Annotated in this window: 183 protein-coding genes, 4 tRNA genes and 1 riboswitch (1 of these 188 running past the window's edge); of the genes, 92 read left to right on the top strand and 95 right to left on the bottom strand. The window is 70.3% G+C overall.

What is annotated here, in order from left to right; genetic code table 11:
- Positions 1–162: 162 nt before the first annotated feature.
- Entirely contained in the window at positions 163–345 is a 183-nt protein-coding gene (locus ACTIE5_RS04450) for a Flp family type IVb pilin (protein ID WP_203075351.1), read from the bottom strand.
- 405 nt (positions 346–750) lie between these two features.
- On the opposite strand from ACTIE5_RS04450, the gene ACTIE5_RS04445 reads away from it, so the two are divergent.
- The 5 genes from ACTIE5_RS04445 to ACTIE5_RS04425 are packed head-to-tail and all read left to right on the top strand — an operon-like array spanning position 751 to position 5810.
- Positions 751–2355: an ABC transporter substrate-binding protein gene (locus ACTIE5_RS04445; RefSeq protein ID WP_439548481.1), complete on the top strand. Its 1605-nt coding sequence runs from the start codon at positions 751–753 to the stop codon at positions 2353–2355.
- Positions 2352–3359 carry an ABC transporter permease gene (locus tag ACTIE5_RS04440; protein ID WP_439548480.1) on the top strand — a complete coding sequence of 336 codons (1008 nt, stop codon included), beginning with the start codon at positions 2352–2354 and terminating at the stop codon, positions 3357–3359. Before ACTIE5_RS04445 ends, ACTIE5_RS04440 begins: the two co-directional genes overlap by 4 nt.
- Positions 3356–4249 (top strand): ABC transporter permease, encoded by an 894-nt coding sequence (locus tag ACTIE5_RS04435; protein WP_439548479.1) that lies wholly within the window; start codon positions 3356–3358, stop codon positions 4247–4249. The genes ACTIE5_RS04440 and ACTIE5_RS04435 overlap by 4 nt, the downstream gene beginning before the upstream one ends.
- Positions 4246–5079 (top strand): ABC transporter ATP-binding protein, encoded by an 834-nt coding sequence (locus ACTIE5_RS04430; protein ID WP_439548478.1) that lies wholly within the window; start codon positions 4246–4248, stop codon positions 5077–5079. The genes ACTIE5_RS04435 and ACTIE5_RS04430 overlap by 4 nt, the downstream gene beginning before the upstream one ends.
- Positions 5076–5810, top strand: a complete 735-nt coding sequence (locus ACTIE5_RS04425) for an ABC transporter ATP-binding protein (RefSeq protein ID WP_439548477.1) — start codon at positions 5076–5078, stop codon at positions 5808–5810. The genes ACTIE5_RS04430 and ACTIE5_RS04425 overlap by 4 nt, the downstream gene beginning before the upstream one ends.
- Positions 5811–5836: 26 nt before the next feature.
- On the opposite strand, the gene ACTIE5_RS04420 is transcribed toward ACTIE5_RS04425, so the two are convergent.
- The gene (locus ACTIE5_RS04420; protein WP_439548476.1) at positions 5837–6433 is read right to left on the bottom strand and encodes a type 1 glutamine amidotransferase domain-containing protein; all 597 of its coding nucleotides are present in this window, start codon (positions 6431–6433) and stop codon (positions 5837–5839) included.
- Positions 6434–6548: 115 nt separating this feature from the next.
- Positions 6549–7583, bottom strand: a complete 1035-nt coding sequence (locus tag ACTIE5_RS04415; protein WP_439548475.1) for an MBL fold metallo-hydrolase — start codon at positions 7581–7583, stop codon at positions 6549–6551.
- 289 nt (positions 7584–7872) lie between these two features.
- On the opposite strand from ACTIE5_RS04415, the gene ACTIE5_RS04410 reads away from it, so the two are divergent.
- The 12 genes from ACTIE5_RS04410 to ACTIE5_RS04355 all read left to right on the top strand — a co-directional run bounded on the left by ACTIE5_RS04410 (position 7873) and on the right by ACTIE5_RS04355 (position 20369).
- A complete protein-coding gene (locus ACTIE5_RS04410) occupies positions 7873–8649 on the top strand; it encodes an ABC transporter ATP-binding protein (RefSeq protein WP_439548474.1) in 777 nt (258 codons plus the stop codon).
- Positions 8642–9352, top strand: a complete 711-nt coding sequence (locus ACTIE5_RS04405; protein ID WP_439548473.1) for an ABC transporter ATP-binding protein — start codon at positions 8642–8644, stop codon at positions 9350–9352. The genes ACTIE5_RS04410 and ACTIE5_RS04405 overlap by 8 nt, the downstream gene beginning before the upstream one ends.
- Before the next feature lie 45 nt (positions 9353–9397).
- Positions 9398–10648: an ABC transporter substrate-binding protein gene (locus ACTIE5_RS04400; RefSeq protein WP_439548472.1), complete on the top strand. Its 1251-nt coding sequence runs from the start codon at positions 9398–9400 to the stop codon at positions 10646–10648.
- A 71-nt stretch (positions 10649–10719) separates the two neighbouring features.
- Positions 10720–11604, top strand: a complete 885-nt coding sequence (locus ACTIE5_RS04395) for a branched-chain amino acid ABC transporter permease (RefSeq protein ID WP_439548471.1) — start codon at positions 10720–10722, stop codon at positions 11602–11604.
- 1 nt (position 11605) lies between these two features.
- Positions 11606–12601, top strand: a complete 996-nt coding sequence (locus ACTIE5_RS04390; RefSeq protein WP_439548470.1) for a branched-chain amino acid ABC transporter permease — start codon at positions 11606–11608, stop codon at positions 12599–12601.
- A gap of 132 nt (positions 12602–12733) precedes the next feature.
- Positions 12734–13441 carry a DUF1028 domain-containing protein gene (locus tag ACTIE5_RS04385; RefSeq protein ID WP_439548469.1) on the top strand — a complete coding sequence of 236 codons (708 nt, stop codon included), beginning with the start codon at positions 12734–12736 and terminating at the stop codon, positions 13439–13441.
- Positions 13441–14430 carry an ABC transporter ATP-binding protein gene (locus tag ACTIE5_RS04380; protein ID WP_439548468.1) on the top strand — a complete coding sequence of 330 codons (990 nt, stop codon included), beginning with the start codon at positions 13441–13443 and terminating at the stop codon, positions 14428–14430. Before ACTIE5_RS04385 ends, ACTIE5_RS04380 begins: the two co-directional genes overlap by 1 nt.
- Positions 14427–15479, top strand: a complete 1053-nt coding sequence (locus ACTIE5_RS04375) for an ABC transporter ATP-binding protein (protein ID WP_439548467.1) — start codon at positions 14427–14429, stop codon at positions 15477–15479. The genes ACTIE5_RS04380 and ACTIE5_RS04375 overlap by 4 nt, the downstream gene beginning before the upstream one ends.
- 5 nt (positions 15480–15484) lie before the next feature.
- The gene (locus ACTIE5_RS04370; RefSeq protein ID WP_439548466.1) at positions 15485–16996 is read left to right on the top strand and encodes an ABC transporter substrate-binding protein; all 1512 of its coding nucleotides are present in this window, start codon (positions 15485–15487) and stop codon (positions 16994–16996) included.
- A gap of 11 nt (positions 16997–17007) precedes the next feature.
- Positions 17008–18510, top strand: coding sequence for an ABC transporter substrate-binding protein (locus tag ACTIE5_RS04365; protein ID WP_439548465.1), 1503 nt, complete (start codon positions 17008–17010; stop codon positions 18508–18510).
- Between the two features lie 27 nt (positions 18511–18537).
- Positions 18538–19485 (top strand): ABC transporter permease, encoded by a 948-nt coding sequence (locus ACTIE5_RS04360; RefSeq protein ID WP_439548464.1) that lies wholly within the window; start codon positions 18538–18540, stop codon positions 19483–19485.
- Positions 19482–20369, top strand: coding sequence for an ABC transporter permease (locus tag ACTIE5_RS04355; protein ID WP_439548463.1), 888 nt, complete (start codon positions 19482–19484; stop codon positions 20367–20369). Before ACTIE5_RS04360 ends, ACTIE5_RS04355 begins: the two co-directional genes overlap by 4 nt.
- Before the next feature lie 225 nt (positions 20370–20594).
- Here ACTIE5_RS04355 and ACTIE5_RS04350 read toward each other — a convergent pair whose 3' ends face one another.
- On the bottom strand, positions 20595–22514 hold the full coding sequence (locus tag ACTIE5_RS04350) for an ATP-binding protein (protein WP_439548462.1): 1920 nt from the start codon (positions 22512–22514) through the stop codon (positions 20595–20597).
- Positions 22515–22542: 28 nt separating this feature from the next.
- Positions 22543–23412, bottom strand: coding sequence for a phosphate/phosphite/phosphonate ABC transporter substrate-binding protein (locus ACTIE5_RS04345; protein ID WP_439548461.1), 870 nt, complete (start codon positions 23410–23412; stop codon positions 22543–22545).
- A 196-nt stretch (positions 23413–23608) separates the two neighbouring features.
- Here ACTIE5_RS04345 and ACTIE5_RS04340 point away from each other — a divergent pair, with 196 nt between their 5' ends.
- The 4 genes from ACTIE5_RS04340 to ACTIE5_RS04325 all read left to right on the top strand — a co-directional run bounded on the left by ACTIE5_RS04340 (position 23609) and on the right by ACTIE5_RS04325 (position 26698).
- Positions 23609–23782, top strand: coding sequence for a hypothetical protein (locus ACTIE5_RS04340; RefSeq protein WP_439548460.1), 174 nt, complete (start codon positions 23609–23611; stop codon positions 23780–23782).
- Complete coding sequence (locus ACTIE5_RS04335) at positions 23779–24564, top strand: hypothetical protein (protein WP_439548459.1); 786 nt, start codon at positions 23779–23781, stop codon at positions 24562–24564. The genes ACTIE5_RS04340 and ACTIE5_RS04335 overlap by 4 nt, the downstream gene beginning before the upstream one ends.
- Complete coding sequence (locus ACTIE5_RS04330) at positions 24561–25637, top strand: toxic anion resistance protein (RefSeq protein ID WP_439548458.1); 1077 nt, start codon at positions 24561–24563, stop codon at positions 25635–25637. The genes ACTIE5_RS04335 and ACTIE5_RS04330 overlap by 4 nt, the downstream gene beginning before the upstream one ends.
- Positions 25638–25720: 83 nt before the next feature.
- Positions 25721–26698, top strand: a complete 978-nt coding sequence (locus ACTIE5_RS04325; RefSeq protein ID WP_439548457.1) for a tripartite tricarboxylate transporter substrate-binding protein — start codon at positions 25721–25723, stop codon at positions 26696–26698.
- On the opposite strand, the gene ACTIE5_RS04320 is transcribed toward ACTIE5_RS04325, so the two are convergent.
- The gene (locus tag ACTIE5_RS04320; protein WP_439548456.1) at positions 26699–27358 is read right to left on the bottom strand and encodes a YidB family protein; all 660 of its coding nucleotides are present in this window, start codon (positions 27356–27358) and stop codon (positions 26699–26701) included.
- 140 nt (positions 27359–27498) lie between these two features.
- Here ACTIE5_RS04320 and ACTIE5_RS04315 point away from each other — a divergent pair, with 140 nt between their 5' ends.
- The gene (locus ACTIE5_RS04315; protein ID WP_439548455.1) at positions 27499–27999 is read left to right on the top strand and encodes a hypothetical protein; all 501 of its coding nucleotides are present in this window, start codon (positions 27499–27501) and stop codon (positions 27997–27999) included.
- On the opposite strand, the gene ACTIE5_RS04310 is transcribed toward ACTIE5_RS04315, so the two are convergent.
- The gene (locus ACTIE5_RS04310) at positions 28000–29289 is read right to left on the bottom strand and encodes an NtaA/DmoA family FMN-dependent monooxygenase (RefSeq protein ID WP_439548454.1); all 1290 of its coding nucleotides are present in this window, start codon (positions 29287–29289) and stop codon (positions 28000–28002) included.
- A 193-nt stretch (positions 29290–29482) separates the two neighbouring features.
- On the opposite strand from ACTIE5_RS04310, the gene ACTIE5_RS04305 reads away from it, so the two are divergent.
- The 3 genes from ACTIE5_RS04305 to ACTIE5_RS04295 all read left to right on the top strand — a co-directional run bounded on the left by ACTIE5_RS04305 (position 29483) and on the right by ACTIE5_RS04295 (position 33094).
- On the top strand, positions 29483–30550 hold the full coding sequence (locus ACTIE5_RS04305) for an alcohol dehydrogenase (protein WP_439548453.1): 1068 nt from the start codon (positions 29483–29485) through the stop codon (positions 30548–30550).
- A 157-nt stretch (positions 30551–30707) separates the two neighbouring features.
- Positions 30708–32102: a cytochrome P450 gene (locus tag ACTIE5_RS04300; RefSeq protein WP_439548452.1), complete on the top strand. Its 1395-nt coding sequence runs from the start codon at positions 30708–30710 to the stop codon at positions 32100–32102.
- Positions 32090–33094, top strand: a complete 1005-nt coding sequence (locus tag ACTIE5_RS04295; RefSeq protein WP_439548451.1) for a lysophospholipid acyltransferase family protein — start codon at positions 32090–32092, stop codon at positions 33092–33094. Before ACTIE5_RS04300 ends, ACTIE5_RS04295 begins: the two co-directional genes overlap by 13 nt.
- 110 nt (positions 33095–33204) lie before the next feature.
- On the opposite strand, the gene ACTIE5_RS04290 is transcribed toward ACTIE5_RS04295, so the two are convergent.
- The 3 genes from ACTIE5_RS04290 to ACTIE5_RS04280 form a co-directional block, all read right to left on the bottom strand.
- Positions 33205–33729 (bottom strand): cupin domain-containing protein, encoded by a 525-nt coding sequence (locus ACTIE5_RS04290; RefSeq protein ID WP_439548450.1) that lies wholly within the window; start codon positions 33727–33729, stop codon positions 33205–33207.
- A 60-nt stretch (positions 33730–33789) separates the two neighbouring features.
- Entirely contained in the window at positions 33790–34824 is a 1035-nt protein-coding gene (locus ACTIE5_RS04285) for a CHAP domain-containing protein (RefSeq protein ID WP_439548449.1), read from the bottom strand.
- Between the two features lie 421 nt (positions 34825–35245).
- Complete coding sequence (locus ACTIE5_RS04280; protein WP_439548448.1) at positions 35246–35596, bottom strand: RidA family protein; 351 nt, start codon at positions 35594–35596, stop codon at positions 35246–35248.
- Positions 35597–35667: 71 nt separating this feature from the next.
- Between ACTIE5_RS04280 and ACTIE5_RS04275 the strand changes: the two genes are divergently transcribed.
- Positions 35668–35982 (top strand): hypothetical protein, encoded by a 315-nt coding sequence (locus ACTIE5_RS04275; RefSeq protein WP_439548447.1) that lies wholly within the window; start codon positions 35668–35670, stop codon positions 35980–35982.
- Here the strand turns inward: ACTIE5_RS04275 and ACTIE5_RS04270 are convergent.
- A complete protein-coding gene (locus tag ACTIE5_RS04270; protein ID WP_439548446.1) occupies positions 35964–36266 on the bottom strand; it encodes a hypothetical protein in 303 nt (100 codons plus the stop codon). The genes ACTIE5_RS04275 and ACTIE5_RS04270 overlap by 19 nt on opposite strands.
- Positions 36267–36307: 41 nt before the next feature.
- Entirely contained in the window at positions 36308–37300 is a 993-nt protein-coding gene (locus tag ACTIE5_RS04265; protein WP_439548445.1) for a Gfo/Idh/MocA family protein, read from the bottom strand.
- A 67-nt stretch (positions 37301–37367) separates the two neighbouring features.
- Between ACTIE5_RS04265 and ACTIE5_RS04260 the strand changes: the two genes are divergently transcribed.
- Positions 37368–37751 (top strand): hypothetical protein, encoded by a 384-nt coding sequence (locus ACTIE5_RS04260; RefSeq protein ID WP_439548444.1) that lies wholly within the window; start codon positions 37368–37370, stop codon positions 37749–37751.
- A gap of 5 nt (positions 37752–37756) precedes the next feature.
- Here the strand turns inward: ACTIE5_RS04260 and ACTIE5_RS04255 are convergent, their stop codons facing one another.
- Genes ACTIE5_RS04255 through ACTIE5_RS04245 form a run of 3 tightly spaced genes read right to left on the bottom strand, consistent with a single transcriptional unit; the run spans position 37757 to position 39994 of the window.
- Entirely contained in the window at positions 37757–39010 is a 1254-nt protein-coding gene (locus tag ACTIE5_RS04255; protein ID WP_439548443.1) for an MFS transporter, read from the bottom strand.
- A gap of 12 nt (positions 39011–39022) precedes the next feature.
- Complete coding sequence (locus ACTIE5_RS04250) at positions 39023–39475, bottom strand: hypothetical protein (RefSeq protein ID WP_439548442.1); 453 nt, start codon at positions 39473–39475, stop codon at positions 39023–39025.
- A 21-nt stretch (positions 39476–39496) separates the two neighbouring features.
- Positions 39497–39994, bottom strand: coding sequence for a hypothetical protein (locus tag ACTIE5_RS04245; RefSeq protein WP_439548441.1), 498 nt, complete (start codon positions 39992–39994; stop codon positions 39497–39499).
- Positions 39995–40069: 75 nt separating this feature from the next.
- Between ACTIE5_RS04245 and ACTIE5_RS04240 the strand changes: the two genes are divergently transcribed.
- Complete coding sequence (locus ACTIE5_RS04240; RefSeq protein ID WP_439548440.1) at positions 40070–41338, top strand: amidase; 1269 nt, start codon at positions 40070–40072, stop codon at positions 41336–41338.
- 22 nt (positions 41339–41360) lie between these two features.
- On the opposite strand, the gene ACTIE5_RS04235 is transcribed toward ACTIE5_RS04240, so the two are convergent.
- Positions 41361–42932 carry a methyl-accepting chemotaxis protein gene (locus ACTIE5_RS04235; protein ID WP_439548439.1) on the bottom strand — a complete coding sequence of 524 codons (1572 nt, stop codon included), beginning with the start codon at positions 42930–42932 and terminating at the stop codon, positions 41361–41363.
- Between the two features lie 148 nt (positions 42933–43080).
- On the opposite strand from ACTIE5_RS04235, the gene ACTIE5_RS04230 reads away from it, so the two are divergent.
- Entirely contained in the window at positions 43081–44547 is a 1467-nt protein-coding gene (locus ACTIE5_RS04230; protein ID WP_439548438.1) for a methyl-accepting chemotaxis protein, read from the top strand.
- Between the two features lie 9 nt (positions 44548–44556).
- Here the strand turns inward: ACTIE5_RS04230 and ACTIE5_RS04225 are convergent, their stop codons facing one another.
- Positions 44557–45366, bottom strand: a complete 810-nt coding sequence (locus tag ACTIE5_RS04225; RefSeq protein ID WP_439548437.1) for a helix-turn-helix domain-containing protein — start codon at positions 45364–45366, stop codon at positions 44557–44559.
- A gap of 111 nt (positions 45367–45477) precedes the next feature.
- Between ACTIE5_RS04225 and ACTIE5_RS04220 the strand changes: the two genes are divergently transcribed.
- The 3 genes from ACTIE5_RS04220 (at position 45478) to ACTIE5_RS04210 (ending at position 47828) form a co-directional block, all read left to right on the top strand.
- Complete coding sequence (locus ACTIE5_RS04220) at positions 45478–45885, top strand: hypothetical protein (protein ID WP_439548436.1); 408 nt, start codon at positions 45478–45480, stop codon at positions 45883–45885.
- A complete protein-coding gene (locus ACTIE5_RS04215; RefSeq protein WP_439548435.1) occupies positions 45882–46703 on the top strand; it encodes an alpha/beta fold hydrolase in 822 nt (273 codons plus the stop codon). Before ACTIE5_RS04220 ends, ACTIE5_RS04215 begins: the two co-directional genes overlap by 4 nt.
- A 198-nt stretch (positions 46704–46901) precedes the next feature.
- Entirely contained in the window at positions 46902–47828 is a 927-nt protein-coding gene (locus ACTIE5_RS04210) for an FG-GAP repeat domain-containing protein (RefSeq protein WP_439548434.1), read from the top strand.
- 71 nt (positions 47829–47899) lie between these two features.
- On the opposite strand, the gene ACTIE5_RS04205 is transcribed toward ACTIE5_RS04210, so the two are convergent.
- The 6 genes from ACTIE5_RS04205 to ACTIE5_RS04180 all read right to left on the bottom strand — a co-directional run bounded on the left by ACTIE5_RS04205 (position 47900) and on the right by ACTIE5_RS04180 (position 53508).
- Positions 47900–49546: an NTP transferase domain-containing protein gene (locus ACTIE5_RS04205; protein ID WP_439548433.1), complete on the bottom strand. Its 1647-nt coding sequence runs from the start codon at positions 49544–49546 to the stop codon at positions 47900–47902.
- Positions 49543–50241 carry an XdhC family protein gene (locus ACTIE5_RS04200; RefSeq protein WP_439548432.1) on the bottom strand — a complete coding sequence of 233 codons (699 nt, stop codon included), beginning with the start codon at positions 50239–50241 and terminating at the stop codon, positions 49543–49545. The genes ACTIE5_RS04205 and ACTIE5_RS04200 overlap by 4 nt, the downstream gene beginning before the upstream one ends.
- A 124-nt stretch (positions 50242–50365) precedes the next feature.
- A complete protein-coding gene (locus ACTIE5_RS04195) occupies positions 50366–50695 on the bottom strand; it encodes an XdhC family protein (RefSeq protein WP_439548431.1) in 330 nt (109 codons plus the stop codon).
- Complete coding sequence (locus ACTIE5_RS04190) at positions 50692–51915, bottom strand: vWA domain-containing protein (protein ID WP_439548430.1); 1224 nt, start codon at positions 51913–51915, stop codon at positions 50692–50694. The genes ACTIE5_RS04195 and ACTIE5_RS04190 overlap by 4 nt, the downstream gene beginning before the upstream one ends.
- A gap of 19 nt (positions 51916–51934) precedes the next feature.
- Positions 51935–52837, bottom strand: coding sequence for an AAA family ATPase (locus ACTIE5_RS04185; RefSeq protein ID WP_439548429.1), 903 nt, complete (start codon positions 52835–52837; stop codon positions 51935–51937).
- Positions 52834–53508: an SRPBCC family protein gene (locus ACTIE5_RS04180; protein ID WP_439548428.1), complete on the bottom strand. Its 675-nt coding sequence runs from the start codon at positions 53506–53508 to the stop codon at positions 52834–52836. Before ACTIE5_RS04180 ends, ACTIE5_RS04185 begins: the two co-directional genes overlap by 4 nt.
- Positions 53509–53668: 160 nt before the next feature.
- Here ACTIE5_RS04180 and ACTIE5_RS04175 point away from each other — a divergent pair, with 160 nt between their 5' ends.
- The 5 genes from ACTIE5_RS04175 to prpB all read left to right on the top strand — a co-directional run bounded on the left by ACTIE5_RS04175 (position 53669) and on the right by prpB (position 58324).
- Positions 53669–55078, top strand: coding sequence for a sodium:proton antiporter (locus tag ACTIE5_RS04175; protein WP_439548427.1), 1410 nt, complete (start codon positions 53669–53671; stop codon positions 55076–55078).
- Positions 55079–55167: 89 nt separating this feature from the next.
- Positions 55168–56160, top strand: a complete 993-nt coding sequence (locus tag ACTIE5_RS04170; RefSeq protein ID WP_439548426.1) for a Bug family tripartite tricarboxylate transporter substrate binding protein — start codon at positions 55168–55170, stop codon at positions 56158–56160.
- Positions 56161–56171: 11 nt separating this feature from the next.
- Positions 56172–56765, top strand: coding sequence for an MSMEG_1061 family FMN-dependent PPOX-type flavoprotein (locus ACTIE5_RS04165; RefSeq protein ID WP_439548425.1), 594 nt, complete (start codon positions 56172–56174; stop codon positions 56763–56765).
- A 13-nt stretch (positions 56766–56778) separates the two neighbouring features.
- Entirely contained in the window at positions 56779–57246 is a 468-nt protein-coding gene (locus ACTIE5_RS04160) for a nucleoside deaminase (protein WP_439548424.1), read from the top strand.
- A 154-nt stretch (positions 57247–57400) separates the two neighbouring features.
- Complete coding sequence (gene prpB, locus ACTIE5_RS04155) at positions 57401–58324, top strand: methylisocitrate lyase (protein WP_439548423.1); 924 nt, start codon at positions 57401–57403, stop codon at positions 58322–58324.
- A 54-nt stretch (positions 58325–58378) separates the two neighbouring features.
- Here the strand turns inward: prpB and ACTIE5_RS04150 are convergent, their stop codons facing one another.
- From ACTIE5_RS04150 to ACTIE5_RS04110, 9 genes are all read right to left on the bottom strand, one after another.
- The gene (locus ACTIE5_RS04150; protein ID WP_439548422.1) at positions 58379–59362 is read right to left on the bottom strand and encodes a Bug family tripartite tricarboxylate transporter substrate binding protein; all 984 of its coding nucleotides are present in this window, start codon (positions 59360–59362) and stop codon (positions 58379–58381) included.
- Positions 59363–59718: 356 nt separating this feature from the next.
- A complete protein-coding gene (locus ACTIE5_RS04145; protein WP_439548421.1) occupies positions 59719–60633 on the bottom strand; it encodes an alpha/beta fold hydrolase in 915 nt (304 codons plus the stop codon).
- 10 nt (positions 60634–60643) lie between these two features.
- Complete coding sequence (locus ACTIE5_RS04140) at positions 60644–61123, bottom strand: YaiI/YqxD family protein (protein WP_439548420.1); 480 nt, start codon at positions 61121–61123, stop codon at positions 60644–60646.
- A 61-nt stretch (positions 61124–61184) separates the two neighbouring features.
- Entirely contained in the window at positions 61185–62150 is a 966-nt protein-coding gene (locus ACTIE5_RS04135) for an ABC transporter substrate-binding protein (protein WP_439548419.1), read from the bottom strand.
- Complete coding sequence (locus tag ACTIE5_RS04130; RefSeq protein ID WP_439548653.1) at positions 62147–62911, bottom strand: ABC transporter permease; 765 nt, start codon at positions 62909–62911, stop codon at positions 62147–62149. The genes ACTIE5_RS04135 and ACTIE5_RS04130 overlap by 4 nt, the downstream gene beginning before the upstream one ends.
- On the bottom strand, positions 62911–63624 hold the full coding sequence (locus ACTIE5_RS04125) for an ABC transporter ATP-binding protein (protein WP_439548418.1): 714 nt from the start codon (positions 63622–63624) through the stop codon (positions 62911–62913). Before ACTIE5_RS04125 ends, ACTIE5_RS04130 begins: the two co-directional genes overlap by 1 nt.
- Before the next feature lie 25 nt (positions 63625–63649).
- Positions 63650–63753, bottom strand: a riboswitch (TPP riboswitch).
- Positions 63754–63818: 65 nt separating this feature from the next.
- Positions 63819–65348, bottom strand: a complete 1530-nt coding sequence (locus ACTIE5_RS04120) for a M48 family metalloprotease (protein WP_439548417.1) — start codon at positions 65346–65348, stop codon at positions 63819–63821.
- Between the two features lie 5 nt (positions 65349–65353).
- Positions 65354–65698: a hypothetical protein gene (locus ACTIE5_RS04115; protein ID WP_439548416.1), complete on the bottom strand. Its 345-nt coding sequence runs from the start codon at positions 65696–65698 to the stop codon at positions 65354–65356.
- A 53-nt stretch (positions 65699–65751) separates the two neighbouring features.
- Complete coding sequence (locus tag ACTIE5_RS04110; RefSeq protein WP_439548415.1) at positions 65752–67686, bottom strand: CHASE2 domain-containing protein; 1935 nt, start codon at positions 67684–67686, stop codon at positions 65752–65754.
- Between the two features lie 158 nt (positions 67687–67844).
- On the opposite strand from ACTIE5_RS04110, the gene ACTIE5_RS04105 reads away from it, so the two are divergent.
- From ACTIE5_RS04105 to ACTIE5_RS04095, 3 genes are read left to right on the top strand one after another with little or no spacing between them, the layout of a single operon-like run.
- Complete coding sequence (locus ACTIE5_RS04105; protein WP_439548414.1) at positions 67845–68762, top strand: alpha/beta hydrolase; 918 nt, start codon at positions 67845–67847, stop codon at positions 68760–68762.
- Positions 68763–68782: 20 nt separating this feature from the next.
- Entirely contained in the window at positions 68783–69934 is a 1152-nt protein-coding gene (locus ACTIE5_RS04100) for an acetoin utilization protein AcuC (protein WP_439548652.1), read from the top strand.
- Positions 69931–70416: a DUF192 domain-containing protein gene (locus ACTIE5_RS04095; protein ID WP_439548413.1), complete on the top strand. Its 486-nt coding sequence runs from the start codon at positions 69931–69933 to the stop codon at positions 70414–70416. Before ACTIE5_RS04100 ends, ACTIE5_RS04095 begins: the two co-directional genes overlap by 4 nt.
- A 4-nt stretch (positions 70417–70420) precedes the next feature.
- On the opposite strand, the gene ACTIE5_RS04090 is transcribed toward ACTIE5_RS04095, so the two are convergent.
- Positions 70421–71032, bottom strand: coding sequence for a hypothetical protein (locus ACTIE5_RS04090; protein WP_439548412.1), 612 nt, complete (start codon positions 71030–71032; stop codon positions 70421–70423).
- A gap of 222 nt (positions 71033–71254) precedes the next feature.
- On the opposite strand from ACTIE5_RS04090, the gene ACTIE5_RS04085 reads away from it, so the two are divergent.
- Genes ACTIE5_RS04085 through ACTIE5_RS04070 form a run of 4 tightly spaced genes read left to right on the top strand, consistent with a single transcriptional unit; the run spans position 71255 to position 75626 of the window.
- Positions 71255–72154, top strand: coding sequence for a TauD/TfdA dioxygenase family protein (locus ACTIE5_RS04085; RefSeq protein WP_439548411.1), 900 nt, complete (start codon positions 71255–71257; stop codon positions 72152–72154).
- 12 nt (positions 72155–72166) lie between these two features.
- Entirely contained in the window at positions 72167–72952 is a 786-nt protein-coding gene (locus ACTIE5_RS04080) for a fumarylacetoacetate hydrolase family protein (protein WP_439548410.1), read from the top strand.
- Positions 72953–72954: 2 nt separating this feature from the next.
- Positions 72955–74037: an Ldh family oxidoreductase gene (locus tag ACTIE5_RS04075; RefSeq protein ID WP_439548409.1), complete on the top strand. Its 1083-nt coding sequence runs from the start codon at positions 72955–72957 to the stop codon at positions 74035–74037.
- A 29-nt stretch (positions 74038–74066) separates the two neighbouring features.
- Entirely contained in the window at positions 74067–75626 is a 1560-nt protein-coding gene (locus ACTIE5_RS04070; protein ID WP_439548408.1) for an ABC transporter substrate-binding protein, read from the top strand.
- Here ACTIE5_RS04070 and ACTIE5_RS04065 read toward each other — a convergent pair.
- Positions 75623–76468, bottom strand: a complete 846-nt coding sequence (locus ACTIE5_RS04065) for a serine hydrolase (protein WP_439548407.1) — start codon at positions 76466–76468, stop codon at positions 75623–75625. The genes ACTIE5_RS04070 and ACTIE5_RS04065 overlap by 4 nt on opposite strands.
- Positions 76469–76610: 142 nt before the next feature.
- Between ACTIE5_RS04065 and ACTIE5_RS04060 the strand changes: the two genes are divergently transcribed.
- The 8 genes from ACTIE5_RS04060 to ACTIE5_RS04025 all read left to right on the top strand — a co-directional run bounded on the left by ACTIE5_RS04060 (position 76611) and on the right by ACTIE5_RS04025 (position 84301).
- Positions 76611–76684 (top strand) — tRNA-Pro (locus ACTIE5_RS04060).
- A 521-nt stretch (positions 76685–77205) separates the two neighbouring features.
- The gene (locus ACTIE5_RS04055; RefSeq protein WP_439548406.1) at positions 77206–77475 is read left to right on the top strand and encodes a hypothetical protein; all 270 of its coding nucleotides are present in this window, start codon (positions 77206–77208) and stop codon (positions 77473–77475) included.
- Positions 77476–77807: 332 nt separating this feature from the next.
- A complete protein-coding gene (locus ACTIE5_RS04050; RefSeq protein ID WP_439548405.1) occupies positions 77808–78980 on the top strand; it encodes a glycosyltransferase family 4 protein in 1173 nt (390 codons plus the stop codon).
- A 283-nt stretch (positions 78981–79263) separates the two neighbouring features.
- On the top strand, positions 79264–80301 hold the full coding sequence (locus tag ACTIE5_RS04045; RefSeq protein WP_439548404.1) for a hypothetical protein: 1038 nt from the start codon (positions 79264–79266) through the stop codon (positions 80299–80301).
- 184 nt (positions 80302–80485) lie between these two features.
- Positions 80486–81523, top strand: coding sequence for a glycosyltransferase family 4 protein (locus tag ACTIE5_RS04040; RefSeq protein ID WP_439548403.1), 1038 nt, complete (start codon positions 80486–80488; stop codon positions 81521–81523).
- A 41-nt stretch (positions 81524–81564) separates the two neighbouring features.
- Positions 81565–83586, top strand: coding sequence for a glycosyltransferase (locus ACTIE5_RS04035; protein WP_439548402.1), 2022 nt, complete (start codon positions 81565–81567; stop codon positions 83584–83586).
- A 307-nt stretch (positions 83587–83893) separates the two neighbouring features.
- Positions 83894–84220 (top strand): ETC complex I subunit, encoded by a 327-nt coding sequence (locus ACTIE5_RS04030; RefSeq protein ID WP_439548401.1) that lies wholly within the window; start codon positions 83894–83896, stop codon positions 84218–84220.
- 7 nt (positions 84221–84227) lie between these two features.
- Positions 84228–84301: transfer RNA gene (locus ACTIE5_RS04025), tRNA-Arg, on the top strand.
- A gap of 3 nt (positions 84302–84304) precedes the next feature.
- Here the strand turns inward: ACTIE5_RS04025 and ACTIE5_RS04020 are convergent.
- Positions 84305–85171, bottom strand: a complete 867-nt coding sequence (locus ACTIE5_RS04020) for a LysR family transcriptional regulator (protein WP_439548400.1) — start codon at positions 85169–85171, stop codon at positions 84305–84307.
- A gap of 104 nt (positions 85172–85275) precedes the next feature.
- On the opposite strand from ACTIE5_RS04020, the gene ACTIE5_RS04015 reads away from it, so the two are divergent.
- From ACTIE5_RS04015 to ACTIE5_RS03985, 7 genes are all read left to right on the top strand, one after another.
- Positions 85276–86838, top strand: a complete 1563-nt coding sequence (locus tag ACTIE5_RS04015) for an NADH-quinone oxidoreductase subunit L (RefSeq protein WP_439548399.1) — start codon at positions 85276–85278, stop codon at positions 86836–86838.
- Between the two features lie 14 nt (positions 86839–86852).
- On the top strand, positions 86853–89417 hold the full coding sequence (locus ACTIE5_RS04010; RefSeq protein WP_439548398.1) for a YbcC family protein: 2565 nt from the start codon (positions 86853–86855) through the stop codon (positions 89415–89417).
- Positions 89418–89778: 361 nt separating this feature from the next.
- Complete coding sequence (gene gyrA, locus ACTIE5_RS04005; RefSeq protein WP_439548397.1) at positions 89779–92583, top strand: DNA gyrase subunit A; 2805 nt, start codon at positions 89779–89781, stop codon at positions 92581–92583.
- Positions 92549–93097, top strand: coding sequence for a pantetheine-phosphate adenylyltransferase (gene coaD, locus ACTIE5_RS04000; protein ID WP_439548396.1), 549 nt, complete (start codon positions 92549–92551; stop codon positions 93095–93097). Before gyrA ends, coaD begins: the two co-directional genes overlap by 35 nt.
- Positions 93098–93228: 131 nt before the next feature.
- The gene (locus ACTIE5_RS03995; protein ID WP_439548651.1) at positions 93229–93693 is read left to right on the top strand and encodes a peptidylprolyl isomerase; all 465 of its coding nucleotides are present in this window, start codon (positions 93229–93231) and stop codon (positions 93691–93693) included.
- A gap of 39 nt (positions 93694–93732) precedes the next feature.
- Positions 93733–94287 (top strand): peptidylprolyl isomerase, encoded by a 555-nt coding sequence (locus ACTIE5_RS03990; protein WP_439548395.1) that lies wholly within the window; start codon positions 93733–93735, stop codon positions 94285–94287.
- Positions 94288–94340: 53 nt separating this feature from the next.
- A tRNA-Lys gene (locus ACTIE5_RS03985) sits at positions 94341–94416 on the top strand.
- 229 nt (positions 94417–94645) lie between these two features.
- Here ACTIE5_RS03985 and ACTIE5_RS03980 read toward each other — a convergent pair.
- From ACTIE5_RS03980 to ACTIE5_RS03960, 5 genes are all read right to left on the bottom strand, one after another.
- Positions 94646–95578: an ATP-grasp fold amidoligase family protein gene (locus ACTIE5_RS03980; protein ID WP_439548394.1), complete on the bottom strand. Its 933-nt coding sequence runs from the start codon at positions 95576–95578 to the stop codon at positions 94646–94648.
- A gap of 260 nt (positions 95579–95838) precedes the next feature.
- Positions 95839–96840, bottom strand: a complete 1002-nt coding sequence (locus ACTIE5_RS03975; protein ID WP_439548393.1) for a Bug family tripartite tricarboxylate transporter substrate binding protein — start codon at positions 96838–96840, stop codon at positions 95839–95841.
- A gap of 28 nt (positions 96841–96868) precedes the next feature.
- Entirely contained in the window at positions 96869–97393 is a 525-nt protein-coding gene (locus tag ACTIE5_RS03970) for a 3-isopropylmalate dehydratase small subunit (protein ID WP_439548392.1), read from the bottom strand.
- On the bottom strand, positions 97390–98676 hold the full coding sequence (locus tag ACTIE5_RS03965; RefSeq protein WP_439548391.1) for a 3-isopropylmalate dehydratase large subunit: 1287 nt from the start codon (positions 98674–98676) through the stop codon (positions 97390–97392). The genes ACTIE5_RS03970 and ACTIE5_RS03965 overlap by 4 nt, the downstream gene beginning before the upstream one ends.
- The gene (locus ACTIE5_RS03960) at positions 98673–99467 is read right to left on the bottom strand and encodes an IclR family transcriptional regulator (protein ID WP_439548390.1); all 795 of its coding nucleotides are present in this window, start codon (positions 99465–99467) and stop codon (positions 98673–98675) included. Before ACTIE5_RS03960 ends, ACTIE5_RS03965 begins: the two co-directional genes overlap by 4 nt.
- An 83-nt stretch (positions 99468–99550) precedes the next feature.
- On the opposite strand from ACTIE5_RS03960, the gene ACTIE5_RS03955 reads away from it, so the two are divergent.
- Positions 99551–100447, top strand: coding sequence for an isocitrate lyase/PEP mutase family protein (locus ACTIE5_RS03955; protein ID WP_439548389.1), 897 nt, complete (start codon positions 99551–99553; stop codon positions 100445–100447).
- 79 nt (positions 100448–100526) lie between these two features.
- Here ACTIE5_RS03955 and ACTIE5_RS03950 read toward each other — a convergent pair whose 3' ends face one another.
- The 3 genes from ACTIE5_RS03950 to ACTIE5_RS03940 form a co-directional block, all read right to left on the bottom strand.
- Complete coding sequence (locus ACTIE5_RS03950) at positions 100527–100673, bottom strand: hypothetical protein (RefSeq protein WP_439548388.1); 147 nt, start codon at positions 100671–100673, stop codon at positions 100527–100529.
- A 114-nt stretch (positions 100674–100787) separates the two neighbouring features.
- Complete coding sequence (locus ACTIE5_RS03945) at positions 100788–102326, bottom strand: sensor histidine kinase (RefSeq protein ID WP_439548387.1); 1539 nt, start codon at positions 102324–102326, stop codon at positions 100788–100790.
- Positions 102323–103003 carry a response regulator gene (locus ACTIE5_RS03940; RefSeq protein ID WP_439548386.1) on the bottom strand — a complete coding sequence of 227 codons (681 nt, stop codon included), beginning with the start codon at positions 103001–103003 and terminating at the stop codon, positions 102323–102325. Before ACTIE5_RS03940 ends, ACTIE5_RS03945 begins: the two co-directional genes overlap by 4 nt.
- Before the next feature lie 134 nt (positions 103004–103137).
- Here ACTIE5_RS03940 and creD point away from each other — a divergent pair, with 134 nt between their 5' ends.
- Complete coding sequence (creD, locus tag ACTIE5_RS03935) at positions 103138–104436, top strand: cell envelope integrity protein CreD (RefSeq protein ID WP_439548385.1); 1299 nt, start codon at positions 103138–103140, stop codon at positions 104434–104436.
- Between the two features lie 87 nt (positions 104437–104523).
- On the opposite strand, the gene ACTIE5_RS03930 is transcribed toward creD, so the two are convergent.
- From ACTIE5_RS03930 to ACTIE5_RS03915, 4 genes are all read right to left on the bottom strand, one after another.
- Positions 104524–105489 carry a KpsF/GutQ family sugar-phosphate isomerase gene (locus ACTIE5_RS03930; RefSeq protein ID WP_439548384.1) on the bottom strand — a complete coding sequence of 322 codons (966 nt, stop codon included), beginning with the start codon at positions 105487–105489 and terminating at the stop codon, positions 104524–104526.
- Positions 105486–106226, bottom strand: coding sequence for a 3-deoxy-manno-octulosonate cytidylyltransferase (locus ACTIE5_RS03925; protein WP_439548383.1), 741 nt, complete (start codon positions 106224–106226; stop codon positions 105486–105488). Before ACTIE5_RS03925 ends, ACTIE5_RS03930 begins: the two co-directional genes overlap by 4 nt.
- 11 nt (positions 106227–106237) lie before the next feature.
- Complete coding sequence (gene kdsA / locus ACTIE5_RS03920) at positions 106238–107071, bottom strand: 3-deoxy-8-phosphooctulonate synthase (RefSeq protein ID WP_439548382.1); 834 nt, start codon at positions 107069–107071, stop codon at positions 106238–106240.
- Positions 107072–107173: 102 nt separating this feature from the next.
- Positions 107174–108898, bottom strand: coding sequence for an ATP-binding protein (locus tag ACTIE5_RS03915; protein ID WP_439548381.1), 1725 nt, complete (start codon positions 108896–108898; stop codon positions 107174–107176).
- A gap of 126 nt (positions 108899–109024) precedes the next feature.
- Between ACTIE5_RS03915 and ACTIE5_RS03910 the strand changes: the two genes are divergently transcribed.
- The 5 genes from ACTIE5_RS03910 to ACTIE5_RS03890 all read left to right on the top strand — a co-directional run bounded on the left by ACTIE5_RS03910 (position 109025) and on the right by ACTIE5_RS03890 (position 114472).
- On the top strand, positions 109025–110125 hold the full coding sequence (locus ACTIE5_RS03910; protein WP_439548380.1) for a glycosyltransferase: 1101 nt from the start codon (positions 109025–109027) through the stop codon (positions 110123–110125).
- Positions 110122–111567 (top strand): glycosyltransferase family 39 protein, encoded by a 1446-nt coding sequence (locus ACTIE5_RS03905; RefSeq protein WP_439548379.1) that lies wholly within the window; start codon positions 110122–110124, stop codon positions 111565–111567. The genes ACTIE5_RS03910 and ACTIE5_RS03905 overlap by 4 nt, the downstream gene beginning before the upstream one ends.
- A gap of 71 nt (positions 111568–111638) precedes the next feature.
- Positions 111639–112628, top strand: coding sequence for a protein-methionine-sulfoxide reductase catalytic subunit MsrP (gene msrP / locus ACTIE5_RS03900; RefSeq protein ID WP_439548378.1), 990 nt, complete (start codon positions 111639–111641; stop codon positions 112626–112628).
- A gap of 4 nt (positions 112629–112632) precedes the next feature.
- Positions 112633–112902, top strand: coding sequence for a hypothetical protein (locus ACTIE5_RS03895; protein ID WP_439548377.1), 270 nt, complete (start codon positions 112633–112635; stop codon positions 112900–112902).
- Complete coding sequence (locus ACTIE5_RS03890; protein WP_439548376.1) at positions 112895–114472, top strand: sigma-54-dependent transcriptional regulator; 1578 nt, start codon at positions 112895–112897, stop codon at positions 114470–114472. The genes ACTIE5_RS03895 and ACTIE5_RS03890 overlap by 8 nt, the downstream gene beginning before the upstream one ends.
- A 233-nt stretch (positions 114473–114705) precedes the next feature.
- On the opposite strand, the gene ACTIE5_RS03885 is transcribed toward ACTIE5_RS03890, so the two are convergent.
- From ACTIE5_RS03885 to recG, 8 genes are all read right to left on the bottom strand, one after another.
- Positions 114706–115272, bottom strand: coding sequence for a hypothetical protein (locus tag ACTIE5_RS03885; protein ID WP_439548375.1), 567 nt, complete (start codon positions 115270–115272; stop codon positions 114706–114708).
- 169 nt (positions 115273–115441) lie between these two features.
- Positions 115442–117205 (bottom strand): ATP-binding protein, encoded by a 1764-nt coding sequence (locus tag ACTIE5_RS03880; RefSeq protein ID WP_439548374.1) that lies wholly within the window; start codon positions 117203–117205, stop codon positions 115442–115444.
- A 202-nt stretch (positions 117206–117407) separates the two neighbouring features.
- Positions 117408–117866 (bottom strand): NUDIX hydrolase, encoded by a 459-nt coding sequence (locus tag ACTIE5_RS03875; protein ID WP_439548373.1) that lies wholly within the window; start codon positions 117864–117866, stop codon positions 117408–117410.
- The gene (locus ACTIE5_RS03870; RefSeq protein ID WP_439548372.1) at positions 117863–118906 is read right to left on the bottom strand and encodes a DUF4340 domain-containing protein; all 1044 of its coding nucleotides are present in this window, start codon (positions 118904–118906) and stop codon (positions 117863–117865) included. The genes ACTIE5_RS03875 and ACTIE5_RS03870 overlap by 4 nt, the downstream gene beginning before the upstream one ends.
- Positions 118903–120852, bottom strand: a complete 1950-nt coding sequence (locus tag ACTIE5_RS03865) for a Gldg family protein (protein ID WP_439548371.1) — start codon at positions 120850–120852, stop codon at positions 118903–118905. The genes ACTIE5_RS03870 and ACTIE5_RS03865 overlap by 4 nt, the downstream gene beginning before the upstream one ends.
- A gap of 4 nt (positions 120853–120856) precedes the next feature.
- The gene (locus ACTIE5_RS03860; protein ID WP_439548370.1) at positions 120857–121588 is read right to left on the bottom strand and encodes an ABC transporter permease subunit; all 732 of its coding nucleotides are present in this window, start codon (positions 121586–121588) and stop codon (positions 120857–120859) included.
- On the bottom strand, positions 121588–122319 hold the full coding sequence (locus ACTIE5_RS03855; RefSeq protein WP_439548369.1) for an ABC transporter ATP-binding protein: 732 nt from the start codon (positions 122317–122319) through the stop codon (positions 121588–121590). The genes ACTIE5_RS03860 and ACTIE5_RS03855 overlap by 1 nt, the downstream gene beginning before the upstream one ends.
- A gap of 112 nt (positions 122320–122431) precedes the next feature.
- Positions 122432–124552: an ATP-dependent DNA helicase RecG gene (recG, locus tag ACTIE5_RS03850; protein WP_439548368.1), complete on the bottom strand. Its 2121-nt coding sequence runs from the start codon at positions 124550–124552 to the stop codon at positions 122432–122434.
- A gap of 69 nt (positions 124553–124621) precedes the next feature.
- Between recG and ACTIE5_RS03845 the strand changes: the two genes are divergently transcribed.
- Both ACTIE5_RS03845 and mfd read left to right on the top strand, forming a co-directional pair.
- The gene (locus tag ACTIE5_RS03845) at positions 124622–124954 is read left to right on the top strand and encodes a succinate dehydrogenase assembly factor 2 (protein ID WP_439548367.1); all 333 of its coding nucleotides are present in this window, start codon (positions 124622–124624) and stop codon (positions 124952–124954) included.
- Entirely contained in the window at positions 124951–128565 is a 3615-nt protein-coding gene (mfd, locus tag ACTIE5_RS03840) for a transcription-repair coupling factor (protein WP_439548366.1), read from the top strand. Before ACTIE5_RS03845 ends, mfd begins: the two co-directional genes overlap by 4 nt.
- Positions 128566–128602: 37 nt before the next feature.
- Here mfd and ACTIE5_RS03835 read toward each other — a convergent pair whose 3' ends face one another.
- The 3 genes from ACTIE5_RS03835 to ACTIE5_RS03825 all read right to left on the bottom strand — a co-directional run bounded on the left by ACTIE5_RS03835 (position 128603) and on the right by ACTIE5_RS03825 (position 129922).
- The gene (locus tag ACTIE5_RS03835; protein WP_439548365.1) at positions 128603–129262 is read right to left on the bottom strand and encodes a DsbA family oxidoreductase; all 660 of its coding nucleotides are present in this window, start codon (positions 129260–129262) and stop codon (positions 128603–128605) included.
- A gap of 247 nt (positions 129263–129509) precedes the next feature.
- Positions 129510–129677 (bottom strand): hypothetical protein, encoded by a 168-nt coding sequence (locus ACTIE5_RS03830; protein WP_439548364.1) that lies wholly within the window; start codon positions 129675–129677, stop codon positions 129510–129512.
- A 155-nt stretch (positions 129678–129832) separates the two neighbouring features.
- Positions 129833–129922: transfer RNA gene (locus ACTIE5_RS03825), tRNA-Ser, on the bottom strand.
- Between the two features lie 141 nt (positions 129923–130063).
- Here ACTIE5_RS03825 and ACTIE5_RS03820 point away from each other — a divergent pair.
- The 6 genes from ACTIE5_RS03820 to ACTIE5_RS03795 all read left to right on the top strand — a co-directional run bounded on the left by ACTIE5_RS03820 (position 130064) and on the right by ACTIE5_RS03795 (position 135872).
- Positions 130064–131146 (top strand): GSCFA domain-containing protein, encoded by a 1083-nt coding sequence (locus ACTIE5_RS03820; RefSeq protein ID WP_439548363.1) that lies wholly within the window; start codon positions 130064–130066, stop codon positions 131144–131146.
- 169 nt (positions 131147–131315) lie between these two features.
- Positions 131316–131936, top strand: coding sequence for a hypothetical protein (locus tag ACTIE5_RS03815; protein ID WP_439548362.1), 621 nt, complete (start codon positions 131316–131318; stop codon positions 131934–131936).
- Between the two features lie 91 nt (positions 131937–132027).
- Positions 132028–132729, top strand: a complete 702-nt coding sequence (locus ACTIE5_RS03810; RefSeq protein WP_439548361.1) for an FkbM family methyltransferase — start codon at positions 132028–132030, stop codon at positions 132727–132729.
- 225 nt (positions 132730–132954) lie between these two features.
- The gene (locus ACTIE5_RS03805; protein ID WP_439548360.1) at positions 132955–133680 is read left to right on the top strand and encodes an inositol monophosphatase family protein; all 726 of its coding nucleotides are present in this window, start codon (positions 132955–132957) and stop codon (positions 133678–133680) included.
- Positions 133607–135133, top strand: a complete 1527-nt coding sequence (locus tag ACTIE5_RS03800) for an N-acetylneuraminate synthase family protein (protein ID WP_439548359.1) — start codon at positions 133607–133609, stop codon at positions 135131–135133. The genes ACTIE5_RS03805 and ACTIE5_RS03800 overlap by 74 nt, the downstream gene beginning before the upstream one ends.
- Before the next feature lie 28 nt (positions 135134–135161).
- Positions 135162–135872 carry an acylneuraminate cytidylyltransferase family protein gene (locus ACTIE5_RS03795; protein WP_439548358.1) on the top strand — a complete coding sequence of 237 codons (711 nt, stop codon included), beginning with the start codon at positions 135162–135164 and terminating at the stop codon, positions 135870–135872.
- A gap of 37 nt (positions 135873–135909) precedes the next feature.
- Here the strand turns inward: ACTIE5_RS03795 and ACTIE5_RS03790 are convergent, their stop codons facing one another.
- From ACTIE5_RS03790 to ACTIE5_RS03765, 6 genes are all read right to left on the bottom strand, one after another.
- Positions 135910–136971 carry a hypothetical protein gene (locus tag ACTIE5_RS03790; RefSeq protein ID WP_439548357.1) on the bottom strand — a complete coding sequence of 354 codons (1062 nt, stop codon included), beginning with the start codon at positions 136969–136971 and terminating at the stop codon, positions 135910–135912.
- 110 nt (positions 136972–137081) lie between these two features.
- Positions 137082–138260 (bottom strand): hypothetical protein, encoded by a 1179-nt coding sequence (locus ACTIE5_RS03785; RefSeq protein WP_439548356.1) that lies wholly within the window; start codon positions 138258–138260, stop codon positions 137082–137084.
- Positions 138261–138658: 398 nt separating this feature from the next.
- Positions 138659–141037 carry a hypothetical protein gene (locus tag ACTIE5_RS03780; RefSeq protein ID WP_439548355.1) on the bottom strand — a complete coding sequence of 793 codons (2379 nt, stop codon included), beginning with the start codon at positions 141035–141037 and terminating at the stop codon, positions 138659–138661.
- 97 nt (positions 141038–141134) lie between these two features.
- The gene (locus ACTIE5_RS03775) at positions 141135–142394 is read right to left on the bottom strand and encodes a phage head spike fiber domain-containing protein (protein WP_439548354.1); all 1260 of its coding nucleotides are present in this window, start codon (positions 142392–142394) and stop codon (positions 141135–141137) included.
- Between the two features lie 269 nt (positions 142395–142663).
- Complete coding sequence (locus tag ACTIE5_RS03770) at positions 142664–144157, bottom strand: hypothetical protein (RefSeq protein ID WP_439548353.1); 1494 nt, start codon at positions 144155–144157, stop codon at positions 142664–142666.
- Positions 144158–144208: 51 nt separating this feature from the next.
- Positions 144209–144832 (bottom strand): FkbM family methyltransferase, encoded by a 624-nt coding sequence (locus tag ACTIE5_RS03765; protein ID WP_439548352.1) that lies wholly within the window; start codon positions 144830–144832, stop codon positions 144209–144211.
- A 362-nt stretch (positions 144833–145194) separates the two neighbouring features.
- Between ACTIE5_RS03765 and ACTIE5_RS03760 the strand changes: the two genes are divergently transcribed.
- Together ACTIE5_RS03760 and ACTIE5_RS03755 are read left to right on the top strand one after the other, a co-directional pair.
- Positions 145195–147039 carry a hypothetical protein gene (locus ACTIE5_RS03760; protein WP_439548351.1) on the top strand — a complete coding sequence of 615 codons (1845 nt, stop codon included), beginning with the start codon at positions 145195–145197 and terminating at the stop codon, positions 147037–147039.
- 71 nt (positions 147040–147110) lie between these two features.
- Positions 147111–148097 carry a UDP-glucuronic acid decarboxylase family protein gene (locus tag ACTIE5_RS03755; RefSeq protein ID WP_092960381.1) on the top strand — a complete coding sequence of 329 codons (987 nt, stop codon included), beginning with the start codon at positions 147111–147113 and terminating at the stop codon, positions 148095–148097.
- A gap of 25 nt (positions 148098–148122) precedes the next feature.
- On the opposite strand, the gene ACTIE5_RS03750 is transcribed toward ACTIE5_RS03755, so the two are convergent.
- The 4 genes from ACTIE5_RS03750 to ACTIE5_RS03735 all read right to left on the bottom strand — a co-directional run bounded on the left by ACTIE5_RS03750 (position 148123) and on the right by ACTIE5_RS03735 (position 158111).
- On the bottom strand, positions 148123–151854 hold the full coding sequence (locus tag ACTIE5_RS03750) for a cellulose synthase subunit BcsC-related outer membrane protein (protein WP_439548350.1): 3732 nt from the start codon (positions 151852–151854) through the stop codon (positions 148123–148125).
- Between the two features lie 105 nt (positions 151855–151959).
- A complete protein-coding gene (gene bcsA, locus ACTIE5_RS03745) occupies positions 151960–156630 on the bottom strand; it encodes a UDP-forming cellulose synthase catalytic subunit (protein WP_439548349.1) in 4671 nt (1556 codons plus the stop codon).
- Positions 156627–157457 carry a cellulose synthase operon protein YhjQ/BcsQ gene (locus ACTIE5_RS03740; protein ID WP_439548348.1) on the bottom strand — a complete coding sequence of 277 codons (831 nt, stop codon included), beginning with the start codon at positions 157455–157457 and terminating at the stop codon, positions 156627–156629. Before ACTIE5_RS03740 ends, bcsA begins: the two co-directional genes overlap by 4 nt.
- Positions 157458–157475: 18 nt before the next feature.
- On the bottom strand, positions 157476–158111 hold the full coding sequence (locus ACTIE5_RS03735) for a hypothetical protein (protein ID WP_439548347.1): 636 nt from the start codon (positions 158109–158111) through the stop codon (positions 157476–157478).
- Positions 158112–158819: 708 nt separating this feature from the next.
- On the opposite strand from ACTIE5_RS03735, the gene ACTIE5_RS03730 reads away from it, so the two are divergent.
- A complete protein-coding gene (locus ACTIE5_RS03730) occupies positions 158820–159806 on the top strand; it encodes an FkbM family methyltransferase (protein ID WP_439548346.1) in 987 nt (328 codons plus the stop codon).
- Positions 159807–160091: 285 nt separating this feature from the next.
- Positions 160092–161105, top strand: coding sequence for a lipid A deacylase LpxR family protein (locus tag ACTIE5_RS03725; RefSeq protein ID WP_439548345.1), 1014 nt, complete (start codon positions 160092–160094; stop codon positions 161103–161105).
- 10 nt (positions 161106–161115) lie between these two features.
- On the opposite strand, the gene ACTIE5_RS03720 is transcribed toward ACTIE5_RS03725, so the two are convergent.
- From ACTIE5_RS03720 to ACTIE5_RS03705, 4 genes are all read right to left on the bottom strand, one after another.
- Positions 161116–162006 (bottom strand): SRPBCC domain-containing protein, encoded by an 891-nt coding sequence (locus tag ACTIE5_RS03720; RefSeq protein ID WP_439548344.1) that lies wholly within the window; start codon positions 162004–162006, stop codon positions 161116–161118.
- 88 nt (positions 162007–162094) lie between these two features.
- A complete protein-coding gene (locus tag ACTIE5_RS03715) occupies positions 162095–163585 on the bottom strand; it encodes a lyase family protein (protein ID WP_439548343.1) in 1491 nt (496 codons plus the stop codon).
- Positions 163586–163653: 68 nt separating this feature from the next.
- Complete coding sequence (locus ACTIE5_RS03710; protein WP_439548342.1) at positions 163654–164535, bottom strand: LysR family transcriptional regulator; 882 nt, start codon at positions 164533–164535, stop codon at positions 163654–163656.
- Positions 164536–164553: 18 nt separating this feature from the next.
- On the bottom strand, positions 164554–164901 hold the full coding sequence (locus ACTIE5_RS03705; RefSeq protein WP_439548341.1) for a hypothetical protein: 348 nt from the start codon (positions 164899–164901) through the stop codon (positions 164554–164556).
- Positions 164902–165087: 186 nt separating this feature from the next.
- Here ACTIE5_RS03705 and ACTIE5_RS03700 point away from each other — a divergent pair, with 186 nt between their 5' ends.
- From ACTIE5_RS03700 to mazG, 10 genes are all read left to right on the top strand, one after another.
- On the top strand, positions 165088–166560 hold the full coding sequence (locus tag ACTIE5_RS03700; RefSeq protein ID WP_439548340.1) for an amidohydrolase family protein: 1473 nt from the start codon (positions 165088–165090) through the stop codon (positions 166558–166560).
- 106 nt (positions 166561–166666) lie between these two features.
- Entirely contained in the window at positions 166667–167587 is a 921-nt protein-coding gene (locus tag ACTIE5_RS03695) for a lytic murein transglycosylase (RefSeq protein ID WP_439548339.1), read from the top strand.
- A gap of 2 nt (positions 167588–167589) precedes the next feature.
- Positions 167590–168495 (top strand): septal ring lytic transglycosylase RlpA family protein, encoded by a 906-nt coding sequence (locus tag ACTIE5_RS03690; protein WP_439548338.1) that lies wholly within the window; start codon positions 167590–167592, stop codon positions 168493–168495.
- A 32-nt stretch (positions 168496–168527) separates the two neighbouring features.
- On the top strand, positions 168528–169742 hold the full coding sequence (locus tag ACTIE5_RS03685) for a D-alanyl-D-alanine carboxypeptidase family protein (RefSeq protein ID WP_439548337.1): 1215 nt from the start codon (positions 168528–168530) through the stop codon (positions 169740–169742).
- Positions 169743–169782: 40 nt separating this feature from the next.
- Positions 169783–170409 (top strand): dTMP kinase, encoded by a 627-nt coding sequence (gene tmk, locus ACTIE5_RS03680; protein ID WP_439548336.1) that lies wholly within the window; start codon positions 169783–169785, stop codon positions 170407–170409.
- Positions 170406–171473 (top strand): DNA polymerase III subunit delta', encoded by a 1068-nt coding sequence (locus ACTIE5_RS03675; RefSeq protein WP_439548335.1) that lies wholly within the window; start codon positions 170406–170408, stop codon positions 171471–171473. Before tmk ends, ACTIE5_RS03675 begins: the two co-directional genes overlap by 4 nt.
- A 17-nt stretch (positions 171474–171490) precedes the next feature.
- Positions 171491–173020 (top strand): methionine--tRNA ligase, encoded by a 1530-nt coding sequence (gene metG, locus ACTIE5_RS03670; protein WP_439548334.1) that lies wholly within the window; start codon positions 171491–171493, stop codon positions 173018–173020.
- Between the two features lie 108 nt (positions 173021–173128).
- Positions 173129–173908: a TatD family hydrolase gene (locus tag ACTIE5_RS03665; protein ID WP_439548333.1), complete on the top strand. Its 780-nt coding sequence runs from the start codon at positions 173129–173131 to the stop codon at positions 173906–173908.
- A gap of 2 nt (positions 173909–173910) precedes the next feature.
- Positions 173911–174708 (top strand): MBL fold metallo-hydrolase, encoded by a 798-nt coding sequence (locus ACTIE5_RS03660; RefSeq protein ID WP_439548650.1) that lies wholly within the window; start codon positions 173911–173913, stop codon positions 174706–174708.
- Between the two features lie 251 nt (positions 174709–174959).
- Complete coding sequence (gene mazG, locus ACTIE5_RS03655; RefSeq protein WP_439548649.1) at positions 174960–175772, top strand: nucleoside triphosphate pyrophosphohydrolase; 813 nt, start codon at positions 174960–174962, stop codon at positions 175770–175772.
- A 134-nt stretch (positions 175773–175906) separates the two neighbouring features.
- On the opposite strand, the gene ACTIE5_RS03650 is transcribed toward mazG, so the two are convergent.
- From ACTIE5_RS03650 to dusB, 14 genes are all read right to left on the bottom strand, one after another.
- Complete coding sequence (locus tag ACTIE5_RS03650) at positions 175907–176800, bottom strand: hypothetical protein (protein WP_439548332.1); 894 nt, start codon at positions 176798–176800, stop codon at positions 175907–175909.
- 223 nt (positions 176801–177023) lie between these two features.
- Positions 177024–180251 (bottom strand): calcium-binding protein, encoded by a 3228-nt coding sequence (locus ACTIE5_RS03645; protein WP_439548331.1) that lies wholly within the window; start codon positions 180249–180251, stop codon positions 177024–177026.
- A gap of 89 nt (positions 180252–180340) precedes the next feature.
- Positions 180341–181285 carry a pirin family protein gene (locus ACTIE5_RS03640; RefSeq protein ID WP_439548330.1) on the bottom strand — a complete coding sequence of 315 codons (945 nt, stop codon included), beginning with the start codon at positions 181283–181285 and terminating at the stop codon, positions 180341–180343.
- 57 nt (positions 181286–181342) lie between these two features.
- On the bottom strand, positions 181343–181810 hold the full coding sequence (gene greB / locus ACTIE5_RS03635; RefSeq protein ID WP_439548648.1) for a transcription elongation factor GreB: 468 nt from the start codon (positions 181808–181810) through the stop codon (positions 181343–181345).
- A gap of 64 nt (positions 181811–181874) precedes the next feature.
- Complete coding sequence (locus ACTIE5_RS03630; RefSeq protein ID WP_439548329.1) at positions 181875–182711, bottom strand: inositol monophosphatase family protein; 837 nt, start codon at positions 182709–182711, stop codon at positions 181875–181877.
- A gap of 4 nt (positions 182712–182715) precedes the next feature.
- Complete coding sequence (gene hflX / locus ACTIE5_RS03625; protein WP_439548647.1) at positions 182716–183966, bottom strand: GTPase HflX; 1251 nt, start codon at positions 183964–183966, stop codon at positions 182716–182718.
- Between the two features lie 82 nt (positions 183967–184048).
- Complete coding sequence (hfq, locus tag ACTIE5_RS03620; RefSeq protein ID WP_439548328.1) at positions 184049–184384, bottom strand: RNA chaperone Hfq; 336 nt, start codon at positions 184382–184384, stop codon at positions 184049–184051.
- Positions 184385–184452: 68 nt separating this feature from the next.
- Complete coding sequence (locus ACTIE5_RS03615) at positions 184453–185127, bottom strand: HAD family hydrolase (protein WP_439548327.1); 675 nt, start codon at positions 185125–185127, stop codon at positions 184453–184455.
- Positions 185127–185999 (bottom strand): D-amino-acid transaminase, encoded by an 873-nt coding sequence (locus ACTIE5_RS03610; RefSeq protein ID WP_439548326.1) that lies wholly within the window; start codon positions 185997–185999, stop codon positions 185127–185129. Before ACTIE5_RS03610 ends, ACTIE5_RS03615 begins: the two co-directional genes overlap by 1 nt.
- A gap of 66 nt (positions 186000–186065) precedes the next feature.
- The gene (ntrX, locus tag ACTIE5_RS03605) at positions 186066–187478 is read right to left on the bottom strand and encodes a nitrogen assimilation response regulator NtrX (RefSeq protein ID WP_439548325.1); all 1413 of its coding nucleotides are present in this window, start codon (positions 187476–187478) and stop codon (positions 186066–186068) included.
- Positions 187468–189726 (bottom strand): ATP-binding protein, encoded by a 2259-nt coding sequence (locus ACTIE5_RS03600; RefSeq protein WP_439548324.1) that lies wholly within the window; start codon positions 189724–189726, stop codon positions 187468–187470. The genes ntrX and ACTIE5_RS03600 overlap by 11 nt, the downstream gene beginning before the upstream one ends.
- Before the next feature lie 292 nt (positions 189727–190018).
- Positions 190019–191479, bottom strand: a complete 1461-nt coding sequence (ntrC, locus tag ACTIE5_RS03595; RefSeq protein WP_439548323.1) for a nitrogen regulation protein NR(I) — start codon at positions 191477–191479, stop codon at positions 190019–190021.
- A 30-nt stretch (positions 191480–191509) separates the two neighbouring features.
- Positions 191510–192628: a two-component system sensor histidine kinase NtrB gene (locus ACTIE5_RS03590; RefSeq protein WP_439548646.1), complete on the bottom strand. Its 1119-nt coding sequence runs from the start codon at positions 192626–192628 to the stop codon at positions 191510–191512.
- 38 nt (positions 192629–192666) lie between these two features.
- Positions 192667–193740, bottom strand: coding sequence for a tRNA dihydrouridine synthase DusB (gene dusB, locus ACTIE5_RS03585; protein ID WP_439548322.1), 1074 nt, complete (start codon positions 193738–193740; stop codon positions 192667–192669).
- 161 nt (positions 193741–193901) lie between these two features.
- Here dusB and ACTIE5_RS03580 point away from each other — a divergent pair, with 161 nt between their 5' ends.
- A complete protein-coding gene (locus ACTIE5_RS03580) occupies positions 193902–195062 on the top strand; it encodes a bifunctional 2-C-methyl-D-erythritol 4-phosphate cytidylyltransferase/2-C-methyl-D-erythritol 2,4-cyclodiphosphate synthase (RefSeq protein WP_439548321.1) in 1161 nt (386 codons plus the stop codon).
- Positions 195063–195384: 322 nt separating this feature from the next.
- On the opposite strand, the gene ACTIE5_RS03575 is transcribed toward ACTIE5_RS03580, so the two are convergent.
- The 4 genes from ACTIE5_RS03575 to ACTIE5_RS03560 form a co-directional block, all read right to left on the bottom strand.
- Positions 195385–196200 carry a CatB-related O-acetyltransferase gene (locus ACTIE5_RS03575; protein ID WP_439548320.1) on the bottom strand — a complete coding sequence of 272 codons (816 nt, stop codon included), beginning with the start codon at positions 196198–196200 and terminating at the stop codon, positions 195385–195387.
- Positions 196197–197360, bottom strand: a complete 1164-nt coding sequence (locus ACTIE5_RS03570) for an acetyl-CoA acetyltransferase (RefSeq protein ID WP_439548319.1) — start codon at positions 197358–197360, stop codon at positions 196197–196199. The genes ACTIE5_RS03575 and ACTIE5_RS03570 overlap by 4 nt, the downstream gene beginning before the upstream one ends.
- Before the next feature lie 37 nt (positions 197361–197397).
- The gene (locus ACTIE5_RS03565) at positions 197398–198198 is read right to left on the bottom strand and encodes an enoyl-CoA hydratase/isomerase family protein (RefSeq protein ID WP_439548318.1); all 801 of its coding nucleotides are present in this window, start codon (positions 198196–198198) and stop codon (positions 197398–197400) included.
- A gap of 64 nt (positions 198199–198262) precedes the next feature.
- Positions 198263–198409, bottom strand: a complete 147-nt coding sequence (locus ACTIE5_RS03560; RefSeq protein WP_439548317.1) for a hypothetical protein — start codon at positions 198407–198409, stop codon at positions 198263–198265.
- A gap of 114 nt (positions 198410–198523) precedes the next feature.
- On the opposite strand from ACTIE5_RS03560, the gene ACTIE5_RS03555 reads away from it, so the two are divergent.
- Positions 198524–199780 (top strand): DUF2254 domain-containing protein, encoded by a 1257-nt coding sequence (locus tag ACTIE5_RS03555; protein WP_439548316.1) that lies wholly within the window; start codon positions 198524–198526, stop codon positions 199778–199780.
- Positions 199781–199796: 16 nt separating this feature from the next.
- Here ACTIE5_RS03555 and cysE read toward each other — a convergent pair whose 3' ends face one another.
- The 3 genes from cysE to ACTIE5_RS03540 are packed head-to-tail and all read right to left on the bottom strand — an operon-like array spanning position 199797 to position 202141.
- On the bottom strand, positions 199797–200459 hold the full coding sequence (gene cysE / locus ACTIE5_RS03550) for a serine O-acetyltransferase (protein WP_439548315.1): 663 nt from the start codon (positions 200457–200459) through the stop codon (positions 199797–199799).
- Positions 200460–200466: 7 nt separating this feature from the next.
- On the bottom strand, positions 200467–201498 hold the full coding sequence (locus ACTIE5_RS03545; RefSeq protein ID WP_439548314.1) for a cysteine synthase A: 1032 nt from the start codon (positions 201496–201498) through the stop codon (positions 200467–200469).
- 13 nt (positions 201499–201511) lie between these two features.
- Positions 201512–202141, bottom strand: coding sequence for a peroxiredoxin (locus tag ACTIE5_RS03540; RefSeq protein WP_439548313.1), 630 nt, complete (start codon positions 202139–202141; stop codon positions 201512–201514).
- Positions 202142–202311: 170 nt separating this feature from the next.
- Here ACTIE5_RS03540 and ACTIE5_RS03535 point away from each other — a divergent pair, with 170 nt between their 5' ends.
- Positions 202312–202743 (top strand): VOC family protein, encoded by a 432-nt coding sequence (locus tag ACTIE5_RS03535; protein WP_439548312.1) that lies wholly within the window; start codon positions 202312–202314, stop codon positions 202741–202743.
- On the top strand, positions 202740–203759 hold the full coding sequence (locus tag ACTIE5_RS03530) for a DUF2891 domain-containing protein (RefSeq protein ID WP_439548311.1): 1020 nt from the start codon (positions 202740–202742) through the stop codon (positions 203757–203759). The genes ACTIE5_RS03535 and ACTIE5_RS03530 overlap by 4 nt, the downstream gene beginning before the upstream one ends.
- A 16-nt stretch (positions 203760–203775) precedes the next feature.
- Here ACTIE5_RS03530 and ACTIE5_RS03525 read toward each other — a convergent pair whose 3' ends face one another.
- Together ACTIE5_RS03525 and ACTIE5_RS03520 are read right to left on the bottom strand one after the other, a co-directional pair.
- Positions 203776–204276, bottom strand: coding sequence for a GAF domain-containing protein (locus ACTIE5_RS03525; RefSeq protein WP_439548310.1), 501 nt, complete (start codon positions 204274–204276; stop codon positions 203776–203778).
- On the bottom strand, positions 204273–204700 hold the 3' end of the coding sequence (locus tag ACTIE5_RS03520) for a branched-chain amino acid ABC transporter permease (protein WP_439548309.1). Its footprint extends 469 nt past the window's final position; only the last 428 of its 897 coding nucleotides appear in the window; the start codon falls outside the window, past its right edge — the gene reads right to left on this strand; it ends in the stop codon at positions 204273–204275. The genes ACTIE5_RS03525 and ACTIE5_RS03520 overlap by 4 nt, the downstream gene beginning before the upstream one ends.

Below are 204700 nucleotides of genomic sequence, written 5' to 3'. Positions count from 1 at the left end.
TGATGACGGCGGCGCCGAGGATGGCGGCGATCAGGCCGTATTCGAGGGCGGTGACACCCTTCTCATCCTGGCGGAGGGCGGCGACGAGGCGGCGGAAGTCGGCGAACGACATGGGGTGGTCCTTTCTGGATCGGATCGGGGTCGGGGCGGCGGTCTGGCGGATCAGAGCGTCAGCTTGGCGACGACGCTGGTGAAGAAGGTGCCGAGGCCGGTGCCGAGGGTGGTGAAGGCGGTGATGACGGCGGCGCCGAGGATGGCGGCGATCAGGCCGTATTCGAGGGCGGTGACGCCCTTCTCATCCTGGCGGAGGGCGGCGACGAGGCGGCGGAAATCGGCGAACGACATGGGGTGATCCCTTTCTGGCCTGCTCCACGGCCTTCGCCATGGGTTGGTTGGGTGGGGCTCCGCGGCCCGGGCCGGCTGCGGCGCGTAACATTAATGAGCCCGTAGCGAATTTATGATTTGTGCCCTCGCTGGTTGCAAGACTTATTTTGGTCTTACTTTTTAGACAATCGACGATGTGCACGAAAAGCACATCGAAAAATCCAAGCGCTGACAGGGGCCTGGGAGAACCCCCCGGTGTCTCAACCTATGCGGATCATCGCCGCACACCGACCCCTGCCAATACCAACTCACGATTGCGTGAGATCTTATTTTTGATTGTTTGTATAAAAAACGGTTCCTTCGGCACAGGCTTCCCGCCGCGCCGCGCGTGCCGCTAGGCTCCTCCGCATCCCCGGAGGATCCGCCATGCATCCCATCCTGACCCGCCGTGCCCTGCTCGCTGCCGGGACCGCCACGGCGGCCTTCGCCGCGCCGGGCATCGCCCCGGCCGAGGCGCAATCCCCGCCCGGCGTCATCGTCATGGCCAAGCAGATCGACGACATCACCAGCCTCGATCCCGCCGAGGCCTTCGAATATACCGGTACCGAAATCATCGGGAACGTCTACCGTAAGCTGGTGACCACCCCGAATGACGATCCGGCGCGGCTGGTCGGCGACCTGGCGGAAAGCTGGGGGACGACTGATAACAAGGTCTTTACCTTCGTTATCAAAGCCGGCGCGAAATTCGCCTCCGGCGCGCCCGTGACGGCGGAAGACGCCGCCTTCTCGCTCCGCCGCGCCGCCATCCTCAACAAATCGCCCGCCTTCATCATCAACCAGTTCGGCTTCACCAAGGACAATGCGGAGGCGCGAATCCGCGCCACCGATGCCCGCACCCTCGTCCTGGAATGCGCCGCACCGACCTCGCCGAGCTTCCTCTACTACTGCCTCTCCGCCGCGGTCGGATCGATCGTGGAGAAGGCCGTGGTCATGGCCCGCGCCCAGGGGGAGGACATGGGCAATGGCTGGCTGAAGCAGAATTCCGCCGGCGGCGGCGCCTATGTGCTGCGCCAGTGGCGGGCGAGCGAGAGCGTCATGCTCGACGCCAACCCCAATGCCGATCCCGCGCCCCGCACGCGTCGCATCATCATCCGCCACATGCTGGACAGCTCCGCCCAGCTGCTTGGCCTGCAGCGCGGTGACATCGACATCGCCCGCAACCTGGTGGCGGACCAGATCAACGCGCTGCGCAGCGACAACCGCTTCCGTGTCATGCCCCAGCGCAAGGCCAGCTTGATGTATCTCAGCCTGTCGCAGCGCCACCCCGCGCTGGCCAGGCCGGAAGTCCGCCAGGCCATCAAGCTGGCGATCGATTATGAGGGCATCCAGCGCAACATCGTCTCCACCACCTACGCCGTCCACCAGGCCTTCCTGCCGGAGGGCCTGCCCGGCGCGCTGACGGAAAAGCCGTTCTCGCAACGGCAGGAGGAAGCCCGCGCGCTGCTGCGCCAGGCGGGCTTCCCGAACGGGCTCGATGTGGCGCTGGACTATTCATCCGGCGCGCCGATCTCCGACATCGCCCAGGCCATCCAGGCGCAGCTCGGCTCTGTCGGCATCCGGCTTCGCATGGTGGCCGGGGAGATGCGGCAGGTCATCACCAAGACCCGCGCCCGGCAGCATGAGATGGCGATCGTCCGCTGGGGGTCCGACTATTTCGACCCGCACAGCAATGCGGAAGCCTTCAGCATGAACCCGGACAATGGCGACAACGCCCGCAACCGCACGCTGGCCTGGCGCGCGAGCTGGGAGATCCCGGACCTCACCGCCCGCACCGCCGCCGCGGTGACGGATACCGACGGCGCCCGCCGCGTCGCCACCTACCAGGCGCTGCAGCGCGAACACCAGCAGGTCTCCCCCTTCGTCATCCTGCTGCAGGAGATCGAGGTGGCGGTGACGCGCGCCAATGTCACGGGCCTGGAACTCGGCCCGATGAGCGACCGCACCAGCTTTTCCGGCATTGTGAAGGCGTGAGGCTCAAGGCCTTCGGGGCCACACTGGTCACGGTGCCGATCACGCTGTTCGGCCTCGTGCTGGTGACCTTCCTGATCGGCCGGGTCGTGCCCATCGACCCGGTGCTCGCCATCGTCGGCGACCGCGCACCGCAGGAGGTGGTGGAGCGCGCGCGCCTCGAACTCGGCCTCGACCGGCCGCTGATCGAGCAGTTTTTCAGGTTTGTGGTGCAGATCGCGCAGGGCGACCTCGGGCGATCGGTGATGACGGCCAATCCCGTCACGCAGGACATCGCGCGCTTCTTCCCCGCCACCTTCGAACTGGCGACGGTCGCGATCATCCTGGCGACGCTGGTCGGCGTGCCGCTCGGCGTGCTGGCGGCGGTGCGGCAGGGCGGGTGGCTGGATCAGGCCGTGCGGCTTTTCTGCCTGGCGGGGCACAGCCTGCCGGTCTTCGTGCTCGGCCTGCTGTCGCTGCTGCTGTTCTACGCGAAGCTCGGCTGGGCGCCCGGGCCGGGGCGCCAGGGCATCGCCTTTGAGGACATGGTGGATGTCCGCACCGGCGTGCTGACCGTGGACGCCCTGCTCGCGAATGATTGGGGCGCCTTCTGGGATGCGCTGGCGCATCTCGCGCAGCCCGCGGGGGTGCTGGCTTTCTTCTCGCTGGCCTACATCGCCCGCATGGCCCGCGCCTTCATGCTGGCGGAGCTGTCATCGGAATACGTCACCACCGCCCGCGCCAAGGGATTGTCCGAGACCCGCATCATCTGGCGCCACGCCTTCCGCAACATCGCCGTGCCGCTGGTGACGGTGCTGGTGCTGACCTATGCGGGGCTGCTGGAGGGCGCGGTGCTGACGGAGACGATCTTCTCCTGGCCCGGCCTCGGCCAGTATCTGACGGTCTCCCTGCTGAACGCCGACATGAACGCGGTGCTGGGCGCGACGCTGGTGGTCGGGCTGATCTATGTCGTGCTGAACCTCTTCGCCGACCTGCTCTACCGCCTGCTGGACCCGAGGGTGCGATGATGTCCCGCGCCTGGCTCCTCTCCGACGAACCTTCATCCCGCGCCCAGGCCGCCTGGGGGCGGCGCTACCAGGCGTGGCTGGCGTTCAAGCGAAACAAGCTGGCGGTGGCCGGCTTGGCCGTGGCGCTGGCGATGCTGCTGATGGCGGTCTTCGCGCCGCTGCTGGCAACCCATGACCCCGGCGCGCAGAATCTGGCCAACCGCCTGCAACCGCCTTCCGCCGCGCATTGGTTCGGCACGGATGAGCTGGGGCGGGATGTCTGGACGCGCATCCTCTATGGCGCGCGCATCACGCTCGGCATGGTCGTCGCCGTGGTGCTGCTGGTGGCGCCGGTGGGGCTGCTGGTGGGCTGTGCCGCGGGCTATGCGGGCGGCTGGCTGGACCGCATCCTGATGCGCGTCACGGACGTGTTCCTCGCCTTTCCGCGGCTGATCCTGGCGCTGGCCTTCGTCGCCGCCATGAAGCCCGGCGTGGAAAGCGCCGTCGCCGCCATCGCGCTGACCGCCTGGCCGCCCTATGCCCGCCTGGCGCGGGCGGAGACGCTGCGCATCCGCGACGCCGATTTCATCGCTGCAATCCGCATGGCCGGCGCATCGCCCTGGCGCATCGTGCTGCGCCACGTCGCCCCGGTCTGCGTGCCATCGCTGGTCGTGCGCGTCACGCTCGACATGTCCTCCATCATCCTCACGGCGGCCGGTCTCGGATTCCTGGGGCTGGGCGCGCAGCCGCCGCTGCCGGAATGGGGCACGATGATCGCGACGGCGCGGCGCTTCATCCTGGACCAGTGGTGGGTGCCGGTGATCCCGGGCATCGCGATCTTCCTCGCCTCCCTGTCGTTCAACCTTCTCGGCGACGGGCTGCGGGATGTGCTGGACCCGAAGCAGCGATGACGAATCCACTGGTTGAGATAAGCGACCTCCGCGTCGATTTCCCGGGGCCCAACGGCTTCGTCCCGGCCGTGCGCGGCGTGTCGCTCACCATGGGTCGGGAGAAACTCGGCATCGTCGGTGAAAGCGGTTCCGGCAAATCCGTCACCGGCCGCGCGCTGATGCGCCTGCTGCCGCCACAGGCGCGCGTGGCAGGGTCGCTGCGCTTCGATGGCATCGACATCGCGGCCGCCACGCCCCGCGCCATGCGGGCGCTGCGCGGCGCCCGCATCGGCCTGGTGCTGCAGGACCCGAAATTCTCCCTCAACCCCATCATGACCGCCGGCGCGCAGATCGCGGAGGCCTGGGCCACGCACCAGCGCGGCAGCGCGAGGGACGCGCGCGACGCCGCCATGGCCCTGCTGGACCAGGTGCTGATCCGCGACCCCAGGCGAGTCTATGATGCCTATCCGCACGAACTCTCCGGCGGCATGGGCCAGCGCGTGATGATCGCGATGATGCTGGCGCCCCAGCCGGACCTGCTGATCGCGGACGAACCGACCAGTGCCCTCGATGCCACCGTGCAGGCGGAGATCCTGCGCCTGATCGATCGCCTCGTCACCGATCGCGGCATGGGCCTGATGCTCATCAGCCATGACCTCCCGCTCGTCTCCCGCTTCTGCGACCGCGTCGCGGTGATGTATGCCGGCCGAATCGTCGAGGAGATCGCCGCGCGCGACCTCCACGCCGCCACGCATCCCTACACCCGCGGATTGCTGGACTGCATGCCGCGCCTCGATGCCCCCCGCGCGCGGCTGCCCGTGCTGGCGCGCGATCCACGGTGGCTCGGGTGATCGCGGTCCAGGACCTCGATGTCCGCTTCGGCGCCGTGCACGCCGTGCGCGGCGTCTCCTTCGCCATCGCGGCCGGGGAGAGCTTCGGCCTGGTCGGCGAAAGCGGCTCCGGCAAATCGACCGTGCTGCGCGCCCTGGCGGGGCTGATCCCCGGCTGGACCGGCGGCATGAGCCTGCAGGGCAGGGCACTCGGCCCGAAGCGCGACCGCACCTTCTTCCGCAGCGTGCAGATGGTCTTCCAGGACCCCTACGGGTCACTGCACCCCCGCCAGACCGTGGACCGCATCCTGGCGGAACCGCTGGCGATCCATGGCCTGGACAGCGCCGAGGCCCGCATCAAGCGCGCGCTGGAGGAAGTCTCCCTCTCCTCCATCGTGCGCTTCCGCTACCCGCACCAGCTCAGCGGCGGCCAGCGCCAGCGCGTCGCCATCGCGCGCGCGCTGATCGCCGATCCCGCCGTGCTGCTGCTGGATGAACCGACGAGCGCGCTCGATGTCTCCGTCCAGGCGGAGGTGCTGAACCTGCTGGCGGATTTGCGCGCCGCCCGCCAGCTGACCTGCATCCTGGTCAGCCACAACCTCGCCGTGGTCGCGCATCTCTGCGAGCGCCTGGCCGTGATGCAGCAGGGCAAGGTGGTGGAGGCGCTGGACGTTGCCGCCTTGCGCGCCGGCCAGGCCCAACACCCCCACACCATCGACCTCGTCACGCTGTCGCGCGACCTGGATGGCTGACCCGCGCTATCGCGCGACCTTGAGACTTAGCCCACCGCGCGCGTAGACCCCTGCTGGTCATTCGCGCCGCGCCGTTCATGCCGCCCCTCGCGGAACTCCTCGATCATCTTGCGGCAGAAGGCCGGGATGTCGCCGGGGTTGCGGCTGGTGACGAGGCCCTGGTCGGTCACGACCTCCGAATCCTCCCACTGCGCGCCGGCATTGCGGAGGTCCGTCTTCAACGACGGCCAGGACGTCATCCGCCGCCCGCGCACGCCATCGGCATCGATCAGCGTCCAGGGGCCGTGGCAGATGGCCGCGATGGGCTTGCCGGTGGTGACGAAATGCCGCGTGAAGGCCACGGCCTTCTCTGTCATGCGCAGCGTGTCCGGGTTCATCACGCCGCCGGGCAGCACCAGCGCGTCGAAGCCCTCCGCGTTTGCCTCATCCAGCGTCTGGTCGACGGCGACGCTGTCGCCCTTCTCATCATGCTTGAAGCCCTGGATGGTGCCGGGCTTGATGGAGACGATGGTGACGCTCGCGCCCGCTTCCTTCAGCGCGCGCACGGGCTCCGTCAGCTCCACCTGCTCATACCCATCGGTCGCCAGCACCGCGACCTTCTTCCCGCTCAGTTCACCAGCCATGCCCGAATGCTCCTCGACGTGTTCCAGGGCAGAGCGCGCCGCACCCGCCGTGGTTCCCCGGGCCAGGAACAGCACCGCCGCGGATCACGCCGCCTTCAGCGGGAAACAGAATTACTCAGCCAGGCACCCGATACCGCACCACGTCATCGGCGCCGTGCGCCGTCACCAGCCGCCCGCGCGCCAGCAGCCAGTTGAGATGCGCCAGCCCCTCCCCGATCACGAACAGCATCTGGTCCATGTCGTAGTCCCGCTGGAACATCAGCCGCGCGGCCTCATAGGCCGTGCGCGGCGTGGCGCAGATCTCCTCCAGCAGCGCCAGGCGTTCGGCGTGATGCGCGGCCAGCACGGCGATGCGGTCATGCAGCCCGAAGAAGGGATCGCCGTGGGAGGGCAGGACAAGCGTGCCCTCCGGGAGCGCCAGCAGGCGGCGGTTCGACTCGAGAAAATCGGAAAGCGGATCGGCCTCCGGCTCCGGCGGAAAGACGCCGACATAGGGGGAGATGCGCGGCAGCACCTGGTCGGCCGCGATCAGCACGCCCTGTGCGGCATCGTGCAGCAGCATCATCTCCGGCGCATGGCCGCCGCCGCGATGCAGCGTCCAGTCCGTTTCCCCCACCCGCAGCAGCTGCCCGGCGGCGATGCGGCGGTGGCGTAGCGGCAGGTCCACGACATCCGGGCGGTAGAAGGGCCGCCGCCCCAGCAGGTGCCGCAGGTAGTCCGCCGGCGCCCCGGCCGCCTCCCCCAGCGCGGCCTGTTCCGCCAGCAGCGATTCCGGCGCCTCCCGCAGCAGCAGCCGCGCCTGGAGGTATTCGCTCCGCGCCATCAGCAGCGGCGCGCCCCAGCACTCGCACAGCCATCCCGCCAGGCCGACATGGTCGGCGTGGAAATGCGTGACCAGCACGCGCGTCACGGGCAGGCCATCGAGATGCGTGGCGAGGATCGCCTCCCACGCCTGGCGAGTCTCGGGCCGGTCCAACCCCGCATCGATCACCAGCCAGCCCGCCCCGTCCCGCAGCAGCCAGCAGTTCACATGCCAGGGCGGCCCGGCCAGCGGCATGCGGACCCAGAGCAGCCCGGGGCGGATCGCCACTGCCTGGCCGGGCGCCGGGGGATCGGGAAGCCGGTCGGGTGTTGCCTCGGGAATGGTCATGGTCCGGTCATCTGCGCGTTTTCCTGCCTACAGCCCGGGCGCACCAACGGCCACCCCGCGCGTCGCGCCAGGCGCGCCGCACCCCGGGCGTTCAACACCGTCCGGTAGCGCCCCGGCTTCCCACTGTTTCAGTCAGATGCGCCCTTGCGTCCCGCGCCGCGCCCCTCCATGAATGCAGGCAGCGCACGGCGGGCATGCGCCGGGGGCATCGCGATCGGGACACTGATCCACCACCCCCCGGCGCCCACGACCTTGTCCGGCGCACAGGGGCAATGGGAGGCGTTCGAGGGTGTCCGACACGATCCTCGAGACCGAGGGAATGACGAAGGAGTTCCGCGGCTTCGTCGCGGTCAGCGACGTGCGCCTGCAGGTGAAGCGGGGCACGATCCATGGGCTCATCGGTCCCAACGGCGCGGGCAAGACCACCTGCTTCAACCTGCTGACCAAGTTCCTGCCGGTCACGCGCGGCAAGATCAGCTACGAAGGCCGGGACATCACCAATCTGAAGCCCGCGGATATCGCGCGGCTCGGCCTGGTGCGGTCCTTCCAGATCTCGGCGGTCTTCCCCCATCTGACGGTGCTGGAGAATGTTCGCCTCGCTTTGCAGCGCGCGCGTGGCAATTCCTTCGATTTCTGGCGTCCTGAATCGCTGCTGAAGCGCTACGACAGCCGCGCCATGGAATTGCTGGAGGATGTGGGCCTCACGGAATACGCCCGCCACAACGCCGGCGAACTCTCCTACGGCCGCAAGCGCGCGCTGGAGATCGCGACGACGCTGGCGCTGGAACCCACCATGATGCTGCTGGACGAACCCACGGCCGGCATGACGCATGACGATGTGGACCGCATCGTCGCCCTGGTGCGCCGCGTCGCCGCGGGGCGGACGGTGCTGCTGGTGGAACACAATCTGAAGGTCGTGGAAGGGCTCTGCGACACCATCACGGTGCTGGCGCGCGGCAGCGTGCTGGCGCAGGGGGACTACGCCACGGTGTCGCGCAACCCCGAGGTCCAGGCCGCCTATCTCGGCACCGATCCCGGCATCTCGGGGGGCACCGCCCATGGCTGACGCGCCCGCCATGCTCGAAGTCCGCGACCTGGAAGCCTGGTACGGCGAAAGCCACGTCCTGCACGGCATGTCGATCGACATCCGGCAGGGGGAGGTCGTGACGCTGCTCGGCCGCAACGGCGCGGGCAAGACCTCCACGCTCCGCGCCATCATGGGCCTCACCGGCCGCCGCACCGGGTCGATCAAGTTCGAGGGGAGGGAGATGCTGAGCCTCCGCCCCGACCTGATCGCCCGCGCCGGCATCGCCTATTGCCCGGAGGAGCGCGGCATCTTCGCCTCCCTCGACGTGACGGAAAACCTCATGCTCCCCCCGGTGATCGCGCCGGGTGGCCTGAGCCTGGAGGAGATCTACACCCTCTTCCCCAACCTCAAGGAACGCGCGCGCAGCCAGGGCACGAAGCTGTCCGGCGGCGAACAGCAGATGCTCGCCATCGCGCGCATCCTACGCACCGGCGCGCGGCTGCTGCTGCTGGATGAGCCTTCGGAAGGCCTCGCCCCCGTCATCGTCCAGCAGATCGGCGCCATGATCCGCAACATCAAGCAGCGCGGCTTCACCGTGCTGCTGGTGGAGCAGAATTTCCGCTTCGCGCAGACCGTCGCGGACCGGCACTATGTCGTCGAACACGGGCGGGTGGTGGATGAGGTCGCGAACAACGACCTCACCGCCAGCATGGACCGCCTGCACGAATACCTGGGTGTGTAAGCCCAGCCGGCCGGTTCACCAGGACCCCAACAGGAGGAAGCCATCATGAGTCTCGACCGCCGCTCCATCATCAAGGGCGCCGTTGGCGCCGCCGCCCTGCCGGCCCTGGGCGGGCTGCCCTTCCGCAGCGCCCGCGCGCAGGCCGCCAACACCATCCGCATCGGCGTGCTGAACGACCAGTCCGGCCTCTATCGCGACATCTCCGGCCCGGGCTCCACCCACGCCGTGCAGATGGCGGTGCGGGAATCCGGCATCACGCAGCGCGGCATCAATGTCGAAGTCGTGCAGGCGGACCACCAGAACCGCCCCGATGTCGGCTCCACCGTCGCGCGCCAGTGGTACGATCAGGCCGGCATCGACGTGATCGTCGATGTGCCGACCTCCTCCGTCGGCCTCGCCGTCAGCACCATCACGCGGGAGAAGAACAAGCTCTTCATCAATTCCGGCGCCGCGACGTCGGATCTGACCGGCTCCGCCTGCTCCCCCAACACCATCCACTGGACCTACGACACCTACATGCTCGCCAAGGGCACGGGTGGCGCCATGGTGGCCGCCGGTGGCCGGACCTGGTTCTTCATCACCGCGGACTACGCCTTCGGCCATGCGCTGGAACGTGACACGACCGCCTTCGTCAACGCCGCTGGCGGCCGCGTGCTGGGCGGCGTCCGCACGCCCTTCCCGGGCACCACGGACTTCTCCTCCTTCCTCCAGCAGGCGCAGCGGTCCCGCGCCAATGTCATCGGCCTGGCCAATGCGGGCGGTGACACGATCAACTCCATCAAGCAGGCGGCGGAATTCCGCATCACCCGCGGCGGCACCAAGCTCGCCGGCCTGCTGGTCTTCGTCACCGATGTCCACTCGCTGGGCCTCGAAGTGGCGCAGGGCTTGGTGGTGACGGAAAGCTTCTACTGGGATTTGAACGACCGCACCCGCGCCTTCACCCAGCGCCTCGGCAACATGCCGGGCAACCTCCGCCCCTCCATGGTGCAGGCCGGCTGCTATTCCGGCGTGCTGCACTACCTGAAGGCGGTGGCGGATATGGGCGTTGCGGCCGCCAAGGCCTCCGGCGTCGAAGCCGCCAACCGCATGAAGGCGATGCCGACCAGCGACGATGCCTTCGGTGAGGGCACGGTCCGCCCCGACGGCCGCAAGGTCCACCCGGCCTATCTGTTCGAGGTGAAGACCCCCGCCGAGAGCCGCGGCCCCTGGGACTACTACAAGCTGATCTCCACCATCCCGGCGAACGAGGCCTTCCGCCCGATCACCGAGGGTGGCTGCAGCCTCATCCGGTCCTGATGCCGACCGCCCCGGGGGTGATCCCCCGGGGCTTTCCTGTCTGACCACCTGAGCGGGGCAAGTGCTGCGGTATGGAAGACCTGCTGTTCGAAATCCAACTGGCCATGCCGCAGGTCGTCCTCGGCGTGATCAACGGAGCCTTCTACGCGCTGCTGTCGCTCGGCCTCGCCGTCATCTTCGGCATGCTCAACGTCATCAACTTCGCCCATGGCGCGCAGTTCACGCTGGGCGCCTTCGTGGCCTGGATGCTGCTGTCCTGGCTCGGCATCGGCTATTGGCCGGCGCTGATCATCGCGCCGCTGATCGTGGGCGCGATAGGTGTCGCCATGGAACGCACCATGATCGCCCGATTGTACCGAATAGATCATCTCTATGGCCTGCTGCTCACCTTCGGCTGCGCATTGGTGATCGAGGGCCTGCTCCGCAACAATTTCGGCTCCTCCGGCCAGCGCTACTCGCCGCCGCGGGAATTCGCGGCACTCGACCTCGAACTCGGTGACTTCTTCCTGCCGGGCTATCGCGTCTGGGTGCTGATCGCCGCTTCCACCGTCTGCCTGGCCACCTGGCTCATCATCGAGAAGACGAAGGTCGGCAGCTACCTCCGCGCCGCCACCGAACGCCCGCAACTCGTGCAGGCCTTCGGCATCAACGTGCCCCTGATGATGACGCTGACCTACGGCGCCGGCGTGGCGCTGGCCGCCTTCGCCGGCGTGCTGGCCGCGCCGATCTATTCCGTCAGCCCCGCCATGGGCGCCAACTTCATCATCACCGTCTTCGCCGTCGTCGTCATCGGCGGCATGGGATCCATCGCGGGCTCCATCGTCACCGGCTTCATGCTGGGCCTCATCCAGGGCATCACGGAAGTGTTCTGGCCCGAGGCATCGCAGACCGTCGTCTTCGTCATCATGGCCATCGTGCTGCTCACGCGGCCGGCCGGCCTGTTCGGGAGGGCCTGACATGGCCGAGGGCAGCATCGCCACCGCGCCATCGCCCGGCGCCCCCTCCGTGGACCAGGAGATGTTCTTCGGCTTCACCCGCCCGCAGGCCGCCGCCTTCCTCGCGCTGGTCGTGATCGTCGTCGCCAGCCCCTTCGTCGTCTATCCCTTCTTCCTGATGAAGCTGCTGTGCTTCGCGCTGTTCGCCTGCGCCTTCAACCTGCTGATCGGCTATGTCGGCCTCCTCAGCTTCGGCCACGCCGCCTATTTCGGCATGGGCGCCTATGTCAGCGGCTATGCCGCCAAGGAATGGGGCGTGACGCCGGAAGTCGCGATCCTGCTGGGCGGCGCCACGGGCGCGCTGCTCGGCATCCCCTTCGGCTGGCTCGCCATCCGCCGCACCGGCATCTACTTCGCCATGATCACCCTGGCCCTCGCCCAGATGGTCTATTTCTTCTGTGTCCAGGCCCCCTTCACCGGCGGCGAGGACGGCATCCAGGCCATCCCGCGCGGGCACCTCTTCGGAATCTTTGATCTCGACAGCGATTTCGCCATGTACTGGGTCGTGGCCGGTGTCTTCCTCGGCGGCTTCCTGCTGATCCATCGCGTCGTCCATTCGCCCTTCGGCCAGGTGCTGAAGGCGATCCGGGACAATGAGCCGCGCGCCATCTCGCTGGGCTACCGCACCGACGACTACAAGCTGATGGCCTTCGTGCTCTCCGCCGGCATCGCCGGCCTGGCGGGCGCGGTGAAGGCGCTGGCGATGAAGATCGCGACGCTGACCGACGTGCTCTGGACCATGTCCGGTGAGGTCGTGCTGATGTCCCTCGTCGGCGGCCTCGGCACCATCTTCGGCCCTGTCGCGGGCGCGGCCGTGATCGTCACCATGCAGACCTACCTGGCGGAATTCGGCGCCTGGGTGCTGGTCATCCAGGGCGTCATCTTCATCGCCGCCGTGCTCGCCTTCCGCCGCGGCCTGGTCGGTGAGATCGGGAACCTGCTGAAGGTCAAGCTGTAGGGCGCAAGAGGCTTCTTTTTGCCCGATCATCGCGCAGCTTGTCCGGTGTTTGGGCAGATTTCTGCACCGGGACGCGCCTAGGTGCTGGGATACAGGGTTGCGTCCCCGCAAGTCTGTGTCACATGACCGGGCATGACCTGGTCCATCCTTGCGCGTGACGCGGCGACGGGCGAACTCGGCGTGGCCGTGGCCAGCCGGTTCCTGGCCGTGGGTGCCCTCTGTCCCCGTGTGGAGGGCGGCGTCGGCGCCGCGGCCACGCAGGCCCTTGTGAACCCCTTCATCGCGCCCCGCGCGCTGGCCGCGCTGAAGGCCGGGCAGGGGGCCGAGGAAGCGCTCGACGCCCTCATCGCCGCCGATGCCGGCCGCGCCACCCGCCAGGCGCATGTGCTGGCCGCGGATGGCAGTTCCGCGCGGCACACCGGCACCGATTGCATCGGCTGGTGCGGACATGTCGCGGGCCCGGACGTATCCGTCGCCGGCAACATGCTGGCCGGCCCGCAGGTGATCGAGGCGACTCGCGATGCCTTCCTGGGCAGCACGGGGCTGCCCCTGGCCGAACGCCTGATGCTGGCGATGGAAGCCGGGGAGGCAGCGGGCGGCGACAAGCGCGGCCGGCAATCGGTGGCGCTCCAGGTCGCCTCCGATGGCCCGATCCCCGATCTCGACCTCCGCGTCGATGATCATGCGGACCCGCTGGCGGAACTTCGCCGCATCTACCGGGTGTGGCACGGCTACACCCGCCACTTCCGGCGCTTCCTGCCAGGCGTGGACCACCCCGGCGTCTTCGACCGCGCCGTGATCCAGGCGGCGGTCGCCGCGGCGCAGGAGTCAGGCGAGTAATGGCCGACCAGATCCTCGAACTCCGCGACGTCACCGTCAGCTTCCCGACCGATCGCGGGCTGCTGCGCCCGGTCGATGGCATCTCCTTCGCCGTGGCGGCGGGCCGCACCACCGCCGTCGTCGGCGAAAGCGGCTGCGGGAAGTCCGTCACCGCGCTCGCCGTCATGGGCCTGCTGCCCACGGGCGGCCGCATCGGCGGCTCCATCCGCCTGGCGGGGAGGGAGGTGTCGACCCTCACGCCCGAGGAATGGCGCGGCAAGCGCGGCGGCGAGATGGCGATGGTGTTCCAGGAGCCGATGACCAGCCTGAACCCCGCCTTCACCGCCGGCGAACAGGTGGCGGAGGCGCTGCGCATCCACCAGAAACTGGACCCGAAGGCCGCCTTCGACCGCGCGGTGGAGATGCTGGCCCGAGTCCGCATCCCCGATGCCGCCCGCCGCGCCCGCCAGTATCCGCACCAATTGTCCGGCGGCATGCGCCAGCGCGTGATGATCGCCATGGCGCTGGCCTGCAAGCCACGCCTGCTGATCGCGGATGAGCCCACCACCGCGCTCGATGTGACGGTGCAGGCGCAGATCCTGGCCCTGATCGATGAATTGAAGCGGGAGACGGGGACGGCGGTGGTCCTCATCACGCATGATCTCGGCGTGGTCGCGGATCATGCCGATGATGTGGTGGTGATGTATGCCGGCCGCGTCGCCGAACGCGCGCCGGCTGAACAGCTTTTCGCCACGCCGCAGCACCCCTACACCATCGGCCTGCTCGGCGCCGCGCCGCGCCTGGAAGGCGGCGCCGCCCGCCTCGCCAGCATCGAGGGCACGGTGCCCGACCTGCTGCACCCCCCCGCCGGCTGCCGTTTCGCCGCGCGCTGCCCCTTCGCGGTGGCGAAATGCCGGGAGGAAGCGCCGCTACTCGGGGAAGTCCTGCCCGGCCACCACGTCGCCTGCTGGCGTGCACCGCTGGATACGCTTCTGGAGAACGCCGCGTGACCGCGCCGATGCTGGAACTCCGCGACGTCGTCCGCGCCTTCCCCGTGCGCGACGCGCTCGGCCGGTCGAAGGGCGCGGTGCGCGCGGTGGATGGCGTTTCGCTCAGCGTGCCGCGCGGCAGCGTGCTCGCCATCGTGGGCGAATCCGGCTGCGGGAAGTCGACGCTCGGCCGCCTGGCGCTGCGCCTGATCGAACCCGACAGTGGCGCGATATTGTTCGAGGGCGAGGACCTTCGCTCCCTCTCGGCCTCGGCGCTGCGTGCCCGGCGGCGCGACATGCAGCTGATCTTCCAGGACCCCTTCGCCAGCCTCGATCCGCGCATGACGGTGGAACAGGCCGTCGCGGAACCGCTGCGCCTGCACGGCATCGTGCCGCGCGCCGGCGAACGCGACCGCGTCGCGGAACTCCTCTCCCGCGTCGGGCTGCGGCCGGAACTCGCGCGGCGCTGGCCGCATGAATTCTCCGGCGGCCAGCGCCAGCGCATCGCCATCGCGCGCGCGCTGGCTTCCGGCCCCAAGCTGATCGTCGGCGACGAACCCGTCTCCGCGCTGGACGTGTCGGTGCAGGCGCAGGTCATCAACCTGCTGCAGGACCTCATCCGCGAACTCGGCCTGACCTTCGTGCTGATCAGCCACGACCTCGGCGTGGTGCGCCACATCGCGGATCGCGTCGCGGTCATGTATCTCGGCCGCATCGTGGAGGAAGGCCCCACCGCGGAGGTCTTCTCGAACCCGAAGCACCCCTACACCCGCGCGCTGCTGGCGGCAGTACCAGGGCAGGGGCACACCAAGGGCGCCGCCGCGCTGCTGGAAGGCGATGCGCCGAGCCCGATCGATCCGCCCAGCGGCTGCCGCTTCCGCACGCGCTGCCCCTTCGCGGAGGCGATCTGCGCGGCGCAGATTCCTCCTCTCGCGGATCACGGGCACCGCGCCGCCTGCCACCGGCAGGCGGAACTTCCCCCCGCCGCCGCGCGGTATGAACGCGATGCCGGCGGCGAACGCCTCAAGCGCCTGCAAGCCTTCTTCAGCGACCAACGAACGGGAGAATGACGGCAATGATCCGTAAGACCCTCGCCATGGGCCTCGTCGCCCTGGCCGCCCTTTCCGCCGCGCCCGCCGCGCAGGCGCAGAACATCCGCATCGGCCTGCGCGAAGACCCCGATATCCTCGACCCGACCCTGGCCCGCACCTTCGTCGGCCGCATCGTCTTCGCCGGCCTCTGCGACAAGCTCTTCGACATCAATGAGAAGCTGGAGATCGTCCCCCAGCTCGCCACCGGCTATCGCTGGGAAGACCCGCAGAGCCTGCTGATCACCATCCGCCAGGGCGTGAAGTTCCACGATGGCGACACGATGACGGCGGAGAGCGTCGTCTATTCGCTGACCCGGCACCTCACCATGCAGGGCAGCTTCCGCCGTGGCGAGATCAATTCCATGACCTCGGCCGAGGTGGTGGACCCCCAGACCGTCCGCGTGCGCCTGCGGGAGCCCTTCGCGCCCTTCGTCAGCCAGCTGACCGACCGCGCCGGCATGATCGTGAGCCCCCGCGCGGCCGAAGCCGCCGGCCGCAATTTCGGCAACCGCCCCGTCTGCGCCGGCCCCATGCGCTTCGTCGAACGGGTGGCCCAGGACCGCATCGTGCTGGAGCGATTCCCCGACTACTGGGACGCCGGCCGCGTCCATATCAACCGCGTCACCTACCTGCCCATCCCGGACAACACCGTCCGCCTGGCCAATCTGCAATCCGGTTCGCTCGAACTGGTGCAGACGATCGAGCCCGATGACCTCCGCCAGGTGAACCGCAATTCGCGCCTGCGCGTCAGCGTCTCCGACGAACTCGGCTACCAGGGCATCACCATCAATGTCGGCAATGGCGCCCGCGCGCAGACGCCGATGGGGCAGGACGCCCGCGTGCGCCGCGCCTTCGAACTCGCCATCGACCGCGCCGCCATCAACCAGGTGGTCTATGAGGGCCAGTACACGCCGACCGCCCAGGCCGTGCCGCCCTCCAACCCCTATCACGCGCGCTCCATCACCCCGCCCGCGCGCGATGTCGCCCGCGCCCGCGCCCTGCTGGCCGAGGCCGGCGTGCGCATGCCGGTGCAGGTGGAGATGACCATCCCCAACAACCCGGATCTCCGCCAGGTCGGCGAGGTCATCCAGGCCATGGTGCGCGAAGCCGGCTTCGAGCTGCGGCTGAACGCGATGGAATTCGCCTCCTCCCTCCAGGCCGCGACGCGCGGTGAGTTCGAGACCTATCTGCTCGCCTGGTCCGGCCGCGCCGACCCCGATGGCAACATCTTCACCTTCATCCACAGCCAGGGCCCGCAGAATGACGGCAAGTATTCCAACCCCGAGGTCGATCGCCTGATCGCCGCCGCGCGGGTGGAATCGGACCAGGCCCGCCGCGCTGCGCTGTATGAGCAGATGTGGCGCGCCCGCGCGCAGGACCTCGGCCTGATCTACCTCTGGCACCGCAAGAACATCGTCGGCCACACCACGCGCCTGACGGGCTTCGTGCCGGTGCCGGACGGGCTGATCCGCCTGCAGGGCATGCGCCTGAACTGAGGAAGCGACCGATGCGCGGTGTCCTGATGCTTCTCGCGCTTCTCGCGGCGGTCGCACCCGCCGCGGGACAGCCGCTGCGCATCGGCCTGAAGGACGACCCCGACATATTGGACCCGACGCTGGCGCGCACCTTCGCCAGCCGCACGGTCTTCATCGGGCTCTGCGACAAGCTGTTCGACGTGGATGACAAGCTGGGGCTGGTGCCCCAGCTCGCCACCGGCTGGTCCTGGGCGGACCAGCGGACGCTGCGCATCACGCTGCGCCCCGGCGTCACCTTCCATGACGGCCGCCCGATGGATGCGGAGGCCGTGCGCCATTCGCTGCACCGGCACCTGACGATGCAGGGTAGCTTCCGCCGCGGTGAACTCACCAACCTCCAGGCGATCGAGGTGGTGGACCCGCTGACCATCCTGCTCCGCCTCGATGCCCCCTCCGGCGCCTTCCTGTCCCAGCTCTCGGACCGCGCCGGCATGATCCTGAGCCCCGCGGCGGTCGAAGCCGCCGGCCGCGATTTCGGCCGCGCCCCCGTCTGCGCCGGCCCCTTCCGCTTCGTGGAGCGCATCGCCCAGGACCGCATCGTCCTCGACCGTTTTCCTCAATACTGGGACGCGGCTCGCATCCACATCCCGCGCGTGACCTTCCAGGCCATCCCGGACAACACCGCGCGCCGCGCCAACCTCCAGGCCGGCGCGCTCGATGTCGCGATGCAGGTGGAGCCGGATGACGTGCCCGCGCTGCGCCGCAACGCGCGTCTCCGCATCGCCCAGGCCGAGGAACTCGGCTACCAGGTCATCACCTTCAACATCGCCAACGGCCCGCGGTCCCGCACGCCCTTCGGCCAGGATGCCCGCATCCGCGCGGCATTCGAGGCCGCGATCGACCGCCAGGCCATCAACCAGGTGGTCTATGGCGGGCAGTACACGCCGACCGTCCAGCCCGTGCCGCCCGCTTCCCCCTACCACCTCCGCGCCATCGGGCCGGTGCCGGGCAGGGACCTCGACCGCGCCCGCGCGCTTCTGCGCGAAGCCGGCGCCACCACGCCCGTCTCCCTCTCGCTGACCGTCCCTAACAGCCCGGACCTGCGGCAGGTGGGGGAGATGATCCAGGCCATGGTGAGGGAGGCCGGCTTCGACCTCCGCCTGAATGCGATGGAATACGCCTCCGGCCTCGCCGCCTCGAACCGCGGGGATTTCGAGGCCTCGCTGACCGCCTGGTCCGGCCGCCCTGATCCCGATGGCAATATCTACCACGGCGCCCATAGCCGCGGCGCGACGAACGAGGGCAAGTACGCGGACCCCGAGGTCGACCGCCTGCTGGACGCGGCCCGGGCGGAGACCGATCTGCCGAAGCGCCTCGCCCTCTATGACGCCGCCTGGCGCATCGCCATCGGGAGGGACCGCAGCCGGATGTACCTGTGGCACCGCATGAACATCACCGCCTACAGCGCCCGTGTCCGCCGCTTGCAGGCGCATCCCGATGGCCTCATCCGCCTGCAGGATGTTCGCCTTGACTGACCATCTGACCCAAAGGATCGCCTGACCATGTGGGCCTGGCTCCTGCGACGCATCGGGCAGATCATCCCGACGCTGATCATCCTCTCCTTCATGATCTTCGGCCTGCAGCAGTTGATGCCCGGCGATCCCGCGCTGATCCTGGCCGGCGAGGAACGCGGCGACCCGCTGGTGCTGCAGCAGATCCGGGAGGAGTTGCGTCTCGATCGCCCGATCGTGGAGCAGTACCTGTACTGGGTCGGCAATGTCGTGCAGGGGGATTTCGGGTTCTCCTGGCGCATCCGCATGCCGGTGACGGACCTCATCCTCCAGAAGCTGCCGGTGACGATCCAGCTCGCCACCATGTCCTTCATCATCGCCATCATCATCGGCGTGCCGCTCGGCATCCTCTCCGCCGTGAAGCGGGACACGCCGACGGATTGGGCGGCGAACGGCATCGCGCTGTTCGGCATCTCCACGCCGAATTTCTGGCTCGGCATCATGATGATCCTGCTGTTCAGCGTGCAGCTGGGCTGGCTGCCGCCATCGGGCTACGTGCCGCTGTGGGAAGACCCGGTGCAGTCGCTGGCCACCACCATCATGCCCGCCTTCGTGCTCGGCACCGGCGTTGCTTCCGTGCTGATGCGCCACACCCGCGCGGCGATGCTGACGGCGCTGAGCCAGGACTACATCCGCACCGCCCGCGCCAAGGGCGTGTCGGAGAAATCGGTCATCCGCCGCCACGCACTGCGCAATGCGCTGATCCCGGTGGTCACGCTCGGCACCATCGAATTCGGCCGCCTGCTGGCCGGCGCCGTGCTGACGGAGCAGATCTTCACCATCCCCGGCTTCGGCAAGCTGGTCGTCGATGCCGTCTTCAACCGGGACTATCCGGTGGTGCAGGGCGTCGTGCTCGCCACCGCGCTGATCTTCGTCCTCCTCTCCCTCATCGCCGATATCCTTTACATGGCGATCAACCCGCGCCTGAGGCAGGCATGAGCACCACCGTCGCCACCAAGGCGCCGCCGCTGGAGCGCGGCCAATCCCCGGCGCGGCGCGCCGTCCGCCGCTTCCTGCGCCACAAGCTGGCGGTGGCTGGCCTGGTGGTGGTGCTGTCCTTCATCCTGATCGCGGCGCTGGCCCCCTGGATCGCGCCCTACGACCCCATCGCCACCAGCTGGACCAACATCCGCAAGCCGCCCTCCGCCCTGCACTGGTTCGGCACGGATGAGAACGGGCGGGACGTGCTGTCGCGCCTGATCTGGGGCGCGCGGGCATCGCTGATGGCGGGCGTCATCTCCGTGCTCGGCGCGGTGCTGATCGGCGTGCCCATCGGGCTGCTCGCGGGCCTGGCGGGGGGCTGGGTGGATGCGACCATCTCCCGCATCGCGGATGCCATGCTGTCCGTGCCCTTCCTGATCCTGGCGATCGCGCTCGCCGCCTTCCTCGGCCCGGCGCTGGAGAATGCGATGATCGCCATCGCCATCACCGCCAGCCCCGTCTTCGTCCGCCTGTCCCGCGGCATGGCGCTGGATGCGAAAAGCACGGATTGGGTGGAGGCATCGCGCGCGCTGGGCAACCCGCCCTGGCGCATCGCCTTCGTCCATGTCCTGCCCAACATCATCCCGCCGCTGCTGGTGCAATCCACGCTGGCGATCGCGGAGGCGATCATCGCCGAGGCGTCGCTCAGCTTCCTCGGCCTCGGCCAGCAGCCCCCGGCGCCGTCCTGGGGGTCGATGCTCAACAGCGCCCAGCGCTTCCTCGATGGCGCGCCCTGGCTCGCCATCGCGCCCGGCGCGGCGATCTTCGTCGTCGTCCTCGCCTTCAACCTGGTCGGTGACGGGCTGCGGGATGCGCTGGATCCCCGCGCGGATCGGCGCTGAGGCACCAGCGCGCCGGCACGCGCTGAACGGAGCCTCGTCGCGCGCCTTGGCGCCATCCCATAGGGAGGATGGCGCCTACAGGACGAGGACAAGGCCGCGACGACCGCCCTTGCACCCCTGGCACGCGCGATGATGCCTGCCCCCGCTGCCAGGGCGGCGGGCCGCACCGGCCAGATGGCCTCGGGTATCGGCGGCGGGTAGCGCAGCAGGAAGGCGAACCCGGCCCTACCGCGCCGCCGCTTCCGCCACCGCCGTCTGGATCGCGGGATGCAGGTCCCGCAGCCGCATCGGCTTGCCCAGCAGCCCGGCCAGCCCCGCCGCCCCGCAGCGTTCCCGCAGCGCCGTGTCGGGCTGTTCGGCGGTGCCGATGATCGGCACCCGCGCCTGGCCCTTCGTCATGCCGAGCAGCCGCGATGCCGTCTCCCACCCCTCCGGCCCGTCCAGGTCCAGCATCACCACGTCGAAGGCCTGGTCCCGCAGCGCCGCTTCCGCCGCCTTCCCATCGCCCACGGTGGTGACGGCGTGGTCCAGCTGCCGCAGCAGGGCGCTGGCCGCGGTGCGGTGGCTGGGCAGCGCCTCCACCACCAGCACGCGGCGCCCGCCGGCCGCTTCCATCCGCGCCAGCGCCGGCAGGCCGAGCGGCAGTTCGAACCAGAAGGTGCTGCCCTGGCCCGGCTGGCTGTCGAAGCCGATCCGCCCGTCCATCAGCTCCACCAATTGGCGGGAGATCGCGAGGCCGAGGCCCGATCCGCCATAGCGCCTGGTCGTCGACATCTCCGCCTGCGCGAAGCGTTCGAAGAGCTGGGGCCAGGATTCCCTGGGGATGCCGATCCCGGTATCGGCCACCTCCACCCGCAGCCGCCCGCCGGCGGGCAGCTGGAGCCATCGGGCGCGGATCCGGATCTGCCCGCTTTCCGTGAACTTCACCGCATTGCCGGCCAGGTTCACCAGCACCTGCGCCACGCGCATCCGGTCCGCCATCACCTGCCGCGGCAGGTCGGGCGCCAGCTCCACCGTCCAGCCCACGCCCTTGCGCAGCGCGGCGGCGGCCAGGGCCGATAGCGGCTGGGACAGCATCGGCACCGTGTCCACCGACGCGACCTCGATCTTCACGCGCCCGGATTCGAGGCGGGAGATGTCGAGGATGTCGTTGATGATGCCGAGCAGCAGGTTCCCGCTGTCGAGGATCACCTGCACCGCCTCCCGGTCCGCCTCGTTCAGCTCGGAGGCCGCGAGGATCTGCGCCATGCCGAGGATGCCGTTCAGCGGCGTGCGGACCTCGTGGCTCATATTCGCCAGGAACTCGCTCTTCGCCCTGGTGGCGACCTCCGCCTGTTCCTTGGCGGTGCGCAGCAGCGCCTCCCGCAGCCGGGCTTCCTCCAGCAGGGCGCGCTGCCGGGCCTCGCTGGCGGACAGCGCCTCCAGCCTCTCCCGCATCGCGCCGGCCATGGCGATGAAGGTGCTGCCGAGCCGCGCGATCTCGTCGCCCCCGCCTTCCCGCGCCACGGTGGCGCGCAGCGCGCGGGGGTCCAGCGGCGTGTCGTAATCCCCCCCGCGGATCGCCGCCGCCGCCGCTTCCAGCCGCTTCAGTGGCCGGAACAGCCAGCGGGAGCCCAATTCCACCACCGGCACCATCAGCGCCACGCAGAGGATGGCCGCCACGACGCCCCCGGTGACGAGCGCCGCGTGCGCGGCCTCGATCGGTGCCAGGGACATGCCGAAATGCACGGTGCCGAGCCGCTGGCCCGCCAGGCTCACGGGCGTCTCGTACACCATGCGGCTGTCGCCATCGGGCATGGCCAGGGGCCGGCCCTGGTACTGCGGCGTGCCGTCCCGCGCCACGTTCCACCCCGCCGCCGCCACCGGCTGCCCGCCCGCATCCAGCAGCACCATATGCGCGAAGCTGCCGGCGTTGACGCTTTCCGTGATGATGGCCTGGATGGTGGCAAAGTCCCGTTCCGCCAGCGGCGCCGCCAGCGCCGCCTGCAGGATCGGCCGCGCCGCCGCCGCGCGGCTTTCGAACTGCGCTTCCAGCACCTTCAGCACCAGGCGGTCCTGGATCATGGTCAGCGCCGCCGCCAGCGCCACCAGCGCGCAGGCCGCCAGCGTGAACAGCTTCAGGCGGAAGGGAAGGCTCCGCAGCATGCCAGGCGCGGCCAGGACGCCGCCGTCCTCAGGCGCCGCGCAGGAGGGTGCGGGTTTCGTCCACCACGTCATCCACCTCCGCCAGATCGGCATCCGTCACCGCGCGGATGCCGCGGAAGCCGGTCAGTTCGAAGAACTGGCGCGCGGCGGGGCTGGCGGGGAAGCGGCTGATGCAGGTGGTGATGCGGCGCGCTTCCTCCGGCGGCGTTCCCGGGCCCAGCAGCATCAGGAAGGCCGGCACGGCGGCGAATTGCTGCCAGACCACCAGCGTTTCCCGCACCGCGGGGCCGATGGCGTTGAATTCGCCCCGGCTCATCACCGCCAGCGGCGTGTCGGGGCCGGTCAGCAGCTGCGCCAGGCTGTCCTCGTTCCGCGCATGGACGGCGGTGGCGTCCTGGCCGATGCGGATTCCGGCGGCGCGCGCCCAGTGGACGAATTTCAGCGCCACCAGCGATTGCGGGTTGGTCATGGCCACCTGCCGGCCGTGGATCGCGCCGATATCGGTGACGGGCCGGTCCCGGTGCGTCACCAGCAGGCCGGGGATGCGCGGTTCGTAGATCGCGAAGGGCTGAAGCCCCGCATCCTTCTGCGCGACGCGGCCGAGGTTGGCTGCCGTCACCACCAGCCCATAGGCGCCGGCCACCGTCCGTTCATGGAAGGGCGCCAGCCCCGGGGCCGTCACCACCTCCACCGGCCGTGCCAGGTCCTGTTCCAGGAAGGCGCGGAAGGGCTGGTACTGCGTCAGCAGCACGCGGGGGCTGACATTGGGCATGACGCCGAATTGCAGCGGCGACGCCTGGGCGCGGGCGGGGCGGGCCAGCAGGGCGGGCGCGCCCAGCAGGGGGACCGCCAGCAGGGCAGCGGCGCCGACCGCACGTCTCGTCAGGTGATTGGTCACAACCGTGCGTCTCCCTTCGCTGCCAGGCCGGCTCTTGCCTTCATTCTGACACGCAATCGGCCTTCGCACAGCCATTCTCGTGCCGGCTCCTTTCCGAGTTCAAAACAGCCGCCTTCTGCCCGCAACTTGCGGCATGCAGGCCTTGATGCGGCCGGGCCTTGATGCAGCCGGGCCGAGGGGCGATGTCAGAGACAACATGCGCACCACTGACCGCCCTCCCGCGTCCCGCTTCCCGGCAGCCGGGCAGCCAACCCTGGCACGGCCGCGGATCCTGCTGCCTTCCATCCCCTGGCCCCTGCGCCGGGTGGCCGGCATGTGGCTGATGGGCCTGACGCTCTGGATGGCCTGCATCCTGGCGCTGTTCCGATGAACCGCCCGGCCCCCGATGGGCGTCCCCCCGATTGGCGCCACCCCGATGCCTGGCGCGACGCCCGCGCCAGGCTGGAGGACCAGGCCAGCCGCTTCCGCGCCGGCACGCGCGGCCTGCTGCTGCCGCTGTTCACCTGGCCCCTCCTGCCCGACGCGGTGATCGAGATCGCGCGCGGCAACACGCGCGGCGTGGTCGCCGCCGGCCTCGGCATCGGCCTGCCGCTGCTGGCCGTGCGCACGCTGCGCCGGGGCCGGGCAGGGGATACGCGCCGCGCCGCCGTGCTGATGGCCGTCGCCACCGGCCTGGTCGCGGGCCTCGGCGCGCAGATGGGCGCGCCGCTGGCCGTGCTGCTGGCCGCCGGCGCCTGGGCCGGCACCCGCCTGATGTATGACGGCGCGGTGCCGGAGGTGGAGGCCCCGCCGCCCCCCGCCGCCCCCGGCCCGCTGGACGATGCCCGCGCCCGCCTGGCCCGCATCGCCGCCGCCCCCACGCTCGCCGGCGTCACCGGCGCCATGGCCGCGGTGCTCGATGACCTCGATGCCCGGCCGGACCGCCTGCCGCTGGCCCGCCGCTTCCTCGCCGTCCATCTGGATGGGCTGGAACGCATCGCCGATCGCCTCCAGGCCGGCGCCGAACCGCCCCCCGGCATGCCGAAGCTGCTGGAGGATCTGCAATCCGCCGCCGAGGAACTCCAGGCCCGCCTGCGCGCCGAGGAGAGTGCCGCCCTCGACATCCAGGTGAAGGTGCTGGCCGAGCGGCTGCGCCAGGAAGGATACGCATGAGCACGACCCAGCCCACCGTCCCGGACCCGGCGCCCGTCGCGGGTATCGACGAACTGGCTCGCCAGATCGACCTCTCCGACCCCGGCTCCATCCTCCGCTTCGGCCAGCAGACGCAGACGCGCGCCCAGGCGGCGGCGGATGCCATGCTGGAAGGGGCGAAGAACCAGGAGACGGGGGAGGCCGGGCGCACCCTGTCCTCCCTGCTGGCCACGCTGCGCGGCTTCGATGTCACCAAGCTCGACGAACGCCCCGGCTTCTTCGCCCGCGTCTTCACCAAGGCCGGCGCGGAAGTCACCGGCATCATCCAGAAGTATGAGACGGTGAAGGGCCAGATCGAGGGGATCGGCGACAAGCTCGACACCCATCGCACCCGGCTGCTGGAAGATGTGGAGCGGCTGGAGCGCCTGTATCAGGCGACGCTGGAGTGGTTCCACGCACTCGGCGACCACGTCCAGGCCGGGGAAGCCGTGCTGGCCCGGACCGATCAGGAGGCGATCCCCGCCATGGAAGCCGCGCTCGCCGCCAATCCCGGCGACGATCTGGGGCCCCAGCGGCTGCGGGACCTGCGCGGCGCGCGGGACGAGCTGGACCGCCGGGTGCATGATTTGCGGCTGACCCGCCAGGTGGCGATGCAGGCGCTGCCCTCGATCCGGCTGATCCAGGAAAATGACAAGGCACTGGCCAGCAAGATCCACTCCGTTCTGGCCAACACCGTGCCGCTGTGGCGCCAGCAGCTGGCCCAGGCGCTGGCCATCCACCGGATGCGCGAAGCCGGTTCCGCCGTGAAGCAGGCCACCGACCTGACCAACCAGCTGCTGACCGCGAATGCGGAGACGCTGCGCCGCGGCAACCTCGAAGCCCGCACCGAACTCGAACGCGGGATCTTCGACCTGGCCGCCGTGCAGAAGGCCAATGCCTCCCTGGTCGCGACCATCGAGGACAGCCTGCGCATCGCCGACGAGGCCCGCGGCCAGCGCGCCCGCGCGGCGGAGGAACTGGCCAAGCTGGAAGGCGACATCCGCCGCGTGCTGGTCCAGGCCAAGGCGGGGGTGCCGGTCACCCGCCCGGTCTAGGCTTGGCTGGCGCGCGCAATCCGGTTGCGCGCGCCGCCCGGCCCGGGCCAGATGCCTCCCAAGAACACCAGGGAGGAACAACCATGAACGCCTTCACGCGCCGCACGCTGCTGGCCGCCACCACCGCCACCACCGCCACGCTGGCAGCCCCAGCCCTCGCGCAATCCTGGCCCACCGGCCCCATCCGCATCGTCGTGCCCTTCCCGCCGGGCGGTTCCACCGATGCGCTGTCCCGCCTGCTGCAACCCCATCTCCAGGCCGCGCTCGGCCAGCCGATCGTGGTGGAGAACCGGGCAGGGGCCTCCGGCGCGCTCGGCACCGCGCTGGTCGCGCGCAGCGCGCCCGATGGCAACAACTGGGTGCTGGTCTTCGACACCCATGCGGTGAACCCCGCGCTGATCCCGACCATCGGCTTCGATACCGAGAAGGACATGACGCCGCTGCTGATGTTCGGCACCGCGCCCATGGTGCTGACCGCGCATCGCACCCGCCCCTGGCGCAGCTTCGCCGCCATGGCGGAAGCCGCGAAGGCAAGGCCCGATACCGTCACCTACGGCACCATCGGCAACGGGTCGCTGGCCCACCTGACCATGGCGCTGGTCGGCAAGGCGGCCGGGCTGCAGCTGGTGCATGTGCCCTATCGCGGCGGCGGCCCGCTTTCCATCGCCGCCGTGGCCGGGGAGGTCGACCTGCCCATCGCCACCCGCCCCGCCATCGGCGTCCATATCGACAGCGGCGCCTTGATGCCCCTGGCCCAGACCGGGGCCACGCGCTCCCCCTCCATGCCCGATATCCCGACTCTCGCGGAATCCGGCGTCCCTGGCATCGATGCCCGCGCCTTCTGGGGCTTCCTCGGCCCCGCCGGCCTGCCCGCCGCGATCCGCCAGCGGATGGAGGGTGCGCTGCGAACCGCCCTCGCCATCGCGGAGGTCCGCGCCAGGGTCATCGGCCTGGGCATTGACCTGGACCCGCAGGGGGAGGCCGTCTTCGGCCCCTTCCTTTCGACCCAGATCGCGACCTGGGGCCGGGTGGTGCGGGAAAACGCCATTCGGCCGGACTGATCAGCGCCGGGTGCCGATCCCGAAGGGCGCCAGCAGGTCATCGGGCTCGGCCTGCGGCAATTCATTGTCCCGGTCCGGCAGGCGCCCCTTCGGCGTCAGCCGGTCCACCATCCCCGGCAGCCCGCGGCTGAGTTGGGACAGGATGTCGTCCTGCCCCTCGCCGGTCGCGGCGGAGACCTGGTCCAGCGCCTCCGGCGGGATGGCGCGGCGCAGCTCCTCCGGCGACACATCGCCATTCGGCCCGTCCTGCACCCAGCTATCCACGCGGTCGCCCAGCCCGGCGCCGCGAAGCTGGTCCGTCAGGCTGGTCAGCCCCTGCGCCCCACCCTGGCCCCGCATGAGGTAGGCAAGCAGCGCCATCAGCGCCATGCCCTTCATGCCGCCGAGCCCGCCGGCGAGCCCGCCCAGCCCGCCGCCCGACGGCATGGGCGCTGCCGCCCCACCGCGCCCGCCGCCGAGCAGCCCGCCCAGGATGCTGCCGAGCCCGCCGCCCATCCCGCCACCCATGCCCCCGGCCATCCCGCCGGACCGGCCCGCTTCCGCATCCGGCAGCCTGGGCCGCCCGAGCGGCGAATCCCCCATGCCCGACCCCTGCTGGTTCGCCCCCGCGCCGCCATCACCCAGGACACCCGCCAGGATGCGGGACAGGATATCGCTCATGGCCGTCTTCTCCCTCATGCCCCGGGGCAACGCGGCCCGTGGCGCGGGGTTCGGCACCGGCCCGGCCCGGCTTAGGTCTTCGGCAACCCCTCTGCCGCAGGATGGATGGTGATTGAGACGGCGCGGTCAGGAGGCATGTCATGCGGGGAATGGTCGGCCCCATCCTCCCCTGGGCGCTGGTCCTGGCCTTCCTGCTGGGCGCCGCCGCCTCGGCCGCGGCGCAGAACCACCGGCAGCAACTGGTCGGCCGCACCGGCCACGCCGCCATCATCCGGGTGTTCGAGAACGGGACCTTCCAGCGCTGCGCCGCCAGCAACGGCAACGCCGCCGCCCTGCTGCGCATCGCCTTCACCCGCGACCGCGCCTTTTCCATCAGCGTCCCCGCCACGCCGCCCTTGCAGGCACCGCATGTGCTGACTGTCTTCACCGCCGCCGGCCGCCGGGACCTGGCCGGCGCCGCCAGCGGCGACCGCGCCTGGGCGGAGCTCGATCCCCGCACGGCGGATGCGCTGATGGCCTCCACCGGGCCGCTGGTCATCCAGTTCGGTCGGCACCGCTACAGCTGGGATGCGGGGATGCCGATGCGCGACATCATGCTGGCGCTGGAAGCCTGCACCCACCGCGCGCTCGGCCTGCGCTGATCAGAAGGCCAGCAGGTTGTCCCGGAAGGTCGCGTGCTCATACCGCCGCCGGGTCAGGCCGCGGCGCTGCAATTCCGGCACCAGCCCGTCGCAGATCTCCGCGATGTAGCGGCGCGTGAAATCGGCATGGACGATGAGGAAGCCGTCGCCGCCCGCCTCCCGCATCGCCTCCTCCATCATCCCCGCCACCTGGTCCACCGTGCCGGTGAAGCGGATGCCGAGTTCCGCCCGCCCCGCCACCTGCCGCGGCGTCAGCCCGACGAAGCGGTCCACCACGGATTGATGCCCGTTGCTGGTCAGCCGGGGCAGGGGCTCATCGATCGGGAATTGGGAGAAATCGATCCCGCTGAGCCGCGAGGCGGAGGCCAGATGCTGGTCCACATGCAGGGCCACATCGGCCTCCAGGATGCGCCGGCGATGCTCGGCCGCTTCCAGGCTGTGGTCCACCAGCGGGTCCACCAGGAACAGCACCTTGATGCCATCGGGGTCGCGCCCCATCGCCACCGCATCGGCGCGGATGCGATCCCGCGTCGCCCGCATGGAGGCTACATCCTTCGCCGAGGTGATGATCGTGTCCGACCACCGCGCCGCGAATTGCCGCCCGCGGGGCGACCCGCCGGCCTGGCACAGCACCGGCCGCACCTGCGGCGATCGTGGCGCGCTGAGCGGCCCGCGCACCTGGTGGTAGCGCCCCTTGTAGTGCAGCGCCTGCACCTTGGACCCGTCCGCGAACAGCGGCGCGTCGCGGTCCATCACCACCGCATCCGGCGCCCAGCTTTCCCAGAGCCGCGTGACGATCTCCACGAACTCATCCGCGCGGTCGTAGCGCTCATCATGCTCGAACTGCCGATCCAGGCCGTAATTCTGCGCGCCGCCGTCGTTGCTGCCCGTCACCATGTTCCAGCCGACGCGGCCTTCCGTGACGTGGTCCAGCGTGTTCACCAGGCGGGCCAGCAGGAAGGGTGGGTATTCGGTGGTGGACATCGTCGTCACCAGGCCGATCCGCTTCGTCGCCATCGCCATGTACGGCACCAGCACCGCGGGATCGAGCTTCGGCGTCGCCATCGCGTATTTCAGGTAGTCGTCATGCGTGCCCTTGTGCGTGTAGGGGACGTTGGAACTGTCCTCCATCATCACATAGTCGAAGCCCGCGCGTTCCATCGCCACGGCGAGATCGACGAAGAGGTCCGGCATCATCCAGCGGGACTGGTCGCCGCCCCATTCATACCGCCAGGCCTTGGGGCCGTAGCCGCGGGAGACGAACCAGGCGAGGTGGAAGGGGCGTTCCATGCGCAGCCTTTCGCGGAATGACGCGACCGGCGATGTCCCATCCCACGCGGCGCCTCTTGCCGCGCGCCGCCGCCCCCAGTGGGCCAAGCCGCGCGCGCCCCTGTCAAGCGTGACCCCGAAGCTTGCCCCCCAAGCTTGACCCCGATGGGCCCCGGTGCTGGCCTGAAGCTGAAGCATGAGGAGGGAATACGCCATGCGGGCCTGGGCCGTGGTCGAGACGGGAAAGCCGTTGCAGGAGATCGAGCTGCCGACGCCGGTGCCGACGGGGAAGCAGGTGCTGCTGGAAGTCACCCATGCCGGCGTCTGCCATTCCGACCTGCATATCTGGGAAGGCGAATACGACCTCGGCAGCCGGGGCAAGATGAAGCTCTCCGACCGCGGCGTGAAGCTGCCGCTCGCCATGGGGCATGAGACGGTGGGCCGCGTGCTGTCCTGGGGGCCGGAGGCTGACGGCCAGGGCCTGGAAGTCGGTCAGACCCGCATCGTCTTCCCCTGGGTGGGCTGCGGCACCTGCGCCCGCTGCCGGGCGGAGGAAGACAACATGTGCGCCAATGGGCGTTCCCTCGGCGTCTTCCAGAATGGCGGCTACGCCACGCATATCCTGGTGCCGGAACCCCGCCACCTCGTCGATCCCGGCAACCTCGACCTGGCCTTGGCCGCGACCTATGCCTGTTCGGGCATCACCGTCTATTCCGCCATCAACAAGCTGATGCCGATGGACGCCGATGATCCCATCCTGCTGATCGGCGCCGGCGGGCTCGGCCTGCAGGCCATCGCGGTGCTGAAGGCGATGGGCCATCGCCGCATCGTCTCCGTCGATATCGGCGCGGAGAAGCTGGAGGCCGCGAAGGCAGCCGGCGCGACCGATACCGTCGATGCCCGCGGCGACAACGTCTCCGCGAAGCTGGTGGAAGTGTGCGGCGGGCCGGTGATGGCGGTGGTGGATTTGGTGAATGGCAGCGCCACCGCGCGCTTCGCCTTCGATGCGCTGGGCAAGGGCGGCAAGCTGGTGCAGGTCGGGCTGTTCGGCGGCGAATTGTCGCTGCCCCTGCCGCTGATGGCCATGCGCGCCGTCACCGTCCAGGGCAGCTATGTCGGCAATCCCAAGGAGTTGCGCGCTTTGGTGAAGATCGCGCAGGGCGGCTCGCTGCCCGGCATCCCCATCACCCGCGAACCCTTCCCCCAGGCCGACAGCGCGCTGATGCGCCTGCGCGCCGGCCAGGTGACGGGTCGGATCGTCCTGACGGCGGATGCCGTCTGAACAGGTCCCAACGGCGGATGCCGTCTGGACAGGTCCCAACGGCGGATGCCGTGTGAGACGAACCTGACGGCGGATGCGCGGGCGGCCATGCCGTGGCGGCCGCGCAATCGCCCACAACGGGAATGGTGCATCCCCTGATTCGGCCTAGAATTGGGCGATGCATGTCGGCGCGCCCCCTCCCACCACCACGGCACCCTTCGTGCCGCCCCACCCGGCGCGCCCGGTCCGTTTGCCGCCGATCCGGGAACTGATCAGGCTCGCCCGCCGCAACTGGCTGGCGGTATTCCCCGCCGGCACCTTCAGCCGCGATGTGGTCTTCCGCCGCTTCCTGCTGCGGAACCTCGTCATCTGCAACAGCCCGGAGACGGTGGCCGAGGCCTTCGTGGACCAGCATGCGGCCTTCCAGCGCAAATCCCCCGCGCATCGCCGCGCCCTGGCGCCGCTGCTGGGCGATGGCCTCTTCGTCTCGGACGGCGCGCTGTGGCGGGAACGCCGCCGCGTCGTCGCCCCTGTCACCCACCCGGCGCGCCTGCCCGAACTCGCCCCCGCCATCACGGAAGCCGCCACCGCCCTGGCGGCGACCTGGCGCGCCCTGCCGCCCGGCACGCCGATCGACGCACTCGCCGCCATGGGCCACCTGACGGCGGAGATCATCTGCCGCACCATCTTCGGCAGGGCGCTCGGCGCCGACGCCGCCGCGGAAGTCGTCGCCGCCTTCGCGGAATACCAGGCGCTGGTGGACCAGACCGACATCGCCTCCCTCCTCGGCCTGCCGGAATGGCTGCCGCGCTTCAGCGGCCGCCGCACCCGCGCCTCCGTCCGCCGCATCCACACCGTGGTGGATGGGTTGATCGCCGGCATCCTGGACGGCGGCGGCGGCGCGGAGGCCTCCCTCATCAGATCCATGGCCGAGGCCCGCATCGCCGGCACCGATCGCCCGATGGACCGCCGCGCCTTCCGGAACGAGGCGATCGTGCTGTTCATGGCGGGCCACGAGACCACCGCCAATGTCCTGGCCTGGGCGCTGTTCATCCTGAGCCAGGACCCCGCCAGCGCCGCGCGGCTGGACGCCGAACTGGCCGAAACCCTCGGCGGCCGTGCGCCGGGCCTGGCGGAATTGCCGTTGCTGCCCTTCACTCGCGCGGTGGTGGAGGAGACGATGCGCCTCTATCCCCCCGTGCCGCTGCTGTCGCGGGAGGCCATCGCCCCCGGCCGCATCGCGGGGCGGGATGTCGCGAAGGGCAGCATCGTGCTGGTGGCGCCCTGGCTGCTGCACCGGAACCCGAAGCTGTGGCCGGCCCCCGATGCCTTCGTGCCGGACCGCTTCATGCCTGGCGCGCCGCGCCCGTCCCGCCACGCCTACATCCCCTTCAGCACCGGCCCCCGCGTCTGCACCGGCCAGCAGCTGGGCCTGGCGGAGGCGATGATCTGCCTCGCCACCCTCCGCCAGGCGGCGCGGCTGGAACTGGAGGCGGGAGCGGTGGTGGAGGCCGTGGCGCGCCTGACGCTGCGCCCCGGTGAAACGCTGCCGATGCGCGTATGGCCGGCGTGAAGCCGCCGCCGGACCCGGCGCGGGACAGCCGCGCGCTGGATATCCTCTACCCGCCGCCGCCCTGGCGCTGGGACCAGCGCCGCGCGCTGTGGCGGCACTGGGTCCGCGACCCCGCCTGGGGCCTGCTGGACTACAGCGCCCATCACCTCATGCGCCTGCTGCCGAGCCAGGCCGTCTCCTCCATTGGCGCCACACTGGGGCATCATCTCGGCCGCAGGCGTCCCGGCGACCGCGCCCGCGCCCTGCTGCGGCACCTGCGGCCCGAGGCGGGGGATGCGGAGATCGAGCGCCTGCTCGATGCGCATTGGGTCCATATCGGCCGCTGCTTTGCCGAATTCTCCGCCCAGTACCGCTTCCTGTCGGAAGACCGCATCGAGATCGAGGGGCGGGAGGTGATCGACAGCCTTCGCCAGGCCGGGCGGCCGGTCATCGTCGCGGGGCTGCATGTCGGGAACTGGGAGATGGTGCATCTCGGCCTCGCCAAGGTTGGCCTGCCCTTCCATGCCATCTTCCAGCGCCTGCCCAACCGCTTCCGGATGCGGATCGCCTTCAGGATGCGCAACCTTGGCCGCCGCTTCGCCGACGCGCCCATCTCCAACCCCATCCTGCCGACGCTGGATGCGGCCTTCCACGCCCACCGCCTGCTGGCCGATGGCCATTCCGCGCTGCTCTACTACGTGGACGAATACTGGGAAGGGCGGGTCCATGCGCCGCGGTTCGGGCGGGCGCCGAAGCCGGACGGGAACATCATGCGGGCCGTGCGCCTGGCCGCGCATACCGGCGCCGCCATCGTGCCGTGCTACGCGCTCCGCATCGCGGAGGGGCCCCGCTTCCGCCTGACCTTCCTGCCCCCGGTGGACGTCGGACCGCCCGGCCGTGGCCGCCAGGGGATGCTGGACGACATGGCGCTGCTGGATGCGGCGATCGAGCCCGTGGTGCGCGCCCATCCCGAGCAATGGTTCATGCTGCACGCGTTTCGCTTCGACCGCTGAGCGGTCGGGGGAGATCCTACCGCTGAGCGGTCGGGGGAGATTCGACCGCTGAGCGGTCGGGGGAGGTCCGACCGCTGAGCGGTCGGGGGAGATCCGACCGCTGACCCGCGTCAGGCGGCGGGATAGGGCGCGCCCGTCACGGGATCGCAGGGCGGGTCGGGCGTGGCGGGGATGGCATGGGCGGCCCTCGCGGCCTCCCCAGGCCGTCCCGTGAACTGCTCCGGCGGATCGCCCGGGGGATAGGCCCCTACCACCATCAGCCGGGCGGAGGCGCCGAGGTTGCGGTGCCCCGTCCCCGCCGGCAGCACCACGACATCCCCCGCCTGCAGGTCGATCGTCACCCCGGGATCGCCGCCGAGCCTGACGCGCACCGCGCCTTCCACGATGGCCAGGGCCTCATGCGCATTGGGGTGGTAGTGGTGGAAGTCGTAGATGCCGTTGCGCCAGGCGGGCGGCCAGCCATGGCGGGCGAACAGCGCCTCCGCCGCCGCCGGATCGCCGGCGCGCACCGCGCCGCGATGCAGCAGCACCGGCAGGCGTGGGTTGTTGGGTATGGTCCCGCCCCCGGGGGCGGCATCGCAGGAACCTTCGGGCAGCAGCAGCCGCTCCGCCCCATCCCCGCCGCGTTCATGCATGGCATGATCCTCCCGTCTTCGCCGGCGGATCATGCCAGCAAGACGGGGCCGCGGGGGAAACTACTCCGCGAAGAGCTGCGACGTGAGGCGCATGTGCTGCGCGACATGGGGGGAGGGCGCGCCCTCCGCCACTTCCTGGAAGCCCCGCTCCTGGAAGCCCCGCTCTTGGAAGCCCCGCTCTTGGAAGCCACGGGCGCGCGCTTCCATCATCCGGTCGGCGCCATTGGCCGGGCGGTTGTAGATGAAGCCATGCGTCGAATAGGTGCGGCCGAAGGCGTCGTTGCTGTGCCCGACCTGCACGCGCACCGCCGTCCAGTCATTGCGGTCGGAGGCATCGATCACGACGACGCCGCGCATCACCGCGCCGCGGCGGATGCCGGGACCGCCCCAATTGGCGTGGTCGATATGAATGGTGCGGGAATTCACCACGCGGCTCACCACCGCGACATGGCCGCGGGACATGCCGCCGGATGCCGTGAAGGCCAGGACCGAACCGCGTTCCGGCGCATTGCCGCGGGCATAGCTGCCGGCCGCGTTGTGCCACCACATGCGGGCATCGCCGCTGATGTTCATCCCCGTCGCCATGCGGGCGAAGGGCACGCAGGACAGGCCGCCGCTGATGGAGACCGGCAGGATGGGCGTGCCGCCATGGCTGATAGCGGGATGCGCGACCGCGGGACGGATGACGCCGACGGAAGCCAGCTGCATCGGCCCGGTGGGCGTGGGCGTGGGCGTGGGCGCGGGTGCCAGGCTGGCCGGCATCTCGTTCAGCACGCGCACGCGGGGCGCCGGCGCGGGCGGCGGGGGCGGCGGCAGCGCGGCCACCTGACTACCACGCTGCGGCGCCGCCGCTGGGGTGCCACGCTGCGGCGCGGCGGCAACCTGGCGGCTGGCGGGCTGGCCCGGCTTGGTGGCGGCGACGCGGCTGGCGGTGTTAACGGCGGGGGGGCGGGGCGGCGTCACGGCCACCTGAGCGGGGCGCGCCTGCTTCTGGGCGGTGCGCGGGTTGCGCTCCTGCGCCTGCGCCGTATCCGCGCTGAAAGCCGCCGTCCCGAACAGGACGCAGAATACAGCCAGCGTGCCCGTCGCCCGCATGAGTGATCCCCCGATTTGCCTGCCCTCCGGGCACCGATTGGCGCTCCGTGTGAACGGCGGTACCCGGCACCTGGGGGAGGGACAACCCGATCCTTTGTTACCTCGCGAAATCCGGCGTGATTCGCTCATCGAGCATCCGTGAACGTCGCGTGAAACAGAATATCGTCCTAGAACGAAACCTGACGAAACATGGCGACACAGTGTTGCGGCATTTTTGTCACGGTTCTGAGGCCTTCGCGTCGCCCGCCCTGACTCCGCAACATGACAGTCATGCCATGCGGGAATATGCCCCCGCCGCGGGGGTATTTCGGAACGGTCGGCGAATGGGGGGCACGCATGAAAAAGGGCGGCGCCGGGTTTCCCCGGCGCCGCCCCGATCCGTTCAGGCTCGCCGCCTCGGCGGCAGGCCCGGCGTGCCGCTTCAGCGGCAGGCCGTGACCATGATCTCCACCAGGTGGCGCGGATCGGCCATGTTGGCCTCCACGCAGGCGCGCACCGGGCGGCCGGCATCGCCCAGCCACTCCACCCACACCTTGTTCATGGCGTCGCGGTCGCGGATGTCCTTCAGCCAGATCTGGGTCTGCAGCAGGCGGGTGTTGTCCGTGCCGTTCGCTTCCAGCGCATCGGTGATCTTCGCCAGCACCTGGCGGGTCTGGCCCGTGATGTCCTGGGACAGGTCATCCGCCGTCATGCCGGCGAGGTACACGAAGTTATGGTACTCCACCGAGGAGGACAGGATGGGGTTGCTGCCCTGACGGGTGATCTTCGACATCGCGCATTGCTCCTGGAGCGGTTTGGCGCCCATCTCCTAGGCGGGCCATGACAGACGGGCAAGACGGTGCCATGCGCGGCATCAAGGTGATGCCGGACTACCGCTGCTGGCCGCTCTGGCGGGATGGAGGGGAGCCCGGGAACATCGACCCCGCCGGCCTGCCGATCTCACCCGCCCTGGTGACGGCGCTGCTCGCCTGGGCCGACGCCTTCGAATCCGGCTTCGACTGGGACGACCCGGCGGCATCCCTGCCGCTGCCCGATCCCGAGGGATTCGAGGCCGGGGGACGGCGCCTTGCCGCCCGGCTCGCCGTGGAACTCGGGCCGGGATGGCGCGTCCGCTACTGGCGGGATCAGCCCCCTCCGGATCAGCCGGGCGTGGGCTGACCCTCGCCATGGTCCGTGGCGCCCGCCACGCCGCAGCCGCAGAAGGGGCAGCGCGCCAGGCGGGCGAGTTCCGGCGCGATCGGGGCGGGCAGGGGGCGGCCTTCCAGCAGCCTTTCCATCTCCGCCCGCAGCGCCTCATGCACCTGCTGTTCCGCGCAGGCGCCGCCGCCATATTCCGCCGCCACCCCGGCGCTCGGCGCTTCCAGCCGGAAGGCGAGGGCCGGGCTGGCGACCAGCGTCGCGACCGGGAGGCAGGAGAGAAGGGTGCGGCGGGGCGTGTTCATGCGCCGATCATAACGCAATCGCCCGCTCCGCCGCCACGGTTTCAGCCGACCACGTGGTAGGTGCTGCCCGAATTCGCGGCACCGATCATCGCCTCGAACACCGCCACGCCATGGATCGCGTCCTCGACGGGCAGGGGATAGGCCGGGCCACCCGCCACGGCTTGCGCGAATGCCGCAAGTTCAGCGGCTTCGATGTCGGTCTTCGGAAATTCCTTCACCCAGCCCTGGCCCTCCCGCGGCGTCCAGGTCAGGTGCTCATGCCCCTGCAGCGCGAGAATCCCCTCCGTCCCGAACAGCGCCACGCGCCAGAAGCTGGGCGACAGGGACAGGGTCGCGAAGCCGACCGTCGCGCCGCGTTCCAGCAGCGCCAGCATCGCCGTGGTGTCGTCGATGGTCTGGCTGACCTGCGCATGGCTGCGCACCGTCACCTCCTTGAACCGCCCCGCCAGGTTGATGATGGCGTCGATCATGTGGATGCCCATGCCGCCCATGCCGCCGAGCGGGCTTTCCGCCCGGTCCGCCCGCCACATCCCCGGCACATAGGCACGCGCGCCGGGCCCGCTGAACTGCCCTTCCACATGCAGCAGCGTGCCGAGCTGCCCCTCCGCCAGCATCGACTTCATCAACTGGATCGCCGGCAGGAAGCGCCGGTTGTGGCCGAGCGCCATCACCACCCCCGCCTCCCGGCACGCCGCGACGGCGGCGGCGGCGGAGGCACGGTCCAGCGTGAAGGGCTTCTCCACGAAGACATGCTTGCCCGCCCGGGCGGCGGCGATCACCTGTTCCGCGTGCTGCCCATGCGGCGTGGCCAGCACCACGGCCTTCACCGCGGGGTCCGCCAGCACCGCCTCGTAATCCGGCAGCATCCGGATGCCCTTCTCCGCGGCCCAGGCCTCGGCCTTGGCGGGCGTGCGGGTGCAGCCGGACACGAAGCGGATTCCCGCATCGTTCCTGCCCTGCACGCTGTTGGCCAGCACCTGGCCCCAGCGCCCCATGCCCACGATGGCGGCATCCAGCATCGTCGTTCCGGTCATTGACTGCTCTCGCATTTCCGTGATTTCAATACGATATAGAAACTAACACCAAACCCGAGGATGTCCGATGTCCGACCGAATCTTCGATGCCATCGAGAAGGTGGCAATCGCACCCGATATCCCGGTCGCCGACAAGGTGAAGCTCATCGATGAACTGCGAAAGGGCATGCCCGCCATCAATGACCGCTGGACGGTGCGTTACATCGTCCTGGGCCTGATCGCCATCGCGGTCATCCCGATCGCCTTCTTCTCGCTCGGCACGGTGTTCTTCAGGACGGACTCGGTTCCCGATTCCATCGTCGCCATCACCTCCGCCGCCATCGGTGCGCTCGCGACCTACCTGACGCCGCTTCGCCGCGGTGAAGACAACGGCCGGGCGCCGGCCCCAGCCGCTCCGCCCGTGCCAGCCCCCACGCCCACGCCTACTCCCGCGCCGGGGCCGAATGGCTGACCCGTTCAGCGGTTGCTGGCGGAGCCCGACTGCCCCTCCAGCGCCGCCTCGATCGTCTTCAGCTTCGTCAGCCCCCAGGCGAAGACCCCCAGGAACAGGATCGCGGCCGCGATCGTCGGCAGCCGCAACCCGAATAATTCGCCCAGCCCCCCCAGGATCAACGCCCCCAGCGCCGGGAAGGCCCGCGTGATCAACCCCCACAGGCTCAGCATCCGCCCGCGATAGGCCGGGTCCGCCGCGCTCTGCAGCAGGGTCTGCACGCTGATCCCGTGCATGGAAGCCACCGCCCCGATCAGCGCCCCGCACAGCATGCCGAGTGGAAACCACCCCGTGGCCACAAACCCCACCGTCGCCACCGCCTGGGCGAGGGCGGCGAAGATCGCGATCCGCACCGTCCCCTCCAGCCGCCCGCGCGACGCCACCCACAAGCCGGCGCACAGCGCGCCGACGCCGAAGCAGGCGGTCAGCACCGCCAGGCTCTCCGCGCCCCGGCCGAACAGCCGTTCCACATAGGGGGGCAGGATCTCCTGCACGCCGCGCATCAGCAGCGCGCCCATCGCGGCATACAGCAGCAGCGGCCCCAGCCCGACATGCCGCCAGGCATAGCCGATGCCGCCCGTCACCTCCCGCCACAGGCTGGCCGACGCCGGGTGTCCGCGGCGTTCCCGCGCATCCACGCGCAGCAGCGCGATGGACAGGCAGGCGAAGCCGTAGCCCACCGCATTGGCGGCGATGGCCGGCACCACGCCCCAGGCCGCGATGACCGGCCCCGCGATGGCCGGCCCGACGAAACGGGCCACCGCGAAGCACAGCGAATTGGCGGCGACGGCGGCGGGCAGGTCAGCCCGCGCCACGATCCCCGGCATCAGCGTCTGCCGTGCCGGCTGCGCGAAGCTGGCGGCGATGCCGCCCAGCACCTCCAGCACCAGCAATATGGTGATGGTCATGTGCCCGCTGGCCGTGATGCCCGCCACGGCCGCCGCCTGGATGGCGATCGCCACCTGCGTCCAGATCGCCAGCTGCACCCGGTCCACCCGGTCCGCGATCGCCCCCGCGATGGGGCTGACGAACACCGCCGGCGCCAGGTCGCAGAAGGCCACCATGCCGACCCAGAAGGCGCTGCCCGTCAGTTCCCAGGCGAGCCAGGAGACGGCGATGCGCTGCATCCACAGCCCCGTCCAGGCGACCATGGAGCCGGAAAAGAAAAGCCGCGAATCGCGGGTGGCCAGCGCGCGCCCGAGGGCGCCGAGCGACGCCACCCGGCGCGCCCGTCAGCGCCCCCCGACGCCCGGCGGCGGCAGCGCGCGGCCGCTGGCCGGCTGGGCCAACCCGCCACCGCTGGTTGTACCGGTCGTGGTCGTCGTCGTGGCCGCCTGGCCCGGCCCGCGCACGGGGTCCGGGCTCGCCCGCAGGCATTCCGCCACCAGGCGGTCGCGGTCGATCTGCGCCGCGCCCCGGTCATTCTCCACCCGCATCATGGGGGACACGCCCATGGTGCCGCGGCCCGACTCGGTCTCATCGCTGCGCATCAACTGGCCGCGCTCGCGGTACTGCACCACCCGCGTCGCCTGGTCCCGGCACGCCTCGTAGCGCGCATCGCGTTCGCCCCGCGGCACCGGCGCCGGCGCCGCGATGGGCGAGATCGGCGGCAACGGGCTGCCGCAGGCCGCAAGCGCCGCGAGCGGCGCGATCACCAGGAGGCGGAGCGGGAGGCGGCTTGGCATGGGATCACTCTCTCGGGCAGGTCAGGCCGGCATGCGCGCGGGCAGGGTGCGCGACAATAGCCCCCGAAGCGCCTCCGCGTCGAACCTCGCCCCGGAATCGAGCGGCATGGACGCCGCCGCCCGCAGCAGCGCGGGGTGCAGTTCCACCCCCGCTGCCGTCACCCTGAACAGGCCGGCCAGCCAGGCGCTTCGCCCCATCACATCCACCAGCGCCAGCAGCCGCAGGCACAGCGACAGGCCGCCGATCGTGGACAGGTCGGCGCGAAGGTCCACCGCCTCCGCCCAGGATCGCGCATCGCGGTCGACGATCGCCAGGCGCTGCGCGCTGCCATCCGGCCGGCGGAACAGCAATTCGCGCGGTGGCCCCCAGCCGCCCTGGTGCGCACGGGCGCGGGCAGCATCCCAGGCGCCGAGCAGCGCGGTGGGGGTCACGGCGGGCAGCGATTCCGGCGGCACGGCGATGGCATAGCTCAGGCTGCCATCGGCGCTGCCGGCGACATGGATCGAACTTTCGGGCATTCCCCCCAGATAGGCGCGCCCCCGCCGGTTGCGCCACCCCTTCGCAAGCGCGCCTGACCATGGCGTGATGCGGGAATGACCGATCCCAGCCGCCTGACCGCCACCGAGGCTTCCCGCGCCATCGCCGCCGGCACCCTCTCCCCCGCCGCCCTCATGGAGGCCTGCCTGGCCCGCGCCGCGGAGCGCGAGGGCACGACCCGCGCTTTCGCCTGGCTCGACGCCCCCGCCGCCAGGCGCTTCGCCGCCGCCGCGCGCCCCGGCGCCCTGCACGGCATCCCCTTCGGCGTGAAGGACGTGCTGGATACCGCCGAATTGCCGACGGGCTATGGCAGCCCGATCTGGGCCGGCCACCGCCCGAGGGGCGATTCGGCCGCCGTCGCCGCCGCCCGCGCCGCCGGCGCCGTGGTGATGGGCAAGACCGTCACGACGGAATTCGCCACCCGCAACCCCGGCGCCACCACCAACCCGCACAACCCGGCGCATACGCCGGGCGGCTCCTCCTCCGGCTCCGCCGCCGCGGTGGCGGATTTCATGGTGCCCTTCGCCTTCGGCACCCAGACCGCCGGCAGCATCGTGCGCCCGGCCGCCTATTGCGGCGTGGTCGGCTACAAGCCGTCCTTCGGCACGCTCCATCGCGGCGGCATGAAGGTCTGTTCCGAAAGCCTCGACACCATCGGCATCATGGCCCGCAGCGTCGCCGATTGCGCGCTGGCCATGGGGGCGATGACGGGCCGCGACCTCGGCGACCCCGATGCGAAGCCCGGCCGCGCGCCGCGCCTGGGCCTGACGATCGGCCACGACGCTTCCTCCGCCACGCCGGAGACGCTGGCCCTGCTGGACCGCGCCGCCGATGCCGCCCGCCGCGCGGGGGCGGAGGTCGTGCCCTTCGCCCTGCCGCCCGAGCTGCTGCGCGCCGCCGAATTGCACGGCCACATGATGAACATGGAGACGCGCCAGGCGCTCGCCTGGGAATACGCGCATTGCCGCCCGCAATTGTCCGCCGTGCTGCTCGATCGCCTCGACTGGTCCGGCACCCAGCCCCCCGCGATGCTGGACGAGGCCCGCGCCGCCGCCGCCGCCGCCCGCGCCGCCTTCGCGGTGGCGACCGAGGGCCTCGACGCCATCCTGACCCCCTCCGCCCCCGGCGAGGCCCCGGCAGGCCTGAGCTACACCGGCGACGCCACCTTCAACCTGCTCTGGACCCTGCTCTGGGGCCCCAACGTCACCGTGCCCGTCACGACCGGCCCGAAGGGCCTGCCCATGGGCGTGCAGCTGGCCGGGCGGATGGGGGAGGATGCCCGCGTGCTGGCCGTGGCGCGCTGGGTGCAGGCGGCGATGGGGTAGGGGGCGCGTCGCGGGGGCGGCCTCACGCCGCCTCCCGCAGCCCCAGCCTCCCAAGCCCCGCCTCCAGCGCCGCCGCCGTCGCCGCCGGCATGGCCAGGAAGCGCAGCCGCAGCGCATCGCCCGCCGCCGCGTTCTCGGCCTGCACCACCTCCGCCCGCAGCGAGAGGCCCGGCGCCACGCCATCGGCCAGCAGCGTCACGGTGCTGCCCGCCGGCACGCCCGGCGCGCCGGGCTGCATCCGGCAGCCGCCGACCGAGATGTCGGCCAGCACCGCGGCCAGCGGCCCTTCCGGCGCGCCCACATCCAGCCGCACCGGCAGCGGCCTGGCCAGGCGGGGATGGGCGCGGCGCTGCGCTTCCGGCGCGGATTCCCGCACCGCCCGCACCAGGTTGCGCCGCAACTCCCCCACCCCCGTCCGGGCGTCGGATGCCGCGGCGCTGACCTGCATCGCGCGTTCCACCGCGCCGGATGTCTCCGTTGCCACCACATCGATGCGCTGGGTCACGGCATCGGTCGCGCTGGTCGTCTCCGAGACCGATTGCACGATCCGCCGCGTCGCCTCGCTCTGCCGTTCCATCGCGCTGGCGATCGCGGCGGCGGCGGCATCGACCTCCGCCACCGCATCGGCCATGTCGCTCACCACCGTCACGGCGCGGGTGGTGGCTTGCGTCACCTCCTGCACCTGGCGGGCGATTTCCGTCGTCGCCTTGGCGGTCTCGGCCGCCAGGCTCTTCACCTCATTGGCCACCACCGCGAAGCCCTTGCCGGCCTCGCCGGCCCGCGCGGCCTCGATCGTCGCGTTCAGCGCCAGCAGGTTGGTCTGCCCGGCGATGCCGGCGATCAGCCGCGCCACGCCCCCGATGCGCTCCACCTCCACCGCCAGGGCGTCGATGCTCTCCCGCCCCTGGGTGCCGCTGCGGGAGGCACGGCCGGTGGCGTTCGTCGCCTCCCCGATCCGGGCGCTGATCTCGCCGATCGCGGTGCTGAGGTCCTCGGTCGCCGCGGCCACCGCTTCCACGTTCCGCCGCGCCGCGCCCGCGGCCTCCGCGACATCCGCGCAGTTGACGGAGACGGTGGCGGCGGAGCCCGCCATCGCCTCGGCCTCATCCGCCATGCGGTCCATGCTGCGCGCCACCAGATCCACCGCCGCACCGGTCGAGGTCTCGACCCGGTCCGCCATGTCCCGGATCGCCTCGCCCCGCGCGGCGTCGGCGGCCAGCCGGGCGGCGTCCTCGGCCTCCCGCCGCGCCGCATCCTCCCGCAGCGCGAGGCGGAGGCTGTCCAGCGCCCGCGCCGCCATCCCCCATTCATCGCCGCGCCCGGCGCCCGCGATGGTGGTGTCGAGCCGCCCTTCCGCCAGGTCCCGCATCGCCCCCGCCAGGCCCCGGACCCGCGCCGCCAGGCGCCACCCCGCGACCCCGGCCAGCGCCAGCGCCGCCAGCCCCGCGCCCCACAACCCGATGCCCCCGGGCACCACGCCGCCCGCCCCGTATCCCGCCGCCAGCAGGATGGGCAGCAGCATCGCCCCCATCAGCAGCAGCAGGCGTGGCGCGATGCCCGCCAGGGCAAGGCGCGGGGAGGCGGGGAGGGACATGGCGGCGACCTCGGACCACCGCGGAAGGCGGGGCGCCTGATCCTCGCGCCAAAGGATTGAGCGAGGGTTAGGGCCCCGCGCCGCCGCAATCTATACGAAAAAGCAATAAGGTCCGGACTACACGGGCGCCCTCGACGGAGGATCCCGGATGTTCATCCGCCCAGCCCGCCTTGACCGCAGCGCCGAACGCCTCGCCGCACTCGATCATGTCCGCGCCCGGATCATGATCGCCGATCCCGACCTCAACATCGTCTACATGAACGCCTCCGTCATCGCGATGATGCGGGAGGCGGAGGCGGAGCTGAAGCGGGAGCTGCCCCGCTTCAGCATGGACACGCTGATGGGCAGCAACATCGACGTCTTCCACAAGACGCCCGACCACCAGCGCCGCATGCTGGCCGCGCTCGACAAGCCCCATGCCGCCACCATCAGGATCGGCTCCCGCATCTTCGACCTGCTGGTGACGCCGCTGATGGAAGCGGGCCGGCGCAGCGGCTTCGTGGTGGAGTGGGAGGACGCCCACCACCGCCTGCTGAACCTGGACTACGCCGCGCAGATCGCCGCCATCGGCCGCGCCCAGGCCGTGATCGAATTCGCCATCGACGGCACCATCCTCAAGGCCAATGAGAATTTCCTCTCCGTCATGGGCTACCGGGCGGAGGAGATCGCGGGCCGCCATCACCGCCTTTTCGTCGATGACGCCACCGCCCGATCGGCGGAATACGCGGCGTTCTGGGACAAGCTGGCCGCCGGCACGCCGGTCACGGCCCAGGGACGGCGCATCGCCAAGGGTGGCCGCGCCGTCTGGATCGAGGGTTCCTACAACCCCATCCTGGACCATCGCGGCCAGGTGACGAAGGTGGTGAAATTCGCCTCCGACGTGACCCCGCAGAAGGAGATGCTGGCGAAGCTCAAGGGCTACATCGACAGCATCGACACCGCCGTCAGCCGGTCCCACCGCGAAGCCGATGCCGCCCGCGGCGCCGCCGGTACCGCGACCGGGGATGTCCGATCCGTGGCCGGCAATGCGGAAGCGCTGGCTTCCTCCATCCACGCCATCGCCGGCAACATGGAGGCATCCCGCAGCGCCACCGACGCCGCCTTCGCCCAGGCGGAGGCCGTGGGCGCGGACACGCAGGGCCTGGCCAGCGCCGCCCAGGCCATGGGCGGCATCGTCGCCCTGATCCGCGACATCGCCAGCCAGATCAACCTCCTCTCCCTCAATGCCACCATCGAGGCCGCCCGCGCCGGGGAGGCCGGCAAGGGCTTCTCCGTCGTGGCGTCGGAGGTGAAGAACCTGGCCGTCCAGGCCGCCCGCGCCACGGAACAGATCACGCGGGAGATCGATGGCCTCCAGGCCCGCTCCGCCAGCGTCGCCAAGGCCATGGCCACCATCCGCGAACAGGTCACGACGGTGCGCGGCGAAGTCGGCCGCGCCGCCGGCGCCGTCTCCGAACAGGCCGCCGTGACGCAGGAGATGTCGGCCAGCGCCCGATCCGCCGCCAGCGCCGTCTCCTCCGTCCTGTCGAGCGTGGAGGAGATTTCCGCCGCCGTGCGCGATGTCTCCGGCGCGGTGGGACAGACGATGGAAGCGGCCGAGGCGCTGGTCAGGTAGCCCGCCAGATCACCCCGCCAGGCTGCGCAGCAGCGCGGCCGTCGCCTCATCCGCGGGATAGAAGGCCTCGATCGCGAGTTCGGAGACCGTCACCTCCACCGGCGTGCCGAAGACGGTGGTGGTGCCGATCAGCGCCAGCCGCCCCGCGGGCAGGTCCAGCACCAACGGCACGGCGATGCCGCCGGGCACCAGCGCCGGCATCCCCGCGGCACCCGGCGCCGGCGCGGGCAGGGCCGACAGCTCCGCCAGCAGCGCCGCCAGCACCGGGTCCGCCCCCGCCGCCACCTGGCGCCGCAGCCTTTCCAGGATATGCGCCCGCCATTCGGCGGCATTGGCGATCATCGGCAGCAGCCCGCGCGGATGCAGGCTGAGCCGCAGCACATTCACCGGCGGCGTCAGCAGCGCCCGGTTCTCCACCCCCGCCAACAGCGCCCCCACCGCCGCATTCGCCGCCAGCATCACCCAGTGCCGGTCCACCGCCAGGGCCGGGAAGGGGGCGTGGGCGCGCAGGATCGCCTCCACCACCCCGCGCGCGGCACCCAGCGCGGGGTCGTCCAGCGGGCGTTCGGGGAAGGCCGGCGCATAGCCCGCGGCCAGCAGCAGCGCGTTGCGGTCGCGCAGCGGCACCTCCAGCTCCTCCGCCAGGCGCAGCACCATCTCCCGGCTCGGGCTCGCGCGGCCGCCCTCCACATAGCTCAGGTGCCGCTGGCTGATGCCGGCTTCGAGCGACAAATCCATCTGGCTGCGCCGCCGCCTTTCGCGCCAGGCGCGCAGCAGGGGGCCGATGGCGGGCGATTGCAGGGGCTGGTGCGTCCTCATGCCCCGCATCCTATCCACCCGCGAAGCGGCATTCGATGACCTCCCACGTCATCGCCCCGTGGTCCCGCGCGGGTGTTGGCTGCCCTCGTCCGAAGCAGAAGGAGGACGACGATGTTCACGACACGGCTGATGCCCACCCGCTTCCTGCGCCTGTCCCTGCTGGCCGATGCGGCGGCCAGCGGCGCCACCGGCCTGCTGCTGGCCGCCGGCGCCGATTGGCTGGCCGCGCCCTTCGGCCTGTCGGCTTCGCTGCTGCGCGGCGTCGGCCTGTTCTTCCTGCCCTGGGCCGCGCTGGTCGCCTGGCTCGGCCTTTCCGCCGCGCCGCCGCGCAACGCGGTGCGGCTGGTGGTGGCGCTGAACCTGGTCTGGGTGGCGGAAAGCGCGCTGGGCATGGTGCTGCTGGGCGCCACCGCGCTCGGCCAGGGCTTCATCGCCTTCCAGGCCCTGGCCGTGCTCGGCCTCGCCATCGCCCAGGCCACCGCGCTGCGCCAGGCCCCCCGCGTGGAGGCGCTGGCATGACCGCGCTTCTCCCCACCGGTCACGTCGTCACCCGCGACGGCGTGGCCCTGTTCAGCCGGGCGGCGGGCGCCGGCCCGCCGGTGGTGCTGCTGGCGAGCTGGTCGCTCTCCTCCCTCTCCTGGGGGCCGGTCATGGCGCGGCTGGCGGCGCAGGGTTTTCGTGCGCTGGCCTATGACCGCCGCGGCCATGGCCGCTCGGCCGACCCGGGCGGAGCGATGGACTACGACACGCTTGCTGACGATTTGGCCGACGTGCTGGCGGCGCATGACCTGCGCGCCGTCACCCTCGTCGCCATGTCCGGCGCGGCCGGGGAGGCGGTGCGCACCCTGACGCGCCACGGCGCATCCCGCATCGCGCGGCTCGTTCTCATCGGCCCCACCACGCCGCTGCTGCTCCAGCGCCCAGACAACCAAGCCGGCATCCCGGCGGCAGCCCTGGCCGATCTTCGCACTGCGGTGCTGGACGACTTTCCGCGCTGGCTCGCGGAGAATGCCCGCCCCTTCGGCGGCCCCGACGCGCTGCTCGACGCCATCCGCGCCGATGCGCTCACCGCCTCGCTCCCCGCGCTGCTGGCCTTTCATCGGTCCCTGGCCGAGACCGATTTCCGCGTCGAACTCGCGGCGCTCGACCTGCCGCTGCTGGTCATCCAGGGCGATGCGGATGCGACCTGCCCCCTCGACCTCACGGGCCATCCCACCGCCGCCCTGGTGAAGGGCGCGCGATTGCGGGTGGTGCCGGGCGGAAGGCATGGCCTGATCGCGAGCCACCCGGCGCTGCTGGCGGCGGAAATCGCGGGCTTCGCGCGGGGGGAGGGGTAGCGGAGATCGCCTCGGCCGGCCGCAATCCTCCGCATGCCCCTGGCCGGGGCCGGTGATCCGCAAGCCGGGAAACCGCGTCCGGATCGCCCCCGTTGCAGGGGCAGACCGATCGCCGATACCGTCGTCACCGGATGGACGGATCGGCTGGCCTTCGGGTTAGTGCCGGCTCACCACGAATTGCCGGGCAAGGACACCAGCATGGCCGGTCGCGATTTCTGGCATGACGGCAGCGACGACATTCTCTGGCGCAACGCCGTGACCGGCGAGGCCGGGGTCTGGAACATGCAGGCCGGCAGACCCGTCTGGCAGTCCTTCGGATACCTCGACACCGCCTGGTCGCGCGCCGGCAGCGGCGATATCAACGGCGACGGCTGGGTGGACCTGACCTGGCAGCGTGCCCTGCCGCCCGGGCCTGATGCTTCCGAGGTGGAGGTGCTGGCCTGGGGAATGGAGGCCGGTGGCATCCTGGGCAGCCGCGACCTCTTCACCTTCACGGCGACGCAGACACAGCCATCGTCCGCCACCGGTCGCCTCTTCGTGACCGATCGGGTGGACGTCACGGGCGATACGCGCGCCGATCTAATGGAACTGACCGACAGCGCCGCGGGGACCCGGATCACGATCCATTCCATGGACCGGCGCGGCGTGGTGAACGAGATCGCCTACGATGTCGGCCACTTCACCTTCCTCGCCGCCGCCGACTTCACCGGCGACGGCACGGCCGACATCCTGTGGCGCGGCGCGGATGGCGAGACCGGCATCTGGATCATGCGTTTCGGCATCCCGGTCGGATGGGCCGGGTTCGGCAAGGTCGATGCAGCCTGGGGCGTGGCGGCCACCGCCGACCTGACCGGCGATGGCGTCGACGACATCATCTGGCAGCGGGGGGACCGCTTCGGCTTCTGGGACATCGACGCCGCCGGCACGGAGGCGCGCTGGACGGAACTCGGCATCGTGTCCGGCTGGTCGCTGACAGGCAGCGGCGACTATGACGGTGACGGCACGGATGATTTGCTGTGGCGCAACGCATCCACCGGCGAGATCGGCTACTGGGACATGCAGGGCGGCGCCATCGCCGGCTGGCACAGCCTCGGCACGGTCGCGGCAGTGTGGACGGCCGCCTGACGCACTGAACGCGGCAGGGGGGGATGCAGCGCGTTCCCCCTATCCCCAGGAAATTCCCGCCATCACCCCCGCTACTTCTTCCCCGCGAATTCCGGCAGCCCCTTCAGGCTCTCCGTCGTGTCGAAGTCGCGCAGCACCGCGTCATTCGCCATCTCCACATCCACCAGGCGGTCGGCATGCTTGCCCGCCAGATGCCGCGCGCCGACATCGCCGGAAATCGCCAGCATCTGCGGCAGGAACTCCCGGCTCCACAGCATCGGGTTGCCCTGCTTGCCGCGGAAGGTCGGCTGCACGATGGCGCGGCCTTCCTCCGGATCGAAGGCGTTCAGCAGCCGGTCCAGCATCGGCGCCGTCACCAGCGGCATGTCGCCGAGGCAGACCAGCACCCCCTCCGCATCCGGCGGCACCGCCGCCAGCCCGGCCTTGAGGCTGGCCGACAGCCCGTCCGAATACCCTTCCGCATGGGCGAACAGCACGGGGCGCCCCGCCAGCGCCTCCTCGATCCGCTCCCGCTCATGCCCCGTCACGACGATGACGGGGGAGGCATGGGACGCCAGCGCATTGTCCACCACGCGCAGGATCATCGGCAGGCCCTTGGTATCGGGCACCAGCAGCTTGTTCAGCGGCGCCATGCGGCGCGAACGGCCGGCCGCCAGCACCAGCGCGCAGACCTTGCGGGCGCGGCGCGGCGCCGTCGCGGGCGGCGGCACGCGGGGCGCATCGGCGCGGGGCAGGGGGCGGGCCTCGATCTCCTTCAGCAGGCCGCCGACGCCCATGCCCATGACTTCCCTCGCCGTCACGCGGCGGCCGGCGAACAGGCGCGCCAGCACCCAGTCGAAGCCGTTCAGCTTCGGGCTGCGCGCGCAGCCCGGCAGCACCAGCGCCGGGATGTCGCCGACGCGGCCGAGGCAGATCAGGTTCCCCGGATCGACCGGCATGCCGAAATGCTCGATCACGCCGCCGGCGCGGACGATCGCCGCCGGCCCGATATCCCGCCGGTCCACCACGGCGGAGGCACCGGCGACCAGCAGCAGGTCGGCGCCGGCCTTGCGCAGCCGGGTCAGCGCATCGGCGACGGGCCCTTCCTCATGCCGCACGCGCTCCACCGGCAGCATGGTGCCTAGCAAGCCCTTGATGCGCGCCTCGGTCGCCTCGACCGCGCCCTCCATCACGCTTTCCTTGATGCCCGGCAGTTCCGTCAGCACCAGGCCGACCGACAGCGGCTGGAAGGGATGGATGGCGATGCCGGTGCGGCCGCGGGCCAAGGCTTCCACCACCTGCAGCACGCGGCCGGGGCTGGAAAAGGGGATGACCTTGATGGTGGCCAGCATCTCCTTCGCCGCCACCACGGAATTATTGGGCAGCGTGGCGACGGTGACGCTTTCATCCACCGCGTTGATGCGGTCGATCATCCCCGCATCCACGGTGAACAGCCCCGCACTTTCCGCGAACAGGTTGACCCGCCCCGTGGCGGCGCGGGACTTGGCGATGAGGGGCGCCATCAGCGCATCCGCCACGCGGTCCGCGGCCTCATCCTCCGGCACATCGCCGGCTTCCATGCGGGCGGCGATGACATCGCGCTTGCCCGCCTCCCGCAGCGCCGCGATCGCGCCTTCGTCCAGCACCGTGCCCTTCTTCAGGACGCGGCCCGTCAGGCGGACGGTATGCGCCAGCACGGCGCCCTTCGCTTCATCCAGCGGCGTTGGCCCGAAGATCATGCCTCAGCCCTTTTCTTCGGCCCGCCACGCCGGGCGGAGACGATCTGCGCCAGGATGGAGACGGCGATTTCCGGCGCCGTCACCGCCCCGATATCCAACCCCACCGGCGCCGCGATGCGCGCGATCTCGGCCTCGCTCAGCCCCGCTTCCGTCAGCCGCGCCACCCGCTTCGCATGGGTCTTCCGGCTGCCGAGCGACCCCACATAGAAGGCGGCGCTGCGCAGCGCGACTTCCAGCGCCGGGTCGTCCAACTTCGGGTCATGCGTCAGCGTCACGACGGCGGTGCGCGCATCGGGCTTGAGTGCCGCCATCGCCTCATCCGGCCAGTCGGAGGAGATGGTGACGCGGTCGCCCATCCGTTCCTCCGTCGCGAAGGCGCGGCGGGGGTCCACCACCGTCACCGCGAAACCCAGCGGCAGCGCCATCGGCACCAGCGCCTGCGCGATATGGACGGCGCCCACGATGATGAGGCGAAGCGGCGGATTCTCCGGCGCGATGAACCAGGTCTCGTGGCCGACGGTCACGTTGCGCGCGGCATCCGCCGCGATGGCGGCCCCGGCCTCCGCCGCCAGCGCTTCCGGCACAGCGTCGCCGGGCACCAGCAGTTGCGCCCCATCCGGCAGGCGCGTCAGCAAGGCCAGCGGCACCTTGGCAGCACGCGCCGCCATCAGGCGCTGAAGAAGATCGGGGCTCATCGCGGCGCTCCGAGGGGGGCGATGGCGGCCCGGCAGGGCCGAGGCGCCGAATGGCGCCCGCCGGTCGTCCGGCGAGCCAAGCGGCCGGAGGCCGCGCCCGGCGCCTGAGGGCGTGAAACGGCCTTCACCCGAGCTTCTCCACAAAGACCTTGAGCTTGCCGCCGCAGGCCAGGCCGACTTCCCAGGCGCGTTCGTCGGTAATGCCGAAATCCAGCAATTGCGGCGCACCGGTCGCCATCGTCTCCCGCGCCACCTCCGCCACCGTCCCCTCGATGCACCCGCCGGAGACACTGCCCGCGATGCGCCCGGATGCCGTCACCGCCAGCCGCGAACCGGCGGGGCGGGGGGAGGACCCCCAGGTCTCCACCACCGTCGCGATCGCGACCGTCTCGCCTTCCCCGGCCCAGCGGGCGGCGGTGGCCAGGATATCCTCGGAATCCGTGGTGGTGCTCATGCGGCACTCCCCATTCGGCCGGCGCGCGGGTCGCTGAGGACGGCCACCAGGTCACGCAGGCTCGCGAGATTATGGACCGGGCGAAACTCATCGACGTGAGGCAGCATCGCCCGGATGCCCTGGGATTTGGGCTGGAAGCCGGCGTAACGCAACAGCGGGTTCAGCCAGATCAACCGGCGGCATGATTTCCGGAGGCGATCCGTCGCCTCTGCCAGGCCCTTCGCCCCCTCCCGGTCGAGCCCGTCGGTGATCAGCAGCACCACCGCCCCCTGGCCGAGCACCCGGCGCGACCAGGCCTTGTTGAAGCCTTCCAGCGATTCGCCGATCCGCGTGCCGCCGGACCAGTCCGGCACCGCATGGGCCACCATCTCGAACGCCACCTCGGCATCCCGGTATTTCAGCTGGCGGGTGACGTTGGTCAGCCTGGTGCCGAACAGGAAGGTGTGAACCCTCTCCCGGTCATTCGCCACGGCGTGCAGGAAATGCACCAGGATCTGAGCGTAGCGCGCCATGCTGCCGGAGATGTCGCACAGCGCCACCAGCGGCGGCGGCCGCACCACGCGGCGGCGGCGGGATATGTCCATGATCTCGCCGCCCGTCCGCAGCCCTTCGCGGATGGTAGCGCGCAGATCGGTGAAGGGACCGTTATGGTCCGGCCGGAAGCGGCGCGTCGGCCGCGCATCCAGCGGCAGCACCAGCTTGCGGATCTCCTTCTTGGCGGCGTTCAGCTCCGCCGCCGACATCGCCTCGAAATCCATGGTCTGGAGGCGTTCGCGCTCACTGACCGTGAAGGACATGTCCACCCGTTCCTCGGGCGGTTCCTCCGGCGGGCGGGGCGGCTTCGGCTTGTCGCCCTGCATCGCCTCCGCCATCCGGCGGGATGCGGGGGATGGCTTGGGCTGTTCCTTCATCCCGTCCATCAGCGCCATGGCCGCGGCATGGGCGCCCGCTTCCGGGTCGCGCCAGAACAGGCTGAAGGCGTGGTCGAACAGGAAGAAGTGCTCGTGCTTGTGGACCATCGTGGCCCGCAGCGCGGCGTGGAATTGCGCCTTGTCCCCGATCTCGATCGCTTCCAGCGCCGCCGCCCCCGCCAGCAATTCCGCCGGGCCCAGCGGCAGCCCCGCGCGGCGCAGCAGCCGCCCGAAGGCCACCAGATTGTTGCCGATGGCCGCGCCCCCGGCGTGGGAGGGCAGCAGCATCGCGGTCTTGGGGGGGATCATCGCTGGCGTCCCCCGGTGGTCACGCCACCGCCTGCTTCGCTTCCGTCACCAGCCGCGCGGCCTCCGCGCCCCGGATCTTGGCGATGTCGTCCTGGTATTTCAGCAGCGCGCCCAGCGTCTCATCCACCAGGCCCGGCTCCAGTTCCTTCGCATCCAGCGCCGACAGCGCCGCGGCCCAGTCGATCGTCTCCGCCACCCCCGGCGGCTTGAAGGTATCGGCGCCGCGCACCGCCTGCACGAAGGCCACCACCTGGGCGGAGAGCCTTTCGCTGACCTGCGGCGCCCTGATCTTCAGGATCGCGCGTTCCCGCGCCGCATCGGGGTAGTCCACCCAATGGTACAGGCACCGCCGCCGGATCGCGTCATGCACCTCCCGCGTCCGGTTGGACGTGATCACCACCACCGGTGGCGTCGCGGCCTTCACCGTGCCGAGTTCCGGGATCGTCACCTGGAAATCCGCCAGGATCTCCAGCAGGAAGGCCTCGAAGGGTTCGTCGGCGCGATCGAGTTCGTCGATCAGCAGCACCGCCGGCTCTCCCTCCAGCGCCTGCAGCAGCGGCCGCGCCTGGAGGAAGCGGCGGTCATAGATCCCCCGCTCCAGGCTGCCCTTATCCCCCGCCTCGCCGGATGCTTCCGCCAGCCGGATCGCCATCAACTGCCGCGCGTGGTTCCACTCATAGGCCGCCGAGGCCAAATCCATCCCGTCATAGCATTGCAGCCGCACCAGGCGGCGCGGCAGCTGCGCGGCGAGGACCTTGGCGATCTCTGTCTTGCCCGTCCCCGGCTCCCCTTCCAGCATGATGGGCCGGCCCATCTTCAGGGCCAGGTGGATGGTCGTGGCCAGCTGGCGATCGGCGACATAGCCGCCCGCCGCCAGCATGAGCTGCGTATCGGCAACCGTGGCGGGCGAGGTCACGCTCAACCCACCACGAAGATCAGCAGCAGCACGACGGCCATGGCCCCGCCGCCCAGCCAGACCTGCGGCGGGAAGCCCATGAAATCCTGCGTCAGCAGTCGCCCGGCCACCGCGAAGATGTCGTTGCCGGAAGCGGCATGGGCAGGCGCCGGGGCCGCGGCCCGGGCGGGGGCGGCCGGCGCGGCGGCATCGGCCTCGGGCGCCGCTTCCGCAGCCACCGCCTCCGGCTCCACCTTCGGCGTCACCTGCGCGGCGAAGCGGTCGAAGAACTGGTCGGCCATGGATTTCGCCGTGCTGTCGATCAGCCGCGCGCCCAGCTGCGCCATCTTGCCGCCGACCTGCGCCTTCACATTGTAGCGCAGCACCGTCTCGCTCGGCCCGATCTCATCCAGCGCCACATCGGCGCCGCCCTTGGCGAAGCCCATCGCGCCGCCCGTGCCCTCACCGGAAATGGTGTAGGAGGCCGGCGGGTTGATGTTGGACAGCGTGACCTTGCCGCCGAACTTGGCCGACATCGGGCCGAGCTTCATGGACACCTTGGCCTGGAACTGGTCGTCCCCGATCCGCTCCACGCTTTCGCAGCCCGGAATGGCTTCCTTCAGCACGGCCGGGTCGTTCAGCGCGGCCCAGACCGCTTCGCGGGGGGCGCCGATGCGCCGTTCGCCAGTCATTTCCATGGGGATCACTCCGTCTGTTGCGGGCGAAGTTAGGCCCGGCGGAGGCCGCCGGGAAGGGCAGGGAACGCGGCGAGGGGGCCGGCGGGCGCCGCGCGGACGGGATCGTGACGGCGGCGTTGGTTGCCTGTATGCGCTTTGCAAGGGTCTGGGGAGACAGTGAATGGGCATGGAGCGCGCCTGCCGCTACCTGGTTGGAGCCACGCTGCTGGCCGCGCTGCCGGCGCCGGCCTGGGCGGCCGGCGTGCCGGGGGCGGAGCTGTCCCTGGCCTGGGCGATCCCCTTCGTGGGCGTGCTGCTCTCCATCGCGCTGATGCCGCTGTTCGCCGCGGGGTTGTGGCACCACCACTACGGCAAGATCGCCGCCGGCTGGGCGGCGCTGTTCCTGCTGCCCTTCGCCGCCTTCTTCGGCCCCGGCGCCGCCTGGTATGAATTCAGCCATGTGGCGGTGCTGGAATACATCCCCTTCATCGCCCTGCTGACGGCGCTCTACACCGCGGGCGGGGGCGTCATGCTCAAGGGATCGCTGGTCGGCACCCCCGGCACCAATGTCGCGCTGCTGGCCATCGGCACCGTGCTCGCCAGCCTGATGGGCACCACCGGCGCCGCCATGGTGATGATCCGCCCCGTGCTGCGCGCCAATGCCTTCCGCCGCAACAAGACCCACACCTTCGTCTTCTTCATCTTCCTGGTGGCGAACATCGGCGGCAGCCTGACCCCCGTGGGCGACCCGCCGCTCTATCTCGGCTTCCTGCGCGGCGTGTCCTTCTTCTGGCCGACGACGCACATGTTCGCCGAATTCCTGCTCTGCGCCGTCGTGCTGCTCGCCCTCTACTGGGTGTTCGACACCATCGCCTGGAACCGGGAGAAGCCGGTGCCGCCCGTGACCACCACGAAGGAACCGCTTTCCATCGAGGGCTGGCTGAACGTCGCGCTGCTGGGCGCCATCGTCGCCGTCGTCATCGCCATGGGCTATGTGAAGCTCGGCGTCGTCCCCGTCCTCGGCCACCCGATGGAGGTGGAGAAGCTGGTCGGCATCGCCCTGTTTGCCGCCATCACCCTCGCCTCCGTCTTCGGCACCACCGCGGCGCTGCGGGAAGCCAACGGCTTCGCCTGGGGCGCGATCCTGGAAGTGGCAAAACTCTTCGCCGCCATCTTCATCACCATGGCGCCGGTGCTGGCGATCCTTCGCGCCGGCAGCGCGGGCGGCGCGGCGGGGCTGGTGGCGCTGACCTCGGACGCGAACGGTGCGCCCATCCCCTGGGTGTATTTCTGGCTGACCGGCGCGCTGTCCTCCTTCCTCGACAACGCGCCCACCTACATCGTCTTCTTCGAACTGGCCGGCGGCGATCCCGCCTACCTGATGACTCAGGGCGCCCTGACCCTGGCCGCGATTTCCTGCGGCGCCGTCTTCATGGGCGCCAACAGCTACATCGGCAACGCCCCCAACTTCATGGTGAAGGCGATCGTCGAGGAGAATGGCGAACGCATGCCATCCTTCTTCGGCTACTGCGCCTGGGCCGCCTGCATCCTGCTGCCGCTCTTCGTGCTGGTGACGCTGATCTTCTTCTGAGGTGCCAGCCTTCGCCATCCCGCCGCGTTGACACTCGCCCCCATCCCGGCAGGATGACGAGGAAGACACGAACGAAGACGGGAACCGCCATGCCCTCGCGACGCCTAGCCCTGACGGCCCTTGGCGGAGCCTTCGCCGCTTCCGCCCTGCCGGGAAGCGGCGCCCTGGCGCAGCCCGCCTACCCCGCTCGCCCCATCCGGATCATCATCCCCTTCGCCGCCGGCGGGCCCACCGACATCGTCGCCCGCCTGATCGCGGACCGCATGGCGGCGCGCCTCGGCCAGCCGGTCGTGGTCGATGCCCGCCCCGGCGCCGGCGGCGCCATCGCGGCGGAAGCCGTGGCCCGCGCCGCGCCGGATGGCCACACCCTGTTGATCGGCACCGCCACCACCCATGCCGTCAACCCGACGCTGCAGGATGGCAGGCTGCCCTTCCACCCCATCCGCGACTTCGCGCCGATCGCGCAGATCGCCCGCGTGCCCATCGTGCTGGTGACGCATCCCGGCCTGCCGGCGCGGGACCTGCCCGAATTCATCGCCCTGCTGCGCGCCAGGCCCGGCCAGATGAACTACGGCTCCTCCGGCACCGGCTCCATGGGCCATCTGGCGGCCGTGCTGCTGATGCAGCAACTCGGCACCCAGGCCACCCACATCCCCTATCGCGGCTCCGCGCCGATGGCGGCCGATCTCCTCGCCGGCCGGGTCGATTTCGCGACCGATGCGCTGGCCTCCGTCGTCCCCTTCGTGCAGGACAGCCGCATCCGCGCACTCGCCATCGCAACACCCGACCGCGCCGCCGCCCTGCCCAACCTGCCGACCTTCGCGGAAGCCGGGATGCCGGGGTTCGAGGCCTATACCTGGAACGTCGTCTTCGCCCCCGCCGGCACGCCCGCGCCCATCATCCAACTTCTCAACACCACGTTGAACGCCGTGGTCGGCGAGGCCGAAATCGCCCAGCGCCTGTCGGAAATGGGCCAGCCCGCCGTCACCGGCACCACGCCGCAAGGCACCGCCGCCTTCGTGCAGGCCGAACTCACGAAATGGGCGCCGGTGGTCCGTGCCTCCGGCGCAACCCCGAGCTGAGGCCGCACCCCATGGACGATCTCCGCTCCATCTACCCCGAGCCCGCGCCGCTCGCCGTCGCGAAGCAGTTCGACACGCTCGATGAATTCGCGCGCCTCTTCATCGCCCGATCCCCCTTCATGGTGATGGCGACGGCGGATGCGGCGGGGAACTGCGATGCCTCCCCGCGCGGCGACGCGCCCGGCTTCGTCGTGGTGCTGGACGAGAAACGCCTGCTGATCCCCGACCGCCCCGGCAACAACCGCGTGGACAGCCTGCAGAACCTGGCCGCCAACCCCAGGGTCGGGCTGCTGTTCTTCGTGCCAGGGGTGCTGGAGACGCTGCGCGTCAACGGCAGCGCCGAAATGGTGACGGACACCGCCACGCTCGGCGGCCTGGCCGCACAGGAACGCCTGCCGAAAAGCGCCCTCCAGGTCACGGTGGAGGAGGTCTTCTTCCACTGCGGGAAGTCCCTCAAGCGCAGCGCCCTCTGGGACCCCGGCCGCCATGCCGCGCCCGGCGAGATTCCGAGCCTCGGCCGCATCCTCGCCCGCCAGACCGGCAAGATCGGGGAGCAGGAGGCCGAGACGCGCGTGGCCCATGCCTATGAGGCGCATCTCTACTGACGGGAGACCCGCGATGGACGACCACGCCTTCATGGCCCTGGCCCTCGCGGAGGCCCGGCAGGGTTTCGACGAAGGCGGCGTCCCCGTCGGCGCCGTGCTGGTCGGCCCCAATCTTGATGGTGTGGAGGGCCGCCTGCTCGGCGCCGGCCACAACCGCCGCGTCCAGGATGGCGACCCCATCGCGCATGGGGAGATGGATTGCCTCCGCCGCGTGGGGCGCCTTCGCAGCTATGCCGGCACCACCCTCTACACCACGCTGACGCCCTGCATGATGTGCACCGGCACCATCATCCAGTTCGGCATTTCGCGGGTCGTGATCGGGGAAAACCGGAGCTTCGCGGGCAATGAGGATTTCCTGCGATCGAAGGGCGTCGAGGTCACGGTGCTCGACGACCCCGCCTGCGCCGCCCTGATGGCGCGCTTCCAGCGGGAGAAGCCGGCGGTCTGGGCGGAGGATATCGGCGAAGTCCCGCCCGGCTGAACTGGCCCACCCGATTTCGCGGAATCATCGCGAATCACCGGGCCAGTCGATCCTGGCGGCGGGTCAGCCATGGCCCCCTTGCCGGGCTGGCCGTCTGGCCGGGGTGTCGCTTCCGGTGGCACAATGGTCCAAACCCGAGACCACGGAGCCGTCCATGCCCTATGTCATCGCCGACGACCTGCCCGACGCCCCCGCCGGCCTGCGCTTCCGCGCCCTGCTGGACCGGCCGCAGATCCTCCAGATGCCCGGCGCGCATCTCGGCATCGCCGCCCTGCTGGCCAAGAAGCAGGGGTTCGAGGCGCTCTACATGTCCGGCGCCGCCATGTCCGCCACCATGGGCCTGCCCGACCTCGGCATGATCACGGTGGATGAGGTCGCCTTCCACATCCGTCAGGTCTCCCGCTCCGCGGGGCTTCCCACCCTGGTCGATGGCGATACGGGCTATGGGGAGGCGCTGAACGTCATGCACATGGTGCGGGTGTTCGAGGAAGCCGGCGCCGGCGCCGTGCATCTGGAAGACCAGCTGCTGCCCAAGAAGTGCGGCCACCTGAACGACAAGAAGCTGGCCGATGCGCGGGACATGGCCGCCAAGGTCGCCGCCGCCCGCAAGGCGCGCCGCCACCTCTACATCATCGCCCGCACCGATGCGGCGGCGAGCGAGGGCATGGACGGCGCCGTCGCCCGCGCGAAGCTGTATCTTGAGGCCGGCGCCGACGCCGTGTTCCCCGAGGCGCTGACCACCCGGGAGATGTTCGCGGAATTCGCGCGCCGCATGCCGGATGTGAAGAAGCTGGCCAACATGACGGAATTCGGCCGCACGCCCTTCCTGACGGCTAAGGAGTTCGAGGAACTCGGCTATTCCATGGTGATCTGGCCGGTCAGCCACCTCCGCGTCGCCGCCCGCGCGATGGAGACGCTCTACACCGCCATCCGCACCGATGGCGGCACCCAGAACCAGTTGGACCGCATGCAGACCCGCGCCCAGCTCTACGAGACCATCGGCTACCACGACTATGAAGCGCTGGATTCGTCCCTGGTGAAGACCGTCATCCCGACCGGCATGCCCCAGCAGAAGTGACGGAAAAGCCCTCTCCCCCCCACGGGGGGAGAGGGTGGGGGTTTGCGCCCCCCCTCAGCTATCCAGCGTGATCCCCAATTCCCGGATCAGCGGCGCCCAGATCGCCGTCTCGCTCGCGATCAGCGCCGCGAATTCCGCCCCGGTCCCCGGCAGCGGCTCCAGGCTGATCGATCGCAGCCGCGCCGCCACCGCCTCCGTCCGCAGCGCCCGGTCGAGTTCCATTTGCAGCCGCGCCGCGATCGCGTCGGGCGTCGCCGCCGGCACCACCACGCCCTGCCAGGAATAGATATCCGCCCCCGTCAGCCCCTGCTCCGCGAGCGTCGGCACCCCCGGCAGCAGCCCCAGCCGCTGCGGCGCCGGAATCCCGATGGCGCGGACGGCGCCGGAGGCGATGTGCGGCGCCCCTGACGCATAGTCGATGAACATCGCCTGCACGACGCCCGTCACCAGATCCTGCACCGCCGGCGCGCCGCCGCGATACGCCACATGGGCCACCTGCGTGCCCGTGCTGCGCATGAAGCGCTCCGTCGCCAGATGGCTCGGTGTGCCGACGCCGGGGCTGCCGACATTCAGCGCGCCGGGCCGGGCCCGCGCCCAGGCCACGAGTTCCGGCCCCGTCCGCACCGGCAGATCGGGATGCACCACCAGCACGAAGGGAAAACGCGCGATCGGCGCCACCGGCTTGAAGTCCCGGATGGGGTCATAGGGCAGGCGCCGCGCCATGGCGGGGGTGATGACCAGCGCCGTCAGATCGGCCGAGAGCAGCGTGTAGCCATCCGGCGCCGCCCGCGCCGTCGCCTCGCTGGCCGGGATGGTGGCGCCGCCGGGACGGTTATCCACCGTCACCGCCTGGCCGAGCGGCCCGCTGATCGCCGCCGCCAGGCTGCGCGCCAGGAAGTCCGATCCCCCGCCCGGCGCATAGGGGACGATCCAGCGCAGCGGGCGGGACGGCCAGGGCGCCTGCGCCAGGGCAGGGGCGGCCAGCGCGGCGAAGCCGCTGTTGGTCAGCGCGGCGAAGCCGCGACGTGTGAGCATCATGTTCGCCTCTCGATACAGCGCCCGCATTGCGCACCGGAATCTGGCCCCGCACAAGACGGCCGCGTGCCATCGGATGGCGCTGGCTTTCGCCCGACATTCACGTTATGTTCCTGCCACCATCCAGCCCCCATGCCGGACGATCCTCCCCCTCAAGCCCCCCTGAGGAGGGAAGATCGGACCGGCATGGGGGAGGGGTGGACGAGGCCGCCGCGAGAGGCGGTTCTAAAGGTGCTAAAACCGCTAAATCCACTAAATGGCCTCAAAATTTTAGGCCACAATCATTGCAGGATCAGTGGCTTGCGGGCCGGTCGGCGCATTTTCTCAAGAATTAGGAGAATTCTAAAAGCCTTTAGTGACTAAAAAGCCACACTGGCGCATTCCGCCGCCAGGAAGCCCCGCACAAGGGCGGCAAACCCCGCCGGATTGTCCTGCGTCAGCCGATGGTTGGCGCCCTCCAGCCGCGTGAACCGCGCCTGGGGAATCGCCTCCCGAGCCCGCGCCATGGCATCCGCGCCGATCACGGTGCAGTTCGCGCCGTGGAACAGCAAAGTCGGTTGCGCGACATCGATGTCGCGCCAGAAATCCGCCGTCAGCGCCCGCTGCGTCTCCGTCACGCCCGCCACATCGTAGCGCCAGCGCAGCCGCCCATCCGGGCATTTCGTCAATGCCGTATCCAGCCAGTGTTCCGCTACATCGTCGCGCCAGGCCTCTCGGAACGGCGTCTCCGCCAGGGCCTCGGCGCGGGTGCCGAAGCCGCGGTCGTGGCGCTCCACCTGGTCGAGGAACAGCGCGAAGACATCGTCGCGCAGCCCGATCGCGGCATCGCCGGCGGCCAGCGCCACCACGCCTTCCGGCAGCCTGGTCGCCAGCAGAAGGGCGAGCGTCGCGCCCGTCGCCTGTCCCACCACCGCGAAGCGCTTCCACCCCAGCGCGCGGGTCAGCGCCACCAGATCCTCCCGGTGCTCCTCCAGCCGGAACAGCGACCCCTCCGGCGCATCGCTCTCGCCGAGGCCGCGGTAATCCGGCACCAGCACCGGGTTGGGCAGGTCGAGGTCGGCCAGCACGAAGTCGAAGATGCGGCGCGTGGTGCGGTTGGCCGTCAGGAACAGGATCGGCAGCCCCACGCCGGGCCGCCAGGTGAAGGCCATCGTGACGCCCGTCGGCAGCGCCATCCGCCGCATGGCGTAGGACGCATCGAGCGGCGGCAGCACGCCGACGCCCGCGAAATCCTCGCCCGGAGTGAAGGCGGCGCTGGCCTTGGCTTTCATCATGGCGGGAAGCCTATCCCCCCGCCCGCGCCACCCGCAACGCCGCATGCGCCATGGCATCCAGCGCATTGAGGAAGCGCGACTTGTCCGCCCCCGCCATGGGCGGCGGCCCGCCGCCCATGCCGAGTTCCCGCAGATGCTGCGACACCGCCCGCCCGGCCATGGCGGAGCCGATGTTGTTCTCCGTCCAGGGATGGCCCTTGAAGTTGAGGCAGAAGGCCTTCTTCTCCAGGCATCGCTTGGCCAGCGGGATGTCGGCGGTCAGGCACACATCCGTGGGCCGGGCTTCCTCCGCGATCCAGTCATCCGCCTTGTCCGCCCCATCGGTGACGATGACGATCCTGACCATCGCCTGCGCCGGCGGGCGGATGGGGCGGGACCCGTTGGAGACGAAGATCACCTCCAGCCCCAGCCTGGCCGCCACGCGCAGGATCTCCTCCCGCACGGGGCAGGCATCGGCATCGACGAGAAGGCGGGTGGTAGTTTGGTTCATCGATTCAGGCCTCCGGGTGCTCGGCCGATGGCCTGCGCCCTTCGGCCATCGATGAACGTGGTCATCGCCCAGTCGTAGCGGGCGGCAATTCGACCGCATAGGTGTCCAGCGCCGGCACCGCCCGGATCATCCGCCGGTCCGCCAGGAAGCGGGCGAAGCGTTCGTAGCGGTTGCGGTCCAGCGCGCCGGGGCTGAGGGAGAAGCGGTTGGCCGTGCTGGCGAAGGCGCGGCGGTTGAGTTCGTTGTCCAGTTCCCGCCGCTGGCCCGCGATGAACATGCGCCAGGATTCCTCGGGGTTGTTCACCAGGAAGTGGGTCGCGGCCTCCGTCGCATCGATGAAGCGGCGCAGCACCGGGTCGCGGGCGCGGTCGCGATGGCTGATGTAGATCAGCTCGTCATAGGCCGGCATGCCGTGCTGCTCCGGGAAGAAGGCGCGGCCGGGCCGGTTCTCGATGTCGAGCTGATGCAGCTCGAAGTTCCGGAATCCGCCGAGGATGGCGTCCACCTGGCCCGACATGAGGGCGGAGGACAGGCCGAAATTGACGTTCACCAGCCGGATGTCGGACAGCCGCAGGCCGACGCCTTCCAGCATCACGCCCATCACCACTTCCTCGAACCCCGCGACGGAATAGCCCACGCGCCGGCCGCGGAGGTCCGCCAGCGTGCGCACCGGCCCGTCCCGCAGCACGGTCAGGGTGGAAAGCGGCGTCGCCACCAGCGTCCCGATCCGCACCAGCGGCAGCCCCTGGTCCACCGCCAGGTGCAGGTTCTTCTGGTAGAAGACGCCGACATCGGCCCGGCGCGCGCCCACCAGCCGCGGCGGGTCGTTCGGGTCCGCCGGCGCCTGGATCCGCACATCCAGGTTCGCGCGCGTGAAGTCGCCGCGTTCCTGCGCGATGATGATGGGCAGGTGGTCCGGGTTGATGAACCAGTCCAGCAGTACCGTCAGCTGGTCCCGCGCGGGCTGCGCGGCAGCAGGTGGCGACAAGGCAAGCAGCGCGGCCAGCGCGAGTAGGAGCCGCTTCATGGCAGGACCTTCCTGTTGTTTTCTGAAAGAAGTGAATCCGGCTGCCAGGGGATCGCCCTGCGCAGCAGCCGGTCGGTGGTGAACCACAGCGCCAGCGACATCAGCGCCAGCACGAAGAGCGCCGCGAACATGACATCCGCCTGGGACCGCCCATTCGCCTGCAGCATCAGGTAGCCGAGCCCCGCCGAGGACCCGACCCATTCCCCCACGATGGCCCCGATCGGCGCGACCCCCGCCGCCACCCGAAGGCCGGAGGCCAGCGCCGGCAGCGCCGCCGGCACCCGCACCCGCCACAGCACCGCGGCCGGCGATGCCCCCATGGTGGCGGCGAGGTCCAGCAACCCCGGCTCCGTCCGCCGCAGCCCGTCATGGAAGGCGGTGGCGACGGGGAAGAAGATGATCATCACCGCCATCGCCACCTTGCTGGCCATGCCGTAGCCCAGCCACAGCACCAGCAGCGGCGCGATGGCGAAGACCGGGACGGCCTGGCTCACCAGCAGCACCGGCAGCAGCCACCGCCGCCCCGCCGGCCAGGCCGCCAGCGTCAGCGCCATGACGCAGCCCAGAGCCGCGCCGAGCGCGAGCCCCAGGATGATCTCCGTGCCCGTCGTCAGCGCATGGCCGAGGATGATGTCCCAGCGATCCACCAGCGCCGTCGCGACCCTCGCGGGGGAGGGCAGCAGGAAGGGCGGCACCTCCGTCCACCACACGAAGCCGTGCCACAGCAGCAGCAGGCCGATGCCCGAGATCGCCGCCCGGATCACGAAACCGCCTCCGCCAGCCGTTCCAGCAGCGCCGCCTGCGCCGCCAGCAGCGCAGGGTCGCCCGCGGGGCGCGGCGGCGCGCCGCCGGGCACCGGGACCTCCGCCGGCGTGGCGGGGCTGCCGCCCAGCACCAGGATGCGATCCGCCAGGCGAAGCGCCTCCAGCGGATCATGCGTCACCAGCAGCACGGTGCGCCCGGCCAGCAGCCGAGCGGAGAGCGACTGCATCCGGTGGCGCGTCGGCGCATCGACGGCGCTGAAGGGCTCATCCATCAGCACGATTGGCCGGTCTTCCATGAGGGTGCGGGCGAGCGCCACGCGCTGCCGCATCCCGCCCGAGAGCTGGGCCGGCGGCTTGCGGGCATCGGCCTCGGTCAGCCCGACCTCCGCCAGCAGCGCCCGTGCCCGTGCCAGGTCCGGCGCCTGCCCACGGAGATGCGCGCCCATCGTCACGTTGCCCAGCACATCCCGCCAGGGCACCAGAAGGTCCTGCTGCGCCATGTAGGCGATACGGCCGGAGACGGCCGATCCATCCGTGCCGATCACGCGCCCGCCCGCCGGCACCGCCACCAGCCCCGCCACCAGCCGCAGCAGCGTCGATTTCCCGGACCCCGAGGGCCCGAGCAGCGCCGTGGTGCCCCCGCCCGCGAGCGTCAGGTCGAGCGGCCCGAGCACGGGCACGCCCCCCAGGGCCAGCCCCTGGGGCAGCATGATACGGAATCCGGGCGCGCGATCGACCACAGGCAGACACCGTTCCCTTCGCCGGCATGACCCGGATCAGGTTCGTGGGGTCGCGGTCGCCCGCCTCTCAGCCCCCGATGGGCTCCCCCCGATGACGGCGCCGGTTATGCGGGTGGCGGTGGCGGAGGGCAAGGGGAGGGGGGGCGTGAACACCCCCTGCCCGGTCAGCTGCGGCCCGTCACGGGCCGCCCGGCATCGGCGCATAGCGTCTCCAACTCGGCGATGCCCTTGGCGCGGCAGGTCGCCATGACCGTCTGGAGTTCCGCATTGCGCCCGGTCCGCCGCAGCAGGCTGGCGCGCTGTACGATGAAGGGATCATCCGCGCCGAAGCGCCGTTCCCCGACCGCCAGCGCATTCAGCGCGCCGGCCAGGTCGCCGCGCTGTTCGTACATCGTGGCAATGGCCAGGTAGGTGGAGGCCGTCGCATCGGGCGCCGATTGCGCCGCCTGCAAGGCTGTGCGCACCGCCGTCCCGTTGTTCTGCTCGATCGCGATGCCGGCCAGGATCAGTTGGCGCCGCGCCCCGCCATGGATGACTGCGCCCCGGTCCCGCACCAATTGCTGCGCCTCGTTGAGATCCTTGTTGCGCAAAGCGGCCTCGGCGCGTGCCAGCACGTCCAGGACCCGCAGCCTTTCGGTAATCCGCGTGCCGAGCGCGCCTTCCCGGAATGGATTCCTCTGCTCCTTCGCCGGCTCCACGGTGGGTGGGAACTTGTCCTGGTATTCCACCAGCGCGCGGCGCCGGATACCGAGGGAGTCGTAGCGAGCCGCCAGGGGACGGAGCATTTCATTGATGCCCCTTTCGAGGGATGGCGCGACGAAGGCTCCCAGCCACTGCGTCACGACCCCGCTCTGCCGGCCCATCTCCTGCCCGCCCATCAGCGCCATGGCGGTCAGCGCCTGGGATGCGGTCCCGCGCAGGTTTGCCACCCTCGCATCGCGGTCCCTCTCGGTACCCTCCAGCATCGAGAACACTTCGCCGATCGCCGCGGGATCGTAGCGCGCCCGCGTCATGAGGTCGAAGCCGAGAAGGTCGGCCTCCGTCTCCTGCTGTCGGGAAAAGGCGGCGTCCGTGATCTCCGCGGCCAGGGCGTCGAGGACCGGCGCCGTCATCACCGCGCCGACGATGACGTTGCCGCGGTCATCGCCGGTGCGCAGGCGCTGCTGTCCGACGGACACCGCCGTGCCGTAGATGACGGCCTGCGTCCCGAAGCGGATCGCTTCCCGCGACGACAGCAATGTCTGTTGCCGCTCGTCGCGATGGCCGAGCACGCGGTGCGCGATCTCGTGCGCCAGCGCGAAGGCGAGGTGATCCTCCTCGGCATGGCGCGCGATCATGCCGAGGGGGATGTGGATCTGGTTGTCCAGCGTGAGTTCGGCGCCGTAGGCGGATGATGCGGTCACCACCACTTCGATCGGCGGGAAGTTCGGCATCGGAAGGTTGGCGCGCAGCCGGTTCATGATGCGGGTCATCTCCCGGTCGATCGCAGGGTCGATGACGCGCGGCACTTCCGCCATCAGCAGGGACGAGGATCCGGGCGGCCTGGCGCGGATTCGCCCCGGGCGTGGGGCGGCTTCCGCCATGCGCCGCACGGTTTCGGGGTCCTCGATCAAGGGGCGACTGGGCAGGCCGCCGCAGCCGCCCAGCAGGGTCGCCAGGACGAGCAGCGTGGCGAAACCAAGGGTCTTGCGCATCGGCGTCATCGCGGCGCGATGCCGGAGGACCCGGCCGTCCCGCGATCGGGGGAGCCCGGGTTCAGCACCACGCCCGCATTGGCCGCCACCCGGACATGGTTCGATTGGAAGTCGCGAATGGTGCCGTCCTGCAGCTGCATGCGCAGCACGCCCATGCTGTGCCTCTCGACACGCGCGGGCCTGCCCGGCGGCGCCATGTCCGCCCAGGACGATTCATGCGGCAGCTTCGACGAGACCATGCCGTTGGGCTTCGGCACCCATTCGATGAAGGTCACCTGCTGCGCCTGCGCCGGGGTGGCGAAGGGCGTGGCCGCCAGCACCAGCATGCCGATCATCTTGCGTCGCATCATGGCCTTGGTCCTTTCCTGGTCAGGGTGCGATGCCGGGGCTTCCGGAGAGGCGATCAATGCGCGCCGCCTCCTGTTGCCTCCGGGTGGTGGTCGTCGAGGGGCGAGTGATCGAGGATGGGGAAGAGGATCGCGATCCCCACCAGCATCACCAGCAGCGGGCTGGCCGAGGGCTTCCCGATGGCGTCGGCGGCGGCGATGAGGGCGACGCAGGCGAGCAGGGTCGTGAGCCTGAACAGCCAGGTCAGGCCGCGGCGGATACGCGCGGCTTCCTCGGCCGGCGGCGGCGCGGCGGCCGCCGATGCCTGGAGGCCGAGCCGCTGGTCCAGCGCCACCGTCGCGATCCAGAGGGCGATCGGACACAGCACCAGGAAGCCGATCCACCCCGCCGCCAGGCGCATCGCGACCAGCAACGTGACGACGAAGGTGCCGAGCACGAACAGCAGCGTCACCTGCGCCCAGCCGCCGCTCCACCCGCCGAGCCAGCCCAGGAAGCCGCGTCCGGCGCCCCGCGGCAGGCAATGGGCGCACAGCGCGTCACGCCGCCAGGCCAGGAAGAAGGCAAGCCCGATCAGCGCCGCCTTGATGGCCCAATCCAACAGCTTGCCTCGCTCCACCGGGCCGATTTTCGTATCGGCCCGCTGATAGGCGGGGCCGAGCGTCAACAGGTTCTCCAGCGCCACGGCCTGGAGGAAGGCGCCAGGCAGCGATCCATGCAGAGGCGTCCGCACGCGGTCCGAGGTGCCGGTGCGCCCATCGCCAATGATCACGTAGCTGCCCCGCAGCGCCGCCTGCTGCGCATCATCGAGGGCGCCGCCACCCATGACGCCGGCGACGAAGGCGGGCTGGGGGCAGGGCGCGGCCGGCAGGCTGGGGCGGTCCACGCGTTCCTCCTCATCCGGCGTCGACGGGACCGCGCTGCGGTTATCGAGGTGGATCGGCGCCCGCCCGAACAGGCTGGTGGTGGGATGGCCGATGAGTTCGTTCAGGATGACGCGCCAGTACAGGTGGAGGCGATCCCGGGCGCCGTTTGCCTCGATCGGCCTGCAGAGCGGGTTGACCGGATCCGCCGCGTCGGGCGGCAGGCGCTGGCCCGTTGGCCAGTTGCTGGCGGCGATGGGCCAGATCGGGATCAGCGGCGCCAGGGCCGGGTAGGGCTGGCGCAGCCATGCGGCATCGTCGCACCAGTCCGGGCGCCGGGGGTCGCCGCGCTTGCGGATGCGGCAGGCGATGTCCGCGACGATGACGGCGGGCGCATGGCCCGCGACGGCGACCGCCCCGCGCGGATCGTAGCCCGTCGGTTCGTGCCGGATCGCCAGGGAATAGGTCCGGCGATCGCCAGGGACGGGCCAGTCATAGAAGCCGATGGCCGTCGCCGCGCAGGCCGCGAAATTGACCAGGCTGCTCTGCGCGCGCCTTTCCCGCCCCGCCCAGGGCAGCGCCTGCGCATCGGGTTGTCCCATCGGCGTGGCCACCAGGCCGGGTCGCGCCTCCGCCGGCGCGGGGCAGGCGTGGTCGCGGGGTTGCACCACCGCCTGGCGCCCGCTGTCCACCAGCACGATCGGCACCCTGCTGTTGCGCAGCACCGCCTCCAGGCGCTCCGCCGGGCCGCGCGGCGTCATGAAGGCGATGTCGAGGAGGATGGCGGCGGGTTCGGCGGACAGCACATTCTCCAGCTGGATCGCCCAGTCCTCGAAGCTCGGCGGCCAGCCCTGGACGCCAACATCCGCGTCCTGGACAAGGACGACGCGGATATCGGCGGCGTGCCGGGCTTCGTAATTGACCGATGCCAGCCGGTCAGCGATCCGGCGCCCGCCATCGACGGCGGCGGCCTGGAGGCCGAAGGGATCGGCCAGGATGATGACCAGGATGACCAGCAGCTTGACGACCTTGGCGCGGATCTCGTCGCTCCGCGCACGGCGCCAATCGCACCAGGAAAGGCTGGCATGCGGCAGGTGGCCTGGGGTGGGTTTGGACCGATCGAAGATCATTCCGGATTAAGTGAAGGGCGCGCCGTCGCAGCCGTCAACGAGTAATTCATGACTGTTCAGATCCTGGGCAGTCTGGCGCGAATGGGCGCACGAAAGGGGCTGGGGCGCCCGTCAGGCTCGCGATAGGCTGGCCGGCGAGGCAACCCCGGAAGCACCCCATGCGCCGTCTTGTCCTGCCGCTGCTGGCCCTCCTGCTCGCCGCCGGCCCCGCCATGGCCCAGCCCCCGCCCGAGATCGCCGCCGCCCTCAACCGCATCGGCCGCGTCATCGCGCCGCCGCCGACCGGCGCGCTCTACGCGCCCCTGCATGGGCGGGAGCCGTGGGAGGGCGTGACGGTGACGAGGGATGCCCGCTACGGCACGGATCCGCGCCATCGCCTTGATGTCTTCACCCCGGCCACGCGCCCCGCGCAGCCGCTGCCCGTGCTGGTCTTCATCCATGGCGGCGGCTTCGTGGCCGGCGACAAGCAGGGGCCGGATGGCAGCCCCTTCTACGCCAATGTCGGTGTCTGGGCCGCGCGGAACGGCATGATCGGCGTGAACATGACCTACCGCCTGGCCCCCGCGCATCCCTACCCCGCGGCGCAGCAGGATGTGGCGGCCGCGCTCGCCTGGGTTTCCGCCAACATCGCCTCCCATGGCGGCGATCCCGCGCGCGTCGTGCTCTCCGGCCATTCCGCCGGCGCCATCCACGCGGCCCTCTACGCCGCGGAGCCACGCTTCCACCCCGCGGGCGTCGCGCCGCCCATCGCCTATGCCTTCGTCTCCGGCCTGTTCGACTTCACCGGCCCCGACATGGCCGCCAATGACAACGCCTATCTCGGCGCGGAGGCCGCCGCGCGGTCGCCGCTCCCGGGCCTGACGCGCGTGGCGCAGCCGATTTTCATGGCCCATGGCACGCTGGACCCCGAGCGGTTCGTCCAGCATTCCGTGCGGGCGCGCGACGTGCTCTGCGCCGCCGGGCGCTGCCCGGTCTTCGTGACGCTGGAAGGCCACAGCCACATCTCGGAGATCTATGCCGTCGGCACGGCGGATACCTCGCTGACCGCGCCGCTGCTGGCCTTCCTCCGCCGCTGAGCACCCCCATCTCGGTGCCGATGACCCTGCCCATCCTCATCGGCTCCGAGATCTATCGCGGCTCCACCTATGGCCCGAAGCATCCCCTCGCGATCCCGCGCGTCTCCACCACGCTCGACCTGGTACGCGCCATGGGATGGGTGGCTCCGGGGCAATACCGCGACAGTCCGCGCGCGACGCCGGAGGCCCTGACCCGCTTCCACCACCGAGACTACATCGCCGCCCTGATGCAGGCCGAGGCGACGCAGCAGGTGGACCCCGGCCACCGCGAGCGTTTCCGTATCGGGGCCGATGGCAACCCGGTGTACCGGGAGGTCTTCTCCCGCCCTGCCACGGGCGCCGGTGGGGTGACGCTGGCGGCGCGGCTGACGCGGGATGGCGGGGTGGTGCATGTGCCGGGCGGCGGCACCCATCATGGTCGGCCGGACCGCGCGAGCGGCTTCTGCTACCTCAATGACGCGGTGCTGGGCCTGCTGGAATGGCTCGACCTCGGGCTCGATCGCATCCTCTACCTCGACATCGATGCCCATCACGGCGATGGGGTGGAGGACGCCTTCGCGGATGATCCGCGCGTGCTCACCGTCTCGGTCCATGAGGCCGGGCGCTGGCCGCATACCGGGCGCGTGGAGGACCAGGCCGGCGGCCATGCCCGCAACCTGCCCGTGCCGCCGGGCTTCAACGACAGCGAGATGGATTTTCTCCGCGCGCATGTGATCCTGCCGCTGATCCGGCACTGGAAGCCGCAGGCGATCATGCTGCAATGCGGGGCGGATGCGATCGAGGAAGACCCGCTCTCGAAACTCAGCCTCTCCAACAACGCGCACCGCGCCATGGTGGCGTCGCTGCGCGGCCTGGCGCCGCGCCTGATCGTGCTGGGCGGCGGCGGCTACAATCCCTGGTCCGTGGCGCGCTGCTGGGCCGGAATCTGGGCCACGCTGAACGACCTGCCCATCCCGCCCCGCATCCCGGAAGCCGCGGAGGCAGTGCTGCGCGGCCTGAGTTTCTCCCGCGCCGCCGGCCGCAACCCGCCGGAACACTGGTTCACCACCATCGCCGATGCCCCCCGGCCTGGCCCGGTGCGGGAGGAGGTGCGCGCCCTGGCGCCCGCGACGCTGCGGGTGCTGCCGGAGCCTTCCGGCGCGCGCGAAGCCGCTGCTATGCTGCGCCCATGACCCGACGCAAGACGCTGCTCTCCACCCTCGGCCTGATCGCCGCCCCCCTGGCCGCGCAGGCGCAGCCCGGCGTGGACCGCCCGCAGCCGAAGCTGCCGACGGAGCGCCTGGTGATCGTCGGCCGCGAAGGCCGCCGGCACGATTTCGACGTGGAAATGGCCATCAGCCCCGACCACCAGATGATCGGCCTGATGTTCCGCCCCTCCGTCGGCGCGAATGAGGGCATGATCTTCGACTGGGGCAGCCCGCGCGAAAGCTCCATGTGGATGCGCAACACCATCACCTCGCTCGATATGCTGTTCATCGCCGCCGATGGCCGCATCCACCGGATCGCGGAGCGCACCGTGCCCCTCAGCCTGACGCCGATCGACAGCCGCGGCCCCGTGCGCGCGACGCTGGAATTGCAGGCCGGCATCACGGAAAAGCTCGATATCCGCGTGGGCGATCGCGTGCTGCACCGGATGTTCGGCACCGCGCCGTAGGGCTTCACGCCAGGCGGGCGGCCACCACCCGCCACGGCCTGGCGGTTTCCCGCGCGGCCCCTCGCGCCGCGCCATCCTCGATCCAGGCGATCCGCCCCGCCGCGCCCGGCTGCAACAGGCCGAGGCCGATGATCGCGCCGCCCTCCACCACCAGCACCACATCGCCGGCGCGGGCGGGTTGTGTCGGGTCGCAGAGCAGCACATGGCGGGGCTGCAGCAGGCCGCGCGGCTCCGCCAGCATCACCGCCACCATGCCCGGCTCCGCCGGTGCCAGATCCTCCGCTGCCAGGCGCCGCGCCGGGGTCGTGCCCGGCAGCAGCCGGTCCTCGCCTTCCCGGAACAGCGGCAGGCGGCGGCCAGGCGGGGCGGCCAGGGGAGCGGCCAGGGGGGTGACCTCCGGCCGCAGCGCCGCTTCCGCCAGGCCGAGCAGCCCCGCCAGCGCCTGGCGCAGATCCTCCGGCAGGCGGCGCGGCGTGCCGCGGGCGATGAATTGCTGGAGGTAGCTGGGATTCCGGCCGAGCCGCAGCGACAGCGCCTTCAGCCCCAGGCGCCGTTCCTGCGCCGCTTCGAGGATGCGGGCACGCACGGGGTCGGGCGGGATGTTCCGGGTTGCCATGATGTTCACGCTCTGTCGTGGCGGAGATGCGTCAGGAAGGACGAAACAGGATAGCGGTAGCCATCAGATAAGGAAACTTCCGCTCATCGCCCGGCATTCCGATCGCGACACCATGCCTCGCCCGGGATTGCGACCTACTGCTGCGTAGTGCCAGGATACGGGAATAATTGAACGAGACGGCCGGGCCACCGAGCCCCGTGCCGCCGCAAGGGGAAACGAGCCATGGTCACCGTCACGCCCAATGATTCCACCCTCGGCGCCAGCATCACCGGCATCGATCTTTCGAAGCCCATGGGCGATGCGGAGTTCGCCGCGGTGCTCCGCGCCCTCGGCCGCTATGGCGTGCTGTGCTTCCCGGGGCAGTTCCTGGAAAGCGCCGCGCTGCGCGATTTCTCCGCGCGCTTCGGCAGCATCCAGACCTCCATCACCGGCAAGTTCCAGGACAAGGACGTGCCGGAGGTCGGCTTCCTGTCGAACATCGTGGAGAACGGCGTCGCACTCGGCATCAACGATGCCGGGCAGGATTGGCACACGGACATGTCCTACCGGGACACGATGGGCTTCGTGAATGTGCTGAACGCCTTCAAGGTGCCGAAGCGCGACGGCACGCCGCTGGGCAACACCATGTTCGCCAACATGCACGCCGCGTACGACGCGCTGGACCCCGCGCTCCAGACGAAGCTGGCCGGCCTGACGGCCACGCATGACTTCAACAAGTTCTGGGACAAGATGGTGAGCCGCCCCGGCAGCATCCGCCCGCCGTTGACCGCGGAGCAGCGCGCCAAGCGCCCACCTTCCGTCCACCCGATCTTCCTGACGCACCCCATCACCGGCCGCCAGGTCCTCTACTGCAACCCCGGCTATGCCGTGCGGATCAATGAGCTGGATGAGGCCGAGAGCAACCGCATCCTCGACATCCTCTTCGCCCATCAGCTGGAGGATCGTTTCCTGCACACGCATGTGTGGACGGAAGGCGACGTGCTGATCTGGGACAATATCGGCACGCTGCACAATGCCATCCCGGACTACCTGCCCCACGAACACCGCCTGATGAAGCGCTGCCAGGTGATGGCGGACCAGGTCTTCCAGACCGATTTCATCCAGCGCGCCCTGGCCGCCTGAGGATACCGCCTGATGCGCTGGATCAAGTTCACGGCCGAAGGCCGCACGGCCTATGGCATCCTCGAAGGCGACCGCATCGCGGAAGTCGCGGGCGATCCCTTCGCGGGCTACGAGACGACCAGCCGCCGCCATGACCTGGCGGCGGTGAAGATCGAGGTTCCGCTGATCCCGCGCACCTTCTACGCCGCCGGCCTCAACTACGTGGAACACGTGATCGAGGGTGCGAAGAAGCGGGGCGAGACGCCGAACATCCCGACCAAGGCGGATATCGGCTACCGCGCCGTCAACGCCCTGGTCGCGCATGACGAGAATGTCTTCATCCCCGCCGATGCCGGGGAGAAGATCCACTATGAGGGCGAGATCGTCGCCGTCATCGGGAAGAAGGCCAAGAACCTGAGTGAGGCCGAGGCCCTGTCCTGCGTCATGGGCTGGACCATCGGCAATGATGTCTCCGAACGCACCTGGCAGAAGAACGACCGCACCTTCTGGCGCGGCAAGAATACCGACACCTTCAAGCCCATGGGCCCTTGGATCGACACGGATTTCGACATGGAGGCGGCGACCACCAATGTCCGCCTGAATGGCGAGATCCGTACCAGCTTCGCCACCGGCCACATGCTGTTCAGCACCGCGCATTTCATCAGCGTGATGACGAAGTACCTGACGCTTTGGCCCGGCGACGTCATCTGGCTGGGCACCGATGGCGTCAGCCCTGATCTGAAGCATGGCGATGTCGTGGACATCGAGATCACCGGCCTCGGCAATCTGAGAAACACCTTCGTGCGGGAAGGCATGTGACGATGCTGGTAGCAGCCGACCGCGTGCGCGCGCAGATCGCCGCCATCCTCGACGCCTGGGGCATGTCCCCCGATTTGGCCGCCACGACGGTGGAGGCGATGACGGAAACCGACCTGCTGGGCGTGGATAGCCACGGCATCTCCATGCTCATGACCTATGAGAAACGCGTGCAGGAAGGGAAGGTGAAGCTGACCGTCCCGCCGCGCGTCGAGAAGCGCACCGCCTGCACGGCGCTGGTCGATGGCGGCGATGGGCTCGGCCATCCCGTCTCCGCCTTCGCCATGAACCTGGCGGTGGACATGGCGAAGGAGGTGGGCGTCGGCGTCGTCTGCGTGCGCAACTCCCACCATTTCGGCGCGGCCGGCGTCTATGCCCGCATCGCCGCGCGGCGCGGCGCCATCGGCATGGTCACCAGCGCCACGCGTGGCGTCGCCATGGTGCCGACGCGGGGTGCGATGCCCGTGCTGGGCACCAACCCGCTGGCCTTCGCGGCGCCGGCGAAGCGCAACCGCGACTTCGTGCTGGACATGGCGACCACCACGACCGCGGCGGGCAAGGTGAAGGTCTACGACCTCAACAACAAGCAATTGCCTTCGGGGTGGGTGCTGGAGGCCGATGGCACGCCGGTGGCGGACCCGAAGCGCGGCATGCAGGTGGTCTTCGACGAACCCGCCGGCGGCCTCTCTCCGCTCGGCGGCAGCCCGGAGATGGCGAGCCACAAGGGCTATGGGCTGGCGATGATGGTCCACATCCTCGGCGGCACGCTGGTCGGCGCCTCCTTCTCCCCCATCCGCAACCGCACCCAGAAGCCCGAGGATCCCGACAGGCTCGGCCATTTCTTCATGGCGATCGATCCCGCCGCCTTTCGCGAACCCGGCGAGTTCGAGGATGACCTGGACGCGGTCATCGATGTCATGCACGCGACGCCAGCCTCCGACGCCGCCCGCCCCGTGCTGGTGGCCGGCGATCCGGAAGATGCGGAACGCGTGCGCCGGCTGGAACACGGTATCCCGGTGCCGGAGGCGCTGGACAAGCATATCCGCGCCATCTGCGAACGCAGCGGGGCGCCATACCTCTTGAGCTGACAACGAAGAACACGAACGGGGAGGCAGCAATGAAAAAGACAGGGATGGTTGCCGCGGCACTTCTGTGCGCGGTGGGGGCGCAGGCGCAGACGCTGCGCATGGGCGTCGGCGCGCAGATCACCTCCGCCGATCCGCATTTCCACAACATCTCGCCCAACAACGCCTTCGCCTCCATGATCTTCGACAACCTGCTGGAGACGGATGCGAATGCGCGGCTGATCCCGATGCTGGCGGAAAGCTGGCGTACGGTCGCGCCCGATGTGTGGGAATTCAAGCTCCGCCGCGGCGTGCGCTTCCACAACGGCAACGACTTCACGGCGGAGGACGTGGCCTTCACGCTGGAACGCATCCCGCAGGTCATCAACAGCCCGGGGTCCTTCCGCACCTACACCCAGGCCATCCGCGGCGTCGAGATCGTGGACAGCCACACCATCCGCTTCCGCACCAACGGCCCGGCACCCCTGGTGCCGACGGATCTGGCGCAGGTGCCGATGCTGGACCGGGAGACGCATACCGGCGTCACCACGGAAGCCTTCAACACCGGCCGCGCCACCATCGGCACCGGCCCCTTTCGCCTGACGAATTTCCGCAGCGGGGATCGCGCCGACCTGACGCGCAACGATGAATACTGGGGCCGCCGCCCGGCCTTCCAGACCATCGACTACCGCATCATCACCAACGATGCCGGCCGCACCGCATCCCTCCTCGCCGGCGATGTCGACCTCATCGACCAGGTGCCGACGCCGGACATCGAACGCCTGCGCCGCAACGATCGCCTCACGCTGAGTGAGATCGATGCCATGCGCTACATCTACTTCGCGATGGACCACATGCGCACGGGCCCGTCCCCCTTCATCACGGACAATGAAGGCCGCCAGCTGGATCGCAACCCGCTGAAGGATGTCCGCGTCCGCCGCGCCCTGTCGCTCGCGATCGATCGCGCGGCCATCGTCTCCCGCGTCATGGAAGGGGCTGCGACGGCCACGGTGCAGGTCATGCCGCCCGGTGCCATCGGCTTCGTGCCGGACCTTCCCGTGCCCCGCGCGGATGCCGATACGGCGCGGTCCCTGCTGGCGGAGGCCGGCTATCCCAACGGCTTCCGGCTGACCGTGCATGGCCCGAATGACCGCTACCCCAATGATGCCCGCATCGTGCAGGCCGTCAGCCAGATGTGGACGCGCATCGGCATCCGCACGCAGGTCGATGTCTCGCCCTATGCCAGCTTCATCGCCCGCGCCAGCCGGCAGGAATACTCGGCGTTCCTCGTCTCCTGGGGCTCCTCCACCGGCGAACCCATGGCGGGGCTGCGGAGCGTCGCCGCCAGCTTCGACCAGGCGCGCGGCACCGGCGCCGTGAATCGCGGCCGCTATTCCAACCCGGCCTTCGATGCGGCGCTCGCCGCCGCCGCCAATGAACTGGACGATGCGAAGCGGGAGGCGATGCTGCAGGATGCGACGCGGATGCTGATCGCCGATGTCGGCATCATCAGCACCCACCTGCAGAAGAACATCTGGGCGATGCGCCGCGGCATCGCGCATGAGGCGCGGGTGGATGAACGCACCCGCGCCCAGGATGTGAGCCTGCGCTAACCGCGCAAACCATCCCACGCCGCGCGCGCGACGCGGCCGATGGTGGCGAAGCTGGCCGCGAAGCCGGGCATCCCGTCCGGCATCGTGTCCGGCACCCAGTCGGTGGCGGCCGCCAGGATGAACAGCGGCTTGTCACCGTCATAGACGATGCCGGCGTCCATGCGGCCGCGCCGGCCGCGGCCGGTCTTGTGCGCGACCTTGGTGCCGAAGGGCAGCAGGTTCGGGATCAGGTTGCGCAGCAGCTGCCAGGTCAGGATCTGCAGGCCGAGTTGGCACAGCGCCGACGAACAATGCAGCTTCGCCGCCGCTGCTTCGTCCGTGGTGCCCTTCAGGATGGCGTGCAGCAGGTTCACCTGGTCCGCCTGGGTGGTGCTGGCCGTCGCTTCCACCGGATGGTCCCAGCCGATGCCGAGCGGCGGGATCAGCCCGCGATGCCGCGTGCCGACCATGCCGATCGCCTGGCAATAATCGTCGATCGCGCCGGGGCCGAGGCGTTCCAGCACCGCCTGGGTGCAGACATTGTCGCTGGTGATGATCATGTTCACCAGCACGTCGCGGAAGGGGATGACGCAATCCGGCGTCATGTAGCGATAGGTGCCGGAAGCGACATCCTTCTGCAGCCGCGCCCCCAGCGTCACCGGCGCGTCCAGCCGCAGCTTCCCCGCCTGCACCGCGGCCAGCGCCGCCATCATGATGGAGATCTTGCGCACGCTGGCCGATGGCGTCTCCACCGATCCCTCGCGGTCGATCTCCTGGCCCGTCGCCAGGTCGCGCAGGAAGTAGCGCGTCTTGAAGGGCTGCTCGTCGCAGATGGCGTCGAGCCTGGCCTTGAGCTGTTGCACCCGCTTCCTCCTGTGTCTTGGGCGGCAACTCTATGATGGGGCAGGGGGGCTGGCTACCGGAGGGTAAGGGGAGAGGAAAGGAAGGAAAAAGCCTCAGGTTGCCTTCGCCACCCATTCCGTGGGATTGCCACCCCTCGCCGGTCGGGGCGTGGCGCAGCCTGGTAGCGCGCCTGTTTTGGGTACAGGAGGTCGTGGGTTCGAGTCCCGCCGCCCCGATGCCGGCCACTCCGAAAATCCCTTTAAATCAGCCAGTTCCAGCCATGCGCTGCTTCGCGCAGGACGCCGGCCGTTGACGCTGGAAGGCCCCGTTCGAAGTCGATTTGCCGGCAGTTGAGTACCCCGTGAGTACCCAGGCACGGCACGGTGGCATGCGAATCACCAAGCGGACCTGCGAGGATCTGGCCGAGCGCGACCCGAACAGGCCCAAGAAGACTCACTGGGACGACGACCTGACCGGCTTCGGCCTCCGCCACAAGGCGAAGGTCAAGCTTCATCCTCCGCTACCGGGCAAAGGGGGAGCCGGGGCAGCGCTCCGCCACCTTCGGCCACTGGTCCGCCATGCTCCCCGACCGCGCCCGGTAGGAAGCCTCCCGGATCCGCATGCAGGCTCGCCTGGGCTGGGACGCCATCGCGGACCGGCGCGAGGAGGCCCGTGCGGCCCGCCAGGCGGCCGAGGGACCGGGCCAATCCCCATCTCACGCCTGCGCGACACCAGGCGGGCCGCCACGGAGGCCCAGATGGCCAAGAAGGAGGCCCTGGGGGAGAGCGTGGTCGACGAGCGCGAAATGCTGCGCATCGAGGCCAAGAGCGTCCGCCCAGCCATCGGCGCCCAGACCGTCGGCGCCTTCGCCCCAGAGCACCTGGGCTTCCGGCGCTCTGAGGCGGCGCGGATGTGCCATTGGACACTTGGCGATCTCGGCTGCGGCGGCGCGCTGCTTGCGCTCTGTCGGCAAGACCAGCGCGAGCCGGCATCAACGGCGCGTCCGCCAAAGACGGAGCCGCCATGAATGCTGCGGAGCATGGCCTCAAGGCGACCCGTAATATCCACGAGGAATAATACGATGAGTTTTGAAGAGTTGTGTCACATGACATGACGCCGCGGGCGCCATATAAATCAACAACAATAATGAAGAATATGGATCGACCGGATTGATTCTTCGGAATTATTCTGGTGGCGTTCACTTTAAATGTTGGCGCGGGACATTGATGCGTTGGTTCGGTCGACCATGGTCACTTCGGGCGCTCCGCTGGCGTCAATTGTTCTGCGATCCCAGCGCTGACCGCCAGCGCCGCCGCCCCGCCTTCGCGCCCAGCAACCTTTCGATGTGCGGGTGACGGGGTGCGCTTCGGCAAGATGGTGCTACGCGCCGCATGGCGGCGACTGCCTCGTGAGATGCGGCGCGGCCTCCTGTTCGGCGGCATGGTGCTCGTGGCGCCCGGGCCTGCCAAGCGGCCGGAACCCACTGGCCCCGTGACGGTCGGGGGATTCTTTTCGGCGCCAACCGGGCTCGGCGAGGGTGCGCGGCGCATGCTGCACGGCATGCGTGAGCAGGGGCTCCAGGCCGCCATGGCCGATCTGACCGGCGCGCTGGGGCAGGGTGCCCAGCCAGAGCCGCTGCGGCGCGTTGTGCCCGGTCCGGGAACGCTCGTGCTGCACGTCAACGGCTTCATGTTGCCCTGGGCGCTGGCGGCGCTTGGTCGTGCGGCGGTCGGGCCGAAGCGCATCGTCGGCTATTGGGCCTGGGAACTGCCGGATCTGCCGCCGGATTGGCAGCGCGGATTCGGCGCCGCGCATGAGATCTGGGTCCCGAGCCGTTTCGTGGCAGATGCGGTCCGTCGCGCCGGCACAAGGCCAGTGCGTGTCGTGCCGCATCCAATGCCGGTGCCAGACCCGGCACCACTTGGCAGGGATGCGTTCGGCTTGCCGGTGGACGCCTTCGTGACCCTTGCGATGTTCGACGCGGGGTCGTCACTCGCCCGCAAGAATCCGCTTGCAGCGATTCGGGCGCACCGCGAGGCCTTCGGCGATCGGCGGGACTGCATCCTGGTGCTCAAGACGCACGGCACCCGCGACGCCGGCGCCGCCTGGGCTGAGGTCGCTGCCGCCGCGCAGGGGCCCAACATCCGCATTCTCGACACCGTGCTGCCGGAGCGCGACCGCTGGGCGCTCATGGCGGCGGCGGATGTCCTGGTTTCGCCCCACCGGGCTGAGGGCTATGGGCTGTCCATCGCCGAGGCCATGGCGCTTGGTCGGCCGGTCGTGGCGACCGGTTGGTCCGGCAACATGGATTTCATGACCGGGCTTGGTTGCCACGCCCTGCCGTACCGGCTGGTTCCGGCAGAGGATCAGCAGGCCACCTACCATTTTCCCGGGATGCGGTGGGCCGACCCTGACGAGGCCGCCCTGGCTGCCGTGCTGCGACGATTGCGGCAGGAACGACAACGCCCGGCGCCGATAGCCTTTCCCACGCCAGACTACGCAAGCCTTCTCGGCCGGTCCGCAGCGGTGTGACGATGCACATTCAAGGCGTGCACCCCACGCTGCCCGGCACTGCGCCAGCAGCGCGGCCACGGGCGAAGTCGAAGACCGGCCCCTTCCACGGCGTGGAAGGCCCTGCCGGTGACCGCATCCAGAGGATCTGCGCTCAGGGCGTCGGCGCTGGCGTGCTGTCCCTTGCAGGCGGCGCAACCCGTCAAGGCCCTGGCCCGGCGCGATACGCGCCTATGCGCCGATCTCGCGGCGCCCTTTCCTGCCAGCGCTACCGTTTCTCGTAGGGCGTTTCGATCGGATCGGCATGCTGGATCGTACAACCGTTCAACCGCCATCGAGCGGCGCAGAGCTTGACGCGATCATGGAGCGGATGCGCGCCGAGATCGCGGCCCAGCGACAGGCCGTCGCTGCGAATTCGCTCGCGCCCGATGTGCTGCCGAAGCGGATGTCGGCGTTCGCCGGGATGTCGGAGGATGGCTTCCTGGAGGCAGCCTTCCGCGCGACGCTTGGCCGCTCACCCACACCGGCGGAGCGCGAACTGGCGGTCTGGCAAGTTCGCGGCCGCATGACGCGTGCGGTGATGCTCGAGCGGATGCTTGCGTTGCCGGAGGTCAGGGCGCGGGGTGTCAGGATCGCTGGAGTTCGGTGGCAGGCCTTCCTTGACCGTGTGCGCCGCCTGCTCCGCGAGTCAGGCGTCACGGCCCGGCTCAGCACGCTGCGCCGTGTGGCCCGGGGTCTGCGGCTGTTGTTGCGGGCCGCGCCTCGCCTCGCCCGGATCGACGAGGCGCTGGCGGCGACCCGCCAGGCCGCCGTCGCGGAGCAGACGCAGCGGTTCACATCGTTCGTTCTCCAGCAGACGGAGTTGCAGCGCGTCGTCGTATCGCGGCTGACCGCGCTCGACGGCGGGCAACCGAGCCTGGCTCTGGCGCGTATGCTGGCCGAAGCGGCTGCTGAATCGACGCTTCCTGATGCGTCAGCGCTCGCGTTGCTCCGCGGCGCCCCCGGCCCTGTCACGGCGCCCGGCGCCTCGGCCGAACAGCGCGCCGTGCTCTCCGCAGCAGGGCTTGAACTCGCCCAGGAGGGTCAAGCAGCCGGCGCGCTTCTCATCCTGCCCGGCGCGACGCTCGCAACGCTTGACGCGCTGATGGCCAACACCCCGGCGTCGCTGGCGCCGGGAGGCTTCGTCATGCTGCCAGCTGCCAGCGATGCGGCGGGAGTGGCGACCGCGGCCACGCCGGTCACGGCGGCCTCGGACGTCCTGCTCCGCCGGCTTGCCGCTGCTCACCGCCTGTCCTGGGAGGAGGCTGGGCACGGAATGCGTCTGGCCCGGAGGGCAGCCTGATGCCCGGGGCGCAAGCATGGCAGCCGCAGCCTGCCACGGATCCCAGGCGGCCTGCGCCGCGATGGCAAGAGTTGCGGGCATCCTCCGCTGCTCCGGCGGCAAACAAGCGAAGCGGTTCCCTGATGAGCCCCCATGAGGCGCGCGAAGGTGGCGCCCCCATGCAGTCTATATGAGACGCCCAAAAGTGGCGGTCCTCGCCGTGACCCCGCAGGCCGGCGAGGTAGGCGGGGCAGAGCGCCTCTTCTCGGGCCTCGCCGCCGCGCTCTGCGATCATGGTCTTGATGCGGAGATCGTATCGGTTGCGTCCAGTGAAGGCGACTTCGAGGGTGTCCGGCGTACTTACCTGCGATTCTGGGATCTCGACCTTGGGCGCTTCGATGGCGTGGTGTCCACGAAGGCGCCGTCCTACGTCGCGCGCCATCCGAACCACGTCTGCTACCTCATGCATACCATGCGCGTGTTCTACGACATGTTTGCGATCGAGCGGCCACATCCCACAGCGGAGGATCTGGCGCAGCGCGATGCGGTGCATCGCATGGATCGGCTTGCGCTGCGGCCGCCGCGGGTGCGCCAGCTCCTGGCGATTGGTGAGGAAGTGCGGCTGCGCCTGCTATCCTCGCTTGGCCTGGATGCCGTAGTGGTGCGCCATCCTTCCACCCTCGCAGGGCTGGCCCCCGGCAGGGCCGTGCAGCGGCGTGTGCTGGTCGCGGGGCGGCTGCACCGATGGAAGCGCATCGAACTCGCGATCAGGGCGATGGCCCATGTGCCAGGCGACATCGAGCTGTTGATCGCGGGCACCGGCGAGGATGAGGCGCCGCTGCGCGCGCTTGCCGCGGGCGATTCCCGCATCCGGTTCCTCGGCAGGGTGGAGGATTCGGAACTGGCGAGGATCTACTCGGAATCGCTCGCCGTGCTGTTCGTCCCTGTGCGTGAGGATCTCGGGCTGGTCACGCTGGAGGCCTTCGCCTGCGCCCGGCCGGTGATCACATGCGTTGACAGCGGTGAGCCGGCACGGCTTGTCCGTGAAGGAAACTCGGGGCTGGTGGCGCTGCCCGATCCGGCATCGCTCGCCGCGGCCATCAACTGTCTGGCGGCCGATCCGGCTCTTGCCTCGCGCCTGGGTGAGGCGGGACGGCAGCATGGCCATGCGATCACCTGGCATGATGTTGGACGTACCCTGGCCCTTGCACTCTCACCCGGCTTCGTGCGGTTCGCGCCATGACCGGGTCCTCTTCGCCACGCCCTCTGGAAACCTCGATTCGCATGACTCCGGAAACCGGCCGTCAGCTCCGCTTTGCCGTGCTCGACATGCAGGTGATCGATCCGCCAACCGGCGGCAGCCGGCAGCGCCTGCTCGGCCTGTTCGGGCAACTCGGCAGCGCGACGGCTTATGTCGGCACCTGGGATTGGCGCGGTCAGTCGGAGCGGAAGCAGATGCTGACGGCGACGCTGCAGGAGCATCTGGTACCACTCACGCCAGCCCATTTCGACGCGGTCGAGCGCGAGGCAGCCCATATCAACGGCGGCACCGTCATCGATGTCACCTTTCATCGCCTGGCAGCGCTTTCACCCGGCTACGTCGCCGCGGCTCGTGCTGCCGCCGAGGTGGCGGATGTGGTCATCTTCTCGCATCCCTGGTGTTGGCCGTTGGTGGCACCCGTGATGCGCCCCGACCAGCTGCTGGTCTACGATGCGCACAACGTCGAGGGGCTGCTGCGCCTCGGCCTGCTCGACGATGGCGCGCGGGGAACGGCGCTGGCGCGCGACGTAGTGCGACTCGAACTGGAGCTCTGCCGTGCGGCGGACCTCATCCTGGCGTGCTCCGCCGAGGATGTGGACGGCTTTATCCGCCTTTATGGCATTGATGGCACGAAGATCCGCATCGTGCCGAACGGCGCCTTCGCCGCCGCGCTGTCGCCCGCCGCCGCGAAGGAGCGCGAGGAGGTTCGCGGCCGGCTGGGGCTCGATGCGTCGCCGCTCGCCTTCTTCATCGGCAGCGATTATGGCCCCAATGGCGATGCGGCGCGCTTCATTGCCGACCGCCTGGCGCCCGCGCTGCCGGACACGCGCTTCGTGATTGCCGGCGCCGTCGGCCAGAGCCTGGCCGGCCGGGCGCTGGCCGCGAACGTCAGGGTCACCGGCGCGATCGAGGAGTCGGCGAAGGCCGATTGGCTCCGCGCCGCCGACATCGCCGTGAACCCGATGTTTGCGGGTTCGGGCACCAACGTGAAGATGCTGGACTATTTCGCCGCAGGATTGCCGGTGGTGACCACGCCGACCGGCGCGCGGGGGCTGGGTGGCGCCGCCGGGGCCATGCGCATCGCCGATGCGCCGAGCTTTGGCGAAGCGGTGCGGAGTTTGGTCGCCGATGCGCCGCTGCGGCTGGACATGGCGGCCGCGGCGCGGCGTGCCGTGGAACGGCAATTCGGATGGGACCGGATCTCGCCTGCCACCGGGCGGCTGCTCGCATCGCGCGCCGCCAGGCGGGGACCCGCGCCGTTCTTCAGCGTGGTGGTGCCGACCTATTGCCGCCCGGCACATCTCGACCGCCTGGTCGCGCATCTGGAGCAGCAGCGCTGCCGCGACTTCGAGGTCCTGGTGGTGGACCAGAGCCCGGAGGCCTGGTGCGGCGCCGCCTGGAAGCACGGCTTCCCGTTGCGCTATGTGCGGACGGACACGCGCAGCGCCGTCATTGCACGCAACCTCGGCGCCGACCTCGCTGCCGGCGCCGTGATCGCCTTCACCGACGATGACTGCGAGCCGCATCCCGGCTGGCTGGAGGCGGCACGACCCGCTTTCGACGAGCCTGGCGTCGTCGGCCTGGAGGGGCTGATCCTATCAGACAAGGTAGGCGACCCGGAGTGGCGCTCGGTAACGAATGATGGATTTGAAGGCATTGGTTTCATGACGGCCAATCTCTTTGTCCAGGCCAACGCCTTCCACCGCCTGGGCGGCTTCGATGGCGACTTCGAGGAACCGCATTTCCGCGAGGACACTGACCTCGGCTGGCGGTTGCAGGCCATTGGTAAGGTCAATTTCTCACGTGAAGCCTGGGTGTTTCACCCACCGCACCGTCGCACGGAGGAGCGTGAAAGCCTGCAGGCACGCAGCCGCTTCTTCGAGAAGGACGCGCTGTTGCTTCGCAAGCACCCTGGCCGGTATCCGGCGCTGTTCCGCGCCGAGGCACAATGGACCCACAACCCGTATTTCCGCGAGCATCTGCTGCGCGGCGCGGCGCGGTATGGCGTCACCGTGCCAGACGAGCTCCTCGATCTGATTCAATGAGCAGCGGCACCAACTCCGCGTTCCGGACGGGGCGGCCCCCATTGAACGGGAAAAGCGGCCTACCCGGCTGACGGACCGATGGAACCGAGCGCCTTTGGAGGCAGGGGGCGGGCAGGATGCCCCGCGTCGCCGCCGACCGGGGGGCGCGGGCGCTATCGGCCGGCGGTCCAGCAGGGCTGTCCTCACGGCTGTGTCGGTTCCGCATGGGGTTGGCGCCCATCGCCGCCCCGATGCCGCCGCTTTCCCGCAGGCCCCGCCGGGTGTATCCTGGGGGCCCGAGTACCATACCGAGGAAGAGCGTCGCCGCATGTCGCGCGAAAGCCAGACCGCCCGCATCTATCGCCAGCCGAAATCCGCCATGCAGTCCGGCCGCGCCCGCACCGCCGATTGGGTCCTGGCCTTCGCGCCGCTCGGCCCGAAGCGGATCGACCCGCTGATGGGCTGGTCCGGCTCGGGCGACACCAACGCCCAGGTCAACCTGCGCTTCCCAAGCCAGGAAGCCGCCATCGCCTATGCCCAGGCCCGCGGCATTTCCTATGACGTCGAAGCGACCCCGCTGGTGAAGGCAGACATCAAGCCCAAGGCCTATGCCGACAATTTCCGCTTCGGCCGCACCGAGAACTGGAGCCACTGAGCGTTTTGCACCCGTAGCTCAGCTGGATAGAGCATCGGATTTCTACTCCGTTGGTCGGGGGTTCGAATCCCTCCGGGTGCGTGCCTACCCCCCAACCACCAGCTTCAACAGCGGGTTCGGGAAGCGCCGGCGGCGCGTGATGGCGTAGAAGGCCTCATGCAGCGCGGGCAGGCGGCAATGTTCCACCAGCACGCCGGCCTCCAGCTCATCCACCACCACCACCGGCGGCACCAGCGTCACCGCGCCTGATTCGCGCGCCAGCAGGCGCAGCATGGCCATGTCATCCACCTCCGCCAGCAGGCGGGGGGTCATGCCGGCCTCATCCATCAGGCGGTCGAAGCCGGCGCGCAGCGTGCTGCCGCGGCCTGGCAGCACCAGGGCTTCCGTCGCCATGTCCTCGGGGAAGCGCAGGGGCGCGGCGCGCCTGCGGCCCACCAGGCTCACCGGCTGGTCGGCCACCAGCGTGTTCTGCCATTCGCTGTCCGCCCCGATCGTCGCGGGCTGGTTGGCCAGCACCAGGTCCAGCGCATGGGCCTCCAGCTGGCCCAGCAGATCCTCGAAGCCGCCGGACCGGATCTCCAGCCCCACCTCCTCACGCCCCAGCAGCGGCCGCAGCAGTCCGAGCTGGAAGTTGCGCGAAAGGGTCGCGACGGCGCCGACGCGCAACACCTGCCGCCGCCCGGGCGCCAGGCCCTTCAGCGTGTCCAGCAATTCCTCGCCAGACCGGAACACCGTCTCCGCATGGGCCAGCGCGATGCGACCGGCTTCGGTCAGCAGCAGCCCGCGCCCGCGGCGTTCGAACAGCTTCTGCCCCAGCTGCGCCTCCAGCGCCGCCACCTGCACCGACAGGGCGGATGGGGAGACGTTCAGCAGCTGCGCCGCGCGCGTCAGCGATCCCTCCCGCGCCACGGCGTGAAAGTAGCGGAGGTGGTGGTAGTTCAGCGCGGCCATGCCGTTCTTTCTGTCTGATAGAACGATCCGTTTCAATCTTTGAATTTTTCGGAATTGATTACCGAAGCTACATCCGCGCCTCCCCACCACGGAGGCTTCTTCCCTTGTCCGCCTGGCTGATCCTGCTCGCGCCCCTGGTGCCCGCCCTGGTGGCCTGCCTGCCGCGTCCCGATGAGGCGCCGCGACGCATGGTCACGCTGTCCATCGCCGCCGCGCTCTTTGCCCTCGCCATCGCGGCGGTCACGGCGCTGGCGGTCGCGATCGGCGGACGGATCACGACGCCGACGCTCGGCGCGGCGGGAATCGGGCTCGGCCTGCATGTCGATGGGCTGTCGGCCGCGGTGTTCCTGCTGGTGGCCTTCATCGGGACGGTGGTGCTGCGGTACTCGAAAAACTACCTGGCGGGGGATCCGGGGCAGGGGCGGTTCCTGCGCTGGATGTCGCTGACCTTGGCCGCCGTGCTGCTGCTGACCATCGCGGGCAATCTGGCGCTGTTCTTCCTGGCCTGGGTCGCGACCTCCATCGGCCTGAACCGGCTGCTGCTGTTCTACCCGCACCGGCTGGGGGCGGAGTTGGCGGCCAAGAAGAAGTTCATCGCCAGCCGCGTCGGCGACCTCTGCCTGCTGATGGCCGCCTGCCTGCTGCTGGGCGCCTTCGGCACGCTGGAATTCGCGCCCCTCTTCGCCGCGGCGAAGGGACATGCGCAGGCCGACATGCCCACCATCCTGGCGGGGCTGCTGATGGTGGCGGCCGCGCTGCTGAAATCCGCGCAGTTGCCGGTGCATGGCTGGCTGGTGGAGGTGATGGAGACGCCCACCCCCGTCTCCGCCCTGCTCCATGCCGGCATCATCAATGCCGGCGGCTTCCTGGTGCTGCGCATGGCGGACCTCGTCGTGCTCTCGGCGCCGGCGATGGAGATGCTGGTCGTGGTCGGGGGCGCCACCGCGCTGTTCGGGTCGCTGGTGATGCTGACGCAGACCTCGGTGAAGGCGCAGCTGGCCTACAGCACGGTCGCGCAGATGGGCTTCATGATGCTGCAATGCGGCCTTGGCGCCTTCGCCGCGGCGGCGCTGCACCTGCTGGCCCATTCGCTCTACAAGGCGCACGCCTTCCTGGGTTCGGGCAGCGTGGTGGACCAGGCGCGCGCGGCCTGGGTGCCGCAGGGCGCGCCGCATCCCGCGCGCGTCGGCCTTGCTCTGGCGGCGGCGCTGGCGGGCTTCGGCGTGGTGGCGTCGCTTGGTGGCTGGGATCCCGTCTCCCACCCCGCGGCCTTCGTGCTGGGCGCGGTGCTGGTGATGGGCCTCGTCCATCTCGGCGCCCAGGCCTTCGAGGGTGTCTCCGCCCCAGCCCTGGCCGGGCGCGTGGCCGGGCTGGCCGCGCTGGTCGCTGTCGGTTGGTTCGTGCTGCAGGGCGCCGCGCAGCATCTCTTCGGCGCGAGCCTGCCGCCGGCGCCGGCGCTGCGGGGGCCTTTCGACGCGGTGCTGCTGGTGCTCGTTGTCGCCAGCTTCGCCGGGGTCATGCTTTTCCAATCCGCCATGGCGGCCTCGGGGCGGGGCCAGGCGGGCCAGCGCTTCTGGCTGGCCGCGCATGTCCACCTTTCCAGCGGCCTCTACCTCAACACCCTCGCCAACCGGCTCGTGCTTCGGCTGTGGCCGGCGCGGCCGTGACGGGAATCGATGACATGACCATCCAGAACCCCATCGCCATCGCGCCCTCCGCCGCCACGCTGGCGGGCGACCGCATGGCCCTCGAATCCGCGATCCATGAGGCCTGCGCGCGCATCGCGCCGCTCTGGCCGCTGCGGGGCTTCGTCGCGGTGAACCCCTTCCTGGGCTTCACCGGGCAGGGCTTCGCCGATACCTGCGCCACCATGCGCCGCGTCGCGCGGGTGGACATGCTGATGCCGCGCGATTTCTACCGGGATGCGCTGGCGCAGGGCACGATCGACGATGCGGCGCTGGAAGCGGCGCTGGCCGCGTCCCCCGCCATTCCCGGCGCGCCCGGCGATGTCGCCTCGCTCCGCGCCGCGGCGCAGCAGGAACGCAACTGGGACCAGACCCTGCCCGGCGCCCAGCACCCCGCCGCCATCGCCACGGTGGCGGAGGTGCTGGACAGCCTCTCCGGCGGGGATCGGGAGGCATCGCGCACGCGGTTCATGGTCGATGAGATCTCCCGCTGGTGCGGCGCCTATTTCGATGAGGGCCAGGCCAGCTGGCGCCTGCCCATCCGGCACCTGTCCCCCTACGCCGCCTGGCGGGCGACGGCGCGGCATGACCGCAACCCGGAAGCGATGGGCATCCCCGGTTTCAGGGGCGCTGTCCTCACGCTGCCATGCGACCCGGTGGAGGCGATCGGCGCCGTGCTGGCCGGGCTGCGCATCCCGGAGCGGGCGCGGGCGGATTATCTGCATCGCGCGCTGTTCGATATCCGTGGCTGGGCCGCCTATGCGCGGCACCTCGGCTGGGTCGCGGCGCAGCAGGGCCGGGATGACGGCGCGCTGGTCGGGCTGCTCGCCATCCGGATCGCCTGGGGCTGGGGGCTGTTCCAGGCGCGGTCGCAGGATGGCCGGTTCCGGCGCGCCTGGACCCACGCCATCGCCGCCGCCGCCTCCGCGCCGCGGGACGGGCAGTTGGGGCTGGATGCCGAACTCGCCACCGACCTGCTGCTCCACCAGGCCTATGAGGAAGCGGCCAGGCGCCGGCTGGCGGCGCGGCTGCGCGGCCACGCGGCGGCGGCACCGCTGCGCCTGCCCGCCCGCCCCGCGATCCAGGCCGCCTTCTGCATCGATGTGCGGTCGGAGGTCTTCCGCCGCGCGCTGGAAACCGCGATGCCGGGCGCGGAGACGATCGGCTTCGCCGGCTTCTTCGGCTTCCCCATCGAATACGTCCCCTTCGGCCGCAGCCGCGGTGCCGCGCATTGCCCCGTGCTGCTGAAGCCTGCCTTCACGGTGTGCGAAGCCGTGCAGGGCGCGACCCCGGCGGAGGAGACGGGCCTGCACGCGCTGCGGCGCCTGCGGCAGCGGGCGGAGCGTGCCTGGAAGGCCTTCCGGCGCTCCGCCGTCTCCTCCTTCACCCATGTGGAGACGGCCGGCCTGTTCTTCGGCGCCAAGATCGCCTCCGACAGCCTCGGCCTGACGCGCACCGTGGCGCATCCCCGGGATGCGGCGCTGGATGCCGCGACCGCCGCGCGGCTCGGCCCGCGGATCGAGGCGAAGGAGGAAGCCGGCCGCCTGACCGGCTTCGACGACGCCCAGCGCCTGGCGATGGCGGAGGCCGTGCTGAACGGGATGTCGCTTGCCGGCACGACCTTCGCCCGCCTGGTCCTGCTGGCCGGCCATGGCAGCACCACGGTCAACAACCCGCATGCCGCCGGCCTGGATTGCGGTGCCTGCGGCGGCCAGACCGGGGAGGCGAATGCCCGCATCGCCGCCGCCATCCTGAACGACCCGGCGGTGCGCAGCGGCCTGGCCGGCAAGGGCATCCAGATCCCCGACGACACCTGGTTCCTGCCCGCTCTGCATGACACGACGACCGATGCCGTGGCGCTGTTCGGCGCGGAATCGGTGCCGGCCAGCCACGCCGACGACCTGGCGCGGCTGCGGGACGCGTTGGACCGCGCCGGTGCCCTGGCCCGGATGGAACGCGCCACGCTGCTCGGCCTTGAAGGGACGCTGGACCTCGATGCGCGGATCACCGCCCGCAGCCGGGACTGGTCGGAGGTCCGGCCCGAATGGGGCCTGGCCGGCAACGCCGCCTTCATCGCCGCGCCCCGGAGCGTGACGCGCGGCCTGGCCCTCGGCGGCCGCGCCTTCCTGCATGACTACGACGCGGCGCAGGACGCAAGCGGGGGCGTGCTGGAGTTGATCATGACGGCGCCGCTGGTCGTCGCCTCCTGGATCAACCTCCAGTATTTCGGCTCCACCGTGAACAACGAAGCCTTCGGCAGCGGCAACAAGGTGCTGCACAACGTCATCGGGCAGTTGGGCGTGCTGGAAGGCAATGCGGGCGACCTGCGCGCCGGCCTGCCCTGGCAATCCGTGCATGACGGGGCGCGGTTCGTGCACGAACCGCTGCGCCTGTCCGTCTTCATCGCCGCGCCGGAAGCGGCGATGGAGGCGGTGATGGCGAAGCACCAGGGCGTGCGCGACCTGGTGGAGAATGGCTGGCTGCACCTGCACGCCCTGGCGGAGGAAGGCCGGGTGATCCGCCGCCGGGTGCCGGGCGGGGGCTGGGTGGAGGAAGGCTGAGCCGGCCGGGCCGGGCAGGGGGCGCCCGCCTGGCGGCGGGCCGGGCAGGCGGCGCCCGCCTCCGGCGGGCCGGGCAGGGGACGCCCGCCTCCGGCGGGCCGGGCGACTCCGGCCTGATTCGGGGCTGTCGAGGGGCTGATCCGGGGCGGGTGGCTGTGGGCGGGGCAATTGGCGCAAAAACGCTGGTCGTGCTAGGGCTTGCGCGCGTCCGGGGCGTGCCGCGGGAAGCCCTGCCAGGGGCCTCCCGCCGTGGCCACCTTCCCGGATGCCCGGGAAGCGCCTAAGCCCCTCCACGGACCACCGAACGCAGCCCGGCCTCTCCCTCACCCAGGGGGGGCGGGACCGCCACAAGGATGCCACGTTGAGCGACAAGCCGACACCGCCTGACGAGCCGAAGAGCGACATCGCCCCCGTCGGCCTCGAAGACGAGATGCGCCGCTCGTATCTCGACTATGCGATGTCCGTGATCGTCTCCCGCGCCCTGCCGGATGCGCGGGACGGGCTGAAGCCGGTGCATCGGCGAATCCTCTTCGCCATGCATGAAGCCGGCTATACGCATGACAAGCCGCACCGGAAATCGGCGCGCGTGGTCGGCGACGTCATGGGCAAGTATCACCCGCATGGCGATGCTTCGATCTATGATGCGCTGGTGCGCATGGCGCAGCCCTTCTCGATGCGGGTGCCGCTGATCGACGGCCAGGGCAATTTCGGCAGCATGGACGGCGATCCGCCGGCGGCCATGCGCTACACCGAAGTGCGCCTCGCCCGTGCCTCCGCCGCGCTGCTGGAGGGGATCGACGAGGATACCGTCGATTTCCAGTCCAACTACGACGAATCGGCGCAGGAACCGAAGGTCCTGCCTGCCGCCTTCCCGAACCTGCTGGTGAATGGCGCCGGCGGCATCGCCGTTGGGATGGCGACCAACATCCCGACGCACAACGCCGGCGAAGTCATCGACGCCACCCTGCTCATGATGCGGGAGCCGGATACGACGCTGGATGAGGTCATGAAGATCATGCCGGGGCCGGACTTCCCGACCGGCGGGTTGATCCTCGGCCGCGCCGGCATCCGTTCGGCCTTCGAGACCGGGCGCGGGTCCATCCCGCTGCGCGCCCGCGCGACGATCGAGGAGATGCGCGGCGGCCGGTCCATGATCGTCGTCACGGAGATCCCCTACCAGGTCAACAAATCCACCCTGATCGAGAAGATCGCGGAACTGGTCCGCGCCAAGGCGATCGAGGGCATCAGCGATTTGCGCGACGAAAGCGACCGCGATGGCCTGCGCGTCGTGGTGGAGCTGAAGAAGGACGCGACGCCGGAGGTGGTGCTGAACCAGCTCTACCGCTTCACCCAGCTCCAGACCTCCTTCGGCGTGAACTTCGTGGCGCTGGACGAAGGCCGCCCGCGCCAGATGGGGCTGCTGGATGCCATCCGCGCCTTCATCCGCTTCCGTGACGAGGTGTTGCAGCGGCGGTCCCGCTTCCGCCTGAACAAGGCGCGCGACCGCGGCCACCAGCTGATCGGCCTGGCCATCGCGGTGGCCAATATCGATGAGGTCATCGCCGTGATCCGCGCCAGCGCGGATGCCGCCGCCGCGCGCGCCTCGCTGATGGAGCGGGACTGGCCCGCCGGCGATGTCGGCGTGCTGCTGGAACTGGTCGATGACTACCGCAACGTCATCTCCCCCGAAGGCACGGTTCGCCTGACGGAGGAACAGGCCAACGGCATCCTGGCGCTGCGCCTGCAACGCCTGACGGGGCTGGAGCGGGAGAAGATCAACGCGGAGCTCAGCGAGGTCGGCGCCACGATCCGCGGGCTGCTGGAAATCCTCGGCTCCGCCATCATCCGCCGCGAAGTGATGGTGCAGGAACTGGCCGCGGTGCGCGCCCAGATCGCCACGCCGCGCATGACGGAAATCGTCGATGGCTATGCCGAGCAGGACGACGAAAGCCTGATCGAGCCGGGCACGATGGTGGTCACGCTGACGCGCGACGGCTACGTCAAGCGCACGGGCCTCGACGTGTTCCGCAGCCAGAATCGCGGCGGCCGCGGCCGCAGCGGCGCGGCGACGCGGGAGGACGACATCGTCGTCCGCAGCTTCGTCGCGCACACCCACCAATGGGTGCTGTTCTTCACCAGCCGCGGCATCGCCTTCCGGGAGAAGATCTGGCAGCTGCCCGAAGGCGGCGCGACCGGCAAGGGACGCAGCCTGCGCCAGGTCCTGCAATTGCAGGACGGCGAACAGGTCACCGCCGTGCTGCCGCTGCCGCAGGATGAGGGGCTGTGGGAGAACCTGCACCTCGTCTTCGCGACCAAGCAGGGCAATGTCCGGCGCAACAAGCTCTCGGACTTCAAGAATGTCCGCGCCATGGGCCTCATCGCCATGAAGCTGGAGGAGGGTGACAGCCTGATCGGCGTCGCCACCTGCCGGGAAGGCGATGACGTGATGCTGGCCACCCGCAACGGCCGCTGCATCCGCTTCCAGGCGGAGGCCGAACAGCTGCGCGTCTTCGCGGGCCGCGACAGTTCGGGCGTGCGCGGCATCCGCCTGCTGGGCGATGACAGCGTCATCTCGCTCGCCGTGCTGACGCATGTGGAGGCCGACCAGGACGATCGCACCGCCTATCTCCGCTACAGCGCCCAGAAGCGCCGCGCGGCAGGTGAGGAGGTTTCCGCCGATGCGGAGGCCCCCGCCACCGCGGAGGAGGGTGAGGAAGCCCCCGCCGCGTCGCACGACGTCTCCGATGCCAGGTTGCAGGAGATGGAGGGGCTGGAGCAGATCCTGCTGGTCGTTACCGACCGCGGCTTCGGCAAGCGCAGCTCGGCCTACGAATACCGCGTCACGGGCCGGGGCGGGCAGGGGATCACGAACATCACGCTCTCCGCCCGCACGGGGCGCGAAGTGGTGGCGACCTTCGCCGTGCGGCCTGGCGATGGCGCCATGCTGGTGACGAATGGCGGCCGCCTCATCCGCCTGCCGGCCGACCAGGTGCGCGTCACGGGCCGGTCCGCCATGGGCGTCACGCTGCTGCGCCTGAACGAGAATGAGCGCGTCACCTCCTGCTTCCCGGTCATGGAAACGCCGGGCTCCGAGCCGGGGGATGACAGCGCCACCGAAGCGACGACCGGGGATGCGACGCCCGGTGAAGGAACCGCCGATGCCTGAGCTTCGCGTCGGGATCTATCCCGGCACCTTCGACCCCGTCACCAACGGGCATCTCGACGTCATCGCCCGCGCCGCCAGGCTGGTCGATCGGCTGGTGGTCGGCGTCGCCATCAATGCCGGCAAGGGCCCGCTGTTTCCGCTCGATGAACGGGTGGAACTGGTGAAGGCGGAAACCGACAAGATCGCCGCGCAGGCGGGGTCGGAGATCCAGGTCGTGCCCTTCACGGGCCTGCTGGTGGAATTCGCCCGGCAATATGGCGCGCGGATGATCATCCGGGGACTGCGCGCGGTGTCCGACTTCGACTATGAATTCCAGATGGCGGGAATGAACCACCGGCTCGCCCCGGACGTTGAGACCGTGTTCCTGATGGCCAGCGAAACGAACCAGTTCATCTCCTCCCGCTTCGTGAAGGAAGTCGCGACGCTGGGGGGCGATGTCTCCTCCTTCGTCCCGCCGCTGACCCTCGACCGCACGCTGGTGCGCGTGCGCAGCCGCAAGGAAGCCGCCGAATGACCGTCCCGACCACCCGCCGCCAGGCGCTGATCGCCGCCGCCGGCCTCGTCGCCGCGCCCACGCTGATCCTGCCGCGCGGTGCCTCTGCCCAGGGTGCCCCTGCCGCCACGGACCCCGAGAACACGCTGTTCATGGAGCTGAAGGATGGCCGCGTGACCATCCAGCTGCAGCCCGAACTGGCGCCCCGCCATGTCGAGCGCATCAAGACGCTGGCCCGCCGCAACTTCTACGACAACACGCCCTTCCACCGCGTGATCGAAGGCTTCATGGCCCAGGGCGGCGACCCCACCGGCACCGGCACCGGCGGCAGCCCGCTGCCGGACCTGGCGGCCGAATTCAGCCCGCCCAGCCGCGCCCGCTTCCTGCGGGGCACCTGCGGCATGGCGCGCAGCCAGGCGCCGAACAGCGCGAACAGCCAGTTCTTCATCATGTTCGCGCCCGGCTCCTTCCTCGATGGCCAGTACACCATCTGGGGCCGCGTCGTGGCGGGCATGGATGCCGTGGACAAGATCAAGCGCGGCGTCGGCCAGTCCGGCCAGGTGCCCAACCCACCCGACCGCATCCGCACCATGCGCGTCGCCGCCGACGTCCGCTGACGTCGCGCGCCCCTTAAGCTTCCATCGGAGAGACGCAGCATGAGCGCCACCGCCCCCGAGAATACGCTGATCCTTGAGACCAAGGACGGCAACATCGTGATCGAGCTGCTGCCCGATCTGGCGCCCCAGCATGTCGAGCGCATCAAGGCGCTGGCGGCGGAGGGCTTCTACGACAACACGCCCTTCCACCGCGTGATCGATGGCTTCATGGCCCAGGGTGGCGACCCGACGGGCACCGGCACCGGCGGCAGCAGCCACCCGGACCTGCCGGCCGAATTCAGCCCGCCCGGCAAGGCCAAGTTCCTGCGCGGCACCTGCGGCATGGCGCGCACGAACAACCCGAACAGCGCGAACAGCCAGTTCTTCATCATGTTCGCGCCGGCGCCGAGCCTCGATGGCCAGTACACCATCTGGGGCAAGGTGATCGAAGGCATGGACGTGGTGGACAAGATCAAGCGCGGCCAGGGCCCGAACGGCATGGCGCGCGACCCGGATCGCATCAAGTCCGCCCGCATCGGCGCCGCCGCTGCCGCGGCGCCCGCAGAAGCGCCGGTTGCTGGAGGGGTTGACAGCACCCCGGCCGCCGACGCCTAACACGCCGCTCGCGCGGCCCCGCCAGGGCTCACCCTGGGGGCCGCGCGAAGTGCGAGCCCGTAGCTCAGTTGGTAGAGCACGTGACTTTTAATCATGGGGTCGTGGGTTCGAGTCCCACCGGGCTCACCATGCAATTCCGTTGCCCCAGTCGCCGGCCAGCGCCGCCGTCGATGCAGCATCTCCCAGTCGGGGCTTCAACGTCGGGGCTTCAACGTCGGGGCTTCAGCGGGGCTGGCGCGCGCTGCGCCCGGCAATGCGCCGTGCCGCCGCAACGACGATTCCCACCCTGTCGCGCCTCGCGGCGCCGGAACGCCCTTCGCAAATCACAGATGAGCGGCGCCGCCGTCCCGCTGCGGGATCAGGGCGGCGGCGCGCCGGCCGGCGGATCAGGCCAGGGCAGTCCTTGCTGCGTGGCGTGCCACACGGCGCCAAGCCAACCATCCCACGTGCCCGGTTCCAGGTTCTGCCGGCCGCCGGCGGGGTAGGGCGTCATTTCGCCAGCCCACACCGTGTCACCCGCCACCAGGAAATCCGCCCGCAGGAAATCCACGCCGCGGGACAGGGGGCCGGCCAGGTCGAGCATTCGCGCCCAGGCCGCATCGCCGGGGGGATCGGGTGGCGCATCCGGCGGCCCTACCCGGCGGCTCACCGGCAGGACGCGGCGCGTCATGTCGAGGAAACCCACGAGCTTGCGTCCACCGGCCTCGAACACCCGGCTGTGCAGCAGGGCTGGCCGGCCATCGAAGCAGAACAGGCTGTATTCCCAGGGCGCGGCATAGCCCGGTGCCGGCGGCAGCAGCGGCTCAGCGATCAGGCGGGGGACCACGTCGCGGTAGCCGATCTCGTGGGAGACACGGTAGTAGCTGCGCCGCAGCCAGCCCGCCGCCTCCGCCAGGATGGCCGCCCGATCGGCCGCCGCCTTGTCCGGTACGGCGCGATACCAGGAACTGCCATGGGTCGGCTTCAGCATGAAGGCGGCCGGCAGACCGTCCCAGTCCCGCGCCAGCGCCTCCGCCGTGTCCCAGACGCCGAGCAGGGGGAGGCTGGCTTCCTCGCCGATACGCTGGGCCTTGTAGGCCCGCTGGCCGAGCTTGCAGGACAGCTGGGCATGCAGCGGCTCCGGCGCCAGCAGCAGCCGCCGGTAGATCCAGTCGTTGAAGCCGCGGGGCCGCCAGGGATTGGGCCAGGTGCCGATCTCGCGCCGACGGCGCCGAGTCAGCCACATCCAATCCTGGAGCCGCTCGATCGGGCGGGCCAGGGGCCAGGAAGCGCGATAGGGCGATGCGGGCACGGCGTGACCTTCCGGATGTCGGGCCAAGCCGACGGCGGTGCCGCTGTGTCAGGCTTGCCGCGACGCTGGGCCGGACGAGGGTTCGTGCCGGCCCAAGTCTATGGGGCGCGGTGGATGCTCCGCGCCTCCGGCATTGTCAAGATAATTTCCTGTCTGGTCGTGGCGAGGGCCATGATCCCGGGCCGGTCCCGGAAATGGCCGTCCCCCGGCCCGTCGCGCCCGCTTGCGGGCGATGGCGTCGCCACCGCCCGCTATCCCGCCTACTGCTGTTCGATCCGCGCGTCGCGGATCACGCGGCTCCACTTGGCCAGGTCGCTCGCAATCTCCTGCGTGAAGGCCGCGACGGAAACCGGGGGCGCGGCCTCCACGAAGGTCTGGGCCAGCTTCGCCACCACGGCGGGGTCGCGCATCACCTCGCCCAGCGCATCGGTCCACCAGGCCGCGACCTCGGGCGGCAGGCCGGCGGGGCCGAACATGCCGGTCCAGGACAGGGCCTCCAGGTCCAGCAGTTCGGGCACGCCGCTCTCCGCCAGGCTCGGTACGCTCGGCACCAGCGGCGAACGCTGGCGCGCGATGACGGCCAGGGGCTTCACCTGGCCGTTGAGCGCCATCGGCACGGCGGAATTGAAGCCATCGATCATCAGCGCCACGCGCCCCGCGGCCACATCCACCAGCGCGGCGGCGCTGCCGCGATAGGGGATGGACTCGATCTCGGTACCCAGCGAAAGGCCCAGCAGCGCCATCGCCAGCTGGCTCATCGTGCCGACGCCGGGATTGGCGGCGCTGTAGGTGCCGCGTGGCGCGGCGCGCAGCACGCGGGCGGCTTCCGCCATGGTGTTGGCCGGGAAGTTCGGCGCGGCCACCAGCACGAAGCCGGTGCGGCCGAACAGCGCGACGGGCGACAATTCCCGCACCGGGTCATAGGGCGGGTTCTTCATCAGCGGCGGGTTCACCACGATGGGCGACTGCGTCGTCACCAGCAGCGTCAGCCCATCCGGCCGGGCGGAGGTCACGGCCTGCACGCCCAGCGCGCCGGAAGCGCCCGGCCGGTTCTCCACCACCACCGTCACGCCGCGGCGGCGCTGCACTTCCTCGGCTGCCAGGCGCGCGAGGATGTCGGATGTATTGCCCGGCGGGAAGGGCACCACGACCCGCACGGGGCGGGCCGGATAGCCCTGCGCCATGGCGCCCGGGGCCGCCAGCGTGGTCAAGGCGGCGCCTGCAAGCGCGGCACGGCGCGTCAGTCTGAAGGAAGATGTCATGGTCTGTTTTCCCCAGCGTTTTCGTTGATCAGCCCTGCGCCATCGCATCCAGGCGGCGGCGGAACATCGGACCCCAGCCACCGGCGCGCAGCGTGTCCTGCAGATGCGCGCCCAGCGGGGGGAAGGTGGCTTCGGTGCCCCGCGTCAGGTTGCGCACGCGGGCGGCGGCGAAATCGACCTCGATCTCCTCGCCATTCTCGAACATGGCGCGCACGCCGGGGCAGCGCGGCAGCACAGGCAGCCCGGCGGCCAGCGCGTTGCGGAAGGACCCCACGGGCACGCTTTCCGCCACCAGGCCGACACCGCAGCCCTTCAGCCCGATCATGCCCTGGATATGCGGGTTGCCCTGCGCGAAGCGGCGGCCACCCACGACGATGTCGCCGGGCCTGGCGCGGTTCGGGAAATCCGGGTCCAGGCCGGCGAAGACGTGTTCGCGCAGAACCTCCGGCCGCGTTTCCCGCTTCAGCGCCCATTCCAGCGCCATCAGGTCGCCATCGATCGCGACATTGTCCGGATAGACCCAGGCCCGGCCCCTCATGGTCAGGTCGTTCATGCCGCCATCCCCCAGGCAACGTCACGCAGCAAGGGCCGCGGATCGGCGATGTGGCCCGCGACCGCTGAAGCCGCGACGGTAGCGGGGCCGGCGATGTGCAGCACCGCCTCATGCGCGCCGAGGCGCCCCGGTTCGTTGCGCGTGCCCGTGCCGATGGAAACCTCACCGGCCGCGACGCCGCCGATGCGCCCGCCGGCGCAGACGCCGCAGCCCGGCGCGGTGACCATGGCGCCCGCGCGCATGAAGACCTCGATCAACCCCTCGGCGGCGGCATCGGCGGCCACCTGCTGCGTCGCCGGCGTGACGATCAGCCGCACGCCAGGCGCCACCTGCCGCCCGCGCAGCACGGCGGCGGCAACGCGCAGATCATCGAGCATCCCCGACGCGCAGGACCCGATGAAGGCGTGGCCGATGGCCTTGCCCGCCACCTCCGTCACATCCACCACATTGTCCGGCGTCGGCGGCAGCGCCACCTGCGGCGCGATGGCGGAGAGATCCAGCGTGATGCGCGCGCGATAGACCGCATCGGCATCCGGCAGCGCGCGATGCACCGGCCGCTGCGCGCGGGCCTGTACATAGGCCATGCAGAGCGCATCCGGCTCCACGAGGGAGGAGACGGCGCCGAGTTCGACCGGCGTGTTGCACAGCGTGTGCCGCGCATCGATGTTCAGGGATGCCAGGCCGGGGCCGCCATATTCGACCACCGCATCCTCGAACAGCGCGGCGTCGTGGCTGCCGATCAGCTTCTGCGCGGCGTCGCGCGCGAAGACGCCGAAGGGCAGGGCGCCGATGATGTCCACGCGCAGCGTCTCCGGCACCGGCAGCCAGACGGAACCGCAGGCCAGCACTTCGGGAATCTCCGTCAGCACCGCGACGCCAAGGGCGCCGATCGCGCCGTAATTGGTCACATGCGGATCGTAGGCGAAGATGAACATGCCAGGCGTGACCAGCCCTTCCTCCACCGGGAAGACATGGCCGAGCCCGCCGCGCCCGGCATCGCGATGCGCGACCCCGAAGCGCTGCGCGATGCCGCGCACGGCGTGCTGCCGCGCGAATGCCTGCGGCGAGACGGCGAGCGGTTCGTGATCCGTCACCAGCAGCACGCGGGATGCGTCATGCAGCCTCTGCACGCCGAAATCATCCAGCGTGCGGAAGGCATTCACCGTGTACCAGTCATGCACGGTGATGAGTTCCGCCTCCGGCATCACCACCTCGCCCGCGGAAACCCGCCTGCCGCAGATGCGCGATAGGATCTTCTCGGTGATCGTTTGTCCGCCGCTCATGCGGCTGCCCTCCTCAATTCGCCACGCCAGCCCAGCATGGCGGAGATGTCGGCCGCCGCGGCGCGCAGTGCTTCCGCCAGCAGTCGTTCCTTGTCGCGCGTGAAGCGCACCTTCGGCACGCCGACGGACAGCCCCGCGCAGGGGCGGCCCGTGGCGTCCAGCACCGCGTGGCCCATGGCGACGATGCCCTCGATCATCTCCTCGCGGCTGTAGGCGATGCCGTCCCGCGCCACGGTCGCCAGTTCGGCGCGCAGCGCATCCGGGTCCGTCACGGTACGGGGCGTCAGCATCGGCAGGGGCCCGGCGGCGAGGATCGTGTCCACCTCCTCCGCCGGCATCAGGCCGAGGATGGCCTTGCCGCCGGCCGAGGCATTCACCGGCCCGCGTTCGCCGAGCTGAAGGGAATAGAGGATCGGCTGGTTGCAATTCTCCTTGCACACCACGACGACCTCCGCCCCCTGGCGCACCACCAGCGCGGCGGATTCACCCGTGCGCGTCATCAGCGCCGCCACCACGGGCTGCGCCAGGCGCGTCACATCCGTCCGGCGCAGCAGCACGCCCGCCAGGCCCAGCACGGCGGGGCCGAGGCGAATGCGCTCCGCCGTCCCGCTGCCCTCCCGCGACACGTAGTGGCGCTGTTCCAGCGTGCCGATCAGGTCGGTGAGGCTGCTTTTCGGGATGCGCAGCGCGCGGGCGATGTCGCCATGGGACATCGCCTCCGGCCTCGCGGCCAGCAGTTCCAGCACATCGAGTGCCCTGGTGGCGGACTTGACCAGAACAGGCCTCCCCATCACGCTTGATCTCGAACAGTGTTCGAAATACCGAACAGTGCGCGCTTGATCAAGCCGCCGATGACGGAACGGGAGACAGGGCGATGGGCTTCGCGGCCGCTGACGGGTTGCGCGCCATGATGGCGGCCGGGCAGGGGGGCATGCCCGTGCTGGCCCCCGGTGTCTGGGACGGGCTTTCGGCGCGGCTCGCCATCCATGCCGGCGCCACCGCGCTGCATGCCAGCGGCGGCGCCATCGCCCGTGCCGCCGGGCAGCCGGACCTCGGCATCCTCGGCCTGGCGGAGATGGAGGCCCGGATCGGGGAGATCGTCGAAGGCGCCGGCACCGCGCCCGTCATCGCCGATGCGGATACCGGCTATGGGGGCCTGCTGAACCTGGCCCATGCGGTGCGGCGCTATGCGCGCCTCGGCGTCGCGGCCCTGCATATCGAGGACCAGCCCTTCCCGAAGCGCTGCGGCCTGTTCGATGGCGTCACCGTGGTGCCGCAGGGGGACATGCTGGCCCGGCTGCGCGCCGCCCGCGATGTGGTGGCGGGGATGGGCGGCGGCCCCCTCATCATCGCCCGCACCGATGCCGTAAAGCCGGAGGGGCTGGACGCGGCCCTCGCCCGGATGCGCGCCTACATCGCCGAGGGTGCCGACATCGCCTTCGTGGAGGGGCTGGAGGATGCCGCCCAGATGCGCGCGGCGGCGGATGCGCTGCCCGGCGTGCCCCAATTGCTGAACGCCAGCATGAGCGCCCACGGCCTGCCGCTGCCGCCCGCGGCGCTGCGGGCGCTGGGCTTCGCGATCATCATCTATCCCGGGGATGCGCAGCGCGCGGCCATCGCCGCGATGGACGGGGCCTTCCGCGCGGTGCTGCGCGATGGGGATGGGCGGGCGGTGGCGGACCGGATGGCGCCCGCGTCACTGCGGGACGGGGTGGTCGGCACGCGCGCCCTGGCCGATGCCGAGGCAGGCTGGATCGCCGGCGGGGCCTGAGGCCGGCTGGATCGCCGGCGGGGGCTGAAGCCTCGCGCTCGCGCCCTGACCCAGGCGGGGCAGGGCGCGGGATGGGTGGTCAGCCCTGTTCGGGCTCGCCTTCCGGATTCTTGGCCTTCTGCTCGGCCTCCTTGGCGGCCTGCTTCTTGGCCAGTTTTTCCTGCGCCTTGGCTTCCTTGGCCTTCTCGCGCTGGGACCTCTCGAAATCGTAGTTCGGCTTACGCATGGGCGGCCCTCCGCTGAATGTCAGACTCTCTATGGGGTGTCGGCGGCGAAATGTCGCCTCAAATTCGGGCATGGCAGCCACACCCGGGGCAGTGACGTCGGTGCCCCCGGCATGTCAGGCCGTCGGGACTTCCAGCCGGAAGCGCGCACCCGGCCCGCCCGGCACCAACTCGATCGTCCCGCCCGCGGCCGCCAGGTGGCTCCGCGCGATGGAAAGGCCGAGCCCCGTGCCCCCGCTGTCCCGCGCCGTGGTGAAGAAGCGCCCGAAGATGCGCCCCGCATTGCCCGGGGAGACGCCCCGCCCGTCATCCGCCACCTCGATCACCACCCGTGCCCCTGCCCGGTGCCAGGCGATGCGCCCCGTGGCCCCCGGCCCGGCATGGCGGGCGATGTTGTCCACCAGATTGCCGATCACGGTCGCCAGGCGCTCCGCCCCGATCGCCACCCGCAGCGCCTGACGTTCCAGCGTTGGGCCTTCCAGCATCACCGGCACCGCCATGGGGAGGGCGTGGATCACGGCCGCGATGTCGCAGGCTTCCTCCCCCCTTGGCTGGGGGGCCTCCGCCCGGGCCAGTTCCAGCAGCCGCCGCACGAGGCGGTCCAGCCGCGCGACATCCGCGCCCGCCTGGCCGAGGAAGGTGGCGCGCTCCGCCTCCGTCATGGTGGCGGCATGGTCCGCCAGCAATTCCAGCGCGCCGCGGATGGCGGCAAGCGGCGTCTTGAACTCGTGGCTCATCTCGGCGGCGAAGGCGCCGATATAGTCCGCGCGGTATTCCAGCGTGGCGGCCATGGATTGGATGGCGGCCCACATCTCATCGGCCTCCCGCACCGCGCTGCGGCGGGTGCGCGGCAGGGTCGTCGCCCGCGCGCCGGCGGCCACGGCGCGGGCCTGCGCGGCCACGGCCTCGATCGGCCGGCTGACGGTATAGGCGATGACCAGCGCCAGCCCGCCCGCCACCAGCAGCAGCGCCGCCGCCAGGCCCGCCACCTCCCACCTTTTGCCATACAGTGCCTGGTCGATGCTGGCGGGCGTGCGGGACAGCACGACCACGCCTATCACCGCGCCGCCGTCCAGCACGGGATGCGCCAGGAACACCCGGAACGGCGCCGCCCGGCTGATGGAGGCCGATCCCACCCCCGGCTGCGGCGGCCGGTCCCGCAGCACCGCCGCCGGCCGCCCCGCCAGCGCCGCCGCCACCTCCGTCCGCCCCGCGAGCGAAAGCCCCATCTCCCCGCCCGAGGAGGCGACGACGATCCCCGCCCCATCCGTGACGCGCATGCCCGCCAGCGTGATGCGCTGCGCCGCCGCCAGCACCGGCATCAGCGTGGCACCGGCGGCGATCGCGCGCGGGTCGGCGGGCCGGTCCGGCGCCAGCGCATCGGGCGCCGGCGGCAGCACGGCATCCTTCGCGAGGTCCAGCACCGCCGCGCGGGGCGCCCAGCCCGGCCCAGGCGAGGGCGGCGCGCCGCCATGCCAGGCGGCCTCATAGGCCGCGCCGATCACGGCCGCCTGCGCGACAAGTTCCGTCTCCGTCTGCCGGACCAGCGCGCTTTCATACAGCCGCAGCAACCACAGCCCGCCCAGCGGCAGCACCAGCAGCAGCAGGTTGGCCGCCAGCAGCACGGTCCGCAGCCGGGGTTTCCGCAGCCTCATCCGCCGCTGAACCGGTAGCCGAGGCCGTGCACCGTCCCGATCGGCTCCGCCCCCAGCGCCGCGAATTTCGCGCGGATGTGGCGGATGTGGCTGTCGATGGTGCGGTCGCTGACGACGCGCCGGTCGGGATAGGCCACATCCATCAGCGCATCCCGGGTGAAGACCCGGCCGGGATGCGCCGCCAGGCAGCGCAGCAGGGCGAATTCCGTCACCGTCAGCACCAGTTCCGTGCCGCCCCAGAAGGCCTGGTGGCTGTCCGGCAGCAGCCGCAGCGAACCCCGTTCCAGCGCCGCCGAGACCTCCGCCACTGCTGGTCCCGCCCGCCGCCGCAGCACCGCCCGCACCCGCGCCACCACCTCCCTCGGGCTGAAGGGCTTCGTCACGTAGTCGTCGCCGCCCAGCTCCAGGCCGAGGATGCGGTCCACCTCCTCATCCCGCGAGGACAGGAAGATCACCGGCAGGTCGGAGGTCCGGCGCAGGCGGCGGCAGACTTCCGTGCCGTCGATCTCCGGCATGGTCACGTCCAGCACCAGGATGTCCGGCGCCTGGTCCGCCACAGCCGCCAGCGCTGCGGCGCCATCGGCCGCTTCCGCCACGGCGAAGCCGTCCCGTTCCAGCGCGAAGCGCAGGATGTGGCGGATATGCGGGTCGTCATCGACGACCAGGACCTTCGGCATGAGGCTCCTTGCTGGCCGGCGCGGCCCTGCACCGCATCTGCACCAAATCTCCGCGCCCGCTGCAAGCGCCCTCCGTCACCGCTGCACGCGCGCCCCCGATGCTCCGCGCCATCCCTGGAACGGAGGACACCCGCATGGAACCCGACCTCATTCAACCCGACCGCAAGGCACCCAACCCCAAGCCCGGGCTGCTGGAAGGCCCCGCCGCGAAGCTCGCCGCCATCGGCATGGTGCTGGTGCTGATGCTCATCCCCCACCTCATGATCGGCGGCGTGATCGAGGAACGGGAGGAGCGCCACCAATCCGTGCAGCGGGAGATCGGCGCCGGCTGGGGCGGCCCGCAGACGATCATGGCGCCCGTACTGGTGGTGCCTTGGTCGGCGGCGGAGGGCAGGCGCGGGCGCCTCTTCATCCACGCGGAGCAGCTGGACGCGCAGGTGGAGCTCGCGCCCCAGATCCGCCGCCGCGGCCTCTACGAGGTGCCGGTCTACACCGCGACGGCGCGGCTGGAGGGCCGGTTCAACACGGCGGCGGCGATCGTGCTGCAGGAACCCTCCGCCATCCTGCATTGGCAGGACGCGTCGGTGATCGCGGGCAGCCAGGCGATGCGCCTGGCGGGGGAGGTGCCTTCGCTCCGCCTCGGCGATGTCACCCTGCCGGGGGAGGAAGGCCTGCCGCGCTGGGATGACTGCATGCCCTCTCGCGGCCTGGTCTGGCGCTCTCGCCTGGCGGCTGTGCCGGACAGTCCGCTCTCCTTCGCCGTCACGCTGTCCTTGCGCGGTTCCCAGCGCTTCGGCCTGCGACCCGGCCCGCAGCGCGCGGAACTCCGCATCGCCGCCCCCTGGCCGACGCCGAGCTTCATCGGTGAAGACTTGCCCGAACAGGCCAGTGTCGAGGAATCGGGCTTCAGCGCCGCCTGGTCCCTTGCGGGGGAAAGGGTGGCTGTCCGCTCCACGATCTGCGACGTCAGCGCCCCCGTTGCGGGTGTGGAGTTGCTGGAGGCCGTGCCGACCTACCGCATGGTCAGCCGCGCCTCGAAATACGCCATGCTGTTCCTGGCGCTGTCCTTCGTGACCTACACGCTGTTCGAGCTGCTGGCGGGGCTTCGCATCCACATCGTGCAATACGCCATGCTCGGCTGTTCGGTGGTGATGTTTCCGCTGTTGCTGCTGGCGATCGGGGAGCCGCTGGGCTTCGCCGCCGCCTATGCCGCCGCGACGCTGCTGGTGATGGCGCAGGCATCGCTCTTCACCGCCGCCGTCACCGGCCGGCGCGGGCTGGCCGCGGCCTTCGCCGGCGTGCTCGCGGCGCTGTTCGGCTTCCTCTACGTCGTGCTCAGCCTGGAAGCCTATTCGCTGCTGGTCGGCACGCTGGCGCTGTTCGCGGTGCTGTCGGTGGTGATGGCGCTGACGCGGCGCGTCCGCTGGGGCTGAGACCTCAATCCGGCGGTCCAGGGTCCCCTTGGACCCTGGCGAGGGGGTGAAGGGGGAGCAGCGCTCCCCCTTCAGACCACCCCCCCTTCAGACAACCCCGGCCCGCAGCAGGTCATGCAGGTGGATCACGCCCTTCGGCACGCCGTCCACCACCACGAACATGCTGGTGATGCGCCGGTCGTTCATCTGCGCCACCAGATCGGGCGCCATCGAATCCGGCGCGGCCACGATGGGGTTGCGCGTCATCGCCTCCACCGCCGGGCGGTCCACGAAGCCTTTGCGGAAGGCGCGGCGGATGTCGCCATCGGTGATGACGCCGAGCAACCGGCCTTCGCCATCCACCACGCCGCCCGTGCCGAAGGGCTTCGACGTCATGGTGACGATCGCCTCACCCAGCGTGGCGTCTTCCGCCACCAGCGGCATGTCCGCATGCATCAGATCCGATGCCCGCAGCAATTGCGCGCCCAGCTTGCCGCCGGGGTGGAACACGCGGAAATCCGCCGCCGAGAATCCCCGCGCTTCCAGCAGCCCCATCGCGAAGGCGTCGCCGATGGCCAGCTGCATGGTGGTGGAGGTGGTGGGCGCCAGGCCGTTCGGGCAGGCTTCCGGCATCCGCGGCAGGATCAGCGGGTAATCCGCCGCCTTGCCGAGCGCACTGTCGGCGACCGAGGTGATTGCCACCAGCTTCACCCCGAAGCGATGCGCATAGCCGATGATGCTGGCGAGTTCCGGCGCGGCGCCGGACCAGGACAGCGCCAGGATCACATCCTCCGGCCGGATCATACCGAGGTCGCCATGGCTGGCTTCCGCGGGATGGACGAAGTGGGACGCCGTGCCGGTGGAAGCCAGCGTCGCCGCGATCTTCCGGCCCACATGGCCGGACTTGCCCATGCCCGTCACCACGCAGCGTCCCGACTTGCCGAGCATCATGCGCGTGGCCGCGATCAGCGTATCGCCCAGCACGCCATCCAGCGCATCGCGCAGCGCGACCAGCCCATCGGCTTCCAGCTGCACGGTGCGGCGCAGGCTGTCCCGCAGATGCGTGTCGCTCATGGAGCCGCACCTTGCGCATGGAGTTGCCGCGCCCGGTGCAGGTCGGCCGGCGTATCGACGCCCAGCGGCACGTCATCGACGGCGACGGCATCGATGCGCATCCCGGCTTCCAGCGCCCGCAGCTGTTCCAGCTTCTCCCGGCTTTCGAGGGGGGAGGGCGGCAGCGCCACGAAGCGTGCCAGCGCGCTGCGCCGCCAGGCATAGAGCCCGATATGGTGCCACAGCGGCCCATCGCCCCAGGGCGCGGTGGCGCGAGTGAAATAGAGGCAGCGGAAGCGGCCCGGCGACATCTCGCTGCCCACCATCTTCACCACCTGGCTCGCCGTCCGCTCCTCCTCCCGCTCGATCCGCGCGACAAGGGTGCCGAGCGCGATGTCGGGATGGTCGATGGCGGCGAAGACGGCGCGGATCGCCTGGGGCGAGATCAGCGGCAGATCGCCCTGGACATTGACCACGACATCGAAGCGCCCTTCCGGGTCGATGGCCGTGATCGCCTCATGGATGCGGTCGGAGCCGGAGGGATGGTCATCCCGCGTCATCTGTGCGCGGCCGCCCGCGGCGCGGATCACGCCGGCGATCTCCTCGCTGTCGGTGGCGACGACGACATCGCCGATGGCGGCCGCCATGGCGCGGCGCCAGACATGGACGATCATCGGCTCACCCCCGATGTCCGCCAGCGGCTTGCCCGGCAGGCGGCTGGCCGCCATGCGGGCCGGGATCATGACGATGGGTGTCATGGGCGGCCGCATCAGGCGGCGAAGCCCTTCACCAGGCTGTCGATCGCCATCAGCCGGCCGATCAGCGCCTCGAACTGGTCGAGCGGCACCATGTTCGGCCCGTCGCTGGGTGCGTTGTCCGGGTCCTCATGCGTCTCGATGAAAACGGCGGCGACGCCGACGGCGACGGCGGCACGGGCCAGCGTCTCCACGAATTCGCGCTGGCCGCCGGATGACGTGCCCTGGCCGCCGGGCTGCTGCACGGAATGGGTGGCGTCGAACACCACCGGCAGGCCGGTGTCCCGCGCCATGATCGGCAGCGACCGCATGTCACTGACCAGCGTGTTGTAGCCGAAGCTGGCGCCGCGTTCGGTCAGCAGCACGTTCGGGTTGCCCGCGCCCGTCACCTTGGCCGCGGCATTCTTCATGTCCCACGGCGCCAGGAACTGGCCCTTCTTGATGTTCACCACGCGCCCGGTCGCGGCGGCGGCCAGCAGCAGGTCCGTCTGGCGGCAGAGGAAGGCCGGAATCTGGATGACATCCACCGCCTCGGCCACCGACGCGCATTGCGCGGCCTCATGCACATCGGTCAGCGTCGGCAGGCCCAGGCTTTCGCGAATTTCGGCAAACACCTCCAGCGCGGTCGCCATGCCGATGCCGCGCGCGGCCTTGGCGGAGGTGCGGTTCGCCTTGTCGTAGCTGGTCTTGTAGACCAGCCCGATGCCGAGCCGCCCGCAGATCTCCTTCAGGCGCGCCGCGGTTTCCAGCGCATGGGCGCGGCTTTCCATCTGGCAGGGGCCGGCGATCAGGGCCAAGGGCAGGTGGTTGCCGAGCGTGACGGGGCCGATCGCGACGGAGGCTGACACCGGGGCGTGATCCTTGTCCGGGGGAGGGGGAAGGGCGGCTGCGGGGCTTACAGCACGGGGCCGTTGGCGCCAAGCAAACTGGCCTGATCGGCCACCCGGGGCTCAGCCCGCCGGCAGGATCAGATGGATGATGGTGCCCCGGCCGAGCACGCTTTCCGCCGCCAGCGCGCCCCCGCTGCCCCGCACGAAGGCCGCCACCATGGCCAGGCCGAGGCCCGTGCCCTGGCCCTCCGGCTTGGTGGTGAAGAAGGGCTCGCCGAGCCGTGCCAGCGCCGCCGGGGGCATGCCCTCGCCCTCGTCGCGCAGCGACAGCCGGATATAGACGCCCGCCGGCAGGTCCGGCGCATCGGCGGGGCGGGGCGGCACGGCGAATTGCGCGGCGGTGATGGTGATGGTGCCACCGCGCGGCATCGCATCCCGCGCATTGGCAGCCAGGTTGATCACCGCCGTCTCCAGCTCCGCCCGGTCCAGCGACGGGGCGGCGAGGAGGGGCCCCGTCACCTCGCACCGCACGCGGATGCCGGCGCCGAGCGTCGAATCCAGCAGCTGCGCCAGTTCCCGCAGCGCGGAGGCCAGTTCCACCGGCCCCTCCGCCTGGCTGCCCAACCCGTTGCGCCGCGTGGTGTCCAGCATCCGGCGGGACAGCGCGGTGGCGCGTTCGGCATGGCGGCCGAGATGCCCGGCCACCTGCCGCACCCGCGCCGGATTGTCCGCGTATTTGGCCAGCAGCACGGCGGCGGCCATGACGGATTGGGTGATGTTGCCGAAATCATGCGCCAGGCCGCCGGCCAGCAGCCCCATCGTCGCCTGCCGCTCCGCGGTGCGGGAACGGGCCTCCGCCGCTGCGCGCAGCCTGGCCGCGCGTTCCGCCCACCAGGTCGCCGTGCCCAGCACCAGCATCGCCGCCAGCGCACCCAGCACCGGGAACAGCATCTGCCGCTGCCAATCCAGCCGGAGCGCGGATAGCGACAGCCCATAGGCGACGCCGACATCGTGGCCCGGGATGCGCCGCAGGGCCAGCAGGCGCGGCTGCCCGTCGATCGGGCTCGGCCCGTGCAGCAGCAGGCCGGGGCCGCGGCGCAGCTGGCGCAGCAGGGGGGCGGCCTCGGCGGGCAGGGCGGCGGTCTCGGGGTCAGCCGGCGCCGGCACCGCGGCCAGCACGGCGCCATCCAGGCGGAACAGCGTCACCGTATCGCCGGGCGCTTCCAGGATGGAGCGGTAGAAGGCCTGGAAGTAGTGCGGCCACAGCGTCGCCACCACCACCCCGCCATCCGCCAGCCCGTCATCGCGCCGGCGCGGCCGCGCCATGGGGAAGATCAGCACGCCCACCGTCCGGCTGGTGACGACCTTGCCGATGGTCGGTGCCTCCCGCATCCCGCTGCCGGGCGGGTGGGCGGCCACGTAATCCCGCCCCGCCACATCGATCGGCGGCGTGGGGAAGCCGGTGGTGCTGGATGCCGCGAAGCGCCCGGACGGGTCCACCAGCGTGACCCCGCCGGCGGAAGGCGTCACCGCATCCAGCGTCTGCAGGAAGTCATGCAGGGGCCGGCTGGCGCGGATCTCCTCCCAGCTCATGCCCACCACGCGGGATTCGACGGCCGCGATGGCGATCTCCTGCGCCTCGAAGGCGCGCAGCGCCTGTTCGCGCAGCATCTCCGCGGTGCGGGAGACGCGTTCCTCCGCCGCCTCCACCGTGGCCTGCCAGGCCTGCGCCGCCATGGTGCCCAGCCCCGCCAGCGGCAGCAGCACGCTGATCGCCCAGAGCAGGCGCAGCGCCCGCGCCCCGGCCGGCCTGGCGCGCGACGGCAGCTTCGTCCCTGGTGTCATCCGCCGATTGTGCCCGGCCCGGCCCCCCGCCGCCAAGCCCGCTGGCCCGTTACCCCGCCTGTCCAGCTTCCCTTCTGGCCGGTTTCCCGCCTGTCCAGTTCCGGGGCCGCCTGCTAGACGCCGCGCGTGCCCACGCCCCAGCCCATCCGCCTCGCGGTCATCGTCCCGGTCTTCAACGAGGCAGCGAATGTCGCCCCGATGGTGGATCGCCTGGACGCCGCGCTGGCTGGCATCCCCTGGGAAGCGATCTTCGTCGACGATGACAGCCCCGATGGCACCGCCGCCGTGGTGCGGGGCATCGCCGCGCGGGACCCGCGCATCCGCTGCCTCCGCCGCATCGGCCGCCGCGGCCTGGCCTCGGCCTGCATGGAAGGCTTCCTCTCCACCACCGCCCCCTTCGTCGCCGTCATCGATGGCGACCTCCAGCATGATGAGGCGATCCTGCCCGCCATGCTGGCGGCGGTGGAGGCGGGCGCCGACATCGCCATCGGCAGCCGCCATGTCGCGGGCGGCGCGGCGGAATCCGGCTTCTCCGCCGCCCGCGGCGCGCTCTCCGACACGGGCGCCAGGATGGCCCGGATGCTGCTGCCCACCCCGGTCGCGGACCCGATGAGCGGCTTTTTCCTGCTGCCGCGCGCGCTGGTGGAGGAAGTGGCCCCCCGAATCGCCGGCCGCGGCTTCAAGATCCTGCTGGACATCCTGCTCTCCGCCCGCCGCAGGCTGGCGGTGGCGGAAATCCCCTACAGCTTCCGCAGCCGCCAGGCCGGGGAGAGCAAGCTGGACGCGACCGTCCTGCTGGAATTCGGCGCCCTGCTGCTGGACAAGGCGACAGGCGGCATCGTGCCGCTGCGCTTCCTGGCCTTCGCGGCGGTGGGCGGCATCGGCGTGCTGGTCCACATGGCGGCGCTGTTCCTGCTGGTGCAGGCGGCGGGGCTCGGCTTCGGGCCGGCGCAATGGGGCGCCACGCTGGTGGCGATGACGGCCAATTTCATCCTGAACAACCGCATCACCTACCGCGACGCGCGGCTGCGTGGGCCGGCGCTGTGGCGCGGGCTGCTCGTGTTCTATGTGGTCTGCGGCATCGGCGCCGCCGCCAATGTCGGCATCGCGGGGCTGCTGGTCCGGGATGGCGTGCTGGCCTGGGGCCTGGCCGGCGCCGCCGGCGCGTTGCTGACCGTCGTGTGGAACTACGCCGTGTCCTCGACCCTTGTGTGGCGCGCCCGATGATCTGGGCGCTCGCCGCCCTCACGGCGCTGCGCCTGCTGGTGGCCGGCGCCACGCCGCTGGCGCCTGACGAGGCCTATTACTGGGTCTGGTCCCGGGTGTTGCAGCCCGGCTACCTCGACCACCCGCCCATGGTCGCCTTCTTCATCCGCGCCGGCACGCTGCTGGGCGGGGAGGGCGCCTTCGGCATCCGCCTGATGGGCCCCCTGTCCATCGCGCTCGCCACCGTGCTGCTGGCCCGCGCGGCGGATGCGCTGTTCCCGGACCGCCGGCCGGGCCTCTGGGCCGCGCTGCTGTTCAACGCCACGCTGCTGGTCGGCGTCGGCGGCATCCTGATGACGCCCGATCTGCCGCTGCTGGTCTTCTGGGTCGCGGCGCTCTGGGCGCTGGCGCAGGTGCATGCCACACAGGATGGCCGCTGGTGGCTGGCCTTCGGGCTGTTCTCCGGCCTGGCGCTGGTGTCGAAATACACGGCCGGGTTGCTCGGCATCGGCGCGATCGCCTGGCTGCTCGCCTGCCGGGGCGCCTGGCATTGGTGGCGGGACTGGCGGCTCTGGGCCGGGGGCGTGCTGGCCGCCGCCGTCTTCGCCCCGGTGGTCGTGTGGAACGCCGCCCATGGCTGGGCGAGCTTCGTGAAGCAGGGCGGCCGCGCGGGGGCGGATACGGGCGGCTTCACGCTGCGCTTCCTCGGTGAGCTCATCGCCGGCCAGGCGGGGCTGGCCACGCCGCTGGTCTTCATCCTGTGCATCACCGGCACCGCGCTGGCCCTGGTCGCCTGGGTCCGGCGAGGCGATGCGGCGGCGGCGCTGCTGGCGGCGCTGGTCGTGCCCGGCGCCGCGCTGTTCACCTGGCAGGCCACCGGCAGCCGCGTGCAGGGCAATTGGCCCGCCATCCTCTACCCCGCCGCCTGCATCCTGGCCGCCGCCTTCATCACGCCTGGCCTGGCGCGCCTCCGCCGCCCCGCCGTGGCCCTCGGCGCCGCCTTGGCCCTTGCCGCCTACATCCAGGCCGCCCTCGCGCCGATCGCCCTGCCGAGGCGCCTCGACCCCACCCTCGCGCGCCTCGGCGGCTGGGACGATTTCGCCGCGCTGGTGGAGCGGGAGCGCGCCCGCACCGGCGCCGGCTTCGTCGCGGCGGAGGAATACGGCCTGGCCGCGCAACTCGCGCTGCGCCTTCCCCCCGGCGTGCCGGTGGTGGCCCTCAATCCCCGCTGGGACCTGTTCGACCTGCCGCGCCCCCAATCCCTCGGCCCCGCCGTAACCGGCCTGCTGGTCCAGAGCGAAAGACGGGACAGCGTGCCGGACTGGCCCGAGGCCGAACCGGTCCAGCGCGCGGAAGGGTCGCTGGTGCGGGCGCGCGGCGGGGTGGAGGCGGAACGCTACCGGGCCTTCCGCGTCACCACCCGCGCCGACCTGCCCGCCGCCGCGATCATGCCTCGTCCGTGATCCCTCCTTGACGGGGCGGCGCACGGGCCGATCCTAAGTCTGACCCACGGCCCAACAAGGCGGAGACGACCATGCTCATCAAGCGCAGGCGGGGCTGGGAAATCCCCGAAAGCCAGGCGACCCCCGAACACCTGGCCACCAACCGCCGCACGATTATGAAGGCAGCCGGCGCCGGCGCCATGCTGCTGCCCGGCGCGGCGCAGGCGCAGTTCTGGCGGCGTGGCGAACCCGCCGACCCCTGGGCGCGCAACCCGGCGGAGGTGCCTGACCTGCCGCCTTCCATGCGCAACACCCGCTACGCCGCCGGCCGCGCCATCTCCCCGGAGCGGGACGCCATCACCTTCAACAACTTCTACGAATTCGGCACCGACAAGGGCATCTGGTCCACGGCCCGCGCCATGCCGACGCGCCCCTGGACCATCAAGGTCGATGGCATGGTGGAAAAGCCCGGCGAATTCGACGTGGACGACATCATCCGCCGCATCGGGATCGAGGAGCGCGTCTATCGCCTGCGCTGCGTGGAGGCCTGGGGCATGACCGTCCCCTGGTCCGGCTTCCAGCTCTCCTCCCTCCTCAGCCTGGTCACGCCGCTGGCATCGGCGAAATATGTGCGGTTCGAGACGGCGGCGATCCCCTCCGTCATGCCCGGCCTCCGGCAGTCCTGGTACCCCTGGCCGCATGTCGAGGGCTGCACGATCGAGGAAGCGTCCAACGAGCTCACCTTCATGCCCGTCGGCCTGTTTGGCCGGCCGCTGCCGGCGCAGAATGGCGGGCCGTTCCGCGTGGTGTTCCCGTGGAAGTATGGGTTCAAGTCCGGCAAGTCGATCGTCCGCATCACGCTGACGGACCAGCGGCCGAAGAGCTTCTGGGAAACCCTCCAGGCCAGCGAATACGGCTTCTGGGCCAATGTGAACCCGGAAGTCCCCCACCCCCGCTGGAGTCAGGCGAGCGAGCGCCTCATCGGCAGCAATGAACGGGTGCCGACGCGGCTGTACAACGGCTATGGCGAATTCGTCGCGGGCCTCTACACTGGGCTGCAGAACGAACGTCTCTGGGCCTGACCGCTTGCGATCCATCGGCCTCATCCTGCTCGCCTCCGCCGTGGCGCTGGCATCGGGCTTCGGCCCGCTGGCGTCGCTGGATGGCGTGCTGGTCCGGCTCTATCCGCCATCGCTGCACCTGCTGCAGACCGCGGTGGACCACAACATCTCGCCCCGCCTCTGGGACCGCGTGATGATGCCCGTGCTGGCCTGGCCCGCCTGGATCTTCCCCGCGGTCATCGGCGCCGCGGTGCTGTTCTGGGTCGGGCGCCGGGCCGAGAAGGGGCATGGCTGAGGCAGCGCAGCCGCGCGGCATGGCCGACACCGCGCATCCGCGAGGCATGGCCGAAACCGCGCATCCGCGCGGCATGGCCGAAACCGCGCATCCGCGCGGCATGGCCGAAACCGCACATCCGCGAGGCATGGCCGAAACCGCGCATCAGCGCGGGGGCCTCGGCGGCGAACCGCAGCCCCGCATCCTGCTGGTGGAGGACACGGCCTCCCTCGCCGCCGTCTATGGCGAATACCTCCGCGGTGCCGGCTTCGCCTCCCGCCACGCGCGCACGGCGGAGGAAGCCTTCCGCCTGGCCGGGCAGGAAAAGCCGGATTGCGTGCTGCTGGACCTGCGCCTGCCGGACAGCGATGGCCTGACCGTGCTGCGCGTGCTGCGCCGGGACAGCCCCGATCTGCCGGTGGTGGTGATGACCGCCCATGGCAGCGTCGCCACCGCCGTGGACGCCATGCGCGCCGGCGCCGCCGATTTCCTGGTGAAGCCCTTCGCCGCCGAACGCCTGGCCGTCACGCTGACCAACGCCGTCGAACGCGCGGCCTTGCGGCGAGAGGTGAGGGACCTGGCCGCCGCCCGCCCCCGCACATCCTTCCAGGGTTTCATCGGCGCCGCCCCCGGCATGCAGGCGGTCTATCGCATCCTGGAAACTGCCGCGTCATCGCGCGCCACCGTCTTCATCACGGGTGAGAGCGGCACCGGCAAGGAACTGGCGGCGGAGGCAGTGCACAGGCTCTCCCCCCGCCGCGACGGCCCCTTCATCGCCATCAACTGCGCCGCCATCCCGAAGGACCTGATCGAGAGCGAGGTCTTCGGCCATGTTCGCGGTGCCTTCACCGGCGCCGTCGCGGACCGCCAGGGCGCGGCCGCCGCCGCCGATGGCGGCACGCTGTTCCTCGACGAACTCTGCGAGATGGACCTGGCGCTGCAAGGCAAGCTGCTGCGCTTCATCCAGACCGGCAGCTTCCAGCCCGTCGGCTCCACGCAGCTGCGCCGCACCGATGTCCGCTTCGTCTGCGCCACCAACCGCGACCCGCTGCTGGAGGTGCGGGAGGGAAGGTTCCGGGAGGACCTGTACTACCGCCTCCACGTCGTCCCCGTCTCGCTGCCCCCCTTGCGCGACCGTGGCGCCGACGTCGTGACGATCGCGGAGGCGATGCTGGCCCGCAGCGCGGCGGAGGAAGGCCGCGCCTTCCGCGGCCTGGCGGAGGACGCGAAGACCGCGCTGCTGGCCCATCGCTGGCCCGGCAATGTGCGGGAGCTGGAAAACGCCGTCCGCACCGCTGTTGTGCTGCATGACGGCGAATGGGTCACGGCGGCGATGCTGCCCCAGACTCTCCAGAATGCCACGATGCGCGACGGCGCCGCGCCCCCTGCGCCAACCCCACGCCCGGCCCCCGCGCGTGCCGACGCCGACCGCACCCGCCAGATCCGCCCCCTGGCGGAAATCGAGCGGGAGGCGATCGAGCGCGCCGTCGAACTCTGCGACGGTAATATTCCCAAGGCCGCCGCCCATCTCGGCATCAGCCCGAGCACGCTCTACCGCAAGCGTCTGGCCTGGGGGGTGGGCACGAGATGAGCCACCTTTGGGGTCTATAAAGATGCGCCGACCTGGGTCGCGACCCGGTTCGAACGCAGTTTCCCTTGAGGCGTATGAGCAGGGCCGAAATCGCCGCTGCCCCCAACGCGCCACGAATTGCCTGCGGATAACGCAAGTGGCGTGAGCAAGGTTATTTTTTGGACATAGCAGGAAGGCATTCGTTGGGAACCCCCAACGCGATCACTCGGACTGAGCCATAGAGCGCGATTTCATCAGGGGCCAGCATTCAGTGCCTGATTAAGTGCCGCCAACCCGAACTGCTTTGCCAGTACTTCCGTGTTGATCAGAGGAGTTTTTGACGGTTTCCCGTATACGCTATCGTAGCCTTTGGAATTCGCCCAATTTCTGAAGGCGTTAATATAAGCTTGTGCAAGCATAGCCGCCTGATCGTGCACGAAGTCGGACTTGCGGGTCTCGTTGTCCCTGGCGTCCTCGTAGTCCAACTGGGCATCGTAGAAATTACGTAGTGCTCGGATGTTGATGTCCAGGATATCCATCAGGAGGTCCTGGTCGTCTTTGTCAAGTTGCTCGAACTCGACTCTGAAGGTGTGCCTCAGGGCTCTTTTGACCCCTTCACGGCCGCAGTAGTCGAAGACGCCCCTCGATCCACGTGCGACGACACTGGCGTATTCGGGATGACGGGAAAATCGAGTGAGAAGTGCTTCGATGTTCTCGAATGCCCTGGGAAGGAAGCTCTTTGCCTCCCGCAGCCAGTTCGGATCGATCCGCATCGGCAAACTCCTAAGCCGCCCCGTCCACGACTCATCGTCAGGCTTCATCTACCTGTTTTCAATATGAATAATTACATTATGTTTAATTCGTTGATGTGACGCTCGTACATGCGTCACCATAGTAGCTCGCCAAGCCACTGGCTGGCGGATCGTCGATTCCCTGACCACCCGTTCACCTAACCCGGGCCTGATCCGCAAAAATTCCCCGACCACCCGTTCAGGCAACCGGCAGCCACATCGCCGCCGTCGTCCCGCGCCCCGGCTCGCTGTCCACCAGCAGCGCGCCGCCCGACTTCGTGCAGAAGCCGCGCACCGTCGCCAGGCCCAGCCCCGTGCCGCGCCCCGGCCCCTTGGTGGTGAAGAAGGGTTCCCCCACCCGCGCCAGCGTCGCCGGATCCATGCCCGCGCCGGTGTCGCTGACGGCGGCCACGATGTAGCGGCCCGCCTTCAGCCCGGCTTCCTCCCGCGTTTCCATCAGTTCCTCCACCCAGGCGGCGATGGTCACGGTGCCGCCGCGGGGCATGGCGTCCCGCGCATTGGCGGCCAGATTCACCACCGCGGCCTCGAACCCCGCGCGGTCGCCCCGCGCGGGCGGCAGGCCGGGGGGGACCATGATCTTCACCCGCCATCCGCTGCCGAGGGTCCGGTTCAGCAGTTCCGCCAGATCCGACAGCGCCTGCCCGGCCTCCAGCGGCGGCTGTGCGCCCTCGGCATCCCCCCCGCCGCCGCGGGCGAAGTCCAGCATCGCCTCCACCAGGCGGCGGCCGCGTTCCGCCGCATCGCCCAGCAGGGCGGCGCAGCGGCGCACCTCCGCCGGATCATCGGCGCGGCGGTCCATCAGCCGGGCGCCGCTGCGCACGGCCTGGACCAAATTCTTCACGTCATGCGCCAGCCCGGCCGTCAGCAGGCCGATGGCGGCGGCGCGGCCGGCGCGGGCCAGTTGCGTCTCGGCCTCCATCCGGCGTTCGGCCGCCAGCTGCTGCTGCCGCGCGCCGCGGATGGCGAGCCCCGTCAGCGCCAGCAGCAGCCCCGCCGCCGCCACGCCGCCCACCGCCGGCACGACCATCCGCTGCCGCCAGGCCGCGTTCAGCGCCTCCATGCTCAGCCCATAGGCGACGGCGACCGGCCAATCCCCCACCTGCCGCGCGACGAACAGCCGCGGCAGCCCGTCGCCCACGCTGGCGGAGGGGCTTGGCGCCTCCCCGGCCGGGCGGGCCAGGGCTTCCGCCAGCCGTGCCTGGCGGGCGGGGCGCTGGCCGTGTTCGGCGGCCGGGTCGCGGAGCGGCGGGTGGCGGGCCAGCACCGCGCCATCCAGCCGCGTCATCAGCACCGTGTCCCGCGCCGTCTCGACGACCGAGGCATAGAAGGCCGCCAGCGGATCGGGGTTGAAGGCGGCGGCGACCAGCCCCGTCTCATCCCCGCCCGGCCGCGGCGGCGTCAGCCGGGCGACGGGGAAGATGGTCCAGCCCATGGGCCGCGCGACGATGACCTCGCCCACCGCCTCGCGCTCCCCCTCCCGCAGCGCAACGGCGAAGTCGCGGTCGGCGATGTCGGTGGGCCGGGCCGGAAACTCCCAGGAGGCCAGCACCACGCGCCCCAGCCCATCCGCCACGATCACAGCCTGCACCAGCGGATGCATGGATTGCACCAGTTCGGCCAGCAGGCTGTGCAAAGCGGGGTCCTGGCGCATCTCCTCCCACCCCATCCGGGCGGTGGCGTGGGATGTGGCGGTCAGGATCGCCTCCTGCGCGCCGAAGCTGCGCAGCGCGTGCTGGCGCAGCATTTCCACCGTCCGGTCGAGCCTGGCGGCGGCATCCCGCCGCACATCGACCCAGGCCATGACCCCGGCCCCCAGCACCCCCAGCGCCGGCACCAGCACCGCCGCGAGCCAGAGCAGGCGGAACCCCTGCGGAAGCCGAGGGCGATGCGGCACGCCAGGGCGGGGAAAGGAGGCGGGGTCTAGGCCGAGGGCGCTCTGCATTCCTGCCCATTCTGGGACGGATAAAAAACATCATATACACAATTTGCCGACAGGAACGGGCAGCCGGTAACCGGCGCGAAGGCCCCGAAACCGCTGGCGTGCCGAGCATGTTCCGTCTATGTTCACTCGATCAACGACAGGCTGTGACCGCGGCGCACCCCCCGAAAACGGTGCTAAAGGTGCTAAAAGGCCTAAATGGGCTTTAGATTTTAGGGGCGCGGGAGGCTGCGAGGCCGATCACCCGCAGCGCCTCCGGCCACAGCCCGTAGGGTTCCAGCCCATCCACGGGCACCCAGGCGACCTCGGTGACATCGCCGCCCGGCCGCGCCTCGCCGGACAGCCATTCGGCCTGGAAATCGATGATCGTGTAGTGGAAGCGGGGGCCGCGGCCGGGATCGCCGGGGGTGATGGCATCGACCACGGCCAGCAGGCTGAGGGGACCGACCTCGATCCCCGTCTCCTCCAGCAATTCGCGCCGGGCGCAGGCTTCGGCCGGTTCGCCCAGGCGCTGGCCGCCGCCGGGCAGTGACCATTCGCCCTGCCGTGGGGGACGGCCGCGGCGGATCAGCAGCACCTCCTCACCCCGCAGCGCGACGACCCCGATGCCGACCCAGGGCCGGTGCGGGTATTCGCGCGGGTTCACGGGGGAAGCCTCGGTCACTGCGGCGCGGGTGCTTCGGGGGCCGGTTCGGCGGCGGCGGGCGCCTGCTTGCGCAGATCCTCCAGCCGCGGGACCAGCGCCTTCTCCTTCCACTGGCCGATCTGGTAGGCCCAGCCGCGCCAGCGGTTGTTGAGGCGCGTCGCCTCCTCATCGCCCTCCGCCGCCAGCATCGCCCAGATGGTCTCGCCATCCTTGTTGACGGTGGCCGTGATGCGGAGGTTGTCCGTCAGTTCGAAGGCCCCGGTGCCGAGGCGTTCGCCCGGGATCTCGGCGGCCTTGCGGACATCGAGGAAGGTGAGGAATTCGAAGGCCCGGGCGACCTCGTCCAGGCTGATCTCGTCCATCTCCCCCGCCTCGGCGGGCGTCACCACGCCCATCTTGCCATCGGCGTCGCGGTCCTTCCGCACCACCAGCGGCGCCTCGCCCTCACGGGTCACGGCTAGGGACAGCACCCGTTCGCGGGCGATATTGGCCAGGTCCCGGTCGATCCAGAGGTTCGGGTCGCCATCCAGCGGCAGCCTGCCTTCGCCGAGCCAAGCCTGGTTCTCCCCGGGGCGGCGGACATAGACACTCTCCGGCACATTGCCCTGCACCCTCACTCGGCGGCGGCCGATGATCAGTTCTGCGATCACCGTGCCCTGCGCATCCAGCACGCGCAGGTGGCTGGCGGTGGAGCCGGGCTGCGCGGGGTCGTTCACGCCGAGGCGTTCCAGCATCTCGGGATTCGCGGTTCGCGGCTCCGCCAGGCGGAGTTCCGTGAGGCCCACGAGCAGTTCGCGCACCTTCTCCGGCCGCACCGGGTGGTCGGCCTTGGAGGGCAGAACCCAGGAATCCCCGGCCCCCTTGCGCACCACCAGCGTCGCGTCGTTGCGACGCACCTCGATCGCCGCCGCATTGGCCAGGCGCTGCGCCAGGCCGGGAAAGGCCAGCGGCGTGGCGGATGCCGGCGGCGGCGCGTTGGTCTCCGGCGTCAGCAGCAGGGCGCCGCCCACGGCGGCGACGGCGGCGCCGCCCAGCAGCAGCAGGTTGCGGCGGTTCATGCCCGCGCCTCCGCCCGCCGCCGTGCCCGCACCAAGCCGAGGCCGATGGCGAAGATCGTGAGCAGCAGCGGCACCGTCGCGATGTTGAGGATGCGGAGCGTCGTCTCCAGCCCCTCGATGTCCCGGCGCAGTTCCAGCTGCACCTGGCGGAGTTCGCCGCGCGTGCGCCGGATTTCCTCTCGTGCCGCATCGATCTCGGCGCGCTGTTCGGGGGTGATCACCGCATTGGCCGGCGCCTGACCCTGCCCGGGGCCCTGGCGCAGTTCGCGCAGGCGCCGCTCGGTCGCCTCAAGGCGTTCGGTCAGGCCGCGTTCGGTCTGGCGGAACTGGGCCTCCGCGCTGCGGCGGATGTCCTCCACCATCTCGAAGGGCCGCAGCGATTCACCGCGGGAGCGGAGGGAGACCAGCGCCTCGCCACCCGCCATGGAGTCCGCGAGGTTGATGATGAGATTGCCGTTGTCGCTGAAGGGCGTTGTCACCTGCTGGCCGAAGAAATCCTGCACGCGGACCCAGAAGCGGTCCTCCAGGATGTCGGCGTCGTTGCCGACGATCAGGTTGGCGGGCCCTTCGGTCCGGGCGCGGTGGGCGGGGAAATCCGCCGGGCGTTCCGCACCTTCGGCCGCCGGCGGCGCTGCCGGGAAGGCGGAAGTGACCGGCCCGCGCACGCGGGCGACGATGGTGCGGACCTGGCCATCAGGCCGGAAATCCGCCAGCAGCCGGGCCGGGGAGGGGTCCTGCCGCACAGCGGCGCTGTCCACCAGCATCGTCCGGTCGCTGGTCTGGACCAGCGGCGTGAACTCGATCGTCGAACCCTCGCGCCGCCGGACCTCGCCGGCGGAGGCCACCGTCACCTGCTGCAATTCGGCCGTCGCGACCTCGCTCCGGTTCAGGCCGGCGACGGGGACGTTGTACCAGGCGAGGTAGTCCACCGCCTGCACCCGGTCCCTCGGATCGGCGCGGACGCGCCAGGCGCCGCGGAGGTCGAGCACCACCTTGTCCGACGGTGCCTCCACGCCCCAGGCATTCAACAGGCGCGACAGGGAGGATGAGGTATCCGTCGCCGGCCGCTGGCCCGGGGAGGGGCGGGTCGCCTGGCTTTCGCTATGCGGGTCCGTCAGCGCGATCAGGCGGCCGCCGCGCATCACGAACTGGTCGATGGCGTAGAGCATCTGGTCGCTGAGGTTCTGCGCGTGGGCCACCATCAGCACCTGCACATCGGGCTCGATCACCTGCGTGTCGGGCGTGATGTCGCGCACCGTGTAGAACTGGCGCAGCTGGTTCATGGCGACGAAGGGCTGCCCGACGCCGGGCTGGCGCATCATCATCGCGCGCGGATCGCCGTTGAGCGGCAGGGAGGAGATCACGCCCAGCACCGGCCGGCGGGGATTGGAAAGCTCCCACACCATCCGGGTCAGGTCGTATTCAAGGAAGCGCTCGCGATCCGGCTGGAAGAAGGGGATCGTGCGCTCATCATCCAGCAGGTTGACGCCGGAGAGGCCGAAATAGACCTGCTCCCCGGACTGGTCGACGGGCACGCCCTGGAGGCCCAGCGCCACGGCGCGGTCCTCGGTCTCGCTGAAGGGCTCGGGGTCGAAGACTTCCAGCCGCACCCTGCCGCCGCTGACGGCGACGTATTCGTCCAGCATGGCGCGCACGCGCTCGGCATAGGCGCCATAGACCGGGATCGCGGCGCCGAGGCGGCGCGAATAGTAGACCCGGAAGGTCACGGGGTCCTGCAACCCCTGCAGCACCTGCCGTGTACCGTCCGACAGGGTGTATAGGCGGTTCTCCGTCAGGTCGATCCGCGCGCGGGACAGCAGCCGGTCCGACAGCATGTTGACGCCGACGGCCAGCACGGCGCCGAGGCCGAGCGCCACGAGGGCGGAGACGCCGCGCTTGCCCTGCTTCTTCGGGGCGGGAAGGCCAGAGGGGATGGAATTGCTCATGCGATCAGTCCGCCTTCCGCTGGTCGATCGCGATGGTGTTCGCGAAGAGGAAGAAGGCCATGAAGGAGGCGAAGAAGACGAAGTCCCGCGCCGCGATCACGCCGCGGGTGAAGCCGTTCAGCCGGTCCGTGATGCTGATGGCACGCGCGAGGTCCGCCAGCAGCGGGATGCGCTTCGACAGGAACTCCGTCACCACCGGGCTGCCCGCCGCCGTCAGGAAGAAGCAGGCCGCGACGGCCAGGACGAAGGCGATGACCTGGTTCTTGGTCATGGCCGAGATCGCCGCACCCACCGCGAGGAAGGCGCCCGCCACCATCATGCAGCCGAGATAGCCGGTCAGGATCGTCCCGTTATCCGGGTTGCCCAGCACATTGACGGTGATGACCAGCGGGAAGGTCAGGGCCAGCGCGATGCCGCAGAAGGCCCAGGCCGCGAGAAACTTGCCCACTACCGCCTGCCACTGCGCGATCGGCAGGGTCAGCAGCAATTCGATGGTGCCGAGCCGCCGTTCCTCCGCCCACAGGCGCATGGTCAGCGCGGGCACAAGGAACAGGAACAGCCAGGGCACGAAGGTGAAGAAGGGCGTGAGGTCCGCCTGGCCGCGGGCGAAGAAATTGCCGACCGTGAAGGTCAGCGCACCCGCCATGATCAGGAAGATGACGATGAAGACATAGGCGACCGGCGTGGCGAAATAGCCCGCGAGTTCGCGCCGGAAGACGGTGATCGCGCCACCCATCACGCGGCCTCCGCGGCGGGGAGCGTGAGGCTGCGGAAGACGGCATCCATGCTGGGGCCCCGGGCGGCGAGTTCGGCCGGCGTCTCATCCGCCACCACGCGGCCGCGGGCGATGACCACGGCGCGGGAGCAGACGGCGCCCACTTCCTCAAGGATATGGGTGGAGATCACGATCGCCTTCGTCGGCGCCATGGCCAGGATCAGGTTGCGGACATCATGCTTCTGGTTGGGGTCGAGGCCATCCGTCGGCTCGTCGAGAACCAGCACGGCCGGGTCGTGCAGCAGCGCGGCCGCCAGGCCGACACGGCGCTTGAAGCCCTTCGAGAGGGTCTCGACGGGCTGGAGGCGCACGCCTTCGAGCTGCGTCAGCGCCATCGCGTGGGCCACCCGGTCCTGCAATTCGGACCGGTGGAAGCCCCGTGCCCGGCCGCAGAACTGGAGAAAGCCGGTGACGGTCATCTCGGGGTAGGTGGGCGCGCCTTCGGGCAGGAAGCCCAGGTGGCGCTTGGCCGCCACGGGCTTGTCCACCACGTCGTCGCCGCAGATGCGCGCGGTGCCGGAAGTGGGCGTCATGAAGCCCGCCAGCATGCGCATGGTGGTGGATTTGCCGGCGCCATTCGGCCCAAGGAAGCCCACGACCTCCCCCTTGGCGACGGTGAAGCTCACATCGTCCACGGCCGTGAAGGCGCCGAAGCGCTTCGTCAGGCGCTCGATCTCGATCAGCGCGGTCAAGGCTCAGCCCCCGGTTTCCCCGGCGCAGCGATTAAGGACGCGGGGGGTGCGATGCAAGCCCCCCGGGGTGGGGGACGAGCCTTCCGATCACTTTCCGTTCCAACGGCGCATCTTAACCCGCATCCAGCCGCGCCAGCGTCGGGTCATGGTCGAACAGGGCCAGCAGGGCCAGCGCCGCCTGGCCGCGCTCGCCCTGCAGCGCCGGGTCGCGGTCCAGCAGGACCGTCGCATCGCGGTTGGCGATGTGGGTCAGGCGGGCGCATTCCTCGGCGTCCTCCCGCGGGTCCAGCAGGCGGGCGCCGGGCAGGCCGGATTGGCGGGCGCCCAGCGCATCGCCGCCGCCGCGGGTCAGCAGGTCTTCCTCCGCGATGCGGAAGCCGTCCTCCGTGTCCCGCAGCACCAATAGCCGACGCTTTTCCGCCTCCCCCAACCCGACGGAGTGGACGAGGAGGCAGGAGGATGGCTTGGACCCCCGCCCGACGCGGCCGCGCAACTGATGCAGGGCGGCCAGGCCGAAGCGTTCGGCCTGTTCGATCAGCATGATGGTGGCCTCGGGCACGTCGACACCGACCTCGATGACGGTGGTGGCGACCAGCAGGCGGGTGGTGCCGGCGGCGAAATCGGCCAGCGACTTCTCCCGCACCGCCAGTTCCTGCATGCCATGCGCCATGCCGACCAGGCCGGGGAAATGGCCCTGGAGTTCGACGAAGCGATCCTCCGCCGCCACGCTGTCATCGCGCTCCCCGCCCGTGATGGCGCGGACGACCCAATAGGCGCGCTCGCCGCGGGTGATGGCTTCCCGCAGCCGGTCCACGATCTCCGGCAGGCGGTCCTGGCTGGCGATGCGCGTCGCGATGGGCTGGCGTCCCGCAGGTTTGCCTTCCAGGCGGCTGACGGCCATCTCGCCCCATTGGGTCAGCAGCAGGGTGCGGGGGATGGGTGTGGCGGTCATCACCAGCATGTCCGCGTCCCGGCCCTTGTTGGCGAGCATCAGGCGCTGGCCGACGCCGAAGCGGTGCTGTTCATCGACGACGGACAGGCCGAGGTCCCGGAACGCCACCGCATCCTGGAACAGCGCATGGGTGCCGACGACGATCTGCACCGATCCGTCGAGCAGCCCGCGCAGCACGCGCTTGCGTTCGGCCCCCTTCACGCTGCCGGTCAGCAATTCCACGCGCACACCGGCGGGCAGGCACAGTTTCGCCAGTGTCCGCAGGTGCTGCCGCGCCAGCAATTCGGTCGGCGCCATCAGCGCGGCCTGGGCGCCCGACTCCACGGCCTGGAGCATGGCCAGCACCGCGACCAGCGTCTTGCCCGACCCGACATCGCCCTGCACCAGGCGCAGCATCCGGCGCGGCGCCGCCATGTCCGCCGCGATATCGGCCAGCGCCGCCTGCTGCCCCGGCGTGGGTTCATGCCCGAAGGCGGCCAGGGCCTTGGCCTGCAATTCGCCCGTGCCCGGCATGGGGCGCCCCGGCCGGCCGCGCTGGCGGCGGCGGACAAGCGCGATGGCGACCTGGCCGGCCAGCAATTCGTCATAGGCCAGGCGGCGACGGGCCTCGAGCGTCGGCAGGGCGGTCGGGCGCTGGAGGCTGCGGATGGCGGCGTCGAAAGCGGGCCAGCCTTCCCGCTTCAGCAGCGCCCCATCCGCCCATTCCGGCAGCGGCGCCAGGCGGCCGAGCGCCGCACCCATGGCCATGGCGATGCGCTTCGGCGTCAGATCCCGCACCATCGGCCAGACCGGCTCGATGAGGGGAAGCTGGTCCTCGCGCTCCGCCACCAGGGGGTTCATCAGGGCAAAGCCGCCGCCGGATTCGGTCATCACGCGGCCCGACAGGAAGCGGAAGCTGCCCTCCGGCAGCAGCTTCTGGATCCAGGGAAGGCGGCCATTCATGAAGCGCAGCGTCAGCGGCTTGCCGCCGGCGGTCGCCTTCACCTCGACATAGGGCCTGCCGGTGCGGCCGGAGCGGGCGGCACGGAGGGAGACGATTTCCGCCTCCAGGATGCAATCCTGGTCCGGCGGGGCCTCGGAGGGCGAGGGGACTCGGCGGCGGATGATGACGCGCTCGGGCAGGTGCAGCAGCAGGTCGAGCACCCGGTCGCCGCCCGTGGCCTCCGCCAGCAGGCGCGCCAGCGTCTCCCCCACCCCCGGCAATTCCCGCAAGGGGGCCAGGAGGGGCGCCAGTAGATCGGCATGGGCGGGGAGCGCGGGGGATGGCTCGGGCGTTGTCACGAGTTCACGGCGCTTCGGGCTGACAGGATTCCCATGCGCCTCTATATGCCAGCACCGAGCATGATGACGATGTCAGACCCAGAATCCTCCCACCCAGAGCTTTCCCCCCGGCGCCGCCGCCTGCAGTTCCGCGCCTGGCACCGCGGCACGAAGGAGACCGACCTGATGGTCGGCGCCTTCGTCGCCCGCCATATCGCGACCTTCACGGACGCGGAACTGGACGATCTGGAACAGGTGCTGGAACTGCTGGACGTCGATCTCCAGGATTGGCTGTCCGGGCGCAGGCCGATCCCGGCGGAGGTCGCGAGCCCGATGCTGGACCGGATGGCGGCGGAATGCGCGGGCAAGGGGGCGGGCACCACGCCGGAAATCAGGGCGGGACTCGGGCTGGACAAGGCATGACCTTCATCACGGTCCATGGCGCGCCGGAAGGCTATGACGCGCTGCTGCTGGCGCGGCGCCGGGCGGAATCGAAGGGGCCCATCCTGCATGTCTGCCGCGACGATGCGCGCATGGCCCGGATGGCGGAGGCCCTGGCCTTCTTCACCCCGCATACCGAAGTGCTCCGCTTTCCCGCCTGGGATTGCCTGCCCTATGACCGTGTCTCCCCCAATCCCGAGATCGTTTCCGAACGCATCGCGACGCTGACGCGCCTGGCGGAGCCCGGTTCCGCGCCGCGCATCCTGCTGACCACGGTCAACGCCCTGGTGCAGAAGGTGCCGCCACGGGCGGCCTTCACGGGGGCGACGCTCAGCCTGAAGCGGCGCGGCCGGGCGGACCCGCAGAAGCTGGCGGAATTCCTGGAAGCCAATGGCTACCACCGCACCGGCACCGTCATGGAACACGGCGAATACGCCATCCGCGGCGGCATCGTGGACCTGTTCCCGGCCGGCGAATCCGATCCCGTGCGCGTGGACCTCTTCGGCGACGAGATCGAGGATATCCGCCGCTTCGACACCGGCACCCAGCGCAGCGGTGACAGGCTGGATGGCCTGACCTTGCGGCCGGTGGGGGAGATGTTCCTCGACGCACCCTCCATCAGCCGCTTCCGCACGGCCTACCGTGAACTGTTCGGCGCGGCGGCGGCGGAGGACCCGCTTTACGTCAGCGTCTCCGCCGGGCGCCGGCATCCGGGCATGGAGCATTGGGCCGGGCTGTTCCATGAGGAGATGGAGACGCTCGTCGACCATCTGGGGGAGGGGGCTTCGGTCTCCCTCGACAACCAGGCCGAGGATGCGCTGGCGGCGCGGCTGGAGATGGTCATCGACCATTACGAGGCGCGGCGCATGCCGGTGCGGGAAGGGGAGGTGCCCTACCGACCCGCGCCGCCCGATCGCCTGTACCTGGACCACGACGCCTGGATCCACATGCTGGAGGACAGCCGCGTCTTCCGCTTCGTGCCCTTCGACCAGCCGGAACACGCGCCCGGTATCGATGCCGGCGGGCGGGCCGGGCGGCTGTTCAGCGATGTGAGGGCCGAAGGCCGCAACGTCTTCACCGCCTATGGGGAACACGCGGCGGCGCTGGAAAAGCGCGGCCAGCGCGCCGTGCTGGCGGCCTGGACGCGCGGATCGCGGGAGCGCCTCGGCAATCTGCTGCGGGAGAACGGCGTCGCCTGCGAGACGGTGGAGGATTTCGCCGGCGTCCAGAAGCTGCCCCGGGGGGTGGTGGGCCTGGCGATCCTGGGCGTGGAACGCGGCTTCGTCGCACCGGCGGAGGGCGCGCAGCCCGGAATCGCGCTGGTGGGCGAACAGGATCTGCTGGGGGAGCGTATCGCCAGGCCGCCCCGCCGCCGCCGCCGCGCCGACCAGTTCATCGCCGATGCGACCGAAATCGCCCAGGGCGACTTGGTGGTGCACCAGGACCATGGCATCGGCCGCTATGACGGGCTGGAGACCATCGATGTCGGCGCCGCGCCGCATGAATGCCTGCGGCTGATCTATGATGGCGGGGACAAGCTGTTCCTGCCGGTCGAGAATATCGAGGTGCTGTCCCGCTTCGGCTCGGATGCCGCGGGCGTCGCGCTGGACAAGCTGGGCGGGTCCACCTGGCAGGCGCGCAAGGCCAAGGCCAAGAACCGCATCGCGGACATGGCGGCGGCGCTGATCCGCGTGGCCGCGGAACGCCAGACCCGCGATGCGCCGGCCGCCATCCCGCCCGAAGGCGCCTGGGACGAATTCTGCGCCCGCTTCCCCTTCGCGGAGACGGAGGACCAGCAGCGCGCCATCGCCGATGTGCTGGAAGACCTGGCCGCGGGCCGCCCGATGGATCGCCTGATCTGCGGCGATGTCGGCTTCGGCAAGACGGAGGTCGCACTCCGCGCCGCCTTCTGCGTCGCGATGTCCGGCACGCAGGTGGCGGTGGTGGTGCCGACGACGCTGCTGTCCCGCCAGCATTTCCGCGTCTTCTCCACGCGGTTCGAGGGGCTGCCGATCAAGGTCGCGCAGCTGTCCCGCATGGTGACGGCGAAGGAAGCCGCGCTGGTGCGCGAAGGGGTGAAGGACGGCACCATCAACATCGTCGTCGGCACCCATGCGCTGCTGGCGAAGGGGATCGAATTCGCTGACCTCGGCATGGTCATCGTCGATGAGGAACAGCATTTCGGCGTCGCCCACAAGGAACGCCTGAAGCAGTTCAAGGCCGATGTCCATGTGCTGACGCTGACCGCCACCCCCATCCCGCGCACGCTGCAGCTGGCGCTGACGGGGGTGCGGGAGATGAGCGTGATCGCGACGCCGCCGGTCGATCGGCTGGCGGTGCGGACCTTCATCATGCCCTGGGATGGCGTGGTGCTGCGGGAAGCGATCCTGCGGGAGCGATTCCGCGGCGGCCAGATCTTCTGCGTCTGCCCGCGGCTGGAGGACCTGCCGAAGCTGCGGACGCGCCTGTCCGAGATCATCCCCGATGCCCGCATCGCCGAAGCCCATGGGCGGCTGGCGCCGACCGAACTCGAACGGGTGATGACGGAGTTCGGCGACCAGAAATACGATATCCTGCTGTCCACCAACATCGTCGAAAGCGGGCTCGACATGCCCGCGGTCAACACGCTGATCATTCATCGCGCGGACATGTTCGGCCTGGCGCAGCTGTACCAGCTGCGGGGCCGCGTCGGCCGCGGCAAGCAGCGCGGCTATGCCTACCTGACCTGGCCGCAGACGCACCGGCTTTCGGCGGCGGCGGAGAAGCGGCTGGAGGTGATGCAGACGCTCGACAACCTCGGCGCCGGCTTCACCCTGGCGTCGCACGACCTCGACATCCGCGGCGCCGGCAATCTGCTGGGCGACGAGCAGTCCGGCCAGATCCGCGAAGTGGGGATCGAACTCTACCAGCAGATGCTGGAAGAGGCGGTGCAGGACATGAAGGCGGGCGCGGGCAAGGCGCGCGACGACCAGGACAGCCGCGACTGGACGCCGCAGATCAACCTCGGCCTTCCGGTCATGCTGCCGGAAGCCTATGTGCGGGACCTGCCCGTGCGCCTCGGCCTCTATCGCCGCATCGGGTCGTTGCAGACCGAGGCCGAGATCGAGGCCATGGCCGCCGAACTCACCGACCGCTTCGGGCCGCTGCCGGCGGAGGCGGAGACGCTGCTGCAGGTGGTCTGGCTGAAGGCGCTGTGCCGCCAGGTGGGGGTGGAGAAGCTGGATGTCGGGCCGAAGGGCATCGTGCTGGCCTTCCGCGGCAACCGCTTCGCCAACCCGCCCGGGCTGATCGAATGGGTGGCGGGACAGCACGGCGCGGTGAAGCTGCGGCCGGACCAGAAGATCGCGCTGGCCCAGGAGATGCCCTACGAGGCGCGCATCCGCTCCGCCCGCGAATTGCTGTCGGCGCTGGTCGAGGTGGCGCAGGGCAGGGTGCCGAAGGCGGCGCCGCCGCCGCCGAAGCCGGCAGGCCCGCCGCCGGTGAAGGGGCCGATGCCCGCCAAGAAGAACGTGTTCAGGTCGCCGGTGGTGCCCCCGGCGCCGAAGGGTGCTGCGACGCGGCCGATTCCGTTCCCCGGGCGCTGGAAGCGCTGAAGAAGTCTACCGCTGGAAGCGCTGAGGGCGGTCGGGGTCAGCCTTCCACCACGGCCACGTCCAGCAGGCGCTCGATCACTTCCGGCTCCTGCGCGCCGGCGATGGCGTGGCGGCCCTGGACGACGAAGCAGGGCACGCCATTGATGCCCAGGCGATGGGCGCGGAGGTTGTCGGCGTGCACCGCCTCCACCTCCGCCGGGCCGGAGAGCAGGCGGCGCGTCGCACCCTCATCCATGCCGAGCGTCGCGCCGATGGAAGCGAGGACGGCGAGGTCGCCGATATCCTGCCCCTCGCAGAAATAGGCCTGGAACAGCGCATCCACCGCATCGGCGGCGACGCCGTGCTGGTCCGCCAGGCGCACCAGGCGATGGGCATCGAGCGAGGGGGGGATGCGGCGGATCAGGTCGAAGTTGAAGATCAGGCCTTCCCCGCGGCCGAGCTCCGCGATGGTGGCGTGCAGGCGGCGGGCGCGATCCTCGCCGCCGAACTTGCGCACGATGTAGTCCTGCCGCGGCACGCCGCCCGGCGCGATGTCCGGATTGAGCAGGAAGGGGCGCCAGGTGATGTCGGCGGCGATGTCGGGGCGGGCACGGAGGGTGCGGCGCAGCCGGCGCGTGCCGAGGAAGCACCAGGGGCAGACCAGATCGAACACGACATCGATCTGGAGCCTGGCGCGGGGCGGGGAGAGGATGTTCACGGCGCCACGATAGCACCGCCCGCGCTGGCGGTGCAGCCGGGTTCAGGCCGCGGCGCGCGGTGTTTCGGTGGCCTCGATCATGGTGCGGCGCCAGCAGCCCGCAGGTGGCGGCCGAGGCGTCCCGGAGCTTCGGGATGAAATGCGGGCCGAGGCCCCGGGCCAGGGTATCCAGCAGGGCCTGGCCGAGCGTGCCGTATTGCGGGGCCGGGACGCCACAGGCCCCGTGCCGGGCGCCGAGCTTGTCGGCCTACCAGTGCGGCATCGGGTCGTAGGGCTTCACGGCCGGCGGAGCCTCGAACGCCGCGCGCACGACGTCGGTCATCCCGAGCGCCAGGATGACCAGCGCAATGACGGCGACGGCGACGGCGGCGGATCGGAACAGCCGCCGCCGACTGGGCTCTGGGCTCTCAACCATGCGGCTATTCTAGGGAGTCCCGGGGGAACCGTCTATCCCGAGTTGTCTGTGATGAGCGGACACACGCTGGGCGCGTGCCGGAGCTTCCTGCGTCAATCGTGACGGCGAGCCAGCACGCGTGGTGGTGGCGGGGGAGGCCTGGCCCTGATGGGCGCTGGCGGATGGGGTGGGATTCGAACCCACGGTGGACTTGCGCCCACGGCGGTTTTCAAGACCGCTGCCTTAAACCACTCGGCCACCCATCCACGCCCGGCGCCATTTTGCCATCCTTTGCGGGTGCACGGCCAGTGGGCGAGACGCCGATCCGGTGAAGAAGAGCTTGTCTTGAGTCCAGATTCGCCTCTCGCCTATGGTGGAGTGACTGGCAGCCTCGCATCGGATCAAAGATGGCATCACCCTATTCATCGCTGCCGCCGACAAATTTCTGGCGCTCGGGCGTGGCCGGCGCGGCCACAGGCGACTTCCCCGGGCTGGTGCGGCCCCGCTTCCCGATCACCCCGCAGATGCGCATTGCAACTGCTGGCAGCTGCTTTGCGCAGCATGTCGGGCGCCACCTGCGCAGCCGCGGCTACGCCGTCATGGACGCCGAGCCGCCGCCGCCGGGGCTCGGCGATGAGGAAGCTAAGGCGTATGGCTTCAATCTGTATTCGGCCCGGTATGGCAACATCTACACTGTCCGCCAATTGTTGCAGCTGGCCCGCGAAGCCTTCGACCTTTTCACCCCGGGCGATGCCGTGTGGCGGCGCGGTGACCGGTATTTCGACGCGCTGCGCCCGACCGTCGAGCCGGATGGGCTTTCGAGTGCAGCCGCGGTGCGTGAGCACCGGGCGCAGCATCTGGCGCGCGTCGCCCAGGTGCTTCGCGAAGCGGAATTGCTGGTCTTCACGATGGGCCTGGTCGAGGCCTGGGTGCATCAGCCGACCGGCACCGTCTATCCGACCGCTCCGGGCACGGTCGCGGATAGCGAAACCCCGGACGATATCGCGCTGCAGGTGTTCGACTTCATGGACGTGCGGGCGGACCTCATCGCCTTCCGCAAGCTCATGAAGAAGGTCAACCCGCGGCTGCGCGTCCTGTTGACCGTCTCGCCCGTTCCTTTGACGGCGACGGCGATGGACAGCCATGTGCTGCTCGCGACCATGTACGCGAAATCCACGCTGCGCGCCGTGGCGGGCCGGATCCTGCAGGACAGCCCAGCCTTCGACTATTTTCCCTCCTACGAGCTCATTGCCGGCCACCCGACGCGAGGGCGCTTCTATGCGCCCAACCTGCGCGAGGTGACGGCGGAGGGCGTGGCATGCGTGATGCGCCATTTCAGCGCCGCCCATGGCGGGGAGGTCGCCCCGGACGAGCAACCACCGTCCACCGCTGCGGCGGCGGTCATGGACGAGCAGGAGGCGGAAGAACGCGTGGTATGCGAGGAGATGCTGCTGGACGCATTCGGACCGCAATCATCGGGGGCACGATAGTCCGATGAGGCTCTGTATCCTGGGCGCATCGCATATCGTTGCGCTTCGTTCCGCCTGGCAGGCCATGCCTGCCGGAGAAAGGCCTGCCGGCCTGCGTGTATCCTTCCTGCCGGGGGGGCGCGATATCGGCGATGTTGTGTTCGCGGATGGCCGCCTTCGGCCGGCCAGCGTGGCGGCGCAGGCCCGCCAGGCGGAGTTGGGCGAAACCGATCACGTGACGCTGGCTGATTTCGATGCTTTCGCCGTCATCGGCGTGGCCAGCTTCAGGGCAGCGCTCAATGTCTACGCGGCCTGTCGGGGTGAAGCGCACGCGGCGAGGGGGGAGGGCCACCAGCTTGTCTCCGACGCCTGCTTCGAGGCAGCGGTCGCTGGCATCGTCGCGGCCCGCGCCCCCTGGTGGCTGGCGGCCAGGCTCCGGACGGAAACGAAGGCGCCGATCGCCGTGATGGCCGCGCCGATGTATGCAGCATCGGTGCTGCGCGATGCCCGTTTCGGCGCGCGTTTCGAGGGGCTTCGCCGCGATGGCGATGAGGCCGCGCTGGCAGCAAGCATGGAGCGCGCCATGCGCCGCCTCACACACACCGATTTCTCGCTGATCGGCCAACCGGCCGAGACGCTCGATAGCCCTGCCACCACGAAGGAACGATTCCGATCCGGCAAGCCGGTTCGTGCAGCGGCCGGGCGAGTCGCCGCGCCCGATGTCGCCCACATGAACGCCGCCTATGGACGCATCGTCCTGGACCGGCTGTTCGCCTTCGGTGTGGGTGCCCGTGGCGACAACAAGGCCTGATTGCGGGAGCCGGCTTCTCTCCGTGGTTGAGTCTCGATTGACTCGTTAACGCTCGCTGCGTATCGGTAACCGTCCGTGGAGCTGTATCGCAATGGCCGTATCTACTGTGAGCAACCCACCATCCGCATCGCCGCTCCAGCGGGTCAGTCACGCGCAGACCGGCCAGGATATCCTGTGCGACTACTTCTTCGGTCGATACAAGTTGTACCCTGAGGGCGAGCCCGGCTTCTTCGTGGATGTCGGCTGTGCATGGCCGATCCAGGCCTCCAACACCTATTATTTCTATGAACGTGGCTGGCGCGGCGTCTGCATCGACGCCAACAGCGCGATGGAGAAGGGCTTCAAGGCCGCACGTCCCGAGGACACCTTCGTGAACTGCGGCATCGGCGAGATCGAGGCCGAAGCCACGCTCTATATGTTCAAGGATCCGAAGCACAACACCTTCAACCCGAAGCGCCGGGAAACCTGGGCGACGCAGCCGGCGCGCGCGCATCTCTTCCGCGGGGAACGGACGGTACCAATCCGCCGGCTGTCGAATGTCCTTGACGAGGCGGCGCCGGGTCGCAGCCGGATCGACCTGCTCAGCATCGATGTCGAGAGCATGGAGCTTGAGGTGTTGAAGTCCATGGACTTCGGTCGCCACCAGCCATCGATGGTCATCCTGGAGATGCTGATGCCGGTGTCGCGCATCATCGAGGATCCGGTCACGCAATACCTGCTCGCCCGCGGCTACGAATTGATCAGCCACACGAGCCACGACACCATCTTCATCAAGCGCCCCGCCAAGGCCTGAACCGGCCCCTGGCTCTGGTGGCCTGGCGGTTGGGCGCGGGTGGCAGGGTGGCGCTGGCGCGGGGGGCGGTGTCGTCGGGGCGTGGTCAGGTCCGAAACGAGAACTGGTCTGGCATCAACTCACGCAGTGCGATAGGCTTGCCAGGCGCAGCCCCGTTGCGATGCGCCTCGCTGTCCCGCACTGCCGGGATGGCCGATCCTGGCGCGTGACGCATGGAAGAATCGGATGTCTGCTCTGACGACGACGACTGAAACGCGCGCGCTGCTCCAGTCCGTCGCAGACCTGGTGACCGCCAATCTGCCGACAATCCTGGCCGGGCGCCGCGACATCACCTGGAAGCCGGATGGCAGCCCGGTGACCACTGCCGACGTCTTCGTCGAGCAGCTGGTCAGGGACCATCTCTCGGCACGGCTGCCCGATCTCTCCTTCGTCGGTGAGGAAAGCTTCGAGGTAGGGCAGTCGCTTGCCGGACGTAACCTCGCGCTGCTTGATCCGATTGATGGAACCGAGAATTTCTGTTCGGGCCTTCGCGAATGGGGCGTGTCGCTCGGCCTGTGGCGGGATGGGCTGCACCTCGGCAGCCTGCTCATGCTGCCGGAGCTGGGGGACCAGCTGATGTCGGGCGACCGCATCGTGCACGAGCGGTCCCGCATCAACGGGTTCTCATCCTCCTACAACGAGGAGATCGGTGCCCGCATCGCCGAGGTTCGGGAGTCGCGCATCTTCGGCTGCGCCGTCTACAATTTGTACAACGTCGCCCGCGGCGCCTTCAGCCGGTTCAGCAATCCCAAGGGCGCCTATGCCTGGGACCTGCTGCCGGGACTGATGCTGGCGCTGGAGCAGGGCTGTGACATTCTTGTCGATGGGAACCGCTTCGATGGACAGTTTCTCGAGCCTCATCGCCGATATCGCGTCGACGTACAGCACCGATACGATCTTCATCCTGGGTAAGGGACCCTCGGCCGACCTGGTGCGGCCGGAGGTCTTCGCATCCTCGCTGACGATCGGGCTGAACGACGCGGAACGCATCGCGCCGGTCGATATCAGCATCTTCCATGCGGATTGGGTGAAGCAGGGCATCGCCGCCGCCGGCTACCGGTCCCGCCTCTACCTCACCTCGACCGATTTCGACCCGCCTGGCCGCAAGACGCTGCGCGTGCCGCATTACCGCCTGACCCAGGAATCGTCCGACCTGGTCATGCAGCGCTTCATGTCGGATGAATTCGCGGTGGAGGACATCCTCTTCCTCTCCGCGCTGAAGCTTGCCCGCAGCGTTGCGCGCCAGCGTGGCCGGCCGCAGACCGTGTACATGGTCGGCTTCGATTTCGCGCCCGCCGAGGGCTACAGCAGCCGGATCGACAGGGACTTCGCCCCGCACGCGACGGATGAGCGCGAGGCACGCATCTCCCTGCAGGAGTTCTATTTCCTCAACACGCTCTACTTCCTCCAGAATTCCGAACTGACGGTGAAGCATGTCGGCAGTCGCGCCTTCAGCGTGCTGTCGCCGGAGGAACTGACACGGGCGGTCCTGGGTGCCGGCGCCGGGCCGGAACGCCCGCACCACCGCGTCAGCGTCATTGCCGAACTCACCACCAACCATTTCGGCGACCGCCGGCGGCTGGAACGCATGATCCGATCCTCTGCCGCGGCGGGGGCGGACTTCGTCAAGCTGCAGAAGCGGGACGTGGAGAGCTTCTATTCGGCGGAGCAACTCGCCTCTCCCTATCGCTCTCCCTTCGGGCCGACCTTCGGGGATTACCGGCGCGCGCTGGAACTGTCCTGCGACGATTTCGGCTTCGTCGATGGGCTGTGCAAGGAACTCGGCATCGGGTGGTTCACCTCGATCCTCGATCAGCCATCCTTCGAGTTCATGCTGCAATTCTCGCCGACCGTGGTGAAGCTGCCTTCCACCATCTCGGAACACACGGACTACCTGGACTATGTGGCGGCGAATTACCGGCATGGCGTGGTGCTTTCGACCGGCATGACGGACCAGGCCTATGAGCGCTGGGTGCTCGACACCTTCACGCAGTGCGACCGGCTCTACCTCATGCAGGCGAACTCGGCCTATCCGACGCCGCTGAGCGACTGCAATGTCGGCGTCGTGCGGCACTACCACCGCCTGTCGCACTCCGACGCGCGGATCGTCCCTGCCTATTCCAGCCATGATTTCGGATGGAAGGCATCCGTCATGGCGGTCGCAGCGGGCGCGCGGATGGTCGAGAAGCATGTGAAGTTCGGCAACACCGAATGGGCGCATTTCGATGCGGTCGCGGTGGACCTCACCACGCCGAAGTTCAAGGAATACGTCGATGCGATCCGGGAGGCCGAACTGATCGTCGGCCGGGAGGAGAAGCAGGTGAACGCCAGCGAGCACCACAAGTATTTCCGCAAGGCGAGCTGACGCCGCGGGGCCACCGGAGCATCCAGGAATGACACCCTATATCGGTTTCCTGCCCTGCCGCGCGGGCAGCGAGCGGGTCATCAACAAGAATGTCCGGCCCTTCGCCGGCTTCGAGAATGGCCTGATCGAACTCAAGCTGCGGCAGATGTGCGGCGTCCGCCGCCTGGAGGAGATCATCGTCTCCTCCAACGACCAGCGGATACTGGACTATTGCGACGCCTTCCGCCGCCAGCATGATGGCCGCGTGAAGCCGCTGGAGCGGCCCGATGAGCTTGGGCGCGGCAGCACGGCGATGGACGACTTCATCCTCTACATCGCGAAGCTGGTCGAGGATGGCGTGATGGTGTGGAGCCATGTCACTTCGCCCTTCGTCAGGGCGAAGGAGTATGACGCCATCATCGATGCCTATGATCGCGCGGTGGCCGAGGGCCACGACAGCCTGATCACGGTCAACAAGATCCACAAATTCCTGTGGGACGATAAGGGGCCGATCAACTACAGCCAGACCCCCATCAAGTGGCCCCGCAGCCAGGACATCAAGCCGATCTTCGAGATCAACCACGCAGCCTATGTCATGCCCTTCGCGGTGATGCGCGAATGCGGCGACCGCATCGGGCATCGGCCCTACTTCATGCCGATCGCGGAGGAAGTGGCGATGGATATCGACTGGGAGGAGCAGTTCGTGCTGCTCGAGCAGATTGCGCGGGTGAAGATGGCTGCCGGATACGCCCTGGTCTGACCGTCTGGCGCAGGCCCCGCCTGGACGCGTGTCTCTTTCACCCAGCCGGGTCGGCGGCCCATGCGGTGATGATCCCTGCCAGGCGGGCGGCATTCGCGGTGCGGATGCCGCGCTGGATCAGTGATACCCTCGCGACATCGCCGACCGTCATGTCCAGCCCCCTGACCGGGCGTGCCACGACGGCGGCGGCATCGAGGCCGGGCTTGGCCTGCAGTGCTTCCATCAGGAATTGCACGGGCCCCAGAAGCCTGAAGGTGGACCCCATCTCCTTGGCGACGGCGTGGCGCAGATCGACGCGCGCGCCGGCGCCCTGCATGGCGGGGATGATGGCCGCCAGGGCGTCCTGTGCCTCCGCCACCCGACCCGACAGCAGGTGGACGCCCGCCAGGACGCACAGCGAACGCACGGCGTTGTAGTAGACCAGCAGCGCTTCCTGATTGTCGCGGAAATCGTGCCGCTGGCCCAGGATCGCGGACAGTGAAGCCGTGAAGGCTGCGCGGTCCCCGGCGACGGCCGCGACATGCCAGCGCGCGGTCAGCAGGGAGATGCGCATGGCATCGTTCCAGCCGCTGCGCGGCAGGCCCTCGATCACGGACAGGACCTCCTCGACGCGGCGTTGGGCATCCGCGGCGGTCACGGCTTCCTCTGCCTCGCAGGCGCGATAGGCCTGGGTTGCCGCCATGGTCATGGCGGCCTCGGTCAGCCGGGACCCGACGGACCAGGGCAGTTGCCGGAGCATCTGCAAGGCCTGGAAGCGCTGCGTTTCCCCGTCCCGGGGCCTCAGCCGCTTTTTCCGCGCCAGGCGTGCGGCTGCGAACGCGGCCAGGTCCGGGCAGCAGAGCGTCGCCAACTCATAGGCCGGCATCACCTGCGCGGTGACAGGCGATCCTGCCGCATCCTCCAGCGTGATGCCCATGACGGCCTGGGGGAGGGCGCGGAGGTCCAGGCGGGCCACGAACGAGCCTTGCCGGTCGTCCGAGGGTTCCAGCGACGCCACGGCGAGCAACCCACCCGCCGGCCCGCGGGCGGCAAGGCGAAGCTGTTCCGGCGCCGGAGGGGCGCCGGAGACGCGGATCAGCGCCCAGCCGCCACGAATCATGCCCTCTTCAAGTCGAAGCGGGGCAGCGCTGGCCTGGGCCGGTCCCTGATCCATCGCCGCTTCCTCGGTCGCGGATGCCGCCGTCGCCGGTGGCGGGGCCGCGCCGGACGTCATGACGTGACGCGCACCATGGCCGCCTCGAGCGCCGCTCGGGCACGATCGAACAGCCGGCGATTATCGGCGTTGGCAGGTTCCGCCTGGACCGCGGGAAGGATGGCATCGAGCGCCCGGCCGTTTTCTCCGGCCTCGATCAGGGCCTGGGTCAGCACGCGCCGCAGATCCCCGCTCGTCGGGCGAAGGGCCAGGCCACGTTCCGCAGCCTCCACGGCGAAGCGGTGCTGGCGCTGCACGCGGCGGGCGATGCTGAGCCCGCGCCAGGGCGCCGGATGGTCCGGGGAGAGGTTTGTGGCGGCGGTGAAGACCTCCACCGAACGGTCGACCTGCTTCCGCTTCAGCAGCGCATAGGCGTAGTCCAGCTGGAAGACGACCTCCTGCGGACGCAGCGAGGTGGCAGTGTCCAGGCAGTGGAGCGAGAGAGCCGGGCGACGATGACGCGCGGCGCGGAGGCCGAGTTCATACCAGAACCGGCCCGCCTTGCGGCGCTTGTCGCGCCACAGGGCGCGCCAGCCTGGAACGTCGAGGCTGCCTGCCATGGCGCTGAAGACCAGGTCGGTGAGGAGTCCGGCCTGCTGGAGCGTATGCGCGATGACGTGCCCGCCATCGACACAGGGCAACAGCGTTGTCCGCGGCGCCATGGCGAACATGGCGGCGTGGGGTGCATCAAGGCTGGCTGGATCGAAGACCAGGTACTTCTGCGCATCGGGGGAAAGGCGGCTCGCCAGGTCGTCATGGACGAAGTCGATGCGCTTGGCTTCGGTCGCCCAGCGCTTCTCATGCGGTGGCGTCGCGGGGTTGGCGCTCCATTGCGGCGCCAGCATCAGCACGTTCCGGGCACCGAGATCCCTGGCATAGAGCGCCGCGCCGAAGCCCCCCATGCTGGAGCCATAGGTCATCACCGGGGGGCGGCCCGAGTATTCCAGCACTTCATCGACCGCCGCGATCGCCGCCCGCACGGAAGGGGGCTGCCACCAGTGGTTCCAGCGGGCGATGAGGTGGATGGCGGGCACGCCATGCTTGGCGAAGAAGGCATCGCCGAAGCCATTGTTATGCACGTTGAGCGAGGAGAAGGTGACGACGCAGGCATGCCGCCCGTCACCGGGATGGCGGACCACCCGGACATCCGGGCTTTCGAAGATCTCCTTCACGGCCACCGACCGGAAAGCAGCCATCCCGCGGTTTCACAACCATGCTCACGGTAGCAACGCGTCATGCTTGAACGACATCCTTGAGAAGGCGCTGCGTCTGCAGGGTGGTGGAGGCCAGGAGGCGGAGTTGCAGTGTGGAAACGCGGCGGGATACCAAAGTCGCCTCCGTTTTTCTTCTGCTTCTCGTGCAGCGGAACGAACAAGGCCGTGCGACAGCGGCCGACATTCTGGCTGATGCTGGTTGCCCATCGCGTCATTGGGGGAGGGCTCGGCACCAGTATGCCTGGTGTACCGTCCGCTCCGGCACCGAGCGGCGTCATGGGGTCCGTGCTGGCTCCGCTGCCGATCGGCGCTTTCCCCATGATCAAGTGGGGTAGGACGACTGAATGCTCGTGCATTTGGGATCGCACGGTGTCTGTCCGTTATCGGCGGCCGACCTCGACGCGGGACATGCCTTGCGTCTCAGTGCTCGAGTTGAAACCACGGTCGAGCGGCGCTTCATGGCGGGGGTGATGCGTTGAGACCGCGGGGTCTGCGCTATCCGCCGATGCAGTCGCCACAACCTCGAATGTCAGGGTTGGGCGCTGGTCGACATTCCGCTCGAACCAGCGAGTATATTCGAAGACCAGATCGGCGGAGACCTTGTAGCGTCCGGGCGCGAGCTTGGCGGTCGGGAGTGTTCCCGCGAGCGTCACGGTCGCGCCCGCCGGGAAGCCGCCTTCCGGAACCGCCCAGCGGGGTTCAGCGACCTTCCGGATGCCGTCGGCGGTCTCCGCCGTGATGACAAAGCCGGCCAGTAATGCGGCATAGCCTTCGAAGGCATCCGGATAGCCGCGCGCGCCGGGATTGTGGATTTCCAATTCCAGGCGAAGCTGGCCGCCGGCCGTCAGAACCGGCCCGTCCGCAAGCCGGAGCGAGACCTGCAGGCCGAGGGGGGCGAGAGCGTTGACGAAGCCCCGCAGCCGCTCCTTCAACGCCGCATGTTCCGGCAAGCGCAGGTTGGGGACGTGCTTCAACGTCGGATTCGCGGGCTGAGATGATGCGTCCTGGGGCGCTTGTGCGTTAACCGGCATCGTGGATGCCTTCAGCGTTGGCGCGGGATGGGACGCCCAGGCCGCCAGGGTGTCTTCGGCGCCTGGCAGCATCAGCGCCGCGTAGTGATGGAGGACGGCCTTCGCGGGGCCCTGGCAGTGGACCGTATGGAAGCGGATGAAGCGCTGCGCGCCGCCTTCCTCCCGGAAATGCAGGCGGCCATCCTGAAGGTAGGGCCGCTTCAGGGCCCGTCCGAGCACGATCGGCGCCAGTTCGCCGGGTGCGCCGACCTCAAGGCCGTTATCCAGTGTCGAAGCCTGGTCGAGACCGCCATGGAAGGGCTGGGCATACTGGCTGACCACCACGCCTTTGGTGGTGTCCCGGTAGTGGTAGAACATGTGCATGTCCTGGAAGCTGCGCGCCTCCCGGCCTGTCACCATGCGCCCCAGGCTGTTCACGAAGGGGACGATTTCGTCCCGGGGCCGCGCGTAGACGCTCCGCATGCAATCGGCCAGGCCGGCGAGTGCCATCCGGTCTCGCACCGTCGTCGTCCAGGTCCAGTCATTCATGCCGTAGCCCGGCGGCATGGCGGCAATGATCTCGCTGGCCGAGGAGAAGGCGAGGGCGTCGCTGTCGATCACGACGCATTGGTCGATGCGGTTCTTCCGGCAGAACTCCTCGACGACGAGCCAGCGTTGGAAGCTGAACAGCCCATAGATGGGTTCGCTGACGGAGTGGTGCACGTAGCTGGGCGCGAAGGCGGCGGCGGACTCGAAATAGTCGCTGATCGCGGCGTAGCGGCCGATCCCGATCGTCGCAGTCGTATCGTCGCCCAGCAGGACCACGTTGTTGGCGCCGTTCTGCAGGGCGAGGGACGCCGCGCAGAGCGCGACGTAGTCCTGCCCGCCGCGATGGACGACGATGAACGGGGGATGATCCTTTGCCGCGCGTGCCACCTTCTTCGCCGGCGCCACGGCGCGACGGCGCATCTGGTCGCTGACCTTCACGCGCTTGCCGGCATCCGCAGCCACCAATGCTGCCAGGCTGCCGGCCGGCGCGCCCTCGGCGACCGTGACCGCGCGGGCGAAATCCTGCGCGGCATAGAGCATCAGAGCGGCGCCTTCCCGCAGGAGCGGGGCCGCGTCCGGCTGTTCCGCCACCGCCCTGGCGCGTGCCGCCAGGACATCGAGAGGCCGCTTGCCGCCGAGATGCGGCCGCGATCCACCGAGGCCGGCGAGGAACTTGATGAAGAAGGACCGCTCGATCCCTCGATGCAGCAGGTGTCCCAGGATCGCGATGGCGAATTCACCGCCGCCATTGATCGCGTCGGCCTGGAGGCCCTCAAGAAGCTGCCGATCGGGCACGGTGGGCAGGAGATCGAAGCGCCCGAGCAGCGTCGCCGCGGCGTCGGCGGCGAAAGTCGCCTCTGGCCCCTTGCCCATGGCCGCGCAACGGCGCGCCACCCTCCACAACTCGATCACCAGGCGATGCGCCTCGGTCTCCGTCACGCCGTCGATCAACGCGGCCCGGCTTGGCACGGCCTCTGCCAGCCGACCCAGCATCAGCAGGGCAACGACCTTGCGCAGAAGAACGGGCCGCGGGACCGCGTCGTCAGGCAGGGCCGCGACCAGCGGCAGGACGTCCTCCGTCCGTCCCGCCTTGATCAGCGCATCAAGCTGCCGGACCAGTTGCTCATGCCGCACCTCGCCCTGCCTGCCGGACTTTCCGTCCCGGGCATTCACGTTTTCCGAGGCTGCGACGTCGGTCATGCCCGTTGAAATCTCCAAGCCGGCAAGCGTTTCGCATTCCATAGTATGGGAATGCACGGCCACGCGAAAGCCGGAAGCCCTTGCCGCCCCTGCTGGGTCATCCCGGGAGGGCTGCCGTGAAGGCGCCGAGGCGGGCATCCGGGATGCTGAACGGCAGCAGTTGGAGATGGCGCGTCTCACCGAACATCGCCGCCAGCCCCGCCGCGGTGGTGCCAAGGCGGAGCGCCGCCAGGCCCGACACAGCACCGCCCGTGACCGCAATGGGCGCCCCGCCATTCAGCGACAAGGCGGCCCTGCCGGCGCCATCGATGCTGAGTCCAAGCCGGAACAACGTCCCGGCGGTCATGCTGCCGGCATCGGATTGCGCGGTGGCGCCCGCCAGCCCCCGCTGCAGCCGGATGACGGAACCGCCGGCCACGTTGAGGACCGTGTAGCGGTTGTTGTCGTCCCCGCCATCGATCTGCAGCAGTGTCTGGGATGCGCCGGCGCCGGCGGCATGGGGGATGACGCCGCACCAGCCGAGCGTCGCACGCCCATTGCCGGCGATGCCCAGCGCCGACAGGGTCGCGCTGACAAGGTCCGTCCCCCGCGTCGCGGAGGCCGGGGAACCCGCAAGCGGCAGGATCGGCGTCGATGCCGCGGGGCCTTGTTCCAGCTGGACGCCGGCGAAACGCACGCTGACATCCACCGGCTGGCCGGATGTCACGGCGAGTCGCCAGCGGACGATGATGCTGCTGGCGCCGCCAGCCGCCGTCACCGTGGAGGACCGCCGCGTTGTTCCCAGTGCGGCCGAGGCCAGGGTGTAGGTGGCATTGGTCGTCCCGGTGCCTGCCGTCGCCGCGAGCGTGGCGTTGCCGACATTCGCCAGGCTCCCGGCCGAGACGCGGCTGAACAGCGAATAGGTCCAGACCTGGCCGTCACTCGCGGGCGAGGCGACGTCATGGTTCACCTGGACGGTGCCGGTCGAGGTCGGCGTGCCAAAGAACCGGATATCGACATAGGCCAACCCATCCTCGACCCCGGTGCCGGTGACGGCCGTGGACAGGCCCAGGGTTCCGGCAAAGGACCAGAAGGTCGGCAGCGTGCCCGGCGTGCCGATGACGGCACCCTCGCAGCGCGGATTGCGCAGCAGGTTGGACCGCTGCCCCTCGACCAGCAGCCGGGACGCACTGCCATGCGTCCGTGCCTGGTTCCCCCCGAACTCCGCCCAGTTCGTGCCATTGCTGGCTTGCGCGGTTGCCAGCGTCGCCACCTGCGCCCGCTGAAGCGTCAGGGGGGACTGGAGGACGCCGGCGAGGACAAGGGGACGGCCGGTGGCGTTGCTGATGCCGGTGACGGCATGGATGGCGGCAGTCATGCGAAACCTTTCCTGGCATGCCGCCCGGGTGACCTGGGCATGCGGATGCCCATGCACGACCGGGCCAGCCCGGATGATGGCCGGGATGGCCCGTGAAGGACGGCGGATTGACTGGATATAGGGGGCGAAGCCACGGTGCTGAGCGCGATGCCCTGCGAGGGCAATGCGGGCAGACCTCCGGCCTTGGCCTGCCTAACTAGGACGCCTTCGGGGTCGAGCGCAAGAAGTATTTCCTAGTGCGTCATTCGCTGGGGAAGGGGCGGTGACTGTCAGCCAGGCTCCGGCGGCAGGATGGGGCCGCGTGACAGCACTTCCTCCAGCACGGCCAGCAGCGCCGGGATCTCCACATGGAAGCGTTGCCGGTGCGGCTGCTCCTCCATCGGCGCCACGGCCATGACGGCACTGGCGGGCACGGCGACGGCGTGCGCGGGGTCGAGGTAGCGGGCTGACCGGATGACGGCGTCGTTTACCACCGATTCGATGTGATAGGTGATGGTCGGAACCGCGAGGGCACAGGTCGGCAGGATCGTGGCCGTGCCGTAGGTTGCCAGTGCGATCCGGCAATCCGTGGCCAGGCCGATCTTGTCCTCGATGGACCGCCCGTACAGCACGACTTCCTCGAACCGGGCGGGGCAGGCTTCACGGATGGCGGAGGCGATGCTGGCGATCCGGCCGCAGACGGCGTGGTCCCTGGGGCCCGGCACATTGCCCGCCGCGACCGTCCAGCCATCCCAGTAGACGGTCAGGGACGCACCCAGGCTGGCCGCTTCCCGGCCGAGCCGTTCCAGACAGGCCGCGAAGGCCGGGATCTGGTTGTCGAAGCGCATCCGCTCCGCATCGACGGAAACCAGGACGCCGAGGACCCGGCGCCCCTCCTGCACCGTGTCAGCCGCCCGGAGGCGGGAGACCCAGCCGAAGCTGGTATTGGTGATGCGCCTGTCGTTCAGGCGGCAGTGGAGGCCGAGGCTGCACAGGATGGCGGGCGCTTGCTCCAGCGGCACGGCGAGGACCGGGTAGTTCCGAAGTTCCGGGAAGACGCGCAGCGGATCCACGAAACTCCGGTCGCTCAGGACCGTCAGGAGATGTCCTGCCTTGAGGAACGGGAGAATGAGGTCTTCCAGATGGCGTTCCACAAAGCCCAGTGTTTGCGCCATGAAGTGGGAGGGCCGTGCCTCCCCGATAATGAAGGCACGCCGCGCGGCCGGCCGGCCGGCCGCGTCCAGCCAGGCCAGGAAGGCGGCTGGCTGCTCCAGCACCAGGTGGAGAAGCTGGCGAAAGGCAAGGGCAAAGGTCGACGTGCTCTCTCGCAAGGCGAGCAGAGTCTGCCGCTCCGGGTACCAGATGCAGATGGGGGAGTTTGCCTCCAGGATGAGGATGCGCAGAGGCGCATGCTGAAGCACGACCCATTGCAGCCATCGAAGGCGAGAGCCGAACAACTCGCCGACCGCCGGAAGCAAGGCACCGTCAAGCGGCGAATAGAAGCGGCCATGGCGTCCTGTGAAGAAGCGCTTCGTCGCATCGGCAAGCCTCGCGTCCCAGGCCTTCGGCCCACGCCCGTAATGCGCGGCGACCAGGCGGCCCAGTTCAGCGCGGTTCACCAGACTGCCATCGGCGCCGGGATCGAAGGGATTGATGATCCGGGTCTGGCCGACAAGCGCCACGATTCCATGCGTCGCAGGGTCGCGCGGATTCCGGCGATCGCGCAGATGTAGCGGATCGATGCCCAGCAGGCCGGCGAGCCTGGCACGCACTTCGTCATTCACCGCGGGATGTCCGATACCGTGTCGAGTCTGAGGCTGTCGGGACGGTGCGTCCTACTTCCAATCGAGGAAGATGTGGTTGAGCTTACGCTCCGCGATCACGTTGCGAACATGCTTCATCGGTTCGCGGGAAGACGGCACCTTCCGCTCATGCGTCTCCACCAGGCAGACGCTGAACCGATCTTCGAGGTTCTGGTCGAGGATCTCCTTCAGCAGTTCGCCCTCGGCACCCTCGATATCGATTTTCAGCACCGCCGCCGGTGCGGGAAGTGCCCGAAGGAAGGCGGGGAAATCCACCAGTTCCACGTCATGACCGCCGCTACCGTCCACGTTGATCTTGTCGGCGAGCAGGGAGGATGACTGGGTTCGCTCCACTGACGCTTCGTCCCGCGTCTCGTGGAAGAACAGCTTCGCGGTGCCCGCTTCCGTCCATACCGCCTTGTTATGGAGCGTGACGCTGGCGTTGTCGGCCAGCCGATCCTTCAGCATCCCGAAGGCAAGGGGGTCCGGTTCGAAGCAATGCATGACGCAGCCGCGGGCTGCGAAGCGGGCGGCGACGGAACCGATGTTGGCGCCGCAGTCGACAACGATGTCGCCGGGTTCCAACAGTGCCAGAAGGGCGGCGAACCTCTCCTTGCGGTCGGTGAGCGCCAGGACAGCATCGATACCCTGCTTCATTGGTAACCTGCTTTCGTCTCAGTTGAGCCAGAACGCTGCGTGCCCGGGCGCAAGCCAGGCATACCAAGCCTTGATAGGATACCACAGCCAGGTAGCGTCACAGTCAGGCACCGCGAGGTGACCGGCAGCCCCGTCCGAGCAAAGTGGCTTCGGCCGGTCCCCACAACCTACCAAACCCGCGGCACAGGGCGGCGGAGACAAGCTGTGCCCGCTTCCATTCGCCTGTAGGTAGTGAGCATATCCGAACAGGCTGTTCAAGCCTTCGCCGCTACTCCCGCGGCGGCCGCGGCGCTGCGCAACACGCGGCGCAGGCGGAGCGCGGAGGCGCGTGTCTGCATGGTTCTCGCCGGGGGTTAACCGCCATGTCCCGTTATCTCCTCGCTCGTCGCGCCACCTTTCTCCTGCCCCTGGCCGCGGCGCCGGCCACCTCCGCGCTCGCTGCCGAGGCGACAGCCACGCCGTCTCCATCTCCTGCGCCATCCCTGGCGCCGTCCCGCCTGCTGCCCGCGGCGCCGCTGGCGGCGGAGGAGGGCGCCGCAGCCGCCCGTCAGGGCGCGCTCGCCCTGCAGGCCGGGGATTGGCGCCTGTCCACCCATGGCGACCTGGCCGCGGCGTACCTCAACACCATCCCCACCTTCCGCCAGGCGGCCGGGGATGATGCCCGGCTGCGGCCCATTGGCGATGAACTGCGCGAACGCGTGGCATTCACGCAGTTCGAGACAGCGGGGCGCTCGGCCGGCGAGGCCATTGCCGCCGCGATCGACTATCTCCGCCGCAACAACGGCGCCGTGGGCGGCGAAGTCGTCCTGCCGCAGGGGCGGCCGATCCAGGTCGTGGCGCCCATCGCGGCGGCGCCCGGGGTTATGGTGCGGGGTCCGCGCCTGATCGAGGCGCCGCGTTTCGCTGGCGTCACTCTCGGTGTCTTCGACGTGGATGGGGCGGATGACTTCGCCCTTGCCGATATCGGCTTTTCGCTGGGGCGGCGCTGTTCGCCGGTCCGGGTCCGGGGCGATGCCGCCGGCTTTTCCGCCCGCGGCCTTCGCATCCGGGAGGGCCGCAGCATCTGGTTCCAGCGCGCGCGCCAGGCACGGCTGATGGATATCGTCGCGCGCGGCGGCACATCGGTCATCGGCGCCGGTTCGGGCCCGGATGACCGGATCGAGGATGTCGTCGCCACCGGGATCCAGGGATATGACCTCCACGACGAGGCCATCGACCTGAACTTCAACGTCCGCAGCTTCCATCTGTCCGGCTTCACCTTCCGGCGGTGCAGCCTGGCCCGGAATGGGGAGGTGATCGACATCGGCGGCGGCGATTGCAGCGACATCAGCATCGCCAACGGGCTGATCGATTGCGCCGGTTCCACCCACAGCGTCGCGGGCATCCGCATCAAGCAGGGCACGCGCAACGTCAACGTCACCGGCGTCCACATCGTCAACGGCAAGGCCCAGGGCGGCATCGGCATCCACGTGACCCACGCCACCAACCTGGCGATCGGCGAGACCAGTGTGGACAACAGCTTCGGCCGGGGCTTCTTCTCGGAACCCAGCGTCAGCGACGTGACGTGGCGGGGCGGGCGATGCGACAGCCCCATCATCGTCAACGGCAGCAGCGACCTTCGCTTCGACATCAGCCATGACGGCGGCGGCACCGAATCCCGCAGCCCCGCCTTTTCCTTCGGCTTCGGCGCCAGGCGGATCAGCGTGTCCGGCGTCGTGCGCAACCGGCCGATGGCCTCCGCCATCGTGGTCGGGCATGGCCGCGGCGGGGCGGTCGATTGCACGGTCTCCGACCTGACGGTCCAGGGCACGCAGCGCGCCGTCGCCGCGCAGGACGGATGCCACCGGCTCAGCGTCTCCGGCCTGCGGGCGCAGGACATGGCGATGGAAGCGGTCCTGCTGGCGCCGGGCTGCCGCAACACCCATCTCCGCGGCATCATGGCCCTCGATGGTTCCGCCAGCCGGCCGGCGGCCTTCCCGGCCATCCGCCTCGGCCGGGACTGCCATGGCACCGTGCTGCGCGACATCACAGCGCGCGACACGCGGGAAGGCGCGGCCCGCGCCAGCGGACCCGCCCTGATCGTCGATGGCCCGTGCCAGGGCGTGATGGTGGATGGCGTTCTGGGCGACAACCTGCCCGCCGCCACGCAGATCGGCGTGGACCGGCTGCAGGGCAGCGCCGTCGGTGCGGTCCTGACCATCGGCTGAGCCGTGCGCATTGGGAATCCCTTCAGCACTTCCTGCGAAGGTCGCCCGTCCTAGAATGGGATTTGCGGGCCATGCGTCATTTCCGCCGTCGCGTGCTGGTCACAGGCGGGGCCGGCTTCATCGGTTCCCACCTGTGCGAGCGCCTGCTCCAGGCCGGGCACCACGTGATCTGCGTGGACAACTTCTTCACGGGGGTGCGGGAGAATGTGGCCGGGATGCTGGCCAACCCGTATTTCGAGTTGATCCGCCACGACGTGACCTTCCCCCTCTCGGTCGAGGTGGATGAGATCTACAACCTGGCCTGCCCGGCATCCCCCATCCACTACCAGCAGGACCCGGTGCAGACGACGAAGACCAGCGTGCTGGGCGCCATCAACATGCTCGGCCTGGCGAAGCGGCTGAAGGTGCGCATCCTCCAGGCCTCGACCAGCGAGGTCTATGGCGATCCGCAGGTGCATCCGCAGCCCGAGGGCTATTGGGGCAACGTCAATCCCATCGGCCCCCGCGCCTGCTACGACGAAGGCAAGCGATGCGCGGAGACGCTGTTCTTCGACTACCATCGCCAGCACGGTGTCCCGATCCGCGTGGCGCGCATCTTCAACACCTATGGCCCGCGCATGCATCCAAATGACGGGCGCGTGGTATCCAACTTCATCATGCAGGCGCTGACGGGCGCGCCGCTGACAATCTTCGGCGATGGCAGCCAGACCCGGTCATTCTGCTTTGTGGACGACATGGTGACGGCGCTGGTCGCGCTGATGGAATCCAATGATCCCGCGGCGGTGGGGCCCATCAACATCGGCAACCCCGGCGAATTCACCATGCTGGACCTGGCGGCGCTGGTGATCCGCCTGACGGGCTCGCGATCCCGCCTCGAATCCCAGCCCCTGCCGCAGGATGATCCGCGCCAGCGCCGGCCGGACATCACGCGGATCGGCCAACTGGCCGGCTGGGTGCCGGAAGTGGGGCTGGAGGACGGGCTGCGGCGAACGATCGCCTATTTCCGCGCGCAGCACGACATCGGCACGATGATCCGGGCGGCGCCCCGCGCCGCCTGAACCGCCGCCTTCAGAAACGCCGCCTTCAGAAACGGTTTCGCAGCCGGAGCTGGAAGCGCGTCTCGTCGAAGTTGGATGCCTTGTCGTAGCGCAGGCCGGCCCCGATCGAGAGGCTGTCGTTCAGCGCATAGTCCATATCCGCCCGGATGCCGCCCACGGCACCGGCCTGGGACTGGCCGCGATAGGTGGCGGAAACGGCCTCCGACGTGCCGGCGGTCGCGTTCGCCTGGGATTGCAGGCTGGACTGCGCCCCCGCGTCGTTCGGGAAATAGGGTGCGGAATCCTCCCGCCAGGCGGCGTAGCCGATCGTCGCGCCCAGCCGGTAGGTGAGGTCCCCGTTGCGCCCGCGGTAGTCCACCGGGATGTTCAGCGCGGTGTATTGCTGCGGCGAGAAATAGCCGCCATGGCCGAGCGTGAAGTAGCGAAGGTTCCGCTGGTAGGCGAGGTAGACGAGGTCGAGCCCCGTGCGGATTTCCGTATCGCCGCTGCGATAGACAGGGATGGAGACGCCAGCCCCGGCCTCGATCCGGCTGTTGGAGACGACGCCGCTGCCATCGAGGATGGAGTAGCCGCCACCGGCATAGCCATAGCCGGAGCCGAGCGGGATCTCGACCTGCGCGCGGCCGCCGGTGCGCAGCACGGGGCCCCAGTTGGCGCCGGTGCGCGTATCCGTCACGCCGGCATAGGACAGCACGCTGTCATTCATCGCCCGCCGTTCCGCGGTGAAGCGCAGGCGGATGCCGTCATCGGTAATGCGCGGCGAAAACTCCACCCCGCCGACGATGTTGGAGGTGGGGAAGCCGATGGGGGTGGAGCCGACATCGATCCGGCCCCAATCGCCCCGCTGATAGGCCACGCCGAGCCCGACGCCGGCGGCCGAGCCGCTCGGGATCGGGGGCAGGGAGGTGGGGGAGGACAGCGCCGCGGTGCCGAAGCGGCGGCGCGCCTGGGTCGAATTCTCGACCGAGCCTGAATCGATGGCGGTGGGTTCGGCGAAAACCGTGAGCCGCCCGCCGACGATCGGCGCCGTCACCACCGCCTCCAGCCGTGTCGAGACCTCCGCAAGCTTGTCGAGGCCATTGTCGCCGGACCGGGTGCGCCCGCCGACGATGGCGGCCATGCTCGGGCCGATATCGTCGCGGAGCGCCGCCAGCTCCTGCTCGATCTCCCGCGTCAGCCGGTCCGCCGGCGTGCCGGGGGCGGTGGCGGCAGCGCGGCCGAAGGGGTTCTGGGAACCCGCGCCCGCCAGGCCGGCGGGCGTGGCGCCGCGGGAGAAGCTGCCGAGTTCTGCCGCGCGTTGCCGCAGCGCCGCTTCCAGCGCCTGGCGGGCGCGGGTGCCATCGCCGGCATCCCGCGCGACGCGGGCCTCCAGCAGCAGCACCCGGGCGTCGGAGGGCATGGCGCTCTGCCCCTCCGCCAGCAGGCGGGCGGCGCGGGGGCGGTCGCCTGTGGCGATGGCGGCCTCGATCGCGGTGCGGCGGGCATCGACATTGCGGGGGTCCCGCGCCAGCGTCGCCTCCGCCACGCGCAGCGCCTCCGCCGGCTGGCGGGCGCCGAGGTAGAGGCGGGCGAGGGCGAGCTGCGCTTCCCGGTTCTCCGGCTGGGCCAAAGCGGGGCGGAGGCGTTCGAAGGCGGCGACCTGGTCGCCGGCCTCATTCAGCCGGTCCGCGGCGCGGATGGCGGCGCCGCCGCGCAGCACGGCCAGGTCGCGCCGCACCTCGGCGCTGGGATTGCCGGCCTCGATCTCCGCGGCCACGGCGGTGGCTTCGGCTTCCAGCCCGGCGGCCAGCAGCGCGCCGGCGATGGCGACGCGGGCGGGAACCTGGTTGCGGTTGGCGACGACGGCGACGCGCCCTGCCTCACCGGCGCCGGCACGGTCATTGGCATCGCTGAAGGCGCGGATGACGGCGCCGGCGGTGCTGCCCGTCGGGTCCGGCCGCGCGGCCAGCGCCAGCAACTGGGACCGGCCGTCCAAAGGCGAGGCCGCCATCATCGCCGCCGCCGCCACCACCTCCCGCTGCGTGCGGATGCGGGTGCCAAGGCGCGCCATGTCGGCCGTGCGGCGGCCCGGCGGGATGCGGGCCAGCAGCGCATCGGCATCCGGCGTCCGGCCATCCTCCTCCGCCAGCAGGGCGGCGGCGTAGATGTTATCCGGGGTCGGGGAGCGGGAGGCCAGTTCCTCCACCAGCGCGCGACCCTCCGCGCCCCGGCCCTGGCGGCGGAGCGCGCGGGCCAGGTCGAGGCGGATCCAGGGGCTGTCCGGCGCGGCGGCGAGTGCGTTGCGCAGCAGCACCGTGGCGGCGCCCGGATCGGCCACGCGCGCGGCTTCGGCCCGGAAGGCGGCGGCGGAGGCGGGAAGGGCGGGCGTGCCGCCATCCCCGCGGAAGCCCTCGCCTTCCGGCGGCTGGGCGGCCAGGCGCGGTTCGCTGGCCACGCGGGGTTCGGGGGCGCGGCCCTGGGCCCGCACGGCCTGGGCCAGCCCGGCCTGGGCGGGCGGGAAACCGGGGCGGCGGGACAGGGCGGCGCGGTAGCGGGCTTCCGCCGCCGCCGGGTCGCCACGGCGCAGCGCGATGTCGCCCAGCAGGGTCTCGATGTCCGACCGGTCATCGACCTCGCGGATCGCGGCGCGGCGGGCGGTGACTTCCGCGGCCTCCAGGTCGTTCCGGCGCAGCAGCGCGCGGGCGGTGGCGAGTTCGTCGCCATAGGCGGCGCCTTCGAAGGCGCGCTGCCATTGCCGGCCGCCCTGCGGGTCATTCGCCATGGCGCGGCCGAGCAGGTCACGCGCCTCCGCCAAATTGCCTTCGCGCAGGCGGATGATGCCGAGGCCGCCGAGGCTGTCGGAATCGTTGGGGTCGCGCGCCAGCAATTCCTGGAAGCGCCGCGCGCTGTCGCCGATGGCGCCGGCCTCCAGCCGCTGGAACGCCAGTTGGCGGCCCGCTGCCTCCGGATCCGCGGCGGGCGCGGTGCGGATGGAGGCGCGCAGCGTTTCCACCCGTCGGCGCATCTCCGTGTCGTCGGGGTAGCGCTGAAGAAAGGCTTCGGCCGCCGGCAGCATGGCGGGGTCGTTGCCGGAAAAGCCGATGGCGGCGGCCCAGGCGCGGCGGGCTTCGCCGCCCACATCCGCCTGGCCGGCCAGGGCCTGCAATTGCTGGATGCCCTGCAGGCGCGTCGGCGGGTCGAAGGTCAGCGCCTGCGCATAGGCCAGCCGGGCGCGGGAGGTGGCGTTGGGCCTGGTCGCCTGGCGGGACAGGGCCTCGATCCCCTCCTGCCGCGTGGCGGGGGCGCCGGACAGGGCCTGGGCGTATTCCAGCGCATAGGCATCGGGCGGCGCCTGGTTGCCGAACAGGGCGCGGTAGCGCTGCACGGCGGCGGCGGCGCGGCCTTCGCTCGCCAGGCGGCGCGCTTCCTCCAGCCCCTGGCGGTCCACGCCGCTGGCGCGGATGGCGTCCTGCACCTCCTGCACCTGGGCGCGATTGCCGCCTTGGCCGAGGCGCGCGAGGAAGGCATTGGCGCCTTCGCGGTTGCCGCGCGCGACCTCGATCCGCGCGGCGACGGCCAGCGCCTGGGGATTGTTGGGCTCTGCCGCCAGGGCACGCTCGATCGGCGCGGCGGCGAGGTCCACCCTGTCCTGCGCCAGCCAGCGCTCCGCCTGGCGGACCAGGATGGCGATTGCGGGCGAACCCCCACCCGCTTCCTGCGCCGCGGCGGGCAAGGCGAGGGTGGAGGCCAGGAGGGCGAGGCGGAGCGGGGCGCGCATCGTCTCAGTGCCCGTGAAAAAATCGCGGTTGCGCATTGATGTCCGTTGCCAACACTGGACTTCTTCCTCGTGTTTCGGTCCTTCCGGACATTAATCAACCACCGCTCAGTGGTCCTTCGGCGTTCGCGCGCGCAGCCGCATGGCGGACCGGCGACGCAGCATCCAGGCGGAGGGTAGCGCCAGCAGCAAGGCGGCTGCGAGCATCAGCAATCCGACGCGCCAGGGTGATTCATCCAGCAGCAGATAGGGAACCATCCAGAAGGGCGGTTCGCCGACGGTGTAGCTGGCATTGGTTCGGAAGGTCGTAACGCGCACGCCGTTCAGCACGGCCAGGTCGCCCTGCACCTGCCCCGCCGTGGCGGGGTCCCGCAGCGTGGCGACGGCATTGGCCAGCGCCGCCGGCGTCGCGCCCAGCAGTGCCACGACGGAACGGCCACCACCTTCCGGTGCCTCCGTGCCCACGATGACGGCGAGGGCTTCGCCGACCTCCGACAGGGCGGCGGCGGCGCGGCGGCGTTCGGCGCCGCCGGGCTGGTCCAGGAACAGCGCGCGGATATCGGCCAGCGCATCCGGTGCCGCGATGGTCACGCGGTCCTGCGCCACCTGCACCGGGCTGTTGCGCAGCAGCGTGGCCGCGGCGGGCTGGCGGCCGAAGGTGCCCATGACGATCAGGTCGCGGTTGCCATGGCTGCCAGCGCCGGACGGGAACGCCACCTGCACGCCCGTGGCGGGCAGCCCGACCTTCACGGCCAGCGAACCGATCAGGTCGAGGAAGGCGCCGGTCTCCACCGTGTTCGGCGCTTCCGGCAGCATGACGGTGGTGGAGGAGAGGTCCGCCATGCGCGTGAAGGGAAAGCCGGAGGAGGCGAAGAAGCCGAGCGAGGGCATCCGCGCATAGCGCCATGCGCGGGAGACATCGACGGAAGAGGTGGGCTCGATCGACGCGCGGATATCGCCCGGCACGCCGACGCAATCGCCGCGCGCGAAGGGGCGCATGTCGAAGCGCATCTGCAGTTCATCCTGCCCCGCCAGCAGGTAGGTCGGCACCATGACCCGCCCGCGGCGCACCGCGGCATCCGGCAGCAGCGTGCCGGTGACATAGGGCGCGAGGAAATCGGGCAGCCACCAGCGATCCCCGGTGCCGAGCGGCAGCGACTTCAGGAAGACGCCGGAAAGCGAGACATCGAGGCGCGAGGTCGCGACATCGAGGATCGGCCCGCCCGGCGCGCGGTATTCGATATCGACGGGAATGCCGCGCCCGGCCCAGGTCAGCAGATCAGGCGCCGTGCGCAGCGGCATGCGGATGGTGCCGGGCGAATAGCCGTAGGCCTGCAGGTCGTTGCGGTCGATCCGGCTGCCGAATTCCTCCGGCCGGTCGGGCGCCACCCAGCGCGGCGCGTCATAGGGCCGGCGCGGGGCGACGATGGGTGGGCCGGACAGGCGCACGGCCTCCCCGCCGAAGGTGTCGCCGCCGGCGGCCAGCGCGATGGCGGCCTGGGCAAGCTCCGTCTCCGACCGTCCGCCGATGACCAGCAGCGTGCCGTAGGGGTCCGTCGGGTTGGCGATCAGCGCGAGGGTCGGGCCCTCGAACCGCGGCAGGGTCAGGTTCGGGATGGCATCGGGCTGCGCCGCCAGCACCACCGCATTGCCGCTGGGCGGCACGGAGCGGGAGACGGGGAAGCGCGCGCCGCGGTAATCGGCCTCCACCGCGAAATAGCTGGCGGCGATGGCCGCGGCCCGCAGCGCGGAGGGGCCGGATTCGGAGGCCATCACCACGGGCAGCGTCAGCGCCTGGCGGAGGTTCCGGCGGTCGAACAGCGGCTCCGGCAGCCGGGCCAGATCCCGCTGCGGCACCAGGCGCTCGATCGTCAGCGTGAGGGTCGAGAGGTCGGAGACATTGGCGGAGAGCAGGCCGGAGAGCGGGTCGTTGCATTCCGGCGTGTAGCGGGCGGTGAAGCGGAAGTTGAGGCGGTTGAGTTCCGCGAAGGCCAGCGGATCCAGGTCGAACCCCACCGGCCCGAAGGCGCCGCGGCCGGGGTCGAGCGGCAGGTTGCCGACGAACTGCTCGTTCAGCGTGACCGAGATCTGGGAGAGGGAGGGGATGAGCTGGGCGGAGGAGCCGCCCTGCACCACCAGCCGCGCCTGGGTCACGACCTCATCGCGGGAGAAGCCGAAGAGCACGCCCTGAAGGTCCGCCGTGCCGCGGAACTGCATGGGCCCGGTCAGGCCGAGTTCGCGCAGCGTGAAGCGCGCTTCGCGAGTGGCGGAGGCGATGAAGGGCGAGGCGGCGATGGGCGGCGGGATGGGCGCGGCCCGGGGCGGCACCGGGGCGGGCGGTGCCGGTTCCGGTTCCGGCAGCGGCGGCGCGTCCAACACCAGCGGTGCCGCGCCAAGGGTCGGCGCCAGGGGCGCCATGCGCACCGTGGCGGGCGGCGCCGGGGGAGGGGCCGGCTGCGGGCGGGCCGCAGGCCGCTGGGTCTGCCCTTGGCCCTGCGTCTGCCCCTGGGGCGGCGGGTTCTGCGCCAGGGCCGGGCCGGCCAGGCCGAGCGCGAGGGCCAGCACGAGCCCCGCGGCCATGTCCTTGGCCCGTTCGGCCAGGCGGCGCGGGCGGACGACATCCGATTTCCGTTCCACCGCCGCGGCGGCCATGGCGGCCGGCGGCAGGCGCTTCGGCGGCTTGCGAATCTGGAAGCGGTAGCGGTGGAACACGGCATCGCGGGTCGCGCCCACCACGTCCTTCAAGGCGCGCAGCGGCTTGTCGCGGGGCCAATCGTCCCAGGCGATCCAGGCATCGGGGCGGCCGAAGAAGACGCGCACCAGCGCCATCTCGTCGCGCAGATCCGCGACCTCGAACCGCACCACCGCCTCATTCTCCTCCCACCGCAGCAGGGTGGCGGGGACTTCCTGGACCTCGCCGCCGGTGTGGAAGGCGATGCGGCACCTCGCCTCATCCGCCACACCCAGCGGCCGGTCCAGCACCAGCCTGGCGCCGGAGAGCGAGATGTCGGAGGTGACAGCGTGCATGCGCGTGCCGTCCTCCAGCACGATCTCGCTCGGGATGTCGGACCGGATGCGCGCGCGTTCGCGCATCTGCTCACGCTCCACGCCCACCGCCACGGCGGCGGAGACGGGCACCAGGCAGAGCGTGGCCCACAGCGTGTTCAGCGCATAGGCCTGGAACTCCAGCGACCCCACCGGCGCCATGAACAGCCCCGCGACGCCGATGGAGACGCCGATGAGCAGCAGGCCGAGCAGCACCAGGCTCGGCAGCACGGCGGGCACGTCGAGGTAGCCATGCTCCACCATGCCGCCCTTGTCGGTGACGTTGAACTTGCCCTTCAGCGGGTCCCAGAGCGTGGCGATGGTGACGCGCACGAGGGGGCCGGCCAGCGACGCCTCATAGATCTCCGACCAGAAGGAATGGCGGTTCTTGCCGTTGAGGCGCGCGGCCGTGCCGAAGGCGTGGATCATGTGGCTGCCGGCATAGGCGAGGATGGCGGTGGGGGAGGCCGCGATGATGTTCTCGCCGAGGAACAGGAAGCCGAGCGGCGACGTCAGGAAGACGATGCGCGGCAGGGCAAACAGGAAGCTGAAGCCGGCGGTGAAGTAGCAGAGCCTCTGGGTGATGCTCAGCTCCCGGATCATCGGCGTGTTTTCCTGCCGCAGGATCTGGATCATCCCGCGCGCCCAGCGCATGCGCTGGCCGATATGGATGTTGAGCCGTTCGGTCGCGAGGCCCGCTGCCAGCGGCAGGCGGATATAGGCGCTGTGCCAGCCCTTCTTCGCCATCAGCAGGGAGCAGTGGCAATCCTCCGTCACCGTCTGGTGCGGCACGCCGCCGACTTCCATCAGGGCGGTGCGGCGGATCAACGCGCAGCTGCCGCAGAAGAAGGCGGCGTTCCACAGGTCATTGCCCGGCTGGATGGCGCCGTAGAACAGCAGGCCTTCATTCGGCACGCGGCGGCGGCGGGCCAGGTTCCGTTCGAACGGATCGGCGGAATAGAAGTAGTGCGGCGTCTGCACGCAGGCGATGCGCTTGTCCCGCACCAGCCAGCCCGCCGTCATCTGCAGGAAGGCGCGCGTGGGCGCGTGGTCGCAGTCGAAGATCGCGATGTACTCGCCATCCGTGTGCTTCAGGGCATGGTTGATGTTGCCCGCCTTGGCACCCTTGTTGTCCGGGCGGATGACGTAGCCGCAGCCCACCTGTTCCGCGAAATCCCGGAATTCCGGCCGCCTGCCGTCATCCAGTATGTAGACATTCAGCTTGTCCCGCGGCCAGTCGATGTTCATGGCGGCCAGCACCGTCGGCCGCACGATGTCGAGGCTTTCGTTGTAGGACGGCACATAGACATCGACGGTCGGCCATTCGTTCATGTCGGCCGGCAGCGGCACCGGCTTGCGGTCCAGCGGCCAGGTGAGCTGGACGTAGGACAGGAACAGCAGCGCCGCCGCATAGATCTCCGCCAGCAGCAGGCCGACCGACATCATGCCGCCCAGCACGCTCTCGAACTCGATCGTCTGCGTCACGCGCCAGAACAGGTAGCGCGAGGTGATGGCGACCGAGAGCATCACGAGGAAGACCGTGACGCGGCGGGAGCGGAAGCGGTTGAGGATGATGAAGGCGAGCGCGCCCAGCAGCGTCAGCACCGCCTGCTGTTCGCCGGCCAGCGGCACGGTGATGACGATCAGCAGCGCGACGGCGCCGATGGCGACCAGCACACCCCGCAGCAGCCGTCCCGGCAGCGGCAGGGTTCCCTCCGTGGCCGCGCGGATCAACGGCGCAGCCCCCAGGAGGCGAGGGCCGAGAAGCTGGGCCGGCCGCGATCCTTCTCCACCGGCGGCGCGCCGAGGTCGAGCCGCTTGGCCAGCGTCTCCGCCAGCAAAGCGATATCCTCCGACCCCGGGCCGACACCCTCCACCGGCAGGCGACGATCGGCCAGCGCCTCCGCCACCGCGGGGTCGCGCGCCACGGCGCTGACGGGGCGGTCCCCCATGGCCTGCTGCGCGAATTCCAGCACCGCATCCGACAGCGGCGCGCCGAGATCCACCTGGTTCAGCACCAGCATTGCCTTCAGCGCGGCGCGCGACGCCAGCGTGCCGCGGCCCAGGAAACGGCCGCTGGCGACGGAGGGGATGAGGGAGGCGGAGCCGCTATCCGCCAGAAGCACCACGCAGATCACATCCGCCAGCGGCAGCACGGCGGACAGGGCCGGGGAGGGCCCGGGCGCGGCATCGACGATCACGACGCGGCCCGGTGCGGCCAGCATCTCCCGCACCTGCTGGCCGAGCAAATCGGGGCGTTCCAGCAGCAGCCTGGTGAGGTCGAGCGAAGCCTTGGGTTCCGTGTGCCCATGCGGCAGCAGGCCGACGCCGGCCCGCGTCTGCCTCAGCGCATCCTGCCAGCGCATCCCGTCCAGCAGGCCGGCGAGGAAGCCCGCTTCCTCATGGATCGGCACGCCGAGATGCAGGCGCAGCGCATTCTGCGGGTCGAGGTCGAGCGCGATCACTTCGGTCCCGCGTGCGGCGAGCACGGCGGCGACGCTGGCGGCCAGGGTTGTCTTGCCGACACCCCCCTTGGGAGACACGAAGGCGATGAGCGGCATGGGCGAATCGGACTCGTTTCAGGGTCGGCCGGGCGAGGCCGGCGGGGGCATGCGACGATCGGAGGGCACGGGCGGGCGGCCGGCCGGCGGGGCGATCTCATCGAGCAGGGCGAAGCGGCGGGGCGGCGTATCACGCCGGGGCGGGTCGGGGGCATCACGCCGGGGCGCGGGCGGGACAGGCGGCGCTGCCCGGCGATCCGGGCTGCCGCGCGCATCGCGCCCGCGGAAGGCGATGATCGGGTCGAAGGCATCGGGGTCCGGCAGCACCACGGGCGGACGGCCGGACGGAACGGGGCGGGAAGGGCGCGCCACGGCGGCGATGACGGGCGCATCCGGCGGCGGCAGCACTACCGGCGCGCGGCGTACTGGCAGGGCCATCCCCGCTTCCTGCTCCTCCGGCGGTTCCGCCAGGCGGATGGGCGGGGCGGAGGCGGGGGGCTGGATCGGCACGGGTGGTCGCGCGGCGATGGGAGCCTCCGCGGGCGGCTCCGGCGACGCAACCATCGCCTCGGCTTCCGGGATCGCAGCGACGTCCAATTCCGGCTCCGGTTCCGGCAGGCGCTGGACGATGACGATCTCCGGCGCACCGAAAGCCCGGTAGCTGAAATGGCGCAGGCCGCAGGCGGCCGTCAGGCGATCGATGTGGCTATCCATCGCAACCTCCGGCCATCGCAACCTCCGGGCGGTGGACACCGCTGGAACTCATCCACTCTCTTTGCCGTGAATCGCCTTGGAGCGTCAAACATCTGATTCGATTACACGCAGGGAGAGAGCGGCGGGCGGGACGGCGCCGTCGGCTGCTCCCGGACTCGCCTGCGGTGTGGGAGCGCAGCCGCTTGCGCGCCATCGGCCGCGGCCTCGAATCCAGGTCTCCCCTGGGGCGACTCCGCATCGCATGGCGGTCCTGCCGGGGCCGGATGGCCGTTCCAGGCCGCCCATGCCCGATTTCTCACGCCCTGATGGGCATCTCCGACCGTCGCCTCGGTAGTTATGTCTTGAAATACGGGCAATGAATTATTTTCGGAAAACATCCTGTCTTCCCATCGTCGCTTTTTCGCGTCGATCCCCAGGCTTGTGTTGACGTTGTCTCGAATCGATCTACCCTGGGTTGCCAGAGAAATGCAAATATGAACGCAGGAGATGCAGCGGCTTGGGTGACTGCTCGGTGTCCGAGGATCAGCCTGTCATCCTTTCCTCACGAAATCGTGAAGTCTCGAAAATGATCTTTGGTTGCGAAAGCGGGATGAGCTGGAGACCGCCACGCCGCCACCGCCACAGATCCCCGCGGGCAGGCCGCCCGCAAGCCCGGACGCGCAGCGCGGGATGAACCCGCGCGGGCAGCGCGACGCAGGAGGAGCCGCCATGAGCATGCTCGATGACCGCGCCCAGGCCCTTCGCCAGGAAGACCGCGCCCTGCCGCCGCGCCGCATCCTGCCGCTCGGTGTCGATGAGGTGATGGTGGAAACCGCCTGGGGCGGCTTCGTCGTCGTTCCCGCCTTCAACGTCGATGTGGCGATCGGCCTGCTGCGCGATGGAGTGCATGAGCCCTGGACCACCCGCCTGGTGCAGAAGCTGCTGCGGCCGGGCGACATCTGCCTGAATGCGGGCGCCGGCTTTGGCTACTTCGCCTGCCTGGCGGGCCGCCGCGTGGGGTCGGCGGGCCGCGTCGTGGCGGTGGAGCCGAACCCGCATCTGCTGCCCTTCCTCCTCAAGTCGCTGCACTGGAACGGCAGCCACGGCCATACCGAGGTCTTCGCCCGCGCGCTGTCGGACGAGGCGGGGCGGGAGATCGCCTGCCGCTTCGACCCGCAGCGCCTGTCCACCCTGCCGCCGCGCTGCCCGGCCGCGGAAGGGCCGGAGGAGCCCGGCCTGCCGCCGGATGGCCGCTGGTCCGCCGCCACCATGGGGCGGCTGCTGGATGCGGAGGGGCGCTGGGGGAAGGGGGCCTGCCTGCCCGTGACCTTCAACGCCTGCACCACCACCATCGACCGCATCGCCGATGTTCTCGCCCTGCCGCGGATCGACCTGCTTCACCTTGACCTCGGCGGTGCGGAGCCCCTGGCGCTGCGGGGTGCGCAGCGCGTGATCGCCGCCTCGCCGGACCTCCGCCTCCTCGCCCGCTGGAGTGCCGCGCACCATGCCAGGCTCGGCGAACGGCGGCGCGCCGCCTTCGAGGAGATGTGGGACTTCATGACCAGGCTCGGCTACGCCGTGCGGATGCTGGAGCCGCTGATCGACCGGGATGGCGGGATCCAGCTTTCCGCCCCGCTGACGCATGAGGCGATGACCACCATCGCGCTGCCGGGCCATTACCTCTGGACCCGTGACGAGGATGACCCCTTCGGCTGAGAGGCGCGCCGCCGGTGTGACTTTGATGTCACTAAATTTTTGAGCCGATTTAGGGGATTTAGCCCTTTTAGTGGCGATTCCGGCATGGCCGGCGCCGCCTTTCGGGTGCTGACACAGCTCCGCCGACGGCGAAGGGAACATAGAACGAACAACCTTGCGGTCGCCAGGAAAATCACGGCCAGCCGGCGCGCGTTGCCATCCCGGGAAGGTGATGTCGCCGGGGAAGCCTTCGCGGCCTGGTTGGGGTATCGGAGGGTGCTTCCTCCCTCAGGATCGCCTGCCGCCATGCGCCACCTGCTGCTCCCCCTCCTCCTCCTCACGGCGCCGGCGATGGCGCAGGTCCCTTCCGTGGCGGTGGTGCCCCCGGCGGCGCCGGCGCCGGACCCGCGCGGCAGCTTCACCTTCAACTACGAGAACGACACCCTCGCCGGGACCGACCGCTACTACACCAGCGGCGTGCAGGCTTCCTGGCGCTCGCCCTCCACCGAATTGCCGGGGCTGCTGCGGTTCCTCGACGGGCAGCTGGATGCGCTGATCGGGCCGGGGGAGGTGCGATGGGGCTTCGGCTTCGGCCACGCCATCTACACGCCGCGCGACACGCTCTCCCCCATCCCCGATCCGCGGGACCGTCCCTATGCCGGGCATCTCTATGGCGCGCTGGTACTGCAGCGGGATGAGGGATTCGCGCTGTCCACGCTGGAGTTGCAGGCGGGCGTGGTCGGGCCCTCCGCGCTCGGCGAATTCGTGCAGAACAACGTGCACGACCTGATCCGCGACTACTCCGCCAATGGCTGGTCCCGCCAGCTGAAGGACGAACCCGCGCTGAACATGGTCTTCGAACGCACCTTCCGCACGCCGGCGCTGCGGGTCGGCGGCATCGAGATGGACCTGCTGCCCTCGGCGACCTTCGCGCTCGGCACCGTCAGCACCTATGCCGGCGCCGGCGCGACGCTGCGGATCGGCAATGGGCTGGAAGCCGATTACGGCGCGCCGCGCATCCGCCCGGCGCTGGTCGGTTCCGCCTTCTTCCAGCCACGGCAGGAATTCGGCTGGTACGGCTTCGTCGGCGGGCAGGGCCGCGCGGTGCTGCACGACGTGTTCCTGGATGGGAACACCTGGCGGAATGACGGGCCCTCGGTCAACAAGCGGCCCTTCGTCGGCGACCTCTCCGCCGGCTTCGTGGTGCATTGGCGCGGCTTCCGCCTGGCCTACAGCCAGGTGATGCGGACTGAGGAATTCTACGGCCAGCGCGGCGGCGCGCAGTCCTTCGGGTCGCTCGCGCTGACGGCCCGCTTCTGACGGCACGGCGCTACGCCCGCAGCGCGAAGCGTTCCAGCTTGGCCAGCGTCTGCTGGCCGAGTGCGGCCGCGCCGAAGCCCTTCGCCGCCTCGAACTCGGCCTGGGTGCTGAAGGCCATGGCCAGCGTCACGATGGTGGCGCCATCCGCTTCCTCCAGCGACGCCCAGGCATCGGCGTGCTTCGGGCCGTCCTCGCCCCAATGCAGCGCGTAGGCGATGCGCTCCTCGGGCCTCACCTCCGCGTAGCGGTGGTGGTTCGGGAAGACCGTGCCGTCCGGGCCGATCATGTCGAAGACCCATTCGCCGCCCGTGCGCAGGTCGATCCGCGATGTGCGGCAGGAAAAGCCCCCCGGCCCCCACCATTGCGGCAGCGTCTGCGCGTTCATCCAGGCCTGCCACAGGCTGCGGCGCGGCGCCGGGATCACGCGCCGGATCAGCATGGTGCGCGCGGCCAGGGCGGCCAGGTTGGAGAGGCTGGCCTCGAACCCCTGGCGGTAGCCCTGCTCCGTCTCAGCGGAGCGCGAGGAGAGTTGGACCGTGACCTCGATGCGGCTTCGCGTCGTGTCACCGGCGATCAGCGCGGTGATCAGGGCCGCGGATAGCGGGGGGCCGCCGGCGGCGATGACCTCATGGTTCACGCTGCGCTGTTCCGGCACCAGGTCGAGCCAGCCGGCCTCGCAGGTGATGTCGGGCTGGCCGTCCACTTGGCAGACCGAGACCTCCCGCCCGCCGATCCTGGTATCGGCTTCCAGGAACCGCACCGTGACGGCCGGGGAGGGCGCCGCCCAGATCGCCCGCGCGGCGGGTGCCGTCCAGGCCTGCCAGAGCACCGTGCGCGGGGCGGCGACATCGCGCGCGAAGGCCATGGTGGCGAAGTGGCCGGCATCCTGTGGCGACGGCATTCCGGATCATCCCTCAAGGGCTGCGGCTCTATGGTTAACCGTATGGCTATCTATCGCACGCCGCAACCCCGGCCGGCCGCCGGCGCCTTCACTTCGCCCGGGCGAGGACCCGCGCAAAATCGGCTTCCAGCGCCGCCAGGGCGGCGTCGATCCGCGCGCGCTGGGCCGATGCCCATTCGTCGTGCCCGGCCAGGCGCGCGCGGGCGCTGGCGATCATGCGCGTCATCTCCGCGGGCTGCGGGCCGCCGGGCGTGGCGCGGGCGCGGATGATGGCGGCGGGTTCCAGCGCCGCGCGGAAGGCCGCTTCCGTCATCGGCAAATCGGTTTCCGGCAGGCCCATCTCATGCAGGGTGTGGCGGTAGATGCGCTGCGCCTCCGCATAGGGGAAGGCGCTGGGGCGGATGTCGCGGGACTTGGCGAAATCCACCACCTCGCTCGCGAAATGGTGGCCGACGCGGAAGGGCAGGCGGTGTTCGCGCATCAGCACATCGGCCACTTCCTGGGAGGCGGTCCAGTCGAGGTCCAACTCCTCCAGCGCCCTTCCGGGGCTGAGCACGAGGGCGCGCATCACGCGGTCCCATTGTTCCAGCAGGCGGGTGGTGGCGGCGGTGAGGGCGACGTTGTCGGCGACGCTCTTCGGATCGTTCATCCCGGGGGGGATGTTGTGCGCGGCGATGGTGCGGCCGGTGGCGAGCGTCACGACCATGCTGGCCTGGCGGCGCACATCGTTCAGCAGGCCGGGGTTCCGCTTCTGCGGCATGGCGGAGGACACGTAGGTGTTGCCATCGCCTTCCGCCAGCAGCAGCCAGGGGCGGGGCTGGGCGTATTGCGTCATGACATCGGCGATATAGGCGCCGACATGGATGGCGATGGCGGTGCTGACGGCGCCGAGTTCCACCGGGATTTCCGCGGCCAGGATCTGGGCGGCGTCATAGGCATTCTCGATGGTGGCGGGGAAGCCGAGGTAGCGCGCCATGCGGTCCCGGTTCAGCGGCCAGCTCGTGCCGTTCAGCACGGTGGTGCCCATCGGCGAGAGGTCGAGCCGCGCATAGGCCTCCCTCAGCCGCTGCATGTCACGCTCCAGCCCCGCGATATGGCCGAGCAGGTAGTGGCCGTAGCTGTTGGGCTGGGCGGCGACGCCATTGGTGTAGTTGGGCACGATGGTGTCGCGGTGGCGTTCCGCCATGTCGATCATCGTGGTGGTGGCGCGGCGGAGCGCGGCGGCGACGCGCAGCAATTCCTCCCGCAGCATGGCGGATCGGACGGTGGTCAGCATGTCCTGGGAGGAGCGGCCGGCGTGGATCAGCGTGGCTTCCACGCCCGCGGCCTCGATCAGCAGGGGCTCGAAGGTGATGACGAGGTTGGGGCGCCTGCCACCGGGGCGGTCCCCGGCATCGATCACGGCCTGCAGCCCGCGGGCGATGCGGGGCGCCAGGGCAGGGGCGAGCAGCCCTTCCTCCGCATTGATGACGATGCTGGCCTTGTTGATCTGGCCGAGCCAATGGAACTCATCCCGCCGAGGCGCGGGTTGCGCCAAAGCTTCAGTAGCCATCGCGCCCGCGATGATCGCTGCCGTCATGAAATGCCTCATCCCCGCTGATCCTCCTGCATTCTTGGCCGGCATCGGGCGCCGCGTGCCAGCCTCCGTCAAGGCGTGCCCATCAGCGCGTGGCGCTGGCGCTGGAACAGGGCGGCGACGGCATCGGCGACGGCGCGGATGGCGGGTACATCGGCCAGATCCTCATGCATCAGCAGGTAGGCGTCCTCATCGGTCTCGGGCGGGAAGGATGCCACGCGGACCAGCGCGCCGGTCGCATCCGCCGGCGCGCAGGGCAGCACCGCCATGCCGAGGCCGGCCAGGCAGGCGCGCAGCCGGATGGGCGTATCGTCCAGCACCGCCACGGGCGCGCGGTCCCCCACCACGGCGTGCAGCGCGGCGACGGTGCGGGACTGCGCGGCGGGGCGCGCCAGGCCGATGAAGGGCAGGGCGGTGACGTCCGGCGCCGTTCCCTCCGGCAGCAGTGACCGTGCGGCATAGAGCGCGACGCGGACGCGGGCCAGGCGGCGCATGACCAGGCGCCCGCCATCCGGCGGGTCGCGCATGCGGATGGCGATCTCGGCCTCCCGCCGCGCCAGGCTGAGGATGACGCGGGATGGCAGCAGGGAGATGACGATGCCGGGCGTGGCCGCCGCCAGCGCCGCCATGTGGTCCACCAGCACCAGGCCCATCGACGCCGTCGCGGTGATGCGCACCACCTCCGTCTCCCGCGCCGCGGCGGCGCGGCGGATGGCATCCGCGCCGCTGCCCATCTGGCTGAGTGCGGCGATGATGCGTTCGCCGCGGCGGGTCAGGCGCAGGCCTTCGGGGCGGCGTGCCAGCAGGGGCTCTCCGGCCCAGGCCTCGAAGGCTTCAACCCGGCGGCTGGCGGTGGCGGTGGACAGGCCGAGTTTCAGCGCCGCCTTGCGCCAGGAACCGGCCTCCACGACGGCGGCGAAGACCTTGGCATCGTCCCAGGAGAAGTCGCGCATGGCGGGCTCGGCCTCGGTTCAGCGGTCCAGCGACCGCAGCGCCGCGTCCAGCACCCAGCCGGAGGGCCAGCGGCGCTGGGGCGGGGCGCGGCCGGCTTCCGGCAATTGCCAGGGGGAAGCGTAGACCGGCCGGCGCAGGGACCGGAAGACGCCCGCCAGGCAGGGCGCCGCATCCAGCAGCGCCGCATCGCAGGCGGCGGCCAGGCGGCGCGCGACGGGGGTGGCGGGACCACCCTCCGCCAGCGCGGCCTCCAGCGCCGCGGCATCGAGGGGAAGGTGGCCGGCGCGGCGCAGCACCGCGGCATCCCGCTGCCACAGCGCCGCATCCGCCGCCGAGAGCAGCACCAGCATCCCGGGCTGTGTCATCGCCTGAACTCCTGTCCGTTGGCGGCCAGGATGGGGGGCGGGGCGGGGGGGCGCGACGGCCAAGGCTGCAACGCCGCGTTACGCTCTTGACCGTGCAATCGGTTGCTTGGTAACAGGTCGTTGCCGGAGCCGCGAAGCGGAACGGCGGGAAGAGACGGGCCCTAAAAAACAATGCCCCGGAAAACAATGAACGAGAATTCCGACGTCAACGGCCTCGGCCGCCGCGCGATCTTCGCAGCGGCTGCCGGGGCCGCAACTCTTTCGGGCCTCCCCGCCACGGCGCGGGCGCAGCAGGCGGCCGACCCGGCCCGGCCCATTCTTGTGCGCGGCGCGCATGTGCTGTCCATGGACAGCCAGGTCGGCGACATGCCGCTCGGCGATATCCTGGTCGAGCGCGGGACCATCCGCGCCGTGGCGCCGAATATCGAGGCACCGGCCGGGGCGACCATCATCGATGGCGCCGGGCGCATCGCCATGCCGGGCATGGTGAACGGGCACATCCACCTGGCCCAGACGATGCAGCGTGGCCTGTCCACGGAGCATTCCTTCGTCGGCTATTTCCAGACCATCGTGCTGCGCCATTCCAACCGGATGACGCCGGCCGATGTGAAGCTGGCCGACCACGCCGGCGCGCTGGAACAGATGGCCGCCGGCGTCACCACCGTGATGGACTGGTCGCGGGAGACGATGAGCCCCGACCACGCCGATGCGGCGATCGAGGGGCTGACCGATGCCGGCATCCGCGCCGTGCTGGCCTATACCGCGCCGCCCATTCCGCAGGGGGGCGATGCGAGCGCGATCCATGGGCGGATGGTGGCCCATGCCAGGGCGCTGAAGGCGGGCAGGCTCGCGGCCTCGGACGGCATGATCCAGCTCTGGACCTGCCTCCAGGGGCCGGACTTCACGCCGCTGGAACCGGCGCTGGTCGATATGCGCCGGCTGGCTGAGATCGGCGTGCCGATCGCGATCCATACGGGCGCCAGCATCTACGCCAACCGCAAGCCGCGCCTGCTGGCGCAACTGGATGCGGCAGGGCTGCTGAACGATCGCCTGCAGATCGTGCACGCCAACAACCACGAGGATGACGAGTACAAGCTGGCCGCCGACAAGGGCGTCATGCTGGCCTCGACACCCGAGGTCGAGCTGCGGATGGGGCATGGGCATCCCTCGATGTTCAAGGCCGCGGCGGCGGGGATGCGGGTTTCGGTGGGGACGGACATTCCCTCCATGGTCGGTGGCGGGCTGCTGCCGCAGCTGCGGGTGGCGATGGCGGTGGAACTGCACCGGCTGAACCTGCTGGCCATCGCGGCGACGCGGACGGTGGCGCAGACGCCGCCGGTGACGGCGCGGCAGATGCTGGAATTCGCGACCATCGGCGGCGCGCGGGGCCTCGGGCTTGATCGCGTCACGGGCAGCATCACGCCGGGCAAGCGGGCCGACATCATCCTGGTCCGCGCCGACCAGCCGCTGACGGCCCCGGTGAGCGATCCCGCCGGGCTGGTACTGCTGCAGGCCAGTGCCGGGGACATCGAGACGGTGATCGTCGATGGCCGCATCCGCAAGCAAAGCGGGCGGCTGGTGGATGCCGATGCGACCGCCGTGTTCCGGCGGCTGCAGGATCGGGCGGAGGAGATGGCGGCCGCGGCATCCCGCGGCTGATGCCATCATAACCGTGCGTTGCCCCGGCACGCCCGGCTGTGGCAATCAACGGCGCATGAGTCCGACACGGCGAGTCACCCTTTCCGCGGCTGCGGCCGCCCTTTTGATGCCGGGCGGCGCACGCGCCGCCACGCAGAGCTTCGATGCCTTCCTGGAGGGCGTCCGGGCGGAGGCGCGGCGGCAGGGCGTCTCGGCCGCCACCCTGTCCCGCGCGCTGACGGGCATCCGCGCCAATGACCGGGTGCTGGAGCTGGACCGGCGGCAGCCGGAATTCACCCAGACCTGGGAACAGTACCGGGATGCCCGCCTGTCCCAGACCCGGATCGATGCCGGGCGCCGGGCCTTCGCCGACAACCGCGCCACGCTGGAAGCGGTGCAGGGGCGGTTCAAGGTCTCGCCGCGCGTGGTGGTGGCGATCTGGGGGCTGGAGACGAATTACGGCGGCTTCACCGGCAATTTCAACGTGGTGGAAAGCCTCGCGACCCTGGCCTGGGATGGAAGGCGTTCCGCCTATTTCCGCAACGAGCTTCTGGCGGCCCTGAAGATCCTGGATGCCGGGCATGTATCGGCCGACCGCATGCGCGGCAGCTGGGCCGGCGCCATGGGCCATCCCCAGTTCATGCCGAGCAATTTCGAACGCCTGGCCGTCGACATGGATGGCGATGGGCGGCGGGACATCTGGGACAACCGGGCGGATGCGCTGGGGTCCATCGGCAACTACCTCGCCCGGTCCGGCTGGCGGGAGGAGGAGTTGTGGGGGCGGGAGGTCGTGCTGCCCGCGGGCTTCAACCCGGAAGATGCGCGGCGGGACAACACCAAGCCGCTGCGGGAATGGGTGCGGATGGGGGTGCGGCGGCCGGATGGATCGGCGCTGCCGGCGCTCGACATGGAAGCGGCGATCATCACGCCGGGGGGCGCGGGCGGGCAGGCCTTCGCCGTCTATCACAACTTCAACGTCATCCGGCGCTACAACCCCTCCAACTTCTACGCCCTCGCGGTGGGCCTGCTGTCGGACCGAGTGGCCTAGGCATGAAGCGCCTGGTCCTGGTGGGGTTGCTGGTGCTGGCGGGCTGCGCGCGCACGCCGCCACCCCCCATCGCGCAGCCCCGCTATGTGGTGGGGGAGCCCTACCAGATGGGCGGCGTCTGGTCCTACCCGCGGGAAGATTTCGCGCTGAACCAGACCGGGCTTGCCTCGGTCATCGCCGACCAGCGCAGCGGGCGTCGCACGGCGAATGGGGAGATCCATGACCCCACCGCGCTGGTCGCGGCGCATCGCACGCTTCAGATGCCGGCGGTGGTGACGGTGACGAACCTCGAATCAGGCCTGCAATTGCAGGTGCGGGTGAATGACCGCGGCCCCGCCAATCCGGGCCGGGTGATCGACCTGTCCCGCCGCGCCGGAGAATTGCTGGGCATCCGCCCCGGCGGCACGGCGCAGGTGCGGGTCGAGGTGGTGGGGGAGCAGAGCCGCGGGATCTCCGCCGCGTTGCCGAACACGGAGACGCCGGCGCTGCAGATCGCCGCTGCGCCCATCGCCTCCGTGGAGCGGGAGGATCTGGCGCCGCCGCCCGGCGCCGCCCAGGCCGCGCGGGTGCGGGAGGCGAGGCGCCTGCCGGGCGATGGACGCGCCGGCGTGGCGGAACAGGCCGCCGTCAGCGTGGCGCCGGACCGGCTGCCGGAACGCCTGGTGCGGGTCGCCGTCATGCCGGGGTCGCTGTATGTCGAGGGTGCCACCTTCTCCCGCCGCGACATGGCGGAACGGCAGGCGGCGCGGCTCGCGGGGCTGCGGCCGGTGGTGGAGGCGCAGGGGCCGCGGGGGCGCCAGACGTTCCGCGTGCGGCTCGGCCCCTTCAACTCGGTGCCGGAAGCCGACAGGGCGCTTGAGGGAAGCCTGCGTGCGGGGGTATCGGAGGCCCGTATCCTCGTGGACTGATCCCGCGAGTCGGACAGGAAAGACGCGCCGCCATGCGCCGCCGAGACATCATGGGGGCTGCCGCCGGCCTCGCCACCGGGCTTAACGCCGTGGACGCCGTGGCGCAGCAGCGCCCCGCGCCGCAGCCCGCGCGGCCGCCGCGCCAGCCCCCGCCGCCGCCCTCCACCCCCGCCAGCACGCCGCTGGGGCCGGTGGATACGCTGGCGCGCCACGCGCTCATCATCGATTTCGACACGGGCGCGGTGCTGCTGGAGAAGGCGGCGGATGACCGCATGCCGCCATCGTCCATGTCCAAGCTGATGACGATGTATGTGGTCTTCGACCTTCTGAAGCAGGGCAGACTCCGGCTGGACCAGCAATTGCCGGTCAGCGAGCGTGCCTGGCGGATGGGCGGGTCCAAGATGTTCGTGCAGATCGGCACGACGGTGCCGGTGGAAAGCCTGGCGCGCGGCGTCATCGTGCAATCCGGCAATGATGCCTGCATCGTGCTCGCGGAAGCCATCAGCGGGTCGGAAACCCAGTTCGCGGAACTGATGAACGAGACGGCGCGGCGGATCGGCCTGCGGTCCAGCAACTTCCGGAACTCGACCGGCTGGCCCGACCCCGAGCACCGCATGACGAGCCGCGACCTGGCGACGCTCGCGCGGCGCATCATCGTCGATTTTCCCGAATACTACCGCTTCTACAACGAGCGCAGCTTCCGCTGGAACGACATCACGCAGGAGAACCGGAACCCCGCGCTCGGCCGCGTCCCGGGGGCGGATGGGCTCAAGACCGGGCATACGGAGGAAGCGGGCTACGGCCTCACCGCCTCCGCCATGCGGGGAAACCGCCGTCTGATCCTGGTGGTGAATGGGCTGGGGTCGATGCGCCAGCGGGCGGAGGAGAGCGAGCGGCTCTTCGAATGGGCGTTCCGGGAGTTCGAGAACGTCGTCGTCTTCCGCGCCGCCGACACGGTGGAGGAAGTGCCGGTCTACCTCGGCGAACGTCCGACCGTGCCGCTGGTGGCGGGCCGCGACCTGGTGCTGACGCTGCCGCGGCAATGGCGCCGGAACCTCCAGGTCCGGGTGCGCTTCGACGCACCCGTGCCCGCACCGGTGACGAAGGGGCAGGGAATCGGCACGTTGCTGATCAGCGGGCAGGGGGTGCCGGAGATGTCGGTGCCGCTGATCGCGGGGGCGGATGTGGACAGGCTCGGCCTGTTTCCGCGCATCCCGGCGGTGATCGGGCGCTGGTTCGGCAGCTAGCTACTTGAGACTTCGCGCGTAAGGGGCGACACCCCCGGGCATGATCACGCGCGGTCGATTCATCACCTTCGAGGGCGGCGAGGGCGGGGGCAAATCCACCCAGGCCCGCCGCCTGGCCGCCCATCTCTGCGCCCGCGGCATCCCCGTGCTGGTGACGCGGGAGCCCGGTGGCGCGCCGGGGGCGGAGGCGATCCGCCAGGTGCTCCTGGGCGGGCAGGGGCTCGATCCCGTGGCGGAGGCGATGCTGCTGTTCGCAGGCCGCCGGGAACACGCGGTGCAGACCATCCGGCCGGCCCTGGCAGCGGGGATGTGGGTGGTGTGCGACCGCTTCGCGGACAGCACCCTCGCCTATCAGGTGCATGGCCTCGGCATGGCGCGCGCCACCTTCGACACGCTGGCGGGGCTGGCGCTGGAGGGGCTTCGGCCGGACCTGACGCTGATCCTCGACGTGCCGGAAGCCATCGGCATGCAGCGGGCCATGGCGCGGGGCGTGGCGGCGGACCGCTACGAAAGGCTGGACGCCGCCTTCCACGGGCGCGTGCGCGACGGGTTTCTCGCCCTGGCGCTGGCGGAGGCCGATCGCTGCGCGGTGGTGGATGCGACCGTCGCGGTCGATGACGTGACGGCGGCGGTGGCGGCGGTGGTCGCCGAAAGGCTGGCGCCATGAGTCGTGCGCCGCGTGCCGCCAAAGCGGCGGAGGTGGAGGAGGATGAGGATCTTCCCGTCCGCTCCAACCCCGACCTGTTCGGGCATGACGCCGCGGCCGCGGTGCTGGAGAAGGCCGCGCGGTCCGGCCGCCTGCCCCATGCCTGGATGGCGGCGGGCCCGCCCGGGATCGGCAAGGCGACGCTGGGCTACCGCTTCGCGCGCTGGCTGATGGCGGGGATGGCGGAGAAGCCGGCGGCGGAGGGCGCAACAGCCCTGCACCTGGCGCCGGATCACCCGACCTTCCGCCGCATCGCCGCCGGCGCGCATGCGGACCTCCGCGCGCTGCGGCCCAATACCGGCGACACCGGGGTGAAGAAGGTGATCCGCGTCGATGACGCCCGGGCCGCCATCCGCTTCATGGCGATGACGCCGGCGGAGGGCGGGTGGCGCTTCGTGCTGGTGGATGGGGCGGAGCTGCTGCAACCCCAGGCCGCCAACGCCCTGCTGAAGACGCTGGAGGAACCGCCGCCGCGGGCGGTGCTGATGCTGACCACGGCGGCGCCGGACCGGCTGCTGCCGACCATCCTGAGCCGCGTGCGGCGGCTCGACCTGTCTCCCTTGGCGGAGGCGCCGATGGATACGCTGCTGAAGCGCCTGCAGCCGGATCTGAACCCGACCGAGCGTAGCGCACTGGCGCGCATCGCGCAGGGCTCCCCGGGACGGGCGCTGATGCTGGCGGAAGGCGAGGGGCTGGCGATCCAGGCCATGGTGGATGAGGTGCTGAACGGCCTCGCGCAGGGTGATCGCCGCCGCTGGCACGCGCTGGCGGAAGGCGTCGCGGCAAAGCGCGATGGCAGCAGCTTCGCCACCTTCATCGCGTTGATGCGGCAGGCCATTTCCACGGCCGTGCGCGGCGCCGCGCGTGGCCAAACACCGCCCCCCTGGCTCGCCTTGCGTCCGCTTGCCGAGTGGTCGACCCTGTGGGATAGCCTCGGCCGGCTCGCCACCGAGACGGACCTGCTGAGCCTGGATCGCAAGCAGGCGGTGCTGACGGCGTTGGGCTGGCTCTCGCCGCGACGCTGATATCCGGAAGAAATACCGTGACCTCAACCAGCTACATCACGACCCCCATCTATTACGTCAACGACAAGCCGCATATCGGGCATGCCTATACGTCGCTCGCCGCCGATGTGCTGGCGCGCTGGCGGCGCCTTCAGGGGCATGAGGTCTTCTTCCTGACCGGCACCGATGAGCACGGGCAGAAGGTGGAAAAGGCGGCGAGCGATGCGGGGATGGACCCGCAGGCCTTCACCGACCGCGTCAGCCAGCATTTCCGCGACCTGACCGCGACCATGGGCCTGTCCAACGACGCCTTCATCCGTACGACTGAAGATCGCCACAAGCGCGCCTGCCAGGCGCTGTGGGAGAAGCTGGTCGCCAATGGCGAAATCTACCTCGGCCATTACGAGGGCTGGTACGCCGTGCGGGACGAGGCCTTCTACGGCCCGGACGAGTTGACCGAGCGCGACGGCGTGAAATACGCGCCGTCCGGCGCGCCGGTGGAGTGGGTGAGGGAGCCTTCGTATTTCTTCCGCCTCTCTGCCTGGCAGGACCGGCTGATCGCCTATTACGATGCGCATCCGGACTTCATCCTGCCCGCCAGCCGGCGCAACGAAGTCATGGCCTTCGTGAAGTCCGGCCTTGGCGACCTCTCCATCTCCCGCACCTCCTTCACCTGGGGTGTGAAGGTGCCGGGGGATGAGGCGCATGTGATGTATGTCTGGCTGGATGCGCTGACGAACTACATCACGGCGGTCGGCTATCCCGATGATCCTGCGACATTCGCGAAGTGGTGGCCCGCCGAGCTGCATTTCGTCGGCAAGGACATCGTGCGCTTCCACGCGATCTACTGGCCGGCCTTCCTGATGGCCGCCGACCTGCCCGTGCAGCATCGCGTCTTCGCCCATGGCTGGTGGACGAATGAGGGGCAGAAGATCAGCAAGAGCCTCGGCAACGTCATCGACCCGGTGGCGCTGGTGGAAGAATTCGGCCTGGACGCCGTGCGCTACTTTCTTCTGAGGGAAGTGCCGTTCGGGCAGGATGGCGACTTCTCCCGCTCCGCGCTGGTGAACCGGCTGAATGGCGAACTGGCGAATGCGCTGGGGAATTTGGCGAACCGGACGTTGTCGCTGATCCAGCGGAATTGCGAGGCGACGCTGCCGGCGCCGGCGGAGACCGCGCCGGGCGATGTGGCGCTGCGCGGGCTTGTGGCGGCGCTGCCGGCGACGGTTGGCGGGCACCTCGACCGGCAGGAATACCATCTGGCGCTGGAAGCCGTGATGGCGCTGGCGCGGGAAGCCAATGGCTACATCACCGTCGAGGCGCCCTGGGCGCTGAAGAAGACGGACCCCGTCCGCATGGCCGTGGTGCTGCGCCATCTGCACGACACGCTGCGCGCGTTGGCGACGGTGCTGCAGCCCTTCATGCCCGACACCATGGCGAAGCTGCTGGCGCAGCTCGGCGTGCCGGAAGCGGCGAGGGGGCTGGAACACCTGGCGGAACCCCTGCCCGCCGGCCTGGCCCTGCCGCCGCCCGAGCCGCTGTTCAAGAAGGTCGAGGCAGCAGCATGAGACGGTCCATGCCACTTCGCATGGGCCGAGGCCGCGAATGCGGCCCGCCGCCTTTGCGGCGAAGCCAAGCCCGCGGAGCGGGCGCCCGGCGTTTGAGGGCCTGAATATATGTACCTGATCGACTCACACTGTCACCTCGACCATTTCCAGGGCGAGGAACAGGACCTTGTCGTCGCCCGCGCCCGCGCGGCCGGCGTCGCGGAGATGGTGACCATCGGCACGCGCCTCGGCGAGCAGGCCGCGGCGGTGCGGGACATCGCGACGCGCCATGCTGATATCTGGGGCACGGTCGGCATCCATCCTCACAACGCCGGCGAACGCCCGGTCCCGAGCGTCGAGGAATTGCTGCGGGAGGCAGACCATCCGCGCATCATCGGGCTTGGGGAATCCGGGCTCGACTATTTCTATGACAAGTCGCCGCGGCCGGTGCAGCAGGAAGGCTTCCGGGCGCATATCGCGGCGGCGCGTGTCTCCGGCCTGCCGCTGGTTATCCATGCGCGCGACGCCGATGCCGACATCGCGGCGATCCTGGTGGAGGAGCATGGGGCAGGGGCCTTCCCCTTCCTGCTGCACTGCTTCTCCTCCGGCGCGGATCTGATGCGGACGGCGCTCGGGCTTGGTGGCTACATCTCCTTCAGCGGGATGTTGACCTTCCCGAAGTCGGACGCGATCCGGGAGATGGCGGCGGAAGTGCCGGCGGAGCGGCTGCTGGTGGAGACGGACAGCCCCTACCTCGCCCCGGTGCCGCTGCGGGGGAAGCGCTGCGAACCCGCCTATGTCGCCCATACCGCTGCCAGGCTGGCGGAGGTCCGGGGGCTGACGCTCACCGCGCTCGCGGACCTCACCACGGCCAATTTCCGCCGGCTGTTTCCGCGGGCCGCGGCGTAGTGCTGCGCGTCACGCTGCTGGGCTGTGGCGGCTCCGGCGGCGTGCCGCTGCTGGGCGGGCCGGATGGACGTGGCGATTGGGGGGTCTGCGATCCAGCGAACCCGCTGAACCGCCGCGGCCGGACCTCGGCCCTGGTGGAAGGTCCGGCGGGCCAGCGGCTGCTGATCGATGCGGGCCCGGATCTGCGCCAGCAATTGCTCGCGGCGGGCCAGGCCCGGCTGGATGCGGTGGTGTTCACCCATTCCCATGCCGACCACGTGCTGGGCATCGATGAACTCCGGATCGTAAACCGCATCACTGGTTCGGCCATCGACACCTTCGGCAGCTACTCGACCCTGTCGATGCTCAAGGTGCGGTTCGACTACGCCTTCCGCCCGCCGACGCCGCCCGGCTTCTACCGGCCGGCGCTGACCCCCAAGGCGATCGCGCCGGGGGAGGTGGTGGCGATGGGCGGTCTGCCCGTGCGTGTCTTCCGCCAGGACCACCGGGTGATGGAGACGCTGGGCTTCCGCATCGGCAACTTCGCCTATTCCACTGATGTGGTGGCGCTGCCGGAGGACAGCCTGGCGGCGCTGGAGGGATTGGACACCTGGGTGGTCGGCTGCTTCCAGCGCAAGCCGCACCCAGTGCACGCCAATGTGGACCAGGTGATCGAGTGGACGCGTCGCCTGAAGCCGCGGCGGACCGTGCTGACCCATATGGGCACGGACATGGACCATGCCGCGCTGGCGGCATCGCTGCCGGCTGGCATCGAGCCTGGGCATGACGGCCTGGTGCTGGAAATCCCGCACCCGGGCTGAGTTCACGACCTGTTCGAGTGGTCCCGGGCGTGCACTCCCAGGCGTGGCGCGGCCCGGCTTTCCCCACATCCACCGGCTTGTCCCCAGGCCTTTTTCTTTCCATAATATATCTTATGCGGCAATTTGATCTGTGGATATCAGCTGGGGAAAACGCGCCCTCGGCCTGCCGCCTGAACCGTTGCAAGGCCGCCCCCCCTTGCCCCGGCCAGCCCGAGGCGCGATGCCGGGTGGATATGGCCGGAGCGATGACGATGACCGATGCGCCCAAGGATCCCGCCGCCGAACTGGGACGCCTGCTGGCGATCATGGCGCGGCTGCGGGCGCCGGATGGCTGCCCCTGGGACCGCGTGCAGGATTTCGCGACCATCGCGCCCTACACCATCGAGGAAGCCTATGAGGTCGCGGACGCGATCGCCCGCGGCCCCGATTTCCCCCAGCTGATGGATGAACTCGGCGATCTGCTCTTCCAGGTCGTCTACCACGCCCAGATGGCGACCGAGGCCGGCCGGTTCGGCTTCGCGGAGGTCGCCCAGGCGATCGCCGACAAGATGATCCGCCGCCACCCCCATGTCTTCGGGGAAGCCGCGGCCCGGGATGTCGCCGCCCAGAACAGCGCCTGGCAGGTCCAGAAGGAAGCCGAGCGCGCGGCGCGGGCAGAAACAGGCACGCTGGCCGGGGTGCCGACCACCCTGCCCGCCCTGACCCGCGGCCTGAAGCTGGCCCGCCGCGCCGCCCGCGTCGGCTTCGACTGGCCCGACCCCGGCGCCGTGCTGGACAAGCTGGAGGAGGAAGCGGCCGAACTTCGGGCGGAGCTTCCCGCCATGGACAAGGCCCGCCAGGCGGATGAGGTGGGCGACCTGTTCTTCGTGCTGGTGAATTTGGCCCGGAAGCTCGACCTGGACCCTGAGACCTGCCTCCGGGATGCGAACGCCAAGTTCGAGCGTCGCTTCAACGCCGTGGAAAAGGCCCTGGCGGCGGAGGGCAAGGCGCCAGGGGATGCGGGGCTGGAGGCGATGGAAGCGGCCTGGCAGGCCGTGAAGGCGCGGGAGCGCGGCCAGGGCTGACGGGCATTCTGTAAAGCGGATTTACAACAGCGGGCGCGCCCATCAGGTGATGTAGTAGTGCTACATCAATGCCGTGTAGCGCTACTTCGCGGGGTGGCTGGACTGCTGGCACAGACGGTGAACAAGCCCGGTTTTCAGCCGCGTCCCTGCGCCAGCCGGGCGGGCTCCGCCGCGGCGCCCAGTGCCGCCAGGGCCACGCCTTCCGGCGCCTGCGCGGTGGCAAGGTAGGCTTCGAGCTGCGCCTGGACCGGGCGTTCCACCTGGCGGGCCAGCAGGGCCGTCACGGTTGCCCGGACGGCCGGCCTTGCATCCCGGGCCAGCAGCGCGGTCGTGTCCCGCAACAGGGTCGCCTGCGGCGCCCGCTCCAGGGCCATGGCGGGATGCGTCACCAGGTGGCGGGCCACCGCGACTGGGTCGAGGTCACCGGCCGTTCGCATCACCAGGGCGAAATCCTCCCCCAGCGCCGGGGAGATCGCGGCCAGGCCTGCCTGCAGGCGGTGGCGCATCGGGTCGTCCGCCAGCGGCTGCGCGCGGTCGAGCAGCAGCAATTGCGCGGCCTGGGCCAGACGCTTCCGGACCACCGGACCGCGGGCGGCGAGGAGAAGGACCGCACGCTCGCTATCCGCCAGGGGGGCGACAGCGCGGGCGAATTCGATGTCGCATTCCATGCGCAGCTGCAATTCGCGCTGCATCGTGGGGTCCCAGGCCAGGGCGGCGGCCTCCTCCCTCACCTGCCGCAAGGCGCCGCGGAGAGCGGCTTCCGGCAGGGCGGCGGGCGTGCCGGCTGCGGGCGCACTGGCGGCGGTCCCCGGGGCCTTGGGTGGCGCCTGCCGCGCGGCCTTGCGAGCCTTCAGGATGTCCTGGAACAGGACCAGGTGCCACCACAGGCCACCCATCGGCACCATGGAAGCCAGCGCCAGCTGGACGGGCAGTGGCCACATCTCAAGCCCCGCGATGGCGGTGAACCAGGCGATCGTCGCGCAGGTCACGCAGAGCCAGTAGCCGGCGATCCGCATCGAGAGAGACATGAGGCACCCCATCCGTAGCGTGTCGATACGGTAGGATATTATTAATTTTTGGAACTCATGCAAGCATCATTCTGTTGATAACGCACTTATCCACATACGTGAGGGCCGGATCAGGGCATTTGGCGGCGAATCAGTCGATAAAGAGCCACCATAGGCAGCAGTCTTCTTGTCGGATGCCCGTCCCGCGCGTGCTGCGGGACGGGCGGCATCGCCTGGCGGCGCTTCAACCGAAGATGAAGTCGCTGGCCGTCAGGGGCGAGGCTGGGTCGACGAGGGCGATCATCTCCTCGCCCGATCCATCGTCGAAGAACACGGCCCCGAACAAGTCGTCGTAATAGACCGAGGTCGCGTTGGCGCCGGCGAAAGAGAACTGGAAGCGGTCCACGCCGACCTCGAAATCCTCGACGGTGACAAGGTCGAAAGGCACGCTGCGCAGGACAAAGATATCGGCCCCCTGCCCGCCTTGCGCAGTGTCATCGCCCGCCATCACGATGGTATCGGCGCCGGCGCCGCCATCCAGCACATCGCCGCCATCCAGGGCAAAAAGGTAGTCATCACCCAGGTCGCCGAGCAGGGTATCGGCCCCCGCGCTGCCATAGAGGCGGTCGTTGCCGGCGCCACCATCGGCCAGGCCACCATCCTCGTCGATGCCGTCATCCTCGTCTTCCAGGTCGGCATTGAGGTCGATCGTGTCGTTGCCGGCACCGCCCATCAGGGTATCGGCGCCGAAGCCGCCCCAGATGTCGTCGTCTCCGTCCCCGCCAGCGACGCTGTCATCGCCATCCAGCGCGTTGATGAAGTCATCGCCCCCGCCGCCCAGCAGGGTATCGACGCCATCGCTGCCATAGATGTCGTCATCGCCTTCGCCACCATCCACCTGGCCGCCATCGGCGTCGATGCCGTCATCCTCGTCTTCCAGGTCGGCATTGAGGTCGATCGTGTCGTTGCCGGCACCGCCCATCAGGGTATCGGCGCCGAAGCCGCCCCAGATGTCGTCGTCTCCGTCCCCGCCAGCGACGCTGTCATCGCCATCCAGCGCGTTGATGAAGTCATCGCCCCCGCCGCCCAGCAGGGTATCGATGCCGTCGCTGCCGTAGACCTTGTCGTTGCCATCGCCGCCATTGGCGTAGCCGCCATCATCATCCTCGGTGTCGAAATTGGCGTTGAGGTCCAGCACATCCCGGCCCTCGCCACCGTTCAGGGTGTCCGCGCCGATACCCCCGAACAGGACGTCGTTGCCTTCGCCGCCGTCAAGGACATCATCGCCATCCTCGCCGAACAGGCGGTCGCGCTCGTTGCCGCCCGACAGCGTATCGCCGCCATTCCCGCCGAGGAGGAGGTCCAGCCCCTCCTCGCCCTCGATCTCGTCAGCCCCGTCCTGGCCATGAAGGCTGTCATCGCCCTGCCCACCCAGCACCGTGTCATCCCCGGCGCCACCGAACAGGCGGTCATCGCCCGGGTCACCGCTTTCCCGCTCGATGAAGGGCGCGACGATGCCGGGCAGCAATTCGACAAGCAGCGGCAGCAACGGCAGCAGGATGCCGGGCAGGTCGAGATCGTCGAAGTCGATCGCATCGGGATCGAGGTCGTCGAGGTCGAGGCCGTCCAGGCCCAGTTCGCCCGGATCCAGGTCCGTTTCCCCGAGGGCGCCCAGCAGCAGGTCGAGGAGCGCATTGGGAGTCAGCGCCAGCGGGCCAAGTCCGACGCGCAGCGCGCCCAGGAAGTCGACATCCGTCAGGAGGTCGGCGAGGGTGTCGGCCAGTCGCAGGACCGTCTCTTCCGCCAGCGTATCCGCCACGCCGTCTTCCAGGTCGCCGACGATGAAATCGTTGCCGGCGCCCCCGTTCACCGTATCGTCGCCACCGCCGCCGGCCAGGCTGTCGCCGTCGCCATCGCCGGTCATGGAATCACGGCCGTCGCCGCCGGCAAGCTGGTCCATGCCCGCGCCGCCGCGAACGGTATCGTCGCCACCGCCGGCCAGGGCGACGTCATCGCCCGAATCGCCATTGATGCGGTCATTGCCATCCGGCGCCGGCACGAAGGCCGGGCCATCGCCGATTTCCGCGATCACCATGCCGACGAGGTTGTTGACGCTGAAATCGCCCAGCAGCAGATCGTCATCGCCGCCGCCGGACAGGGTATCGTTCCCACCCTCGCCCACGATCACGTCGATGCCGGAATTGCCGGTGACGCTGTCGGCGCCCTCTCCGGCCAGGATCAGGTCGCCGCCCGCCCCGCCGCTGGCGGTATCCTGCCCGGCCCCGGCCAGGATGATGTCGCTACCCGCGCCGCCATCCAGCAGATCGTCGCCGACCAGGTCGGCTGGATCGATGCCGAGCAGGGCGCCGGCCAGGCTGTCCGCCACCGGGCCGAGCAGGTCGCCCAGGATGAGGTCCCCGCCCGCACCGCCGCGGATCGTATCGGACCCGCCGAGGCCGACCAGGACATCCGTGCCCGATCCGCCATCGACGTCGTCGTCGCCTGAAACGCTGCCGATCGCATCGGCCAGGATGATGTCGATCCCGCTGCCGCCGGCCAGGGTATCGGCCCCGCCACCAGCCACGATGACATCGTCGCCGGACCCGCCATCGATGAAGGCGCCGGCATCGGGGTCGGCCGCTTCCCCTTGGTCCGGCAGCAGGGCCAGGCGGATTGCCTCGATCCCGGCGCCCAGCGCCACCGGGCTGCCGAGCAGGACGTCGTTCCCGCTGCCGCCCAGCATCGTATCGGCACCGTCACCACCCATCAGCAGGTCATTGCCGCTGCCGCCGTCGAGTTCGTCATCGCCGTCGCCGGTGGCGATCACGTCGTCGCCCGCACCGCCCCGCATCGTATTGGTGCCGCCGCTGCTGGACAGGGTGTCGGCGCCGCTGCCGGCACTGATCAGGTCGGCGCCACCGCCGGTCGCGATGTAGTCGTTCCCGCTGCCGCCATCGACCTCGTTGTCACCGGAACCGGTGGTGATCGTGTCGTTGCCGCTGCCGCCGGTCAGCGTGTTGGCACCGGCATTGCCCTCGATCACGTCGTGGTCGGCGCCGCCATCCAGCAGATCGTCGCCGTCGCCGCCGGTGATCGTGTCCGAATGGGCGCCGCCGCGCAGCGTATCGCCGCCATCGCCGCCGACCAGGCTGTCATCGCCGTTCGAGCCATCCACCTGCACGCCGCCAACATCCCCGGTGCCGATCAGCGTATCGGCGCCGTTGCCGAAGCGGAACGACTCGATGCCCGTGAAGGTATCGCCGGTCGCCTCGCCGGAGGATGTGCCGCCGACCAGGTCTAGCAGCACCGGGAAGCTGGTGAACTGGACGAGGTCACTGCCCTCCCCGCCCAGGAAGACATCCGGGCCGAGGCGGCCGATGAGCGTGTCGTCGCCCTGCAGGCCCTCCAGCGTATCCGCGAAGCGCGTCCCCACCAGAGTATCGCCGTTGGAGGTACCGGTTCGGAGGGCCATGGGTGACGTTACCACATTGTTAATTGTTCCTGATGACACGTAGTTTCGCGGATTAAGTCAACCCAAGGGCCGCCAATTATCAGGAAGCTTCAACCGTGAGACGTATTCGTCTGCGCCTTGACGCTGCGCTTTTCCGGCAGCGGGATCCATTCGCTCTCGCCCGGCACCGGCGCGGCGAAGCGGTCCCGGGCCCAATCCTGCTTCGCCTGCTCGATCCGGTCCCGCGATGAGCTGACGAAGTTCCAGTAGAGGAAGCGCGGCCCGTCCATCGTGGCACCGCCCAGCAGCAGCAGCCGGGCACCCTGCGGGCCGGCCTTCAGCGACATGGCGTCGCCAGGCCGGAAGACCAGCATCCGGCCGGGGTCGAAGACCTGGCCCGCAACCTCCACTGTGCCGGTCAGGACATAGGCCGCGCGTTCCTCATGCCGGTCCGGCATCGGCACCGCTGCGCCAGGGGCCAGGATGGCATCGGCGTAGAAGAGGTCCGACAGCACCGAGACCGGCGCCGCCATGCCCCAACCCGTGCCGGCGATGAGGCGGAGCCTGGTGCCCGCATCCTCGATCACCGGCAGGCTCGCCGCGCCATGGTGGCGGAAATCGGGCCTGGCTTCCTCATGCGCCTTCGGCAGCGCGACCCAGGATTGGATACCCGCCAGGCGGTGGGGCGCGGCGCGCCGGTCCGCGGCGGTGCGTTCCGAATGGACGATCCCCTGCCCCGCCGTCATCCAGTTCACGTCGCCGGGCGCGATCGACATGTCCGTCCCCAGGCTGTCCCGGTGCTGGATCTCGCCCTCGAACAGGTAGGTGACGGTGGACAGGCCGATATGCGGGTGCGGGCGGACATCGACGCCGGTGCCGGTCAGGAACTCGCCCGGGCCCATCTGGTCGAAGAAGATGAAGGGGCCGACCATCTGGCGGTCCTTCGCGGGCAGGGCGCGCCGGACCTCGAAGCCGCCGATGTCATGGGTGCGGGGCAGCAGCACCGTCTCCAGCCCCGGGGGCAGCGGGTCGGTCGGGTCGGTGGTCACGGACATGGCGTTCTCTCCTGCGCTTCGGTGCACAGGATGGCGATGCCGGCGGGCGGGCGCGAATCACGCCGGCGGATAAGCGATATCCACCACCTCGATCTCCTCCGCCCCCGATGGGGTGCGGAGCTTGCGGGTGTCCCCCACCTTCGCCCCCAGCAGCGCCCGCGCCACCGGCGCGACCCAGGAGATGCGGCCCTGGCTGCTCTCGGCCTCATCCACGCCGACGATGGTGATCGTCACCTCCGCATCGTCGGAGGCGCGGGCATAGGTGACGGTGGCGCCGAAGAAGACCTGGTCCCGCCGCGTCTGCGCCGCGGGGTCCACGACCTGCACCTTCTCCAGCCGCTTGCGGATGAAGCGGACGCGGCCATCGATCTGGCGCAGCCGACGCTTGCCGTACTGGTAGTCCGCATTCTCCGACCGGTCGCCGAGGCCGGCGGCCCAGGAGACCACCTCCACCACCTTCGGCCGCTCCTCCTCCCACAGCTTCCGCAGTTCCTCCCGAAGCGCGGCCGCGCCGGCGGGGGTCATGTAGAAGGGGGTGCCGGGGGGGAGGCCGGGCGGGCCTTCCTCCTCGTCGTCCTCGTCGGCCAAGTCAGTCCTCGCCGAACAGCGCGGCGCGGGCTTCTTCCCAACTGGCGCGGTCGGGCGCGCAGATCAGGCCGCCGGTGACGTGGTGGCCGGCTTCATAGGCGCCGCCGTCGAACTGGGCGGCGTAGCCCCCGGCCTCCCGGTGGATCAGCCAGCCCGGCGCGTGGTCCCAGGGCATCAGCTTGTTGTAGACCAGCAGATGGGCGTGGCCGCCGGCCGCCAGGCGGTATTCATGGGCGGCGCAGCGGAAGTTCAGCGTGGCCGCCAGTCGCGGCAGGCGGGTGACGATGCGGGCCTTGGTCTCCGCCGGCATGAAGCCCCAGGACACGGCGGCGACCATGCGGTTCACCGGCACCGGCGTCGCGACGGACAGCGCGCCGAGCCTTGTGCCCGCGCCATCCTCCACCCAGGCGCCCTCCCCCCGTACGGCCAGGCAGGTATCGTCGCCGAGCGGATCATGGATCCACCCCGCCACGACCTCCCCCTTCACGAAGGCGGCGACCATGCAGCCGAACAGCGGCACCCCAGCCGCGAAATTCGCGGTGCCATCGACGGGATCGACCACGAAGGCCAGGTCCGCGTCCCGCAGGCGCGTCAGAAGGGAGGCATCGGCCGCCGTCCCTTCCTCCCCCACGACCACGCAGCCCGGGAACAGGCGGTCGAGGCCGGCCTCGATCACCCGCTCCGCGGCCTCATCGGCCTCCGTCACCAGGTCGAGCGGCCCGGATTTGGTGCGGACGGCGTCGGGGGCCAGCTTGCGGAAGCGGGGCATGATCTCGGCGCGGGAGGCATCGCGCAGCAGCGTCGCGACGGCGCTGGCCGTGCTGGCATCGAAGCGCATCGTCTCATCCCCCTCGCTGGTCGAAGCGCGCGCGATCGGCCGGGGAGAGGCGGACACGGAGGTGGATCGCATCCTCCCCATCCCGCCGCTCCAGCACCTCCCCATGCGCGTGCAGCCAGGCCAGGCTGGCGCCGTCGGCGGGGGCGATGGCGTAGTCCACCACCTCCAGCCCCGCGGCCATGCGGGCATCCAGCGCGGCGCGAAGCTGTTCGAGGCCGTCGCCCGTCAGGGCGGAGACGGCGATGGCGCCGGGGATCTCCGGCAGGGAATCCACGCCACCCATCAGGTCGGCCTTGTTCAGCACCTCCACCACGCGGCGCGGCCAGGCCTCGTCCATGGTGGGGTGGTCGCCTTCCGCCATCTCCGTCAGCACGGCCAGCACATCGGCGCGCTGGGCGGCGGTTTCGGGATGCGCGGCATCGCGGACATGCAGGATGATGTCGGCGGCGGCCACTTCTTCCAGCGTCGCGCGGAAGGCTTCCACGAGTTGCGTCGGCAGGTCGGAGATGAAGCCGACGGTGTCGGACAGGATGACGGTCCGCCCGGAGGGCAGCTTGATGGCGCGCATCGTGGGATCGAGCGTCGCGAAAAGCTGGTCCTGCGCATAGACGCCGGCGCCGGTCAGGGCGTTGAACAGCGTGGACTTGCCGGCATTGGTGTAGCCGACCAGCGCGATCACGGGATAGGGCACGCGGGACCGGGCGCTGCGATGCAGGCCTCGGGTGCGGCGCACCTGTTCGAGTTCCTTCTTGAGCCGCACGATGCGTTCGTCGATCAGGCGGCGGTCGATCTCGATCTGGCTTTCGCCGGGACCGCCGAGGAAGCCGAATCCGCCGCGCTGGCGTTCCAGGTGGGTCCAGGACCGGACCAGGCGCGTGCGCTGGTAGGACAGATGCGCCAGTTCGACCTGCAGCGCGCCTTCCTTGGTGGCGGCGCGATCGCCGAAAATCTCCAGGATCAGGCCCGTGCGGTCGATCACCTTGGCGCCCCAGGCCCGTTCCAGGTTGCGCTGCTGCACCGGGGACAGGGCGGCATCGACGATGACGACGCTGACGCCGTGGCGCTCGCACGCCTCCTTCACCGTCGCGACCTGGCCTTCGCCCAGCAGGGTGGAGGGACGGATGGCGCGCAGTGGCTGGATGGCGGTGTGGACGATGGTCAGCCCGATGGAGGCCGCCAGGCCGACGGCCTCCGCCAGCTTGGCTTCCACGGCACGGCTGGTGTCGCCGCGGCCGAATCGTTCGTAGGGGAGAATGACGGCGGCCCGGGTGGGACCGCCATGCGTATCGACGCCGCCGGGGGCGCCTTGCGCCGCCCCCGGGGCCTGGCCGATCGGCCTAGTCACGCGGTCCGACAGGATTCACCTCTCGTCCCAGGGTCAGGCGGCTTTCACGGGCCGGTGCCGCGGCGCCTTCCGGGGCGGCCGCGCCGGCGCCTGCCGCCGTCGCATCGAACAGCATGATCGGCGCGCCCGGCATCACGGTGGAGATGGCGTGCTTGTAGACCAGCTGCGTGTGTCCATCCCGACGAAGCAGGACGGAAAAGTTGTCGAACCAGGTGATGATTCCCTGCAGCTTGACGCCGTTAACCAGGAAGATCTTCACCGGAGTTTTCGATTTACGAACGTGATTCAGGAACACGTCCTGCACGTTCTGGGACTTCTCGGCGGCCACGGAGGGTCGGTCCTTCTTGTTGTTGGCCTGGGCAGCACGAAGCCACCGGCAGAGCCTGGGGAGGAGCCCTAGCTTCCCCTACCGGCAGGGGCGCTGGCAAGACGCGAGAGTGCATCAGCCAGCGCATGGCCGTCATCGAATTGCAGATCGGGCGCGGCGGCAATGACGCCGCCGTCATGTCCCGCATCGCCCAGCAACACAGCTGTGCATCCTGCCGCGCGGGCTGCCTGCATGTCGAGCACCGTATCGCCGATATACCAGACATTCCGCCCGGATTCGATGCCGCAGCCCCGCAGCGCCAGCAGCAGCGGCGCGGCGGAGGGCTTGTCCGCCTCCGCATCCCCGGCCCCGACCAGGGCCGAAAAATGCGATGCCCAGCCGAGATGCGCCGCTTCCGTGCGCAGCAGTGGCCCCTGCTTGTTCGAAACCACCGCCTGGGGACCCAGCGCCGCGGCGGCCTGCAGGGCCTGGGCGGCGCCTGGCATGGGGTTCAGCACGTCCAGGTGGCAGGCGCGGACGGCGGTGTAGAAAATGTCACGCGCATCCTCCCACGCCGTGCCGAACATGCCGGGGAAGGTGTCGCGCAGCGATCCGCGCACGCGCGCCAGGACCGTTTCGCGATCCCATTCCGGCATGCCGTAGTGGCGGAAGGTGACGTTCAACCCATGCTCGATGGCCGCCCAGCCATCGACGAGGGTGTTGTCCCAGTCCCAGAGGATCGCGGCCGGCCTGATCGTCGCCATCAGGCGGCGTTCTTCACATCGCCCTTCACATGGCGGGCGAAGATGTCGAACAGCCGCCGCACCACGGGGCCGACCTTGCCATCGCCCACCGGCGCGCCGTCGATCTTCGTGATCGGCTTCACGAAGGATGTGGCGGAGGTGATGAAGGCCTCCCTCGCCCGCTTCACATCGTCCAGGGAGAATTCGCGCTGGTCATAGGGCAGGCCGAGCAGGTCCAGTTCCTTCATCAGCGCCGCGCGGGTGCAGCCCGGCAGGATGACGTTGTCGAGGTGCCTGGTGCGGATGGCGCCGTGCTCGTCCACGATCCAGAAGGTGGTAGCGGCCCCTTCCGTCACCATGCCCGTCGCCTCGTCGAACAGGATGGCCTCGATCGCTCCGACCTCCCTCGCCTTCTGGCGGGCCAGGCAATTGGGCAGAAGGTTGACCGACTTGATGTCCCGCCGCGCCCAGCGCAGGTCCGGCAGCGTGATGGCGCTGGCCTGCCACTTGTCGATGTCCGTCGGATAGGGCGCGATGCGGCGGATGGTGACGACGAGCGCCGGCGGCACGGGCTTCGACGGGAAGGCATGGTCGCGGCGGGAGACGCCGCGGGTGACCTGCATGTAGAGCAGCCCGTCGCTCACGCGGTTCCGCTGCGCCACTTCCCGCAGCACCATGGACAGCGCGCCGCGCGACATCGGCATGGGCAGCGCGATCTCCCGCAAGCTGCGCTCCAGCCGCGCGAGGTGCAAATCCTCATCGATGTATCGGCCTTCGTGCAGGTGCACGACTTCGTAGATGCCATCCCCGAACTGGTAGCCGCGATCCTCGATGTTCACCGAGGCCTCCGACTGCGGGAGGTAGCGGCCATTGACGTAGGCGATCTTGGACATGCGGGCGGTGGCCTTCGGGGTGGCGTTCGGGGCGGGTCGATCAGGGCGCGGCTTGCGCCGAGCTTTTCATGGTGCGGCTTGCGCCGCGGGCGCGCGATCCTCGGCATGCACGCCAAGGAACTTCAGCTTCCGGTGCAGCGCGCTGCGTTCCATGCCGACGAAGGACGCGGTGCGGCTGATGTTGCCGCCAAAGCGCAGCAGCTGCGCTTCCAGGTACTGTCGCTCGAACAGTTCCCGCGCCTCACGCAGCGGCAGGGTCATGATCTCGCTGGACCGGTCGAGCTTGAGCACCGCGGGGGCGGCGGCGCCGACCTGGGGCGGCAGCATGTCCGGGCGGATCGGGTCCCTCGCCTCCCCCGGCGCCATGATGAGCAGCCAGTCGATAAGGTTGCGGAGTTCCCGGACATTGCCCGGCCATTCATAGGCCTGCATCGCGGCCAGCGCGTCCTCGCTGAGTTCGCGGGGCGCCATGCCGGACGTCTCCCCGGACCGCGCCATGAAGTGCCGCGCCAGGGCCGGGATGTCCTCCCGCCGCTCCCGCAGCGGCGGGATCTTCAGCGGCACGACCGCGAGGCGGTAATACAAATCTTCCCGGAACCGCCCCGCGCCTATCTCGGCCTGGAGATCGCGGTTGGTGGTGGCGATGACCCGCACATCGACGGTCACGCGCTGCGCGCCGCCCATGCGCACGAAACCCTGTTCCTGCAGGGCGCGGACGATCTTCCCCTGGGTTTCCAGCGGCATGTCCGCGACCTCATCCAGCAGCAGCGTGCCGCCATGGGCGCGTTCCAGAACGCCGGCCCGGCGCGGCTGGGCGGAGGGGTCGGCGCCGGCCTCCACGCCGAACAGCTCCTCCTCGAACCGCGCGGGCGCGAGGGTGGCGCAGTTCAGCGCGACGAAGGGGCCATCGCTGCGGCGGGACCGGGCGTGCAGCATTCGCGCGGCGACTTCCTTGCCGGCGCCGGCGGGGCCCGTGATCAGCACGCGCGATCCCGTCGGCGCCACGCGTTCCAGCGCCGTGCGCAGCTGCGTAACGGGGGCGGAGATGCCGACGAGTTCCGTCTCGCCCCCCGCGCGCAGGCGAAGCTCGCTGTTCTCCCGCTGCAGCCGCGCCGCTTCCAGGGCGCGGGAGACCACCAGCAGCAGGCGGTCGGATTTGAAGGGCTTCTCGATGAAGTCGTAGGCGCCGTTCTGGATGGCCTGGACGGCAGTCTCGATCGTGCCGTGGCCGCTGATCATGATGCAGGGGACGCGCGGTTCCTCCCCATGCAGGGCGGCGAGGATGCCAAGCCCGTCGAGGCGCGAGTTCTGCAGCCAGATGTCGAGGATGACGAGGCTAGGCCGCCGCGTGCGGAAGGCGGCGATGGCCTGGTCGGAATTGGCGGCCTGGCGGGTCTCGTAGCCCTCATCGGAGAGGATGCCCTCGATCAGGGCGCGGATGTCGGGCTCGTCGTCGACGATCAGGATCTCATGCGCCATGATCTGTTCGCCCCATCGCCGCGCCCATGCCAGGCCGTTCCCCTTGCGCCATGCCGGCCGTCGCCACGTCCTTGCCCGCCAGGGGCAGGATCAGCAGGGCCCGGGCGCCCGCGCCATCCGGCCGGTCCTCCAGGCCGAGGCGGCCGCCATGGTCCTCCATGATCTTCTTGACGATGGCAAGGCCGAGGCCCGTGCCTTTCGCCTTATGGGTCACGTAGGGCTCGGTCAACCGTGCACGCTCCTCGCCATCGGGCAGGCCGATCCCGTTGTCGTCAACGACGACGCCGATACCATCCTCGAACGAGTCGAGCCTTATCGCGATGGCGCCACGCTCCCCCTCCTCGCGGGGGGCGGAGGCGACGGCATCGGCGGCGTTCTGCAACAGGTTGGTCAGCGCCTGGCCGATCAGGCGTCGGTCCATGGGCAGGCGTGGCAGGCCATCCGGGATGGCGGTGGTGTAGTCGATCTCGGGGTGGGCGGCCTTCTGGAGCACCAGGGCTTCGCGCACCACCTGGCCGAAATCCTCCGGCCGGATCACGGGCTGTGGCATGCGGGCGAAGGCGCTGAATTCATCCACCATCCGGCCGATATCGCCGACCTGGCGGACGATGGTGTCCGTCAGGCTCCGGAAGGTCTCGGGATCCGAGTGGATCTCCTTGAGATACTTGCGCTTCAGGCGTTCGGCGGAGAGCATGATCGGCGTCAGCGGGTTCTTGATCTCATGCGCGATGCGGCGCGCCACATCGGCCCAGGCGGCCTTGCGCTGGGCTGATTGCAGTTCGGTTATGTCGTCGAAGGTCAGCACATAGCCGGTAACGCGCCCGGCCTGCGTCTCCGCGCCGATCCGCGCGATGAGGCTGCGGCGCCGGGCGGGCGGCCCGATGGGCAGTTCCGCCGTGCGCGGGCGGTCCGGGTTGGCGCGGGCCTCCTGCACCAGTTCCGCGAATTCGGGCGCGACACGAGCCATCGGCAGGCCGATCCCGGCATCGAGGTCGACGCCCAGCAATTCACTGGCGCTGCGGTTGGGCAGGTTGATCCGCCCCTCCGCATCCAGCCCCACCACCCCGGCCGAGACGCCGGACAGCACGGTTTCCGTGAAGCGGCGGCGTTCGTCGATCTGGCGATAGGCCTCCATCAATTCGCCGCGCTGGGCCGAGAGCTGGCTGGTCATGCGGTTGAAGGCGCGGCTGAGGGAGGCGAGTTCGTCATCCGCCGTCCCCTCCTCCACCCGCGTGGCCAGGTCGCCGGCGCGAACCCGTTCGGCCGCGTTGATGAGGCGCGAGATCGGCCGCGCCATCTGGTTGGCGAAGACGAGGCCCACCAGCACGGCGGCCAGCAGCACCAGCAGCGCGGCGCAGGCGAAGATGAGGGCGAAGGTGATCTGCAGGCTACCGCGGTTGCGGTCCAGCTGGTCGTAATCCTGGAAGGCCAGTTCCGTGCGCCGCATGTGTTCCAGCACGCCGCCATCCAGCGGCCGGCCGATCAGCAGCAGCAGGCCGGGCTGGACATCGAGGGTGGCGAGCGCGCGGACGCGGGCATCGCTTTCCGCCGGCACCACTGCGACCTCCCCCTGGCGGACCGTCTCCATCGCCCAGGCGGGGGGCGGTTCGATGACGGCGCCGGGGCTGAATCCGGCGGCGGCGATGACGCGGCCCAGCGTCGGTTCGAAGATCACCGCCTCCGTCAGGCCACGGATGCTGGCCTGGGTCGCCAGCAGGCGTTCGAAGGCCGGCTGGTTGTCCGGCAGGAAGACGACGGCGGCGCGGTTCAGGTCCGCCGCCATGGCCAGCGCATCCACCCGGATCTCGTCCCGGTGCTGGTCCAGCCAGGCGCGGGAGGCGACAAGGGAGGCTTCCAGCGTCGAGCGCACGCGGTCGCTGAACCAGGCCTGGATGCCGAGGTTGAAGAAGATGGCGGCGAAGGCGGCGACGATCAGCGCGGGCACCACGGCGACGCCGCCGAACAGCATCACTAGCCGGACGTGAAGGCGGGCCCCCGCGCTGCCGCGGCGCCGTTCCGCCCAGACGCGCACCAGGCGCGTGGCGAGCGACGCCGCCAGCATCAGCAGCACGCCGGCATTGGCCAGCACGACGAAGACGATCTGCCCGGGCCGCGTCGGCCCGAAAGGAGACCCGCCGGCGAGGAGGATGAAGGTGGCAAGGCCCAGCAGCACGGCCGTGATGGCCAGGCCGAGCGTCATCGCCCGGCCGAAGAAGAAGTCCCCGATGCGACGCCAGCGCGTTGCCATTCAGCCTGCCCGTTTCCTGCGCCGGGGGTTAGCCCGGGCTGTGGCATTTTAGCAACTGTGGCGATTCAGGCCATGCATCCCGGCGCGGAATCGGCGGCGTCGTTCATCTGGAAGTCGGTGGCGGCACTAAGTGCGTTTAGCCCTTTAAGCACTTTTAGCACCGCTTTCGGTGCCCGGCGGCGCCCGTATTGCTCGGGAACCAGGGCTCATCGGAGCGCGGCACACAGCACTGGCGATGATGGGCTGAACATAGACGGAACACGCAGCCCGGCGCCAGTGTTTTCCGGCCGGCTCAGGGCAGCCCGCGCACCACCGGCAGGTCCAGCTCCCGCAGCTTCTTCCGCAGCGTGTTGCGGTTCAGCCCCAGCATCGCGGCGGCCTTGATCTGGTTGCCGCGCGTGGCACTAAGGGCCAGCTTCAGCAGCGGCCGCTCCACCTCCGCCAGCACGCGGTCATAGAGGTCCCGGATCGGCATGCCGTCCTTGTGCGCGGACATGAAGCCGGCGAGGTGCCGTTCCACTGCCTGTTCCAGCGTCTCGGGCGCGCGGGGGCCTTCCTCGGCCGGCGCGGCGGCTTCCGCGAGTTCGGAGCCGACGGCATCGGCGCCGATCGTCTCCTGCGGGTACAACGCCGCCATGCGGCGCATGAGGTTTTCAAGCTCTCGCGCATTGCCCGGCCAGGAATGCTGCTTGAGGCGGTCCATCGCCCCCTGGTCCAGCTGCTTCTGCGGCAGCCCGGCCGCGCGGGCGCGCTCCAGGAAGTGGCGGGCCAGGAGAGGAATATCCTCCAGGCGTTCGCGAAGCGGCGGCAGGCGGATGGGAACGACGTTCAGGCGGTAGAACAGGTCTTCCCGGAACATGCCGCCGCGGATGGCCTGCCGCAGGTCCCGGTGGGTGGCGGCGACGATGCGGACATTGGCCTTGATGGGCTGGCGGCCGCCGACGGTGGTAAACTCGCCTTCCTGCAGCACGCGCAGCAGGCGGGTCTGGGCCTCGGGCGGCATGTCGCCGATCTCGTCCAGGAACAGCGTGCCGCCGGCGGCCTGTTCGAAACGGCCGACGCCGCGGTTCAGCGCGCCGGTGAACGCGCCGCGTTCATGGCCGAAGAGCTCGGATTCGATCAGTTCCCGCGGGATGGCCGCCATGTTGATGGCGACGAAGGGGCCGCCGCGGCGGCGGCCGTAATCATGCAGCGCGCGGGCGACCAGTTCCTTGCCGGTGCCGGACTCGCCGGTAATCATCACGGTCAGGTCGGTGGTCGTGAGGCGCGCGACCGTCCGGTAGATCTCCTGCATCGCGGCGCTGCGGCCGACGAGGGGAAGGCGCTCCTCCGGCTCCTCGGTCTCCGTCACTTCCGCGGTGCTGGGGGCGGAGAGCGCCCGGCCGACAACTGCCAGAAGTTCCTTCAGATCGAAGGGCTTGGGCAGGTAGTCGAAGGCACCGCGCTGGGTCGCCTTCAGCGCGGTGGAGAAGGTGGATTGCGCCGACATCACCACCACCCGCAGGTCCGGGCGGATGCGGCGGATGCGGGGCACCAGGTCCAGCCCGTTCTCATCCGGCATGATGACGTCGGTGATGACCAGGTCGCCCTCCCCATCCTCCACCCAGCGCCAGAGCGTGGCGGCGGAGGAGGTGGCGCGGACGTGGTAGCCGGACCGGGTCAGCGCCTGGGACAGCACCGTCCGGATCGCCCGGTCGTCATCGGCCACGAGGATGGTGCGCGTGGTTGCCGAAACGGTCGCGGCGTCAGTCATGGAAGGCTCCCATCAGGCTCGGCCGAAACATCAGGGTTTCCCCGCAGCCGCCTGGCGGGACGCCGGCGGCGGTGCGGGCAGGGACAGGCGGAAGGAGGTGCGGCCAGGGCGGCTGTCGCATTCGATCAGCGATCCCTGGTCCGCGACGAGCTTGGCCACCAGCGCGAGGCCGAGCCCCTGCCCGCCCCGCTTGGTCGTCACGAAGGGTTCGAACAGCGTGGCGCGGATGGCTTCCGGGATGCCCGGGCCATTGTCCCGCACGATGACCTGCAGCGGCAGGTGGACCCGTTCCAGGCTGCCCGGCACGGCGATGCGGACGCCGTGGTGGTAGGCGGTGGCCAGCAGGATCTCACCTTCTCGCGGATCAACGGCTTCCGCGGCGTTCTTCACCAGGTTCAGCAGGATCTGCACCAGCAGATCGCGGTTACCCCAGACCGGCGGCAGCGACGGGTCGTATTCCTGGTGGATCTTCAGATGCGCCGCGAAGCCGGACAGCGCGATGCGCCGGACATGATCCAGCACTTCATGGATGTTGACCGGCGCCTGTTCGACCGGGCGTTCGGAGAACATGTCCATCCGCTCCACCAGGTTGCGAATGCGATCGACCTCGTCCTGGATCAGCAGGCAGAGCTCCCGGTCGCCCTCGCTGGCGCCCTGTTCGAGGAGCTGGGCGGCGCCGCGGATGCCGGAAAGCGGGTTCTTCACTTCATGGGCCAGCATGGCGGCCATGGCGGAGGCGCCACGGGCGGCGCCCCGGAAATTCAGTTGCCGATCAAGCATCTGCGCGGTGGAGCCGTCCTGGAATGTGAGGACGATGCCCCCCGCGATTTCCGGGAAGGGCGCGGCCTGGGCGGCAACGCCGAAGCGGCGCAGGCGCGGGCTTTCCAGCACCAGATCGTGGTCGGAGACGGGGCTGTCATGCGCCCGCACCTGCGCCAGCACCCCGAACAGCCGGTTGTCATGCGGCAGCATGTCCCGCAGCGACTGGGCGCGGAGCGAGGCGGCGGAGAGCTGGAAGAACAATTCCGCGGCCGGGTTGGCGAAGACGAAGCGATCCCCCGCATCCAGCACCACGGCGGCGATGGGCAGCGCGCCGAGGACGGCGGTGGCTTCGGGTGGCAGGCCCTCCGCCGGGGTGGTGCCGGACAGGCGAAGGGCGCGGGCGGCGCGGGACAAGGCCGTACCCCTCACGCGGCCATCCGTTCGTCATCGGGCGCGGTGGGGCGGGCGGGCTGCACGCCACGCTCGATCAGCGGTTCGTAGAAGCGCTGCATCAGGGTGAGCACGGCCTCGACCGTGTCGGTGCGGTTGACCTCGGACCGGAACTCAGCCGAGCCAGGCAGGCCCTTGGAATACCAGGAGACATGCTTGCGGGCCAGGCGCATGCCGGGGTCCCTGCCGTGATGGGCGAGCATCGCCTCGTAATGCGCGAGAAGCGTTGCATATTGGTCGGCGAGGGACGGGTCTGGCGGCAGGATGCCGGTGGCCAGGTAATCCGCCACCTGCTTCGGCAGCCAGGGGCGGCCGTAGCAGCCTCGGCCGATCATCACGCCATCGGCGTTGGACTGGCGCAGCGCTTCCGCCGCGTGTTCGGGCGTCAGGATGTCGCCATTGACGATGACGGGGATGGAGACGGCGGCCTTCACCTGGGCGACGAAGGCCCAGTCCGCGGTGCCGTTGTAGAACATCTGCCTGGTGCGGCCATGGACCGTGACCAGCCGGATACCGCAATCCTGGGCGATCCGGGCCAGCTTCGGGGCATTGAGGGAATTGTGGTCCCAGCCCATGCGCATCTTGAGGGTGACGGGGACGGAAACCGCCTTCACCACCGCTTCCAGGATGCGGGCGGCGCCGATCTCGTCCTTCATCAACGCCGATCCGGCGGATTGGCCGAGCGCCACCTTCTTCACCGGGCAACCGAAATTGATGTCCACGATGGCGGCGCCATGGCCGACGACCAGGCGCGCGGCTTCCGCCATCACGGCGGGGTCGCACCCCGCGAGCTGGACGGAGGACGGGCCGCCGAAGCCATCGACCTCCACCATTTTCAGGGTGGTCCGGTTCTCCCGCACCATGGCGTTGGAGGCGATCATCTCGCTCACCACCAGGCCGGTCCCCTGGGCGCGGGCCAGGCGGCGGAAGGGCAGGTCCGTGACGCCGGACATGGGCGCCAGGACGACCGGCACGTCGATCACCGCACCGCCCAGGTCGATCGGGCGCAGCATGGGACCGGTCCAGGGGCCGGATGGGGAGGTGTTCATGCTCATGATTTGGGCAAGGTATCGCTAGATTGACCCTGGGGCAATGCGGATGGCGGGTTCTGGCGGGTTCCTGCTGAAAAATCCAGCAACGACACGGGGTTGGCGGGCCGGTCTGGAGGGGCCGTCTGGGCGGGGCCGCCGGGGTGGGCTAGGCTCCCGCCATGCGATGCGTGGCGCTGCTGATGGCAGCGGGCAGCGGCAGCCGCTTCGGTGCGCCGCAACCCAAGCAATACTCGATCCTGGCCGGAAGGCCCGTCATCCGCCATGCGGCGGAGGCGCTGCTGCGGGAGGGGGGCGTCGATGCCCTGCTGCCGATCTGCGCGCCGGACATGATGGCGACCGTGACGGCGGCGCTGGAGGGCCTGCCCTGCCTGGCGCCGGTGGCGGGCGGCGCGACCCGCCAGGCCAGCGTGCGGGCGGGGCTGGAGGCGCTGGCGGGCGACCCGCCCGCGGTGGTGCTGGTGCATGACGCGGCGCGGCCGGTGGTGCCGGCGGGGACCGTCGCGGCTCTGATGGCGGCGCTGGAGGACCACCCCGGCGCCATCCCGGCCCAGCCCGTGAGCGATACGCTGAAGCGGGGCGATGGCGGGCTGATCCTGGAGACGGTGCCGCGCGCCGGACTGTTCCGCGCCCAGACGCCGCAGGCCTTCCGCTTCGAGCTTCTGCTGGCGGCGCATCGCGGCGCCGCGGCGGAAGCGACGGATGACGCGCAGCTGCTGGAAGCCGCGGGGCTGGCGGTGGTGCTCGTACCCGGGCACGAGTCGAATGTGAAGATCACCTGGCCGGAAGACCTGGCCCGGATGGAGGCGGCCCTGAGGGAAGCAACGATGAGCGTGCCCATGATCCCCCGCATCGGCACCGGCTTCGACGTGCATCGGATCGTCGAAGGCCGGCCGATGGTGCTGTGCGGCGTGGTGGTGCCGGGGCCGCTCGGGCTGGATGGGCATTCCGATGCCGATGTCGGCATCCACGCGCTGTGCGACGCCATCTATGGCGCGCTGGCGGAGGGCGATATCGGCCGGTGGTTCCCGCCCTCCGACAACCAGTACAAGGACGCCGACAGCGCGCGCTTCCTGGTCCATGCGGCCGGGCGGATCGCGGCGCGGGGCGGCGTGCTGGCCAATGCGGATGTGACACTGATCTGCGAGCGGCCGAAGATCACGCCCCATGCGACGGCGATGCGGGAGAGGCTGGCGGGCCTGCTCGGGGTGCCGGTGGACCGCGTCTCCGTGAAGGCGACGACGACGGAGCGGCTGGGCTTCGCGGGGCGTGGCGAGGGGATCGCGGCGCAGGCGGCGGTGTCGGTGCTGGTGCCGGGGTAGCGTTCACTGCCGCGTGACCGGGCAGAATCCCGAATGCGTCGCGGATTGGTTTGCAAAATGGGAATCTCGGTGCTGCCGATGAAGCAGCTCCACAGTCCCCCATGGGCAACTGGCCCAGCGGGATGTCGCGCAATCCACTGTTTTGCTGGGCCAGGCGGCGCCGGGGCATGGGCCAAAAAAAAGGGCCGATCCTTTCGGACCGGCCCAAGGCAAGGTTGAGGAAGGCTAAGCTGCCAGGGCGGACAAGGCCGCCGCATGACGCTCCATGGGATAGCAACCCCCGTGCCAGAGCCCGGGGGTCGCGCCGCCCGCATGCTGTTCCCTACCCCGTCGCCAGTGCCTCCAGCTCGATCGCGGGCTCGATCCAGTTCTCCGGCAGTTCCTGCGCCTCCCCGGCTTCGATGCGGGCGGAGAGCTGGTCGATGAAGCCGGTGATGTCCTCCGGGTCCAGATCGGCGAAATCCGTGAAGCGGAAGCGCCACCAGGCGAGGCGGAGAAGCCCCTCGATCACCGTGTCCTCGAAGCGGTAGCGCTTGATGCGGGCGGGGGAGCCCGCGACGATGGCGTAGGGCGGCACGTCGCGCGTGACGACGGAGCGGGCGCCGATCACGGCGCCATGGCCGATGGTGATGCCGCGCTTCAGCAGGACGTCCTGGCCGATCCAGACATCATGGCCGATGATGGGCAGTGGGCCGAAGCGACGGAAGGGGCGCAGGGGGTAGCTGCGTCCGAACTCCGCCTCGCCGAGCGACTGGAAGACAGCACGGTAGCTGAAGAGGTGCGTCGAGACGCGGTCCATCGGATGTTCATCCGCGCTGACCGCGATGCGGGCGGCGAGCGAGCAGTATCGCCCGGCCACGAGCCCCGGGCTGTGGGAGTAGCTGAAGGCGCCGAGCGAGGCGGTGCCGCGCGCCGGCATGGTCGAATAGGCCTCCGTCCTCCAGGCTCGCGGCAGGCGCACGGGGGCGCCATGGCGGAACACGCCCTCGATCCGCATGGGATGCGCCAGGAAGACCTTGCGCTGGCGGAACCAGGCCTCGATTTCCGGCGACCAGGTGACGGTGACGAAGGGTGATGGCGCCGGCGGGGCGTCGGCCGGCGCCGGGGTGGCGAGGGCGTCGCCGGGTTGATCCGTCAAACGCGCTCCAGGATGGAACAGTAGTTCGCGACCGCGGCGCCGCCCATGTTGAAGACCCCTGCCCGGTCCGCCTTGGGCAGCTGCATGTCCCCGGCCTGGCCAGTGAGCTGCATGGCCGCCAGCACATGCATCGAGACGCCGGTGGCACCGATCGGGTGGCCCTTCGACTTCAGCCCGCCGGAGGGGTTCACGGGCAGGCGGCCATCCTTGGCCGTCCAGCCCTCCAGCGCCGCTCGCGCCCCCTGCCCTTCCGGCACCAGGCCCATCGCCTCGTATTCGATGAGCTCGGCGACGGTGAAGCAGTCATGCGTCTCGACGAAGTTGAGGTCCGCCAGGCTGAGGTTGGCGTCGGAAAGGGCGCGGGACCAGGCGGCGCGGGCGCCCTCGAAGCGGATGATGTCGCGGGATGCGATGGGCATCATGTCCGTCGCCTGGACGGCGGCGCGGAAGCGGACCGCTTTCGCCATGCTGCGGGCCGTTTCCTCGTCGGTCAGGATCAGGGCGGCGGCGCCGTCGCTGACTAGGCTGCAATCCGTGCGCTTGAGGGGGGGTGCGACGAAGGGGTTCTTTTCCGACTCAGCCCGGCAGAAGGCGAAGCCGAGGTCCTTGCGCATCTGGGCGTAGGGGTTGGCGACGCCGTTCCGGTGGTTCTTGGCGGCGATGGCGGCCAGCGCGTCGGACTGGTCCCCATGGCGCTGGAAATAGGCTTCCGCGATGCGGCCGAAGACGCCGGCGAAGCCCGCGGGGATGTCGCCCTCCGTCCGGCGGTGGGAGGCGCTGAGGAGGATGTCGCCGACCTGCGCGCCGGGCGTCGCGGTCATCTTCTCCGCCCCCACGACCAGCGCGAATCGGCCGCGCTTGGCGGCCAGGAAATCCATGGCGCCGTGGATGGCGGCGGTGCCGGTGGCGCAGGCGTTCTCGTAGCGGGTGGTGGGCTTGAAGCGGAGTTCAGGGACGGTCTGGAGCAGGAGGGAGGCGAAGAAATCCTGCTTGGTGAAGCCGCCATTGAAGACGCCGACGAAGGCGCCGTCGACGTCATCGGCCTCGATCCCCGCATCCTCGATCGCGGCGCGGGCGACGCGGCCGAAGAGGCTTTCGATGTCGGGGTCTTCGAGCTTGCCGAAGGGGGTATGGGCCCAGCCGACGATGCAGGCGGTCATGGCGGTGTCTCCTCGCTGGGGGGGAGTATAACGCGGGTCAGGCGGCGGGGGACCAGGAGGGCTTGCGGCGTTCCTTGAAGCTCGCGATGCCCTCCTTCGCCTCGGGGTCGGCGGCGCGGCGGGCGAAGGCCTGGGCGCCGGCCTCGGCATAGGCCTCCGTCGAGACGGGGCCGAGGGCGGCGAGCAGGGCCTTGGTCTCGGCGAGCGCGCCGGGGGCGCCTTCGAGGATGTCGGCGATGACCCGCGACAGTTCCGCCTCCAGCGCGCCGGCATCGGGCAGCACCTGATGGACCAGGCCGGTGCGGGCGGCCTCGGCGGCGTCCAGCACATGGCCTTGCAGGCAGATCCGCGTCGCCTCGCTGCGGCCCATGCGGCGGACCAGCCAGGGCAGGATCTGGGCGGGGACCAGGCCGCGACGGACCTCGGGGGCGGAGAAGCGGGCATCGGCGGAGGCGAGCGCGATGTCGGCGGCCGTGACCAGGCCGAGGCCGCCGGCGAAGGCGGAGCCCTGGATGGCGGCGATCACCACCTGCGGCAGCTGGGAGATGGCGGTGAAGCGCTGCCCGGTGGCGCGGTTGCGGGCCTGCTGGCGGGCGAGCTTCGTCGCCTGATCCTCCGGCGCGCCGACCTCCGTCAGATCGAGCCCGGCGCAGAAATGGCCGCCGGCGCCGGAGAGGACCACGACGCGGATCGTGGCATCGGCGCGGAGTTCGGCGAGCAGTTCATCGAGGCGCGCGACCAGCGCCTCGCTCATTGCGTTGCGGCGATGGGGGCGGTTCAGCACCAGGCGCATCACGGGCCCGTCGCGGGTGGCGAGGACGGGGTTCTCGTCAGTCACAGGTCAGTCTCCGTACCGAGGTGGAAGAGGCAGTCGCCGCGCGCCGTCATGCCGGGCCAGCGTTTTACCAGGACGATGCCGTCGATGGCGAAATGCGGTGGACCAGGCCTTGGGCGCCGGCATGGGTGGAATGCGCCGGGCGGAGGAAGCCGTGGCGCTTGCCGGGGGTGTCGAGGTCGATCTCGCAGGACAAGGTGCTGCGCGTAGTCATCCGGTTTCCCCCTGATGGCCGCAGGGTCGGGCGGGCGCGGCGGCGGGTCAAGCCAGTGAACCGGCGGCGCGGTGAACCGTTGCGGTCCTCCGGCAGGCGCGGGGGAGCGGCGCGGTGACGGCAGCGCGGTTGCGGCAATGGTGGGCGGATCTCCGCGCCTCCTTCTGGCTTCGCCCCGCGGTGATGACGGCGGCCGCCATCGTGCTGGCGGAGGCGCTGGTGCGGCTGGAGGGCAAGGTCTCGCTGCCCGATGGGCTGGACGATTTGGTCTATGGCGGCGCCGCGGCGGGGGCGCGGGACGTTCTGGGGGCGTTGGCGAGTGCGACCATCGGCGTCGCGGGGACCACCTTCTCCATCACCGTCGCGGCGCTGACCCTGGCATCGAACCAGATGGGGCCGCGGCTGCTGCGGAACTTCACCAGCGATGCCGGCAACCAGTATGCGCTGGGCGCGCTGGTCGCGACCTTCGCCTTTTCGTTGGTGGCGCTGCGATCGGTGCATGAGGGGGATGACGGCGGCTTCGTGCCGCAGCTGGCGGTCTCGGCCGGGTTGCTGATGGGGTTCGGCTGCATCGGCGTGCTGATCTGGTTCCTGCACCATGTCGCGGCCTCCATCAGCGTGGACCGGGTGGTGGCGCTGGTGGCGGCGGAGCTTGACCAGGCGCTGGAGAAGGCCTGCGGGGATGGCACGGACCCGGAGCCCGCGCTCGGGCCCGCGCCCGATGCCGCGGCGCTGCGCGCGCCCGGCAGCGGCTACCTTCGGGTGTTGGACGATGCGTCCCTGGCGGATTGGGCGGCCGGATGCGGGGCGGTGCTGCACCTGGATGTGCGGGCGGGTGGGTTCGTGCTGGCGGGCGGCGTGGTGGGCCGGGTCAGCCCGCCGGCGGTGAGGGAGGCGGCTCGGGCGGCGCTCGCGGAGGCGATGGTGCTCGGCCAGTCCCGCAGCGTGGAGCAGGATCTGGAATACGCCGTGCGGCAGCTGGTGGAGATCGCGCTGCGGGCGCTCTCCCCCGGCATCAACGACCCCTTCACCGCGATCGGCGTGCTGGACCGGCTGGGGGCGACGCTGGCGGGGCTTGTGGGGCGGACGCTGCCGGATGGCGTCTTCCGGCGGGATGGCGAGGTTCGCCTGGTGCGGCCCGCGACGGATTACGCGGGGCTGGCGGACGCCATGTTCCACATGCTGCGCCAGGGTGCGGCCGGGCAGCCCGCGGTGATGATCCGGATGCTGGAAGTGCTGGCCGCCGTGGCGGCGGTGGAGCCGGACCCGGCCCGGCGGGCCGTGCTGGCGCGGCATGCGGGGCTGGCGCGCCACGCCGCGCTGGGCGGCACGCGCGATCCGGCGGCGCGGCGGGCGATCCGGTCGCGCTGACCGCCGCCGCCGGGCGCTACACCCCTTCCCGCTGCGCGTTCCTCAACGCGCCGAGTTCCGCGCGCAGCAACGCGATCTCCGCCCGCATGGCGGCCAGCTGTTCGCCGACGGGGTCCTCATCCGCCGTGGCGCCCAGGCCATAGCCGATGGAGGGGTCCTGGCAGGGCTGGCCGCGGGGCGGGCGGGCGGGGATGCCGACGACGGTGCAGCCGGGCGCCACGGCGGAGACCACCACGGCATTCGCACCCACGCGCGCGCCGCGGCCGACCAGGATGGGGCCCAGCACCTGCGCGCCGGCGCCGATCGTGACCTTGTCCTCGATCGTGGGATGCCGCTTGCCGGGCTGGCCGGAGAGGCCGCCCAAGGTGACGGAGTGGTAGATCAGCACGTCATCGCCGATCTCCGCCGTCTCCCCGATCACGACGCCCATGCCGTGGTCGATGAACAGGCGGCGGCCGATGGTGGCGCCGGGATGGATCTCGATGCCGGTCAGGAAGCGGGCGATGTGGGAGGAAAGGCGCGCCACGCCGCGCAGCCCCGCGCGCCAGAGCGCATGGGACAGGCGGTGCCACAGCACGGCGTGCAGCCCGGCATAGCAGAGCATCGCCTCCAGCCATCCGGGCTTCGCGGGATCGCGTTCGCGGATGGTGCGGGCGAGTTCGACGATTTCCAGCGCCATGGCGCCCTCACTCCAGCCAGGACGGCACGGGCAGGCCGCGTTCGCGCAGGAAATCCGGGTTGAAGAGCTTGGACTGGTAGCGCGCGGCACCGTCGCAGAGGATGGTCACCACGGTGTGGCCGGGGCCGAGGTCCCGCGCCACCTTGATGGCGGCGGCGACGTTGAGGCCGGCGCTGCCGCCGACGGAGATGCCTTCATGCATCTGCAGGTCGAAGACTTCCGTGAGCGCCTCGGTATCGCTGACATTGACGGCGTCATCGATGAAGTCGCGCGCGGAAGCGAGGTTGCCGGGGGCGCGGGCGGCCTGGCCGATGCCCTCCGTGATCGAATTGCCCTCCGCCTTGAAGGTGCCGCTGCGGACCCAGGAGGCGAGCGCGCTGCCATCGGGATCGGCCAGGGTGATGCGGATGCTGCCGTTGCGGGATTTCAGCGCGCGGGCGATGCCCGCCAGCGTGCCGCCCGTGCCGCAGGCGCAGGTGAAGGCATCCACCTGGCCATCGGTCTGGTCCCAGATCTCGGGGCCCGTCGTCGCCTCATGCACCGCCGCATTGGCCAAATTGTCGAACTGGTTGGCCCAGACGGCACCCATTTCCTCGGCAAGCCGCTTCGAGACATGGACGTAGTTGCCGGGATCGCTGAAGGGCTTGGGGGCGACCAGGCGGAGATCGGCGCCGATCATCCGGAGGTAGTCCAGCTTCTCCCGCGACTGGGTTTCCGGCACGACGATGACGCTGCGCCATCCCATGGCGTTGGCGGCCAGCGCGATGCCGATGCCGGTGTTGCCCGCGGTGCCTTCCACGATGGTGCCGGGCTGGCCGGGCACGAGCTGCCCGCGCGCCATGGCATCCTTCAGGATGCCGATGGCCGCGCGGTCCTTCACGCTGCCGCCGGGATTCATGAATTCCGCCTTGCCCAGGATCTCGCATCCCGTGGCCGCGGAGGCGCGCCGGAGCCGGATGAGGGGCGTGTTGCCGACCGCCCCCCAGAAGCCGTCAGCCACGCTGGATGGATGCGCCTGGCTTTCCCGCATGGTGGCCATGATCGCGTCCCCCCTACTTCACATCGACCCAGCGAAGGTAGGGCCGGTCCGTTTTCCAGCCCTGCGGGAACAGCGCCTTCGCCTGTTCGTCGCTGATGGAGGGCGGGATGATCGCCTTGCCGCCCGGGCGCCAGTTCACCGGCGTCGCCACCTTGGCGCGGTCGGTCAGCTGGAGGCTGTCGATGACGCGGATGATCTCGTCGAAGTTCCGGCCCGTGCTGGGCGGATACACCATGAACAGGCGCACCTTCTTGTTCGGATCGATGACGAAGACGGTGCGGACGGTGATGGAGGGATCGGCCTCCGGGTGCACCATGCCGTAGAGGGCGGCGACCTTCTTCTCCGGGTCCGCGATCATCGGGAAGTTGACGGCGGTGCCCTGCGTATCCGCGATATCGGCGTCCCAGCCGGCATGGCGGTCGAGCGTATCGACGGACAGGCCGATGACCTTCACGCCGCGGGCGTCGAATTCAGGCTTGAGGCGCGCGGTCTCCCCCAGTTCGGTGGTGCAGACCGGGGTGAAGTCCTTGGGGTGGCTGAACAACACGCCCCAGGAGGAGCCGAGCCATTCATGGAAGCGGATGCGGCCCTGGGTGGTCTCAGCCTCGAAATCCGGGGCTACCTGGCCGAGCTGGATGGTCATGGAACTGGAACTCCTGCCTGGGGCGTTGCCGCCTTGTGGGAGGATAAGGGCATTGCGGGGCATGGTTCCAACGGGCGGCGCGGGGGCGTTCCGGGGGCGCGCGGGATCGTGCATGCTCCGCGCGCATGGCCGCGCCGCTTGCGTTCCACGGGCGGGCCGGAAGGGAGAGAATGATGGCTTCGGACGATGCCGGCGGGGCAGGAATTTTTATCGAGCAGAATGTGGTCTGGCTCTACACGGAGAACCTCGACCGGCTTGCCGCCTTCTACCGGGATGTGATCGGGCTGAAGCAGGTGCTGGACCAGGGGATCTGCCGGGTCTTCCAGGTGAGCCCGACGGGCTTTCTCGGCGTCTGCAACAAGCCGGGGCGGCCGCTGGGGACCAAGGGCATGGTCTTCACCTTCCTGGTCGAGGATGTCGAGCGCGCCTACGAGCACTACAAGGCGCGCGGCATCGAGTTCGACGGCCCGCCGCATGTGTCGGGTGGCAAGACCGTCTATTCCTGCTTCTTCCGGGACCCCGAGGGCTACCTGCTGGAATTCCAGGAGTTCAACGATCCGCGCTGGCCCTACCCCGAGGGCCGTGGACCCAGGAGGGGATGAGGGCCGTGGCGGAGGTGCTGGACGAGGCGCTGGCGGAGCGGCTGGCGCGGATCGCGCTGGGTCATGTCGGGCAGGAATGGCCGCAGAAGCTGGACCATGTGCTGACGGGGCCGGCGGACCTGGTGGCGCCCTCCGCCCTGCATCCGGTCTTCCATGGCAGCTTCGACTGGCATTCCTGCGTCCATGCGCATTGGATGCTGGCGCGGCTGCTGCGGCGCTTTCCGGTCCTGCCGAGCGCGCCGGCCATCATCGCGCGTTTCGACGCCGCCTTCACGGAGGCGGGCGTGGCGGCGGAATGCGCCTACCTCGCCCGGCCATCCTCCCGCGGGTTCGAACGGCCCTATGGCTGGGCCTGGCTGCTGAAGCTGCAGGCGGAGCTGGACATGCTGCCCAACCCCGTCTGGGGCGCACGCCTGGCGCCGCTGGCGGAGGCTTTCGCGGCGCGCTTCCGCAGCCACCTGCCGATGGCGGACTATCCGTCCCGCGCCGGGATGCACACCAACACCGCCTTCGCGCTGATGCTGACGGCCGATTGGGCGGAGGCGCAGGACCCCGCGCTGCTGGCGCTGATCCGGGAGACGGCCTGGCGCTGGCACGGGGAGGACCGGGACGCGCAGGCCTGGGAGCCCTCCGGCGAGGACTTTCTTTCACCGACCCTGGTGGAAGCCGCCTGCCTGGCGCGGCTGCTGCCCCCTGCCCGCTTCGCGCCCTGGTTCGACCGCTTCCTGCCCTGGATCGGGGCGCGGCGGCCGGAATCGCTGTTCACACCCGTCCGCGTATCGGACCGGACGGATGGGCGCATCGCGCATCTGGATGGGCTGAACCTGTCCCGCGCCTGGTGCTGGCGCATCCTGGCGCGGACGCTCCAGGGCGCCGACATGCGAAGGGCGGTGATGGAGGAGAGCGCGGCGGCGCATCTCGCGGCCGCCATGCCGCATCTCGACGACCACTACATGGGCGGGCATTGGCTGGCCAGCTTCGCGCTGCTGGCGCTGGACGAGGTGGGGGGCGCGTAGAGCGCCCCCCGGCAGTTCAGCCCTCCGCGATCACCTTCAGCACGCCGGGCACGGCCAGCGCGGCGAAGTGCTGGGCCAGGGCGATGTCGTGGCTGCCGTACCAGCCGCGTTCATGCAGCAGGTTGATGGTGGCGATGCTGGACCCGTTCCAACGGACGGGGACGTTCAGCACGCTTTCGCAGCCGAGGCTGCGGATCAGTTCATGATCGTAGAAGACGTCGCTGATGTCGGCGTAGTTGTAGCCGATATAGGGCACGCCCTCCCCCAGCACCGTGTTGAACCAATGCGTCGGGTTGATCGGCTTGCGGCCGCCGATCGGGTAGGAATCCGGCATGTTGGAATAGTAGCGCTGGCTCTCATTCGCGCCGGGATGGATGACCAGGATGGTGAAGAGCTTGTGGCCGATGGTCGCGCCCATCGCCTGGTCCAGCGCGGCGAACAGCGCCTGGGGCTGGCCGGGCGCCGCGGTGGCGGCGACGACGGAAGCGAGGGCAGCGGTAGCGTCGGGGCGGGTCATGCCTTGGTTCTCGTTCTTTCGGGGATCAGTCCCTGCGGCCGGAAGCGCAGCAGCAGGATCAGGGTCAGCGCGATGGCGCCTTCCCGCAAGGCGGCCTTCTGCACCGGCGTGACGCCGGGGATCTCGGCCGCGATGAAGCGTGTGCCCTCGATGAGGGTGATGAGGAAGATCGCGCCGATGACGGCGCCGCGCATGGAACCGACGCCACCGGCCGTGAGCGCCAGGACGATGTAGATCGTCAGCAGCGGCGCGAAGCTCTCCGGCGCGATGAAGGCGTTGTAGTGGGCATAGAGCGCGCCGGCCGCGCCGAGCACCGCCGCACCCGTCACGAAGGCGCGGACCTTGAACCACAGCACCGGCTTGCCGGCGACGGCGGCGATGTCCTCATCCTCCCGGATCGCGCGCAGCACGCGGCCGAAGGGGG

Source organism: Falsiroseomonas sp. (genome assembly GCF_051859025.1).
Classification (GTDB): Bacteria; Pseudomonadota; Alphaproteobacteria; order Acetobacterales; family Acetobacteraceae; genus Falsiroseomonas.
This window is presented reverse-complemented; position numbering and strand designations above follow the sequence as displayed.

Bases quoted from the DNA above. Each gene is read 5' to 3' on its own strand.
- ACTIE5_RS04250 (WP_439548442.1), bottom strand. From the start codon at position 39,475: ATGCCAAGCCGCCTCCCGCTCCGCCTCCTGGTGATCGCGCCGCTCGCG.
- ACTIE5_RS04300 (WP_439548452.1), top strand. From the start codon at position 30,708: ATGCATGTCGGCGCGCCCCCTCCCACCACCACGGCACCCTTCGTGCCG.
- ACTIE5_RS03905 (WP_439548379.1), top strand. From the start codon at position 110,122: ATGATCTGGGCGCTCGCCGCCCTCACGGCGCTGCGCCTGCTGGTGGCC.
- ACTIE5_RS03545 (WP_439548314.1), bottom strand. From the start codon at position 201,498: ATGGCCACCATGCGGGAAAGCCAGGCGCATCCATCCAGCGTGGCTGAC.
- msrP (WP_439548378.1), top strand. From the start codon at position 111,639: ATGCTCATCAAGCGCAGGCGGGGCTGGGAAATCCCCGAAAGCCAGGCG.
- ACTIE5_RS04200 (WP_439548432.1), bottom strand. From the start codon at position 50,241: ATGAGCCCCGATCTTCTTCAGCGCCTGATGGCGGCGCGTGCTGCCAAG.
- ACTIE5_RS03735 (WP_439548347.1), bottom strand. From the start codon at position 158,111: ATGGATAGCCACATCGATCGCCTGACGGCCGCCTGCGGCCTGCGCCAT.
- ACTIE5_RS04090 (WP_439548412.1), bottom strand. From the start codon at position 71,032: ATGGCAACCCGGAACATCCCGCCCGACCCCGTGCGTGCCCGCATCCTC.
- ACTIE5_RS03710 (WP_439548342.1), bottom strand. From the start codon at position 164,535: ATGCGCGACTTCTCCTGGGACGATGCCAAGGTCTTCGCCGCCGTCGTG.
- dusB (WP_439548322.1), bottom strand. From the start codon at position 193,740: ATGAACACCTCCCCATCCGGCCCCTGGACCGGTCCCATGCTGCGCCCG.
- ACTIE5_RS04245 (WP_439548441.1), bottom strand. From the start codon at position 39,994: ATGCCCGAAAGTTCGATCCATGTCGCCGGCAGCGCCGATGGCAGCCTG.
- ACTIE5_RS03940 (WP_439548386.1), bottom strand. From the start codon at position 103,003: ATGCCGAAGGTCCTGGTCGTCGATGACGACCCGCATATCCGCCACATC.
- ACTIE5_RS04120 (WP_439548417.1), bottom strand. From the start codon at position 65,348: ATGCGCAAGACCCTTGGTTTCGCCACGCTGCTCGTCCTGGCGACCCTG.
- ACTIE5_RS04260 (WP_439548444.1), top strand. From the start codon at position 37,368: ATGTCCGACCGAATCTTCGATGCCATCGAGAAGGTGGCAATCGCACCC.
- ACTIE5_RS04420 (WP_439548476.1), bottom strand. From the start codon at position 6,433: ATGGCTGGTGAACTGAGCGGGAAGAAGGTCGCGGTGCTGGCGACCGAT.
- ACTIE5_RS04140 (WP_439548420.1), bottom strand. From the start codon at position 61,123: ATGAACCAAACTACCACCCGCCTTCTCGTCGATGCCGATGCCTGCCCC.
- ntrC (WP_439548323.1), bottom strand. From the start codon at position 191,479: ATGACTGACGCCGCGACCGTTTCGGCAACCACGCGCACCATCCTCGTG.
- ACTIE5_RS04075 (WP_439548409.1), top strand. From the start codon at position 72,955: ATGCTGGTAGCAGCCGACCGCGTGCGCGCGCAGATCGCCGCCATCCTC.
- ACTIE5_RS03650 (WP_439548332.1), bottom strand. From the start codon at position 176,800: ATGTCTCTCTCGATGCGGATCGCCGGCTACTGGCTCTGCGTGACCTGC.
- ACTIE5_RS04295 (WP_439548451.1), top strand. From the start codon at position 32,090: ATGGCCGGCGTGAAGCCGCCGCCGGACCCGGCGCGGGACAGCCGCGCG.
- ACTIE5_RS03525 (WP_439548310.1), bottom strand. From the start codon at position 204,276: ATGACCCGCCCCGACGCTACCGCTGCCCTCGCTTCCGTCGTCGCCGCC.
- ACTIE5_RS04270 (WP_439548446.1), bottom strand. From the start codon at position 36,266: ATGAACACGCCCCGCCGCACCCTTCTCTCCTGCCTCCCGGTCGCGACG.
- ACTIE5_RS03950 (WP_439548388.1), bottom strand. From the start codon at position 100,673: ATGCGTAAGCCGAACTACGATTTCGAGAGGTCCCAGCGCGAGAAGGCC.
- ACTIE5_RS04335 (WP_439548459.1), top strand. From the start codon at position 23,779: ATGAACCGCCCGGCCCCCGATGGGCGTCCCCCCGATTGGCGCCACCCC.
- ACTIE5_RS03965 (WP_439548391.1), bottom strand. From the start codon at position 98,676: ATGAGCGGCGGACAAACGATCACCGAGAAGATCCTATCGCGCATCTGC.
- ACTIE5_RS04240 (WP_439548440.1), top strand. From the start codon at position 40,070: ATGACCGATCCCAGCCGCCTGACCGCCACCGAGGCTTCCCGCGCCATC.
- ACTIE5_RS03600 (WP_439548324.1), bottom strand. From the start codon at position 189,726: ATGGCAACGCGCTGGCGTCGCATCGGGGACTTCTTCTTCGGCCGGGCG.
- ACTIE5_RS04290 (WP_439548450.1), bottom strand. From the start codon at position 33,729: ATGCATGAACGCGGCGGGGATGGGGCGGAGCGGCTGCTGCTGCCCGAA.
- ACTIE5_RS03755 (WP_092960381.1), top strand. From the start codon at position 147,111: ATGCGTCATTTCCGCCGTCGCGTGCTGGTCACAGGCGGGGCCGGCTTC.
- ACTIE5_RS03795 (WP_439548358.1), top strand. From the start codon at position 135,162: ATGACACCCTATATCGGTTTCCTGCCCTGCCGCGCGGGCAGCGAGCGG.
- ACTIE5_RS04115 (WP_439548416.1), bottom strand. From the start codon at position 65,698: ATGATGCGACGCAAGATGATCGGCATGCTGGTGCTGGCGGCCACGCCC.
- ACTIE5_RS03925 (WP_439548383.1), bottom strand. From the start codon at position 106,226: ATGACACCCATCGTCATGATCCCGGCCCGCATGGCGGCCAGCCGCCTG.
- ACTIE5_RS04405 (WP_439548473.1), top strand. From the start codon at position 8,642: ATGGCTGACGCGCCCGCCATGCTCGAAGTCCGCGACCTGGAAGCCTGG.
- ACTIE5_RS03540 (WP_439548313.1), bottom strand. From the start codon at position 202,141: ATGACCATCCAGCTCGGCCAGGTAGCCCCGGATTTCGAGGCTGAGACC.
- ACTIE5_RS03970 (WP_439548392.1), bottom strand. From the start codon at position 97,393: ATGAACGACCTGACCATGAGGGGCCGGGCCTGGGTCTATCCGGACAAT.
- ACTIE5_RS03765 (WP_439548352.1), bottom strand. From the start codon at position 144,832: ATGAAGCAGGGTATCGATGCTGTCCTGGCGCTCACCGACCGCAAGGAG.
- ACTIE5_RS04080 (WP_439548410.1), top strand. From the start codon at position 72,167: ATGCGCTGGATCAAGTTCACGGCCGAAGGCCGCACGGCCTATGGCATC.
- ACTIE5_RS04390 (WP_439548470.1), top strand. From the start codon at position 11,606: ATGGCCGAGGGCAGCATCGCCACCGCGCCATCGCCCGGCGCCCCCTCC.
- mazG (WP_439548649.1), top strand. From the start codon at position 174,960: ATGACCGATGCGCCCAAGGATCCCGCCGCCGAACTGGGACGCCTGCTG.
- ACTIE5_RS03800 (WP_439548359.1), top strand. From the start codon at position 133,607: ATGGACAGTTTCTCGAGCCTCATCGCCGATATCGCGTCGACGTACAGC.
- ACTIE5_RS03865 (WP_439548371.1), bottom strand. From the start codon at position 120,852: ATGAGCAATTCCATCCCCTCTGGCCTTCCCGCCCCGAAGAAGCAGGGC.
- ACTIE5_RS03615 (WP_439548327.1), bottom strand. From the start codon at position 185,127: ATGGCGACGATCAGGCCGGCCGCGATCCTCTGGGACTGGGACAACACC.
- ACTIE5_RS03690 (WP_439548338.1), top strand. From the start codon at position 167,590: ATGAAGCGCCTGGTCCTGGTGGGGTTGCTGGTGCTGGCGGGCTGCGCG.
- ACTIE5_RS04435 (WP_439548479.1), top strand. From the start codon at position 3,356: ATGATGTCCCGCGCCTGGCTCCTCTCCGACGAACCTTCATCCCGCGCC.
- ACTIE5_RS04230 (WP_439548438.1), top strand. From the start codon at position 43,081: ATGTTCATCCGCCCAGCCCGCCTTGACCGCAGCGCCGAACGCCTCGCC.
- ACTIE5_RS03995 (WP_439548651.1), top strand. From the start codon at position 93,229: ATGGAGCTGAAGGATGGCCGCGTGACCATCCAGCTGCAGCCCGAACTG.
- ACTIE5_RS03715 (WP_439548343.1), bottom strand. From the start codon at position 163,585: ATGACGGCAGCGATCATCGCGGGCGCGATGGCTACTGAAGCTTTGGCG.
- ACTIE5_RS03960 (WP_439548390.1), bottom strand. From the start codon at position 99,467: ATGGGGAGGCCTGTTCTGGTCAAGTCCGCCACCAGGGCACTCGATGTG.
- ACTIE5_RS04070 (WP_439548408.1), top strand. From the start codon at position 74,067: ATGAAAAAGACAGGGATGGTTGCCGCGGCACTTCTGTGCGCGGTGGGG.
- ACTIE5_RS04095 (WP_439548413.1), top strand. From the start codon at position 69,931: ATGACCCGACGCAAGACGCTGCTCTCCACCCTCGGCCTGATCGCCGCC.
- ACTIE5_RS03560 (WP_439548317.1), bottom strand. From the start codon at position 198,409: ATGACTACGCGCAGCACCTTGTCCTGCGAGATCGACCTCGACACCCCC.
- ACTIE5_RS04305 (WP_439548453.1), top strand. From the start codon at position 29,483: ATGCGGGCCTGGGCCGTGGTCGAGACGGGAAAGCCGTTGCAGGAGATC.
- ACTIE5_RS04045 (WP_439548404.1), top strand. From the start codon at position 79,264: ATGCTGGATCGTACAACCGTTCAACCGCCATCGAGCGGCGCAGAGCTT.
- ACTIE5_RS03760 (WP_439548351.1), top strand. From the start codon at position 145,195: ATGTCCCGTTATCTCCTCGCTCGTCGCGCCACCTTTCTCCTGCCCCTG.
- ACTIE5_RS04170 (WP_439548426.1), top strand. From the start codon at position 55,168: ATGCCCTCGCGACGCCTAGCCCTGACGGCCCTTGGCGGAGCCTTCGCC.
- ACTIE5_RS03990 (WP_439548395.1), top strand. From the start codon at position 93,733: ATGAGCGCCACCGCCCCCGAGAATACGCTGATCCTTGAGACCAAGGAC.
- ACTIE5_RS03705 (WP_439548341.1), bottom strand. From the start codon at position 164,901: ATGACACAGCCCGGGATGCTGGTGCTGCTCTCGGCGGCGGATGCGGCG.
- ACTIE5_RS04165 (WP_439548425.1), top strand. From the start codon at position 56,172: ATGGACGATCTCCGCTCCATCTACCCCGAGCCCGCGCCGCTCGCCGTC.
- ACTIE5_RS04055 (WP_439548406.1), top strand. From the start codon at position 77,206: ATGGCCAAGAAGGAGGCCCTGGGGGAGAGCGTGGTCGACGAGCGCGAA.
- ACTIE5_RS04275 (WP_439548447.1), top strand. From the start codon at position 35,668: ATGCGCGGCATCAAGGTGATGCCGGACTACCGCTGCTGGCCGCTCTGG.
- ACTIE5_RS04085 (WP_439548411.1), top strand. From the start codon at position 71,255: ATGGTCACCGTCACGCCCAATGATTCCACCCTCGGCGCCAGCATCACC.
- ACTIE5_RS04450 (WP_203075351.1), bottom strand. From the start codon at position 345: ATGTCGTTCGCCGATTTCCGCCGCCTCGTCGCCGCCCTCCGCCAGGAT.
- ACTIE5_RS04195 (WP_439548431.1), bottom strand. From the start codon at position 50,695: ATGAGCACCACCACGGATTCCGAGGATATCCTGGCCACCGCCGCCCGC.
- ACTIE5_RS03730 (WP_439548346.1), top strand. From the start codon at position 158,820: ATGAGCATGCTCGATGACCGCGCCCAGGCCCTTCGCCAGGAAGACCGC.
- ACTIE5_RS04125 (WP_439548418.1), bottom strand. From the start codon at position 63,624: ATGCTGCCCCAGGGGCTGGCCCTGGGGGGCGTGCCCGTGCTCGGGCCG.
- ACTIE5_RS04285 (WP_439548449.1), bottom strand. From the start codon at position 34,824: ATGCGGGCGACGGGCACGCTGGCTGTATTCTGCGTCCTGTTCGGGACG.
- ACTIE5_RS04210 (WP_439548434.1), top strand. From the start codon at position 46,902: ATGGCCGGTCGCGATTTCTGGCATGACGGCAGCGACGACATTCTCTGG.
- ACTIE5_RS04350 (WP_439548462.1), bottom strand. From the start codon at position 22,514: ATGCTGCGGAGCCTTCCCTTCCGCCTGAAGCTGTTCACGCTGGCGGCC.
- greB (WP_439548648.1), bottom strand. From the start codon at position 181,810: ATGACCCCCGCCGGCGCGGCCGCGCTTCGGGAGGAACTGCGGAAGCTG.
- ACTIE5_RS04430 (WP_439548478.1), top strand. From the start codon at position 4,246: ATGACGAATCCACTGGTTGAGATAAGCGACCTCCGCGTCGATTTCCCG.
- ACTIE5_RS04280 (WP_439548448.1), bottom strand. From the start codon at position 35,596: ATGTCGAAGATCACCCGTCAGGGCAGCAACCCCATCCTGTCCTCCTCG.
- ACTIE5_RS04205 (WP_439548433.1), bottom strand. From the start codon at position 49,546: ATGATCTTCGGGCCAACGCCGCTGGATGAAGCGAAGGGCGCCGTGCTG.
- ACTIE5_RS04310 (WP_439548454.1), bottom strand. From the start codon at position 29,289: ATGGAACGCCCCTTCCACCTCGCCTGGTTCGTCTCCCGCGGCTACGGC.
- ACTIE5_RS03810 (WP_439548361.1), top strand. From the start codon at position 132,028: ATGGCCGTATCTACTGTGAGCAACCCACCATCCGCATCGCCGCTCCAG.
- ACTIE5_RS03885 (WP_439548375.1), bottom strand. From the start codon at position 115,272: ATGAAGCCTGACGATGAGTCGTGGACGGGGCGGCTTAGGAGTTTGCCG.
- ACTIE5_RS04235 (WP_439548439.1), bottom strand. From the start codon at position 42,932: ATGTCCCTCCCCGCCTCCCCGCGCCTTGCCCTGGCGGGCATCGCGCCA.
- ACTIE5_RS04380 (WP_439548468.1), top strand. From the start codon at position 13,441: ATGGCCGACCAGATCCTCGAACTCCGCGACGTCACCGTCAGCTTCCCG.
- ACTIE5_RS04340 (WP_439548460.1), top strand. From the start codon at position 23,609: ATGCGCACCACTGACCGCCCTCCCGCGTCCCGCTTCCCGGCAGCCGGG.
- ACTIE5_RS03675 (WP_439548335.1), top strand. From the start codon at position 170,406: ATGAGTCGTGCGCCGCGTGCCGCCAAAGCGGCGGAGGTGGAGGAGGAT.
- ACTIE5_RS04315 (WP_439548455.1), top strand. From the start codon at position 27,499: ATGCGGGGAATGGTCGGCCCCATCCTCCCCTGGGCGCTGGTCCTGGCC.
- ACTIE5_RS04030 (WP_439548401.1), top strand. From the start codon at position 83,894: ATGTCGCGCGAAAGCCAGACCGCCCGCATCTATCGCCAGCCGAAATCC.
- ACTIE5_RS03645 (WP_439548331.1), bottom strand. From the start codon at position 180,251: ATGGCCCTCCGAACCGGTACCTCCAACGGCGATACTCTGGTGGGGACG.
- ACTIE5_RS04190 (WP_439548430.1), bottom strand. From the start codon at position 51,915: ATGATCCCCCCCAAGACCGCGATGCTGCTGCCCTCCCACGCCGGGGGC.
- ACTIE5_RS03975 (WP_439548393.1), bottom strand. From the start codon at position 96,840: ATGACATCTTCCTTCAGACTGACGCGCCGTGCCGCGCTTGCAGGCGCC.
- ACTIE5_RS04445 (WP_439548481.1), top strand. From the start codon at position 751: ATGCATCCCATCCTGACCCGCCGTGCCCTGCTCGCTGCCGGGACCGCC.
- prpB (WP_439548423.1), top strand. From the start codon at position 57,401: ATGCCCTATGTCATCGCCGACGACCTGCCCGACGCCCCCGCCGGCCTG.
- ACTIE5_RS03700 (WP_439548340.1), top strand. From the start codon at position 165,088: ATGAACGAGAATTCCGACGTCAACGGCCTCGGCCGCCGCGCGATCTTC.
- ACTIE5_RS04010 (WP_439548398.1), top strand. From the start codon at position 86,853: ATGACCATCCAGAACCCCATCGCCATCGCGCCCTCCGCCGCCACGCTG.
- ACTIE5_RS04135 (WP_439548419.1), bottom strand. From the start codon at position 62,150: ATGAAGCGGCTCCTACTCGCGCTGGCCGCGCTGCTTGCCTTGTCGCCA.
- ACTIE5_RS04330 (WP_439548458.1), top strand. From the start codon at position 24,561: ATGAGCACGACCCAGCCCACCGTCCCGGACCCGGCGCCCGTCGCGGGT.
- ACTIE5_RS03930 (WP_439548384.1), bottom strand. From the start codon at position 105,489: ATGAGCGACACGCATCTGCGGGACAGCCTGCGCCGCACCGTGCAGCTG.
- ACTIE5_RS03820 (WP_439548363.1), top strand. From the start codon at position 130,064: ATGGCATCACCCTATTCATCGCTGCCGCCGACAAATTTCTGGCGCTCG.
- ACTIE5_RS04145 (WP_439548421.1), bottom strand. From the start codon at position 60,633: ATGATGAAAGCCAAGGCCAGCGCCGCCTTCACTCCGGGCGAGGATTTC.
- ACTIE5_RS04160 (WP_439548424.1), top strand. From the start codon at position 56,779: ATGGACGACCACGCCTTCATGGCCCTGGCCCTCGCGGAGGCCCGGCAG.
- ACTIE5_RS03665 (WP_439548333.1), top strand. From the start codon at position 173,129: ATGTACCTGATCGACTCACACTGTCACCTCGACCATTTCCAGGGCGAG.
- tmk (WP_439548336.1), top strand. From the start codon at position 169,783: ATGATCACGCGCGGTCGATTCATCACCTTCGAGGGCGGCGAGGGCGGG.
- ACTIE5_RS04110 (WP_439548415.1), bottom strand. From the start codon at position 67,686: ATGATCTTCGATCGGTCCAAACCCACCCCAGGCCACCTGCCGCATGCC.
- ACTIE5_RS04020 (WP_439548400.1), bottom strand. From the start codon at position 85,171: ATGGCCGCGCTGAACTACCACCACCTCCGCTACTTTCACGCCGTGGCG.
- cysE (WP_439548315.1), bottom strand. From the start codon at position 200,459: ATGGCGCTGGAAATCGTCGAACTCGCCCGCACCATCCGCGAACGCGAT.
- ACTIE5_RS04360 (WP_439548464.1), top strand. From the start codon at position 18,538: ATGTGGGCCTGGCTCCTGCGACGCATCGGGCAGATCATCCCGACGCTG.
- ACTIE5_RS04100 (WP_439548652.1), top strand. From the start codon at position 68,783: ATGACCCTGCCCATCCTCATCGGCTCCGAGATCTATCGCGGCTCCACC.
- ACTIE5_RS04395 (WP_439548471.1), top strand. From the start codon at position 10,720: ATGGAAGACCTGCTGTTCGAAATCCAACTGGCCATGCCGCAGGTCGTC.
- ACTIE5_RS03685 (WP_439548337.1), top strand. From the start codon at position 168,528: ATGCGCCGCCGAGACATCATGGGGGCTGCCGCCGGCCTCGCCACCGGG.
- ACTIE5_RS03750 (WP_439548350.1), bottom strand. From the start codon at position 151,854: ATGCGCGCCCCGCTCCGCCTCGCCCTCCTGGCCTCCACCCTCGCCTTG.
- ACTIE5_RS03780 (WP_439548355.1), bottom strand. From the start codon at position 141,037: ATGACCGACGTCGCAGCCTCGGAAAACGTGAATGCCCGGGACGGAAAG.
- ACTIE5_RS03785 (WP_439548356.1), bottom strand. From the start codon at position 138,260: ATGGCTGCTTTCCGGTCGGTGGCCGTGAAGGAGATCTTCGAAAGCCCG.
- ACTIE5_RS04035 (WP_439548402.1), top strand. From the start codon at position 81,565: ATGACTCCGGAAACCGGCCGTCAGCTCCGCTTTGCCGTGCTCGACATG.
- ACTIE5_RS04220 (WP_439548436.1), top strand. From the start codon at position 45,478: ATGTTCACGACACGGCTGATGCCCACCCGCTTCCTGCGCCTGTCCCTG.
- ACTIE5_RS04225 (WP_439548437.1), bottom strand. From the start codon at position 45,366: ATGAGGACGCACCAGCCCCTGCAATCGCCCGCCATCGGCCCCCTGCTG.
- ACTIE5_RS03880 (WP_439548374.1), bottom strand. From the start codon at position 117,205: ATGCAGAGCGCCCTCGGCCTAGACCCCGCCTCCTTTCCCCGCCCTGGC.
- ACTIE5_RS04355 (WP_439548463.1), top strand. From the start codon at position 19,482: ATGAGCACCACCGTCGCCACCAAGGCGCCGCCGCTGGAGCGCGGCCAA.
- ACTIE5_RS03535 (WP_439548312.1), top strand. From the start codon at position 202,312: ATGATGGCTTCGGACGATGCCGGCGGGGCAGGAATTTTTATCGAGCAG.
- ACTIE5_RS04175 (WP_439548427.1), top strand. From the start codon at position 53,669: ATGGGCATGGAGCGCGCCTGCCGCTACCTGGTTGGAGCCACGCTGCTG.
- ACTIE5_RS03915 (WP_439548381.1), bottom strand. From the start codon at position 108,898: ATGACACCAGGGACGAAGCTGCCGTCGCGCGCCAGGCCGGCCGGGGCG.
- creD (WP_439548385.1), top strand. From the start codon at position 103,138: ATGGAACCCGACCTCATTCAACCCGACCGCAAGGCACCCAACCCCAAG.
- mfd (WP_439548366.1), top strand. From the start codon at position 124,951: ATGACCTTCATCACGGTCCATGGCGCGCCGGAAGGCTATGACGCGCTG.
- ACTIE5_RS03630 (WP_439548329.1), bottom strand. From the start codon at position 182,711: ATGCGCTTCGATGCCAGCACGGCCAGCGCCGTCGCGACGCTGCTGCGC.
- ACTIE5_RS04180 (WP_439548428.1), bottom strand. From the start codon at position 53,508: ATGGAAATGACTGGCGAACGGCGCATCGGCGCCCCCCGCGAAGCGGTC.
- ACTIE5_RS03790 (WP_439548357.1), bottom strand. From the start codon at position 136,971: ATGATTCGTGGCGGCTGGGCGCTGATCCGCGTCTCCGGCGCCCCTCCG.
- ACTIE5_RS04415 (WP_439548475.1), bottom strand. From the start codon at position 7,583: ATGACCATTCCCGAGGCAACACCCGACCGGCTTCCCGATCCCCCGGCG.
- ACTIE5_RS03530 (WP_439548311.1), top strand. From the start codon at position 202,740: ATGAGGGCCGTGGCGGAGGTGCTGGACGAGGCGCTGGCGGAGCGGCTG.
- ACTIE5_RS03570 (WP_439548319.1), bottom strand. From the start codon at position 197,360: ATGACCGCCTGCATCGTCGGCTGGGCCCATACCCCCTTCGGCAAGCTC.
- coaD (WP_439548396.1), top strand. From the start codon at position 92,549: ATGCGACGCCCGGTGAAGGAACCGCCGATGCCTGAGCTTCGCGTCGGG.
- ACTIE5_RS03870 (WP_439548372.1), bottom strand. From the start codon at position 118,906: ATGAACCGCCGCAACCTGCTGCTGCTGGGCGGCGCCGCCGTCGCCGCC.
- ACTIE5_RS03640 (WP_439548330.1), bottom strand. From the start codon at position 181,285: ATGTCCGTGACCACCGACCCGACCGACCCGCTGCCCCCGGGGCTGGAG.
- ACTIE5_RS04400 (WP_439548472.1), top strand. From the start codon at position 9,398: ATGAGTCTCGACCGCCGCTCCATCATCAAGGGCGCCGTTGGCGCCGCC.
- ACTIE5_RS04385 (WP_439548469.1), top strand. From the start codon at position 12,734: ATGACCTGGTCCATCCTTGCGCGTGACGCGGCGACGGGCGAACTCGGC.
- ACTIE5_RS03610 (WP_439548326.1), bottom strand. From the start codon at position 185,999: ATGTCCAAGATCGCCTACGTCAATGGCCGCTACCTCCCGCAGTCGGAG.
- ACTIE5_RS04325 (WP_439548457.1), top strand. From the start codon at position 25,721: ATGAACGCCTTCACGCGCCGCACGCTGCTGGCCGCCACCACCGCCACC.
- ACTIE5_RS03740 (WP_439548348.1), bottom strand. From the start codon at position 157,457: ATGCCGCTCATCGCCTTCGTGTCTCCCAAGGGGGGTGTCGGCAAGACA.
- ACTIE5_RS04150 (WP_439548422.1), bottom strand. From the start codon at position 59,362: ATGATGCTCACACGTCGCGGCTTCGCCGCGCTGACCAACAGCGGCTTC.
- ACTIE5_RS03580 (WP_439548321.1), top strand. From the start codon at position 193,902: ATGCGATGCGTGGCGCTGCTGATGGCAGCGGGCAGCGGCAGCCGCTTC.
- ACTIE5_RS04370 (WP_439548466.1), top strand. From the start codon at position 15,485: ATGATCCGTAAGACCCTCGCCATGGGCCTCGTCGCCCTGGCCGCCCTT.
- ACTIE5_RS04105 (WP_439548414.1), top strand. From the start codon at position 67,845: ATGCGCCGTCTTGTCCTGCCGCTGCTGGCCCTCCTGCTCGCCGCCGGC.
- ACTIE5_RS04365 (WP_439548465.1), top strand. From the start codon at position 17,008: ATGCGCGGTGTCCTGATGCTTCTCGCGCTTCTCGCGGCGGTCGCACCC.
- ACTIE5_RS04265 (WP_439548445.1), bottom strand. From the start codon at position 37,300: ATGACCGGAACGACGATGCTGGATGCCGCCATCGTGGGCATGGGGCGC.
- ACTIE5_RS03830 (WP_439548364.1), bottom strand. From the start codon at position 129,677: ATGGTTGAGAGCCCAGAGCCCAGTCGGCGGCGGCTGTTCCGATCCGCC.
- ACTIE5_RS03890 (WP_439548376.1), top strand. From the start codon at position 112,895: ATGGCTGAGGCAGCGCAGCCGCGCGGCATGGCCGACACCGCGCATCCG.
- ACTIE5_RS03725 (WP_439548345.1), top strand. From the start codon at position 160,092: ATGCGCCACCTGCTGCTCCCCCTCCTCCTCCTCACGGCGCCGGCGATG.
- ACTIE5_RS03720 (WP_439548344.1), bottom strand. From the start codon at position 162,006: ATGCCGTCGCCACAGGATGCCGGCCACTTCGCCACCATGGCCTTCGCG.
- ACTIE5_RS03955 (WP_439548389.1), top strand. From the start codon at position 99,551: ATGGGCTTCGCGGCCGCTGACGGGTTGCGCGCCATGATGGCGGCCGGG.
- ACTIE5_RS04215 (WP_439548435.1), top strand. From the start codon at position 45,882: ATGACCGCGCTTCTCCCCACCGGTCACGTCGTCACCCGCGACGGCGTG.
- ntrX (WP_439548325.1), bottom strand. From the start codon at position 187,478: ATGGCGCATGAGATCCTGATCGTCGACGACGAGCCCGACATCCGCGCC.
- ACTIE5_RS03775 (WP_439548354.1), bottom strand. From the start codon at position 142,394: ATGACTGCCGCCATCCATGCCGTCACCGGCATCAGCAACGCCACCGGC.
- ACTIE5_RS03695 (WP_439548339.1), top strand. From the start codon at position 166,667: ATGCCGGGCGGCGCACGCGCCGCCACGCAGAGCTTCGATGCCTTCCTG.
- ACTIE5_RS03945 (WP_439548387.1), bottom strand. From the start codon at position 102,326: ATGAGGCTGCGGAAACCCCGGCTGCGGACCGTGCTGCTGGCGGCCAAC.
- ACTIE5_RS04320 (WP_439548456.1), bottom strand. From the start codon at position 27,358: ATGAGCGATATCCTGTCCCGCATCCTGGCGGGTGTCCTGGGTGATGGC.
- ACTIE5_RS03845 (WP_439548367.1), top strand. From the start codon at position 124,622: ATGTCAGACCCAGAATCCTCCCACCCAGAGCTTTCCCCCCGGCGCCGC.
- ACTIE5_RS03860 (WP_439548370.1), bottom strand. From the start codon at position 121,588: ATGGGTGGCGCGATCACCGTCTTCCGGCGCGAACTCGCGGGCTATTTC.
- ACTIE5_RS03805 (WP_439548360.1), top strand. From the start codon at position 132,955: ATGTCTGCTCTGACGACGACGACTGAAACGCGCGCGCTGCTCCAGTCC.